Source organism: Streptomyces albus subsp. albus (genome assembly GCF_000725885.1).
Classification (GTDB): domain Bacteria; phylum Actinomycetota; class Actinomycetes; order Streptomycetales; family Streptomycetaceae; genus Streptomyces; species Streptomyces albus.
On record NZ_JODR01000008.1, the window covers coordinates 170,979 to 395,560 of the forward strand.

The following is a 224,582-nucleotide window of genomic DNA, read 5'->3' on the forward strand; positions in this document are numbered from 1 at the left end:
GCGTGGAGCGGGCGGCCCGGTTCGAGATCCAGCGGCACGCCGCGGTGCTCTCGTCGGGCGGCACGATCATCCAGGAGACGCGCCACTTCCACGAGGACACCGGCTCGACCACCTCCGGCCGCGTCAAGGAGGAGGCCGAGGACTACCGCTACTTCCCGGAGCCCGACCTGGTGCCGGTCGCCCCCTCCCGGGAGTGGGTGGAGGAGCTGCGGGCCACCCTGCCGGAGCTGCCCCGGGTACGCCGGATGCGGCTGCGCGAGGAGTGGGGCATCTCCGCGCACGAGATGCAGTCCGTGCTCAACGCCGGCGCCGTCGACCCGATCGTGGCCACCGTGGAGGCCGGCGCCCCCGCCGACCAGGCCCGCAAGTGGTGGATGGGTGAGCTGGCCCGCCGTGCCAACGAGGACGGCGTGGAGCTGACCGCGCTGGCCATCACCCCCGAGCAGGTCGCCCGGATCTGCGCGCTGGTCGCCGAGGGCTCCCTCAACGACAAGCTGGCCCGGCAGACCATCGAGGGCGTACTGGCCGGGGAGGGCACCCCGGACGAGGTCGTCGAGAAGCGCGGCCTCAAGATCGTCTCCGACGAGGGTGCGCTGGGCAAGGCCGTGGACGAGGCCATCGCCGGCAACCCGGACGTCGCGGAGAAGATCCGCGGCGGCAAGGTGCAGGCTGCCGGCGCCCTGGTCGGCGCCGTCATGAAGGCCACCCGTGGTCAGGCGGACGCCGCCCGCGCCCGCCAGATGATCCTGGAGCGGCTGGGCGTCGAGGGCTGACGCCGCACGACCCATGACGAACGCCCCCGGTGGAGGTCCCCACCGGGGGCGTTCGCCGTCGCACCGGCCGGCCCGTCAGCCTGCGGAGAACTCCTCGGCGAAGGCCGCCATGTCGGGGATGACATGGGCTATCGGCTGCGGCTCGGTACCGTCCAGGTGCCGGTACTCGGTGCCGACGGTCACCACCAGCCGCTCCACCAGGCCAAGTTCCGGCCACTCGTTCTCCCGCGCCAGGGTGCGGGCCGCCTCCAGCGCGGGCAGCCCCTGGGCATGCAGGGCGTGCGTCCGCTCGCGTACGCGGCTGAGGTAGCCGATGTGGGCGCGCAGCCCGTCCTGGCCGAGCACCGGCCCGTGACCGGGCACGATGGTGCGCGCACCCGTGGCCAGCACCTGCTCGCAGGCCGCGATGACGTTCTCCAGCGGCCCCGCCCAGTGCACCGCGTGGTCGCCCGGGCTCTCCGGCGTCGAGGCGAAGACGATGTCACCCGTGAAGACGACACCGTGCTGGGGGAGATGCACGGTCAGATCGCCCGTCGTGTGGGCCGGCGGCAGACTGGTCAGCAGCACCGGCCGCCCCCCGACCGTCAGCTCCAGGGTGCCCTCGAAAACGGTCGAGGGGTTCCGCACGGTGGTGCGGGACCAGTCGAAGTGGCCGAAGTGCTCGCCCAGGTACCGGCCCACCTGGGAGCCCGACCCCGCCGTCCCGATCAGCCCCGCCAACTGCTGCGGCGTCGGCTCCAGCTCGATGTGGTGCCGCGCCTCACGGGTGGCGATCACCTCCGCGTCCGGCACCACGTCGGCGCCCCACAGATGGTCGCCATTGGCGTGCGTGACGACGACGCGGGAGATGTCCGCGCCGTCGCCGAGCACCTCGCGTGACGCGGCGAGGAACGTCTCGGCCAGCGGCCGGTCGTACGGGGTGTCGATCCACAGCCCGCCGTCCGCACCGGCGAGCAGCCCGCAGTTGGCCAGACCCCACCCGCGCCGCGGGGGATTCCACAGGTAGAGGCCGTCGCCGAGATCACGGAGGGAGGAGGGGGAGAGCGTTTCCATGCGGGCGATTATCCAGTGGCCCCTTCCCGGGGCTTGACGTGGGTGACGAACCGCGCCCACACCTCGCGGGGGAAGACGAGAGTGGGCTGGTGCGCGTCCCCGCGCTGCTTGGTGTCCCGCACCGGGACGGTGGCGTCGAGGTTGGTGGCGACTTCGACGCACGCCTCCCGGTCGTCGCTGTAGCTGCTGGTGCGCCAGGCGGGTGCGGGGGTGCGCTGGATCATGAGCGGTACTCCTGGGCTACTCGGTGGGTGAGGGCGAGAGTCGGTCGGTGACAGGGCGTCCGCGAACACTCTTCGAAGTCCGAGACGTCCTCCGGCTTGCGGGGGAAGTGCCTCCGACCCGGCATGGCCAGCACTATGCCGCGTCTCCGGCGTTTGGTCAGGATGGGGAATGCGCCGAACTGACGAACTCGCGGCTCGCCGCACGAACAGACGTGGAATGTCTCGCCGACCGCAGCACGGCCCGTCTGCGGCGACCAGCCGCTCAGGGGGCTGTTTACGCGGCCTGTTCCCCCTTGCAGTGGGCAAGGAACTGGACCCACGCCTCGCGGGGGAAGACGAGAGTGAGCCGGCTGGCGTCCCCGCGCTGTTTGGTGTCCCGCACCGGGACCGTGGCGTCGAGGTTGGTGGCGACTTCGACGCAGTCGCCATGGGCTCCGCTGTAGCTGCTGGTACGCCAGGCCGGTCTCTGCGCCTGATTCTGGCTGGGGCAACGACTTCTCATTGTTTGGCCTTCGCTGCTATGCGCTTGATCATCGCCACCGAATCCGCTGGAGGGAGGGCATTGGTGCGAGCATCGTCGAAGAGCGCTCGGTAGCTCACCACTTCCGCCTCCCGTTCGACCCATGTGTTGCGGGTCGCTGTCTCCGACAGCACCAGGTCGAGTGCCGTCGGCTGCGGGAAGCCGAGCAGCACGTAAGGACCGAGCATACTCGCGTGCGCACCGCGGGAGAACGGGAGCACTTGGAGGGTGATGTTCGGCCGGTCGGCGAGGTCGACGAGGGCCGCGAGCTGCTCGGCCATCACGGCGGGGCCGCCGACCTGCTGGTGCAGAACGCCTTCGGCCAGGACTGCCCAGAAATGCATGGGGTCCTCGCCCGTGAGCCGGCGCTGCCGGGCCATGCGGACCTGCACGACCTGATCGATCTCCTCGGGCGTCTTCCAGCTTCGTGACGTGACGGCGATGGCACGCGCGTATTCGGCGGTCTGCAGCAGACCCGGAACGACCTGCACCTGGAAGGTGCGGATCTGGGAACAGATGGCTTCCATCTCGATCTGGTCCCGGTAGGCGTCGCTCAGCACGGAGCTGTACTCGTGCCACCAGCCATCACGGCGTCGGCGGTTGGCGCGGCGCGCCAGCGCCGTGAGCCGTTCCCGGGTCCGGGTGTCCGAGATGCCGTAGGCGGTGACGAGGGCGTTCAGGTCCGGCAGCCGGACCGGCACGTGCCCGTTCTCCATGCGGCTGATCTTGCCCTTGGTGCAGTCGAGCACTGCGGCGGCATCAGCTGTGGAGAGACCGGCGGCTTCGCGGAACCGCCGCAGTTCGTCCCCGAGTTGGCGGCCGAGCACGGTGGATGGCTTCACAGGTGGCATGTCCCAGTGGGTATCAGAGCGTGGACCAGGGGCTCCAGCGGTTCCCTGAAAGAGTGAATCGTGCGGCCGATTCGGCATTCAACGTTGCACCATTCATCGCGCGCCCTCCAGGCTGCTGCGCAGCAGCCGAACTCCGGCCGCGCAGCGGGGATTCAGTTGAAGCCGACCTCTTGAACCGGAGCCGCAATGGCCGACAAGCACGACGACGAGACGTATGACGTGAGCTTCCACATCCCCCGCACGCGGCGGAGCGTGCCCCGCGCGCGGGGGATGGTCCGCGCCGTGCTCACGGCCTGGGGCGTGAGCACCGGCACGGCGGCCGACACCGAACTGATCCTGTCGGAGCTGGTCACCAACGCCCTGAAGGCCCGCGCGCCGCGCGACCGCCGGATCGCCGTTCGTATCGCGCGGCAGGACGACGGCGGCGTACGCGTCGAGGTGAGCGACACCAACGCTGCCGAGCCGCAGCGGCGGCACCCCGCTCCGGGGGAGGACGAGGGCGGCTACGGCCTGCTCCTCGTCGACGCGCTGGCGCACCGGTGGGGTACGGAGCGCCGCGCGTGCGGCATCAGCAAGACGGTGTGGGCCCAGGTGCGGGGCGGTACCCCGGCCGAGCCGGCGGAGGTGAGCGCCGCCGCGCTGACCGTACGGCCAGGTCAGCGCGTCCACGCGCACGGCGCGTGGCGCACCGTACGGGCGGTCCGCAGCGAACCGTTCCTGACCGGGGGCCTCGCCCTGGTGCTCTCCCTGGACGAGGGCCCCGCCCTCCGCGTCTCGGCGGCGGAGACCCTCCAGGTACGGAGCGGCCCTGGGACGTGGGCGCCGTGAACGCCCGACAGGGTGGCCGGGTCGGCCACCGTCGCAGGCCGGAAGGTCGAATGCACATCCAGATTCTTGCCGGGCGGCTGCAAGTCCCCTTGCCGGCACGACGGGGAGGTCTTTGCGACGCCTTGCAACCGGGCGTTCGCTCACTGTTAGGCTTGAGGGTGGACTTGATGTTGGGGGCTGGATGTCGTTCGAAGAAGAGTGGGCGCAGCTTCGCGCTGAGGCAGACCGCCGCCGACGTGACTCACTCCAATTGGCCAGTTCCGACACCCCCGGGCCGGGACCTACGGGCGCACCAAATCTGTACCTGGATGACGACCCGGTGCGGACCAAGGCGAAGCGCGTCCACGACAACAAGGGCGAGAACAAAGCCAAGCTCGATGACGCTGAGACACCTGGTCGTACACATAAGGGGTGGGATGCTGGGGCGGCCAGTAATGAATGTGTTGCGGCGTGGCAGAAGCGTCTCAGGGAATTCAGTGATGTCATCGACGACGCGGCCGACGCTCTGACCAAAGCAATGGACAAGCAAATCAGTGAGGACTATTCAGTGTACTCGCGGATGAGAAAGGCCGCCGACTGGATGGAGCACAGCTGATGCCGGTGTCTGTGTCCGACCTGAGGGAGGCGAAACCGCAGCAGTGGCGGGATGCGGCGGATGATATTGCCAGGGCTGCCAAAAAATGCGGACAGATGGCCAGTTTCGCAGGCGACGAAGTCGCAAAAACATTGGGGCAGTGCTGGAAGGGGGACACCGGGGAGTCCGCCCGTAGAAGATTCGTGAAGCATGCTGAGGATTTTTCAGCGGCGAAGGAAGTACTGCAATCCCTGGTGAAAGTGTACGATACTCTGGCCGACGAGATAGAAGGGGCGCAGTCATCGCTCGAAAGTGTTCTTGACTATGCCCGTAAACATGATCTGAAGATACAAGAGAGCGGCCGGGTGCAGCTCGATCACCCGGTTGCGTCGAAGCCGGGCAGCGATTCCCACATGGAACCGGTAGATCACGCCCAGATGCTTGTCGACGAGGCGCTGAACAGAGCCAACAAGGCCGACGTCGAGGCAGCGCGTGACTTGCGGACCATAGCGGGGCTGACGAACGTATCGGATGTCGCACTGATTCGCCAAGCGTTGGAGGATGATTCTCCGCTTGCTCTTGCGCTCAGGCTCAATCAGGGGCGAGGGGACATTCACCCGATCAATGTGTCGCAGTCGCAATTGCGTGCCGTTGAAAATGCTGCTCGCGAGACAGGGATCAGTAAGAAATTGCTTCTTTCCATCCTGTGGCAGGAGCAGCAATGGTACCAGAATATTGACCCGGGATTGAATGGGCCGGCTTCCTGGGTGGGGAGATTCACCAATCAGATTTTCCAGGAAACCATAAAGCCGGACAAATCGCTGGGGATCACCCACATTAAGCCAGACACTGCCCGGCAGGTCCTCCGAGCCCATCCGGAACAGTTTACGCATAATGGGGCCCCGTTGAGCAGGATGGATGACAGCCAGCTCAGCAAGTACATCGAGGAGCATCCCAACGACGCCATCAGAATGAGCGCCTATCACCTTCGTGATCTACGTGCCAACGGTTACGGAGGAGGTACGGACAAAGCACTCTTCACTCTCTATGCAGCGGATACTCCTGATGTACGGGAGAAGAACGAGGCATACGGTGATGAATCCGATATGAGAGGTGGAGACATCAAGGCTCGGGGGCGGAACTGGGATAGGATCTCGCCGTACATTGATGATGCCATGGCCTGGGAGCGGTTGACCGAAAAGGAAAGAGCTGCCGCCGTCAGGCAACTGGAAGCCCAGACGCCGGCCGGGCACCACATCTCTTTGGACCCGATCTACGCTGCGGGAGGGCCGACCACCGGCACGGGCACGGGCGCGCCGAAACCCGGTACTCCGGCACCGAGCCCCGGCCCCTCTCCTACACCTCCGGCCCACTGACACGGAGACGCATGCATACGAGGACGTCGAGGCCGTACTCAAGGCTGACTGTCACGCTGGCTGCGGTTTCACTACTGATGACAAGTGCTTGCGGACTGGGCGGGGATGACTCCCCGCCGCCGTTGAAGCGGATGCCTCGGTCCGTCCCGGAGAAGCCGCTCTATCGCGACGCTTCTGCGGTCGTCGACAAACTGACCGATGCGGGGCTGCCTTGCAAAGTGGTCCGCAAGGCCCCTGAGGTCGAGGGCCGGCTGCCTGCTCTCACCTGCCGCGCCACTGTCGACGGGGAGACGTTCGAGAGCGAGATCGCGGTGTCACCTCCGCGCGACTTCAATCGGGACGAGATCGGCGACACGATTGCCGCACGTCGTGAGTCGACACCGCACCGGGCGGTCGTGGCGGCCGGTAACTGGTTCGTCGACGTGGCCGACCCCCAGTTCGCTCCTCGCTTCGCCCAGGCACTGGGAGGAGTGGTGCTGAAACCGGCTGCGAGTACCGAAGTCCCGGAGTACCGGCTTCCTCGCATTCCTCACAAGCCTCGCTACGCCAGTCCGCAGGACGTGGCTGACCGTTTGGGCCGGATCGCGGGTTGCCGCGACCGGGAAACGACTCCGACCGGCGGTATCGCCTGCAACACGGGCAATCCCCGGGACTCCAACTGCGCCGTTGTGTCGGTGTATTCCTCAGAGGCCAAGCGCGACGAAGAGTTGCGTAGAACGATTCGGTACAAGAATGTGCCTGTACGGATCGTGACGGCCGGGAACTGGTCGGTGAATCTTTGCGACTTCGGGCTTGCCGACGAGGTGGCGAAGTCGATGGGCGGCGTCGTGGTCTCGTACGGCGGATGATGCGGCGACGGCGGCTGTCCACGCGGGACTCGCGAGGACAGCCGCCACCTGGTCGGCTACCGGTTGGTGAAGATGTTGCCCTGGTTCTGGCCGCGGGCCCCCTGCGCGCCCATGCCGTACTGGGCGAGCAGCCCGTTCGCGCCCTCCGCGCCCTGCGGCGGCAGCAGTTCGCTGGGCTGGACGAGGGCGTAGCCCTGGCCCAGGAAGGACAGCTCCCAGCCCTCGCCGGTGGTGCCGCGGCGGCGCCAGACGCCCTGGGAGGAGGTCTGGGCCTGCATCTGGACGCGCAGCCCGCTGGACCAGGCGACGACGGCGTCCGCGTCGGCGTTGACGTAGGTGTCCGGGGTGACGTTCAGCAGCAGGGGCTCGCCCGAGGTCATCAGGGCGACCTTGCCCTGCCCGGTGATGTTGAGGTTGTACGCACCGGTGCCCGAGATGCCGAACTGGCTGTCCACGGAGATGATCTCGTGGTGCAGGGTCGAGTCCATGGCCAGGACGTACGCGGCGTCCACGGTCAGCCCGTCCCGGTCGACGTCCACCACGTGGACGTACTGCGCCACGTTGGCGAGGAAGACCGTGCCCTGGCCGGAGCAGCGCATCAGCGGGAGGTGTTCCTGGGCGGGGCCGCGGCGCTGGCCCTGTGACTGGTACTCGGCGTCGAACTCGATCAGCCCCTGGTAGGCGACCATGGAGCCCTGCCGGGCCAGTACGTCGTCGTGGCCGGTCAGCTGGACCCGCAGGAGCTGCGGGTTCTGCACGGCGTAGCGGTCCTGGGTCTGGACCTCGGCGTATCCGAAGAGTGAACTCTGCACGGCTGTTCTCCTTCCCCCGTCAGCCCCGGATCCGGATGCGGTCCGTGCTGTCCTCGCTCGGCTGGACGACCACGAAGCCCTGGCCGGAGAAGGCGATCTGGTACGCCTCGCCGCTGCCCCGGCCGATCAGTGCGCCCGCCTTCATGCTGCGCTTGCCCTTCATCTTCAGGCCGCTGGACCAGGCCACGAGCGCGTCGGGGTCCACGTAGGTTTCGTCCTCGCCGCGTCCGCAGTCCACCACGACGGGGGTGCCGCGCGTGGTGAGGGCGACCCATCCGGTGCCGCGTACGCCGACGTTGAACAGCCCCTGCCCGGCGAACTTGGCGAGGCCCTTGACGCGCTCGACGCCCCACTGGAGGTGCGCGTCGAAGGCGAGGAGATTGGTGCCGTTGACCGACAGCGACTCCTCGTTGAGGTTGACGCACACCACGTCGGCGCCGTAGTCGGCGAGGTAGAGGAGTCCGTCGCCGCGGCAGAGCATCAGCGGGTTCTGCTCGCCGGTCAGCCACTGGGAGGCCATCTGGCGGACGGCGGGCGGGTTGGCCTCGTACTGGACGAAGCCCTCGTAGGCCACCATCGAGCCCGGGCGGGCGAACAGGTCGTGGCCGGACTGCATGGCGACCTTCACCATATGGGCGCCGTGGTTCTGCATCCTTGCGGTGACGGGCGCTGACGCGAAACCCGCGAGTGCTGCTGGCTGGTTCATGACGGGCTCCCCCTCAGACCTCGTACGGCTGGACGACGATGAAGTTGCCGGGCGCGCCCCGGAACTGGAGGTTCACGCTCTCCCCGCTGTGCCCCGGGTAGGCGTTGCGGCGCAGCCGCACCTGGCTGGAGATGATGACCTGGGCCGCTGCCGACCAGGCGACGACGGCCTGTGCGTCGGCGAACGTCGTGGGCGTGACGGGCAGGACGACGGGCGCGCCCTGCGTCTTGACCACGACCGTGCCGGTGCCGCTGAACTGCATGGTGAACAGCGCGCCGCCGGGAATGCCGTGGCCCTCGATCCGCCGTACCTCGTGCTGCAGCGACTCGTCGAAGGCGAGCACGTTGTCGGCCGAGACGCACAGCGCGTCGCCCTGGAGCTCGACGGGGTGCACATGGGCCGCGTTCTCGGCGAAGAAGACCTGCCCGCGGCCGGTGCAGCGCATCAGTTGCATCTCCTGGCCGGTGGCGTTGCCGACCACGCGGCCGGTGAACCCGGCGCCCTTGTAGGAGAAGTCGACCTTGCCCTGGTAGAGCACCATGCTGCCCTGTTTGGCGAGCACGGGCTGTCCGTCGACGCCGATGTCGGCGCGGATCAGCGAGGGGTTCTGGAGCGTCCAGCGCTGCCCGGTGGGCACCTCGTGGAACTTCTGGAGGACCGCCCCGACGCCGGCGGCCGGGCCCTGCGGGATCTGTGGTGCCTGCGGGGCCTGTCCGGCGCCGAACCCGCCGGGCTGCGGTGCGAACGGGTTGCCCAGCTGCTGGCCCCCGGGCGGGGTGGGCGGGCCGGGCTGCTGGGGCGGCTGGGGTGCCTGCGGTGCCTGGGGGTGTTGGGGAGCTGGGGGCGCCTGCGGGGCCTGGTGCTGCTGCGGGGGCTGAGGCATGCCCGGAGCCCCGAACTGCTGTCCGGGCGGCGGGCCCGGCTGGTGCGGCGGGCCCGGCTGGTGCGGCGGCTGGACGGTTGCGGGGCCCGCCATCGTGGGCGCCCCGTGCATGTCCGGGGCGGGCGGCTGGGGGGCGTACGGTGCCTGCGGTTGCTGTGGCGCGTGCGGTTGCTGTGGCGCCTGCGCCTGGTGCGGCGCCTGCTGGTGCAGTGGAGGCTGCTGGTGTTCCGGGGGCTGGTGAGCCGCTGGTGCCTGCTGGTCGTAGTGGGGCGCCTGCGGCTGCGGTGCCTGCCCGTACTGCGGCGGGACCTGATGCGCCGGCGGCTCCTGCCCGTACGGCTGCGCCTGCGCCGGCTGCGGCGCCGGAGAGGGCTGGGGCGCCGGAGAGGGCTGCGCCTGCTGGGGTGCCTGCGGCTGCTGCGGCGTGGGGCCGGGGCCGGCCGGCGGTGCGAACCCGGGCGCCGGCTGCGGCGCCGCCGGAGCGCCACCGGGCGGGGCGAACCCGGGTGCCGTCGCGGCGGCACCCTCCTGTTCCTCGGCGATCTCACCGCCGAAGTTCTTCAGCAGCGCGTCCAGTCCGCCGTCGAAGCCCTGCCCGATCGCGGCGAACCGCCACACGTCGTCCTTGCGGTAGATGTCGCCCAGCATCACGGCGCGCTCGGTGCTGAACTCCGAGCCGTCGAAGGCGTAGCGGGCGACCTCCTCGCCGCCGGCCACGAGCCGGATCCAGCCGGGGCCGATCTGCGACATCTGCCCCGCGCCGTCCACCGTCGCCGTGAAGGAGAGCCGCTGCACGTGCTGCGGGATGCGCTCCAGCGTCACCCGGAACGACTCGGTGTCCCCGGCCTGCGGGCCCAGGAGCTGGAGGGACTCCTCGGGGGACTTGGGCTGGTTGAAGAAGATGAAGTAGCGGTCGTCGGAGAGCCGCTCCTGTGCGTCCAGCCCGAAACAGCTGATGTCGAAGGAGAGTCCGGCTCCGGCGATCTGCACTCCGACGTACAGATCCGTGCCCGCTGTCAGATCACTGATCCTGGCCTTGTGGCCGCGCTGGAATTCCCTGGGCATACGTAACGACCGTCCCCCATCCCGTGTGGTACGTGCGGTGGGGCCACGCGGAATCGGTCCGGCCCGCCCGCCTGGCCCGGCTGCCCGCCTGGCCCGTCCGGGGCCTGGCCCGGGTCCGGGCGCCGGACAGTTCCCACAGGCTAGCGGGTGCGTCCGGCCCGGGTGGCAGGGCGTACGGTCACGTGACCGTCCCACGACAGCACCGGTACCGTCCCCGCCCCGGTGCGGGTTCGGCGGGGCGGGAGCGCGCAGGCGGGGCGGCGGGTAAGGAAATGTCCATCCCGCGACCTTTCGCGCGTCACTTCGGTTGGCTACGGTCCCAGTCGCGTTCGGCAATGGCATGTACACGAACCATTGGAGGCGGCAGGGATGACCGAAGGAACCACGGGCCGGGGGATATCGCGCAGGCGGGCACTGGGCATGACGGCGGCGGCAGCCGGCCTGGGGGTGACCGGCTCGCTGCTGCCGCCCTCGCTGCGGCAGGCCATCGCCGCCGACGCCGCCGGGGCCGGACGCGGCAAGGGGCGCGGCGGACTCGACGACATCCGGCACGTGGTGATCCTCATGCAGGAGAACCGTTCGTTCGACCACTACTTCGGCACGCTGCGCGGCGTGCGGGGCTACGGCGACCGCAACGCGATCACCCTGCCCGGCGGCAAGAGCGTCTTCGAACAGCCGGGCCTCCTCGGTGCCGGTACCGTCCTGCCGTTCTCCGTCCGGGAGGCGGCCGAGGCGCAGCAGCAGGAGGCGCAGTACATCGGCGACCTCGACCACGGCTGGGCCGGCGGCGCCAAGGCGTGGCACGGCGGCTGGATGGACAACTGGGTCACCGCGAAGACCGCCGCCACCATGGCGCACTACGACCGCGCCGACATCCCCCTCCAGTTCGAACTGGCCGAGACGTTCACGATCTGCGACGCCTACCACTCGTCCATCCACTCCTCCACCAGCCCCAACCGCAACCACCTGGTCAGCGGCTGGACCGGCTACGAGCCCGGCAGCGGCAGACGCGCGGTGGGCAACGACGCGTACGCGGAGGACACCCACCGCGGCTACGCCTGGACGACGTACCCCGAACGGCTGCAGAAGGCGGGCCACTCCTGGCAGGTCTACCAGGAGTGGGACAACTTCACCGACAACAACCTGGAGTTCTACGCCTCCTTCAAGGCGGTGGCCCGCAAGGCGCTGGCCGAGGTGGCGGGCGTCACGAACATGACCGCCTTCTACGGCAGGATGGCCGAGGCCGACGCGGCGGGCCGCGAGCGGCTGCTGGCCGCCCTGGACAAGGGGCTGGCCGCACTCGGCGAGAACGAGCGCAGCCTCTTCGACCGTGCCCTCTTCCGCGGGGAACCCGGCAGCACCGCCGAGGCGTTCGCCGCCGACGTGGACGCCGGACGGCTGCCCGAGGTCAGCTATCTGGTGCCGTCCGCCGCCGACTCCGAGCACCCGGGCAGCTCGTCCCCGATCCAGTCGGCGACCTTCGTCTACAAGGTGCTCGACGCGCTGGGCCGCAACCCCGAGGTGTGGCGGCACACCGTGCTGCTGCTGATGTTCGACGAGAACGACGGCTACTTCGACCACGTGCCGCCGCCGGTGCCGCCCGCCGACGTGACGGACGAGTACTGGCAGGGCAACCCGACGGGGCTGGGCATGCGGGTGCCGATGACGGTCATCTCGCCGTGGACCGTGGGCGGTTACGTCTGCTCCCAGGTCTTCGACCACACCTCGGTCATCCGTTTCCTGGAGCGCTGGACCGGGGTGCGCGAGCCGAACATCTCCGCCTGGCGGCGCACCGTCGCCGGCGACCTGACCAGCGCGTTCGACTTCTCCCGGCACCGCCGTCAGCCGCGTACCGACAAGCCCGGGGCCATCCCGCCCTTCACCGCGCGCTGGCGGCCCCGTCCGCCGGCCGAGCAGGAGCAGCCCCGCCAGGAGCCCGGCCGGCGCAGGGCCCGCCCCCTGCCGTACCAGCCGGACGCCGACGCGGTGTACGACAGCGGAGCCGCGCGGGTCACGCTCCGGATGCGCAACAGTGGCCGGGCCAGTGCGCACCTGGCGCTCTACCCGTACGCGGGGGAGTACGCCACGCCCCGCCACCACGACGTACAGGGGGAGCGGGAGGAGCGGGTGCCGGTCAAGGACGGCGCCTACCGGTTCACGGTGACCGGACCGAACGGTTTCCGCCGCGAGTTCGCCGGCAGCGCCGAGGGGGCGGCGGCCCGCGCCGAGGTCACCAGCCGGATCGAGGGGCACTCCCGTCAGCTGCGGCTGCGGCTGGCCAACCAGGGCGACAGCACCCTCACCTTCCGTCTGGAGCCGCTCGCCTACAGCGACGCCGAACCGCGCACCGTACGGCTGGCGCCGGGCACCCGGCGGACGGTCGTCCACCGCACCGGCGCGGCGCACGGCTGGCACGACCTGGCCGTGCGGGTCGCCGAGGACGAGACCTTCCAGCGGCGCCTGATGGGGCACATCGAGAACGGTGAGGAGTCGGTGACCGGCTGAGACGCTCCGCGAAAGTTCCCCAGCGGCCCGGTATGTGGGTATCACCACAAAGGCCGCAAAGGATCTTTTCGGGGTGGCACTCTGCTGGAAACGGAACCCGCCGTACCGGCCGGGTGTCTTTCCCGGCCGCCGGGACCCCGCCCGCGCGCCGTGCCCGCAGCCCGGGCCGGCGCCATCGCGCACACCCGCGGCGGTCCGGCCGCGGGCGCGGCCGGCTTGTTCCGTCCCTGCCCGTGCGACCCGATAGCAGGCGACGCCCGTGACCGCTCTTGCCCGCTGGTGCCTGAGGCGCCGCCTCCTCGTCCTGCTGCTGTGGCTGGCCACGCTCGCCGGGGCGGTCACCGCCTCGGCGCTGGCCGGCAGCGTCTACTCGGACGACTACGGCGCCCCCGGCACCGAATCGGGCAGGGCCGCCCAACTCCTCACCAAGGCCTTCCCCGACCGCGGCGGCGACAGCGACACCCTCGTATGGCACACCGACGAGGGCGACGTACGCGCCGCCCCCGTCCGGGACCGGATGACCGACACCCTGCGCGAGGTTGCCCGGCAGCCCGCCGTCGCCTCCGTCGCGTCCCCCTACGACACGGGCGGCGACGGGCAGATCAGCAAGGACGGCACCACCGCCTACGCCCGCATCACCTTCCACGAGACCGCCGACGACGCCGACGACGACGCCGCCGAGCAGCCCCGTCAGGTGATGGAGACCGCCAGGAAGGCCGCCGGCGACGGACTCCAGGTCGAGGCGGGTGGGGACAGCGCCGGCACCACCGAACCGCCCAAGGGGAAGACCGCCGAAGCCATCGGACTGGCCGCCGCGGCCGTCGTGCTCTTCCTCGCCTTCGGCTCCCTGGCCGCCACCGCCCTGCCCCTGATCACCGCCGTCGTCGCGGTCGGCACCGCGGCGGCCGGGATCGGACTGCTCAGCCATGTGATGACGGTCGCCGGCTTCGCCCCCATGCTGGGCATGCTCGTCGGCCTGGGCGTCGGCATCGACTACGCCCTGTTCATCGTCACCCGGCACCGCAGAGGACTGCGCGCCGGACTGCCCGTGCGGGAGGCCGCCACGCGCGCCGTGACCGTCTCCGGGCGCGCCGTCGTCTTCGCCGGGGCCACCGTCTGCATCGCCCTGCTGGGCATGTTCGTGCTGCGGCTGAGCTTCCTCAACGGCGTCGCGCTCGCCGCCGGGCTCACCGTCGTGCTGAGCGTGGCCGCCTCCGTCACCCTCCTGCCCGCCCTGCTCGGCATGATCGGCATGCGGGCCCTCTCCCGCCGCGAGCGGCGCCGGCTGACCGAGCACGGGCCCCGCCCCGACCGGCCCACCGGCTGGGCCATGCGCTGGTCCGCGCTGGTCGAACGCCACCCCAAGGCGCTCGGCCTGTGCGCCGCGCTGCTGATGGCCGTCCTCGCCCTGCCCACCCTCAGCCTCCACCTGGGCACCTCCGACCAGGGCAACGACCCGGCCACCAGCACCAGCCGCAAGGCCTACGACCTGCTCGCCGACGGTTTCGGGCCCGGCACCAACGGCCCGCTCACGCTGGTCGGCGAACTCGGCGGCACCGGTGACCGGCTCGCCTTCGACCACCTGCCCGACGCGCTCCGCGCCACCCCGGGCGTCGCCCAGGTCAGCGGCCCCGAGTTCGACGGCAGCGGCGACACCGGTGTCATCACCGTGGTGCCCGACACCTCACCCCAGTCCAAGGCCACCTCCGACCTGGTCGACCGGCTGCGCGGCGAGGTGCTGCCCGAGGCCGAGGACGGCTCCACCATGCGGGTCCTGGTCGGCGGCCCCACCGCCGGCTACGACGACTTCGCCGACATCATCGTCGGCAAGCTGCCGCTGTTCGGCGGCGTGGTGACCGGACTGGGCTGTCTGCTGCTGCTCCTCGCCTTCCGCAGCATCGGCATCCCCCTCAAGGCCGCAGCCATGAACCTCGCGGCGGTCGCCGCCTCCTTCGGCGTCGTCGTCGCCGTCTTCCAATGGGGCTGGGGCAGCGAACTGCTCGGCCTGGGCAGCGCCGGCCCGATCGAACCCTTCCTGCCCGTCATCATGATCTCGGTGCTGTTCGGGCTCTCCATGGACTACCAGGTCTTCCTCATCAGCCGCATGTACGAGGAATGGCGACTGACCGGGGACAACCGGCGCGCGGTGCGGGTCGGCCTCTCGGAGACCAGCCGGGTGATCAACTCGGCGGCCGTCATCATGATCTCCGTCTTCGGCGCCTTCGTCCTCAGCGGGGACCGCATCATCGCCATGTTCGGCATCGCACTGTCCGCCGCCGTCGCCCTGGACGCCTTCGTCCTGCGCACCCTGCTGGTCCCCGCCCTGATGCATCTGCTCGGCGGCGCCAACTGGTGGCTGCCCCGATGGCTGGACCGCCGGCTGCCGCGCATCAGCATCGAACCGGCCGACTGCGCACCCGGCGGCGCCTCCCTCCCCGGTCCGTCCGCCCCGCGCGAAGCGCGGGACCTCGCCCGCCCCCGCACCTAGCACCGCCCCGCCTAGGGCACCCCCTTACGTACGGCCCCGGCACGCCTAGGGCGGCCGGGCCGGTGCGCTAAGTCGGCCGTGCCGGCAGGACACGGCAGTTGCCCGATGTGCCGGCCCGGCGCCCGGCGCCAGTGTGGAGACACATCGTCCGCACGACATCGAGGGGGACACCACCGTGTTCTACGACGCCGACATCCACTACCGGCTCCGCATGGCCGACCTGCGGCGCGAGGCCGACCACGAGCGGCTGGTGCGCCAGGCACGGGCCGCACACGAGGGGAAGGAGAAGAACGGCGCCGCGGCGCGCTCCCGCCCCGCCCGCCGGTCCGGCCGCCGCGACGACGGCCGGGGAGGGACGGAGTGGGTCGAGGCGGCCTGAGCACGGGCCCGCGCGCGGAAGACGGATGCCCCGTGACGGTGCCGGATGCCATGCTGAGCACCGTGCCCCTTCACACCAGCGTCAGCCCCGTCTTCGTCGGCCGGGCAGCGGAACTGGCCGCGCTCACCGACGCCCTCACCCGTGCCGCCGAGGGCGCCCCGCAGGCCCTGCTGCTCGGCGGCGAGGCAGGCGTGGGCAAGACCCGGCTGCTGGAGGAGTTCCTGGAACGGGCCCGCGCGGCCGGCAGCGTGACCACCGTGGGTGGCTGCCTCGAACTGGGCGCCGACGGCCTCCCCTTCGCACCCTTCACCACGGCGCTGCGCGGCCTGCGCAGCGCCGTGGACCCGGCCGTGCTGGCCGCCGCGGCCGAAGGCCGCGAGAGCGAACTCGCCCGGCTCCTCCCGGACCTGGCGGCACCCGCCACAGCCGCCGCACCCGCCGACCGGCGCGACGAGTACGCCGACGCGGACGCCGACGGCGGACGGGCCCGGCTGTTCGAGGCCACCGCCCAGCTGCTGGAGCGGCTCGCCGCCCGCCGCACCCTCGTCGTCGCCCTCGAAGACCTCCAGTGGGCCGACCGCTCCACCCGCGAACTGCTCGGCTACCTCATCCGCTCCCTGCGCGCCTGCCGTCTCGTACTGCTGGCCACCTACCGCAGCGACGACATCCACCGCCGCCACCCGCTGCGCCCCTTCCTCGCCGAACAGGACCGGCTGCGCACCGTCCTCCACCTCCAGGTGCCGCGCCTCACCCGCGCCGAGGTCCACGCCCAGATGACCGGCATCAACGGCGCCGAACCCGACAGCGCACTGGCCGACGAGGTCCACCGCCGCTCCGAGGGCATCCCCTTCTTCGTCGAGGAACTCACCGCCACCTGCGCCTCCTGCTCCATCAGCGACTCGCTGCGGGACCTGCTGCTCGTCCGCCTCGAAGCCCTGCCCGAGCCGGCCCAGCGCATCGTGCGGCTCGCCGCGGGCGGTGGCTCCGCCGTCGAACACGCCCTGCTGGCCGCCGTCGCCCGGCTCGGCGAGGACGCACTGCTCGAAGCACTCCGCGCCGCCGTCGGCGCCAACGTGCTGCGGCCCACCGACGACGGCAGCGGCTACCACTTCCGGCACGCGCTGCTGAGCGAAGCGGTCCGCGAGGACCTCCTCCCCGGCGAACTCGCCCGCATCAGCCGCCGCTACGCCGAAGCCCTGGAAGCCGACCCCGGCCTGGTACGGGACGAGGAGCGGCTGGCCCGCCTCGCGCACTACTGGTACCGCGGCCGGGACGCCGCCAAGGCCCTGCCCGCCGCACTGGCCGCCTCCGTCGAGGCCCGCCGCCGGCACGCCTACGCCGAGGAACACCAACTGCTGGAACGCGTCATCGAACTGTGGGACGAGGTGGCCGAGGACACCAGGGAAGCACTCCCCGCCCTGATCGTCCCCCGCACCTTCCCCCGCACCGACGCGTGCGGGCGGGCCGCGGACACCGGCCGCCGGGCGAGGCCGCCCCGTTTCACGGACGTCCTGGCCGAAGCCGTCGTCGCCGCCCGCACCAGCGGTGATGTGGCCCGCGCCAAAGTGCTCACCCGCCGCGCCCTGGCCCGGCTCGACGAGCACAAGGACCCGCTCACCGCCGCCTGGTTTCAGCTGCGGATGGCCATGCTCACCGAGGACGTCGGAGGCGGCGACGGCTGGGCGCACATCGCCAGGGCCCAGGAACTGGTCCGCGGCCTGCCCCCTTCGCCCGTGCACGCCGAGATCCTCACCAGCGCCGCCGGCTGGGGCATGGTGCACCGCCCCGGACGCGAGGCACTGGCCACCGCCGTACGCGCCGTCGAACTGGCCCGGATCGTCGGCGCCACCGCCATCGAACTCCAGGCCCGCGTCACCCTCGGCTCGCTGCTCGCCGAGTCCGGCGCCCTCGAGGAGGGCCTCACCGAGATGGCCCGCGCCCGCGACGAGGCCGACGAGGCAGGACTCACCGGCGTCATGACGTCGGCCGCCACCACCATCGCCGTCGAACTGGAGGCCGCCGGCCGCTCGGCGCAGGCCGCGGAGGAAGCCGCCCGCGCCGCACACGTCGCCCAGCAGCGCGGCCGTCCCAACTCCTACGCCGGCGCACTCGCCGGGCAGGCCGAGGCACTGCTGTCCACCGGCGCGTGGGAGCGGGCCGCACAACTGCTGGACGAGGCCCGGAGCGCAGCCCGCGCCGCCGACGTCCGCGCCTGGGTCGCACTGCTGCGCGCCCGCCTCGCCCACGGCAGGGGCGATCCGTCCGCCCTGCGCGCCGCCGTCGAGGAGGCCGTGGCCGCCCTCGGTCCCTCCCGCACGCTCGACCCCCAGAAAGCCGTCGAGCTGCGGCACCACACCATGACCCTCGCCGCCGAACGCGGCGACCTCGCCGAGGCCCGCGCCGAGCTGGCCCGCGCCCTGGACGAGGGCTTCCGGCCCGGCAGCCACCCGCAGGCCTGGGCCCTGCTGACCGGCGCCGCCTGCCACGAAGCCGCCACATGGGGCCTGCCCGGCGCCTGTTACGGACGCGCCACCGTACTGGGCCGGCTGCGCCGCGCCGCCCGGCAACTGCCGCGGCCCGCAGCGGTGTGGGAGGGGTACGCGCTGCTGCTGGAGGCCGAACTCGCGCGGGCCGAGGGGCGGTACGAGCCGGCCCTGTGGGAGGCCGCCGTCCGCGCCCTGGAACCCGTCGGCCGCCCCCACCCCCTGGCCCACGCCCGGCTGCACTGGGCGGAGGCGCTGCTGGAAGCGGGCACGCTCCCGGCGCCGGGTGCGCCCGCGCCGGCCCGGCTGCTGCGGGAGGCGCACAGCACGGCCGAACTGCTGGGGGCCGTCCCGCTGCGGACCGAGGCCGAACAGCTCGCCGCCCGCACCCGCACCGATCTGACCGCCGCCGCGGAGGAGCACCCGGCGCGGCAGGTGCCGAGGGCCCCCAGCGACCCGGCCGCGTCCTTCGGCCTCACCCGCCGGGAGCGGGACGTCCTGGAACTGGTCGCGGAAGGGCTGAGCAACCGGCAGATAGCCGAACGTCTGCACATCGCGCCGAAGACGGCCAGCGTGCACGTCTCCAACATCCTGGCGAAGCTGGAGGTCGCCACCCGGGGCGAGGCGGCGGCACTGGCCTACCGCCTCCGGCTGGTGCGGCCCGGCAGTCTGCCGGCACCCACGGCCGGCACACCCCGGCGCACGGCCCCCGCCCCGGCCGGGAGCCCCGCCCCCGGGCCCGGCCGCCGTTAGGACGCGCCGGCGGTGGCGGCACCCCGGCGCCGGGAGGAAGGTCCCGGCGCCGGCTGCGGTACTCCGCGCCTACCGCTCCGGCGGCCCCGCGGGATCCGGGGGTCCCACCCGGTCCGCAGGTTCCACCCGGTCCGCAGGCCCCTCCCGGTCCGCAGGCCCCTCCCGGTCCGCAGGTTCCACCCGGTCCGTGGGTCCCACCGGTTCCGTCGGCTCCGCCAAGTCCGTGGACTCACCCGGGTCCGCCGGGTCCGCCGGCTCCGGGACCTCCGCCGGGTCCACCAGCTCCTTCCCGCTCCACCGGCTGCGCCGGTTCGGCCGCGGGGCGGGGGCGGATCACGACGTGGCCGGAGGCCAGGTCGATCGGGCCCTTGCCCGGGTCCGTGCTGCCGGTCTCCACCCGGGTGTGCTCCAGCCGCTGCCGCTCGTCGTCGGTGTGCTTGCGGTTCGGGGAGAACAGCTCCTCGATCAGGTTGAACACATGACCACCCTCAGCGCACCTGGAGCCTGAGGATACGGTCGTCCCCCTTCTCCGGTGAGCCACGTCCGTCCGTCTCGCTCGTGACCAGCCAGAGACCGCCGCCACCACCGGTGCCGTGGTCGGCGACGACCGTGCGGAGCCGTCCGTACTTTCCCTTCAGGAACGCCTGCGGGGCGGCTGAGGGTTCCGCGCCCCGCAGAGGGATACGCCACAGCCGTTCGCCGCGCAGCCCGGCCATCCACACGGAACCCTTGGCGATCGCGATGCCGCTGGGCGAGGCATCGGCGGTGCGCCACTGCTCGACGGGGTCCCGGAACCGGCCCTTGCCGCTCCTGCCCTCCGCGTCCGGCCAGCCGTAGTTCTTGCCGGGTTCGATCAGGTTGAGCTCGTCCCAGGTGTCCTGCCCGAACTCGGAGGCCCACAGCCGCTTGTCGCGGTCCCAGGCGAGGCCCTGCACATTGCGGTGGCCCCAGCTGTAGACGACGGAGTCGGAGGCGGGGTTGCCGTGGCCGGGCGGTTCGCCGTCCGGGGTCATCCGCAGGATCTTCCCGCCGAGCGATTTCCTGTCCTGGGAGAGCCGCCCGTCGCCGGACTCGCCGGTACCGGCGTAGAGCATGCCGTCGGGGCCGAACGCGATCCGGCCCCCGTTGTGCAGCTGTCCCTTGGGGATGCCCTTGAGGACAGTGTCGGGCGCGCCCAGCTGTTCGCCGGGTTCCTTCTTGTCGTCGTAGACCATCCGCACGATGCGGTTGTCGGAGGCGGAGGTGAAGTAGGCGTACACCCACTTGCCGGCCTGTTCGCCCTCCGTGGGAACGGCCAGCCCCAGCAGACCGCCCTCGCCGCCGGGGGAGACCCCGGGCACGGTGCCGGCCTCGGTCTTCTTGCCGCTGTCCTTGTCGATGCGGAGGATCTTCCCGGTGTCCCGCGAGGAGACCAGCAGATCTCCGCCGGGCAGCGGGGCCAGCCCCCACGGCGATTTCAGCCTGGTCGTCAGCGTCTTGACGACCTTCACGGAACCCTTGGCGGGCGGTGCCGCCCCCGAGGGCGCCCGCTCGCTCGGCCGGCTGTCCCGCGAGGGGCCGGCGTCCGCGTCGCCGCCCCCGCCGGAACATCCGGCGGCGAGCACCGCCGTACAGACCACCCCGACAACCACACCCGTCGCACGTCGCACGTTCCGGCTCCTCGCCCTCGGCCAGCGGACCTCTCCCCAGGGGATCACATCCTCCCCGGGCGCGGGCTCTCCCACGCGAACCGGGACGGCCGCCACGCGGCGGGTCCTGCCGGCGTTCCCCTCCCGGTGCCGGCCCGGCGGTGCGGCGGCTTCAGTCCCAGGAACCCTGCGCCGGGGGCAGCCGGGCGATCTCCGCCAGGTCGCCCTCCCGCAGCACGAGTCTGCTCGCGGCGGCGTTCTCCGTGACCCAGTGGGGTTTCTTCGTGCCGGGGACGGGGATGACGTGGCGGCCCTGGGCGAGGACCCAGGCGAGCGCGACCTGGCCCGGGGTGGCGTTGCCGTGGCGGCGGGCGACCCGGCGCAGCCCGGCGACGATGGGCTGGTTGGCGGCCATCATCTCCGCGGTGAAACGGGGGTGCCGGGCGCGCAGGTCGTCGGGTTCGAAACCGCCGCCGGTGGTGAGGGCGCCGGTCAGATAGCCGTTGCCCAGCGGCATGGCGGCGAGGAAGCCGACGCCGCGGACCTCGCACCAGGGCAGCAGCCGCTCCAGCGCCTCCCTGGACCACACGGACAGTTCGGCCTGGACGGCGCTGACGGGGAAGACCTGCTGGACGCGTTCGAGCGCTCGTATCGTCCCGTCGTGGATGTCGGCACCGGCCCGCCGGTCCGCCCGGGCGCCGACGGCGCAGAAGCCCAGCGCGCGCACCTTGCCGGCCGTCACCAGTTCCGCCATCGCGCCCCAGGTCTCCTCGATCGGTACCTCGGGGTCGGCGCGGTGCAGCTGGTAGAGGTCGATGACGTCGGTCTGGAGCCGGCGCAGTGAGGCGTCGCAGGCACGGCGCACATAGCTGGGGCGGCCGTTGGCGACGATGTGCTGTTCGCCGACCAGCAGCCCGCACTTGGTGGAGACGAACGCGTCGCGGCGGCGTTCCCTGAGCACCCGCCCCAGCAGCAGTTCGTTGGTGAAGGGCCCGTACATGTCGGCGGTGTCCAGCAGGGACATTCCCGCGTCCAGGGCGGTGTGCACGGCGCGCATGGAGGTCTCGCCGTGCTGCTGCGAGGAGGAGTAGGCCCAGCTCATCGGCATACAGCCCAGTCCCACGGCGCCCACGCCGAGGGCTGCCGCACCGATCGTCCTGCGCTCCACCTGGCTCTCCTGCTTCCTCCGGACGGCCCCCCAAACTAGCGGCTGCCTCCGGTGTCACTCACGTTCACCCCGGTCACAGCATCCCCGGGGCGTCCGGAGCCTCGTCCGGGAGGCACCCCGGCACCCCGGTACGGCGTGCCATTAGTCTCTCCCCATGGCTGCTGCGACGGAGGTCTGGCTCTCGCTCCCGCCGGAGAGCGTCGAGGGCCTGCCCGACTCCCTGACGTACCGGTACTGGAACGGAGAGGAGGAGTTCCCGGCGGACCCCGCGGACTGCGCCTTCTACGTCGTTCCCTATTACCAGGGTGCAGAGGTCGCCGTACGGCCCCTCCCGCTGATGACGGGCGTCCGTGTCGTCCAGACCCTCACAGCGGGCATCGACCACATCGCGTCCGCCATCCCGCGCCTCCCCACCGGTACGAGGGTGTGCAACGCGCGCGGCGTGCACGACGCGAGCACCGCCGAGCTCGCCGTGGCACTCACCCTCGCCGCCCTCCGTGACCTGCCCGGATCGGTGCGCGCCCAGGACCGCGGCGCGTGGCTGCCCGGTTTCCGGCCGGCGCTCGCCGACCGCACGGTGCTGATCGTCGGCTACGGCGCGGTGGGGGAGGCCGTCGAGCGGCGGCTGCTGCCGTTCGAGGTCGCCGCCGTCCACCGGGTGGCCCGCTCGGCACGGCAGGCCCCGCTGGGCGAGGTCCGGCCACTGAGCGAGATCGGCGAACTGCTGCCGCTCGCCGACGTGGTGATCCTGGCGACGCCGCTCACGGACGAGACCCGCGGTCTGGTGGACGCCGCGTTCCTCGCCCGGATGAAGGACGGGGCGCTGCTGGTCAACGTGGCGCGCGGCGGGGTGGTCGACACCGGCGCGCTGATCGCCGAGACCGGCACCCCCGCATCGGCGCCGGGCGCGGAGGACGGCGTTCCGGGGCGGCTGCGGGCGGCACTCGATGTGACCGACCCCGAACCCCTGCCCGAAGATCACCCGTTGTGGCGGATACCCGGAGTGCTGATCACTCCGCACCTCGGAGGGATCACTTCCGCGTTCCATCCGCGTGCCGCCAGACTCCTCGCGGAGCAGCTGAGGCGCTGGGCGGCCGGTGAGGAACTGGTGAACACGATGGCCGTGGCGTAGATCCCGTAAACCCTCCCGGGCCGTCAGGGGCCACGCTACGGGTCCGTACGACTGCGCCCTGTACCGATCCTCCCTCTTGTGGTTACGGTCTGTATTGGGACTATGTCCCAGAGTGACGAACCTGGTGTATCGTCCCGAGCGGGGGGCGAAACCCGGACACGAGGGGGGCGACGGGCGAATGCACGATCAACGGACGAACTGCCGCACGGGGCGCGAGGACCGCGCCGGCGAATCTCCCAACCGCCAGACACGGCGCCCGCGTTGCGCCGGCCGGGCACCCGCGGCACTCGCCGCACAGGCGGCCCGCCTCACGCGCACGACGCGGAACGCATCCGACCGCCGGGCCCGCTTCGCCAAGTGGCCCCCGTCCGGACGGATGGCGCGATGACCACCCACGAAGCGGCCCCGAGGCGGGGCACGTACTGGACGGACGCACCTGGAAAACAGCACACCGGCACGGCCCGCAGCGAGCCGGTGCCGCCCCAGCCGCGCGGAGGAGGCTCGGGCGGGACCAGGCGAGCGGGACTGGTCACGCAGGTGGTTCTGGCGGCGGTCTGCGCCTGCTACGCCGTCGGGGCGGCGCTCGGCTGGGGCTCGCAGACCCTCGCCCTGATCATGGGCGACTTCGGACTCAGCGCGGCGGCGCTGCTGGCCGCGGGCTCCTGCCTGTGGTATGCGCACACCCAGCGGCGGAACACCGAGGGTGCCGGAGCGGCCCATCTGCCCCCGGCCGAACGGGCCCGCCTGCGGGCGAGCCGCCCCGCCTGGGTGCTCTTCAGCGTCTCCTCGCTGATGGCCGGCCTGGGCAACGGCGTATGGGGCTGGTACGAGCTGGTGCTCGACCAGCCGGTGCCCCGGCCGTCGCTGGCGGACTTCTGCTTCCTGCTGTTCGCGCCGCCGGCCATCGTCGGCCTGCTGGTGCTCGCCAAGCGCCCCGTCACCCGCGCCGGCTGGATCTGCCTCAGCCTCGACGCCTGGCTGATCGGCGGCTCACTGCTGACCCTCTCCTGGTCGCTGGCGCTCGCCCACACCGCCTACTGGCAGGGCGACTCGGTGGCCAGGGCCGCGCTCAACCTGGCCTACCCGCTGCTGGACATCGTGCTCGTCAGCATGGTCCTGGCGCTGCACTTCAGGCGGTCGGCCGCACACCGCAGCGCACTGAACACCGCGGTCGGCGCCCTCGCGCTCACCGTGCTGTGCGACGCGCTGTTCACCTCGCCGCTGCTGCGCCAGCACTACTCCTCCGGTCAGCTGCTGGACGCCGGCTGGTTCGCCGGGTCGCTGCTGCTCGCCTACGCGCCCTGGGTCGGCAGGCGCACCAGGACGGCCGGCAGCGTGCCGCCGCAGCCCCTGGCCACGGCACGCGAGGCCGAGGCCCGCGCCACCCACCCCAGCCGGCCGATCACCGGTTCGCTCAGCGCCCTGACGCCCTACCTGGCGGCGGCCGTGTGCACGCTGGGCATCCTCTACAACTCCGTGGACGGCCGGGAGCTGGACCGCGTCGTCCTCTACACGGGGTGCACGGTGGTGCTCGCCCTCGTGCTGCGGCAGGGCATCATGCTGCTGGACAACATCACGCTCACCCAGGAGCTGGCCCAGAAGGAGAACCACTTCCGCTCCCTGGTCCAGGGGTCCAGCGACGTCATCATGATCACCGCGGCCACCGGGAAGCTCCGCTACGTCTCACCGGCGGCGGCCGGGGTATACGGACGCGACGCCGAGGACCTGGTGGGCGCCGAGCTGTCCTCCCTGGTGCACCCCGAGGACCTCGGCCAGGTGCTGCACGAGCTGCGCCGCTTCCTGGCCACCTCCTCCGAGAAGGAGTCGTGCACCAGAATCGAATGCCGCTTCCGGCACGGCGACGGCCACTGGCTCAACGTCGAGTCCACGGTCAACCGCTACCAGGGCGGGCTCATCTTCAACAGCCGGGACGTGACCGAACGCGTGCGGCTCCAGGCACAGTTGCAGCACAACGCCTCGCACGACGCGCTCACCGACCTGCCCAACCGCGCCCTGTTCACCGAACGGGTCCGTCAGGCCATCGGCGGACGCCGCGGCGGTGACTGCGGCACGGCCGTGCTCTTCATCGACCTGGACGGCTTCAAGGCGGTCAACGACACCATCGGCCACCAGGCGGGCGACGAACTGCTGGTGCAGGCCGCGCGCCGGCTGCACGACTCGGTGCGCTCCGGCGACACCGCGGCCCGGCTCGGCGGCGACGAGTTCGCCGTGCTCATCCGGGGCGACGGCGAGCCGGGACGCAAGCCCGACGCCGAGCGCGAACTGCGTATCCGCGACATCGCCGACCGGCTGCGGATCACCCTCTCCGACCCGTACCGCGTCGAGGGCACCGAGGTGCGGGTGGCCGCCTCCATCGGCATCGCCTTCGCCGAGCCGGGCATCACCCCCGGCGCCCTGATGCGCAACGCCGACCTGGCGATGTACCGCGCCAAGCAGGCCGGGAAGGCGCGGGTGGAGCTGTACGCGCCGCAGATGCAGGCCGAGGTCGTCAAGCGGGCCGAACTGGCCGCGCGGCTGCGCAGCGCCCTGCACGACGGCGAGTTCGCACTGCTGCACCAGCCGATCGTCGAGCTGTCCAGCGGCAAGATCACCGCCATCGCCGCCGAGGCACGCTGGCGCTCCGCCCAGGGCATCCTCTTCACCCCGGCCGAGTTCCTGCGCACCGAGGGTGCCTCGGCGCGCGAGGCGCGGGGTGTGGGCGGCGAGCGGGCCGCCGAGGTCAGCCGCTGGCTGCTGGAGGAGGCGGTGCAGCAGGCAGCCGCCCGTCAGCGGGCCGGCTACGGCGCCCCGGTCACCGTCAGGCTGCCCGCGCGGCGGCTGACCGAGCCGGGGATGGAACCGCACAGCATCGGCGCACTGCTGGCGCGGCACGGGCTGGCCGCGGCGCCGGGGCCCACCGGGGGCACGGCGCTGGGTGCGCCCGCCGCCAACGCGGGGGTGCCGGGGGCGCCGGGCGCGCTGATCCTGGAGCTGTCGGACAGCGACCCGCGCATCCCGCTGGACGAGCTGGAGCGGCGGCTGACGGCGCTGCGCCGGCTGGGGGTGCTCATCTCGCTGGACGGCTTCGGCAGCGGTGCCTCCGGGGGCGCCTCCATCGCCGCGCTGCGCCGGCTGCCGGTGGACATCCTGCGGCTGGACAGGGGGCTGACGGACGGCATCGTGGAGTCCTCCCGGCAGCGCAAGATCACCGCCGGGCTGCTGCGGATCGCCGGTGACCTGGGGCTGACCACCGTCGCGGAGGGCGTGGACGCTCCCGAGCAGGCCACGCTGCTGCGCGAGATGGGCTGCACGCACGGCCAGGGCGCCGTCTTCTCGGGGCCGCTGGACGAGCACCGGCTGCGTACGGCGCTGGCCCGCGGGGTGTACGCGGTGCCCGAGTCGAGCCGCAGCGGGGGTGCCTCGGGCTACGGTGAGGAGCACCCGGAGGGCCGGGACGCCGTCGCGGTGGCGGGCGTGCTGCCGGTGCGGCCGGGGCCGGCCACCCGTCCGGGCGGGCCGCTGGGGTCGGCAGCCGGAACGCTGACCGTACGGCAGCAGGGCACGCCGGGGGCGCTGACGCACCCCACGGTGCGCTCAAATGCTGAGACGCCCGTCCCACCCACTTGACACTCGGGGCTTGACGGGGAGAGGGTCGTCATCATGCGCACCCGACTTCTCGTAATTGGACAGCGCGTCTGCTGAACCGGGTTCCCCCGAACCCGCGTATCAGCGGCGCGCTCCCCTCGCTTGCCTTTGGGCACGAGGGGTTTTTTGTTGCACCAGCACCTGAGCCCTCCCCCAGCGGTAGCCCGACATCTCCGGCACATCCGTCACAGCCCACGCCGAGCGACCGCCCCACACCGAGCGTCAACCCTCACTCGCCGAGAAGAGACAAGCGATGACCGAACAGGCCACCGGGGCCCCGAAGCCGCAGCCGCGGGCCCGCAGCGGCGGGCAGCAGCCCACTCCCGTTCCGTCCCAGGCCGCCCAGCGCATCACGGGCGCCCAGTCCCTCGTCCGTGCTCTTGAGGAAGTCGGCGCCGACACCGTGTTCGGCATCCCCGGCGGCGCCATCCTGCCCGCGTACGACCCGATGATGGACTCCTCCCGGGTCCGGCACGTCCTCGTCCGCCACGAGCAGGGCGCCGGCCACGCGGCCACCGGCTACGCGCAGGCCACCGGCAAGGTCGGCGTCTGCATGGCCACCTCGGGCCCCGGCGCCACCAACCTGGTCACCCCGCTCGCCGACGCGCACATGGACTCCGTGCCGCTGGTCGCCATCACCGGCCAGGTCGCCACCTCGCTGATCGGCACGGACGGCTTCCAGGAGGCCGACATCTGCGGCATCTCGATGCCGGTCACCAAACACAACTTCCTGGTCAAGGACCCGGACGAGATCCCCCGCACCATCGCCGAGGCCTTCCACATCGCCTCCACCGGCCGGCCGGGCCCGGTGCTGGTCGACATCGCCAAGGACGCCCTGGAGGGCAAGACCACCTTCCAGTGGCCGCCCACCACCGAGCTGCCCGGCTACCGTCCGGTGACCAAGCCGCACGGCAAGCAGATCCGCGAGGCCGCCAAGCTGATCACCGAGGCCCGCCGGCCCGTCCTCTACGTCGGCGGCGGCGTCCTGAAGGCCGGGGCCACGGCCGAGCTGAAGGTGCTGGCCGAGCTGACCGGCGCCCCGGTGACCACCACCCTGATGGGTCTCGGCGCCTTCCCCGACAGCCATCCGCAGCACCTGGGCATGCCCGGGATGCACGGCACCGTCGCCGCGGTCACCGCGCTCCAGAAGGCCGACCTGATCGTCGCCCTGGGCGCCCGTTTCGACGACCGTGTCACCGGCAAGCTGGACTCCTTCGCGCCGTACGCCAAGGTGGTGCACGCCGACATCGACCCCGCCGAGATCGGCAAGAACCGTGCCGCCGACGTGCCGATCGTCGGTGACGCCCGCGAGGTGCTGGCCGATCTGGTCGTCGCTCTCCAGAACGAGCAGGCGGAGCGCCCCGGCGAGCCCGGCGACCGGTACGCCGACTGGTGGGCCACGATCAACCGCTGGCGCGAGACCTACCCGCTCGGCTACGAGCAGCCCAAGGACGGCTCCCTGGCGCCGCAGCAGGTCATCAAGCGGATCGGCGAGCTGGCCCCGGAGGGCACGATCTTCGCCGCGGGCGTCGGCCAGCACCAGATGTGGGCGGCCCACTTCATCGACTACGAGCAGCCGGCCACCTGGCTCAACTCCGGCGGCCTGGGCACCATGGGCTACGCCGTCCCGGCCGCGCTGGGCGCCAAGGTGGGCATGCCGGACCGCACGGTGTGGGCCATCGACGGCGACGGCTGCTTCCAGATGACCAACCAGGAGCTGGTCACCGCCGCCCTCAACGGGGCGCCGATCAAGGTCGCCGTCATCAACAACGGCGCGCTGGGCATGGTCCGCCAGTGGCAGACCCTCTTCTACAACCAGCGCTACTCCAACACCGTGCTGCACGACGGCGAGGAGGGGGAGCCGAACCGCGGCACCCGCATCCCGGACTTCGTGAAGCTGGCGGAGGCCATGGGCTGTGTCGGCATCCGCTGCGAGGACCCCGCGCAGCTCGACGCGGTCATCGAGAAGGCGAACGCCATCAACGACCGGCCGGTCGTCGTCGACTTCATCGTCCACGAGGACGCCATGGTGTGGCCGATGGTGGCGGCCGGCACCTCCAACGACGAGGTGATGGCGGCGCGCGGCGTCCGCCCCGACTTCGGCGACAACGACGACTGACGGCCCCACCGGTACGAGAAAGGCATTTCACCGATGTCCAAGCACACGCTCTCCGTGCTGGTGGAGAACACCCCCGGCATCCTGGCCAGGATCGCCTCGCTCTTCTCCCGCCGCGGCTTCAACATCGACTCGCTCGCCGTCGGCGTCACCGAGCACCCCGACATCTCGCGTATCACCATCGTGGTGAACGTTGAGGACCTGCCGCTGGAGCAGGTCACCAAGCAGCTCAACAAGCTGGTCAACGTCCTCAAGATCGTCGAGCTGGAGCCCTCGTCCGCCGTCCAGCGCGAACTCGTCCTCGTGAAGGTCCGCGCCGACAACGACACCCGCTCCCAGATCGTGGAGATCGTCCAGCTCTTCCGCGCCAAGACCGTCGACGTCTCCCCGGAGGCCGTCACGATCGAGGCCACCGGCAGCGCCGACAAGCTGGAGGCGATGCTGAAGATGCTGGAGCCGTACGGCATCAAGGAACTGGTGCAGTCCGGCACCATCGCCATAGGACGCGGCGCCCGCTCCATCACCGACCGGAGCCTGCGCGCGCTCGAACGTACCGCGTGACCGTCCGCCCCTGATCACACCCCGGCTGCCCGGCCGTCGTAGGTTGGGCGCCACCACTCATCTGCACAAGGAGAAACACCCAGTGGCCGAGCTGTTCTACGACGACGACGCCGATCTGTCCATCATCCAGGGCCGCAAGGTCGCGGTGCTCGGGTACGGCAGCCAGGGCCACGCCCACGCGCTGTCCCTGCGCGACTCGGGCGTCGACGTCCGCGTCGGTCTGCACGAGGGATCGAAGTCCCGGGCGAAGGCCGAGGAGCAGGGTCTGCGCGTGACGACGCCCGCCGAGGCGGTCCAGGAAGCGGACGTGATCATGGTCCTGGTCCCGGACCCGATCCAGGCCAAGGTCTACGAGGAGTCCATCGCCCCCCACCTCAAGGACGGCGACGCCCTCTTCTTCGGCCACGGCCTGAACATCCGCTACGACTTCATCAAGCCCCCGGCCTCGGTCGACGTGTGCATGGTCGCCCCCAAGGGCCCGGGTCACCTGGTGCGCCGCCAGTACGAGGAGGGCCGCGGCGTGCCGTGCATCGCGGCCGTCGAGCAGGACGCCAGCGGCAACGCCTTCGCGCTGGCCCTCTCCTACGCCAAGGCCATCGGCGGCACCCGCGCCGGTGTCATCAAGACCACCTTCACCGAGGAGACCGAGACCGACCTGTTCGGTGAGCAGGCCGTGCTCTGCGGTGGCACCGCCGCCCTGGTCAAGGCGGGCTTCGACACCCTGGTCGAGGCCGGCTACCAGCCGGAGATCGCCTACTTCGAGTGCCTCCACGAGCTGAAGCTGATCGTGGACCTGATGTACGAGGGCGGTCTGGAGAAGATGCGCTGGTCCGTCTCCGAGACGGCCGAGTGGGGCGACTACACCTCCGGCCCGCGCGTCATCAACGACCAGACGCGTGCGGAGATGAAGAAGATCCTGGGCGAGATCCAGGACGGCACCTTCGCCAACAACTGGATGGCCGAGTACAACGCGGGCCTGCCCAAGTACAACGAGTACAAGAAGGCCGACGAGGACCACCTGCTGGAGACCACGGGCAAGAAGCTCCGCTCCCTGATGAGCTGGGTCGACGAGGACAAGTAGGAGTCCGGCCCTTTCCCTCGTGCGGGCCGCGGGCAGCCGGGCCGCACGCCGGGCGTGGGGGAGACCTCACGTCCGGCGGACGGCCGCTGCCCGCGGCCCCGGGCGCACCCGGCAACGGCAAGGCACCGTCCCGGCAGGGACGGCGCCGCCGTCGCCGGGTGCGCCGGTGGTGCGGGTGTGAGCCCTGCGTGCGCACCCGTGCCGCCGCCCGGCGGTCCGAGTGCTCACACAGGCAGCGGAACCGCCCCCACCGAGGGCGGAGCCCTCGATAAACTGCGGGCACAGGCTCACAGCGTCGTGCGTCTGCCCTCCCGCCCCGCAGGGACCCGCGCTGTCCAGGACTTGGAGACCACGTGAGCAAGCCCGTAGTACTCATCGCCGAAGAGCTGTCGCCCGCGACCGTCGACGCGCTGGGTCCGGATTTCGAGATCCGGAACTGCGACGGTGCGAACCGGGACGAACTCCTTCCGGCTCTCGCCGATGTGGACGCCGTTCTCGTCCGTTCCGCCACCAAGATCGACGCGGAGGCCATCGCCGCGGCGAACAAGCTCAAGGTGGTCGCCCGCGCAGGCGTCGGGCTCGACAACGTGGACGTGCCCGCCGCGACCAAGGCGGGTGTCATGGTCGTCAACGCGCCGACCTCCAACATCGTCACCGCCGCGGAACTGGCCTGCGGTCTGATCGTCGCGACGGCGCGCAACATCCCGCAGGCCAACGCCGCCCTCAAGGGCGGTGAGTGGAAGCGCAGCAAGTACACGGGCGTGGAGCTGAGCGAGAAGACGCTCGGCGTGGTCGGCCTGGGCCGGATCGGTGTCCTGGTGGCGCAGCGCATGTCCGCGTTCGGGATGAAGATCGTCGCCTACGACCCGTACGTGCAGCCGGCGCGGGCCGCCCAGATGGGCGTCAAGCTGCTGTCCCTGGACGAGCTGCTGGAGGTCTCCGACTTCATCACCGTCCACCTGCCCAAGACGCCCGAGACGCTCGGCCTGATCGGCGACGAGGCGCTCCACAAGGTCAAACCGAACGTGCGCATCGTCAACGCGGCGCGTGGCGGCATCGTCGACGAGGAGGCGCTGGCCGCCGCCCTCAAGGAGGGCCGGGTCGCCGGCGCGGGCCTGGACGTCTACACCTCGGAGCCGTGCACGGACTCGCCCCTGTTCGCCTTCGACCAGGTGGTGTGCACCCCGCACCTGGGCGCCTCCACCGGTGAGGCGCAGGAGAAGGCCGGCATCGCCGTGGCCAAGTCGGTGCGGCTGGCGCTGGCGGGCGAGCTGGTCCCGGACGCGGTCAACGTGCAGGGCGGTGTCATCGCCGAGGACGTCCGCCCGGCGCTGCCGCTGGCCGAGAAGCTGGGCCGGATCTTCACCGCGCTGGCCGGTGAGGTCGCCGTGCGGCTGGACGTCGAGGTGTACGGCGAGATCACCCAGCACGATGTGAAGGTGCTGGAACTCTCCGCGCTCAAGGGTGTGTTCGAGGACGTGGTGGACGAGACGGTCTCCTACGTCAACGCGCCGCTGTTCGCCCAGGAGCGCGGCGTCGAGGTGCGGCTGACCACCTCCAGCGAGTCCGCCGAGCACCGCAACGTGGTGACCGTGCGGGGCACCCTCGCAGGCGGCGAGGAGGTCTCCGTGTCCGGCACCCTCTCGGGCCCCAAGCACCTCCAGAAGATCGTCGCCATCAACGAGCACGGCGTGGACCTGGCGGTCGCCGACCACATGGGCTTCTTCCGCTACAGCGACCGCCCCGGCGTCGTCGGCACCGTCGGCCGCATCCTGGGCGAGGCCGGCATCAACATCGCCGGTATGCAGGTCTCCCGCGCGGAGGAGGGCGGCGAGGCGCTCGTGGCCCTCACCGTGGACGACACGATCGGCGCCCCGCTGCTGGGCGAGATCGCGGCCGAGATCGGCGCCACCCACGCCAGGGCCGTCAACCTGGCGGAGTGAGGTTCCCTCTCCGTACGACCGAAGCGGGCCGGTGCACCACCGGCCCGCTCGCACAGCCGCCGCCCGCCGATGAGGTGGGCGGCGCGCTTTCCGTGCTCACCTTGGCCGTCACCGCGGCGTCGCCCGCGCCCGGCTTTCCGTCCCGTCGGACGGGACAGGGCCGCCGGCGCCGGGACCCTCACCCGGTGCCGCGTGCCGTCCGCCTCGTCACAGCCGGGCCGCCTTCAACGCCATGTGCAGCAGCAGACGGTCCTCGCCCTCGTCCAGGTCGAGGCCGGTGAGGCGTTCGACGCGGGAGAGCCGGTAGTAGAGCGTCTGGCGGTGGATGCCGAGGGCGGCGGCGGTACGCCCGGCCTGGCCCGCACAGTCGAGGAACACCTCGGCGGTGCGGGCCAGTTCGCTGTTGGCGGGCCGCAGCAGCTGCCGCACCGCGGGGTCCGGCACGGGCCCGGTGTGCGGGATACGGGTGAGGAGACGGTAGGGGCCCAGGGTGTCCCACTCGGCGATGGCGCTGGGCAGGGACTCCGCGGCGGCGGCGCGGGCTGCCGCGCGGGCCTCCTGCCAGGCGGCGGGCAGGTCGGCCAGACCGGTACGGGGCGCGCTCAGCCCGGCGGTCGCGGCGGCGCCCGCGCGCAAGGTGTGCCCGGCGGCCGAGCGCAGCAGCCGGTCGGCGGTGCTGCGGGCCGCGTCCAGACCGTGCGGGGCGCGCAGCCGTACCAGCGCGGCCAGCGCGCCGTCCCGCAGGCACTGCGCGGCCAGCCGGGGGAGGGCCGCGGGTGCGGGGCCGCGCTGGGTCCCGTCGCCGGCCTCCTGGCGTGGCCACGGCAGGACGGCCACCAGCGCGAGCGGCCCGGTGGCGGCGTCGCCGAGTGCGCCGCGCAGCCCGGACAGGGCCTCGTCCCGGGCGGCGCCGCCGCGCTCGGCGAGGGCGGCGTGCAGCAGCTCCCCGGTGTGCTCCTCGGCGCGCGCGTGCGCCGCGAGCTGGGCACCGGTGCGGTCGGCGACCGTCATGGCGGCGGCCAGCCGGGGATCGGTCAGCTGCAGTGCGCCGTCGTCCAGCAGCCAGATGTAGCCGTGCACGACGCCGCGGTCCCGCACCGGGAGGCAGATCCGGCCGTGCACCACCCCTGCGGCCGGGTCCGGTGGGATGCGCACGGGGCCGGTGGCGCGGGCGATGCCCCAGCTCTCGAAGAAGGCGCGGACGGCGGGGGTGGAGCGGCGCTGGAGGATGGTGCGGGTGCGAACGGCGTCCAGCGCGGGGGCGTCCTGGCCGTCGTCGTCGCCGCTGTCGTGCGCCCCGAAGGCGATGAGGGAGAAGTCGCGGCCCTCCAGCGTGGCCGGGGTGCCCAGCAGCTGGGAGACCTCGTCGATCAGCGCCTGGTAGTCCTCGCGCATGCCGTTGGGCCTCCGGTTCTCGTGCTGTGCGCCGGGCCGGGACGGCCGGCCCGTGCCGGGTGCGCCCGCCGGGTGGAGGCGGGGTGCCGGCCCCGCCATTCTCATACATCTGTCTGAGATCCGGTCCACGGACGCGTGACAGCTGTCGATGGTTTGCCGGTGGCGCGATCCTTACCTTCTGAGTGGCTCCGCGCATATGCCGCCGGGTCGCTCACAAGAACAATCCGTGGAGGTGCCCCGTGCTGGGTCCCGTGCTCCTCGCCGCCGCGCGCAGCGACAGCATCCGCCGCCTCGTCTCGGCCGCTCCCATCACCCGCCCGGTGGTGGACCGCTTCGTGGCCGGCGAGCAGCTCGATCAGTGTCTGACCGCCGTCACGTCGCTCGCCGGCCGCGGTATGGAGGTCACCATCGACCACCTGGGCGAGGACATCACGGACCGGTCGGAGGCCCTCCGCAACCGGGACGCCTACCTCGCACTGACCGACGCGCTGTCCGCCGCCGGTCTCGCGGAGCACGCCGAGATGTCGGTGAAGCTCTCCGCCTTCGGCCAGGCCCTGCCGGGCGGGCACGAATCGGCCTACGAGAACGTGCTGCCCGTGGTGGAGGCCGCCACGGCGGCCGGGACGACGGTCACCCTCGACATGGAGGACCACACCACCGTCGACTCCACCCTGGCGATACTCGGACAGCTCCGGGAGCGCTTCCCCCGCACCGGCGCCGTCGTCCAGTCGTACCTCTTCCGCACCGAGGACGACTGCCACGCGCTGGCAGGGGAGGGCTCCCGCGTCCGTCTGGTCAAGGGCGCCTACAAGGAGCCGGCCGAGGTCGCCTTCCAGGACAAGCGCGAGGTGGACAAGGCGTACGTGCGCTGCCTGAAGGTCCTCATGGCGGGCAAGGGATACCCGATGGTGGGCTCCCACGATCCGCGCATGGTGGCCATCGCCCAGAACCTCGCCGAGCGTTACGGTCGGAAGAAGGACGAGTACGAGTTCCAGATGCTGTACGGCATCCGCGAAGCCGAGCAGGAGCGCCTGGTCACGCAGGGGCACCGGATGCGGGTCTACGTCCCCTACGGCACGGACTGGTACGGCTACTTCATGCGACGGCTCGCGGAGCGCCCCGCGAACATGGCCTTCTTCCTGCGCTCTCTCGTCTCGCGCGGCTGACCCCCGCACACTCGACGCCCCGAACCACACGATCACAAGGAGCAACCGTGGACGCTGTGACCCAGGTCCCCGCCCCGTACAACGAGCCGGTGCACACGTACGCGCCCGGCAGCCCCGAGCGTGCGCGCCTGGAGGCCAAGCTCAAGGAGCTGGCCGACAACCCCCGCGAGCTGCCGATGACGATCAACGGCGTCAAGCGGATGGGCGGCGGCGAGCGTGTCGACGTCGTACAGCCGCACAACCACAAGAAGGTGCTCGGCACCTTCGCCACCGCCACCCGGCAGGACGCGCAGGACGCCATCGACGCGGCCCTGGCCGCAGCCCCGGCGTGGCGCGCGATGTCCTTCGACGACCGCGCCGCGATCATCCTCAAGGCCGCCGAGCTGCTGTCCGGCCCCTGGCGCGAGACGATCGCCGCCTCCACCATGCTGGGCCAGTCCAAGACCGCCCAGCAGGCCGAGATCGACGCGCCCTGCGAGCTGGTCGACTTCTGGCGCTTCAACGTGCACTTCGCGCGTGAGCTGCTCAACGAGCAGCCGCTGATCCAGCCGAACGGCATCTGGAACCGCATGGACCACCGCCCGCTGGAGGGCTTCGTCTACGCGATCACGCCGTTCAACTTCACCGCCATCGCCGGCAACCTGCCCACCGCTCCGGCACTGATGGGCAACGTGGTGGTCTGGAAGCCGTCGCCGACGCAGACCCACTCCGCCGTGCTGCTGATGGAGCTGCTGGAGGAGGCCGGGCTGCCCAAGGGCGTCATCAACCTGGTGACCGGTGACGGCAAGGAGGTCTCCGAGGTCGCCATCCCGCACCCGGACCTGGCCGGCATCCACTTCACCGGCTCCACCGCCACCTTCCAGCACCTGTGGCGGAGCGTCGGCGAGAACATCGCGAACTACAAGTCCTACCCGCGCATCGTCGGCGAGACCGGCGGCAAGGACTTCATCGTCGCCCACTCCTCCGCCGACCAGGCCGTGCTCAAGACCGCCATCACCCGCGGCGCCTTCGAGTACCAGGGCCAGAAGTGCTCGGCCGCCTCCCGTGCCTACCTGCCCCGCTCCATCTGGGAGGGCGGCTTCAAGGAGGCGCTGGCCGCCGAGGTCGAGGGCCTGACGATGGGCGACGTGACGGACCTGTCGAACTTCATCGGCGCCGTCATCGACGACCGTGCCTTCGCCAAGAACAAGGCCGCCATCGACCGCGCCAAGGCCGACCCGTCCTGCGAGATCCTGGTCGGCGGCACCTGTGACGACAGCGTCGGCTACTTCGTGTCCCCGACCGTCATCGTCTGCTCCGACCCGGAGAACGAGGTCTTCAAGACCGAGTACTTCGGCCCGATCATCGCGATCCACGTCTACGAGGACGAGAGCTGGGAGGCGATGCTCGACCAGATGGAGTCGGCCTCCGCCTACGCCCTGACCGGCGCCGTCATCGCCCAGGACCGCCAGGTGCTGGCCGCCGCCAGCGAGAAGCTGCGGTTCGCCGCCGGCAACTTCTACCTGAACGACCGGCCCACCGGCTCGATCGTCGGCCAGCAGCCGTTCGGCGGCGGGCGTGCCTCGGGCACCAACGACAAGGCGGGCTCGAAGTTCAACCTCATCCGCTGGTCCTCGCCGCGCGCCATCAAGGAGACCCAGGTCGCGCCGACGGACTACCGGTACCCGCACATGGGCTGACGCCCCTGCGTGCAGCGTGACGCGGCCCGGCTCCCGTGAGGGGGCCGGGCCGCCGTCGTTGTGGTTCTCGTCTCAGATAGTAGGAAGGCCAACTAATTGGCGAGACATCACGGCTTCCGGCTCCTATCTTTGTAGGAAGCCGATCGTCTCGCTCGACCGAGCGCTTCGCGGTGGTGACGCCCGTGCTCCCGGCAGGCGACCCCTGTCGCACCCGCAGTCCCCGCGCCTTTGGCTGTCCGGCACTTCTCTCCCTGTCTCTCCTCGCGTCATGCGTCGTGCAGAAGGAGTTGCGTTCCCATGGCCACGCCCACAGCCGTCCACGTCGTCCCCGCCTCCCGTATCCGCCGCTCCCGTGCGGCGGCCCGGCTCCGCGAGCAGGACCGCCGCAACGCCGCCGAAGCCCTCCAGCGCGCCTTCGACCGCCGCTGACCCGTCCGGCTCCCCGGCAGGACGCCCGCCCCGCGGGCCCCGCCGGGGAGCCGGCGCGTCCGCCCCCTCTGCCCCGTCCGCCCCGTCAGGCATCGGCCGGGCCCGCTTCCGCCGCGCCCGTCGTGCCCGTGCCGCTGGGCCCGTGCCACCGCGCGCGTCCGTCATGCGGACAGGCTTGTGTCAGGGCATGGGACGCGGAGTAGGGTCGGCCCATGTCTTCTGGAACGGCCTCCCGCACGGACCGCACCATCGACCTCGCTGTGATTCCCGGTGACGGAATCGGCCCGGAGGTCGTCGCCCAGGGCCTCAAGGTCCTCACCGCCGTCCTCCCGCAGGACGTCAAGCTGGAGACGCGGGAGTACGACCTCGGCGCCAAACGCTGGCACGCCACGGGGGAGACCCTCCCCGACGCCGAGCTGGAGGACCTCAAGGGGCACGACGCGATCCTGCTCGGCGCCATCGGCGACCCGGGCGTCCCCTCCGGGGTGCTGGAGCGCGGACTGCTGCTGAAGCTCCGCTTCGCCTTCGACCACTTCGTCAACCTGCGCCCCTCCAAGCTCTACCCGAACACCGCCTCCCCGCTGGCGGGCCGGCCGGACATCGACTTCGTCGTGGTCCGCGAGGGCACCGAGGGGCCGTACGTCGGCAACGGCGGCACCATCCGCAAGGGCACCCCGCAGGAGGTCGCCAACGAGGTCAGCGTCAACACCGCGTTCGGTGTCGAGCGGGTGGTGCGTGACGCTTATGCGCGGGCCCAGGCGCGTCCCCGCAAGAAGCTGACCCTCGTGCACAAGAACAACGTGCTGGTGCACGCCGGCCACCTGTGGAAGGACACCTTCGACCGGGTGGGCCGCGAGTACCCCGACGTCACCACCGACTACCTGCACGTGGACGCCGCCACCATCTTCCTGGTGACCGACCCGGCCCGGTTCGACGTGATCGTCACCGACAACCTGTTCGGCGACATCATCACCGACCTCGCCGCGGCCGTGAGCGGCGGTATCGGCCTGGCCGCCTCCGGGAACATCAACCCGACCCGCGCCTTCCCCTCCATGTTCGAGCCGGTGCACGGCTCGGCCCCCGACATCGCCGGCACCGGCAAGGCCGACCCGACCGCCACCGTGCTGTCGGTCGCCCTGCTGCTGCGGCACCTGGGCTACGAGGCGGAGGCCGCCCGTATCGACGAGGCGGTCACCGCGGACCTCGCCGAGCGCGAGGGCACCACCCGTACCACGGACGAGATCGGCGACGCGCTCGCCGCCCGCGTGGCCGGCTGACGCCCCCTTTCTCCCGCCGCCCGCCGGCCGGCAGGTGGCGGGAGACACTCGCACCCCTGTCCGGGAAAGGTTGACTCCCGCGCGATAATCGGGAGGTGGGACCGCCCCTTTGAGGGAGCACTCGGACGGGTCGGCGCCGGGTCGGCCGGCGCCCGGACGCCGGGGCAGGTCCGCACGACGCACGAACGAAGGACGCGGACATGACGACGCCCCGAATCGCATTCGACCTCAAGCCCTCCACCCGGCCGCTGCCGGACGCCGAGCGGGAGGCGGTGCTCGCCGCCCCGGGCTTCGGGCGGTACTTCACCGACCACATGGTCACCATCCAGTGGACCGAGGGCAGGGGCTGGCACGACGCCCGGCTGGAGCCGTACGCGCCGCTCCAGCTCGACCCGGCCAACATGACGCTGCACTACGCGCAGTCGATCTTCGAGGGTCTCAAGGCGTACCGGCAGCCCGACGGCTCGGTGAAGGTCTTCCGTCCCGAGGCCAACGCGCGCCGCTTCCAGCGCAGCGCCCGGCGGCTGGCCATGCCCGAGCTGCCGGTCGAGACCTTCGTCGAGGCCTGCGACCTGCTGGTGGGCCAGGACAAGGCGTGGGTCCCGGGCGGGGGAGAGGCGTCGCTGTACCTGCGGCCCTTCATGTTCGCCAGCGAGGTGGGGCTGGGCGTCAAGCCGGCGAGCCAGTACACGTTCATGGTGATCGCCTCCCCGGCCGGCTCGTACTTCCCCGGCGGTGTCGAGCCGGTGTCGGTGTGGCTGTCCGAGGAGTACGTGCGCGCGGCCCCCGGCGGTACGGGCGAGGCGAAGTGCGCGGGCAACTACGCCGCCTCTCTGGTCGCCCAGGCCGAGGCCGCCGAGCACGGCTGCGACCAGGTCGTCTGGCTGGACGCCGTCGAGCGCCGCTACATCGAGGAGATGGGCGGCATGAACCTCTACTTCGTCTACGGCTCGGGTGCCGACGCGAGGATCGTCACCCCGGAGCTGACGGGCACGCTGCTGCCCGGCATCACCCGCGACTCGCTGCTGCGGATAGCCGCCGACATGGGTTACGAGACCGGTGAGGCACGGATCACCACGGAGGAGTGGCGCCAGGGCAATGCCGACGGCTCCCTCACCGAGGTGTTCGCGTGCGGCACCGCTGCCGTGATCACCCCGGTCGGTGAGGTGAAGTCCGCGCGCGGCCAGTGGACGGTCGGCGACGGCACCGCCGGTGAGATCACGATGAAGCTCCGCGAGGCGCTGCTGGCGATCCAGACCGGCCAGGCCGAGGACCCGCACGGCTGGATGCACCCGCTCGGTTCCTGAGCGGCGGGCCCCGCCCGCCCGTGCGGCGGGGCAGCCGGCGGGACATCCTGCTCATTTCACGCTAAGCCCGGAACCGCATCGGTGTACATGTACCTGACATGCGACGGTCGGGCTTCCGTGGTCGGACGGCCTTCCGGCGGCGCTGTGCTGGCGCTGTCATCGACCGCCCCACCGGAAGGCCGACATCCACGATGCCGCATCTCCAGGTGTCCCAGCCCGAGCAGGAGAGCCAGCGACAACTGAGAGCAGCGGCGGCGGCCCTGGGCCGCCGCCGCTTTCTGAGCATCACCTCCACCGCCGCGGCGCTCGCCTTCACCACCAACCTGCCCGGCAGTGCCCACGCCGCCGAGGCCGACGCCCGCACCGCGGTCCGCGCCGACCCCTTCACCCTGGGCATCGCCTCCGGCGACCCGCTCCCCGGCTCCGTCGTCCTGTGGACCCGCCTGGCCCCCGAACCGTTCGAGACGGGCGGCGGCCTGCCGAAGGCCCGCATCCCCGTGCGGTGGGAGATCGCCCACGACAGCCGCTTCCGCCGCGTGGTGCGCCGCGGCACCGCCATCGCCCACCCGGAGCTGAACCACGCCGTCCACGTGGAGGCCGGCGGGCTGGCCCCCGACCGCGTCTACCACTACCGTTTTCGCGCCGGCGCCTGGACGAGCCCCACCGGACGCACCCGTACGGCACCCGCCCCCGGCGCCGACCTGGCCGAACTGCGCCTCGCCGCCGTCTCCTGCCAGGCGTACCACGACGGCTACTACACGGCGCACCGCCACCTCGCCGAGGAGGACGTGGACCTCGTCTTCCACCTCGGCGACTACCTGTACGAGTACGCCGTCGACGCGAGCGGCGGCGCCCGCAAGTACACCGACCGCCGGCTCCCCGACATCTTCAACAAGGAGACCGTCACCCTGGAGGACTACCGGCTGCGGTACGCCCTCTACAAGAGCGACCCCGACCTGCGGGCCGCGCACGCCGCCCACCCCTTCCTGATGACGTGGGACGACCACGAGACGGAGAACAACTACGCGGGCGACGTCCCCGAGGACGGCGGCTCCTCCCAGGACTTCCTCGTCCGCCGGGCCGCCGCCTACCGCGCCTACTGGGAGAACCAGCCGCTGCGCCGCCCCCAGCGGCCCGACGGCCCCGACATGCGGCTCCACCGCAGGCTCCGGTTCGGCAGGCTCGCCCAGTTCGACATCCTCGACACCCGCCAGTACCGCTCCGACCAGGCGTACGGCGACGGCGCCCACCACCCCGGCCCCGAGTCGGAGGACCCCCGCCGCACCATGACCGGCGCCGCACAGGAACGGTGGCTGATCGACGGCTGGCACGCCTCGGACGCCCTGTGGAACGTCGTGCCGCAGCAGGTCACCTTCTCCGAGCGCCGCACCGACTCCACCCCGCAGTACAAGGTCAGCATGGACGCCTGGGACGGCTACCCCGCCTCCCGGGAGCGGATCCTCGCCGGTGCCGAGGCGGCCGGCGTCGAGAACCTGATGGTCCTCACCGGCGACGTCCACAAGGGGTACGCGTACGACATCAAACGCGACTTCCGTGACCAGAAGTCGCGCACCATGGGCACCGAGATCGTGGCCACCTCCATCACCAGCGGCAAGGACGGTGAGGACAAGCCCGCCAACTGGGACGCCTACACGGGCGCCAATCCGCACATGAAGTTCTACAACGGCCGCCGCGGCTATGTGACCGTCCGGCTCGGCAGGCAGCAGGCCCGCGCCGACTTCCGTACGGTCTCGGCCGTCACGAAGCCCGGCGCCCCCGTCACCACCGCCGCCTCCTTCGTCACCGAGGTCGGCAGGCAGGGGCTGCACCAGGTCTGACCGCCCGGTCACGGCCCGCTCCCTCCCGGGGGCGGGCCGTGCGCCGACGCGCTGTGTGACGGGCGGGGCCCCAGGTGCCAGAGTTTCCGCATCGTGAGACGTGAGGCCGTCGGCGTGGCACCGTGTGGGAGAATGCCGACGTGCCCTCGTTCGTCATGATTATTGGCAACAGGCGCGCCGGTCCGCAGTGACCGACTGCCGTGGACGGAACCGCACGGCAGCGGCCACCGTGCCCCAGACCCGCGCGCAGACCTCTCGCACCCGCGAGGGGTCTTTTCGTTTTCTGGCACACCCGCAGCCGGAGGCGGAAGGCGCGAGGGACCATGGGGGCAAGTGGAGCGCTTCCTTTGCAACCACTGAACCCAGCAGGAGCCACCAGCCATGACCGTCGATGCGACAGACGCCGTTCCTGGTCCCGCCCAGGGGCCGGACGGCCCGGACGACAGCTTTCACGTCTTCGACACCACGCTGCGTGACGGCGCGCAGCGTGAGGGCATCCATCTCACCGTCGCCGACAAGCTGACGATCGCCCGGTACCTGGACGAGTACGGTGTCGGCTTCATCGAGGGGGGCTGGCCGGGCGCCAATCCGCGGGACACCGAGTTCTTCGCGCGCGCCCCCAAGGAGATCGACTTCAAGAACGCGCAGCTCGTCGCGTTCGGCTCGACGCGCAGGGCGGGTGTCCCGGCGCAGATCGACCCGCAGGTCAAGGCGCTGCTCGACTCGGAAGCGCCGGTGGTCACGCTGGTGGCCAAGGCGCACGACCGGCACGTGGAACTGGCGCTGCGCACCACGCTGGACGAGAACCTGGCGATGATCGCGGACACGGTCGGCCACCTGCGGGAGCGGGGCCGGCGGGTGTTCGTCGACTGCGAGCACTTCTTCGACGGCTACCAGGACAACCCGGCGTATGCGACGCGGGTGGTGCGCACCGCCCAAGAGGCCGGTGCCGACGTGGTGGTGCTGTGCGACACCAACGGGGGCATGATCCCGGCCCGTATCCAGGCCGTGGTGCGGACGGTGGCGGCCGACACCGGTGCCCGGCTGGGCATCCACGCCCAGGACGACACGGGCTGTGCGGTCGCCAACACGCTGGCCGCGGTGGACGGCGGCGCCACACACGTGCAGTGCACCGCCAACGGTTACGGGGAGCGGGTGGGCAACGCCAATCTGTTCCCCGTCGTGGCGGCGCTGGAGCTCAAGTACGGCAGGCGGGTCCTGCCCGAGGGGGCGCTGGCGGAGACGACGCGGATCTCGCACGCCATCGCCGAGGTCGTCAATCTGACGCCGGCCACGCACCAGCCGTACGTGGGGACATCGGCGTTCGCGCACAAGGGCGGGCTGCACGCCTCGGCGATCAAGGTCGATCCGGACCTGTACCAGCACATCGACCCGGAGCTGGTCGGCAACACCATGCGGATGCTGGTCTCGGACATGGCGGGCCGGGCCTCGGTGGAGCTGAAGGGCAAGGAACTGGGCTACGACCTGGGCGGCGACCGGGAGCTGGTCGGCCGGGTGGTCGAGCGGGTCAAGGAGCAGGAGCTCAAGGGCTACACGTACGAGGCGGCCGACGCCTCCTTCGAGCTGCTGCTGCGGGACGAGGTGCACGGTGGTGCGGCCGGTGCGCCGCGGTTCTTCCGTGCCGAGTCGTGGCGCACGATCGTGGAGCAGCGGCCGGACGGCGAGCAGGTCAACGAGGCGACGGTGAAGCTGTGGGCGAAGGGCGAGCGCATCGTCGTCACCGGTGAGGGCAACGGCCCGGTGGACGCGCTGGACCGGGCGCTGCGCGCGGGGCTGGAGCGCATCCATCCCGAGCTGGCGCGGCTGAACCTGGTGGACTACAAGGTCCGCATCCTCGAAGGGACCCAGGGCACGTCGTCCACCACGCGGGTGCTGCTGTCGATGAGCGACGGCGGCGGGGAGTGGACCACGGTGGGGGTCGGCGACAACGTGATCGCCGCGTCGTGGCAGGCGCTGGACGACGGCTACACCTACGGGCTGCTGCGCGCCGGGGTGCCCGCGCACGACTGAGCCGTCCGCGGTGGGGCTGCCGGGTCAGGTGCGCGGCGGGGTGAGGGCGTGGTCGAAGTGGTCACGGACGTGGCCGAGCACCGTCTCCCGGTCCACGCCCGGCAGCCCCACCACCAGATGGGTGCCGAACCCGTCGAGGAGGGCACGGGTGCGGGTGGCGAACCGGTCGGCGTCGACGGGGCCGAACTCACCGGCGGCCATGCCCTCCACCAGCAGCGCCACCAGATCCCGGTGCCAGCTCAGCTCCAGCTCCAGCTGGCGGGCGCGTACCGCGTCGTCCGCCGCCTGCGAGCGGTTCCACACCTCCAGCCACAGCGCCCAGTGCGGGTCGCGGTGTCCGTGCGGGAGGTAGAGCTCGACCAGTTCGTCCAGCCGTTCACGGGCCGGGGTGCGGCGGGCCAGTGCGGTGCGCCGCCGGGCGCCGAGCTGTTCCTCGCTCCACTGGAGGGTCTGGAGAAGCAGTTCGTCCTTCGTCTTGAAGTAGTAGACGAGGTGGCCGCTGCTCATGCCGACCTCGCGGCCGAGCGCGGCCATCGTGAGCCGGTCGAGTCCGCGCTCGGCGATCATCTCCATGGCGGTGGCCAGCAGTTGCTCGCGGGGCTGTGCCGTGCGGCGGCTGCCCTTGGCACGCCCCCGTCTGCTTCCCGCGTTCGTGGCCACCGCTGCGTCCTTCCGTCACACGGGCCCGCCCGCCTGGGAAGGGGAGCCCCGCCATCTGGTTGCCGCCGCCCACAGGGGCGGACCGGCCGCCGGTGCGGGGCGCACCCGCTCACCGTGGCCGGCCGGTCAGCCTAGCGGGAGCCGGGTCACACCCGCGGCTGCTGCTGGGTGATGCAGTGGATGCCGCCCCCTGCGGCGAACACGGTCCGCGCGTCCACCAGGGTGACGGTCCGGCGGGGGAAGAGGCGGCGGAAGATCCCCGCGGCGTGCTCGTCGCGCGGGTCGGCGAAGCCGCACAGGACGACACCGCCGTTGCACAGGTAGTGGTTGACGTAGGAGTAGTCGACCGGCTCGCCGTCCTCGGTGTGGGTGACGGTGGGCGCGGGCAGTTCGACGACCTCCAGTTTCCGCCCCCGCGCGTCGGTGGCCGACCGCAGCAGCCCGACCGTCTCCTTGCACACCTCGTGGTCGGGGTGCGCCGGGTCGGGCTGGGTGTGCGCGACGACGACGCCGGGCGCGGCGAACGCGGCGACCAGATCGACGTGGCCGCGGGTGCCGAAGGGCCCGTAGTCGGCGGTCAGGCCGCGCGGCAGCCAGATGGCCTTGCGGGTGCCCAGCTGGGCGTGGATCTCGGCCTCGACCTGTTCGCGGGTCCAGCCGGGGTTGCGTTCGGGGCCCAGTTGCACCGTCTCGGTCAGCAGTACCGTGCCCTGTCCGTCCACATGGATGCCGCCGCCCTCGTTGACCAGCCGCGAGGAGCGCACGGGCACGCCGGCCTGCTCCGCGACGTACGCGCCGATCAGCCGGTCCCGCTCCCAGCGGGCCCACTCCTGGGCGCCCCAGCCGTTGAACGTCCAGTCGACGGCGGCACTCCGGCCGTTCTCGACGACGAAGGTGGGGCCGATGTCCCGCATCCACGCGTCGTCCAGCGGCCGGCCCACGACCTCGATGCCGGTGCCGAGCTGTTCGCGGGCCTCGGCCGCGTCCTCGGGGTTGGCCACCATGGTGACCGGTTCGAACCGGCGCACGGCGCGGGCCACCGCCGCCCAGGCGGTGCGGGCCTCGGCGAGGGCCTCGGTGCTGTCGAAGGTCGGGTTGTGGCCGGGCCAGGCCATCCAGGTGCGTTCGTGCGGTGCCCACTCGGGCGGCATGTGGGGACCGGTGGGCGTGGTGGTGCTCATGGGGTGACGGTTCCTCGTGGCTGTGGCTGTGGCTGTGGCTGTTGACGTGGACGTATGTTGACGTGGACGTGGATGCGGGTCCGGGGGACGGGGCGGGGACGCTCCCCGGGGCCGCACCGTCCCCCCGGGCCGGGGTCGCTCGGAGTCAGAGGAAGTAGAGGCGGTTGAGCGGGACGCTCTCGGCCGCCTCGGAGCGCAGCGGTTCCCCGTCCAGCGTCACCAGCCCGGTGCGCTGGTCGACGTTGACCTCGCCGAGCCGCTGGTTGTGCACCAGATCGGCGGGGCCGATGCCGCGGGTTCCGCGTACGGCGACCCGGCGGCGGCGCGTGGGCAGCCGGTCGCCGCCCAGTTCGGCGGCGGCACGGGAGACGAACGCGACGGACAGCTCGGCCGGCGCGGCGCCGTGCCCGCCGAACAGCGGGCCGAGCACCAGGGGTTCGCTGGTGTCGGTGGCCGCGTTGGGGTCGCCGGTGACCCCCCAGGCCGGGAACCCGGACTTGAGCACCATCTGCGGCTTGGCACCGAAGTAGGCCGGATGCCACAGCACGATGTCGGCCATCTTCCCCACTTCGAGGGAGCCGATCTCGTGCGCCAGACCGTGCGCCAGCGCCGGGTTGAGGGTGAGTTTGGCGATGTAGCGCAGCACCCGAGCGTTGTCGTCCGCGGCCCTCCCGGCGCCGGTGACGGCCTCGGCGTCCTCCATCGGGCCGCGCTCGGCCTTGAGTTTGGCGGCCATCTGGAAGGTACGGCGCACCGTCTCCCCGGCGCGGCCCATGCCCTGCGCGTCGGAGGAGGTGATGCCGATGGCGCCCAGGTCGTGCAGGACGTCCTCGGCGCCCATGGTGCCGGCGCGGATGCGGTCGCGGGCCATGGCGGCGTCGCCCGGCAGGTCCGGTTTGAGGTCGTGGACCGAGACGATCATCCCGTAGTGCTCGGCGACCGCGTCACGGCCGAAGGGCAGGGTGGGGTTGGTGGAGGAGCCGATGACGTTGGGAACCCCCGCCATCCGCAGCACGTTGGGGACGTGACCGCCGCCGCAGCCTTCGATGTGGAAGGCATGCACGGTGCGGCCGTCCAGTACGGCGAGGGTGTCCTCGACGGCCAGTGCCTCGTTCAGTCCGTCGCTGTGCAGGGCGACCTGGACGTCGTGCTCCTCGGCCACGCGCAGCGCGGTGTCCAGCGCCCGGTGGTGGGCTCCCATGTCCTCGTGCACCTTGAAGCCGCAGGCACCGCCCTCGGCCAGCGCCTCGACGAGGGGCGCGGTGTCGGAGGAGGAGCCGCGGCCCAGGAAACCGATGTTGACGGGCCAGGAGTCGAACGCGGAGAACGCGTGCCCCAGGGCCCAGGGCGAGTTGACGCCCACACCCCACACGGGACCGAACTCCTGACCGATGATGGTGGTGACGCCGGAGGACAGCGACGCCTCCATGATGCGGGGCGAGAGCAGATGGACGTGCGTGTCCACGGCGCCCGCGGTGGCGATGAGGCCCTCACCGGAGACGATCGAGGTGCCGGTGCCCACGACGACGTCCACACCGTCGACCGTGTCGGGGTTGCCGGCCCGGCCGATGGCGTGGATGCGGCCTTCGCGGATGCCGATGGACGCCTTGCGGATGCCCTGGACCGCGTCGATCAGCACGACGTTGCTGATGACCACGTCGCAGGTCTCGCGCACGGCGGTGGCCTTCAGATGCAGTCCGTCGCGGGCGGTCTTGCCGAATCCGGCCAGGAACTCGTCGCCGGGCCGCTGCGAGTCGGACTCGACGCGGACGACCAGACCGGTGTCGCCCAGCCGCACCCGGTCGCCGGCGCGCGGGCCGTGCACCGCCGCGTACTCCTGTGGGTCCACGCTCATTCCTCGTCCTCCCGCCGCTCGTCCGCCGGTTCGGTGTGCGCCTTCGCCGGGCCGGGTCCGGCGCCCAGGTATCCGCAGGCCGCCGCGCGGCGCAGGGCCTCCTCGCGGGCCCCGGGCGCGTCCAGCGGACCGTCCACCAGCCCGGCGAAGCCGATGGCCAGCCGGTCGCCGCCCAGCGGGAGCAGCCCGACTTCGCGGCTGCCGCCCGCATCGAAGCGCACCGACGAACCGGCGGGCACCGCCAGCCGCATGCCGAAGGCGGCGGCACGGTCGAAGTGCAGCCGGGGGTTGGCCTCGAAGAAGTGGAAGTGCGAGGTGACGCTGACGGGAACGTCCGCGGTGTTGCGCACGGTCAGCGTCACCACGGGCGGAGCGGCGGCGTAGGCGGCGTCGGTGTCCTCCTCCGGTCCGGCGGGCAGCACCTGGCCGGGGGCCTCGGCGGTGGTGGGGCCGCCGATGGGGGAGGGGACGACCGCGAGCCGGGAGCCGTCGTCGAAGACGGCCTCGACCTGGATCTCGGTGAGCACCTCGGCGACGCCGGGCAGCACGTCGTCCGGGCCGAGCACGGCCTGACCGGCCGCGATGGCGTCGGCGAGGCGCAGTCCGTCGCGGGCGGCCTCGCAGACGGTGTCGGCGATCAGCGCCGTGGCCTCCGGCACGTTCAGCCGCAGTCCTCTGGCCCGTCTCGCCCGCGCCAGCTCGGCCGTGCCGAAGATCAGCAGGCGGTCCCGTTCGGTGGGTCCCAGCCGCACGTTCGTCACCCTCCGGTCGTTCCGGTCGTTCCGTGCCCCCGTGATGCAGGCCCAGCATTTAGAGCGGCACTCGAATAGTCAAGTCTCTTGCTTGCCTATTGACCGGGCCGCTCCGCATGCATCAGATTGAGCGCTGCTCAAAAGTGCCGCAGCCCAGGGAGCACCATGCAGATCGAGCAGCACGGCGTCGACGTCATCCCCGAAACCGAGCGGACGGGCCGCCCCCGCGACATCGTCAGCTTCCTGATCGGGTCCAACCTGGCGCTCGGCGTCGTCATCTTCGGCTGGCTGCCCGTCTCCTTCGGACTCGGCTTCTGGGCCGCCGCCTCCTCCCTCGTGGCCGGCACCCTGCTGGGCACGCTGCTCGTCGCCCCGCTCGCCCTCGTCTCCCTGCGGACCGCCACCAACCTGTCCACCAGCAGCGGCGCCCAGTTCGGCGTCCGCGGACGGCTGCTGGGCTCCGCCCTCGGCCTGCTGCTCTCCCTCGGCTACACCGCACTGACCCTCTGGGTGGGCGGGGACGCGGTGGTCGGCACCCTGGCCCGGCTGTTCGGACTCCCCGACGCACCCGCCGTCTACGCGCTCGTCTACGCCGTACTCGCCGTGTGCACCGCCGTCTGCGCCGTCTACGGCTACCGGCTGCTGCTGCGGCTCAGCCGGACCCTCGCGGTGGGCATGACCGTGCTGCTCGTCGTCGGACTGCTCGCCTACGCACCCCGGTTCACGACCCACGCCCCCGCGGGCACCGGCTATCTGCTGGGCGACTTCTGGGCCACCTGGCTGCTGTCCGTGGTCGCGGCCGGCCTCAGCGGACCGATGGCCTTCATCACCCTGCTGGGCGACTACACCCGCTACATGTCCCCGGCCCGCCACTCCGCCCGCCGCGTCTACCTGACCACCTGCGGCGGACTGGTGGCCGGACTGCTGATCCCCCAGCTCTTCGGCACCTTCACCGCCGTCGCCGTACGGGCCGCCGGCGACTACGCGGGCCCGCTCGTGGCGCAGGCGCCGTACTGGTTCCTGGTGCCGCTGCTGCTGGCCGCCTCGCTGGGCTCGGTCGGCAACGCCGGGCTGATGCTCTACTCGATGGGCCTCGACCTGGACGCGATCATGCCCCGGGCGACCCGCACCCGCTGCACCTGCACCGTGGCGGCCCTGGCCACCGTGCTGGTCTACCTCGGCCACTTCGTGTGGGACGCACAGGACGCGATGACCTCCTTCGTCCTGCTGCTGACCGCCGTCGGCACCCCCTGGGCGGTCATCGTGCTGATCGGGCACCTGCGCTGCCGGGGCGGCTACGACGCCGACGCGCTCCAGGTCCTCAACCGGCGTTCGGCCGGCGGACGCTACTGGTTCACCCACGGGTGGAACATCCGTGCCACCGTGGCCTGGGCCGTCGGTTCCGGGGTGGGTCTGCTCGCCGTGGACACCCCCGTCTGCACCGGCCCCCTGGTCTCACACCTGGGCGGCTTCGACCTCAGCTTCCTGCTGTCGGCGGCCGTCACCGCCGTGGTCCACCCGCTGCTGACGCCGGGCACGCCCGCGCCGGCCCCGGAGCCCGCGGACGGTACCGCCGCGGACGGCGGGAGAGGCCACGCCGCGGCCTGAGCCCCGGTGCCCGCCGGCGACACCTTCACACCTCGGTCCCGGTGGCTGTGGGAACCCCACAGCCACCGGGATCACTCATGGGAGATTCCGCTGCTTGGACCCCCGCCGGCTTGCAGGTTCTGTCCAGCGCTGCCATGAATCGGCCGCGGAGACTGTACGAATCCGACGACGGTGAACAGGCCCGCGGTTTCGTAGGGTCTATACATGACCGATCTGTCCCAGCCGTCGCCCCAGGCCGACGAGGCCGAGTCCGGACCCGTCCCGGCGCAGGACACCCGCGGGCGCGTCGCCGAACTGCACGCGATCCGTGCCCAGGCGTACCAGGGCCCCAGCGAGAAGGCGACCGAGGCCCAGCACGCGAAGGGCAAGCTGACGGCGCGCGAGCGCATCGACCTGCTGCTGGACGAGGGCAGCTTCCACGAGATGGAGACGCTGCGGCGGCACCGGGCCACGGGATTCGGGCTGGAGGCGAAGAAGCCCTACACCGACGGTGTGATCACCGGGTGGGGGACGGTGCACGGGCGGACGGTGTTCGTCTACGCGCACGACTTCAGGATCTTCGGCGGTGCGCTGGGCGAGGCCCACGCCGCCAAGATCCACAAGCTGATGGACAAGGCGATCGCGGCGGGAGCGCCGCTGGTGTCGCTGAACGACGGCGCGGGCGCCCGCATCCAGGAGGGCGTGGCGGCGCTGGCCGGCTACGGCGGCATCTTCCAGCGCAACACCAAGGCGTCGGGCGTCATCCCGCAGATCAGCGTGATGCTGGGGCCGTGCGCGGGTGGTGCGGCCTACAGCCCGGCGCTGACGGACTTCGTGTTCATGGTGCGGGACACCTCGCAGATGTTCATCACGGGCCCGGACGTGGTGCAGGCGGTGACCGGGGCGCAGGTGACCCAGAACGGTCTGGGCGGCGCGGACGTGCACGCCGCGACCTCGGGCGTGGCGCACTTCGCGTACGACGACGAGGAGACCTGCCTGGAGGAGGTCCGCTACCTGCTGTCGCTGCTGCCGCAGAACAACAGGGAGAACCCGCCGTCCGAGCCCACCGCCGATCCGGCCGACCGGCGCGGTGACGCCCTGCTGGACCTGGTCCCGGCGGACGGGAACCGGCCGTACGACATGCGCAAGGTCATCGAGGAGATCGTCGACGACGGCGACTTCCTGGAGGTGCACGAGCGCTGGGCGACCAACATCATCTGTGCGCTGGCGCGGATGGACGGCGAGGTCGTCGGCATCGTGGCCAACCAGCCGCAGTCCCTCGCCGGGGTGCTGGACATCGAGGCCAGCGAGAAGGCCGCCCGCTTCGTCCAGATGTGCGACGCCTTCAACATCCCCATCCTCACGCTGCTGGACGTCCCGGGCTTCCTCCCCGGTGTCGACCAGGAGCACGGCGGGATCATCCGGCACGGCGCCAAGCTGCTGTACGCGTACTGCAACGCCACGGTGCCGCGGATCTCGGTGGTGCTGCGCAAGGCGTACGGCGGCGCGTACATCGTGATGGACAGCCAGTCCATCGGCGCCGACCTGACCTTCGCCTGGCCGACGAACGAGATCGCGGTGATGGGCGCGGAGGGCGCCGCCAACGTGATCTTCCGTAAGCAGATCGCGGCGGCCGACGACCCCGAGGCCATGCGGGCCCGGATGGTCAAGGAGTACAAGGCCGAGCTGATGCACCCCTACTACGCGGCCGAACGCGGCCTGGTCGACGACGTGATCGACCCCGCCGAGACCCGCCAGGTCCTCATCTCCTCCCTGGCGATGCTGCGTACCAAGCACGCGGATCTGCCCTCGCGCAAGCACGGCAACCCGCCTCAGTGACAGGAACACGGGAGCACTCATGAACCAGACCGCCAAGGAGTCCGCCGGTACGGCCGCGCAGGCCGCCACCGCCGCCGAGATCGTGCGGGTGGAGAAGGGCCGGGCCAACGCCGAGGAACTGGCCGCGGTCACCGCGCTGCTGCTGGCCCGCGCCGCCGCGACCTCCCGGGCCGCGCACGCGCAGGCACCCGGCCGGCACGGCCGCGCCACCAAGGCCGGCTGGCGCAGGCTGGAGCGCCAGCACGGCTTCCGCGCCCCCCACAGCTGGCAGGGCTGAACGGGCGCCGGAGGGCGAAGCGCCGCGGGGCAGGACCCGGCGGCACGAAAACGCAGAGGCGCGTGCGGGAACCCCGGGGACAGGGTTCCGGCACGCGCCTCTGTGCGTACGCCCGGCGTACGGCAGCGAACCGCGGGCGCCGGCGCCGTGGGATGCGCCGGCCGGCCGCCGCTCAGTTCGCCGGTGCGTCCACCAGCACGGTGCGCCGCGGGTTGGCGGTCGTGGCGGGGAGCGTGACGCCGGAGGCCTGACGCTCTTCCTGGGCGGCGATCGTCCGGGTCGTCAGCTCGTCGGCGTCCTTGAGGTGCGCCAGCGTGGTGCGCCGGGGGTTCGCTATGTTCCGCATGGTCAGCGTGGACTTCACTGGTTGCCCTTACCTCGCTCGGCTTGTCATTCAGCAGTGAGATGTAAACGCCGAGAGTAGGCCCGCTATTCCCCGCGGATACGTGACATAGGCAACCCTGAGTATGTGATTTTGCTCACGAAGTGAGTGCCAAAACAGACATAAGTAATCGTTGAATCCGTCAGTTTAATCGGGCACAGCGGGCCAACCGGGCATTGGGGGCGCGTTGTTGGGTGCACGGCCGCTGCGCGGGCTCGACGTCCCGCGCGTTTGTGAATGGTGGAAAACCGACATTTCCCTGTACCGGTTCGACGTACCGTGAGACCGTGTGCGCAAATCGTGACTGATCTTCAACGGTTATCCACAGCCCTTGTTGGAGATCCGGCACTGTGCTGGAATTCCACGGACCGCCGCAGGACGACACACGACCGGCGCGCGTCGGACGCAGCCCAGCGGCGCCGCGCGACGGTGATGAGGGGACGCGCCGGTCATCACGACCGCCATGGGGCCCTGGGAGCCCCACGACTCGATACCGTCCCGCCGCCGCTACGGGGGGACGCCTGGTCCAGAGGTTGCGACGCTAGTGCAGGGACGTTTCAAGAGGGATGGCAGCGCTGAGGGGGCCCCGGAGGCGCGCGGCTCGGCCGACCGCCCCCAGCCCCAGCGTGCCCAGGACGGCGGGCCCGTGGGTGGTGACCAGGGCACACCGCCCGGTCGCCCGGTGAGCGCCGAACAGAACGCCGCGGCAGGCACCCCGGAAAGGACCGGCAAACCGGGGAAGGCGGGGAAGAACGACAAGGCAGGCAAGGACACCAAGGCCGGCAAGGACGCGACACCGCCCGGCACCGGCGACGCACCGGACGTCCCCGACCCCGGCTCCCGCATGGCCCTGCGCAACTGGCGCATCAGCACCCGGCTCGTCTCCCTCCTCGCCCTCCCGGTCATCGCCGCCACCACGCTCGGCGGCATGCGCATCTCCGACTCGCTCCAGAACGTCGACCAGCTCGACAAGATGAAGCTGCTGACGAAGATGACGGAGCAGGCCACCGAACTCGCGGCGGCCCTCCAGGAGGAGCGCGACCGCTCGGCGGGCCCCCTGGTCAGCACGGGCAACGACAAGGACGACACCGTCGTCGCCTCCCGGGAGAAGACCGACAAGGCCTTTCGGTCCTTCAAGAAGGCCACCGGGGACGTCGACGGCAGCGACAAGGCGATGGCGGGCGTCCAGTCCACCGTCCTGGACATCACCCGCCAGCTCACCGCGATCAACACGATCCGCGAGCGCGCCTACGAGAACCCCGAGTACGTCTCCCAGACGGTCAACTCCTACAACCAGCTGATCGAGTCCCTGCTCTCCCTGTCCCAGGACATGGCCCAGGCCACGAGCAACTCGGAGATGATCCGCAGCACCCGCGCACTGGCGGCGTTCTCCAGCGCGAAGGAGTACGCCTCCATCCAGCGCGCCATCATCTCCGCCGGCCTGGCCCACCAGCCCACCCCCAAGCTCTCCGAGAGCGACCGGCTCTACGCGCGCACCGCCACCGACAGCGAGGGCGCCGAGCTCGACAGCTTCGGCCAGATCTACGGCGACAAGGCCACCGCCGACCTGCTCAAGCCGATCAGCGGCGGCGACGTCAACGTCGTCATGGCGGACAAGTACCGCGACCGGATGCTGCACAGCCCGGACGCCATCAAGAAGCAGCGCCGTACGTACGTCGACTGGATGGACCAGGACACCTCCAAGCTCGGCGCCATGGACAAGATCGAGCGCACGCTGCTGGAGAAGATGGAGCAGCAGGCGCGCGAGCTGCGCTCCGAGGCCCAGCGCGAGGCGTTCATCAGCGGTGCGCTCATCCTGCTCGTCCTGGGCATCTCGCTGGTCGGCGCGTTCGTCGTCGCCCGCTCCATGGTCCGCTCGCTGCGCCGCCTCCAGGACACCGCGCAGGACGTCGCCCGCCGGCGCCTGCCCGAGCTGGTCAAGCAGATGTCCGAGGCCGAGCCGCAGGACGTGGACACCTCCGTGGAGTCCGTCGGCGTGCACAGCCGGGACGAGATCGGCAAGGTGGCCGCGGCGTTCGACGACGTCCACCGCGAAGCGGTCCGGCTGGCCGGCGAACAGGCACTGCTGCGAGGGAACGTCAACGCGATGTTCACCAACCTCTCGCGGCGCAGCCAGGGCCTGATCCAGCGCCAGCTCTCGCTCATCTCCGAACTGGAGTCCCGCGAGGCCGACCCGGACCAGCTCTCCTCGCTCTTCAAGCTCGACCACCTCGCCACCCGTATGCGCCGCAACGGTGAGAACCTGCTGGTTCTCGCGGGTGAGGAACCGGGCCGCCGCTGGACGCGCCCCGTCCCGCTGGTCGACGTGCTGCGCGCCGCCGCCTCCGAGGTGGAGCAGTACGAGCGCATCGAGCTCAACTCCGTGCCGGCCACCGAGGTCGCGGGCCGCGTCGTCAACGACCTCGTGCACCTGCTGGCCGAGCTGCTGGAGAACGCCACCTCGTTCTCCTCGCCCCAGACCAAGGTCAAGGTCACCGGCCACGCACTGCCCGACGGCCGGGTGCTCATCGAGATCCACGACACCGGCATCGGCCTCTCGCCCGAGGACCTGTCGGCGATCAACGAGCGGCTGGCCAACCCGCCGACGGTGGACGTGTCCGTCTCCCGCCGCATGGGCCTCTTCGTGGTCGGCCGCCTCTCCCTGCGGCACGGCATCCGCATCCAGCTGCGCCCGTCCGACTCCGGAGGCACGACCGCGCTGGTCATGCTGCCCGTCGACATCGCCCAGGGCGGCGGCCAGGGCCCCAAGGGCCGCCCCGGCGCCGCGGGTGCTCCGGGCGCCTCCGGCCCCCAGGGCGGCCCGTCGCCGGCGCAGGCGCGCGGCGGCAGCAAGGGCGGCAACCTCGCCACGGCTCTCCAGCGCGGCCCGCAGAGCGGCGGCCCCGGCACACCCGGCTTCGGTGCGGGTGCGGGCGCGGGGACCGGTGCCGGCGCGGGTGCGTCCGGTGGTCCGGGCACGTCCCGGCTGGGCGCTCTGCCCACGCGCCAGAGCGGCGCCGGATCGCGTGCCGCGCTGTCCGGCGGCGGCCCGCAGGGCGGCGGTTCCGGCGGCAGCTCCGTCAACTTCTTCGGCGCCCCGCCGAACCCCGGCCGCCCCGGCCAGGCTCCCGCCGGCCCCGGCGGCGCGGGCAAGGGCACCAACCCGCCGCTGCCCACCCGCGGGCGCGGTCCCGCCGCGCAGCTGCCCGGCGGCTCCGGGGCTCCCGCGGACACCGGCCGGTCCCCGCAGGCGGGCTCGCCCTCGGACGGTCCGGGCAGCACCACGGAGATACCCCGCATCACCCCGGACGGCCCCGCGGACACCGGTCAGTACGACCGGCCGGCCGCCACCGGCCAGTTCGCGCTGCCGCAGTCGGGCAGCCCGGCGGACACGGGCCAGTACCCGCAGCCGGGCCCGGTCTCGGAGGGCCCGGGGAGCACGAGTGAGATACCCCGGATCTCCCCGGACGGTCCCGGCGGTACGGGCCGGTTCGACCGCCCGTCGGACACCGGCCAGTACCCGCGCCCGTCGGACACGGGTGAGTACGCGCAGCCGTCGGAGACGGGCGAGTTCCGGCAGCCGTCGGAGACGGGTCAGTTCGCTCAGCCGGGTGGGGCGGGTCAGTTCGCCCTTCCGCAGGCCGGCGGTCCCTCGGACACGGGTCAGTACCCGCAGCTGTCCGACACCGGGGAATACGGGCAGCCGTCGGACACCGGCGAGTACGCGCAGCCCTCCGACACGGGTGAGTACCAGCGGCCCTCGGACACCGGCCAGTTCGCGCAGCCGGGCGGGACGGGCCAGTTCGCCCTCCCGCAGGCCGCCGGTCCGGCCGACACCGGGGAGTACGCCCAGCCGGGCGGCCCGGACGGCCCCGGACACACTGGGCAGTTCCCGCAGGCGGACGGCGTGCAGAGCCGGCCGAGCTGGGCCCGCCCGGAGCGCGGCCCCGGCGACGAGGACGGCCCGCGCGGCCACGACGAGCCCGAGGGCACCGGCGAGTACGCGCAGCCGGGGATACCCGGCGCGGCTCAGGCCGACGGCATACCCTCGGGGCCTCCGGCTCCGGCGGATGCCCCGACCCCGATCTTCGCGTCGATGGAATCGAACTGGTTCCGTGGCGCGCAGCAGCCCGCCCAGCAGGCACAGCCGCAGGCTGGTTCGCCCCACCAGGCGGACGGCACCGGTACGGACGGCGGCGGCAACCGGCTGTCCCCGGCGTCGGTCGCCCGTCCGGGGCAGCCCGCCTCGGCGGTGCCCCCGCTGCCCCAGCGCCGCACCGGCCAGGACGCCGCCGAGATCAGCGGCGGAACGGCCCAGGACGGCGCCGCACCAGGTGCCGTCGGAGGCGGCAACTGGGGGGCCTCGCCCAACGACGAGCGTTGGCGGCGTGCCGAACAGATCCGTCAGCCCGCGGCCGGCGGAGTCACCACTTCGGGTCTGCCGCGTCGCGTGCCCCGTGCCAATCTGGTGGCGGGTACCGCACAGCAGCAGTCCCCCGCACAGTCCGGTCCACAGGTCTCCCGCGCGCCCGACGACGTGCGTGGCCGGCTGACCAATCTCCGCCGCGGTGTCCAGCAAGGCCGGCAGGCCGGTACGGACAACCGCGGTGCAGGCCCCACCTATCAGCAGGAGCGTTAGTTGAGTCCGATGAGCCAGGCTGCGCAGAATCTGAACTGGTTGATCACCAACTTCGTGGAGAACACCCCCGGGGTGTCGCACACGGTGGTGGTCTCCGCCGATGGCCTGCTTCTGGCCATGTCGGAGGGCTTTCCGCGGGATCGCGCCGATCAGCTGGCGGCGGTCGCCTCGGGGCTCACCTCGTTGACGTCGGGTGCGTCCCGGATCTTCGAGGGCGGTGTGGTCAACCAGACCGTGGTGGAGATGGAGCGGGGTTTCCTCTTCATCATGGCGATCTCCGACGGCTCCTCGCTGGCCGTCCTGGCCCACCCCGAAGCGGACATCGGCCTGATCGGCTACGAGATGGCGCTGTTGGTGGACCGTGCCGGAAGTGTACTCACTCCGGACGTACGTGCGGAACTCCAGGGAAGCATTCTCAACTGATCATCACGCTCCCCCCACCTGAGCACCACAGTCCGTTCGCCGACCCCATGCCTCGCTCGGAGGAGCCATGACCCCGCCGCCCGCCCCGCACGATCCGTACGGCGCGTACAACTCCCATACGCCGTACGGGGGTGAGGGCGACCAGCCGCTGGTGCGTCCGTACGCCATGACGGGCGGTCGCACCCGGCCGCGCTACCAGCTCGCCATCGAGGCGCTGGTCAGCAGCAACGCGGACCCGATGCAGCTGCAGGGCCTGCTCCCCGAGCACCAGCGGATCTGCCACCTGTGCCAGGAGGTCAAATCCGTGGCGGAGGTCTCCGCGTTGCTCGCCATCCCGCTGGGGGTGGCCCGCATTCTCGTCGCCGACCTCGCCGAGGCCGGGATGGTGGCGATCCACCAGCCGGGCAGTGCCTCGGACCCCGGCGGTGCCCCCGACGTGACGTTGCTGGAAAGGGTGCTCAGTGGACTTCGCAAGCTTTAGCCCGCACATGGACCCGGTCGGTCAGCCGACCGCGCCGATGGGTCCGACGGGTTCTGTGGGGCAGGAGAGCCGGCAGGACTTCGGTACGCCGGCGGGCGGGCGTTCGACGACCTCCGCGAAGATCGTGGTGGCCGGCGGTTTCGGCGTGGGCAAGACGACCTTCGTCGGTGCGGTCTCGGAGATCAATCCGCTGCGCACCGAGGCCGTGATGACGGCGGCGTCCGCGGGTATCGACGATCTGACCCACACCGGTGGCAAGACCACCACCACGGTGGCGATGGATTTCGGCCGTATCACGCTCGACGACGACCTGATCCTGTATCTGTTCGGTACGCCGGGTCAGGACCGTTTCTGGTTCATGTGGGACGACCTGGTGCGGGGTGCGATCGGTGCGGTCGTGCTGGTGTCGCACGAGTCTCCGCGCGCCAAGCTGTGTTTTTCGCCATGTGCGGGAAGCATGACGGCTTCACGTTCATAACGTTTCGACAGAGAATCGCGCCCGCCTGAACACGCCGGGCGCGCGGAACGTCTCGCTCTGCGCACGGAACCCGGTCCATTTGGCGCCGCACGGCCCCAATGCCCGTTTTTCCGCGGGACGCTTTTCTCGGTGATCCTCGCCCTCCGTAATGCGCCAACTGTTTGGAGGGAGCGGCCCTGACGTGCTGCAATTCCCTGAACTCAGCAGTAGTGCAGGCGCAGGTGTCGTGAGGGCGCCGCACGCCGAGAGGTGAGAAGTCGAGTGAGGCGAACGACCAGGGGTACGTCGGGCCCCGCTCCGGAGGGCTCGAAACGGGGCGGGGGCGCGCAGGCGCGGGGCAACTTCACCCCGCCGCCGCGTCCCGCCGCGCCGCGGGGACCGGGGGCCGCGACGGCCCGGCCGGTCCCGGCGACGGGCGGCGGCAGCCGGTGGTCGGCACGCAACTGGCGGGTTCCCACCCGGCTCAACGCGATCCTGCTCATACCCGTCCTGGTGGCCCTCGTCTTCGGCGGCTTCAAGGTCGAGTCCGACGTCTCCGCCTGGCAGGACGCCAAGGAGGCCCAGCGTACGGCCGAACTGGTCGAGGCGGCAGCCAATTACGGCAACGCCCTCATCGACGAGCGGGACCGGAGCGCCGAACCGCTGCTCAAGGGGAAGCGGAACGACCCGGAGGTCAAGAAGGCCCGCGACGCCACCGACGCCGCGGCCCGCCAGTTCAAGTCCGCCGCCTCCCATCTGCCCGACAATCCGGGGCTCAAGCGCCGGCTCGCCGCGTTCGAGAAGGTCGAACCGAAGCTGCCGGCCCTGCGCACGGGCGCGTACTCCAAGGACATGACGGGCGTGCGGACCGAGGAGGGGTACGTCACCGTCCAGCACCCGCTGATGGAGTTCGCCAACGAGCTGGGGCTGGGCACCGGGAACGTCACCTCCTACGGCCGTACGGTCTACGCCATCTCGCTGGCCAAGGCCGCCGAGTCCCTCCAGCGGTCGCTGGGCACCCATCTGCTGGTCGAGCCCGGCCCCTCCGCCAAGGACAAGGAGGCCCAGCTCACCGCGCTGGCCTCGTACCACTACCTGGAGCGCATCGCGCTGGGCGAGTACACCTCCGGCGGGCGGCCCGAGGACGTGCGGCTCCTGAAGGAGAAGACGGCCGAGGCCCGGCAGGCCGGCCGCAAGCGCCTCGACGCGGCACGTGAGCGGGCCGAGGCCCGTGGGGAGAAGTTCGCCGCCCCGCCCTCCATGGACGCGATGGTCAAGGCCATCGGTTCCGGCGCCGACGCCCGTGAACTGCGGGCCAAGGGCATCACTCCGGAGAGTTGGTTCGCCACCTCCACGGCGACGTTCGACGCCTACCGCGGCGTGGAGGCCCAGCTGGCCTCCGACGCGGTGCACGAGACGGAGCAGATCGCCTCCGACGCCCGCCGGGACACCATCGTCAACGCGGTGATCGTGGTGGTGGCCCTGCTGCTGGCCTTCGTCGTCGCCGGGCGGATGGCCCGCTCGATGAGCCTCACCATGCGCTCCTTGCGGACGGCCGCCTTCGATGTGGCCCAGCAGCGGCTGCCGATGCTGGTCGACCAGCTCTCCCGCACCGATCCGGGCCGGGTGGACACCCGGGTCCAGCCCATCCCCATCACAACCCGCGACGAGATCGGCGAGGTCGCCCGCGCCTTCGACCAGGTGCACCGCGAGGCCGTACGGCTCGCGGCCGAGCAGGCCATGCTGCGCGGCAACGTCAACGCGATCTTCACCAACCTCTCCCGCCGCAACCAGGGCCTCATCGAGCGCCAGCTGGAGCTGGTGACGGAGATGGAGCACAGCGAGGCCGACCCGGACCAGCTGGAGAAGCTGTTCCGGATGGACCACCTGGCCACCCGCATGCGCCGCAACGGCGAGAACCTGCTGGTCCTCGCGGGAGAGGAGCCGGGCCGCCGCTGGACGGAACCGGTCCCGCTGGTGGACATCCTGCGGGCCGCCTCCTCCGAGGTGGAGCACTACGAGCGCATCGAGATCAGCGGCGTCCCCGAGACGGAGATCCACGGCCAGGTCGTCAACGACCTCGTGCACCTGCTGGCCGAGCTGCTGGAGAACGCGGCCACCTTCTCCTCACCGCAGTCCAAGGTGCGGGTGACGGCCACCCGGCTGCCGGACGGCCGGATGATGATCGAGATCCACGACAAGGGGATCGGGCTGACCGCGGAGGACTTCGCGGACATCAACCACAAGCTGGCCAACCCGCCGACCGTGGACGCCGCGGTCTCGCAGCGCATGGGCCTGTTCGTGGTCGGCAGGCTGGCCGACCGGCACGGCATCCGGGTCCAGCTGAGGCCCTCCGGTGAGCAGGCGGGCACCACCTCGCTGGTGATGCTGCCCGACGCGATCACGCACGGCGGGGGAGGGGAGGAGTCCTCCGAGGAGGACTTCACCGTCTCCCGGATCGTGCCCGAGCACTCCGCGCATCCCACCCCCTCGGGTGACTCCCCGGCGGCGGAGCCGGGCTTCGACGACGCACGCCTCGGCGCCGGACAGGTACCGCCGCCCGGCTCGGCCGGCCGCCACCGGCTGCGTCCCGACCAGCCCGCGGACCTGCCGGGGCAGTCCGCACCGGGCCGCCACCGGCAGCCGGAGCAGCCGGAGCCGCAGCAGGCCGCGCCGCAGCAGGACGGCGGCCCCGCACAGCCGTACGAGCCGGGCGGCGAGATCGCCGCGCAGCAGTACACCTCCGGCACCCAGGACGACGCCGCGTACTCCCCCTACGGGCGGTACGGGCAGCCCTACGGGAGCGCCCAGGACGGCTGGGCCCAGCAGGACCTCCAGCCCCAACAGCCCCCGTACGCAAGCCAGTACAACCTGCCCCACCAGCAACCGGAATCCTCTTCCGGCGTTCCCGAGGGCGCGGGCGAGCGCGTAGGCTTCGACCGTCCGGGTTCCCTTCCCAGCAGCCGGCGCTCCACGACCGACGCGGGCCTCCCGCGCCGTGAGCCGGGGCGACAGCAGCCGGACGGGGGACAGGGAGCGCAGCCGACGGGCTTCGGCCAGGGCGGGCAGGTTCCGTCCCAGGAGCCCGGGTGGCCGTCGTCGCCGGAGGAAACCGGAACCCACCGGCGGAGCGAGAACGACGAACGCTGGGACCGCGCGGGCCAGTTGCGGGACCCGCAGGCGGGCGGCGTCACCTCCTCGGGCCTGCCGCGGCGGGTGCCCAGGGCCAACCTGGTCGCCGGGGCCGCGGAGGAGAGCCGGCAGGGCGGACCCTCGGTCTCGCGCGCACCCGAGGACGTACGGGGACGGTTGAGCAACCTGCACCGCGGTGTCCGTCAGGGACGCACGGTGGGCGACGCCGACCAGAATGACCAACAGGGCTTCGGCCCCGGCAGCACCTACGATCAGGAGCGTTAGTGTGAGCCCGATGAGCCAGGCGGCGCAGAACCTGAACTGGTTGATCACCAGTTTCGTGGAGAACACCCCAGGGGTCTCCCACACGGTGGTGGTCTCCGCCGACGGACTTCTGCTCGCGATGTCCGAGGGCTTCCCGCGGGACCGTGCCGACCAGCTGGCGGCGGTCGCCTCGGGGCTCACCTCGCTGACGTCGGGTGCGTCCCGGATCTTCGAGGGCGGGGTCGTCAACCAGACCGTGGTCGAGATGGAGCGGGGTTTCCTGTTCATCATGGCCATCTCCGACGGCTCCTCGCTGGCCGTCCTGGCCCACCCCGAGGCCGACATCGGCCTCGTCGGTTACGAGATGGCGTTGCTGGTGGACCGGGCGGGAGGTGTCCTCACCCCCGATCTGCGGGCGGAGTTGCAGGGCAGTCTTCTCAACTAGGGCACAACTGCCCCGCGGCCGTGCGAGATCGCGCCCGTGCGCCATAAGGTGCCGTGAACGCAACGGCCGTCTGTCCGTGAGTCGGAGGAGGAAACGTGGCAACGCCCCCAGGAGGTCCGTCGTCGTACGGCAGTGGCCATTCCGGCCAGCCGCAGGACGCGCAGCCGGCCGCGGCCCCGGGCGGGGACGCGCCGTTCCTGAACCGTTTCAACTTCCCCTCGGCGCCCAGCGAGCACGTCCAGCGGTCGGCGGGCATGCCGCCGCAGCAGCCGGACGGGCCGTACCCGCCGCAGCACGGACCCCACCGGCCGCAGCCCCCGCACCACCCCCAACACCAGCCGCCGCACCAGCGGCAGCCGCAGCACAACCGCATCCAGCCGGTGCAGCCCACGCACGGTGAGATGCCGGCCGCCGAAGAGCGCGACGCCGAGCACTCCCTGCCGCCGCAGCAGCCGCTGGTGCGTCCGTACGCCATGACGGGTGGCCGGACCCGTCCCCGCTACCAGCTCGCCATCGAGGCGCTGGTGCACACCACGGCAGAGTCCGCGCAGCTCCAGGGCCAGCTCCCGGAGCACCAGCGGATCTGCCGCCTGTGCTACGAGATCAAATCGGTCGCCGAGATCTCAGCACTTCTGACCATCCCGCTCGGCGTCGCCCGGATTCTCGTCGCCGACCTGGCCGAAGCCGGGCTGGTCGCCATCCACCAGCCCGGTGGCGACGAGACGACCGCCGACGGTCAGCCAGACGTGACACTGCTCGAAAGGGTGCTCAGTGGACTTCGGAAGCTCTAGCGCCGGGCCCGTCGGGGGTACGACAGCCCGTTCGACGACCTCCGCGAAGATCGTGGTGGCCGGCGGTTTCGGCGTGGGCAAGACGACCTTCGTCGGTGCGGTCTCGGAGATCAACCCGCTGCGCACCGAGGCTGTGATGACCTCAGCCTCGGCCGGTATCGACGACCTCACGCACACCGCCGACAAGACCACCACCACGGTGGCCATGGACTTCGGCCGCATCACCCTCGACCAGGACCTGATCCTGTATCTGTTCGGTACGCCGGGTCAGGACCGTTTCTGGTTCATGTGGGACGACCTGGTGCGGGGTGCGATCGGTGCGGTCGTGCTGGTGGGCGCGGCTGCGCTGACGCCGGGGCGGACGTCCCCACAGGCTGCGGAGGAACCAGGGGGGCGGGGCAGGGGCCGGACGGCCCGGCCCCGCCCCCCTCGGTGCGTGGCATACGCTGGGCGAAGCCCAGACAAGCAAGCCTGCCCGAAGGACCCCCGTGCGCATCGCGAGATTCTCCCTGGACGGAACCGTAGGTTTCGGTGTGGTGGAGGACGACCCCTCGTCCCCGGAGGGCCACGTCCTCGACATCATCAAAGGCCATCCCTTCGCGGAGTTCGAGCGTACGGGCCGGAAACTGCCCCTGGACAAGGTCCGCCTGCTGCCGCCCACGCTGCCCAACAAGGTCGTGGCGGTCGGCCGGAACTACGCCGAACACGCCAGGGAACTCGGCAACGAGGTGCCCGAGACGCCGGTCACCTTCTTCAAGCCGTCCACCTCGGTCATCGGCCCCGGCGACCCGATCGTGTACCCGTCCTTCTCCGGTGAGGTGCACCACGAGGCGGAGCTCGCCGTGGTGATCGGCCGGCTGTGCAAGGACGTGCCCCGTGAACGGGCGAAGGACGTCATCCTCGGGTACACCTGCGCCAACGACGTCACGGCGCGTGACGTCCAGCGCACCGAGAAGCAGTGGGCCCGCGCCAAGGGCTTCGACAGTTCCTGCCCGCTCGGCCCGTGGACCGAGACCGAGCTGGACGCCGCCGACCTCGCCCTCATGTGCACCGTCAACGGCGAGCAGCGGCAGCTCGGCCGCACCAGCGAGATGGTCCGGTCCGTCGAGGACCTGATCGTCCACATCACGGAGGCGATGACCCTCCTGCCGGGCGATGTCATCCTCACCGGCACCCCCGCGGGTGTCGGCCCCCTCAACGTCGGCGACGAGGTCGCCGTCACCATCGAAGGAATCGGCACTCTCACCAACAAGGTGATCAAGCGTGACTAACGCGACCGCGGACCCGGACGTCCGCGTACGTTTCTGTCCCTCCCCGACCGGCAACCCCCACGTGGGCCTGGTCCGCACCGCTCTGTTCAACTGGGCCTACGCCCGGCACACCGGCGGCACCCTGGTCTTCCGCATCGAGGACACCGACGCGGCCCGCGACTCGGAGGAGTCCTACCAGCAGCTCCTGGACGCGATGCGCTGGCTGGGTCTCGACTGGGACGAGGGACCCGAGGTGGGCGGCCCGCACGCCCCCTACCGCCAGTCCCAGCGGTCGGACATCTACGCGGACGTCGCGCGCAAGCTGCTGGACGGCGGCTACGCCTACCCCTGCTACTGCACCGCCGAGGAGCTGGAGCAGCGCCGTGAGCAGGCCCGCAAGGAGGGCCGCCCCTCCGGGTACGACGGGAAGTGCCGCACCCTGACCGGCGAGCAGATCGCCGCCTACGAGGCCGAGGGCCGCAGCCACGTCGTCCGCTTCCGGATGCCGGACGAGCCGGTCACCTTCACCGACCTGGTGCGCGGCGAGATCACCTTCCAGCCGGAGAACGTCACCGACTACGGCATCCTGCGCGCGAACGGTGCCCCGCTCTACACGCTGGTCAACCCGGTCGACGACGCGCTGATGGACATCACGCACGTGCTGCGCGGCGAGGACCTGCTCTCCTCCACCCCGCGGCAGATCGCCCTGTACAAGGCGCTCATCGAACTGGGCATCGCCAAGCGCGTGCCGGAGTTCGGCCACCTGCCGTACGTGATGGGCGAGGGCAACAAGAAGCTCTCCAAGCGCGACCCGCAGTCCTCCCTCAACCTCTACCGGGAGCGCGGCTTCCTCCCCGAGGGCCTGCTCAACTACCTCTCGCTGCTCGGCTGGTCGATCGCCGAGGACCGGGACATCTTCTCGCTGGACGAGATGGTCGCGGCCTTCGACATCCACGAGGTCAACGGCAACCCGGCGCGCTTCGACCTCAAGAAGTGCGAGGCGATCAACGCCACGCATCTGCGCGAGATGCCGCTGAAGGACTTCATCGACGCCTGCGCCCCCTGGCTCAAGGCGCCGTACGCGCCCTGGCCCGAGGAGAACTTCTCCCAGGCGGCGTTCGAGGAGCTGGCCCCGCTGGCGCAGACCCGGCTGACGGTCCTGTCCGACATCACGCCGAACGTGGACTTCCTCTTCCTGGACGAGCCGGTGGAGGACGAGAAGTCCTGGCAGAAGGCGATGAAGGAGGGCTCCGACGCCCTGCTGCGCACCGCCCGCGCCAAGCTGGAGGCCGCCGACTGGTCGTCGCCGGACGCGCTCAAGGAGGCGGTCCTGGCGGCGGGTGAGGAGCACGGCCTCAAGCTGGGCAAGGCCCAGGCACCGGTCCGGGTGGCCGTCACCGGCCGCACCGTCGGTCTGCCGCTGTTCGAGTCCCTCCAGGTCCTGGGCAAGGACCGCACTCTGGAGCGCATCGATGCGGCCCTGGCCAAGCTGGCGGGCCGGGCCGGCTGAGCCTCCCACGTGCGAAGAAGGGCCCCGGGGTTCCCCTGGGGCCCTTCGCTTCCGGTGCGGACGCCAGGCGGCGGGAACCCGTTTTGGAGCACGGTCTTCGATCAGGTAATGTTCTTCCTGTCGCCGAACGGGGCAGGCCGAAAGGGCCGAAACCGAGAGGCGGCCACCCAAACAAAATCCCCGCAGGGGGTTGAGTTTCGGTGGGGTATGGTGTAATTGGCAGCACGACTGATTCTGGTTCAGTTAGTCTAGGTTCGAGTCCTGGTACCCCAGCAAGATCCGCGTGATGGTTCACGTTCCGCGAGATCGAGGCCCCCGTTGTGTAGCGGCCTAGCACGCCGCCCTCTCAAGGCGGTAGCGCCGGTTCGAATCCGGTCGGGGGTACGGATTCCGTCCAGCAGGGCGGGATCATCGAAGGGCCCCCGTTGTGTAGCGGCCTAGCACGCCGCCCTCTCAAGGCGGTAGCGCCGGTTCGAATCCGGTCGGGGGTACTCGATCACGAAGGCCCCGCACCGACAGGTGCGGGGCCTTCGGCGTTCTCACCGGTCTTCCGGCCGCCCGGTGCGCCGGGCCGACTCCTCGGCCTGCGCCAGCCGCCGCAGGGCCAGCAGTACGGGCTCGTGCAGCACCGTCAGCGCCACACTCGCCTCCACCTGCTCCTCCTCGCTCGTGAAGTGCTCCAGCAGGTCCAGATCCGCCTCGGCGGCGCGCTCCGCGACCCGGGCGTAGGGCAGCAGCCGTTCCGCGTCGTGCGGGTAGCCGAGGCCGGCCAGCGCGGCGACGGTGCGCACCAGGGCCTGCCCGGGCGGGGAGTCGAGGTGCGCCATGGGCCAGCCGAGCCGTTGGAGCAGCGCTGCGACCTGCGTACGGGCGGCTGCCGTCTCCTCGGCCGTCGCCTCGCGGGTGCGCGCGGGTGCGGGCTGCGGGATGGCCCATACGGCGACGCCCAGTCTGTCGTGCCGGGTGAGGTGCTCGTCGTCCACGGCGGCGAGCACCTCGCGGGCCGTGGCCACCGGGATGCCGCCCACCTGGATGAGCGCGCGCACCAGCCGCAGCCGGCGCAGATGGGTCTCGTCGTACTCGGCCTGGGTGGCGCTGAGCCGTCGGCCCGGCGGGAGGAGCCCCTCACGCAGATAGAACTTGATCGTCGCGGTGGACACACCGCTGCGGGCGCTGAGTTCGGCCAGCCGCATCGTTTCTCATTTCCCCTGGCGCTCACGTCTGGATAGTGGCACTATCCAAGCATGGGTAGTGCCACTATCCAAAGCGTCGACCCAGGGAGGGGTCTCATGAGTGATGCCGTGCTGCGGGGGCGGATGACGGCCGAGGCGGACGGGGACGTGGTGGTCTTCCTCATCGGCATGCGGATCAACCGCTTCCGGGCGGTCCGCGCGTGGCTGCCGGTGTTCCGGGCCATGCCGCGCATGCTGCGGGAACTGGCGGCCGAACCGGCCCACGGGCTGCTCGCCCACCGGCTCCTGCTCAGCGGGCCGCGCGAGTTCGCCGTGCTCCAGTACTGGGAGTCCGCCGACAAACTGCTGTCCTACGCGTCGGCCGGGGACGCGGAACACCGGCCGGCGTGGGCCGCCTTCAACCGCCGGGCCCGGGCGGCCGACGGCGCGGTCGGCGTCTGGCACGAGACGTACGTGGTGCCCGCTGGCTCCCGCGAAGCCATCTACATCGACATGCCGCGCTACGGGCTGGCCGCGGCGTACCCGGCGGTGCCCGTCAGGAGCGGGCGCGACCGGGCCGCCCAGCGGCTGGGGGCCGGAGCGGAAGCCTGATGCATGACGTCACCGGGCGGTCCCGCGGGGTGATGACGCGGGACCGCCCGGTGGCGTCGGTGCGGTGTGCGGTGTCCTACACGCACCGGACCGCATCCGCCGTTCCCGGGAGTCGGCGGATGCGGTCCGGTGGGTAAGGGGGTGGCCCGCAGTGCGGCCGGCTTGTCGGTGGCGTCAGTTGGGGCGGCGCAGCGCCTCGCTGAGCCTGGCCGCCGCGTCCACGATGGCCTGGGCGTGCATCCGGCCCGGGTGGCGGGTCAGCCGCTCGATGGGGCCGGAGACGGAGACGGCCGCCACCACGCGGTTGGAGGGGCCGCGCACGGGCGCCGAGACGGAGGCGACGCCGGGCTCGCGCTCGCCGATCGACTGGGCCCAGCCCCTCCGCCGTACGCCGGAGAGCGCCGTGGCGGTGAACCGGGCGCCCTGGAGGCCCCGGTGCAGCCGCTCGGGCTCCTCCCAGGCCATCAGGATCTGGGCGGCCGAACCGGCCTTCATCGGCAGTGTGGAGCCGACCGGCACGGTGTCCCGCAGGCCGGAGAGGCGCTCGGCGGCGGCGACGCAGATGCGCATGTCGCCCTGGCGCCGGTAGAGCTGGGCGCTCTCGCCGGTCACGTCCCGTAGGTGGGTGAGCACGGGGCCCGCCGAGGCGAGCAGCCGGTCCTCGCCGGCCGCTGCGGCCAGCTCGCCCAGCCGCGGTCCGAGTATGAAGCGGCCCTGCATGTCACGGGCCACCATGCGGTGGTGTTCCAGGGCCACCGCCAGCCGGTGCGCCGTGGGGCGCGCGAGACCGGTCGCGGAGACCAGCCCTGCGAGGGTGGCCGGACCGGACTCCAGAGCGCTCAGTACCAGAGCAGCCTTGTCGAGAACGCCGACGCCACTAGAGTTGTCCATGCAACGATACTCGCGTCTCAGAGTATGAAACGCAAGTTCAATTTTCCCGGCCAACCGCCAACCTTGAGGGACGGCCACCGCGGACAGGCGGTGGAACTGGTCTCGACATGTGGTCGGCGACGCTGCCGGCCGGAGGGAAAGCGATGGGACGCACACTCGCGGAGAAAGTCTGGGACGACCACGTCGTCAGGCGCGCGGACGGTGAGCCGGATCTGCTCTACATCGATCTCCACCTGCTCCACGAGGTGACCAGCCCGCAGGCGTTCGACGGCCTCCGCAAGGCGGGCCGCGCGGTGCGGCGCACCGATCTGACCATCGCGACCGAGGACCACAACACCCCCACCCTCGACATCGACAAGCCGATCGCCGACCCGGTCTCGCGCGCCCAGCTGGAGACGCTGCGCAAGAACTGCGCCGACTTCGGGGTACGCCTGCACCCGCTGGGCGACGTCGAGCAGGGCGTGGTCCACGTGGTGGGACCCCAGCTGGGACTGACCCAGCCGGGCATGACGGTGGTCTGCGGCGACAGCCACACCTCCACCCACGGGGCGTTCGGCGCCCTCGCCTTCGGGATCGGCACCTCGCAGGTCGAGCACGTGCTGGCCACCCAGACGCTGCCGATGGCGCCGTTCAGGACGATGGCCGTCACCGTCAACGGGGAACTGCCCGAGGACGTCACCGCCAAGGACCTGATCCTGGCGATCATCGCCAGGATCGGCACCGGCGGCGGCCAGGGCTATGTGATCGAGTACCGGGGCGAGGCCATCGAGAAGCTCTCGATGGAGGCCCGGATGACGATCTGCAACATGTCCATCGAGGCGGGTGCCCGCGCCGGGATGATCGCCCCGGACGAGACCACCTTCGCCTACGTCCAGGGCCGTGAGCACGCCCCCAAGGGCGAGGACTGGGACGCGGCGGTGGCCTACTGGAAGACGCTGCGCACCGACGAGGACGCCGTCTTCGACCACGAGGTCGTCATCGAGGCGTCCGAGCTGGCGCCCTTCGTGACCTGGGGCACCAACCCCGGACAGGGCGCCCCGCTGTCCGCTTCGGTGCCCGACCCGGCCTCCTTCGCCGACCCCAGCGCCAAGCTGGCCGCCGAGAAGGCCCTGGAGTACATGGGCCTGAGCGCGGGTCAGCCGCTGCGCGAGGTCGCCGTCGACACCGTGTTCGTCGGCTCCTGCACCAACGGCCGCATCGAAGACCTGCGTTCGGCGGCTGCCGTCCTCAAGGGCCGCTCGGTGGCCGACGGGGTGCGGATGCTGGTCGTCCCCGGCTCCGTACGGGTCGCGCTGCAGGCCGTCGAGGAGGGGCTGGACAAGGTCTTCACCGAGGCGGGCGCCGAGTGGCGGCACGCCGGCTGCTCGATGTGCCTGGGCATGAACCCCGACCAGCTCCAGCCGGGTGAGCGCGCCGCCTCCACCTCGAACCGCAACTTCGAGGGCCGGCAGGGCAAGGGCGGGCGCACCCATCTGGTCTCGCCGCAGGTGGCGGCGGCCACGGCGGTCCTGGGCCGGCTGGCCTCACCCGCCGACCTGGCCGACGTACGCGAACCGGCCGCCGTCTGACGCGCCGACGGGCCGAGGAAGCAAGGAGACACGAGATGGAAGCCTTCACCACCCACACCGGCCGGGCCGTCCCGCTGCGCCGCAGCAATGTGGACACCGACCAGATCATCCCCGCGCACTGGCTGAAGAAGGTCACCCGCGACGGTTTCGAGGACGGGCTCTTCGAGGCCTGGCGCAAGGACCCCGAGTTCGTGCTGAACCAGCCGGCCCATCAGGGCGCCACGGTCCTGGTCGCGGGCCCCGACTTCGGCACCGGCTCCTCCCGCGAGCACGCCGTCTGGGCGCTCCAGAACTACGGCTTCAAGGCCGTCATCTCGGCGCGCTTCGCGGACATCTTCCGGGGCAACTCGCTCAAGAACGGGCTGCTCACGGTGGTGCTGCCGCAGGAGACCGTGGACGCGCTGTGGGAGCTGACCGAGGCCGACCCGGCCACCGAGGTGACCGTGGACCTGGTCGCCCGCAAGGTTCTCGCACCCGGCATCGAGGCGGACTTCGAGCTGGACGAGAACGCCCGTTGGCGGCTCCTGGAGGGGCTGGACGACATCAGCCTCACCCTGAAGAACGAGGACGCCATCGCCGAGTTCGAGAGCTCCAGGGCCTCTTTCAAGCCGCGCACACTGGCGGCCTGACCTCGCACAGACCCCCGCCGGCCCCCGGAACCACTGCGTTCCGGCCCTGGCCAAGGGCCCCGCAGGGCCCGACAAGAGACCCCGTCAGGGGTCCGGAACAGTGACACCGCGCCCCCGCCGCACCCGGCGGGGGCGCGGTGCTGTGCGGGACCCGCGGGCCGGAGCGCGCGTGCGTGGACGATTGACGTGAATTAGTCTTGACGTCGGCTCCTGTCGCATGAAGGAACAGTGCCGTTCGCGACGCGCCAGTACGACTCGCCGCGAGGTGACAACACAGCCTCTTCCCAGCGGAGTTGGGGCCCACACCTCGTCCGTGTCCGCCCTACGCAGCCCCCGCTGGAAGCGACAACTCACCCCAGATGGCACAATCACCGCATGGAACGCGACGGTCAACTGGAGCTCTACGACCGACTCGCCGCCCGACTCAAGGAAGCGCACTCCCGGGTGCGCTCCCCGCAAATCCCGCAGAGCGCACGGGTCGCGCTGACCCGGAAGCTGCTCGTCATCACCGCGGCTTTCAAGCACGATCTCGCCGATGCCGAACGGCGTCTGGGGCGCCTGATGGCTCACATCGACGAGGGGCGATTCGCCGCAGAGCAGGGGGACGTGTGCGCGGACGGCACTCCGTGACGGGCGAGTTCGTTGCGACACAAGGGTGATTCGCCCGTTTCGTGTTTGATTTGCGGTATATATCTGCCTAACGTGCGAAAAAGCTGAACACATTCGTTCCGGCAATGTCTCCGAAGGGGAAGACGTGAACAAGGCGCAGCTCGTTGAAGCTATCCAAGACGACCTGGGAGGACGCCAGGACGCCGCGAAAGCGGTGGATGTCGTGCTGGACGCGATCGTCCGTGCGGTCGTCGCCGGTGAGCGGGTTTCGGTCACCGGCTTCGGCTCTTTTGAGAAGGTCGAGCGTCCGGCCCGTTACGCCCGCAACCCGCAGACCGGTGAGCGGGTCAGGGTGAAGAAGACCTCGGTGCCCCGGTTCCGGGCCGGCGCGGGCTTCAAGGACCTGGTGAGCGGGGCCAAGAAGCTCCCGAAGAACGATGTAGCGGTCAAGAAGGCCCCCAAGGGCAGCCTCTCCGGCGGTACGGCCACCAAGAAGGCCACGGCCAAGAAGGCCGGTGCCAAGAAGACGGCCGCTGCCAAGAAGACCACTGCGAAGAAGGCTCCGGCGGCGAAGAAGACCACCGCCAAGAAGACCACCACCGCGAAGAAGGCCCCGGCCAAGACCTCGGCGGCGAAGAAGACCACCGCCAAGAAGGCCCCGGCCAAGACGACGGCCAAGAAGGCCCCGGCCAAGAAGAGCACCGCCAAGAAGGCTCCGGCCCGCAAGACGGCCGCTCGCAAGACCACCGCGAAGAAGACCACGTCCCGCAGGCGGTAAGCCGCGCGGACGGCTGGACGCGGAGGCGGTCACCGCACTCCGCAGCCCGCTCGCCAGCGGGCGAAACGATCCGTCTCCCGGACCAGGGCCCCGGGAACGGATCCGGGCGGCATTCGCCGCGTCGGCAGCGCCGGGCCGGGCTCCCTCGGGGGAGCCCGGCCCGCGGCGTGTGCAAGCGCCCCACTCCGCCCGTGCCGGGCGGCCGGTGAGCCGGGGGAGCGGGTCCTCGGTGCGTCGGGGGAGCCATGCCGCGTCCCCGCGAGGCTCGAGTGCTGCCGTACGGCCTGCGGAAGGGCGCGGCATGGCCTGTCAGCGCGGCGCGCGGCAGGCGCTGTGCTCCCGGCCGCGTGTGCCTTTGCGGACCGTGGCAGGCGGGGGAGACGAGGGAGACGGGGGAGGAGTCAGAGGGTCTGGAGCGTGATCAGGGTGATCCGGCGGTCCTCCGCCTCGCCCTCGGTCTCGATGCGGACTCGCTGGCCGGCACGGAGCAGCAGCAGGCCGCCCGCGTCGAACGCCGCGGCGTCGAAGGGGAGCGGGGTGCCGTCGTCGAGCAGGACGCTGCCGGAACGCGACTTCGGGTCGTAGGTGTATGCCGTGGCCTGCATACCCGCAGCCTAGCCGGAGAGCCCGGGCACGGGGTCGCCCAGCAGCCGGGCGGTGAAACCACCGACGCCCAGTTCGCGCGCGGCCCGCAGATCGGCGGGAGTGTCCACGTCCTGGCGCACGCTCGTCACCCCGGAAAGCGAGAGTTCCACTGCGCCGGAAGCCCGGTGCCGGGCCCGGGAGGGGCCGCCGAAAGCGGGGGAAAGGGCGGCTGGGGGGAGCGCTGTCAGCACCGTTGTTCCCCTTTCCGCGGCGTCCGGCAGAAATGCCCGGGGGAATTCCGCCGCCGCATTCAGTACCCGCGTCAATTCGGCGGGGCGGAGTGCGGGCAGGTCGGCGTTCATCGCGGCGAGGGCCGTGCGGGGGCGCAGCGCGCGCGCCGTCGCCGCCCCGTGTGCGAGCGCGGCGTTGAGCCCGGCGGCCGGTGTGTCCGGCACGGTGCGGGCGCCGAGCGCCCTCAGTTCGGTTCCGGCCAGCGGATCGTCCGTGACAACCACCACATCGCGCACCGCCGGGCAGGCCAGGGCCGCACTGACCGTGTCCTGCGCGAACGCCAGCGCGAGCCGGGCGCGCGGAGTGCCGGGGGCGGCGCCCGCGAGCCTGCTCTTGGCCCGTTCCAAAGGCTTCAACGGCACCACGAGGGTCCATGCCACGGGCGTCACATGGGGCTGCATCGGTCCCATTCTCGCCTGCTTCCGGACGGTGTGCCGGGGCCGGGGTCACAGTCCGCTCCGTACCCGGCCACTCTCGGTGTGCTCGACAGCGGGGCGCTTCGTGGCGACACTTGTGCGGTTGTCGAATGGCCCCCAGCGGATGGGCCCCACAAGGAGCCCCCTAAGGAGATGGTGTCCGGGTGTCCCGCCAAACCGTGCCCGCCCAGGGAGCAACCCCGCGACCACCGGCCGGAAAAACCCGCAGTGCCGGGGCAGCGGGCCTCGCCTGGATCAGTCAGAAAGCCGGGAAGGCCGGGGAGCGCGGGAAGTCGGGGAAAAGGTGGGCGTGCGATGCCGGGGAGTGACGGTAAACGCAGGAAGATCGGGTTCTGGTACCGCCTTGCCGCGTTCCTGGCGAAACCCCCGCTGATCCTCCTGTTCAAGCGGGACTGGCGTGGAATGGAACACATGCCACGCGAGGGCGGTTTCCTCACCGTCGTCAACCACAACTCGTACCTCGACCCGCTCTCGTACGCGCACTACCAGTACAACACCGGCCGCGTCCCGCGGTTCCTGGCCAAGGTCGGCCTGTTCAAGGGCGGCTTCGTCGGCGCGGTGATGCGCGGCACCGGGCAGATTCCCGTCTACCGCGAGTCCACCGACGCGATCGGGGCTTTCCGGGCCGCCGTGGAGGCCATCGAGAAGGGCGAATGCGTCGCCTTCTACCCGGAGGGCACCCTCACCCGTGACCCGCAGATGTGGCCGATGACCGGCAAAACCGGTGCCGCCCGGGTCGCGCTGCTGACGAAGGCCCCGGTCATCCCCGTCGCCCAGTGGGGCGCCAACCTGGCGATGCCGCCCTACGCCAAGGAGAAGAAGCTGCGGCTCTTCCCCCGCAAAACCCTCACCGTGCAGGCGGGGCCGCCGCTGGACCTGTCCGCCTACTACGACAAGGAACCCACCGCGGAGCTGCTGCGCGAGGTCACGGACGTCATGATGGACGCGGTGACCGAGCAGCTGGCCGCCATCCGTGGTGAGCCCGCGCCCGCCGAGCGCTTCGACATGCGCAAGGCAGCCGCCAAGAGGCGGCGGGAGCGGGCCCCGCGGGAGCGCACCGGGCCGGCCGGCGAGGAACAGCAGCACCAGCGCGGCGAGCCGGAAGCGGCTCCGGCCGCGGCCGAGGCGGCAGAGGGAGAGAAGAACGCGTGAGGGCGAGCGAGGAGCGGCAGCCGGCCGGACGGGAGCAGGAACGCCCGAGGAAGGCCGCCGTCTTCGGCACCGGCTCCTGGGGCACCGCGTTCGCCATGGTGCTCGCGGACGCCGGGTGCCGGGTGACCCTGTGGGGGCGGCGGGCGGAGGTCGTCGAGGCGATCAACACCACGCGCCGTAATCCCGGGTACCACCCGGATGTCGAACTCCCCGCGGGGGTCCGGGCCACCACGGACGCGGCCGAGGCCGCGCGGGACGCGGAGTTCACGGTGCTCTCCGTCCCCTCGCAGACCCTCCGCGCCAACCTCGACGGCTGGCGGGACCTGCTCGACCCCGCGACGGTGCTCGTGTCCCTCATGAAGGGCGTCGAGCTGGGCACGGCGATGCGGATGAGCGAGGTGATCCAGGAGGCCGCGCACGTCCCCGCGGAGCGGGTCGCCGTGCTGACGGGCCCGAACCTGGCCCGGGAGATCGCCGCCCGGCAGCCGGCCGCCGCCGTGGCCGCCTGCGCCGACGAGGAGGCGGCCCGCGCCCTGCAGAGCGCGTGCCACACCCCTTACTTCCGGCCGTACACCAGCACCGACGTGGTCGGCTGCGAGCTGGGCGGGGCCGTCAAGAACGTGATCGCGCTGGCGGTCGGCATCGCCGACGGGATGGGACTGGGCGACAACTCCAAGGCGTCGCTGATCACCCGCGGTCTGGCCGAGACGACGCGGCTGGGCCTGGCCATGGGCGCCGAGGCGCACACCTTCGCGGGCCTGGCCGGCATGGGCGACCTGGTGGCGACCTGCTCCTCGCCGCTGTCGCGCAACCACACCTTCGGCACCAACCTCGGCCGGGGGATGACCCTCCAGGAGACGATCGCGGTGACGAAACAGACCGCGGAGGGCGTCAAGTCGTGCCAGTCCGTGCTGGACCTGGCGCGGCGGCACGGGGTGGAGATGCCGATCACCCGGACCGTCGTGGGGATCGTCCACGAGGGCAAGTCGCCGCATGTGGCGCTCAAGGAACTGATGTCGCGCAGCGCGAAGCCCGAGCGGGCCTGACCCCCGCCGGACCTGGGCTTAGCCATGAGCGGGACCGGGCCCGGCGGGGCGCTGCCCGCCGCCGGGGCGGTGGCCGTGCGCCACGGGGGCGTCCGCATCGGTGGCGGGGCCGTGGCACGGTAAAGTCCCAGCGTTATGAGCAGCCAGAGCCCCGCCCCCAAGCCCCGAGTCGCCGTCGTCTTCGGCGGACGCAACTCAGAGCACCAGATCTCCGTCCTGACGGCCGGCGCGGTGCTCAGTGCCATCGACCGTGACAAGTACGAGGTGCTGCCCATCGGCATCACCGCCGACGGCCGCTGGGCGCTGGCCGCCGACGACCCGGCCCGCATGGCGATCGAGGACCGGAAGCTGCCCAGCGTCGAGGAGCTGTCCGAATCGGACACCGGCGGGGTGCTGCTGCCCGTCTCGCCCGGCAGCCGTGAAGTGGTGCACACCGAGCCGGGCCAGGTGCCCAAGGCGCTGGGGGAGATCGACGTCGTCTTCCCCGTCCTGCACGGCCCCTACGGTGAGGACGGCACGCTCCAGGGCATGCTCGACCTGGCGGAGGTGCCGTATGTGGGCTCGGGCGTGCTGGCCTCGGCCGTCGGCATGGACAAGGAGTACATGAAGCGGATCCTCGCCTCCTTCGGGCTGCCGGTCGGCCCCTACGTCACCGTCCGGCCGCGCGAGTGGGAGCAGGACCCGGCCGCGGCCCGCAAGAAGATCGTCGACTTCGCCGGTAACCACGGCTGGCCGGTGTTCGTCAAGCCGGCCCGCGCCGGCTCGTCCATGGGCATCAGCAAGGTGGACGGCCTGGCCGGGCTGGACGAGGCCGTGGAGAACGCCCGGCGCCACGACCCGAAGATCATCGTCGAGTCGCTGCTGCGCGGCCGGGAGATCGAGTGCGGCGTCCTGGAGTTCGAGGACGGTCCGCGCGCCAGCGTGCCGGCCGAGATCCCGCCGGTCAGCGACCACGACTTCTACGACTTCGAGGCCAAGTACATCGACTCGGCCTCCGGCATCGTCCCGGCGCCGCTGACCGAGGAGCAGACCGCGCGGGTGCAGGAGCTGGCGGTGCGGGCCTTCGAGGCAGCCTCCTGCGAGGGGCTGGTGCGGGCTGACTTCTTCCTGGGCGAGGACGGCGAGTTCGTCATCAACGAGATCAACACGATGCCGGGCTTCACACCCATCTCCATGTACCCGCGCATGTGGCAGGAGAGCGGCGTGAGCTACCCCGAACTGGTCGACCGGCTCATCCAGGCCGCCCTCGACCGCCCCACGGGCCTGCGCTGAGCCCACCCGGCCGGACACCGTCCGGCCGCGCTCAGTCCTTCTTCTCCGGCACCGCGCGCTTGACCGCGCCGGCCAGATCGGCCAGCGGGTTGATCTGCGGCTCGTAGTGGTCGGGCACGGTCACCTCCACGTTGGCGACCCGGCCCGTGGTCGTGAAGCGGTACTCGCCGTCCCGCTGCTCGATCAGCCAGGAGACCCCGTTGACCTCCGCCGCCTCGGAGGTCGGGTCGTAGTGGTCGTCGCCGGGGGTGAGCCGTGCGGGGCGCGGGACGCCGCAGCGCAACCGGATGGCGGGGTCGCCCCAGACAGCCGTGTAGTCCGAGACGGGGTCGGCCGTGCCGCGCTGCTGCCCCTCCACCTTCCCGGGGAGGGCGTCGTGCAGCGCCCGGCACGCCCGTGCGGCCTCGCCGGACGGGCTGGGGGCCGCCACTTCCGGGTCGCCGGAGCCCGAGCACGCGGTCGCGGCCAGCGCGAGCAGACCGCACACGGCGGCGCGGGCGGTGAGGTGGGAACGAGTCAGGGCCCGGGGTCGAGTGCTCACCGGGCGAGCATACGGGGGCTCAGAGGTGGACGATGGGGCAGGTCAGCGTGCGGGTGATGCCCTCGGCCTGCTGCACTTTGGCGACCACCATGCGGCCGAGGTCGTCCATCGTGTCGGCCTGGGCCCTCAGGATGACGTCGTACGGACCCGTTACATCCTCGGCCTGGATCACGCCGGGGATCTTGGAGACGATCTCCGCGACGGTCGAAGCCTTGCCAACTTCGGTCTGAATCAAGACGTACGCCTGTACCACGGAACCTCCCGGGGGGTTACGAGGATCATGCGGGGCGGAAGAGGGACGCCACCGTACCGCGTCCCCGTGGCCACCGGGAGGCCGCCGGGCCGTGCTCGTCGCAGCCGGGTGACGCGAGGCGCGGCCACCCGCGTGAAACGGTGTGGCACGGCGCACGGCGGCTGGAACGGCGGACGCACGACGGGCGCGGCCGGCGCACGCGCGTGAGGGACGATGCAAGGGAAAAAGGGAAAAGGGGCAACAGCAATGCGTGATCTGAACGGCGGCACCGCGCCCGGGCCTTCGCCCTCCGGCGCCGAGGCCCCGCACGACGCGGCACGCGGACGGGCCAAGGGCACCGTGGGGGAGCTGGGCGAGTTCGGGCTGATCCGGGAGCTGACCTCCCGGCTCACCTCCTCCACCGCCGTGCGGATCGGCCCCGGCGACGACGCGGCCGTCGTGACGGCCCCCGACCGGCGGGTCGTGGCCAGCACGGACATCCTGCTGGAGGGACGGCACTTCCGCCGCGACTGGTCCACCGCCTACGACGTGGGACGCAAGGCCGCTGCGCAGAACATGGCCGACATCGCCGCCATGGGCGCCTACCCCACCGCCCTGCTGCTCGGTCTGATCGTCCCCGTCGACCTGCCCGCCACCTGGCCCACCGAACTGATGGACGGCATCCGTGACGAGGCACAGGTGGCCTCCGCGGCGGTCGTCGGCGGCGACGTGGTGCGCGGCGACAGCGTCGCCGTCTCCATCACCGCCCTCGGCGACCTGCGCAACAACGAGCCCGTCACCCGCTGTGGAGCCGGCGCCGGCGATGTCGTGGCCGTCACCGGCTGGCTGGGCTGGTCCGCCGCCGGGCACGCGGTGCTCACCCGCGGCTTCCGCTCGCCCCGCGCCTTCGTCGAGGCCCACCGCCGCCCCGAACCCCCCTACCACGCGGGCCCCGCCGCCGCCGGGCTCGGCGCCACCGCCATGATCGACGTCAGCGACGGTCTCATCGCCGACCTCGGGCACATCGCGGAGGCCAGCAAGGTACGCATCGACATCCGCTCCGCCGACCTCGACGTCCCCGCCCAGATGTCCGACATCGGCCAGGCCGTCGGCATCGACCCGCTCCAGTGGGTCCTGACCGGCGGCGAGGACCACGCCATCGTCGCCACCTTCCCCCGCGACCAGAAACTCCCCGCGCGCTGGCGGGTCATCGGCGAAGTCCTCGCCCCCTCCGCGCTGCCGCACGTGACCGTGGACGGCGCGCCCTGGACCAAGGCGGGAGGCTGGGACCACTTCTCCACCGAGCCGGAGCACTGAGTACCGTCGTCGCCATGGACGATGTGAACCTCCCGGCCGGCAGACCGCCGCTCGTGCTGACCGTCGCCGGCTCCGACTCCGGCGGCGGCGCCGGCATCCAGGCCGACCTGAAGACCATGCTCGCCCTGGGCACCCACGGCATGAGCGTCATCGCCGCCGTCACCGCGCAGAACTCCCTGGGCGTGCAGGGCTATTGGGAGCTGCCCGAGGAGGCCGTGCGGGCGCAGTACCGCAGCGTCGTGGACGACATCGGGGTACAGGCCGTCAAGACGGGGATGCTGGCCTCCACCGCCCTGGTGGAGACCGTCGCGGAACTGCTGGCCGCCACCCCCGCGCCGGTCGTCGTCGACCCCGTGGGGGTCTCCAAGCACGGGGACGCGCTGCTGGCCTCGGACGCCGTGGCGGCGGTGCGCACCAAGCTGCTGCCCACCGCCACCGTCGTCACCCCCAACCTGGACGAGGTCGCCCAGCTCACCGGGGTGCGGGTGACCGAGGAGGACGGGCTGCGCGAGGCCGCCGCCGCCGTACTGGCCCACGGCCCCCGCTGGGTGCTGATCAAGGGCGGCCACCTGCCCGGCGAGGCGGTCGACCTGCTCACCGACGGCACCGAGGACCACTGGCTGCGGGCCCCGCGCCACGACAACCGCCACACCCACGGCACCGGCTGCACCCTGGCCAGCGCCCTGGCCGCCTCCCTCGCCAAGGGGCTGGACGTCCCCGCTGCGGCACGCGCCGCCAAGGAGTACGTGACCGGTGCCATAGCCGCCGGTTTCCCGCTCGGCGCCGGGCTCGGCCCCGTGGACCACGGCTGGCGGCTCGGCATCCGCTGAGGGCCCGCAGCCGAGGGGGAGCGGACCGGTCACGTACGGCTAGGGCGCACGCGCCCGCGACGGGACGGGCCGGCCTGGTGGCGGGCACGCGAAAGAACCGGCCCGCCACAAGGGCGGGCCGGTTCTTCGTCCGGCTCTCGGCGTGAGGCCGCGCTGCGGTTACGTCAGTGACGTCAGCGCGAGACCTTGCCGGCCTTGATGCACGAGGTGCAGGCGTTGAGGCGCTTCGGCGTCCCGCCGACCACGGCACGCACGCGCTGGATGTTCGGGTTCCAGCGACGGCGGGTGCGGCGGTGCGAGTGGGAGATGTTGTTGCCGAACTCCGGCCCCTTGCCGCAGACGTCGCAGTTCGCAGCCACGGGTCACTCCAAAGACTTCAGATGCACGTACGGTGAATCCCGGCGACCCGGGACCAACTCGGGACCGGCCGCGCCAGGGAGAACGTCGCCGACCGGAGCAAACCGTCCGGATCAGGCAACCGGGGAAGCATACAACGACCGGCATCGAACAGGGAAACCAGGGCGGCCCTCCCCGCCCCCGACCTGGGATCTTCGCGCGGGCCGCACTAGCCTTCCCGCAACGCCGCCGCCCGGTCCCGCCCACCGCGGACCGGTACGCCGCTCCCCGAGGAGGTCCATCCCGTGCCGCACCCGCTCGACGCCGCCGCGGTACGCCGGTGGTGCACCCTGGGCAGCCGGTCACTGCGCGCCCACTGTGCGCGCATGGATGCCATCAACGTCTTCCCCGTCCCGGACGGCGACACCGGCACCAATCTGTGCCTGACCTTCGAGGCGGCGGCCGAGGCCGTGCCCGGCCCGGTGAGCGGCCCCGGCGCGGCCGACGTCACGGCGGGCGCGGCCCTGCGGACCATGGCACGCGCCGCACTGCTGGAAGCCCGCGGCAACTCCGGCACCATCCTCGCCGAGTACCTGCGCGGCATGGCCCACGGTCTGAGCACCCCCGCGCCCGGCCACACGCCCGGAACGGCTCCCGGCTCCGGATCGGCTCCCGGCTCCGCCGCCGCGCTGGCCGCGGCGCTGCGGGGCGGAGCCCGTGCCGCGTACGACGCTGTCGCGCACCCCGTCGAGGGCACCATGCTGACGGTCGCCGCCGCGGCGGCCGACGCCGCCGGGCGCGGTGACGACCCGGCCGCCGCCGCGCGCCGCGCCCTGGCCGCCACCCCCGGGCAACTCGGGGCGCTGGCCCGCGCCGAAGTGGTGGACGCGGGAGCCCTCGGCCTCACCGTGCTGCTGGGCGCGCTGTGGACGGCGCTGGGGGAGGACGCACCGCAGGAGCCGGTGCCCTCCGACGCGACGGAACCCGGGCGGGAACAGGAACCGGGGGCCCGGACACCGGCGGCCCCGGAACCGGTCCTCCCCGGTCCTGGCGCCGGAGCAGGGGAGGACGTTCCCGGCTCCGGCCACGCAGGCGGGTCCGCATCCGGCTCCGGTCCCGAGTTCGAGGTGATGTACCTCCTCGAAGCCGAAGGGGCCGACGCCACAGACGGGGCCGGCGGTGCCGAGGGCCCCGGCGCCGCCGACCGGATCGCCGCACTGCGCGCACGGCTCGACCCGCTCGGTGACTCCCTCGTCATCGGCGGCGGCGACGGCCTGTGGAGCGTCCACGTCCACGTCCACGACGCCGGTGCCGCCGTGGAGGCGGGCCTCGCGGCAGGGCGCCCGCACCGCATCCGCATCGCCCACCTGCCCTCGGCACAGGAGGGCCCGGCCGCGTGCGGGGCCGCGCCGCCGCCCGCTCCGGGGCGTGCCGTGGTCGCCGTCGTACCCGGCGCGGGCCTCGCGGGGCTGTGCCGGGAAGCCGGCGCGGCCACCCTGTCCGCCGACGCCGCGGCCGACAGGGACGCGCTGCTCGCCGCGGTGCGCGCCACCGGGGCGAGCGAAGTGGCGCTGCTGCCCAACGCGACGGAACTGCACCCGGTGGCGGCCCGGGCGGCCGACGCGGCCCGCACGGAGGGCATCCGGTGCGCCGTCATCCCCACCCGGGCGGCCGTTCAAGGGCTGGCCGCGCTCGCCGTGCACCAGCCGGACCGCCGTTTCGACGAGGACGTGGTGACCATGACGTCCGCGGCCGGGGCCACCCGCTACGGCGAGGTCACCCTCGCCGCCCGGCAGGCGTGGACGAGCGCGGGGGTCTGCCAGGCCGGGGACGTGCTCGGCCTCGTCGAGGGCGACGTCGCGCTGATCGGCGACGACATCCTCCAGGCCGCCAAGGACGTGCTGGGCCGCATGCTGGCACCCGGGGGAGAACTGGTCACTCTCGTCCTCGGCGAGGAGGCACCCGACGGGCTCGCCGCGGAGCTGGAGAAGCACGTGAAAGCCGCGCACCTGGCGGTGGACACCCTCGTCTACACGGGCCGGCAGCACGACGCGCCGCTGCTGATCGGCGTCGAGTAGCCGGCCGCCGTCCACGCGGGGCCAGGAGCGGCCGGCGGCCGTCGCGGCGCGCCGCCGTTCCCGCGAGTGACAACGGCGCTGTCACACCCGTCCGGCAGGATGGGACCGTGCCCTCGACAGACTCGACAGCATCGACGCGTAGCGAACCCCTCCAGGAGCCGCTGAAGGCGCTGCTCGGCGGCAACACCGCCAAGGCCATGGCCGAACACCTCGGCCTGCACACGGTCGGCGACCTGCTGCACCACTACCCGCGCCGGTACGCGGAGCGCGGCGAGCTGACCAGGCTGGCCGAACTGCCGCTGGACGAGCACGTCACCGTCGTCGCCCGCGTCCACGACGCCCGCGTGCACAAGTTCAACCACGGCAGGGGCCAGCGCCTGGAGGTGACGCTCACCGACGGCAGCGGACGCCTCCAGCTCGTCTTCTTCGGCCGCTCCGTCCACTACCACCAGCGGCAGCTGCTGCCCGGCAAACGCGGCATGTTCGCGGGCAAGGTCGGCGTCTTCAACCGGAAACTCCAGCTGTCCCACCCGGACTACAAACTCCTGGACGAGGACAGCGACGCGGAGACGGTCGAGCGGTTCGCGGGCGCGCTGCTCCCGCTCTACCCGGCGTGCAAACAGCTCTCCTCGTGGAACATCGAGCAGTCCGTCGCCACCCTGCTCGGCGCCCTGGAGGCCACCGGCTGGCGCGGACTGGCCGACCCGCTGCCCGAGCGGCTGCGCGAGCAGCGCGGACTCATCGCCCTGCCCGAGGCGTTCGAGAAGATCCACCGCCCCCGCAGCAAGGCGGACATCGCCGAGGCCCGCGCACGGCTCAAGTGGGACGAGGCTTTCGTCCTGCAGACCGCCCTCGCCCGGCGCCGCGCCAAGGAGACGGAACTGCCCGCCGTGCCGCGCCGACCCCGTCCCGGCGGGCTGCTGGAAGCGTTCGACGAGCGGCTGCCGTTCACCCTCACCGAAGGCCAGCGCCAGGTCAGCGGCGAGATCTTCGCCGATCTGGCCACCGAACACCCCATGCACCGGCTGCTCCAGGGCGAGGTCGGCTCCGGCAAGACGATGGTGGCGCTGCGCGCCATGCTCGCCACCGTCGACGCGGGCGGCCAGGCCGCCATGCTCGCCCCCACGGAGGTGCTCGCCCAGCAGCACCACCGTTCCATCACGGAGATGATGGGCGAACTGGCCGAGGGCGGCATGCTCGGCGGTGCCGAACAGGGCACCAAAGTGGTGCTGCTCACCGGCTCCATGGGGGCCGCCGCCCGCCGCCGGGCCCTGCTGGACCTGGCCACCGGTGAGGCGGGCATCGTGGTGGGCACCCACGCGCTGATCGAGGACAAGGTGACCTTCCACGACCTGGGCCTGGTCGTGGTGGACGAGCAGCACCGCTTCGGCGTCGAACAGCGCGACGCCCTCCGCTCCAAGGGCAAGCAGCCGCCGCATCTGCTGGTGATGACGGCCACCCCCATCCCGCGGACCGTCGCCATGACCGTCTTCGGCGATCTGGAGACCTCCGTCCTCGACCAGCTCCCGGCCGGCCGCTCGCCCATCGCCACCCACGTCGTGCCCGCCAAGGACAAGCCGCACTTCCTGGCCCGGGCCTGGGAGCGGGTGCGGGAGGAGGCCGAGGCCGGGCACCAGGCGTACGTCGTCTGCCCCCGCATCGGCGACGAGGAGGAGGGGCAGCAGCCGGCGAAGAGGAGCCGGGCTGCCGAGGAGCCCCTGCCCCAGGGCGGCGAGGACGGCGGCGCCGACGCGGAGGAGAAGCGTCCGCCGCTGGCCGTGCTCGACGTGGCCGCGCAGCTCGCCGCCGGTCCGCTGGCCGGTCTGCGGGTGGAGCCGCTGCACGGGCGGATGGCGCCCGAGGCCAAGGACGAGGTGATGCGGCGGTTCGCCGCGGGCGAGGTGGACGTGCTGGTGGCCACCACCGTCATCGAGGTCGGCGTCAACGTGCCCAACGCCACCGGCATGGTCATCATGGACGCCGACCGTTTCGGCGTCTCCCAGCTCCACCAGCTGCGCGGGCGCGTCGGCCGCGGTTCGGCGCCGGGGCTGTGCCTGCTGGTGACGGACATGCCGCCGCAGAGCCCCGCCCGGGGCCGGCTGGAGGCCGTCGCCGCCACCCTCGACGGCTTCGAGCTGTCCCGGATCGACCTCGAACAGCGCCGTGAGGGCGATGTGCTGGGCCAGGCCCAGTCGGGGGTCCGCTCCTCGCTGCGGATGCTCGCCGTCATCGAGGACGAGGAGATCATCGCCGAGGCCCGGGACGAGGCCACCGCCCTGGTCGCCGCCGACCCGGAGCTGACCGGCCATCCGGAACTGCGCACCGCACTGGACGCCCTGCTGGACGCGGGGCGCGAGGAGTACCTGGACAAGGGCTGAGCGGCCGGCCCCGGGCGGCTGGCCGTGCCGTCCGGGGCACTGGCCGCGCCCTGCGAGCCCGCCCGGTTGCGCCGCTCCCACGCGCCTTGCGAGCCCGCCGATTGGCCCCGCTCCCGCCGGCGCGGCGCCGGTGCCCGCGGGTTCCGCCCTCCCGCCGGCCGCGGCCCCCGTGGGATCCTGGGGCCAGCACCCTCCACCCCGCAAAGGACCCAGAATGACCCGCGTCATCGCCGGAGCGGCCGGCGGCCGGCGGCTGGCCGTGCCGCCCGGCACCGGTACCCGCCCCACTTCGGACCGGGCCCGCGAGGGCCTCTTCTCCAGCTGGGAGGCCCAGCTCGGCGGGGCCGCCGCCTGGCGGGGGCTGCGGGTGCTGGACCTGTACGCGGGCTCCGGCGCGGTCGGCCTGGAGGCGCTGTCGCGGGGCGCCGCGCACGTCCTGCTGGTGGAGACGGACGCCCGTGCCCTGCGCACGATCCGGGAGAACGTCCGCGCCGTCGGCCTGCCGGGTGCGCAGGTGCGTCCCGGCAAGGCGGCCCAGACCGTCGCGGGGGAGCCGCCGGAGCACCCCTACGACGTGGTGTTCCTCGATCCGCCGTACGCGGTCCCCGACGAGGAACTCGGGGAGATACTGCTCACACTCCGTGCCGGGCACTGGCTGGCGCAGGACGCGCTGGTCACCGTGGAGCGCAGCACCAGGGGCGGTGATTTCCGCTGGCCGGAGGGTTTCGAGGGGCTGCGGTCCCGTCGTTACGGCGAGGGAACGCTTTGGTACGGTCGCGCCGCCGCGCGGGAAGTTACCCCCGCGTCATGACGTCACCCGAGGCGGAGCCTGGACCCCGCCGTGAGGAGAGCGAGGAAGTGCCCGTGCGCCGCGCCGTCTGTCCGGGGTCCTTCGACCCGATCACCAATGGCCACCTCGACATCATCGACCGCGCCTCCCGCCTGTACGACACCGTCTATGTCGCCGTCATGATCAACAAGTCGAAGAAAGGACTCTTCACGGTCGACGAGCGCATCGACCTGATCCGCCAGGTCACCGAGGATCTCGGCAACGTCCGGGTGGAGGCGTTCCACGGGCTGCTGGTGGACTTCTGCAAGGACCGCGAGATCCCCGCCATCGTCAAGGGGCTGCGCGCCGTCAGCGACTTCGACTACGAGCTCCAGATGGCCCAGATGAACAACGGCCTCTCCGGCGTCGAGACCCTCTTCGTGCCCACCAACCCCACCTACAGCTTCCTGTCCTCCAGCCTCGTCAAGGAGGTCGCCGCCTGGGGCGGCGACGTCTCCCACCTGGTGCCCGAGACGGTCAACCGGGCGCTGGCCGAACGGCTGAGCAAGCCGTGACCTGCTCCGTCGGGCGGGGTTGCGGGAAGGGCTGACCAGTCCGCGTCCACGGGCCGTACAGTCACCCTCGTGGACGTACAGCAGAAACTCGACGAGATCGTGGCGACCGTCGGCGGCGCGCGCTCGATGCCCATGTCCGCCTCCTGCGTGGTCAACCGCGCCGAACTCCTCGCCATGCTCGACGAAGTGCGCCAGGCGCTGCCCGGCTCGCTCGCCGAGGCCCGCGAGGTCCTGGGAGGCCGCGAGCAGGTGGTGGCCGAGGCCCACCAGGAGGCGCAGCGCATCATCGAGGCGGCGCAGGCCGAGCGGGCCTCACTCGTGTCGGGCACCGAAGTGGCCCGCCACGCCCAGCAGGAGGCCGACCGGATCCTCGCCGAGGCACGCGCGGAGGCCGAGTCGATCCGTGCCGAGGCCGACGACTACGTCGACAGCAAGCTGGCCAACTTCGAAGTGGTGCTCTCCAAGACCATCGGATCGGTCGAGCGGGGCCGCGAGAAGCTGCTGGGCAGCGGGCCCGGCGCCGAGGAGTGGAGCGAGGAGTACGCGGCCGACGCCCCCGAGCGCACCTCCGACCCGGGGGAGCTCCAGCGCCGCGCCGACAGCTATGTGGAGGCCCGGCTGGGCTCGGTCTCCGCGGTGCTGGCCAAGACGCTGGAGGCCGTCGGCCGGGGCCGCCTCAAGCTGCGCGGACACCAGCCCATCGACGAGCTGGCGGCCCACCTCGCGGCGCAGGACGGGGCCGGGAGTGCCGGGCAGTTCGCGGTCCACACCAGTGACGCCGACTATCTCGCGGGTCTCGCCCAGTCCGATGAGCAGGCCGCGCCGTCCGGGCACGACGGCACGACGCCGCAGATCCCTTCCCAGCCGCCGTCCCAGCCGCCCCACCCGCCTGCCCAGCCCCCGCACGTCCCGCCGCAGCCGCAGGCCGTGCCGGGCGCCGCGGACCCGTACTACGGCGGGCAGCAGCCCCAGCCGGTCTACGAGGGCGGCCCGCAGACCGACCCGTACGGCGGCTACGCCCAGCAGGAGGCGTACTACCCGCAGCAGCACGACCCCTACGGCTACGGTCAGCAGCCAGACCCGTACGCGGGGTACGGCGCCCCGCAGCAGCCCGCCTACCAGCAGCAGGGGCAGCTGGAGGAGACCAGCCTGTTCGACACGAGCATGATCGACATCGAGCAGGTCAGGGCGTACGAGCAGCGGCACGGCCAGGGCGGCTGACCAGGCGCCGGGTACGCCGGGCCGCCGGGTGCGCACCCGGCGGCCTCGGATTGGGTCCTGGGGGAGCGGTCAAGTATTCTGTCTCTTCGGTCGCGAGTACCGTGCGGCCCGACCCCCACCCGTAGAAAGCAGGAAGCCCTGAACGCCCCCCTCGACCCCCGCTCCCCCCTCGTGTTCGACACACGCGAGCTGGGGCGGCGTCCCGGTGCGATGAAGCGGCTTACCCGCGAGGTGGCGTCCCCCGGTGACCTGGGTATCGAGTTCATCAAGGTCCCCGACGGGGCGACGATCGAGCTCGATCTCCGTCTCGAATCGGTGATGGAGGGGGTGCTCGTGACGGGCACCGCCCGTGCGCCGCTGACGGGGGAGTGCGTAAGGTGTCTGGAGCCGCTCGACCAGCGAGTCGAGACGGACTTCCAGGAAATGTTCTCCTACCCCGAAGCCGACGACCGGGGCCGCCCCGTGGCGGAACCCGGCGAGGACGAGGACGACGAGGAGACGCTCTTCCTCGAGGGCGACCTGTTCGACCTCGAACCCGTGCTGCGGGACGCGGTGGTGCTCGCACTGCCGCTGCAGCCGGTGTGCCGTGCGGACTGCCCCGGCCTGTGCCCCGACTGCGGGGCCAAGCTGGCGGACGAGCCCGACCACGCGCACGAAGACGCCGTCGACATCCGGTGGGCGGCACTGCAGGGACTCGCCGAGACCATCAAGGACGGCGAGCAGGAAAACGAGCCCCGCACCGACGGGGATGACCCACAGGAGAAGTAGCCGTGGCTGTTCCGAAGCGGAAGATGTCGCGCAGCAACACGCGCCACCGCCGGTCGCAGTGGAAGGCTGCGGTCCCGACCCTGGTGAAGTGCGAACGCTGCCGTGAGCCCAAGCAGCAGCACATCGCGTGCCCCAGCTGTGGCACCTACAACAAGCGTCAGGTCCTCGAGGTCTGATCGGCGGGTGACAGGCTTCATGTCCAACGCCGGCACACCTCAGGAACCCACTCCCGGGAAGGGAGGGGAATCCGCGGAGCTGGTGGACGCGGCCTCGTCCCACGCGATTCTGGAAGGGCGGCTCGGTTACCAACTGGAGTCCGCCCTTCTGGTGCGTGCGCTGACGCACCGCTCCTACGCGTACGAGAACGGCGGCCTGCCCACGAACGAGCGCCTGGAGTTCCTCGGCGACTCGGTCCTGGGGCTCGTGGTCACCGACACCCTCTACCGCGTGCACCCGGACCTCCCTGAGGGACAGCTGGCCAAACTGCGGGCGGCCGTCGTCAACTCGCGGGCCCTGGCAGGGGTCGCCCGCGGCCTCGACCTGGGCGCCTTCATCCGGCTGGGCCGGGGCGAGGAGGGCACCGGCGGGCGCGACAAGGCCTCGATCCTCGCCGACACCCTGGAAGCCGTCATCGGCGCCGTCTACCTCGACCAGGGGCTGGACGCCGCCTCCGAGCTCGTGCACCGTCTGTTCGACCCGCTCATCGAGCGGTCCTCCAGCCTGGGCGCCGGCCTGGACTGGAAGACGAGCCTCCAGGAGCTGACCGCGGCCGAGGGCCTCGGCGTCCCGGAGTACCTGGTCTCCGAGACCGGCCCGGACCACGAGAAGACCTTCACCGCTGCTGCCCGCGTCGGTGGTGTCGCGTACGGCACCGGCACAGGACGCAGCAAGAAGGAGGCCGAGCAGCAGGCGGCCGAGGCCGCCTGGCGCGCCATCTCGGCGCGCAGCGAGGCCGCCGCCGAGCAGGGCGGCAAGACGGCCGACGGCACGGCGGCCCGGCCGTCCGTGCCCGAGGGCCAGCGCGGCGAGCCCAGCGAAGGCACCGCCGCCTCCCGCTGACCCCGCCACGACCCGTACGACGGCCGCCCCCGCCGGGGGCGGCCGTCGCCGTCATCACCGCCCCGCCACGGGGCTCTACCGCCTGGAGGAGGCCCGTGCCCGAGCTGCCGGAAGTCGAGGTCGTCCGCCGCGGTCTGGAGCGCTGGGCCAGTGGCCGCACGGTCAGCGGCGCCCAGGTGCTCCACCCGCGCGCCGTCCGGCGGCACACCGCCGGCCCGCCGGACTTCACCGCACGGCTCGCGGGCCGCCGCCTCGGCCCCGCCCGGCGGCGCGGCAAGTATCTGTGGCTGCCCGTGGACGACGGCAGCCACGCTGTCCTCGCCCACCTCGGGATGAGCGGCCAGCTGCTGATCCAGCCCACCGGGGCACCCGACGAGCGGCACCTGCGGGTGCGGTTCACCTTCGAGGACGCCGACGGCGGCGAGCTGCGCTTCGTCGACCAGCGCACCTTCGGCGGGCTCTCGCTCCACCCGGCGGCCGAGGACGGGCTGCCCGACGTCATCGCGCACATCGCCCGCGACCCGCTGGACCCCGCCTTCGACCTCGACGCCTTCCACGCCGCGCTGCGCCGCCGCCGCACCACCGTCAAGCGCGCCCTGCTCGACCAGTCGCTCATCAGCGGGGTCGGCAACATCTACGCCGACGAGGCGCTGTGGCGCTCCCGGCTCCACTACGACCGCCCCACCGCCACCCTGACCCGGCGGCAGACCACCGAACTGATCGGCCACGTGCGGGACGTGATGACCGCGGCCCTCGCCGCGGGCGGCACCAGCTTCGACAGCCTCTATGTGAACGTCAACGGCGAGTCCGGCTACTTCGACCGCTCCCTGGACGCCTACGGCCGCGAGGACGAGCCCTGCCGCCGCTGCGGCACCCCCATGCGCCGCAGCGCTTGGATGAACCGCTCCAGCTACTTCTGCCCCCGCTGCCAGCGCGTCCCCCGCGTCAGGGCCTCAGCCGCCGGCTGAGCAGGCCTGCGCCGAGCGGCCGGGCACGCGGGCCCGGCGCCCGGCGGAAGAGGCCGTACGGCCTCACCGCGGGTGGTTTCAGAAGCCGAAGTCCTGCGTCCACCACGGCCCGCCCTCGGCGAAGTGCGCGCCGACGCCCAGCGTGCGGTAGTCGCAGTTGAGGATGTTGGCACGGTGGCCCGGGCTCTTCATCCAGGCGTCCATGACGGACCGTGCGTTGGCCTGGCCGCGGGCGATGTTCTCGCCGCCCAGATCCTCTATCCCCGCCGCCTCGGCACGGTCCCAGGGGCTCTTGCCGTCGGGTGTGGTGTGGGAGAAGAAGCCGCGCTCGGCCATGTCCACGCTGAACCGCCCGGCCAGCGCCGCCAGCTCGGGATCGGCCTTCACCGGCCGGCAGCCCGCCTGCGCCCTCTCCTGGTTGACGAGGGCGAGGACTTCGCCTTCGGCGGCCGTCTCCTGGCCGTTCGTCGCCGCCCCGTCGCCGTCGCCCCGGCCGGCACCGCCCCGGGGGGTGTCGTCGCGCGCACCGTCGCCCTGGGTCGCCGGGGTGCTGCTCGCCGGGCGGCTGGGAGTGGGCGTGGCCGACGGGGTGCGCGACGGCTTGTCGATCCCGGGGCCGGACTCCTCGGGTTTCCCGGCCCGCCGTGACGCGTCGTCGGCGGGGGCGGAGGACCGCTCGGCGGGTGTGACGGATGTCTCGGTGGGCGCCGGCGCCGCACCGTCCTGGGCCCGGACCCGGTCGTCGCCCGCGCCGTCCGGACCGCCCGCCCGGTCCGTCAGGTGCCCGTTGACGGCGACGACACCGAGCGAGAGCGCCGCGCAGGCCCCCAGCAGACCCATGGTGACGGGTGCCGCGGTCCGGCGCCGGCGGCGCGCTGCGGACCGGCGGCCGGGGTCCGGTTCCGTCCCGGACGCGGAGGGGGTGTCGGCGCGGCTGTGGCGGCCCATCTGTGCAGTCCTCCCGTGGTGGGGGTCACGGCGGTCTCCGGTCTGTCCTCATCACCCCTGAGTGTGCGGGGGGTGTGAAGAGAGTTGACGGGCAATGTACGGCATCCGCACGGGGGCGGGCGTACCCGTCGGGGAATTGTCCGGATAGCGTGCACCCCATGGTTGCCATCCACCCGACCGACGACAGCACGTACGACAGCGCGCGCGAAGAGCTCCGCGCACAGGGGGACGAACAGCCCGCAGGCCCGCGTTCCGAGGAGCCGGCCCGGATGACCGCGTGGGTGCGCGGCGAGGTGCAGGGAGTGGGGTTCCGCTGGTTCACCCGTGCGGCGGCGCTGCGTATCGGCCGGCTCGTCGGCTTCGCCCTCAACCTGGGCGACGGGCGGGTGCAGATCGTCGCGGAGGGCAGCCGCGCCGACTGCGAGCAGCTGCTGGGGTGGCTGAGGAGCGGGGACACGCCCGGACGCGTGGACGGTGTCACCGAGATCTGGGACACACCCCGCGGGGGATACCAGGGCTTCGCGATCCGTTGATCCAAAACGGTTGCCATCTGCGCCGTGGCGTGCAAAGCTGCGGCAACGAGTGAGCGCAGTGGATCTTCGACACAGCCCCTGGGGAGTTGCCCGCTCCGGCGCCGGAAGCCGTCGAGCCGGGGCACGCCCGGGGGTCCCGCGCGTGATCGTGTTGACCGTCAAACCTTTTGGTGCGATCCTGGAATCCCCGCGCACCTGAGCTGTTTGACCCAGAGATTCCTCAGCAAAAGTCCAGAACAGACCATCGAAGGTGCGAATCCCTCACGACCCACCAGACCCACGGTCGGTCACTCAGTGTGGAGGACCATCCATTATGGCAAAGGCGCTTCTCGGTTACGTCGGCGGCTCCGACCCCCGAGTGCTCGCCGAGATGCGACGGCTTCAGCAGCGTGTCCAGGACCTCGAATCCGAACTCGTACGGATGCAGGCCGAGAACGACGCTCTGTCCGCCGCCGCTCGGCGTGACTCGGTGTTCGAGGACATCGATGTGACTCCGGCCGAGCCTGCGCTGACCTGACCCGCCCGCCGGGCGGGACGGGCTGAGCAGGACAGCCGTACTCGGAAATCTGTAAGGGACGCTTCGGCGTCCCTTTGTTCTTTGCGATGGGGGCTGGTGACGACGTGACGAACGCGGTGCGCTTCGTTACGTCTGATGTGCCCTGGCGCCGTCCCGGTGAAACGTCGGGCGGAAACCCGCCGCGCGGCTACGGAGCCGTCGGCGCGACATCGGCGGGCCGCTCTCGGTAGGGTCCGGACGCGTGCACCTCAAGAGCCTGACACTGCGGGGATTCAAGTCCTTCGCCTCCGCCACGACGCTGCGCTTCGAGCCCGGCATCACCTGCGTCGTCGGCCCCAACGGCTCCGGCAAGTCGAACGTCGTGGACGCCCTCTCCTGGGTGATGGGGGAGCAGGGCGCCAAATCGCTGCGCGGCGGCAAGATGGAGGACGTCATCTTCGCCGGCACCACCGGCCGTCCGCCGCTGGGCCGCGCCGAGGTCTCGCTGACCATCGACAACTCCGACGGTGCGCTGCCCATCGAGTACGCCGAAGTCACCCTGACGCGGATCATGTTCCGCAACGGCGGCAGCGAGTACCAGATCAACGGTGACACCTGCCGGCTGCTCGACATCCAGGAACTCCTCTCCGACTCCGGTATCGGCCGCGAGATGCACGTCATCGTCGGCCAGGGCCAGCTCGACGGGGTGCTGCACGCCGACCCTACGGGCCGCCGCGCCTTCATCGAGGAGGCGGCCGGGGTCCTCAAGCACCGCAAGCGCAAGGAGAAGGCGCTGCGGAAACTCGACGCGATGCAGGCCAACCTGGCCCGCGTCCAGGACCTCACCGACGAGCTGCGCCGCCAGCTCAAGCCACTGGGCCGGCAGGCGGCGGTCGCCCGCAAGGCTCAGGTCATCCAGGCGGATCTGCGCGACGCGCGGCTGCGGCTGCTCGCCGACGACCTGGTGGGCCTGCGCGAGGCGCTGCGCGCGGAGGTCGCGGACGAGGCCGAGCTGAAGCGGCGCAAGCAGGAGACCGAGGAGAAGCTGAAGGAGGCGCTGCGCCGCGAGGCGGACCTGGAGCAGCAGGTGCGCACCCTGGCCCCGCGGCTGGAGCGGGCCCAGCAGACCTGGTACGAGCTCTCACAGCTGGCCGAGCGGGTGCGCGGCACCATCGGCCTGGCGGACCAGCGGGTCCAGCACGCCGCGGCGCCCCAGGCCGAGGAGCGGCGGGGCCGTGACCCGGAGGACATGGAGCGCGAGGCCGCCCGCATCCGGGAGCAGGAGGCCGAACTGGAGGCGGCGTTGGAGGCCGCCACCACGGCGCTGGACGAGACCGTCGCCCACCGGGCCGAGCTGGAGCGCCGGCTGGAGCAGGAGGAGCGCCGGCTCCGGGACGAGGCGCGGGCCCTCGCCGACCGCCGCGAAGGTCTCGAACGGCTGCGCGGCAAGACGGGGGCGGCCCGCAGCCGTGTCGCCTCCGCCCAGGCCGAGATCGACCGTCTCGTCACAGCCCGCGACGAAGCGCTCCAGCGTGCCGCGCAGGCCCAGGAGGAGTACGAGGCGCTGCGCGGTGAGGCCGACGGCCTGGACGCGGGCGACGAGGAACTGGCCGGCCGCCATGAGGAGGCCAAGCGTGCCCTGTCCGAGGCGGAGTCCGCGTTCGGCGCCGCCCGCGACGCCCTCACCGAGGCGGAACGCGAGCGGGCCGCCACGGTCGCCCGCCGTGACGCGCTGGCCCTCAACCTGCGCCGCAAGGACGGTACGGCGGCTCTCCTGGCGGCCAAGGACCGGCTGACGGGCCTGCTGGGTCCGGCGGCCGGTCTGCTGAGCGTCACTCCCGGCTACGAACTGCCCATAGCGGCTGCTCTCGGCTCGGCCGCCGACGCGCTCGCGGTGACGGACCTGGCCACGGCCACGGAGGCCCTGCGCCTGCTGCGCAAGGAGGACGGCGGCCGGGCGACCCTGCTCGTACAGAGCGACGAGCCCGCCTCCGGTCCGGCCGTACCGCGGGACGGCCGGGCGGCGGAGACCGCCGGCGCCCCGTCCGCGACGGGCGCCGCCGAGCCGCCGGGCACGCCGGCGACCTCCCTGGTCACCGCACCGCCCGAACTCCGCGCCACCCTCGCTCACCTGCTCGCCGGCACGGTCGTGGTCGACACGCTGGAGGCGGCCGAAAGCCTGGTGCGGGCGTACCCCGGTCATACGGCGGTGACGGCCGAGGGGGACATCCTCTCCGCGTACCGGGCCGCCGGCGGCTCCGAGGGCGCCCCCTCCCTCCTGGAGGCGCAGGCGGCGGTGGACGAGGCGGAGGCGGCCCTCACCGACTTGGAGACGCGCTGCGAAGACCTGCGCCAGGCCCAGGCCGAGGCGAAGGAGCGGCGCCGGCAGGCGGCGGCCACCGAGGAGGACCTGGCCCGCAGGCGCAGCCTCGCGGAGCGGGAGAAGTCCCGTATCGCCGGCCGGGTGGGCACCCTCGCCGGGCAGGCGCGGGCCGCCCGGGGTGAGGCGGAACGCGCGGCGGCGGCCGTGGCCAAGGCGGAGGAGGCCCTGGCGAAGGCGAGGCAGGAGGCCGAGGAACTGGCCGAACGCCTCACGGTGGCGGAGGAGGCCCACGAGGCGGACGCCTCGCACGACCCGGACACCTCCGTCCGCGACCGGCTCGCCGCCGACGGTGCCAACGCGCGGCAGACCGAGATGGAGGCCCGCCTCCAGGTGCGTACCCACGAGGAGCGGGTCAAGGCGCTCGCCGGCCGCGCGGACGCACTGGACCGGGGGGCCAGGGCCGAGCGCGAGGCCAGGGCGCGCGCGGAGGAGCGCCGGGCGCGGCTGCGTCACGAGGCGGAGGTCGCCCAGGCCGTCTCCGACGGGGCCCGCCAGCTGCTGGCCCACATCGAGGCGTCGCTGGAGCGGGCCCGCGAGGAACGCGAGGGCATCGAGCGGACCAAGGCGGAGCGGGAAGGGACACTGGCCGAGGAACGTGCCCAGGGCCGGGCCCTCAAGGATGAACTGGACAAGCTGACCGACTCGGTGCACAAGGGCGAGGTGCTCGGCGCGGAGAAGCGGATGCGCATCGAGCAGCTGGAGGCCAAGGCACTGGAGGAGCTGGGCGTCGAACCGGAGGGACTGGTACGCGACTACGGGCCCGACCAGCTCGTGCCGCCCTCGCCGCCCGCCGAGGGCGAGGAACTGCCCGAGGACCCCGAGCACCCGCGCAACAAGCCGGTGCCGTTCGTGCGGGCGGAGCAGGAGAAGCGGCTCAAGGCGGCCGAGCGTGCCTACCAGAAGCTGGGCAAGATCAACCCGCTGGCGCTGGAGGAGTTCGCGGCCCTGGAGGAGCGCCACCAGTTCCTCAGCGAGCAGCTGGAGGACCTCAAGAAGACGCGGGCGGACCTGCTCCAGGTCGTCAAGGAGGTGGACGAGCGGGTCGAGCGGGTCTTCACGGAGGCGTTCCACGACACGGCCCGCGAGTTCGAGGGCGTCTTCTCCCGGCTGTTCCCGGGCGGGGAGGGCCGGCTGGTGCTCACCGACCCCGACGACATGCTGACCACGGGGGTGGACGTGGAGGCCCGGCCGCCCGGCAAGAAGGTCAAGCGGCTCTCGCTGCTCTCGGGCGGTGAGCGTTCGCTGACGGCGGTCGCCCTGCTGGTGTCCATCTTCAAGGCGCGGCCGAGCCCGTTCTACGTGATGGACGAGGTGGAGGCGGCGCTGGACGACACCAACCTCCAGCGGCTCATCCGCATCATGGAGGAGCTGAAGGACAGCTCCCAGCTCATCGTGATCACGCACCAGAAGCGCACGATGGAGGTCGCCGACGCGCTCTACGGCGTCTCGATGCAGGGCGACGGCGTCTCGAAGGTCATCAGCCAGCGCCTCAGCTGAGGCGCTCCCGGCCCTCCGGCCGGTTTCCCCGGCCACCCGGCCTTTCCGCGGGTTTTCCCGGGCGTCCTCCGCCGCCGTGCGGTCAGCGGCGCACGCGGTCCCCATCCCCAGGAGCTGAACAGCTCAGCTCTCTTCAAGAGTCGAATGTTTCCCCTCCTCGCTGTGCTCTTCGTCGCAGGAGGGGACCTATTGACTTCATGAATTGAAGATTTACAGTCTGAGGTGCTGCCGTCGAGCCGGAGGCCAGGGCCGTCTCCGACCCCTTCGCCTCTTCGACTCTTTGACGGTGGTGTCCCCGCCCGGCACCGTCGCCGGGGTACCTCAGGAGAAGAACGTGACCAGCACAGCCCAGCCGGCGACGCCCACGCGGCCCGGCCCCGGAGCGCACACGGCACCCCTGGGCCGTGTCGTCTTCATCACCGCGGCAGCCGCCATGGGCGGCTTCCTCTTCGGCTACGACAGCTCAGTGATCAACGGAGCGGTGGAGGCGGTCCGGGGCCGCTTCGACGTCGGTTCGGCGGTGCTCGCGCAGGTCATCGCCGCCGCACTCATCGGCAGTGCCATCGGCGCCGCGATCGCCGGCCGGATAGCCGACCGCATCGGCCGCATACCCGTCATGCGGCTCGCCGCCGTGCTGTTCACCATCAGCGCCATCGGCTCGGCGCTTCCCTTCGCCCTGTGGGACCTGGCCCTCTGGCGCGTCCTGGGCGGCATCGCCATCGGTATGGCGTCGGTGATCGGCCCGGCCTACATCGCCGAGGTGTCCCCGCCCGCCTACCGCGGCCGGCTCGCCTCGTTCCAGCAGGGCGCCATCGTGCTGGGCATCGCCGTCTCGCAGCTGGTCAACTGGGGCATCCTCAACCTGGCCGACGGCGAGCAGCGCGGCACCCTCGCCGGGCTGGAGGCCTGGCAGTGGATGCTCGGCATCATGGTGGTCCCCGCGATCGTCTACTTCCTGCTCTCCTTCACCATCCCCGAGTCGCCGCGCTTCTTGATCTCCGCGGGCCGCAAGAGCGAGGCCCGCCGGGTGCTGGCCGGGGTCGAGGGCGAGCACGCCGGCCTCGACCAGCGGATCGGCGAGATCGAGACGGCGATGCGCAGCGAGCACAAGTCCACCTTCAAGGACCTGCTCGGCGGCCGGCTCGGACTGCTGCCCATCGTGTGGATCGGCATCGGGCTGTCGGTCTTCCAGCAGCTCGTCGGCATCAACGTCGTCTTCTACTACTCCTCGACGCTGTGGCAGTCGGTCGGCATCAACCCGGAGAGCTCGTTCTTCTACTCCTTCACGACCTCGATCGTGAACATCGTCGGCACGGTCATCGCGATGATCTTCGTCGACCGGATCGGCCGCAAGCCGCTCGCGCTGATCGGCTCGGTGGGCATGACGCTCTCGCTGGCCCTGGTCGCCTGGGCGTTCTCCTACAAGACCGGCTCCGGCGACAACGTCTCGCTGCCCGACACCCAGGGCGTGATCGCCCTGGTCGGCGCCCACACCTTCACCCTCTTCTTCGCCCTCTCCTGGGGCGTGGTCGTCTGGGTGCTGCTCGGTGAGATCTTCCCCAACAAGATCCGAGCCGCCGCCCTCGGTGTCGCCGCCAGTGCGCAGTGGATCGCCAACTGGGCCATCACGGCCAGTTTCCCGAGCCTGTCGGAGTGGAACCTGTCGACGACGTACATCGTGTACACGGTCTTCGCCCTGCTCTCGATCCCGTTCATCCTCAAGTGGGTGCCGGAGACGAAGGGCAAGGCGTTGGAGGAGATGGGCTAAGCCCCCGCCGCCCACTCCTCGCACGGCGCTGCCCCGGCCCCCTCGCCAGGAGCCGGGGCAGCGGACTGTCCGGCGCCCTCAGCCGTCCTCCCCGGCCAGCCGGGGCAGCACCTCCTCGCCCAGCAGCCGCAGCGAACGCCACCCCTCGTCGACGGGCAGCCCGCCGCACAGCGGGTGCAGCAGCAGTTGCCGGTCGTCAGCCGGCTGCCGCTCCACCATCGCCACGCACTCCTCGGGCGTCATACAGCGGTAGACCCCCTGGGCGCGCAGCTCCTCCACCGTCCCCGCCCCGGTCGACATCAGCGAGTGCGCACCCGGCGGCTGCCAGGAGGCGTACCGGCGGGCCTCGTACAGGAAGTACTCGCCCAGCTCCGCCCAGGCCCGGTCCACGTCATGCGTCAGATGGACGGTGGGCAGCTCGGGCGGGGGCATCAGACACAGCGGGTCGCGGCCCGCCTCGGCGCAGCGCTCCTCGTAGTAGCGCGCCAGCTCGGGCAGGTGCGCCGGCAGGAACAGCGGCAGCCCCAGACGCGCCGCACGCCGGGCCGTCGGCCGGGCCGCGCCGCCGACGAACAGCGGCGGATGGGGGCGGGTGTGCGGGCGCGGCGTCACCCGCACCGTCCGCCCGCGGTAGGTGAACGGCTCGCCCGTCCAGGCCGCCAGCAGCGTTTCGAGCGTCTCGTCCTGGAGCCGGCCGCGGGATGCGAAGTCCGCTCCGAAAGCCGCGTACTCCTCCGGCCGGTAGCCGAGGCCCGCCACCGTCACCAGCCGGCCGCCGCTGACCAGGTCGAGCACCGCGATCTCCTCCGCCAGCCGCAGCGGGTCGTACAGCGGCGCCAGGACCGCGCAGGCCGTCACCAGGGCCGTCCGCGTACGGCCGAGGAAGGCACCCGCGAGGGCCAGCGGGGCGGGCAGCCAGCCGTCCGGCGAGCCGTGGTGCTCCTCCACGATGAGAGAGGTCACACCCTTCTCGTCGGCGTAGGCCGCCATCTCCAGCGCGGCCCGGTACCGGTCACCCGGCTGTTCCGGGACCGGCGGCGGTCCCGAACCCGGCTGTGGGTGCACAAGGTTGAAGCGGACGGACGTCGTCACTCTCACGCGGTGACCCCTTCCCCACGGCACGGCGGGGGTGGACCGTAGCCCAGCGCGCGCGAAGAGGGAATGGCCGGGAAGCGTTGACGGTGGCGGATACTGGACCCGCTATGGAAATCGTCATCCTTGTCGTAGTCATCGCTGTGATCGCGCTCGCCGCGATCAGCGGGCTCGTGGTCACGGGACGCCGCAAGAAGACGGCACCGCCACAGGAGCCCCGCACCCCCGAGAGCACCACCGAGGCACCCGCCCGCACGGCCGAACCGAAGGTCGGGGAGGAGACCGAGGCCCCGCCGGAGGGCGGGCGCCGCACCATCGAGGAGGTCGGCCTCCCCGAGGCCGAGAAGACCGAGGCCGAGGCGGAGGCCCCGGCCACCCCCGAGGCGGCCGAAGCGCCGCCCGAGGTGGAGACCCCCGCACCGGCGGCCGGCCGCCTCGTGCGGCTGCGCGCACGTCTGTCCCGCTCCCAGAACTCCCTCGGCAAGGGCCTGCTGACCCTGCTGTCCCGGGAACACCTGGACGAGGACACCTGGGAAGAGGTCGAGGACACCCTGCTGACCGCCGATGTCGGCGTCGGCCCCACCCAGGAACTGGTCGAGCGCCTCCGGGAGCGCGTCCGGGTGCTGGGCACCCGCACCCCCGAGGAGCTGCGCACGCTGCTGCGCGAGGAGCTGCTCCAGCTCGTCGGCCCGGACATGGACCGCACCGTGCACACCGAGACGCAGGGCGCCGAGGACCGTCCCGGTGTCGTCCTGGTCGTCGGCGTCAACGGCACCGGCAAGACCACCACCACCGGAAAGCTCGCCCGTGTCCTGGTGGCCGACGGCAAGTCGGTGGTGCTGGGCGCCGCCGACACCTTCCGCGCCGCCGCCGCGGACCAGCTGGAGACCTGGGGCACGCGTGTGGGTGCCCGTACCGTGCGCGGCCCCGAGGGCGGCGACCCGGCCTCCGTCGCGTTCGACGCCGTCAAGCAGGGCACCGAGGCCGGTGCCGACGTGGTGCTCGTCGACACCGCCGGACGTCTGCACACCAAGACCGGGCTCATGGACGAGCTGGGCAAGGTCAAGCGTGTGGTGGAGAAGCAGGGCCCGGTCGACGAGGTGCTGCTGGTGCTGGACGCCACCACCGGGCAGAACGGTCTGGTCCAGGCCCGGGTCTTCGCCGAGGTCGTGGACATCACCGGCATCGTGCTGACCAAGCTGGACGGCACCGCCAAGGGCGGCATCGTCGTCGCGGTCCAGCGCGAGCTGGGCGTCCCCGTCAAGCTGGTCGGCCTGGGCGAGGGCGCCGACGACCTGGCACCCTTCGAGCCCGAGGCGTTCGTGGACGCGCTGGTGGAGCCCGGCGCGGAATGACCCGGACCCGACGGTCGCCCCGAACGGCGTCAGGGGGTGCGAGGCTGGGCCTCGCACCCCCTGACCCGTTGTGGGGCTAGGAGTTGTCTTCCGCATCCTTCGCCACCGCGTCGTCGCCCGCGGCGCGGGGCCGCGCGAGAGCCGACCGGTGACAGACATAGGCGAGGGTGCCCAGCAGCAGCCGGGCCTGCGGCGGGCGGCCCGCCGTCTCCAGCGTGGGCGGGCGCAGCCAGTGCACCGCGCCCAGTCCGGCCAGGTCCGAGGGGGGCGCGGTGATGTGCTCGCCCTCGCCCCGGCCGCGCAGATCGAGGTCGGCGTCGTCCCAGCCCATGCGGTACAGCAGCTCGGGCAGCTCGGCGGCGGCACCCGGCGCGACCAGGAACCAGGCCCGTCCGTGCGGGGTCTCCGCGACCGGGCCCAGCGGCACCCCCATGCGCTCCAGCCGCACCAGCGCGCAGCGGCCGGCGCACCCGGCGACCTCCAGCACGTCGAAGGCGCGGCCGGTGGGCAGCAGCATCGCGGCCCCCGGCACCTGCGCCCAGGCGCGGGTGGCCTCGTCCAGCGTCGCGCCGGCCGACACCTCCAGCGTGGCGTCGAGGGGGTGGTCACCGGGGGCGGGGCAGGCACCGGCACCGCAGGAGCAGGTGACGCGTGTGCCGGAGCGGACCGCGCGGGCGCCGGGCACGACGTCCCAGCCCCACAGGCTCGTGTACTCCGCGACGGTGGTGCACACCTGGGCGTGTTCGCGTCTGCGCGCCCCGGGCCGCAGGTCCCGGATCTCGCGGATGCCGCTGAGACCGCTGATGGCGCCGATCGTGAAGCCCATGCTCCCTCCAACGGGTCCCGAAAGCTGATGGTTACGCGGATGTTGCGGACAGTGACGGCCGGAGGGCTGAGGAAGGCGGGATCGGGGTCGTTCGTCTCCGGGGTGGATGCCCACTGTCAAGTCAAGCGCCTGTGAGCGCTCCGATGTTCATTCGAAGGGGTGGCGAATGGTGGCGATTCTGCAATTACACTCGTCTCGCTCGTGATCGTAGGATTACTGTCGGTGCACGCAGGGAGAGAGTGCGGCAGCGGACTATGCCTCAGGCATGGCGGGGTCGTGGACGCCGGCGGGGCGCGCGGGGGAGCGCGGACCGGCACCGGCCCGGCGCGGGTCGCCGAGGCGGGATGGGGGCGTTACCAGTGACTGAGCGAGGCCGGACGGGCAAGAGCCCGAACGAGCGGCTGGGCTCGTGGTTCGTGCGCAGTGGCTGGTCCAAGGGAGAACTGGCACGCCAGGTCAACCGGCGGGCACGCCAACTGGGCGCACACCACATCAGCACGGACACCTCCCGGGTGCGCCGCTGGCTCGACGGAGAACAGCCTCGCGAACCGATCCCCCGCATCCTCTCCGATCTGTTCTCCGAACGCTTCGGCTGCGTCGTGGCCGTCGAGGACCTGGGCCTGCGGCCCGCACGGCGGTCCCCCGCCTCCTCCGGCGTCGACCTGCCCTGGGCCGGCCCCCAGACCGTCGCCCTGATCAGCGACTTCACCCGCAGCGACCTGATGCTGGCCCGCCGCGGCTTCCTCGGCAACTCGCTGGCCATGTCCGCCGGGCCCGCACTGATCGAACCCATGCAGCGCTGGCTGGTCCCCGGCACCCCGCAGGAGGCGGCCCTCCCCGCCGCCCGCGCCCACCGCCCCAGGACCGGCCCCGGACCCTCCCAGCCGGCCGAGCCCACCCGCACGGGCGCGGGCACGGCGGTCACCGTGGCCGCGACCGGCACCCGGCGCGGGGCGCCGCTGTCCCCGCCCGAACTCGAACTGCTGGAACAGACCACCCAGATGTTCCGCGTCTGGGACGCCCAGTGCGGGGGAGGACTGCGCCGCAAAGCCGTCGTCGGACAGCTCCACGAGGTCACCGACCTGCTCCAGGAATCCCACGCCGAACCGGTCCGGCGCCGCCTCTTCCGCGTCACCGCCGAACTGTGCGAACTGGCCGGCTGGATGAGCTACGACATCGGCCTCCAGCCCACCGCCCAGAAGTACTTCGTGCTCGCCCTCCACGCCGCCAAGGAAGCCGGCGACCGGCCCCTGGGCTCCTACGTCCTGAGCAAGATGGCCCGCCAGATGATCCACCTGGGCCGCCCCGAGGACGCCCTGGAGCTCATCCACCTCGCCCAGTACGGCAGCCGCGAGGGCTCCACCCCCCGCACCCAGGCCATGCTCCACGCCGTGGAGGCCCGCGCCTACGCCAACATGGGGCATCCCGGCAAGTGCAAGCGCGCCGTGCGGATGGCCGAGGAGACCTTCTCCGACATCGGCCGCGCCGACCCCGACCCCGACTGGATCCGCTTCTTCTCCGAGGCCGAACTGTGCGCGGAGAACGCCCACTCCTACCGGGACCTCGCCTACTCCTCCGGCCGCAGCCCGACCTACGCCTCCCTGGCCCGGCCGCCGATGGAACGCGCCGTGGACCTCTTCGGCCGCGAGGCCGAGGAGAACGAGGGCGGCGGCCACCGCCGCAGCTACGCGCTCAACCTGATCGGCATGGCCAGCGTGCACCTGCTCCAGAAGGAGCCCGAGGGCTGCGTGGCGCGCGTCAGCGAAGCCCTCGGCCTGGCCAAGCGGCTGCGCTCCGAGCGGGTCAACAACCGGCTGCGCCGCACCGCGGCCGGAGCGGTCAGCGAATTCGGCGGGGTCGCCGACGTCGTGGACCTGAGCGAACGGCTCCGCGCCGAACTCCCGGCAAGCGAGGCGGCGGCCGGGTGACGCCCCGCTGAAGGCGTCGCCCGGGCGTTTCCGGGCGTCGCCCGGGGCGTGGCGGGCGAACGGTGCTCCCCGTCCGGGCAACCGGTCGTCGCCCACGGCGCCCGCGCCGGCAGCCGCGATCCCGCCCCGACCCGCGTACGGGGCGGATCGTGGTGCCGCCGGGATGGGGCGGGGACGGCGCTTCATCTCCTCGTAACACCGGGCGGCGGGTTTTCACGGTCGTGAAACATCGGGCGGCGGCGGTCGAAACCGGGCGCGGGGACAGTGGCGGACAAGCCATCCCCGCCGCTCCGGCCCGCGCGGGCCGCCAACCGAGGAGACGCCCACAGTGAACGGTGCGGATACCGCGTTCGTCCTCGTCAGCGCATTTCTCGTGATGCTGATGACACCCGGCCTCGCCTTCTTCTACGGCGGCATGGTCCGGGTCAAGAGCGTCCTGAACATGCTGATGATGTCCTTCGTCTCGCTCGCGGTCGTCAGCGTGCTGTGGGTGCTCATCGGCTACTCGCTGACCTTCGGCCCCGACACCGCGGGACTGATCGGCAACCTCGACCTCGCCGCGCTCAAGGGCCTCTCGCCCGCCTCCCTGACCGCCAAGGACGGTATCCCGGTCTTCGCCTTCGTCCTGTTCCAGATGATGTTCGCCGTCCTCACCCCGGCGCTGATGAGCGGAGCCCTCGCCGACCGTGTGAAGTTCGGCGCCTGGACGCTCTTCATGACCCTGTGGGTCACTCTCGTCTACTTCCCGGTGGCCCACTGGGTGTGGGCCGAGGGGGGCTGGCTGCACGACCTGGAGGTCATCGATTTCGCGGGCGGCACCGCCGTCCACATCAACGCCGGGATCGGTGCGCTGGCCGCCGTGCTGGTGGTCGGCAAGCGCATCGGCTTCGGCAGGGAACCGATGCGCCCGCACAATCTGCCGCTGGTCGTTCTGGGCGCCGCCCTGCTGTGGTTCGGCTGGTTCGGCTTCAACGCCGGGTCCGCGCTCGCCGCCGACGGCAGCGCCGCCACCATGGCGCTCAACACCCAGGTCGCCACCGGTGCCGCCGTCGCCGGCTGGCTCGTCCACGAACGGATCCGGCACGGGGCCTGCACCACACTGGGTGCCGCCTCCGGCGCCGTCGCCGGGCTGGTGGCCATCACCCCCGCCGGAGCCTCGGTCGACGCCCTGGGCGCGCTGCTCATCGGTGTGGTGGCGGGCGCCGTCTGCTGCTGGGCGGTCGCGCTCAAGCACAAGCTGGGCTTCGACGACTCGCTCGACGTGGTCGGCGTGCACCTGGTCGGCGGTCTGATCGGCACGCTGCTGGTCGGCTTCCTGGCGGTCGACGGGGTCAGCGGCCCGGCCCAGTTCGGCAAGCAGGCCCTCGGGGCGTTCTCCGTGCTGGCGTTCTCCTTCACCGTCTCCTGGCTGCTGGCCAAGCTGGTGCAGGTGACCGTCGGCTTCCGCGCCGACGCCGACGACGAGACCGCCGGCGTGGACCAGGTGTTCCACGCGGAGACCGCCTACGACTTCGGTGCCGTCGGCGGCTCCGCCGCCCGGCGGCGCGGCGCCCCGGTGGCTCCCTCCGGCGGCCCCGCGTCCGCCACCGGCGCGGCCGGCACCGCCCGCGACGACAAGCCCGGCAGCCTCGACCACAAGGTGGACGCATGAAGCTCCTCACCGCCGTCATCAAGCCGCACCAGCTCGACGAGGTGAAGGAGGCGCTGCGGGCGTTCGGCGTCCAGGGCCTCACCGTCACCGAGGCCAGCGGCTACGGACGCCAGCGCGGCCACACCGAGATCTACCGGGGCGCCGAGTACACCGTGGACCTCGTCCCCAAGGCCCGTATCGAGGTGCTGGTGGAGGACCAGGACGCCGAACAGCTCACCGAGATCGTCGTCAAGGCCGCCCGCACCGGCAAGATCGGCGACGGCAAGGTGTGGGTCGTCCCCGTCGAGACCGCCGTCCGTGTCCGCACGGGCGAGCGGGGACCGGACGCGCTGTGAAGAAGCCGGCCCGCACCGCCCCCCGACGGCCGCCGGCGGCCCTTCGCCCCGCGCGTACGGCACAGCCGCGGATCCCGGCGCATGACGGCGACGGCCACGGCGAGGAGTACGCCGCCGCCCGGGTGCGGCTCCTGCGGAACCCCGGTCTGCCCGGCCCCGAACGGCGCCGCGCCCTCGCCGCCCTCACCGACCGCTGGCTGGCCGGACTCTTCGCGACGGCCGCACCCCCGGCGGGCACGGCCCTGGTGGCCGTCGGCGGCTACGGACACGGCACGCTCTGTCCGCGCAGCGACCTCGACCTGCTCCTGCTGCACGACGAGGGCGTTCCCGCCGGTGAGGTGGCGGCGCTCGCCGACCGCCTCTGGTACCCCGTCTGGGACCTCGGCCTCGCCCTCGACCACTCCGTACGCACCCCCGCCCAGTCGCGCCGGGCCGCAGCCCACGATCTGAAGGTCCAACTCGGCCTGCTGGACGCCCGCCACGTGGCCGGCGAGAAGGAACTGACCACCGCACTGCGCGCCGCGGCCCTCACCCAGTGGCGCAGCGACGCCGCAACCCGGCTGCCCGGACTGCGGGAACTGGCCGCCGCACGCGCCCGCCGCCACGGCGACCTGCGGTACCTGGTCGAACCCGACCTGAAGGAGGCCCGCGGCGGACTGCGCGACCTGACCGCGCTGCGGGCCGTGGCCGCCTCCTGGCTCGCCGACGCACCCCGCGACGGACTCCGCGAGGCACAGGACGCCCTGCTCGACATCCGCGACGCCCTCCACCTGACCACCGGACGCGCCACCGACCGCCTCTGCCTCCAGGACCAGCACCAGGTCGCGGAGGCGCTCGGCCTCCCGGACGCCGACGCCCTGCTGCGCCACGCCTGCCGGTCCGCCGCCGTCGTCACCCACGCCGCCGACGTGACCTGGCGAGAGGTCGAACGCGTCCTGCGGCCCCGCGCCGTGGCCCGGCGTGCCGTGCGGCTGCACGGCCTGCTGCACGCAGGGCGCCCGGCGGCAGGCGCCGCACCAGAACGCACGCCCCTGGCCGACGGAGTCGTCGCCCACGACGGCGAAGCGGCCCTCGCGGAGGGCGCCCGCCCCGACCGCGACCCCGTACTGCCCCTGCGGGCCGCCGCCGCAGCCGCCCGGGCAGCCCTCCCGCTCGCCCCGGCCGCCGTACGGAGACTCGCGCGCACGGCACCCGACCTGCCCACACCCTGGCCCGCGCAGGCACGCGAACACTTCGTCGCCCTGCTCGGCGCGGGAGCGGCGGCGGTACCCGTCTGGGAAGCCCTGGACGCGGCCGGCCTGATCACCCGGCTGCTCCCCGAATGGGACCACGTCCGCTGCCGCCCCCAGCGCGACCCCGTCCACCGCTGGACCGTCGACCGCCACCTGCTGGAATGCGCCGTCCGGGCCGCCGCCCTCACCCGCCGCGTCCACCGCCCCGACCTGCTGCTGACGGCCGCACTCCTGCACGACATCGGCAAGGGGCGGCCCGGCGACCACGCCGACGCCGGCGCCGCACTCGTCCGCGGCCTCGCACCGCGTCTCGGGTTCGACGACGCCGACACCCGCACCCTCGCCCTCCTCGTCCGCCACCACCTGCTGCTCGTCCGGACCGCGACCCGTCGCGACATCACCGACCCGGCCACCCTGCACACCGTTGCCGAGGCCGTCCGCAGCCGCGGCACCCTCGCCCTCCTCCACGCCCTCACGGAAGCCGACGCCCTCGCCACCGGCCCCGCCGCCTGGAGCCCGTGGCGCGCCTCGCTGGTGGCCACACTGGTGGCCCGCGTGGACGCCGTCCTGGCGGGCGAGGCCGTCACCGCCGACCCGCATGAGGGGGTGCTCGGCGCCGAGGACGAGCAACTGGTCGGCGAGGTGCGGCGCACGGGCTGCCCGGTGCTGAGAACCGCCGACGCACCCGGCAGTCGGGGCCTCGCCACCTGGGGGGACGCCGATTCCTCCGGCACTGTCGGCGGGGGTGGAGCCCTTGGCTCTCCCGATTCGTGTGATTTGTCTGGTGCTGATTGTTCTTCCGGTGTCGAGTTGCGCATCGCACTGCCCGACCGGCCCGGGGCGCTGTCCGCCGTCGCGGGGCTGCTGGCCCTGCACCGCCTCACCGTTCACGCGGCCCGGCTCCGGCAGGTGCCGGCCCCGCCCGTCACGGCAGACGGCAGGGCCGGCCCGGCAACCGGTGTCCTGCTCCTCACCTGGCAGGTCGCCGCCCACTTCGGGACCGTCCCGGGAACGGAACGGCTCCGCGCCGACCTCGTACGGGTACTCGGCGGCTCCCTCGACCTCGCCGCCCGCCTCGGAGCCGGGCAGGAGACCCACCGCGGGGCCGCTTTCTCCCCGCCGCCCCGCGTGAGCGTCGTACCCACGGCCTCCCGCACCGCGACGGTCGTCGAGGTGCGGGCCCAGGACGCGCGTGGCCTGCTGTACCGCGTCAGCCGCGTCCTCGACGAGGCGGGCGTCCGCGTCCGCAGCGCCCACATCGGCACCCTCGGCGGCAACGCGGTGGACGCCTTCTATCTGACCGACCCGCACGGTGCACCCCTGCCGGAGGCGACCGCCGCCCGTCTCGTCCGGCGGCTGGAGGCCGCACTGTGCTGACCCGGCCCAGCCGGTGGCCGGGGCGCGGGGCGCAGCACGTCGGCGTGGGCCGCAACCGGGACAGGCGGGGTGGCCCCGCCGGCAGGGCGGCTACCCTTGGCAGGGATTGACTCCGCCAACCGACCCGAGGACCGACGAGCGCTGTGTTCGACACCCTTTCCGACCGCCTGAGTGCGACGTTCAAGAACCTCCGGGGCAAAGGGCGCCTCAGTGAGGCGGACATCGACGCCACCGCGCGCGAGATCCGCATCGCCCTGCTCGAGGCGGACGTCGCCCTGCCCGTGGTCCGCGCCTTCATCAAGCAGGTCAAGGAGCGCGCCCTGGGGGCCGAGGTCTCCCAGGCGCTGAACCCGGCCCAGCAGGTCATCAAGATCGTCAACGAGGAACTGATCAGCATCCTCGGCGGCGAGACCCGGCGCCTGCGGTTCGCCAAGAACCCGCCCACCGTCATCATGCTGGCCGGCCTCCAGGGCGCCGGTAAGACGACGCTGGCCGGAAAGCTGGGCCGCTGGCTCAAGCAGCAGGGGCACGCCCCCATGCTGGTCGCCGCGGACCTCCAGCGTCCCAACGCGGTCAACCAGCTCTCGGTCGTCGCGGAGCGGGCCGGTGTGGCGGTCTACGCCCCCGAGCCCGGCAACGGCGTCGGCGATCCGGTGAAGGTCGCCGAGGACTCGATCGTCTACGCGCGCGACAAGCAGCACGACGTGGTGATCGTCGACACCGCCGGCCGGCTGGGCATCGACCAGGAACTGATGCAGCAGGCCGCCGACATCCGGGACGCGGTCAGCCCCGACGAGGTCCTCTTCGTCGTGGACGCCATGATCGGTCAGGACGCGGTCACCACGGCGGAGGCCTTCCAGGAGGGCGTCGGCTTCGACGGCGTGGTGCTCTCCAAGCTCGACGGTGACGCGCGCGGTGGTGCGGCCCTCTCGGTCGCGCAGGTCACCGGCAAGCAGATCATGTTCGCCTCCAACGGCGAGAAGCTGGACGACTTCGACGCGTTCCACCCGGACCGCATGGCGTCCCGCATCCTCGGCATGGGCGACGTGCTCACGCTGATCGAGAAGGCGGAGCAGACCTTCAGCCGGCAAGAGGCCGAGAAGATGGCCGCCAAGCTGGCGAAGGGCCCCAAGGAGTTCACGCTCGACGACTTCCTGGCCCAGATGGAGCAGGTCCGCAAGATGGGCTCGCTCTCCAAGCTGCTCGGCATGATGCCGGGCATGGGCCAGATGAAGGAGCAGATCAACAACCTGGACGAGCGCGAGGTCGACCGTACCGCGGCGATCATCAAGTCGATGACGCCGCAGGAGCGCGCCGAGCCGACCATCATCAACGGCTCGCGCCGGGCCCGGATCGCGCGAGGCTCCGGTGTGGACGTCAGCGCCGTCAAGAACCTGGTGGAGCGCTTCTTCGAGGCCCGCAAGATGATGTCCCGCATGGCCCAGGGCGGCGGTATGCCCGGCATGCCGGGGATGCCCGGGATGCCGGGGCTCCCCGGCGGCGGGGGCGGCAAGAAGAAGGGCAAGCAGAAGAAGGCCAAGGGCAAGCGCCAGTCGGGCAACCCGATGAAGCGCAAGCAGGAGGAGCAGGCCGCCGCCGAACGCCGGGCGCAGGCCGGCCAGGGCGGCGCGTTCGGCCTGCCGGGCGCGGGCCAGGACCCCGGGGACTTCGAACTCCCGCAGGAGTTCAAGGACATGCTGCCCCCGAAGTGACGGCACCGGCGGCGGGCGCCGCCGGCCGGTGATGGCAGGGGCTTTTTTCCGCTGGTCACGGTCCGTGCCTCCCGCGGCTTCCGGACCCTGCCGGCCCGGTGGGCTCGGCCTGTGGGTCTGTCGGCCTGTCGGCCCGCAGGGCTCGGGTCCGTCGGTCTGCCGGACCGCGGGGCTGGGGCCTGTCGGCCTGGCAGTCTGCCGGTGCCTGGCCTTGGCGGTCCGGTGCGTTCGGGCCTTGGGGGTCCGGTGGGTTCGGGACCTGCCGTGCTGCTCGTTGTGGCCTTCTGCATTGCTGTGGGGCTGGGCTCCGGGGTGTCCGGGCACGCCTGGGCTCGGTGACCGCCGGGCCGGGTCGTCCACGCCGACGGGCGGGGGCGCCCGCCGGGTGTCCTCGTACGGGTGACGGCTTCGTCGGCGCTGCTCGTCTTCAGGCCTCCGGGGCGGCGGGTCTCCTCTCCCCGGGCTCTTTCGGCTTCCTGACTCCTGGCCCTCCGGCCTTCTCGGCCCTCCGGCCTTCTCGGCCCTCCGGCCTTCTCGGCCCTCCGGGCCTTGCCCGGCCTCGGGGCACCCCCGCCCTCGCGAGGGCGGGGGTGCCCCGCGTGAGCCTGCGGCCCCGGGGGGCGCCCCCGGCCCTCACGCGGGGCCAGCCCCCGCGTGAGCCTGCCGCGGGGAAGGCGGATGATGGCGACCATGCGCGTATACATCCGCCCGCCGCGGTCCTCCGACGAGCAGCTCTACCGTGAGGCCGTCACCAGGTCGGCAGACCACCTCCGTCCGTGGAACCCCGTCGAGCCCGACGGCTTCCCCGACCTGCTCCGCCGCCAAGGGCCCGCGCTGCGGACGTTCCTGATCCTCGACCGTGAGGACGACGGGCTCGTCGGCCGCGTCAACGTGGCCAACATCGTCCGCGCCCGCTTCCGCAACGGTGCCCTCGGGTACGACAGTTACCTCCCCTACGCGGGTACGGGGCGGATGACCGAGGGGCTGCGGCTGGTGGTGGACCGCTGTTTCCAGCCGGGGCCCGACGGTCTGGCGCTGCACCGGCTGGAGATCAACGTCCAGCCGGAGAACGAGCGCTCGCTGGCCATGGCCAAGCGCCTCGGCTTCCGGCACGAGGGCTTCTCGCCCCGGATGCTCTACATCAACGGTGACTGGCGCGACCACGAGCGCTTCGCGCTGACCGCCGAGGAGTGGCCGGGCGTGGACTGACCCCCTTGCGCGCCGCGCGCATGGCCGGCCGCGGGGCGCGCTCCCTGCGGAGGGCGCCGCCCACAGTGTGTGTGCCCTCCGTGCGGGGCGCGGTGCGCCGGTCCGTACCATGCCCCGCGTGGGTCACCTCGCCGGGCCGCGGTCCGTGCGGAGGGGTGCTCTCGGCGTGCGTGGCACAGGGCAACCGCGCCCCAGGCCCGGGCCGCTGTTGCGGGGGAGTCCTTGCGGGGCGCGCGGGCCTGCCGGGGCGGCGATACGTCCCGGGATGCGGCGGGTGCCGAGCTTGGCCGCAGTTCGGGGCTCCCGCCCATCTCCCCCGCAACCGTGCTGACTGACTGGTACGTGCAAAATATTTGCGATGCCCCGGAATCGGAACACCGAGGCACTCCCGCTCGTTGGGAACGACGTGAGCACGACACCACCTGTACTCGCCGCCGAGCTGGCAGCCGCCTGGGCCGACATTCAACGGCACCACTCCGAGCTGCCGGACCTGGCCGCGCCCGAATCCCTCATCGGAGAGTCCTCGTCCGCATGCGGCACCGGTCTCTCCTTCGAACGGCTGCTGCACGAGGCAGTCCACGGCATCGCCGCCGCCCGCGGCGTCCGGGACACCTCGCGGGCGGGCCGCTACCACAACCGCCGCTTCCTGGCGATCGCCGAGGAGCTGGGGCTCGACCACCCCGAGGAACCGCACCCCAGCAGCGGCTTCTCCCTCGTGGTCCTCACCCCGGAGACGCGGCGGCGCTACCGCCCCACCATCGAACGCCTCCAGCGCGCCCTGAAGGCGTACAGCGCGGCGACCGAGACCGACAGCGGACGCAGTTTCCGCGGCCCCGCCGCCCGGCACGGCTCCTCCGGCGGCGGCGTCCGCGTCAAGGCCGTCTGCGACTGCGGGCGCAACGTCCGCGTGGTCCCCTCGGTGCTGGCCCAGGCGCCCATCATGTGCGGGGCCTGCGGCAAGCAGTTCCGCATCCCCGCGGAGCCGGCCGCCAAGGGCGAACCGGTCCCCGTGGGCTGAGACGGCGCAGGCCGCCACCCCGCCGTCCGTCCTGTCGGTCCTCCGTCAGTCTTCCGTCTTTCCCGGTCCCCGTCCCGCCCCGGTGGCACCGCATGCCAGGTGCCGCGGGGGCGGGACGGGGCGGTTTCGGGCGGGGGCCTGAGGTGTGGCATCATGGTCGGCTGAACTCGGCAGCCGCACAGGATCCCTCTCTCCTCCGGCTGACGCGTCCATCGGACACCCCGGCGCCTCAACCCCACGTGGCAGTCCGATGTGTCCACCCACGTCAAGACCAGGAGACACCACACCCGTGGCAGTCAAGATCAAGCTGAAGCGTCTGGGCAAGATCCGTTCGCCTCACTACCGCATCATCGTGGCCGACTCCCGCACCCGCCGTGACGGCCGGGCCATCGAGGAGATCGGTCTGTACCACCCGGTGCAGAACCCGTCGCGTATCGAGGTCGACTCGGAGCGCGTCCAGTACTGGCTCAGCGTCGGCGCCCAGCCGACCGAGCCGGTGGAGGCGATCCTCAAGGTCACCGGCGACTGGCAGAAGTTCAAGGGTCTGCCCGCCCCGGAGCCGATGAAGGTTCCCGAGCCGAAGGCCGACAAGCGCGCCCTCTTCGAGGCCGTGGCCAAGGAGTCCGCCGACGAGCCGCAGGGTGAGGCCATCACCCCCAAGGCCAAGAAGGCCGACAAGGCCGACAAGAAGGCGGAAGAGTCGGCCGACGCGTCGGCCGCCGCTGAGTCGACCGAGGACTGAGGATGCTCGAGGAGGCCCTCGAGCACCTCGTGAAGGGCATCGTCGACTACCCCGACGAGGTGCGGATCGCTGCCCGCAACCTGCGTCGCGGGCGTGTGCTGGAGGTCCGGGTGCACCCCGACGACCTCGGCAAGGTGATCGGCCGCAGTGGCCGCACCGCGCGCGCTCTGCGCACCGTCGTGGGAGCTCTCGGTGGCCGCGGCGTCCGTGTCGACCTCGTCGACGTGGACCAGGTCCGCTGAGAGCGGTATGCAGCACCGGCACGGGCCGGGGACGGCAGCCATGCCGTCCCCGGCCCGTTGTCGCGCTCGCCCGCCCCGCCTCCGCCCCGCGGCGGCGGACGGCGCGGTCGCGCACGGGCGGAGCGGTTACGTACGGATGAGTACCGAGCACGGAGAAGCACAGTGCAGCTAGTCGTCGCGCGGATCGGCCGCGCCCACGGCATCAAGGGCGAGGTCACCGTCGAGGTCAGGACCGACGAGCCGGAGCTGCGGCTCGCGCCCGGCGCCGTGCTGGCCACGGACCCGCCCTCGGCCGGGCCGCTGACCATCGCCTCCGGGCGGGTGCACAGCGGCCGGCTGCTGCTGCGTTTCGAGGGGGTCGGCGACCGCACGGCTGCCGAGGCACTGCGCAACACCCTGCTCGTCGCCGAGATCGACCCCGAGGAGCGGCCCGAGGACCCGGAGGAGTTCTACGACCACCAGCTGGAGGACCTGGAGGTCGTCACCCGGGACGGGACCGTCGTCGGGCGCATCGAGAGCATCGCCCACCTGCCCGCACAGGACCTGCTGGTCGTCCGGCGCGAGGACGGCGGCGAGCTGCTGATCCCCTTCGTCGGCGAGATCGTCCCCGAGGTCGATCTGGAGGCCCAGCGTGCCGTCGTCGACCCGCCGCCCGGTCTGCTCGACGAGGCGGGCGCGGAAGAGGCCCGGCCGGGCGGGGAGAGCCAGGCGTGAGACTCGACATCGTCACAATCTTCCCCGAGTACCTGGAGCCGCTGAACGTCTCGCTGGTCGGCAAGGCCCGGGCCCGCGGCGTGCTGGACGTCCGCGTCCACGACCTGCGCGCCTGGACGCATGACAAGCACCACACCGTGGACGACACCCCTTACGGCGGCGGTCCCGGCATGGTCATGAAGCCCGAGCCGTGGGGCGAGGCCCTCGACGAGATCCTCGCCGGGGGAGAGCCCGGCCTGGGCGCACCGGTTCTCGTCGTCCCCACCCCCAGTGGCCGGCCCTTCACCCAGGAGCTGGCCGTCGAGCTGGCGGACAAGCCGTGGCTGGTCTTCACCCCTGCCCGCTACGAGGGCATCGACCGCCGGGTCATCGACGAGTACGCGGCCCGCCTCGACGTACGCGAGGTCTCCATCGGCGACTACGTGCTCGCGGGAGGGGAGGCGCCGGTGCTCGTCATGGTCGAGGCCGTCGCCCGGCTGCTGCCCGGCGTCCTGGGCAACGCCGCCTCGCACCAGGACGACTCCTTCGCGCCCGGCGCCATGGCCGATCTGCTGGAGGGGCCCGTCTACACCAAGCCGCCGGAGTGGCGCGGCCACGGCATCCCCGAGGTGCTGCTGAGCGGCCACCACGGCAGGATCGCCCGCTGGCGCCGTGACCAGGCGTTCGCCCGTACGGCTGCCAACCGGCCGGATCTGATCGAACGCTGCGACCCGGAAGCCCTGGACAAGCACGACCGGGCGACCCTGGAGGCTCTGGGCTGGCGCCAGGGCACCGACGGGCACTGGCGGCGGGCCGACGAGGACGAGCGGGCCGGCGAGAAGGAGCGGGGCGGAGAGGACGAGCGAGCCGACGAGAACGAGAAGGCCGGCGAGGGCGAGCGGGCCGGCGAGGAGCGCTGAGCTGTCCGTCCGCCGGCGGGGAACGGGCGGCCGATTTGGGTGGAAGGGCCGGGCCGTGGAAGAATGGACCGCTGCCTCACATGCGGCGCGCGACCCTGCCACAGGGGGACCGACGCCCGCCGCGAGTGACGGCTCCCCGACCGGAATCACGATATGCCGCTGATGACCTGTGGCATCAGCGAGGAAAGCAGACGGACATGTCTCACCTTCTCGACAGCGTCGACGCCGCCTCCCTGCGCGACGACGTACCGGCCTTCCGCCCGGGCGACACGGTCAACGTGCACGTCCGCGTCATCGAGGGCAACCGCTCCCGTGTCCAGCAGTTCAAGGGCGTCTGCATCCGCCGCCAGGGCTCGGGCGTGCGCGAGACCTTCACCGTCCGCAAGGTCAGCTTCAGCGTCGGCGTCGAGCGCACCTTCCCGGTGCACACCCCGATCGTCGAGAAGATCGAGGTCGTGACCCGCGGTGACGTCCGCCGCGCCAAGCTGTACTACCTGCGTGACCTGCGCGGCAAGGCCGCCAAGATCAAGGAGAAGCGCGAGAGCTGATCTCCCGTCCTGGGTGCGCGCGGCGCCGGTTAGGCTTCCGCCCGATGGACACCCAGGCAGAGCAGGACGAACCGGAGCGCGACCGCTCCTCCGGTCCCGACGAGGGAACGGGGGGCAGGTCGCGCTTCGTGCGTGCGGCCCTCTACGCGGGGGCCGTGCTGGCGGCGCTCTTGCTGAGCAATGCGTTCATCGTGCAGCCTTTCGGCATCCCGAGCGCCTCGATGGATCCGACCCTCCGGGTGGGGGACCGGGTGCTCGTGAACAAGCTGGCCTACCGTTTCGGCGGCGGACCGCAGCGCGGTGATGTCGTCGTCTTCGACGGCACGGACTCGTTCTCCGGGGAGGCCGATCCGGACGCGAACCCTGTGACGACCGCGCTGCGCAAGGCCGGGGCCGCGACCGGACTGGTGCCGCCCGCCGAGACCGACTACGTCAAGCGCGTCATCGGGGTCGGCGGCGACCTTGTGCGCTGCTGCGACAGGCGGGGGAGGATCGAGGTGAACGGGCGGCCCGTGAACGAGGACTATCTGTACCCCGGCGACGCCCCCTCCGACGTGCCCTTCGAGACCCGCGTCCCCGCCGGGCGGCTGTGGGTGATGGGCGACCACCGTGCCTCCTCCAGCGATTCCCGCGACCACCTCGGCGACCCCGGAGGCGGCACCGTTCCCGTGGACCGTGTGATCGGACGGGCCGACTGGATCGGGTGGCCCCTGGGGCGTATCGGCTCGGTTCCCGCGGGCGCGGGCGGCGCCGATGAGTGACCCGGCGGGCGGATACGGAACCGGCGGCCCCACGGACCCGTACGGCGATGCGGGGCCCTATGGCAGTGCGGGCTCCCACGGCGACGCGGGGTCCCATGGCGAAGGGGAGCCGCGCCAAAATCATGCGCAGCCCTACGACGCGGAGACGTACGGCCACCAGGGGCCGTACGGGTACGCGACGCCCGCCACGTCCCCTCCATGGCAGGCGCCCTCCGCGTACCCGGACGCCCCTGCCGCCCACCCCGCCGAACCCCCCGCGCCGTACCAGGACGTACCCCCGTGGCAGCACCAGGGAGTGCCCTTTTCCGGACAGGACTCTCCCGGCGCCGTACCGCCGGGCCAGGGCGCGCACGGCGAGCCTCTCGAGCCCCCTCCCGCAGTGGGAGCGGGCCCCGGGGAAGAGCTGGCACCGCTGCGCCGGCCGGGCCAGGGGCGGGCCGAACGGAGGCGGGCCGCCAAGCGGATCAAGCGCCGCCGTCGGCTGTCCGCCACCAAGGAGATCCCCGTCCTCATAGGCACCGCCCTGCTGATGGCGCTGGTGCTCAAGACGTTCCTGGTGCAGGCGTTCGTGATCCCCTCCGGATCCATGGAGCAGACCATCCGGGTCGGAGACCGGGTACTGGTCGACAAACTCACCCCATGGTTCGGCGCCAAGCCGGACCGCGGTGACGTGGTCGTCTTCGAGGACCCCGGTGGCTGGCTGGACAACGACACCACGGGCGAGAAGGAGAAGAAGGACCCTCCGCCCGGCATCAAGCAGGGCAAGGAGTTCCTGACGTTCATCGGACTGCTGCCCTCCGACGACGAGCAGGACCTCATCAAGCGCGTCGTCGCGGTCGGCGGCGATACCGTACGCTGCTGCGACCGGCAGGGACGGGTGACCGTCAACGGCACCCCGCTGAACGAGCCGTACATCCATCCGGGCAATGAACCCTCGCGGACGAAGTTCAAGGTGACCGTTCCCCAGGGGCGCGTTTTCGTCATGGGGGACCACCGGGCCGACTCGGCCGACTCGCGCTACCACTTGCGGGACGCGGAACATGGAACGATCGGGGAGGACCGGATCGTTGGAAGAGCGGTCGTCATCGCGTGGCCGATCGACCACTGGCGACGGCTGGAGGAACCCGCGACCTACGCTTCGGTGCCGGACGCCCCTGGCGCCGCGGCACCGCCGCCCGAGGGCCGTGACAATCGAGTGGCGCAACTCCCGTTGTCTGCGGAACTTCCGCTCGTTATGGGAGTGGTGGGCCTGTACCGACTGCGGGGCAGGCGAATGCGCAGTGTGAGGAGTGGATGTGGGGGACTTGGCGGTCGGCGCACGGTCCGGTTCCGGGTACCCGGAGAACGAACGTCCTGGTGCGGACGGCAGGGCGGACGACGCAGGACCACCGGCCGTGGAAAGAGAGAGTGACGGCGTGACCGCCGATACCGACGGGACGGCAGCGGCCTCCGGAGCGGCTGGGGACGAGCCACGTGGCTTCCACCACCCCGGGGACGACCCGCCGCGGGACGACTCCGGGACGGAGCAGTCCGGAAAGGCCGGGAAGGACGTGAAGAAACAGCGCCCCTTCTGGAAGGAACTGCCGATGCTCATCGGCATCGCGCTGGTTCTTGCGCTGATCATCAAGACCTTCCTGGTGCAGGCGTTCTCGATCCCCTCCGACTCGATGCAGGACACCCTCCAGCGCGGTGACCGGGTACTGGTGGACAAGCTGACCCCGTGGTTCGGGTCCACCCCGGAGCGCGGCGAGGTCGTCGTCTTCCACGATCCGGGCGGCTGGCTGCCCGAGGCCCAGGTGGAGGAGAACTTCTTCCAGACCGCGCTCAGCTTCATCGGTCTGATGCCCTCCGCCAACGAGAAGGACCTCATCAAGCGGGTCATCGCGGTCGGCGGGGACACGGTGGAGTGCAAGAAGGGCGGCAAGGTCCGCGTCAACGGCACCCCGCTGGAAGAGAGCTCGTACATCTACCCGGGCAACACCCCGTGCGACGACAAGCCGTTCGGGCCGGTCAAGGTGCCCGAGGGCAAGCTGTGGGTGATGGGTGACCACCGCCAGGACTCCCTCGACTCCCGCTACCACATGAACCAGCCCGGAAGCGGTTTCGTCCCGGAGAAGGAGGTCGTGGGCCGGGCCATCGTCCGCGCCTGGCCGATCAGCCGCTGGGGCACCCTGCCGGTGCCCGACACGTTCGACCAGCAGGGCATCCAGGCACGTGCTCTCGACGCCGCACCCGGCGCGGCCGGCCTCGCCGGCGCCGTTCCGCTGGTGCTGTGGCGGCGCCGGCGGCAGCGGACCGCAGTCCGTAAGAGCACCCTCGTGGTGCCGACGGGCAACAAGGGCTGACTGTTCCCCGTACTCCTGGATAGGGTGCCGCGCAGATCTGCGAGGGCGCGGACCCGGCCGCAACGCCGTCGGGGGCCGCGCGCCCCGCGAGGCCGCGGCGGAGGACCGGGAGTGCCGAAGAAGTGAGCAGCAACGCCGAACGCACAGCAGAGGGCCGCGGCCGTCTGGGCAATCGACTGTCCGGAGTGGCCGTGGCCCTCGGCCTTGTGCTCTTCCTCGGCGGTTTCGTATGGGGAGCCGTCCTCTACCAGCCGTACACGGTGCCGACCGACTCCATGGACCCCACCGTCAAGGCCGGCTCGCGCGTACTGGCCGAACGGGTGGACGGCGCCCGAATACGCCGTGGCGACGTCGTCGTCTTCCAGGACGGGGTGTGGGGCTCGGTCCCCATGGTCAAACGAGTCGTGGGCGTCGGCGGCGACAAGGTGGCCTGCTGCGACGCGCGGGGCCGCCTCACGGTCAACGGAAAGAGCGTCGAGGAACCGTATCTGCGCGACGGGGCCCAGGACTCGGAGCGCGCCTTCGAGACGACGACGGTGCCCGAGGGCAAGCTGTTCCTGCTGGGGGACAACCGGCAGGACTCGCTCGACTCCCGCACGCACCTGGAGGACCGCGACCACGGCGCGGTCCCGCGTTCGGCTGTCAAAGGCAGAGTGGATGCGGTGGCCTGGCCCGTCGACGGTCTCGGCATGCTGCCCGAGGCCCCCGGCTTCGCCGCCATGCCGGGCGGCACCTCGGAGCACGGCCCCCTGCCCCTCGCACTGGGCGCCGTCGTCGTGGGAGCCGCGCTGGTGCTGGGCGGCGCGGCATACGGACCGCTCGCGCGGCGCCGCGCCATGTCGGCCCGTCGTAGCGCCGGGTGACGCACAATGGGGGGACGCACGGCTGAAGGGGAACATGCCATGAGCGCCGAGGACCTCGAAAAGTACGAGACCGAGATGGAGCTGAAGCTCTACAGGGAGTACAGAGACGTCGTCGGGCTGTTCAAATACGTGATCGAGACAGACCGGCGTTTCTATCTCACCAACGACTACGAGATGCAGGTCCACTCGGTCCAGGGAGAGGTGTTCTTCGAGGTCTCGATGGCGGACGCCTGGGTGTGGGACATGTACAGGCCGGCCCGGTTCGTCAAACAGGTGCGGGTGCTCACCTTCAAAGACGTGAACATCGAGGAACTGAACAAGAGCGAACTGGATCTGCCCGAGGACACGGGCTTCAAGGGCTGAGACAGCCTGCCCGCGGGGCCGGGGCCGGGGCCGGGGGCGCGGGGCCGGTGCTGCGGGGGCGTCACTCGTGTGAGTGACCGAGTTGTCCACAACCGGCGGGTTCTCCACAGAAAAAGAGCAAGATCCCACAACCACCTCCGGGGCCGTCAGAGTCGGTTCCGGAGGTGGTGTGCATGAATACCAGCGCAGCGCGAGGCGCCGCACGCACACACGCAGGGCCGGGCACCGGAGCGAGGCCCGGCCCCGGGGGAGTCCCGGACAGGGCTGCCGGTTCGCCCCCGGCCGTGGAGCGGCGTGGTGGCCGGACCCGGGGGACGGGGCCCGGAGCCCGCCTGTCCGAATCCGGTCCGGGGGACCGTCTGCCCGCCGCTACGCCGCGGGGCGGAAGTGCCGATCCGCCCGGTGCGGAGGGTGCGGGTGAGAGGACACGTCGGATCGGCGGTACACGTCAGATCGGGGGTACGGGGCGGGCGGCGCCCCCGGCCGACGCACCCACTGCGGTCGGCGGCATGCGTCCGGCGGGAGGAACGGGTGCGCTGGGCGCCTCCCTGCGGGGCGGTGATCCGGGGTCTGCCGCAGCGGCGCGAACCGCCCCGGCGGGAGGCGGCCAGGTACGACCCGTCCCGTCACGATCCGGCCAGGCGCGGACCCGCCCTGCGCAATCCGGGCGTGAGCGGTCCGTGCCTGCGCGGTCCGGTCTCGCGCCGTCCGGCCCCGCGCGGTCGGGGGCTGCGCGGTCCGGGGCCGCGAGGCGTGGCGCTGCGCGGGGAGCGGCCGGTCCTGCCCGGGCCAGGGAAGCACTCGGCCGGTACGGCGAGGACCTGGCGGCCCGGCGGCTGCGCGAGATGGGCATGGCCGTACTCGAACGCAACTGGCGCTGCGCCGAAGGGGAGATCGACCTCATCGCCCGTGACGGCGACGCGATCGTGATCTGCGAGGTCAAGACCCGCAGGGCGGGCCCTTTCCAGCACCCCATGGAGAGCCTGCCGCCCGCCAAGACGGCGCGGCTGCGCCGCCTCGCCGCCCGCTGGCTGAGCGAGAGCTGGCTGGCCCGGTACGGCCGGCCGCCGGTGGGAGGGGTCCGTCTCGACCTCGTCGGCATCGTTCTCCCGCACCGGGGTGCGCCCGTCGTCCAGCATGTGCGGGGGGTGGGTTGATGGGTTTCGCACGGACCTGCGCGGTGGCGCTCGTCGGCGTGGAGGGCGTCCCCGTCGAGGTACAGGCCGATCTGGAACCGGGTGTCGCGGCCTTCACCCTCGTCGGTCTGCCCGACAAGAGCCTGACCGAGAGCCGCGACCGGGTGCGGGCCGCAGTGGTCAACTCCGGAGTGCCCTGGCCGCAGAAGAAACTGACCGTGGGCCTCAGCCCGGCCTCGGTGCCCAAGGGCGGCAGCGGCTTCGACATCGCGGTGGCCTGCGCCGTCCTGGCCGCCGCCGAGTGCATCGACCCGCGCCAGATCGCCTCCGTGGTGATGATCGGCGAACTGGGCCTGGACGGCCGGGTGCTGCCGGTGCGGGGTGTCCTGCCCGCCGTACTGGCCGCCGCGGACGCGGGATACCGGCAGGTGGTGGTCCCCGAGCAGGCGGCGGCCGAGGCGTCGCTGGTCCCGGACGTCTCTGTGATCGGGATCCGCAGCCTGCGCCAACTGCTCGCCGTGCTCAACGACGAGCCCGTACCGGACGAGCCGGAAGAGCCCGGTGACGGCGGTCTGCCCGAGGCGGCCCGCACCCACCTCGCGGGACTCGGCGCGCTCTCACCCGGACTGACCGGCCTGCGGGCAGAAGAGCGCCCCGTGGACCTCGCGGACGTGGCCGGACAGGGCCACGCCCGGTACGCCTTGGAGATCGCCGCCGCGGGCCGTCACCACCTGCTGCTCAAGGGCCCGCCGGGTGCGGGCAAGACGATGCTCGCCGAGCGGCTGCCGGGGCTGCTGCCCCCGCTCAGCCGCAAGGAAGCGCTGGAGGTCACGGCCGTCCACTCGGTGGCCGGGGCGCTGCCGCCGGGTCAGCCGCTCGTCGCCCGGCCGCCCTACTGCGCCCCGCATCACTCGGCGACGATGGCGGCGCTCGTCGGCGGCGGCTCCGGGCTGCCCCGCCCCGGAGCGGTCTCCCTCGCCCACAATGGCGTCCTCTTTCTGGACGAGGCCGCTGAATGCAGTGCCCGGGTACTGGATGCCATGCGGCAGCCGCTGGAGTCCGGCTGTGTGGTCGTCGCGCGGGCCGCCGGGATGATGCGCATGCCGGCCCGTTTCCTGCTCGTCCTGGCCGTCAACCCCTGCCCCTGCGGCCGGCACGGCAGCCCGGGCGGTACGTGCGAGTGCCAGCCCTCGACGGTACGCCGCTACCGTGCCCGGCTCTCGGGACCGCTCATGGACCGGGTGGACCTGCGCGTGCGGGTGGAGCCGCTCGCCCGCTCGGAACTGGCCACGGTGGGTGGCCGGGCGGAGTCCACCGCCGAGGTGGCCGCCCGGGTGCTGGAGGCCAGGGAACGCGCCGCGGCACGCTATGCGGGTACTCCGTGGAAGACCAACAGCGAAGTGCCGGGCCACGAACTGCGCACCCGTCACCCCGCGGTGTCCGGGGCGCTCGTGGAGGCCGAGGACGACCTTGAACGCGGCCTCCTCACCGCGCGCGGCCTCGACCGGGTGCTGCGGGTCGCCTGGACGGTCGCGGATCTGGCAGGGCACCCACGGCCCACCCGGGACGACGTCAACCTCGCACTGCTGTTGCGCAGCGGCATCCGCCGGGGCGCTCTGCTGCCGGGGGTGTCCGCATGACGGCCGAACAGCTGCCCGAGGTGTCCGGCGCGGACGACAGCCGACGTGCTGCCGCACCACCCGGGACCGGTCCGACAGCCCGGACAGGTCCCCAGGAAGCGGCGGAGGAAGCCCAGGCGAGTCCGTCCCCGCCGGGCGGCAGCTCCGCCTGGCCGGAAAAGGTCGCCAGAGCAGCGCTCACCCGGATCACGGAACCGGGTGACGAACTGGTGGGCCAATGGGTCGCCACCTACGGTGCGGGCGCCGTCGTGCGGGCCGTACGCGGCTGCGGGGTGCCGTTGCCCGGGGCCGGCGAACAGCGCTGGGCGGGGCTGCGGCTGCGCGCCGCCGCCGTCAGCCCGCACACCGACCTCGCCGCGATCGAACGGTGCGGCGGCCGGTTCGTCTGCCCCGGCGACGCGGAATGGCCCAGCCAGCTCGACGACCTGGGCAATGCTGCACCGATCGGGCTGTGGGTGTGCGGCGCTCCCTCACTGCGCGTGTGGGCTCTGCGCTCGGTCGCCGTGGTCGGCGCCCGTGCCTGCACGGAGTACGGCGCACACTGCGCCGCGGTCCTGGGGGCCGGGCTCGCCGAACGGGGCTGGACGGTCGTCTCGGGGGCGGCCTACGGCATCGACGCCGCCGCGCACCGGGGTGCCCTCGCCGTACGGGGCCCGACCGTCGGCGTTCTGGCGTGCGGGGCCGATGTCGCCTATCCGCCCGGCAACCAGGAGCTGATCCGCACCCTGCGGGAGCGCGGACTGCTGATCGCCGAACTGGCGCCCGGCAGCCACCCGACCCGCAGCCGGTTCGTGCTCCGTAACCGGGTGATCGCCGCGCTCACGCGGGGCACGGTCGTGGTGGAGGCCGCGTTGCGCAGCGGGGCGCTGGTCACCGCGCGGCGTGCGCTCGCCCTTCGACGGCACGTCATGGGGATGCCGGGCCCGGTCACCTCGGGCCTGTCCCAGGGGGTGCACGAATTGCTGCGAGGGGAGGCCACGGTGGTCACCGATGCCGACGAAGTGATCGAACTGGTGGGGCACATGGGGGAGCTGGCGCCTGCCCGACGCGGCCCCGCCGTGCCGCGCGACGCCCTGAGTCCCGCACTCACACGAGTGCTCGAAGCCGTGCCCGGTCGCGGGACGGCGGACGCGGCTCGCATCGGATGCGCGGCCGGTGTGCCGCCGGACCTCACCCTCAGCCGGCTCCATGAGCTACGGGCTCTCGGGTACGTCGAACGGGACGGCGGGCAATGGCAGTTGACCCGGTACGGCAAGCGAAACCCCATCGAGTGATGAGGCGGTCCTTGACCTGGGGCTATCGGGTGAAAAGCTGAACCGTGCGCGCCCGCTGGGACGCTGCGGCCCCCAGAGCCCCGCGCTCCGGCCCCGTGCCCGGTCACCGGCGCCGCACCCGCCCCACGGACCCGCCCCGTCACCGTGGAGGGAAGAACGTCGGCGCGAAGGAGGAAGAACAATACGTCGCTCACCGCGACGCCACGGTCACGCTACGCTCACCGCGTCTCTTTCGCGAGAGCACGTTTCCGTACCAGAACCGACCACCACTACCCAGCAGAACGGCTCAAGGCGACGCATGCCTCAGCACATCTCCGGGCCCGACCGTACCTCCCCAGCGGCCTCCGCAGCCGCGCGGACCGCGGTCGACGAGGACGAGCCCAGGACTGCGCCCAGCTCGCTGGATGAACTCTGGCGGTCCTACAAGGCCACCGCGGACAGCAGGCTGCGCGAGCAGCTCATCCTGCACTACTCCCCGCTGGTCAAGTACGTGGCGGGCAGGGTCAGCGTCGGCCTGCCCGCCAACGTCGAGCAGGCCGACTTCGTCTCCTCCGGAGTCTTCGGACTCATCGACGCCATCGAGAAGTTCGACCCCTCGCGCTCCATCAAGTTCGAGACGTACGCCATCACCCGGATCCGCGGCGCGATGATCGACGAGCTGCGAGCGCTGGACTGGATCCCCCGCTCGGTACGGCAGAAGGCCCGCGCCGTCGAACGCGCCTACGCGACCCTCGAAGCCCGCCTGCGGCGCAGCCCCACCGAAGCCGAGGTCGCCGACGAGATGGGCATCGAGATGGAGGAACTGCACGGGGTCTTCAGCCAGTTGTCGCTGGCCAACGTCGTCGCCCTGGAAGAGCTGCTGCACGTCGGCGGGGAGGGTGGCGACCGGCTCAGCCTGGTGGACACGCTGGAGGACACCGCCGCCGACAACCCGGTGGAGGTCGCCGAGGACCGGGAGCTGCGGCGTCTGCTGGCCCGGGCCATCAACACCCTGCCCGAGCGGGAGAAGACCGTGGTCACCCTCTACTACTACGAGGGGCTCACCCTGGCCGAGATCGGGCAAGTGCTCGGGGTCACCGAGAGCAGGGTCAGCCAGATCCACACCAAATCGGTTCTGCAACTTCGAGCCAAACTGGCCGACGCCGGCCGCTGAGCGGTCGGCCGCTTCCCCGCGCTGATCAGTCGGCGCCGCCGCGCTGCTCGGTCGGCCCCCTTCGTGCGAGTGCCTGGCTGCGCACCGGCTGCCCGGGGCCTGGCCCCTACTGTTCGGGCGGTCCCCGTCGTTCGGGCCGTCCTTCCTGGCCCGGCTGCCCGGGCTGCGCGCCGGGCCGTCTTCCCCGTTTCGGCCACCTCGGCCACCCCGGCCACCTCGCCCCCCGGCCACTGGGGCCAGCCACCCCGGCCACCCCGGCCGTTCGCGCTGCCTTGGCCCTCTGCGCCGTCCCGGAGTCCCGCCCCTTCCCGGCCGCTCGCACTGTCCGGGCCGGCGGCAGTGGCCCGGCAACCCGGCAACCGCCGGCTGTTCGCTCCTTTTCCGCGTTCACGCGGACGCCGTGGCGTGGACGTCCGGCCGGGGCGGGCGTCCACGCCGGCCGCTCGCGCACAGGGCCGCCGCCGACGGCCGGAACCCGCCCCGCACCCGGCCGGACCAGGAGAATCGTCCCGGACCCGTGCCGGTCTCGACGGGAGATCCGTAAGCTAGGGACGTGCCCAGGATTCGAGCGGCCTCCGTGGCCGAGCACCGGACCATGCAGCGCGCGGCCTTGCTGGATGCCGCACGGTCGCTGCTGTCCGAGGGCGGAACGGAAGCACTGACCTTCCCCGCACTCGCTCAGCGCACCGGCCTCGCGCGCTCCTCCGTGTACGAGTACTTCCGCTCCCGCGCCGCCGTCGTGGAAGAGCTGTGCGCCGTCGACTTCCCGGTATGGGCCGCGGAAGTCGAATCGGCGATGCGGCAGGCGCAGACGCCCGCGGGAAAGGTCGAGGCGTACGTCCGCCAACAGCTCACCCTCGTCGGCGACCGACGGCACCGCGCGGTTGTCGCGATCTCCGCCGGTGAGCTGGACGCCGGGGCCCGTGAGCGAATCCGGGCCGCCCACGGCGGGCTGATCTCCATGGTCGTCGAAGCCCTCGGCGATCTCGGCCACGAGCAGCCGCGGCTGGCCGCCATGCTGCTCCAGGGTGTGGTGGATGCGGGGGTGCGGCGTATCGAGCTGGGCGCTGCGGAAGACCCCGAGCAGATCGCCGCCGCCGCGGTCTCCATGGCGCTCCACGGCGTCTGCGGCCGGGCCTCCTGATCCCTGCCACCCGCAGGCGGGGTGCCGTCGCGGGGAGTCCGCCGCCCAGGCGCCACCGTGACCAGAGCGCTGCCGCCGTAAGAACGCAGGCGGCGGTCCAGTCCGCCGGGCCGCCCGCGGTCCGGGGCCGGCCCACTTCACGCTCTCTTCCGGCCGCGGGCTCCGTCGTGGCCGGCAGCGGTACGCCGAAGACCGGGAGCAGTCTGGAGCGCCCGCCCAGCAGCCACGCCGGCAGGAGAGACAGCGGGTTCAGATAGCGGCGTCCGCGCAGCAGACCCCAGTGGAGGCAGCTGCGGGGGCAGTGCGTCCCCAGGGTGACGGTACCCACCCGGTCGCCGGCCCGCACCCGGTCGCCCTTGCGTACAGAGGGCCGCAGTGGCTGGTACGTCGTGCGCAGGGGCGGCTCCCCTGTGCCCGTCAGCTCGATCGAGACGACGCCGCGGCCCGCGACCTTCCCCGCGAAGGACACCTTGCCGTCGGCCACGGCCAGCACCGGCTGGCCCGGACGGGCGGCCAGATCCACACCTCGGTGCCCCGGCGCCCAGGGCTGGGGAGGCGGATCCCAGCCGCGGGGCACCCGTGGCCGGCGTGCGCCCTCGGCCCCCTCGACCGGCCAGAACCGTCCGGGCCGGGCCTTACCGCCGGCCCCCTCGCGGGCGCCGCCCCATGCGGTGGAAGCGATCTTGGCGCTGTCCTTCTCCTCCGCAGCGGCGGGAGTCGGTGTCCCGGCAACGCGTGAGGGGTGGGTCCCGGCCGGGAGCCTGGCCATGGGCCCCGCTTCACCGGAGGGAACGGGTCCGGACACCGCCGGCCGAGCGCCCGGCCATGACGCCACCGGTTGTGCGCTCGCCCACGATGCCGGCGGCACGGTGGCGGCCCCCGTCACCGCCAGGGCCCCCGGCCCCGCCACCGACAGGGCGACCAGCACCGTCGCCAGGAGGGCGACGAGTGCTCCGCACCGCCCCGGCGCTCTGGTGCCCGGTGCCGGACCGGACCGTCCGCTGTCGTCCGCCCCCTTCGCCGGGGGCCCGTGCCATGTCATGCGACCACCGTGGAGCGGATCGGCGGGTGGCGGGGATCATGGACGAGATCTGTGGGTAACTGCAGAGTTGTGGACAAGTCGGCCACCCGTACGAGTGACGGGGAGACGCACCGCGAGGCTCTGGCCCCCCACACGCACCGCTCCCCGGGAACGGTGCCCGTATCCGTCGTGCGGCGCCGTCTCCAGGCCGTTCCGCCCCCGCCCGGCGCGGGCGCCCCCTGCGGTCCCGTACACTGCTGGTGCGGCCCGGGCGACCGGGCTGACTTCGCACGCCCCGCCACCCTCACCCGGTGGCCCGCGCATCTCGGTCCCAGGAACCGTCGCAGGACGGCCCTCCAGGGCGGCGCGCAGGGGCGTCAGGCAAGTGGGGGCGTCCGCCCTCGCTGACGGAACCGAACAACTCAAGGAGAACGGCCATGGCCGTCGTCACGATGCGGGAGCTGCTGGAGAGCGGCGTCCACTTCGGGCACCAGACCCGCCGCTGGAACCCGAAGATGAAGCGCTTCATCTTCACCGAGCGCAACGGCATCTACATCATCGACCTGCTCCAGTCGCTGTCGTACATCGACCGCGCCTACGAGTTCGTCAAGGAGACCGTCGCGCACGGCGGCTCCATCATGTTCGTCGGCACCAAGAAGCAGGCCCAGGAGGCCATCGCCGAGCAGGCCACCCGCGTGGGCATGCCCTACGTGAACCAGCGCTGGCTCGGCGGCATGCTGACCAACTTCTCGACCGTCTACAAGCGGCTCCAGCGCCTCAAGGAGCTGGAGCAGATCGACTTCGAGGACGTGGCCGCCTCCGGTCTGACCAAGAAGGAGCTGCTGGTCCTCTCCCGCGAGAAGGCCAAGCTGGAGAAGACCCTCGGCGGTATCCGCGAGATGCAGAAGGTGCCGAGCGCCGTCTGGATCGTGGACACCAAGAAGGAGCACATCGCCGTCGGTGAGGCGCGCAAGCTCAACATCCCGGTGGTCGCGATCCTCGACACCAACTGCGACCCGGACGAGGTCGACTACAAGATCCCGGGCAACGACGACGCGATCCGCTCCGTCACCCTGCTGACCCGCGTGATCGCCGACGCGGTCGCCGAGGGCCTCATCGCCCGTTCGTCCGGTGGTTCCGGCGAGGGCAAGGGCGACAAGGCCGCCGGTGAGCCGCTGGCCGAGTGGGAGCGTGACCTGCTGGAGGGCGAGAAGGCCGCCGAGAAGCCGGCCGCCGAGGGCGAGCAGGCTGCCGCCGAGGCCCAGCCGCAGGCTGCCGAGGGCGAGCAGGCTGCCGCTCCGGCCGAGCAGTCCGCCGCTCCGGCCGAGCAGCAGGGCTGACCCTCGGTCCACGTGGATCACGTGGGCCCCAGCGGCGCACAGTGAGACGGCGGGGGCCGAGTGCCCCCGCCGTACAGCCGTGACCTGGGCCGTTGCCGCGTGACTCCGAACCATCCCACTGACTTTTCGACTTTCCGGGAAGAGATTCACAGACCATGGCGAACTACACCGCCGCCGACGTCAAGAAGCTCCGGGAGCTGACCGGCGCCGGCATGATGGACTGCAAGAAGGCGCTGGACGAGGCCGAGGGCAACGTCGACAAGGCCGTCGAGGTCCTGCGCGTCAAGGGCCAGAAGGGCGTCGCCAAGCGCGAGAGCCGTACCGCCGAGAACGGTGCGATCATCGCCCGTATCGCCGACGACAGCACCGCCGGTGTGCTGGTCGAGCTGAAGTGCGAGACGGACTTCGTAGCCAAGGGTGAGAAGTTCATCGCCGTCGCCGAGGCCATCGCCGCGCACGTCGAGGCCACCTCCCCGGCCGACATCGAGGCGCTGCTCGCCTCCGAGATCGAGTCCGGCAAGACCGTCCAGGCGTACGTCGACGAGGCCAACGCCACCCTCGGCGAGAAGATCGTGCTGGACCGCTTCGCGCAGTTCTCCGGCGCCTACGTGGGCTCCTACCTGCACCGCACCAGCCCGGACCTGCCGCCGCAGGTCGGCGTGCTCGTCGAGCTGGACTCGGCCAACGCGGACATCGCCAAGGACGTCGCGCAGCACATCGCCGCCTTCTCGCCGGCCTACCTGAGCCGCGAGGACGTCCCGGCCGAGACCGTCGCCAACGAGCGCCGCATCGCCGAGGAGACCGCGCGCGAGGAGGGCAAGCCGGAGCAGGCCCTCCCGAAGATCATCGAGGGTCGCGTCAACGGCTTCTTCAAGGAGAACACCCTCCTCGACCAGCCGTTCGCCAAGGACAACAAGAAGTCCGTCCAGAAGGTGCTGGAGGAGGCCGGCGTTTCGCTGAAGCGCTTCGCCCGCTTCCGCGTCGGCGCCTGAGGGCCCCGGTCCTGACGTATCCCGCAGGCCGGTTCCGTCGCGCGTGCGTTCCGGGCACACCGGGCACACGCACGGAACCGGCACGGGCCCGATAAGGTCGGGCACAGGGCAGTTGTGACGAGGAGGCCATTGCCGCAGAGGGAACCGCGAGGGTCCGACGGCAGTGGCCTCTTTCGTATGTGCACGAGGAGATCTCCATGACCAGCAATGACACCGGCAAAGACAGGCACGGCCGTCGGCGCTTCCTGCTCAAGCTCTCCGGGGAGGCGTTCGCCGGCGGCGGCGGACTCGGTGTCGACCCCGACGTCGTGCACAAGGTGGCACGGGAGATCGCCTCGGTCGTCCGCGACGGCGCCGAGATCGCCGTCGTCATCGGCGGCGGCAACTTCTTCCGCGGTGCCGAACTCCAGCAGCGCGGCATGGACCGGGCCCGCTCCGACTACATGGGCATGCTCGGTACGGTCATGAACTGCCTCGCCCTCCAGGACTTCCTGGAGAAGGAGGGCATCGAGACGCGCGTGCAGACCGCCATCACCATGGGGCAGGTCGCCGAGCCCTACATCCCGCTGCGCGCCGTGCGGCACCTGGAGAAGGGCCGCGTCGTGATCTTCGGCGCCGGTATGGGCATGCCGTACTTCTCCACCGACACCACCGCGGCCCAGCGTGCGCTGGAGATCAACGCCGAGGTGATGCTGATGGGGAAGAACGGCGTGGACGGCGTCTACGACTCCGACCCCCGGACCAACCCGGCCGCGGTGAAGTTCGACGCGCTGGAGTACGGCGAGGTCATCACCCGCGACCTGAAGGTCGCCGACATGACCGCGATCACCCTCTGCCGTGACAACAAGCTGCCGATCCTCGTCTTCGAGCTGCTTGCCGAAGGCAATATCGCCCGCGCGGTCAAGGGTGAGAAGATCGGCACTCTGGTGAGCAACCAGGGCACCAGGGTCTGACCGGCCGCGCCGGCGTCCCCCACCGGTCCGGCGGCCCGTGCACCGGACCCGCGGGGCCGGAGCACCCGGGGCGCCGCCGGCAACACCGGGGCGCCGGAACGGCCCGGTACGGGGATGGACAACGGCCTGCCGGTCGTACACCGTGCAGGCATCAGGGCACTGCGGGGGCCGGGGCGGCCCGCGGGGCGGCCGTCACCTCACAGCCCCGGACGAAGCAGTCAGGCTCATTCACCGAACCAGGAGCACGTGGTGATCGAAGAGACCCTCCTCGAAGCCGAGGAAAAGATGGAGAAGGCGGTCGTCGTCGCCAAGGAGGACTTCGCCGCGATCCGCACCGGCCGTGCGCACCCGGCGATGTTCAACAAGATCTTGGCGGAGTACTACGGCACGATGACGCCGATCAACCAGCTGGCGTCCTTCTCCGTACCGGAGCCCCGAATGGCCGTGGTGACTCCGTTCGACAAGAGCTCGCTGCGCAACATCGAGCAGGCCATCCGCGACTCGGATCTGGGCGTCAACCCCTCGAACGACGGCAATATCATCCGGGTGACGTTCCCCGAGCTGACGGAGGAGCGCCGCCGCGAGTACATCAAGGTCGCCAAGAACAAGGGCGAGGACGCCAAGATCTCGATCCGCAGCGTCCGCCGCAAGGCCAAGGAGGCCATCGACAAGGCCGTCAAGGACGGCGAGGTCGGTGAGGACGAGGGCCGCAGGGGCGAGAAGGAGCTCGACGACACCACCGCCAAGTACGTGGCGCAGGTGGACGAGCTGCTCAAGCACAAGGAGGCCGAGCTGCTCGAAGTCTGAGGTCACCGTCTCAAGGTCCGAGGTCGAAGGCTGCTATCTGTGAACGACTCATCCTGGGGAGCGCCGCAACCGCACACCGGGTACCGGGGCACCGGCGATCAGGTGCCCTCCGCCCCCACGGCGATGCCCCGCCCGGGCGATGGTCACCTCCCCGCCCACGACGTGAGCGCCCCTGTGCACGACGTGGGCGGTGATGCGGCGCAGACTCGGCGTATGCCCACCGTGTCCGACCCCCAGGGCTCCGGGGACCAGAACGGCCGCTCCGGCCCTTCCGACGGTCCCGGCGACCCTGCCCGCCCCGGCCGTCCGGGCCTGCACGGCTCCGCGTACGGTGCCGCCGGCGGTCCCGCGCCGCACGGCAGGCAGGAGCCGCCCCAGGGACCGCAGCAGCAGTCGCAGGATGCCTCAGCACCCGCCCCCGCGCCCGCCGCGGGGGAGGGCAAAAAGCGCGCGGGGCGGGATCTGCGCGCCGCCATAGGGGTCGGCCTCGTCCTCGGCGTGGTCGTCCTGGCCTCGCTCTTCCTGTACAAGCCCGTCTTCCTCGGCGTCATCGTGGTGGCGGTCGCCGTCGGCCTGTGGGAGCTGACCAGCCGGCTGAAGGAGCGCAAGGGCATCCGCGCCCCTCTGGTGCCGCTCGCGCTCGGTGGCGCCGCCATGACGATCGCCGGGTATCTGCGGGGGGCCGAGGGGGCCTGGATCGCCATGGCCCTCACCGCGCTCGCGGTCCTGGTGTGGCGTATGGCGCAGCCACCCTCGGACTATCTGCGCGATGTGACAGCCGGCCTGTTCGCCGCTTTCTACGTGCCGTTCCTCGCCACTTTCGTTGCGCTCATGCTCGCCGCCGACGACGGGCCCAGGCGGGTGCTGACCTTCCTCATCCTCACCGTCGTGAGCGATACCGGCGCCTACGCGGTGGGCTGGCGCTTCGGCAAGCGGAAGCTGGCGCCCCGGATCAGCCCCGGCAAGACCCGGGAGGGGCTGATCGGCGCGGTGGCGTTCGCCATGGCGGCGGGCGCGCTGTGCACCCAGTTCCTCATCGACGGCGGCAGCTGGTGGCAGGGCCTGCTGCTGGGCCTGGCCGTCGCCCTCAGTGCCACGCTGGGCGACCTGGGCGAGTCCATGATCAAACGCGATCTGGGCATCAAGGACATGGGCACCATGCTGCCCGGCCACGGCGGCATCATGGACCGCCTCGACTCCCTGCTGCCGACCGCACCTGTCGTCTGGCTGCTCCTGGTGGTCTTCGTCGGGGCGGGCTGACCCCGGTCCGCCTGGCCGGGCCGTACCGGACCGGGCTCCCTCGCGCGTCTGCGACACTGGGAGGGTTATGCCTGCACCCGGAGAACTCACGTTCGTCGCACCGCGCGGAGCCAAGAAGCCGCCGCGGCATCTTGCCGACCTCACTCCCGAGCAGCGGCGGGAGGCCGTCGCTGCCGCCGGGGAGAAGCCGTTCCGCGCCAAGCAGCTCTCGCAGCACTACTTCGCGCGGCTGGAGCACCGTCCCGAGCAGTGGACGGACATCCCCGCCGCGTCCCGCGAGAAGCTGGCCGCCGAGCTGCTGCCCGACCTGATGAGCGTGGTGCGGCACATCAGCTGTGACGACGACGCCACCCGCAAGACCCTGTGGCGGCTGCACGACGGGACGCTGGTGGAGTCCGTGCTGATGCGCTACCCGGACCGGGTGACCATGTGCATCAGCTCCCAGGCGGGCTGCGGCATGAACTGCCCGTTCTGCGCCACCGGGCAGGCGGGGCTCGACCGGAACCTGTCCACCGCCGAGATCGTGCACCAGATCGTCGACGGTATGCGCGCGCTGCGTGACGGCGAGGTTCCCGGGGGTCCGGCCCGGCTGTCCAACATCGTCTTCATGGGCATGGGCGAGCCGCTGGCCAACTACAACCGCGTCGTCGGAGCGATCCGCCGGCTGACCGATCCGGAGCCGGACGGACTGGGGCTTTCCCAGCGCGGGATCACCGTCTCCACCGTCGGTCTGGTGCCGGCCATGCTGCGCTTCGCCGACGAGGGCTTCAAGTGCCGGCTGGCCGTCTCGCTGCACGCTCCGGACGACGAGCTGCGCGACACCCTGGTGCCGGTCAACACCCGCTGGAAGGTGCGGGAGGTGCTGGACGCGGCCTGGGAGTACGCGGCCAAGTCCGGGCGCCGCGTCTCCATCGAGTACGCGCTGATCAAGGACATCAACGATCAGGCGTGGCGGGCCGACCTGCTGGGCCGGCTGCTGAAGGGCAAGCGGGTGCACGTCAACCTCATCCCGCTGAATCCGACTCCCGGCTCCAAGTGGACCGCGTCCCGTCCGGAGGACGAGGCGGAGTTCGTCAGGACGCTGGAACTGCACGGTGTACCGGTGACCGTACGGGACACCCGGGGCCAGGAGATCGACGGAGCGTGCGGGCAGCTCGCGGCCACCGAACGCTGATGCCTGACTGATAGTGTTCGAACGGGCCGTGTCCGCACGGCCCCCACAACCGAACAGCCGACAGGGGAGCGCCCACAGCGCTGAGAGTGCGGCCGTACGTCCGTGCGCGCCGCAGACCCTCGAACCTCGCCCGGGTCATGCCGGGTAGGAAGTCGATGCACTGATGAACACGAATGTGCGGCGCGCTGCTGCCGCCACCACCGCCGTCCTCGCCCTCGCCGTTCTCGCCACCGCCTGCGGCGGACCGGGCGGGGACGACGACGCCAAGACCGTCACCCTCGTCACCCACGACTCCTTCGCCGCGTCGAAGTCGGTCCTCGCGGACTTCACCGAGAAGACCGGCTACAAGGTCAAGGTGCTGCGCGGCGGTGACGCGGGTGCCGCCGTCAACCAGGCGGTGCTCAACAAGGACAACCCGCAGGGCGATGTCTTCTTCGGGGTGGACAACACCCTCCTCTCCCGCCCTCTCGGCAAGGGCGTCTTCGCGCCCTACCGGGCCAAGGGGCTGGACAAGGTGCCCGCCGGGCTCCAGCCCGATTCCGGCAAGCACCGCGTCACCCCCGTCGACACGGGCAGTGTGTGTGTCAACTACGACCGCAAGTGGTTCGCCGACAAGAAGCTGGACCCGCCCCGCACCCTGGCGGATCTGACCAAGCCCCGCTACAAGAACTTGCTCGTGACCGAGGACGCGGCCAACTCCTCGCCGGGGCTGGCGTTCGTCCTGGCCACCGTCGCCGAGTACGGCGAGGCGGGCTGGCAGGGCTACTGGAAGAAGCTGCGCGCCAACGGTGTCGAGGTTGTCGACAGCTGGGAGCAGGCCTACCAGGACCGCTTCACCGGCTCCCGCGCGGGCAAGGGCCAGGGCGACAAGCCACTCGTGGTCTCCTACGCCTCCAGCCCGCCCGTGGAGGTACTGGGCGACAAGCACCCCCCGAAGCAGGCACCGACCGGCGTCGCCAAGGGCACATGCTTCCAGCAGACCGAGTACGCCGGACTGCTCAGCGGCGCCCGGAACACCAAGGGCGGCAAGGCCCTGCTGGACTTCCTGCTCAGCAAGCGGTTCCAGGAGGACCTGCCGCTCCAGATGTTCGTCGACCCGGTCCGCGAGGACGCGAAGCTGCCGCGGCTGTTCACCGAGTATGGCGAGACCGTCGACAACCCCCGCACGCTGGCGCCGAAGAAGATCGCCGACAACCGTGAGCGCTGGATCAAGACGTGGACCTCGCTCGCCGTGAAGTGACCGCCTCACCGGCCGCGCCCCCGGTCGGCACCCGGGCCCGTGCGGGGACGCGCGGGCCCTGGGTGCGGCTGGCGCTGATGGGCGTACCGATGGCGTTCTTCGCCGTCTTCTTCGGTTACCCCGTGCTCGCCATCGTGAGCCGGGGGCTGCGCGCCGGCGGGCACTGGCACCTCGACCGCATCGGGCAGGTGGCCGGCGACCCGGACATCCTCCAGGTGCTGTGGTTCACCGTCTGGCAGGCCGCCGCCTCCACGGCCCTCACCCTCGCGCTGGCACTGCCCGGCGCATGGGTGTTCGCCCGGCTCGACTTCCCCGGCAAGCGTCTGCTGCGCGCCCTGGTGACGGTTCCGTTCGTGCTGCCGACGGTCGTCGTCGGCTCGGCGTTCCTCGCACTGGCCGGACGCGGAGGGGTGCTGGACGAGTGGTTCGGGGTGCGGCTGGACACCAGCGTGTGGGCCATCCTGCTGGCGCACGTCCTGCTCAACTACTCCGTCGTCATCCGCACAGTGGGCGGTTTCTGGTCCCAGCTGGACCCCCGCCAGGAGGAGGCCGCCAGGATGCTGGGGGCCGGGCGCCTCACGGCGTGGCGGCGCGTCACCCTGCCCGCGCTGGCCCCGTCCGTGGGAGCTGCGGCGCTGATCGTCTTCCTGTTCACCTTCACCAGCTTCGGTGTCATCCAGGTGCTCGGCCGGCCCCGCTTCGCCACGCTGGAGGTGGAGATCTACCGCCAGACCGCCACCTTGCTGGACCTGCCGACAGCCGCCGTGCTGACGCTCATCCAGTTCGCCGCCGTCGCCGCGCTGTTGTCGGTGCACGCCTGGTCGTTGCGGAAACGGGAGACGGCACTGCGGCTGGTCCCCGCCGAGCAGACCGCGCACCGTCCTGCGGGGGCGGGCCAGTGGGCGGTTCTGTCCGCCGTTCTGGTGACAATCTGCGTACTGACCGTTCTGCCGCTCGCGGTCCTGGTGCTGCGCGCTTTCGACGGACCGGACGGATTCGGGCTCGCCCATTTCCGCGCACTGTCGGGACAGTCCGACAGTGCCACGTTCACCGTCGCCCCGGTGGAGGCCGTCGGCAACTCCCTGGCGTACGCGTCCGTGGCGACGGGCATCGCCCTGCTGGTGGGCGGCCTGGCCGCAGCGGCGCTGACGGTACGGTCCCGTCCGCGGCCCGGCGCCGGACGGGGCCCACGGGCCGCCGACCGGCTGGTGCGGGGTTTCGACGCGCTGCTGATGCTGCCGCTGGGCACCTCCGCCGTCACCGTCGGGTTCGGCTTCCTGATCGCCCTGGACGAGCCCCCGCTGGATCTGCGGTCGAGCTGGATCCTGGTGCCGCTCGCCCAGGCGCTGGTGGGTGTGCCGTTCGTCATCCGCACCATGCTGCCGGTGCTCCGGGCCGTGGACACCCGGCTGCGGGAGGCCGCCGCCGTACTGGGAGCCTCGCCGCTGCGCGCCTGGCGGGAGGTGGACTTCCCGCTGGTGCGGCGGGCGCTGCTGGTGGCCGCCGGGTTCGCGTTCGCCGTCTCGCTGGGTGAGTTCGGGGCCACCGTGTTCATCGCCCGCCCCGACAGTCCGACCCTGCCGGTGGCCGTCGCCCGCATGCTGGGCCGCGCCGGGGAGTCCAACTACGGCCAGGCGATGGCGCTCAGCACACTGCTGATGCTCGTGTGCGCGGGAGTCCTCTTCGCACTCGAACGTGTGAGAACCGACAGCCAGGGGGAGTTCTGATGCTGCGGCTGGACGGCGTGACTGTGCGGTTCGGCGAGCGGGCCGCACTGGACTCGGTCGACCTGGAGGTCGCCGAGCACGAGACGGTCTGCGTCCTGGGCCCCAGCGGCAGCGGCAAGTCCACCCTGCTGCGCGTGGTGGCCGGACTCCAGCAGCCCGACGCGGGCCGGGTCCTGCTGTCGGGGCGCGACCAGCGCGACGTACCGCCGCACAAGCGGGGCGTCGGCCTGATGTTCCAGGACCACCAGCTCTTCCCCCAGCGCGACGTGGCCGGGAACGTCTCCTTCGGGCCGCGCATGCACCGCATGGGCCGGGCCGAGACCGACCGGCGGGTCGGTGAACTGCTCGACCTGGTGGGCCTGCCCCAGGCGGGGCGGCGCGCCGTCACCGCACTGTCCGGCGGCGAACAGCAGCGGGTGGCCCTGGCCCGTGCCCTGGCGCCCGAGCCCCGGCTGCTGATGCTGGACGAGCCGCTGGGGCAGCTCGACCGCGGGCTGCGTGAACGGCTCGTCGTCGAACTGCGCGGCCTCTTCCGGCGGCTCGGTACGACAGTGCTCGCCGTCACGCACGACCACGGTGAGGCGTTCGCCCTCGCCGACCGGGTGGTCGTCATGCGGGACGGCCGAATAGCGCAGACGGGGACACCGCTGGAGGTCTGGCAGCGGCCTGCGTCCGCGTTCGTGGCCCGTTTCCTCGGCTTCGACAACATCGTCGCCGCCACCGTGCACGGCGAGGCGGCCGACACCGTGTGGGGGAAACTGCCCGTCCCCGCCGGCACACCACAGGGACGCACACTGCTGCTGGTCCGCCCGGGCGGGGTACTGCTGCGCGCCCCGGAAGAGGGGCTGCCCTGCACCGTGGAGGCCCGCACCTTCCGTGGCGGGGACGCCTCCACGGTGACCGTGCTGCTGCGTCCGGCTGAAGGGCCCCCGCTGGAGGCCGCCTGCACACTGCGGGACGCGCCCGAGGAGGGCGCCCGGGTGGGTGCCGTTTTCGACCCCCGCGAGGTGGTGCCTCTCGACGGCGCGGACGACCAGCGGGAGGAGTCGGAGGCCGCCTCCGCCGCTGGCTGACTTTCTGGGCGGGGCTGTGTCTGTCAGTGCGGCGGCAGCGCCGCGAGCGCGCCGGCGGGGGCCGCGAGGAGAACGAACACCGTCGTGAGGACGGCGGCCCGCAGCAACGTCACCGACCGGCGCACTCGTCGGGGCGCCCCGAGCCGGTCCAGCAGCTCGCCGAGCGGTACGTGGCTGTCCCGTACCCGGGAGCGCACCGCCAGCCACGTCCCCACCACACAGCAGGCGACCGAGAGCGCGGCCAGAGCGGCCAGTGGCCCGGGCAGAGCGGCCTGCGCGCCGGCGAGCAGGGTCAGGGCCAGCGCTGTCGTGGCAGCCGCCACCGCGCTCAGCGCCCCCAGCGGCCGGCCGCTCCAGGAGGCTTCCCCGGCGAGGGAGCGTCCCGCCAGCAGGCGTGCGGGGCCGGGTTGCCCGTTGGTCAGCAGTCGGCCGCCCAGGGCGAGGAGGCCCGGTCCGGCCAGTACCAGTCCGCAGGCGGCCAGCAGCCAGCCCGCGGGCAGCAGGGAGGCCGCCAGCGCGTCGGCCGGGGTGTGTCCGGCTGTCATCACCGAGCCCGCGTGCGCGGCGGGGCCGGTGCCGGTCAGGGCGCGCTGGGCGGCGAGACGGGCCAGCAGCAGCCCGCAGGCGGCCAGCAGGAGCCCGGTGGCCAGTCCGGTCCGGAAGGCGGCGGAGCGGTCTTCCTGCCCCTGCGGGGCCGCGTGGGCGTCCTCGGTGGCGGCCGGCGTGGAACCGAGGACTGCGACGGGTTTCCGGAAGGGGACGGCGGGTTGCGGGACGGCGGTCGAGGCTTCCCGGGAAGCGGTGGCGCTCTCGTGGCCAGTGGCGCCGGTTTTCCGGGAGGCGGGGGCGGGCGGACGCGCCGGGGGACGGCCCTCCCTCGCACCCCAGGCGGCGGCGGTGGCGGCCAGCACCGGGGCGGCGCTCAGCAGGGTCAGTGCCGCGGGCAGGGGCAGCGACGGGCCGGGCAGCGGCAGCCCGAGAACGGCACCGGACGGCGGCACCGCGTGTGTGCCGGCCCGTACGCACACCAACAGCGTCAGAGCGCTGCCCAGCATGCACGGTGCCGCGGCGGTCCGTGCGGCCAGCAGGGCGATCCGCAGCGGGCCCAGCCCCGCTGCGGTCAGTCCGCCTCGGGCCTCGGGGGCGGGCGCCGTATCCCCGAGGGCGGCGGAGAGCCGGGCGGTGACGGCCAGCGGAACGAGGCACCAGGCCAGCCCGGAGAGGGCCCCGCCGGGATGGCCAGGGTGTTCCAGCGCGTGGGAAAGGGTGCTCAGCAGCAGCAGTCCGACGGCGGCGGAGGAGCACAGGAGCAGCAGCCGCAGCAGCAGGGCCAGCGGCGGGGCGGAGAGGGTCAGACGGAGAGTGAGCACGCTGCCGAGTCCTCGGGACCGGTCCGCACGGGTGTGTTCCCGGGGGCGGTGTCGAACGGGGTGTCGTGCGCCGGGGCTTCGCGGACCGGGGTGCGGCCCCGGCGCCCGTCGGCGAGGGTGACGATCCGGTCGGCGAGTGCCGCGCCTGTCGCGTCCGCGGTACGGGCGGCCGGGGTGAGGGTCAGGTCGTGGGTGGCCAGGACGACGGTGATGCCGTGCGAGCGGGCGGCGGCGCTGAGGGCCCGCAGCACCTGGGCGCGGTCGGTGCGGTGCAGGGGCGCGGTGGGCTCGTCGGCGAACAGGACGGCGGGGGAGTGGACCAGTGCGCGGGCCACGGCGACGCGTTGCCGTTCTGCCTGCCGGAGTGCGGCGGGCCGTTTGCCCGCGCAGTCGCCCACGTCCAGCCGTTCCAGCCAGGCGCGGGCCGCGGTGCGGGCGGCGCGGTAGCCGGTGCCGTGCAGCAGCAGCGGCAGTGCGGCGTTCTCCCAGGCGGTCAGTTCCGGGACGAGGCGGGGGGTGCTGTCGATCCAGCCGAACCGGTGCAGCCGCAGCCGTTCGCGTGCGGCACGGCTGAGGGTGTGCACGGGGCGGCTGTTGAACCAGACTTCGCCTTCGGAGGGCAGGGTCTGCCCGGACAGACAGCGCAGCAGTGTGCTCTTTCCGCTGCCCCGCGGCCCGGCGACGGCGACGATCTCCCCCTCCCGGACGCCGAAGGAGACCCCGCGCAGCGCGGGCGAGCCGTCGTAGGTGTAATGCAGTCCGCGCGCCCAGAGCACGTCGTCCGGCGGGGCGGTCATATGAGCACCTCACTCAACATCGCGAGCCGTCGCTCCCTCTGAAGGGTGAAACGAGAGGCGGGGGCATCGGTCACTGGACCGATGCCCCCGCCTCCGGGGGAACGTGCACCGCGGTCACCCGCCCGTCAGCACCCTTCCGCTGTGATGGGCGGGCCGCCGTTCAGCGGGGCGCCGGGCTGCTCGGGGCCGCGTCGCTCAGAGCTTCGTCCACGCCTCGGTGAGGACCGCGCGGAGGATCTGCTCGGCCTCGTCGAAGACCTTCTGGTCGGAGATCAGCGGCGGGGCCAGCTGGACGACCGGGTCGCCGCGGTCGTCGGCACGGCAGTAGAGACCGTTGTCGAACAGTGCCTTGGACAGGAAGCCGTACAGGACGCGCTCGGACTCCTCCTCCGTGAACGTCTCCTTGGTGGCCTTGTCCTTGACCAGCTCGATGCCGTAGAAGAAGCCGTTTCCGCGGACGTCGCCGACGATCGGCAGGTCGTGCAGCTTCTTCAGCGTGTTGAAGAAGTTCGCCTCGTTGTCGAGCACGTGCTGGTTGAGGCCTTCGCGCTCGAAGATGTCGAGGTTGGCGAGGGCGACCGCCGAGGAGACCGGGTGGCCGCCGAAGGTGTAGCCGTGCAGGAAGGTGTTGTCGCCCTCGTAGAAGGGCTCGGCGATGCGGTCGGAGACGATCGCGGCGCCTATCGGGGAGTACCCGGAGGTCATGCCCTTGGCGCAGGTGATGATGTCCGGCACGTAGCCGAACTTGTCACAGGCGAAGAAGGTGCCCAGCCGGCCGAAGGCGCAGATGACCTCGTCGGAGACGAGCAGCACGTCGTACTGGTCGCAGATCTCGCGGACCCGCTGGAAGTAGCCGGGCGGCGGCGGGAAGCAGCCGCCGGCGTTCTGCACGGGCTCCAGGAAGACCGCGGCGACGGTCTCCGGGCCCTCGAAGAGGATCTGCTGCTCGATCTGGTCGGCGGCCCAGCGGCCGAAGGCCTCCGGGTCGTCGCCGTGGATCGGGGCGCGGTAGATATTGGTGTTCGGCACCTTGTGGGCGCCGGGGACCAGCGGCTCGAACGGCGCCTTGAGGGCGGGCAGACCGGTGATGGACAGGGCGCCCTGCGGGGTGCCGTGGTAGGCGACCGCGCGGGAGATGACCTTGTGCTTCATCGGGTTGCCGGTCAGCTTGTGGTACTGCTTGGCCAGTTTCCAGGCCGTCTCGACGGCCTCGCCGCCGCCCGTGGTGAAGAACACCTTGTTCAGGTCACCGGGGGCGTAGTGGGCGAGCCGCTCGGCCAGCTCGACGGCCTTGGGGTGCGCGTAGGACCAGATGGGGAAGAACGCGAGGTCCTGGGCCTGCTTGTTGGCCGCCTCGGCCAGTTCGGCGCGGCCGTGCCCCGCCTGGACGACGAACAGTCCGGCCAGGCCGTCGAGGTAGCGCTTGCCGTCGGTGTCGTAGATGTAGACGCCCTCACCGCGGGCGATGGTCGGCACCGGTGCGTCCCGGTACGACGACATGCGGGTGAAGTGCATCCACAGGTGGTCGTTCGCGGTGCGGGAGAGGTCCTTGCTCCCCTGGGTGGCGTGACTGTCCTTGCTCACTGTTATCGCGTTCCCCATGTGTAGGTCTGCTTGCGCAGCTTGAGGTAGACGAAGCTCTCGGTCGAGCGCACGCCCGGCAGCGCCCGGATGCGTTTGTTGATCAGCTCGAGCAGATGGGCGTCGTCGTGGCACACGATCTCGACCAGCAGATCGAACGAGCCCGCCGCGATCACCACGTAGTCGACCTCGTCGATCTCCGCGAGTGCGTCGGCGACCGGTTCGACGTCGCCGTCCACCGTGACGCCGAGCATCGCCTGCCGCATGAAGCCGACGGTGAGCGGATCGGTCACGGCGACGATCTGCATGACGCCCTGTTCCTGGAGTTTCTGGACGCGTTGCCGCACGGCCGCCTCCGACAGGCCCACGGCCTTGCCGATGGCGGCGTACGGACGCCGTCCGTCCTCCTGGAGCTGTTCGATGATCGCCAGGGACACGGCATCCAGGGAGGAGCCGCCTGTCTTCTTCGAGTCGCGAGCCACAGAGGCCACTGTGCATGAGACCTCCGCTGTCCCGCAACCCGTAGGCGATGTAATCCGCAGCGTTGAGGCCACAGATAAACTGATTCCGTTGTTCGATGGGGCTGGCTATATCGAAAACGTGGCTCCGCCGGTTAGGCTGGCGGTCTCACCCATTGGACAACGGAGCAGGAGGGGTGCGAAGTGACCACCGAGCTGCGTCGGCTGCGCAACTACATCGACGGGGAGTTCAGGGACGCCGCTGACGGCCGGACCACCGAGGTGGTCAACCCGGCGACGGGTGAGGCGTACGCGACGGCGCCGCTGTCCGGTGCCGCCGACGTCGACGCCGCGATGGCCGCCGCCGAGGCCGCCTTCCCGGCCTGGCGCGACGCGACGCCCAGTACCCGCCAGCAGGCCCTTCTCAAGATCGCGGACGCGCTGGAGGCACGCGCCGACGAACTGCTCGCCATCGAGTGCGAGAACTGCGGCAAGCCGCTGGAGGTGACCCGGCAGGAAGAGCTGCCGATGATGCTCGACCAGATCCGCTTCTTCGCCGGCGCCGCCCGCATGCTGGACGGCAAGTCGGCCGGTGAGTACATGGAGGGCCTCACCTCCTTCGTACGCCGGGAGCCGATCGGGGTGTGCGCCCAGGTCGCGCCGTGGAACTACCCGGCGATGATGGCCGTCTGGAAGTTCGCCCCGGCGCTCGCGGCCGGCAACACCGTCGTCCTCAAGCCCTCCGACACCACCCCGGCCTCCACCGTGTTCATGGCCGAGCTCATGGGCGAGATCCTGCCCAAGGGTGTCTTCAACGTGGTGTGCGGCGACCGCGACACCGGCCGTCTGCTGGTCGAGCACAAGATCCCCGCGATGGCCTCGATCACCGGGTCCGTACGAGCCGGCATGGAGGTGGCCGCCAGCGGCGCCAAGGACCTCAAGCGCGTCCACCTGGAGCTGGGCGGCAAGGCACCCTGTGTGGTCTTCGACGACGCCGACATCGCGGCAGCCGTCGAGGGCATCCGGGACGGCGGTTTCTTCAACGCCGGCCAGGACTGCACGGCCGCCACCCGGGTGCTCGTCCAGGAGGGCGTCCACGACGAGTTCGTCCAGGCGCTGGCCAAGGCCGCCGCCGAGGTCAAGACCGGCGACCTGAGCGACGAGGACTGCTTCTACGGCGCGCTGAACAACCCCACGCACCTGGAGAAGGTCGAGGGCTTCATCGACCGACTGCCCGCGCACGCCAAGGTCGAGGCGGGCGGCGAGCGCGTCGGCGACAAGGGCTACTTCTACGCGCCCACCGTCGTCTCCGGCCTCAAGCAGGACGACGAGATCATCCAGAACGAGGTCTTCGGACCGGTCATCACCGTCCAGAAGTTCACGGACGAGGCGCAGGCCGTCGAGTGGGCCAACGACGTCGAGTACGCGCTGGCGTCGTCCGTGTGGACGACCGACCACGGCACCGCCATGCGGATGTCCAAGGCGCTCGACTTCGGCTGTGTGTGGATCAACACGCACATCCCGCTCGTCGCCGAGATGCCGCACGGCGGCTTCAAGAAGTCCGGATACGGCAAGGACCTGTCGATGTACGGGCTGGAGGACTACACGCGGGTCAAGCACGTGATGACCGCGCTGTGAGTCCCTGCCGTGCAGTGAGACGGACCGTCCGGTGAGCCCCGCCTCGCTGTGAGACCCGCCGTGCTGTTCGTCCTTTCGGGCCTCGCTCACGGCCGACGGGCCCGCGCCCTTTCCGGGTGCGGGCCCGTCGTTCTGTCCGGGTGCGGCGAGAGCCGCCGCACGGGTGCGGCCTTCAGGAGCTGTAGGGGTTGCCGTGCTGCTGCGGGGGCCGGGCCGCGTAGGGGTTGCCGGGCTGGGGGCCCGGCTGCTGCGGGGCGCCGTTCGTGCCCGGCCCGGGAACGGGGTGCCCGGAGGGAGCGCCGTTCTGGGCCAGCATCTGCTCCGCCGCCTCCTTGGGGACCTCGGTGTGCGCGCCGCAGAACGTGCACTGGATCGAGTGCCTGGCCGGTGCGATCGGGAACAGCGGAATGAAGAACAGGGAGAACTTCGTGACCCGCTTGCGCAGCGCGTGGGCGGCCGGATTGCCGCAGAAACCGCAGAGCAGGTTCAGTATGGCCAGCTGCACCAGCTTGCTGGAGGTGCCGAAGATGATCACCGGAGGGCTCCGTTCACACGTGCGGGGATCTCCCGTGCAGCCAACCACCGGGGGCGCTTCCGCCGTAAGCCGCCGCGTGTAACAGGGCTGCTGCAACCCTGTCGGCAACGCCGTCCCAGCTCTGCTGCGCCCCTGTCAGCCCTCTCGGCCGTCCGCGGGAGGGCCGCCCGCGGGACCGGGTCCCAGGGCCTGTACCAGCCTGGTGATGTGGTTGGTGGTGATCGAGTCCACGCCCATGGCCGCCAGCCTGTGCATGGTGCGTACGCGGTCGACCGTCCACGCCGAGACCAGGCGGCCGTCCGCGTGGACGCGGGTCACCAGCTCGGGGGTGAGCAGCCCGAAGCCGTAGTTGAGCCAGCGCGGCTTCACCTCGGACAGCAGCGTCGGCCGCACCGGGGCCGCACGGTCCCAGGTGAGCGCCAGCTCGGCCGACGGGTCCGCCGCCCTCAGACGGCGCATCGCCAGCGGGCCGCCGCAGTAGTAGACGCGGTCGGCCGCGTCCGCCTCGCGCACGGCGGCGACGGTCGCGGTCACGGCGGCCGGATCGGGAAGGTCGATCAGGGTGCGCACGGCACGGGTGGCGGCCAGCGCCTCCGCCAGAGCCGGGACGTCGGGGGCGAGCCGGGCCAGACGTGCCCGCGACAGTGCGGGGACGGCCACCCGGTGACCCCACAGCCGCTCCAGCGTGCGGTCGTGCAGCACGACGGGCACACCGTCCCGAGTGAGCCGCACGTCCAGTTCCACGGCGTCGGCGCCCGCCAGGACGGCGGCGCGGAAGGAGGGCAGGGTGTTCTCCCGCGCGGTCACGGGTGCGCCCCGGTGCGCGACACGGACCACCGGGCCCCGCCGCCGGGCCGGCCCGTCCGGCGGCGACGCCGCTGTGCGGTCCCCGCCCGGCTCCCGCCCCGCCCGCCGGGTCACGCGGGACGCTGCCAGGACGCCAGATAGGTGTCGATCTCCTCGCACAGCCGGACCTTCCCCGCCTCGTCCAGGAAGGACGCCCGCACGGCGTTGCGGGCCAGGTCGGCGACCCCGGCCGCGTCCAGGCCCAGCAGCCGGGCGGCGATGGCGTACTCGTTGTTGAGGTCGGTGCCGAACATGGGTGGGTCGTCGCTGTTGACGGTGACCAGGACGCCCGCCTTGACCATCTCCGTGATCGGGTGGCTCTCCAGGTTCTCCACGGCCCGGGTCGCGACGTTCGAGGTGGGGCACACCTCCAGCGGAATCCTGTTCTCCGCCAGGTGCTCCAGCAGCCGCGGGTCCCGCACGGCGCTGGTGCCGTGTCCGATGCGCTCGGCCCGCAGCGAGGTGAGGGCGTCCCAGACCGTCTCCGGGCCCGTCGTCTCGCCCGCGTGCGGGACGCTGTGCAGCCCGATGGCCAGCGCGCGGTCGAAGTACGGCTTGAACTGCGGCCTGGGGACGCCGATCTCCGGGCCGCCGAGACCGAAGGAGATCAGGCCATCGGGAGTCATCTCGGTGGCGATCCGGGTGGTCTCCTCCGCCGACTCCAGCCCCGCCTCGCCCGGGATGTCGAACACCCAGCGCAGCACCACGCCCAGTTCCCGCTCGGCGGCGTGCCGGGCGTCCTCGATCGCCTCCAGGAACGCGCCGTCGGGAATGCCCCGGCGCACCGAGCTGTAGGGGGTGACGGTCAGCTCCGCGTAGCGGATCGACTGCCGCGCCATGTCGCGGGCGATCTCGTAGGTGAGCAGCCGCACGTCCTCCGCGTCCCGGATGAGGCCCACCACGGAGAGGTAGACCTTGATGAAGTGCGCGAAGTCCGTGAACGTGAAGTAGGCCGCGAGCTCCTCGGGGTCGGCCGGCACGCCCGCCTCGGGGTGCCGGGCCGCCAGCTCCGCGACGATCCGGGGCGACGCCGAGCCGACATGGTGGACGTGCAGCTCGGCCTTGGGCAGCCCGGCGATGAAGGCGGTCAGGTCGGAAGAATCGGACAAGGGGTGCCTCCGGCTCCGTTGAGGGACCGGTTCATCGTAGGACCGTCGCCCGCCGCGGGGGAGCGGGCCGGGTTCGCAGGGCGCCCCTGGCGGCCCCCGGCGGTGTCGGGGGCGGCGCATAGCATGGGGCAACAGCGAACGGGTGGGGACGAGAGGGGGCACGATGGGCAACGGTGCAGGACAGCCGCCACCTTTCGGCGCGCCGGGCCAGGGGGCGGGCGAGGGTGCGGAGGAGCAGCCGCCGCCGATCCCGATCGCCCCGGACGGACCGAACCGCTCCTACGGTGTCCAGCCGGGCTCCGGCCACGCGGGACCGGGCGCCGCCGGGAGTGGTCACGCCGGCGCGCCCCCTGCCGCCGGGGGGCCGGGTGCTCCAGGGGCCCCGGGAGGCTGGGCCGGTGCCGGGTACGCGCCGTACGGGTACGGCTGGCAGGGGCCGCCGCTGTCGGCGGGCAAGTCCATCGCGGCCATGGTGCTCGGAATCGTCAGCATCGTGCTGATCATCACCTGCTGGGGGAGTTTCCTCAGCGTCATCTCCTCCACCGTCGCCCTCTGCCTGGGGGTGAGCGCCCGCCGCGGGGTGGCCCGGGGCGAGCTGGGCGGGCAGGGGCAGGCGACGGCCGGGTTCGTGATGGGCATCGTCGGGCTGGTGCTGTCGGTGATCGTCAGTGTGCTGCTGGTACTCGTCCTGACGATGGACGTCGACGAGACGGACGGCGGCACCGGTGGCGGCGGGAGCGGCGGCAGCTCCTACGACGCGAGAGGCGTCAGCCTCCTGGTGCGATGACGGACCGGCGACAGCGCCCGGGCCGAACCAAGGGACAAGCGGCGGACGGGGTATAGATTCCGTGGCGTAATCAAAAGATGCCTACGGAATCCCTTGTTGGATGGTCGAACCCCTGTCAGGATCGGCTGTCATCAGCGGCCCGGACCGCGGTCGCCGCCTCGCGCACCGCGTGCCTTGGTGCGGCCTCGCACGGCCACGTACGGCTTCCGTGGGCCCCGCGCGTGCGGACCGCCGAACGCGTCCGCCCCCGGGCCGCCGCAGTCCGCCGCACGCCGTAGTGGTCAGGAGTCCTCGATGGTTCAGCGCTTCGATGTGTCCGAACGGTTCGCCGCGGGCGCCCAGTACGTCGCCGGGCGGCTGACTCCCGGTACCTCGGGCCGCTCGCACACGGTCGTGGACCCCGCCACCGGCGAGGACGTCCTCACCTATGGACTGGCCGGAGCCGCCGACGTCGACGCCGCCGTCCGCGCCGCCCGCGAGGCGTTCCCCGGCTGGGCGGGGGCCACCCCGGCCGAACGCTCGGACGCGATGCACCGCTGGGCCACCAGGCTGGCGGAGCTGACCGACGAGTTCGTGTACGCCGAGTCGCTCCAGTGCGGCAAGCCGCTGAAGCTGTCCGCCGAGTTCGACGTGCCCGGCTCGTTCGACAACGTCGCCTTCTTCGCCGGTGCGGCCCGCCACCTGACCGGCGCCGCGGCGGCCGAGTACAGCGCAGAGCACACCTCCAGCATCCGCCGTGAACCGCTGGGCGTCATCGGTTCCATCGCTCCGTGGAACTACCCGCTCCAGATGGCGGCCTGGAAGATCCTCCCGGCCGTCGCCGCCGGCAACACGATCGTCCTGAAACCCTCGGAACTGACCCCGCTCACCTCGCTGATGTTCGCCCGGGCCGCGCGGGACGCCGGCATCCCCGACGGCGTCATCAACATCGTCACGGGGGCGGGCCGGGACGCGGGCGAAGCACTGGTCGCCCACCCCGACGTCGCCATGACCTCCTTCACCGGCTCCACCGCCGTCGGCCGGCGCGTCGCCGAGCTGGCGACCACTGCCTCACGGCCCGCGAAACGCCTCCACCTCGAACTCGGCGGCAAAGCGCCGTTCGTCGTCTTCGACGACGCGGACCTGGCAGCCGCCGCGCACGGCGCCGTCGCGGGCGCACTGATCAACACCGGGCAGGACTGCACCGCGGCCACCCGCGCCTATGTGCAGCGTCCGCTCTTCGACGCGTTCGTCGGCGCGGTGGCCGACCTGATGAACGACGTCCGCGTCGGCGACCCGTTCGCCGAGGGCACCGACCTGGGGCCGCTCATCTCCCACGCGCAGCGCGACCGGGTGGCCGGGTTCGTCGACCGGGCTCGCGCCTACGCGACCGTCGTCACCGGCGGCGAGGCACCCGGGGGCGAACTGGCCAAGGGCGCCTACTACCGCCCCACGCTGATCACCGGCGCCCCGCAGGACAGCGAGGTCGTCCAGCAGGAGATCTTCGGCCCCGTCCTCGTCGTCCTCCCCTTCGACACCGACGACGAGGCCATCGCCCTGGCCAACGACACCCCCTACGGGCTGGCGGCCTCCGCCTGGAGCCGGTCGGTCTTCCGCACGGGGCGGGCCGCCCGCGAGATCCAGGCCGGCTGCGTCTGGCTCAACGACCACATCCCGATCATCAGCGAGATGCCGCACGGGGGCTACAAGGCCTCCGGATACGGCAAGGACATGTCGGCCTACTCCTTCGAGGAGTACACACAGATCAAGCACGTCATGTCGGAGACGACCGGTGTCGTGCGCAAGGACTGGCACCGAACGGTCTTCGGCGACCGCTGAGCCGCCGGGGCTCCCGGGGCGCGCGGCCCCCCGATCCGGTGCTTGAGCCGTCCGCGCCTTCTGGCCGCGACCGCGCACAGCGGGCGCCGGGGCCGTCGGCCCGGAGATCCGTCGGGCCGGAACCGTCGGAACGGACCTGCCGGACCCGACCGGTCGGACCGGACCCGCCGGGCCCGCCGGGCCCGACAACCCGTCGGCCGCGCCGTTCCGTCCCGCCCCCGTCCCCAGCCCCTTCTCGTCCCTTCCCAGGAAGGCGGTCCCGCCATGGACCTGTACGAAGGACTGCCGGAACCCGTCGCCAAAGCGTGGGAACGCGGCCTGACCAGCGGTCGCGCCGCGATGACCCGGCGCCGGCTGCTGCGTGGGGCCTCCCTCGCCGCGGCCGGCGCCGCCCTCGCAGCCTGCGGCATCCCCCCGGCCGCCGGCAGCAAGAGCGGCGACGCCCCGGAGGACACCCCCGACCACTCCAAGAAGGAGCGGGTCCTCAACTTCGCCAACTGGCCGCTCTACATCGATGTCGGCAAGAAGAACAAGAAGCGGCACCCCACCCTCGACCGCTTCGAGCGCCGGTCCGGCATCGAGGTCGAATACGTCGAGGACATCAACGACAACAACGAGTTCTACGGCAAGATCAAGCCGCAGCTCGCGGCCGGCCAGGACACCGGACGCGATCTGGTGTGCCTCTCCGACTGGATGGCGGGCCGCGTCATCCGGCAGGGCTGGGCCCAGCGCCTCGATCCGGCCAACCTCACCCACGCCGTCACCAATCTGGAGGACCGCTTCCGGGCCGCGGCGCATGATCCGGGGCGGCAGTACAGCTACCCTTGGGCGGGCACCGCCTGCATCGTCGCGTACAACAAGAAGGCCACCAAGGGGAAGAAGGTCACCAGCGTCACCCAGCTGCTGGAGGACGAGTCGCTCAAGGGCCGGATCTCCATGCTGACCGAGATGACCGACACCATCGGTCTGACGATGCTCGACATGGGCGCCGACTCCGAGCACTTCACGGACGACGAGTTCGACGCGGCCATTGCCCGCATCCAGAAGGCGGTGGACCGCAAACAGCTGCGGCGGTTCAGCGGCAACGACTACCTGGACGAGCTGAACTCCGGCGACATCGCCGCATGCCTGGCCTGGGCCGGTGACATCGTGCAGCTCAGGCTCGACAACGAGGACATCGAGTTCGCCGTACCGGACCGCGGATACCTGTTCGGCACCGACGATCTGCTGGTGCCCGCCAAGGCCCGCCACCGCGCCAACGCCGAGGCGCTGATCGACTACTACTACCGGCCCGAGGTCGCCGCGGAACTGGCCGCGTACGTCAATTACATCTGTCCGGTCACCGGGGCCAAGGCCGAGATGGAGAAGATCGACAAGGATCTGGCGGCGGACCTGCTGGTCTTCCCCGACGCCGACATGATCGCCAAGGGCAAGAACTTCCGGCCCATGAGCGCTGCGGAAGAGGCCCGCTACCAGGAGAAGTTCTCCGCCCTGATCGGGGCGTGACCGCCCCTCCTCCCGTCCCAGCCCCCGCCCGCCGGGCGCGCTCCAGGGCGCCCGGGCCGCCCCCGGTGGCCGCCCGTCCGGCCGCCGGGCCCGTCCCCCTCACCCCGAGGACCGGTCATGACCCTCACTCTTTCCGGTATCAGCAAGAGCTTCGACGACTTCACCGCCGTCCACCCGCTCGACCTCACCATCCCCGAGGGCTCCTTCTTCGCCCTGCTGGGTGCCTCCGGCTGCGGCAAGACGACGACCCTGCGCATGATCGCCGGCCTGGAGGAGCCGTCCGCCGGCCGCATCCTGCTCGGCGACGACGACATCACCCGGCTGCCGCCGCACAAGCGGCCCGTCAACACCGTCTTCCAGAACTACGCGCTCTTCCCGCACCTGGACATCGCCGAGAACGTCGCCTTCGGACTGCGGCGGCGCGGCATCAAGAACGTCCGGGCACAGGTCGCCGAGATGCTGGACCTCGTCCAGCTCGGGGACCTGGCCCGCCGCAGACCGCGCCAGCTCTCCGGCGGCCAGCAGCAGCGCGTCGCCCTCGCCCGCGCACTGATCAACCGGCCCCGCGTCCTGCTGCTCGACGAACCGCTGGGCGCCCTCGACCTCAAACTGCGCCGCCAGATGCAACTGGAACTCAAACGCATCCAGACGGAGGTCGGCATCACCTTCGTCCACGTCACACACGACCAGGAGGAGGCCATGACCATGGCCGACAGCGTCGCGGTGATGTACCAGGGGCGGGTCGAACAGCTCGGACCGCCCGCCGATTTGTACGAGAACCCGCGCTCCACCTTTGTCGCCAACTTCCTCGGTACCTCCAACCTCGTCGAGGCCAAGGTCCTCGCCGGCCAGGACACTGCCGGCACGGCATCCGCCGGACTGCGGGTCGAGGTACCCGGCGCCGACGGCGCGCTGCGGGTGCCCCCGGACCGCTGCTCCGCCGGCGACACGGAGCCGGGCGCGATGGTGCTGGTGGGGATACGCCCCGAGAAGATCGCCCTGGTCAGCGCGGAGGAAGCGGCCACGGTGCCGGATGGGCACAACCGCCTCACCGGCCGCATCAAGGACGCCGGCTACCTGGGCGTCTCCTGGCAGTACCAGGTGGAGACACCCGCGGGTGCCGAACTGACCGTCTACGCGCAGAACCTGGAACGCGACAGCCGGCTGACCGCCGGAGCCCCTGTCGTCCTGCACTGGCGCCCCGCCCACACCTTCGCGCTGGACGCCGCCCAGGACGCCGCGGCCGGCGAGGAGACCCTGTGACGGCCGCCGCGCCCCCCTCGGGGCTCTCCGGCCCGGCCGGCGCCGGCCGGCAACCCGGCAGCACGGACGGCGGGGCGCCTGACGGAGCCGAGGGCGCACCGCGCCGACGCGGACTGACGCCCTACTGGCTGCTGGCGCCGGCCGGGCTGTGGCTCGCCGTCTTCTTCGTCGCGCCGCTCTTCTACCAGGCGTCCACCTCCGTGCAGAGCGGCTCCCTCGAAGAGGGCTTCCGCGTCACCTGGCAGTTCTCCCACTACACCGACGCGCTGGCGACCTACGGCGAGCACTTCCTGCGCTCCTTCGGCTACGCGGCCACCGCCACCGTGCTGTGTCTGCTGATCGGCTACCCGCTCGCCTACATGATCGCCTTCCGCGCGGGCCGGTGGCGCAACGTCGTACTGGTCATGGTGATCGCGCCGTTCTTCACCAGCTTCCTCATCCGCACCCTGGCCTGGAAGACGATCCTGTCCGACGGCGGCCCCGTCGTCCGTGCCCTCCACTCCCTGCACGTCCTGGACGTCACCAGCGCGCTCGGACTGACCGGTGACGACCGGCTCCTGGCCACCCCGCTCGCCGTCGTCTGCGGCCTCACCTACAACTTCCTGCCGTTCATGGTGCTGCCCCTCTACAGCTCCCTGGAGCGTATCGACACCTCGCTCCAGGAGGCCGCCCGCGACCTGTACGCCACCCCGGCCACCGCCTTCCGGAAGGTGACCTTCCCCCTCTCCCTGCCCGGAGTGGTGGCCGGCACCCTGCTCACCTTCATCCCGGCCTCCGGCGACTACATCAACGCCCAGCTGCTCGGCTCCCCGAACGAACAGATGGTCGGCAACGCCATCCAGAAACAGTTCCTGAACGTCCTCGACTACCCGACGGCGGCGGCGATGTCCTTCCTGCTGATGGCCCTCATCCTGATCATCGTCAGCGTCTACATGCGCAAGGCCGGAACGGAGGAACTGGTCTGATGCCCGCAGCCGACCACCCCGCCGGCCCGCCCCCGTCCCGGCACCCCGGATCGCCGCCGGCGGCTTCCGCCGGCCCGCCGGAGAAACCGGCCACCGGTTCGCCGAAGAAGCCGAAGGAGCCGCAGAAGCCGGAGAAACCGCCCGCCGCCCGGTCCCGGCGCTCGCCGCTGCGCTGGGTCCGGGAGAACGCTGTCGTCCTGGCGGGCTGTGCGGCGCTCGTCTACCTGCTGCTGCCCAACCTGGTCATCCTGCTGTTCTCCTTCAACAAGCCGGCCGGCCGCTTCAACTACTCCTGGCAGGCCTTCTCCGCCGACGCCTGGACCGACCCCTGCGGCGTCGCCGACATGTGCGGCTCCCTGCGCCGCAGCCTCCGGATCGCGATACTGGCCACCCTCCTGACCACCGTCTTCGGCACCCTCGCCGCGTTCGCCCTCGCCCGGTACCGCTTCCGCGGCAGGAGCACGGCCAACGCGCTGATCTTCCTCCCCATGGCCATGCCCGAGGTCGTGATGGCCGCCTCACTCGGCACGCTCTTCCTCAACATGCGCGTCCAGTTCGGCTTCGTCACCATACTGATCGCCCATGTGATGTTCTGTCTGAGTTTCGTCGTCGTCGCGGTCAAGGCGCGGGTGATGAGCATGGACCCCCGCCTCGAAGAGGCCGCCCGCGATCTGTACGCCGGGCCCTTCCAGACCTTCTTGCGGGTCACCCTGCCGCTGGCCGCGCCGGGTATCGCCGCGGGCGCGCTGCTCAGCTTCGCGCTCTCGTTCGACGACTTCATCATCACCCAGTTCAACGCGGGCCCCTCCACCGTCACCTTCCCGATGTTCGTCTGGGGAGCGGCGCAGCGCGGGGTCCCCGTGCAGGTCAACGTCATCGGATCGGCGATGTTCGTGCTCGCCGTCGCTCTCGTGGTGTGCGGGCAGTTCGTGACGAACCGCCGCAGGAAGTCCTGAACCCGCGGTGCCCGTCCGTCTCCGGCGCACAGCGTCCTTTGGTATGTCCTTCGGTATGCGAACAAGGAGCCGATAACCGTGAGCGATGCCGTGGCCTCCCGAGCTGCCCTCCGCTCCCTGGCCGACGCCCGGCCCACCCCCTTCTGGCTTGACGACCCCGACCACCGTCCCGCACCCCGGCCCGCCCTCGTCGGGCACGAGAGCTGCGACCTGCTCGTCGTCGGAGGCGGCTACAGCGGCCTGTGGACGGCGCTGCTCGCCAAGGAACGCGACCCGGCACGCGACGTGGTGCTCCTGGAGGGCGAGGAAGTCGGCTGGGCCGCTTCCGGGCGCAACGGTGGCTTCTGCGCCGCCTCCCTCACCCACGGATTCGGCAACGGCCTGGCCCGGTGGCCCCAGGAGCTCACCACCCTGGAACGGCTCGGGCAGGCCAACCTCGACGCCATCGAGGAAGCCGTCACCCGCTACGGCATCGACTGCGACTTCGAACGCACCGGCGAGATCAACGTCGCCACAGCACCCCACCAGGTGGCCGAACTGGAGGAATGGGCCGCACAGGCCCGCGCCCTCGGCCTGGGGGACCAGCTGACCCTCCTGGACCGCGACGCCGTACGTGCCGAGGCCGACTCCCCCACCTTCCTCGCCGGACTGTGGGACCGCACTGGCGTCGCCATGCTCAACCCCGCCCGCCTCGCCTGGGGCCTCAAACGCGCCTGCGAACAGGCCGGTGTCCGCATCTACGAACACACCCCCGCCACCCGGCTGGGCGCGCGCGGCGCACAGGCCGCCGTCGCCACCCCCTACGGCCGGGTACGCGCCCGCCGCGTCGCCCTGGCCACCAACGCCTTCCCCTCACTGCTGCGCCGCGTCCGGACCTACATCGTCCCCGTCTACGACTACGCGCTGATGACCGAGCCCCTCACCGAAGAACAGCGGGCCGCCGTCGGCTGGCGCAACCGGCAGGGCATCAGCGACAGCGCCAACCACTTCCACTACTTCCGCATCACGGCCGACAACCGCATCCTGTGGGGCGGCTACGACGTGCTCTACCACTACGGCAGCCGCGTCTCCCGCGACTACCACCAGCGGCCCGAGACGTTCGCCAGACTGGCCCGCCACTTCTTCCGCTGCTTCCCACAGCTGGAAGGCATCCGGTTCAGCCACCGGTGGGGCGGCGCCATCGACACCTGCTCCCGCTTCTCGCCGTTCTTCGGCACCGCCCTGGACGGACGCGTCGGCTACGCCGCCGGCTTCACCGGACTCGGCGTCGGCGCCACCCGCTTCGGCGCCGAGGTGGTGCTCGACCTGCTCGCGGGCGAACGCACCGAGCGCACCGTACTGGAGATGGTGCGCAAGAAGCCGCTGCCCTTCCCGCCCGAACCGGTGCGCTGGGCCGGTATCGGCATCACCCAGTGGTCGCTGGCCCGCTCCGACGCCAGGGCCGGGAAGCGCAACCTGTGGCTGCGGGCGATGGACAAGGTCGGCATGGGCTTCGACAGCTGACGCCCTCACCCGGGTGACGGCCTCGCCGGACGACGGTCTCACGTCTGGCGAGGGCCGTCCTGCGGTTCGGTGTCCGGTCCGTCGGCGCCGGGCGGGTCGGTGTCCGCTCGGCCGGCGCCCTCCGGTTCGGGGTCCGTCCGGTCGTCTCCGGCGGCCGGTGTGCCGTACGGCAGGTGCCCGGGCCGGGCCGCGACGGCGACCGCGCCGAGCAGCAGCGCCCCGAGACACCAACTGGCGGCCACGTCCAGCGGCCAGTGGTAGCCCCGCCACACCAGGCCGAGCCCGTTCCCCGCCGTCAGCAGGGCCGCAGCCACCCACGCCAGGATGCGCCCCGGCCGGGACAGCAGGCCGGACAGCAGCAGCACGGCACCGCCGAGAGCCACCGTCGTGGTGGCCGCGTGCCCGGAAGGGAAGTAGCCGCTCCCGCCCAGCGGACCCGCACGGTCCGTCCACACCTTGACCAGCGAGACGACGACGGCCATCGCCCCCATGGCCAGGGCACAGCACAGCACCGGCCACCAGCCGCGTCCCCGCCCGGCCAGGAGGCGCAGTGCCATCGCGGCGGCGAGCAGCGGCAGCGCCACCGCCATGTTGCCGATGTCCGACAGCGCTTCGGCCGGCACGGTGGAAGGCGAAGCGTGCCGCAGCGCGACGCCCAGGTCCTCGTCCCAGCGCACCAGCGGTCCGGAGCCGAGCACCTGCCAGGTGCTCAGCGCGAAGGCCACCGAACACAGCAGGCAGCTCAGCAGCAGCCGCATGGGCGAGAGTGACGAAGGAGGGGAACCGGTCAGAGACGTGGCGGGCCGCCCGGGAACCGGGAGGAGCGAAGTTCCGGGGCGGCCGGCGCGACCGGGTTTCCGTGGGTCCCGGGGGGTGTGGGACACACGGTCATCCGATCCCTGAGCAGTGTGCGCGAGAGCACGACCGGGCCTGTCCTGGGGAAAGACGGGCTCGGGCCGGGACGCTGGAGGTGGCCCTTCCCGCCTCCCGGCAACTGCGGAAACCGTACGGCAGCGAAGCGCGGCCGGACAGCCGGATCACGCACCGGACATCGGCCTCGCACACATTCTTCACCGGTACCGCTCCCCGCGCCCTTCGCCGTCCGGGCGGATCGCCCACGCGACGGGACGGACCACCCGCCGTCCCGGACGCACCACGTTACCGGCCCCCGGAACGGGTCAGGGGGCGCACATGCCGCTGTGCGCCCCCTGACAGGAAGACAGTGCTTCGGCTCTCACAGCTGGGAGAGCGCGTCCTCCAGCACGTCCAGGGCCTCGTTGAGCAGGTCCTCGCCGATCACCAGGGGCGGCAGGAACCGCACCACGTTGCCGTAGGTGCCGGTCGTCAGGATGAGCACACCCTGCTGGTGGCATGCCTTGGCCAACGCGGCGGTGGCCTCCGGGTTCGGCTCCTTGCCGCCCGGCTGCACCAGCTCGATCGCCAGCATGGCGCCGCGTCCGCGGACCTCGCCGATGACCCCGAACCGCTCCGCCATCTTCTCCAGACGCGGCTTCATGATCTCCTCGATCCGCCGGGCCTTGGCCGGCAGATCCAGTTCCCGCATCGTCTCGATGGAGCCCAGCGCGGCGGCGCAGGCCACCGGGTTGCCGCCGTAGGTGCCGCCGAGCCCGCCGCTGTGCGCGGCGTCCATGATCTCCGCACGGCCCGTGACGGCCGCCAGCGGCAGACCGCCCGCGATGCCCTTCGCGGTCGTGATGAGATCCGGCACCAGGCCCTCGTCCTCACAGGCGAACCATTGGCCCGTACGGCAGAAGCCGGACTGGATCTCGTCCGCGACGAACACGATGCCGTTGTCCCGCGCGAACTGCTGCATCTTCGGCAGGAAGCCCTTGGCCGGAACGATGAAACCGCCCTCGCCCAGCACCGGCTCGATGATGATCGCCGCGACGTTGTCGGCGCCGATCTGCTTGGTGATCTGCTCGATCGCCTGCGCCGCCGCCTCCTCGGCGCAGTTCTCCGGGCCGGTCAGCCAGCGGAAGGGGTAGGCGACCGGCACGCGGTACACCTCGGGGGCGAACGGGCCGAAGCTGTGCTTGTACGGCATGTTCTTGGCGGTCAGCGCCATCGTCAGGTTGGTGCGGCCGTGGTAGCCGTGGTCGAAGACCACGACGGCCTGCCGGCCCGTGTACGCGCGTGCGACCTTGACGGCGTTCTCCACCGCCTCCGCACCCGAGTTGAACAGTGCGCTCTTCTTGGCGTGGTCACCGGGCGTGAGCTTCGCCAGCTCCTCGCAGACCTGCACGTACGGCTCGTACGGCGTCACCATCGCACAGGTGTGCGTGAAGGCGTTGAGCTGTTCCGTCGCCCGGCGGACCACGGCCTCCGCGCTGTTGCCCACGGACGTCACCGCGATACCGGAGCCGAGGTCGATGAACGAGTTGCCGTCCACGTCCTCCAGGACACCGCCGCCGGCCCGGCGCGCGAAGACCGGCAGCACCGTCCCGATACCGCCGGCGACCGCGGCCTGCTTGCGGGCCATCAGCTCCTGCGACTTCGGCCCGGGGACAGCGGTGACGACACGCCGCTCCTGGGGGAGGGACGGCCCTCCGGACAGTTCAGTCATTGCGGTCATAGCGCACTCCTCGGGAGGAACGGGGGTCTGGTACTCGCAGGCTAGGGGCACGCGCAGAGCCGACACATGCTCCGCTCCGGAGAAGTGCGAACCCGGGGTTGGCCGCAGCGGACATAGGGGGTGTGGGGTGCGCTGGGCTGTCCGCCCGGTCCGCCGGTCTGCCGGTCCCTCGGTCCGCCGGTCCGCCGGGCGAGCCGTACTGGCGGGTGGGCGGGCCGGCGGGGCCGGTGCCTCGTCCGCCGGTGGGGCGGGCGCCTCGTCCGTCGCCGCTTCCGGGTCGGCTGTCCTCCGGCTTCCCGACCGGCTGCCGTCCTGTTCCGGAGCGGCTGTCCTCCCGCGGGGGGGGCACTGCCGTCCTGTTCCGGGACCGGCTGTCCCGACGCCCGGTTTCTGGTGGTTCAACTGACGTGGTCAGCCGCTAGATTGGGGGCAGGAGGGCGCCGGGCACGGCACCGGCGCGTCGGGGCACCGAGGAACTGAGGCAGCACATGGACATGGGGCTTCCCCACCGGAAGCAGGGCACGGACACCCCGGACGGCGCAGCCCGGCCGTGGGCGGACGTACCGCACTCCCGCCCCCCGGTGCCTCCCGTCCCGCCGCCCCCGGCTTCGCCGCCGGGCGGGGCCGAGAACACGACGGGGCTCGGCGTCGAGGCCGTACCCCCGCCCATGCCCGCCGCCGCGCCCCGGTCGGCGCCCCCGCTCGCCGACTGGCTCCGGCTGCCCCGCCCCGAGGCCCAGCCGGGCGTCTGGCGCTGCGGCTACCAGCCCCGCCCCCCGGAAGACCCCGAACGCACCCCGGCCCGCCAATTGGTGAGCGGTGCGATCGTCTCCTTCCTGATGGGGTGGCTGTTGTGGTCGTTGTTGTGGAACGGGTACTTGGGGAGCTACTGGAAATGGCCCCTCCTCGCTCTCACTCCTGATTCGTGGCGGAAGGAAGGCGGCAACCACGGCCTGTTCCTCTTTGCCTCCTGGCTCTACACCGCGGTCCTGTTCCTCGGCCTCGCCGTCTTCTTCGGCCGGATCGGGCGGTGGGACGAGCTGGTGCGCCGGATCATGGCGCGGCTGCGGGGGGATGCGAACCGCCGGACGGGAGGGATCGTGCCCGACGGTGCGGTCCCCCAGGAGACGGCGCCCGCCGCGATGCTTCCGCCCCACAAGGACCCCGTCGAGTGGCCCGAGTTGCGGACCGGTGGGGCCGGGGAGGCGGCGGACCGGCTGGCGGCGGAGCTGCGGGCGGGGCGGATGACCGACGTCGATCACGCCCGCATCGAGCGGGCGTGGCAGGCGGTGCGGGCGCGTCCGCAGCGACTGGCGGCGTTCGTGGAGAACGTGCGCGCGCAGGGCGCGGGCGCGTGCGGGCATCCGTCCGGGGCCCGGGACCTGCCGGTGCGGGCGGCCCGGCACGATCTCTCGCTGCGCCAGGTCCGGATCGGCCGGGCGGTCGACTCAGAGCGCAATCCGCACGAGTACCGGGGTGCGGGCATCGCGCTGGAGCCGTCGTTGCTGGGCACTTCGGCGCTGGCGGTGGGGCCGCCGGGTACGGGCAAGACGACGAAGCTGGCGCGGCCGGTGGTGGAGTCGCTCTGTCTCCAGGCGCTGGCCGGCCAGGCGGCGGTGATCGCGGTGAGCCCGGCGGGCGGGCACTTCGTCCAGGACGCGTCGTTCGACCTGGTGATCCGGCTGGGGCACCCCGACTCCACCCACGATCTCGACCTCTACGGCGGGACGACGGATCCGGACGAGGCGGCCGGGATGCTGGCGGAGGCCCTGGTCGGGGACCTGGTCACGGCGTTGCCCGGCGGGGACAGCCGGCGGGCGGCCACGGCGCTGGCCCAGCTGATCGGCCCGTTCGCGGCGGTGCACGGGCGCTTTCCCGCGGTGCCGGAGCTGCGTGAGCTGCTGGACGGCGCTCCGGGTGCGCTGGACGCCCTGCGCAAGGCGCTGAGCGATACGGGGCAGGGCGCGCAACTGCGTGAGCTGGACGCGTTCGAGCGGCAGTCGGGCCGGGCGGGGGACACGGCAGCGCTGCTGGCGGACCGTATCGCGTTGCTGGACCGGCCGGCGTTCGCGGACTTCTTCCTTCCGGAGGGCAGCCCGCGGGCGCGGGGGCGGCGCCCGTTCTCGCTGCGCGCGCTGGAACATCCGCTGCGGGTCCGTATCGATCTGCCGGAGCGCGGGCACGCGGAGGCGTCCCGGATCCTGGCGAGGCTGGTGCTGGCGCAGTTCACCGAGTGCGCGGTCGCACGGGGCGACCAGTCGCTGTTCGCCTGTCTGGTGCTGGACGACGCGGCGCAGACGGTCACCCCGCAGGCGCTGCGCGGGTTGCAGCGGCTGCGGTCGGCGCACGCGGGGGTGCTGTTGACGTTGCGCGCGCTGGACGACGTGCCCGAGCCGCTGCGGGGCCCCCTGCTGGGTGCGGTCGGCTGCCGCATGGTGTGTGCGGGGGTGACGCCGTGGGACGCGGAGCGGTTCGCCGAGGTGTGGGGCACCGAGTGGGTGCAGACACGGACGGTCACCAACCGTCAGCTCGTGTCGGACGAGCCGGTCACGCGGATGCTGCACGCCGTCCGCCGGTTGGCGACGGGAAAGCATGTGACGGCCGAGTCCGTCACGGTGCGCAGCGAGCAGCGTGAGCGCTGGTCGGCGTCGGACCTGGCCAACGAGCTGCAGCCCGAGCACGCCGTGTTGTCGTTCACCACGGTGCGTGGCGAGCGCACCCCGCCGATCCTCACGAAACTGGGGGAGTGAGGCGGAGCACGCCCGAACGGGTGAATGACCGGACGACGTCCGACGCCTGTACCGTGAAATGCGTTATGCCACCCACTCTTGCCACGCTCGTCCAGAACTCCGCGCTGCGTCTGTCCGTGCTCGCGGGGCATGACCGGCTGGACGCTTCCGTGCGGTGGGCGCACGCCAGTGAGCTGGCCGATCCGACGCCGTACATGGACGGCGGGGAACTCATACTGTTCACAGGGCTGAAGCTGGACGCGGCCGACCCCGAGGTGATGCGCGCCTACGTGGGCAAGCTCGTCGGCAAGGGCGTGGTGGGACTCGGTTTCGCGGCGGGGGTCAACTACGAGGGCGTGCCGCAGGCGCTGATCGACGCCTGCGCCGCCGCGGATCTGCCGCTGCTGGAGGTGCCGAGGCGCACTCCGTTCATCGCGATCAGCAAGGCGGTCTCGGCGGACATCGCGGCGGAGCAGTACCGGGCGGTCACCGCGGGGTTCGACGCGCAGCGGGAGATGACGCGCGCGGCGCTCTCCCGGGAGGGGCCCTCCGCGCTGCTGGCGCGGCTGGCGTCGCAGGTGGACGGCTGGGCGGCGCTGTACGACGCCTCCGGCACCGTCGTGGCGACGGCTCCGGCGTGGGCGGTCCGCCGTGCGGCGCGGTTCGTGGGCGACGCGGAGCGGCTGCGGGACCGGCCGGCGCCGGCCAGTGCGGTGGTCAGCGAGGCGGACAGCGGCGACGACCGGGTGGAGTTGCAGTCGATCGGGACGGGCCGGCGCGCCAAGGCGGTGCTGGCCGTGGGAACGGCGGCGCCGCTGGGCACGGCCGAGCGGTACGCGGTGAACTCGGCGATCGCCCTGCTGACCCTGACGACCGAGCGTTCGCGGGCCCTGCAGGAGGCCGAGCAGCGGCTGGGCGCGGCCGTCATGAAGATGCTGCTGGTCGGTGAGGGCGACCATGCGCGGGCGGTGGCGGGGCAGCTGTACGGCGGGCTGCTGGACGCCCCGATGCGGGTGATCGTCGCCGAGCCGGCTTCCGCCGCTGCCGCGCGGTACGCGCACGAGAGCATCACGGCACAGTCGGGGGCGGCGCGTGCGGGCTTCCCGGCGCAGCCCGGCACTCCCGCGGTGCCGGCGCGTTTCGCGTCGTCCGGCCCGACCGGCTATCTGGCCAGGGCGGGGGAGCCGTGCGGGCTGACCGATCTGGCCGTCTCCCCGGGCGGCCGGTCCGCCACGGCGGCCACGTCCGCTTCAGGAAGGGCCCAGGCGGGGAAGGCGCAGGGCGGCAAATCGCAGAGCGGCAAGGCGTCGGCGGGGAAGCCTGTGGCCGGCAGGCCGTCCGGGGCGAAACCGGCTGCGGGCAAGGCATCGGCGGCGCGGCTGTCCGCGACGGCGCACGTCTCCTCCACCACCGGATCCACCACCGGGTCCGCCGCCGGTCCGCGTCCCACCACCGGACCCGCCACCGGACAGGGCCCCGCCACCGGCCACGGGCTGACCACCGGTCACGGCTCCGCAACGGGCCAGGAACCCGCCACCGGTCACGGGCTGCCCGCCGGCCCCGGTCCCACCACCGGACCCGCCACCGGTCCGCGTCCCACCACCGGCCAGGGCCCGGTGCCGGGCTCTTCCACGTCGTCCGGTGCCGTGGCCGAGGGGCCGCGGCCGGCCGTGCCGAAGCCCTCCACGGCCGTCTCCCTCCCTGCCCCCGCTCCGGCTTCGGCCGCGTCCGGCGTGGTGGTCGGCCCGCAGCAGGACGCGGGGGACGGCGGGCGGCTGGACCGGATCGTGTGGCCGCTGGAGGAGCTGGCGGACGCGGTGGAGACGGCGGCGGCCCGCAGTGGTGAGGCGGTGCTGGTGGTGCCCGACGGGGCGCGGCTCGTGGTGCTGGCCTCGGACGGCGGTGCGGCGGTCGCGGCGTGCGCGGAGTTCGCGGCGACGGCGCCGGCCGCGCAGCCGGGGCGGCGCCCGGAGGGCGGTGCCGAGGAGGGGCTGGCCATCGGTGTGTCCGCGCCGGCCGGGCTCCCGGCGGCTGCGGTCGCCTTCAAGCAGGCCGATCAGGCGTTGTCCGTCGCCCGGCGGCGCGGGGTGCCGCTGGTGGAGCACGAGGACGTCGCCGCCGGTTCGGTGCTGCCCCTGCTGGCCGACGACGCGGTGCGCGCCTTCGCGGACGGTCTGCTGCGCTCGCTGCGCGAGCACGACGCCAACGGGCGGGGTGATCTGGTGGCCTCGCTGCGGGCCTGGCTCTCGCGGCACGGCCAGTGGGACGCGGCAGCCGCCGAACTCGGTGTGCACCGGCACACGTTGCGTTACCGGATGCGCCGGGTGGAGGAGATCCTCGGCCGGTCCCTGGACGACCCGGACGTCCGGATGGAGCTGTGGCTGGCCTTGAAGGCCACCAGCTGACGGCGTCCGCGGGAGGCGCGCCCGGGCACGCGGGACCGTGCCCGGACATCACGGGGCCGCGGTACAGGGGCACCACGGCCCCGCGAGCGGGCAGGTCGCGCTCTGCCGTACAGGGGCGCCACGGCCCGGCAAGCAAGCAGACTCTGGCCCTGCCGTAACAGCCGCACCACTGTGCCCGGTGCGGACACAACGCTGTCCGCCGCGCAGGCGTGTCGCGGTCCGCCGTACAGGGACATTCCGTAGCACGCCGGTCGGGGAGTGCTCCGTACCGCACAAGAAGCGGGCGGGGTGGCAGGCCCTACGGTGGAGGCGGAAACCGAGTCATTCTCCCCGCATCCGGAAGGCGATCCGCAGTGACGACAGCGACTTCCCCTCACGGCTTCTGGCTCGCCGGCCGCAAGGTCACCGGCGACGGCACGCTCGATGTCACCTCGCCCTGGGACGGCAGGCACGTCGGGAGCGTCAGCATTCCCACCGCCGCGCAGGTGGAGGAGGCCGTGGCCGCTGCCGCCGCGGTCGCCGACGAGTTCTCCGCCACCCCGGCCCACGTGCGGGCCGCCGCTCTCGATCACGTGACCCGGCGGCTGGAGGAGCGGGCCGACGAGATCGCCCGGCTGATCTCCGCGGAGAACGGCAAGCCGATGAAGTGGGCGCGCGGCGAGGTGGGCCGCTGCATCTCGGTGTTCCGCTGGGCGGCGGAAGAGGCCCGCCGGTTCAACGGGGGCGAGGCCCAGCGGCTCGACTCGGACGCGGGCGGCACGGGCCGGCTGGCGCTCACCCGCCGCTTCCCCTACGGCCCGGTGCTGGGCATCGCGCCGTTCAACTTCCCGCTCAACCTGTGTGCCCACAAGGTCGCCCCGGCCATCGCCGTCGGTACGCCGATCATCCTCAAGCCGGCGCCGGCCACGCCGCTGTCGGGGCTGCTGCTGGGCGAGCTGCTGGCGGAGACGGAGCTGCCCGCCGGCTCCTGGTCGGTGCTGCCGGTGCCGAACGACCAGATGCCGGGGCTGGTGCAGGACGAGCGCCTGCCGATCATCTCCTTCACCGGGTCGGCGCCGGTGGGCTTCTCGATCCTCGACTCCGCCCCGCGCAAGCGGGTCACGCTGGAGCTGGGCGGCAACGGCGCGGCTGTCGTGCTGGCCGACTACTCCTCGGACGAGGACCTGGAGTGGGCCGCGCAGCGTATCGCGACGTTCTCCAACTACCAGGCGGGTCAGTCCTGCATCTCGGTGCAGCGTGTCATCGCGGACGCCGCCGTCTACGACCGGCTGGTGCCCAAGGTGGTGGCGGCCGTGGAGGCGCTCAAGACGGGTGACCCGTCCGACGAGGCCACGGATGTCGGCCCGCTGGTGAGCGAGGACGCGGCCCGCCGGGTCGAGTCGTGGGTGGAGGAGGCCGTCTCCCGCGGGGCGAAGGTCCTCACCGGCGGTACGCGGGAGGGCGCCAGCGTGGCGCCGACGGTGCTGGAGAACGTCCCGGCCGACACCCAGCTGGGCTGCGAGGAGGTGTTCGGCCCCGTCATGTCGTTCGTGAAGGTGAACGGCGAGAAGGAGGCGTTCGCCGCCGTCAACGACTCCAAGTACGGCCTCCAGGCGGGCGTGTTCACGCACGACGTGCAGGCGGCCTTCCGGGCGCACCGGGCGCTGGAGGTCGGCGGTGTCGTCGTCGGTGACGTGCCGTCCTACCGTGCCGACCAGATGCCGTACGGCGGTGTCAAGCAGTCGGGTGTGGGCCGCGAGGGCGTGCGGTTCGCCATGGAGGACTACACCTACGAGCGGGTCATGGTCCTCACGGGCCTCGACCTGTGATCCCTCACTGAGCCCTCGGCCGTCGCACCGGGGACCGCCTCTCCCGCTGCCGGGCACCTTCCGGGGTGCCCGGCAGCGGCGTCCCCGGCGGTCGCCCACCGGCTGTACCTATGAGTATGTACAGTACGTGCATGAGCGGTACGGACACGGCCCGGCGGCTGGTCGAGGCCACACAGGAACTGCTGTGGGAACGCGGCTACGTGGGCACGAGCCCCCGCGCCATCCAGCAGCGGGCAGGCGCCGGCCAGGGCAGCATGTACCACCACTTCGGGGGCAAACCCGATCTGGCGCGGGCGGCGGTGCGCCGGAGCGCGGCCCAGGTACGGGAGGCCGCTGATGCGGTTCTGGCCCGGGAGGGCAGCGCACGCGAGCGCGTACGCGCCTATCTGGAGCGGGAACGGGAGGTACTGCGCGGCTGCCGCGTCGGCGGGCTCGCCCAGGACCCCGACGTGGTCGCCGACCCGGAACTGCGCGCCCCCCTGGCCGAGACGTTCACCTGGCTGCGCGGCCGGCTGGCCGACGTGCTCGAAGAGGGCCGCGCCGGCGGGGAGTTCGGCCCCGGACTCGACACGGCCGGGACGGCCGCGGCGATCGTCGCCGTGGTCCAGGGCGGCTACGTGCTCGCCCGGTCCGCCGGTGAGCCCGGGCCCTTCCACGAGGCCGCGGACGGCCTGCTCGCCCTGCTGGACGCCCACGCGGCGCGCACCACCCCTGCGTCATGACGCGCGCCCCCGCACCGCGCGGCCGTCCCGCGACGGAGGCGCCCACCGTCCGCACCGTCCTGGGCGACATACCCGGTGACCGGCTGGGCGTCTGCGACAGCCACGATCATCTCTTCCTGCGTACTCCCCGGCTGCCCGGCGAGGAACTGGCGGACAGCGCGGCGGCCGAACGGCAGCTGCGGGAGTTCGCCGCGCACGGCGGTGGCGGCCTCGTGCAGTGGACGCCCTACGGGATGGGCCGCCACATGGGCGCCCTGGCGGAGCTCTCCCGGCGCACCGGCGTCCATGTCGTCGCCGCGACCGGACTGCACCAGGCGGTGCACTACGACCGGCAGCCGCCCGCCGATCTCGCGGAGCTCTTCGTGGAGGAGGTGAGCCACGGGGTGCGCGGCGCCGTCTGCGGCCAGGGGCCCCGCGCGGGGCTGATCAAGGTCGCGGGGGACTTCCACGGGATCGGCCCCCATGCGCGGCGGACCATGACGGCGGCGGCTGAGGCGCACCACGCGACGGGGGCGCCGGTCGCCGTCCATCTGGAGCTGGGGACGGGTGCCGTCGAGGTGCTCGACCTGTTGTGCGACCGGCTGGAGGTGCCGCCGTCCAGTGTGCTCCTCGGGCACCTGGGGCGCTGCCCGGATGTGCGGATGCAACGGGAGGCGGCGCGGTCGGGTGCCTGGCTGGTCTTCGACGGCCCCTCGCGCGCCCATCATGCGACGGACTGGCGACTGCTGGACAGCCTCGCGGAACTGGCGGAGCACGGGTACGCCGACCGGCTGCTGCTGGGCGGGGACACCGTCACGGCAACGGCACGGGACGAGACGGGGGTTCCCCATGTGACACGGGCGCTCCGCCCGCGGATCGTCCGTGAACTGGGTGCCGAGCCGGCGCGGCGGATCTTCGTGGACAACCCCGCACGGGCGTTCGCCGCCCACTGGAAGCACTGACCACGGCAGCGTGCACCCGACACCCGTGCACCCGACACCCGTGCACCCGACACCCGTGCACCCGACACCCGTGCACCCAGCACCCGTGCGCCCCAGCCCCGTATGTCCCCGCAACAGAACTCCCAACACCCATAGCGCCCCAGTGCTCCCGGCACCCATAGCGCCCCAGCGCTCACCCGCCGATCACCATGCGCCCGAGCGCCCACGACGCCACAGCGGCCGACCCGACAGGAGGAACACCACCGAATGTTCGCCTTCGCACAGATCAGCGACATACATCTGGGCCAGGACCGCGGTGACGGCGGTGCCCGCGCCCGTGAACGCACCGAGCGTGTGCTGGCCCGGCTGGCCGGGCTCCCCGGCGCCCTCGATGCCGTGCTGCTCACCGGAGACGTCGCCGACCACGGGACGGAGGCCGAATACCGGCTGGCCGCCGAGCTGTTCGACACGTACGGCATCCGCCCGCTGCTGTGCCCGGGCAACCACGATGTGCGCGGCCCCTACCGGCAGGTGCTGCTGGGCGGCGACCCGGCCGATCCCGCACCGGTCAACCAGGTGCACCGGCTGCCGGGGGCGACTTTCCTGATGTGCGACTCCAGCGTGCCCGGCAAGGGGCACGGTCGTCTCGACGACGGGACGCTGGCCTGGCTCGACGAGACGCTGGCACGGACGCCGGACGACGAGCCCGCCTTCGTCTGCTTCCACCATCCGCCCGTTCCGCTGCACGTCCAGTACGTGGACGAGATCCGGCAGTTCGGCGAGGACCGTCTGGCCGAGGTCGTGGGCCGGCACCGCCAGGTCGCGGGGCTGCTGTGCGGCCACAGCCACACTCCCGCGGTCACCACCTTCGCCGGGGTTCCGCTGGTGGCGGCGCCCGGAGTGGTCTCGACGCTCCGGATGCCCTGGGAGGAGCAGGAGGCGGGGCCGATGGACTACGAACTGCCTCCCATGCTCGCCTACCACGTCCACGAGAACGGCCGGCTGACGACTCATTTCCGCGTCGTTCCGTGAGGCAGGGTCTTCCACCCAACCTGCATGGGAACGCTCTTACGGGGCACTCGCGTGCGACGGCGCCGGCGTCCTGGCTGCCGGGAAGACCGTGGACGGGCTCGGAGCGCGGCACGGCGGGTCGCCCGGCAGGGAGGTGGGTGACCGATGTCCTTGCGCGACCAGTGGGAGCGTCGTCGCATCGGCAGCACGCTCGTCGTCGTGGTGGCGGCCACGGCCTTGCTGCTGATGATCCTCTTCGTAGTGCTGATGCCGGCCGGGTACGGCGCACCCCCGCGGGAGGGCGCGCCGTGACGGCTCGGACCGGCTGCAAGGGCGGTGGGCGGAACCGGCTGTGAGGCCGTACGGGCGCGAACAGTGCCACGCTCCCGGGCTGTTCCGGGCCACGGTCTCCCCCTGGCCGTGACCCGGCCCCCGTCCCCGGGAACGTGGCGCTCTCCTGGCAAGAGAAGGTACGCGGGCGCGGGCTGCCGGTCGTCACCGCAGAGCAGTAAGTGGAACCTGTCCTTCTGCGGTAGCCGGCCCGGAATCTCGTACCAGCGCGGTAGACGGAGCCCCGCGCGCACAGCGCGCCCGGTGGATGCCGGGCGCCTGCGGCCCTGGCTACGCTGCCACGATGCGGAGCACGACGGCCCGGACCCAGCTGCGGCGCGCGGCGGAACGCGTACCGGCGTGGGCGTACGACAGCGCCATCGCGCTCGCCATAACGGCCGTCAGCCTGCTCCTCGGTCACGACCGCACCCCGCAGGGCTGGTCGGGCCTGGACGGTCCGGGTGTGCTGCTGACCTGTGCGGTGAATCTGCCGCTGGTCGTGCGCCGCCGCAACCCGGTCGTCCTGTGCGTCGCCGTGCTCACCGTGTGGACGGTTTACGTCGCTCTCGACTACTGGCCGGTCGTCAACACTCTCGGGCCGCTGCTGGCCCTCTACACGGTTGCCGCGCAACGGCCCCTGCGCCAGGCAGTGCTGTGCGCGCTGCTGCTCGCCGGGGTGTGGAACTTCGCGGGGATGACGGGGCAGGAGAGCTCCTGGGCCACCGTGCTCGGCCAGAGCCTGCTGTACACCTCGGTCATCTGCGGTTTCGGGCACCTCGCCCGCAAGTCGGCGCAGCGCAACGTGGAGCTGGCCGACCTCACCCGGCAGCTGCGCCGGGAGAGGGCCGGGGCCGAGCGGCGCGCCGTCGCCGAGGAGCGGGTCCGCATCGCCCGCGAGCTGCACGACGTGGTGGCGCACCACATGTCCGTCATCTCCGTGCAGGCGGGGCTGGCCGGTTACGTCTTCGACTCGGACCCGCAGACCGCCCGCGGCGCGCTGGGCACCATATCCGACACCTCGACCGAGGCGCTGGCCGAACTGCGGCGGCTGCTGGCCGTGTTGCGCGTGGAGGGCGGCGACCGCCCGGGCGACGAGGAGGCCCGGCTGGTCCACCGTTCGGAGGACGAGGAGGAGTTCGGGCCCGCCCCCGGCCTGGACGAGCTGCCCGCGCTGGCCGAGCGGGTCCGCGGCGCGGGCGTGCCCGTCACGTGCACGGTGACCGGCGAGCCCCGCGACCTGCCGCCCGGCGCCGGACAGTGCGCCTACCGCGTCGTCCAGGAAGCGCTCACCAACGTGCTCAAGCACGCCTACCCGGCCCGGGCGGCGGTCACCGTCGCCTACGAACCCCGCAGGCTGACCGTGACGGTCAGCGACGACGGCGGCCGGGCCGGAACCCGGGCGGGCGGCAGGGGCGGCACGGAGGGCTCCGCCGCCGCTCGTCGCCACGTGCCCGCCCCGCCGCCCGAGGGCGGGCACGGCTTGATTGGGATGCGGGAGCGCGCCAGGATCTACGGTGGCCGGCTGGAGGCCGGCCCACGGGCGAGCGGCGGATTCGAGGTGCGGCTGATCCTCCCCGCCTGACAGCGGCACGAGGGGGACACGGTGACGACCAGGGTGCTCGTCGTCGACGACCAGGTACTCATCCGGGCGGGGGTGGCCGCGCTGCTGCGCGCGGCACCGGGCATGGAGGTCGTCGGGGAGGCGTCCGACGGTGACGAGGCCGTGCGGCTGGCCGCCGAACAGCGGCCCGACGTCATCCTCATGGACATCCGGATGCCCGGCACGAGCGGTATCACCGCCACCGAGCGCATCCTGGAGCAGAGCGCTGAGCCGCGCCCCAGGATCCTGGTGCTGACCACGTTCGACCTGGACGAGTACGTCTATGCCGCGCTGCGCGCCGGGGCGTGCGGTTTCCTCCTCAAGGACACCGGGCCGCAGCGGCTGCTGGCCGCCATCGCGGCGGTCGCCCAGGGCGACACGCTCTTCTCGCCGAGCGTCACCCGCCGGCTGATCGAGGCGTACGCGCCCCGGGCCGACGCCGGCAAGCCGCGACCGGAGACGCTGGACGTGCTCACCAGCCGCGAACTGGACGTGCTGCGGCTGGTCGCGGGCGGTCTGTCCAATCCGGAGATCGCCGAGACGCTGGTCATCAGCGAATCGACCGTCAAGACGCACCTCAACCGGACCATGGCCAAGCTCGACCTGGGCAGCCGCGCCCAGGCGGTCGTCCTGGCCTACGAGACGGGCCTGGTGACCCCGGGAAACGGCACACCGGGCGGCGTCCGGACGTGAGCCCTCCCGGTCGGCCGGGTACGGGCCCGGAGCCGCCGTATGCGCGCTCGTCGCGAGCGGTCTGATACGCCCCCGGGGGAAACGGGTACATACGTCCGAGTAGCACCGGCCGGTACGGATCCGCGTGGTACCGGCCGGCCGGACACCGTACGCCGGAACGTACGCCGATGGCGCGCACGGCCACCGGCGACGCCCTCCGCGCACCGCCTCCACACCGTTCCGAGGTGAGCGAGATGACCGTCTCCGAGCGTGAAGCCCGCGAAGTCGCCGAGGAAGCCCGGGAGAAGGACTGGCGCAAGCCGAGCTTCGCCAAAGAGCTGTTCCTGGGCCGCTTCCGCCTCGATCTGCTGCACCCCCACCCCGAACCCGCGCCGGAGGACGCCGCGCGGGGGGAGGAGTTCCTCGCCGCGCTCCGCCGCTTCGTGGAGACCCGCATCGACGGGCAGCGCATCGAGCGGGAGGCCCGCATCCCCGACGAGGTGATCACCGGGCTGAAGGAACTCGGGGCGCTCGGCATGAAGGTCGGCACCGAGTACGGCGGTCTGGGACTGACCCAGTTGTACTACAACAAGGCGCTCGCCCTGGTCAGCTCGGCCAGTCCGGCAGTGGGCGCGCTGCTGTCCGCGCACCAGTCGATCGGCGTGCCGCAGCCGGTGAAACTGTTCGGCACCCGGGAGCAGAAGGACGCCTTCCTGCCCCGCTGTGCCCGCAGTGACATCTCCGCGTTCCTGCTGACGGAACCCGACGTGGGCTCCGACCCGGCACGGCTGGCCACCACGGCCGTGCCCGACGGGGACACATATGTGCTGGACGGGGTCAAACTGTGGACGACCAACGGGGTGGTGGCCGATCTGCTCGTGGTCATGGCGCGGGTCCCCGAACCGGAGCCCGGCGATCCGCGGGCGGCCCAGGGGCACAAGGGCGGCATCACGGCGTTCGTCGTGGAGGGCGACTCCGAGGGCATCACCGTGGAGAACCGCAACGCCTTCATGGGGCTGCGCGGCATCGAGAACGGCGTCACCCGCCTCCACCGGGTCCGGGTACCGGCCGCCAACCGTATCGGCCCGGAGGGCGCGGGGCTCAGGATCGCGCTGACGACCCTCAACACCGGCCGGCTCTCCCTGCCCGCCACCTGCGCGGGCGCGGGCAAATGGTGTCTGAAGGTCGCCCGCGAGTGGTCGCGGGAGCGGGTCCAGTGGGGCAGGCCCGTCGCGGAGCACGAGGCGGTCGGCAGCAAGATCGCCTTCATCGCCGCGACGACGTTCGCGCTGGAGGCGGTGCTTGACTTGTCCTCCCAGATGGCCGACGAGGAGCGCAACGACATCCGCATCGAGGCGGCGCTGGCCAAGCTGTACGGCAGCGAGATGGCCTGGCGGATGGCCGACGAACTGGTGCAGATCCGCGGCGGCCGGGGCTTCGAGACGGCCGCGTCCCTGGCGGCCAGGGGCGAGCGCGGAGTCCCCGCCGAACAGCTGCTGCGCGACCTGCGGATCAACCGCATCTTCGAGGGCTCGACGGAGATCATGCACCTGCTGATCGCACGGGAGGCCGTGGACGCCCACCTGTCCGTCGCCGGCGACCTCATCGCCCCGGACACGTCACTCGCCGACAAGCGCAGGGCCGCGCTCGCCGCGGGCGGCTTCTACGCCACCTGGCTGCCCAAGCTGGTCGTCGGCCCCGGCCGGCTGCCGGGGGCCTTCGCCGAGTTCGGTGCCCTCGCCCCGCACCTGCGCTACGTCGAGCGGACGGCCCGCAAACTGGCCCGCTCCACCTTCTACGCCATGTCGCGCTGGCAGGGCCGCATGGAGACCAAACAGGGCTTCCTCGGCCGGATCGTGGACATCGGCGCCGAACTGTTCGCGATGAGTGCCGCCTGCGTGCGCGCCGAGAAGCTGCGCCGTGACGGCGGCGACGGGCAGGCCGCCCACCAGCTGGCGGACGCGTTCTGCCGCCAGTCGCGCATCCGCGTCGAGGAACTCTTCGGCCGTCTGTGGAGCAACACCGACGACCTCGACCGCAAGGTCGTCCGCGGCGTCCTGGACGGTGCCTACACCTGGCTGGAGGAAGGCGTCGTCGACCCCTCCACGGAAGGGCCCTGGATCGCGGAGGCCGCCCCCGGCCCCACGGCCCGCCGCAACGTCCACCGGCGCATCCCCTGAAGACCCGCCTGCCGGCGGGCCGCCGGCACCGCCGGAGCGGCGCCCCGGCCGCCGGCCGCCCCCTTCCCGCCCCCCTCGCGCGCCCCCGTGCACCCTCGCGGTGCGCCCCCTCGGCCGGTGCGCACCGGGCCCCGCAACCGGTGCGCTGTCCGGGCGCGTCCACGGAGCGGACACAATGGGGGCATGACCGACTCCCTCGCTGATCCGCATCTGCGCTATTCCGGCACCGTCACCCCCGGCAACGGCAGCGGAGCCGGCGCCGCGTCGGAAGCGGGAGCCCCGCGCGACATCGTGATCCTCGGCTCGACGGGTTCGATCGGCACCCAGGCCGTCGACGTGGTGCTCAAGAACCCCGACCGGTTCCGGGTCACCGCGCTGGCCGCCTCCGGCAGCCGGATCGGACTGCTGGCCGAGCAGGCGCACCGGCTCCGTGTCCGTACGGTGGCCGTGGCCCGCGAGGAGGCGGTGCCCGCACTGCGTGAGGCACTGCGCGGGGCCTACGGAGCGGGGGAGCCGCTGCCCGAGGTCCTGGCGGGCCCCGACGCCGCCACCGAGCTGGCCGCCTCCCCCTGCCACACCGTGCTCAACGGCATCACCGGCTCCATCGGCCTGGCCCCCACCCTGGCGGCGCTCAAGGCCGGCCGGGTGCTGGCGCTCGCCAACAAGGAGTCGCTCATCGTGGGCGGTCCGCTGGTGCGTGCCGTGGCCGAGCCGGGCCAGATCGTGCCGGTCGACTCCGAGCACTCGGCGCTCTTCCAGGCGCTGATGGGCGGCACCCGCGCCGAGGTGCGCAAGCTGCTGGTCACCGCCTCCGGCGGGCCGTTCCGGGGGCGGAGCAGGGCCGAGCTGGCCGGGGTCACCCCCGAGCAGGCGATGGCGCACCCCACCTGGGACATGGGCCCGGTCATCACGATCAACTCGGCCACCCTGGTGAACAAGGGCCTCGAAGTGATCGAGGCGCACCTGCTGTACGACATCCCCTTCGACCGCATCCAGGTCGTGGTGCACCCGCAGTCGGCCGTTCACTCGATGGTGGAGTTCACCGACGGTTCCACCCTCGCCCAGTGCGGCCCGCCGGACATGCGGCTGCCGATCGCGCTGGGCCTCGGCTGGCCCGAACGGGTGCCCGACTCCGGTCCCGTCTTCTCGTGGACCGAGGCCATGTCCTGGGACTTCTACCCGCTGGACGAGGAGGCGTTCCCCTCCGTGCCGCTGGCCTGCCATGTGGGTGCGCTGGGCGGTACGGCGCCGGCCGTCTTCAACGCGGCGAACGAGGAGTGCGTCGAGGCGTTTCTGGCCGGGAGGCTGCCGTTCACAGGCATCGTGGATACGGTTGCGGCTGTGGTCGAGGAGCACGGCAGCCCGGACGGAACCGGGCTGACCCTCTCCGATGTCCTCGCCGCAGAGACCTGGGCGCGCGCCCGCGCCCGTGAACTGGCGGCAGCACGATCCGCCACAGCACCAGCGGAGGCCCGCGCATGACGACGCTCATGACCATCCTCGGCATAGTCGTCTTCGTCGTCGGCCTGCTCTTCTCCATCGCCTGGCACGAGCTGGGGCACTTCACCACGGCGAAGATGTTCGGCGTCCGTGTGCCGCAGTTCATGGTGGGTTTCGGACCCACCATCTGGTCGAGGCGCAAGGGCGAGACCGAGTACGGCATCAAGGCGGTACCGCTCGGCGGCTACATCCGGATGATCGGCATGTTCCCGCCCGGCGACGACGGCGCCGTGCGCAAGCGTTCCACCTCGCCGTTCCGCGGCATGATCGAGGACGCGCGCGCCGCGGCGTACGAGGAGCTCCAGCGCGGCGACGAGCACCGGATGCTGTACACGCGCAAACCGTGGAAGCGCGTCATCGTGATGTTCGCCGGGCCGTTCCAGAACCTGATCCTGGCCGTGGTGATCTTCCTTACGGTGCTGATGACCTTCGGCATCAACACCCAGACCACGACCGTCTCCACCGTCTCCGAGTGTGTGATCCCGGCCTCGGCGCAGACCGACAAGTGCCCCAAGGGCGCCAAGGACTCCCCGGCCGAGGCGGCCGGCCTGCGGCCGGGCGACAAGATCGTCTCCTTCGACGGGAAGGCCGTCGAGGACTGGGACACCCTCCAGCAGCACATCCGGGACACCACCGGGCCCGCCACCCTCACCGTGGAGCGCGACGGCACCCGCCGCACGCTGCACGCCGACCTGATCGAGAACAAGGTCGCCAAGACCGACGGGCACGGCGGCTACGTGCCGGACGAGTACGTGACCGCCGGTTTCCTGGGCTTCACCCCGGCCAGCGGCGTCGTGCAGCAGTCGTTTCCGCAGGCCGTCGACCGCATGGGCGACATGATGCGCAACGGCGTCCAGGCCCTCGTCGACCTGCCGGGCAAGATCCCCGACCTGTGGAACGCGGCCTTCGACGGCGCCGAGCGCAAGCAGGACTCGCCCATGGGGGTGGTCGGTGCGGCCCGGGTGGGCGGCGAGGTCTTCTCCCTCGACATCCCGCCGAGCCAGCGGGTGGCCACCATGCTCTTCCTGGTCGCCGGCTTCAACCTGAGCCTGTTCCTGTTCAACATGCTGCCGCTGCTGCCGCTGGACGGCGGGCACATCGCCGGGGCGCTGTGGGAGTCGCTGCGCAGGAATCTGGCCAAGGTCTTCCGGCGCCCCGACCCCGGCCCCTTCGACGTGGCGAAGCTCATGCCGGTCGCCTACGTGGTCGCCGGTGTGTTCCTCTGCTTCACCCTGCTGGTGCTGGTCGCGGACGTGGTCAACCCGGTCAGACTCACCGGTTAGCCGCCCCGCGCCCCGGACGGCACGCACCGACGCCCGCGCGTACTCCGCGCGGGCGTCGCCCCTCGTGGCGTTTTCCGGGCATCGATGTGCTGGGCGCGAGGCCGGTGCCGTAATCTCGAAGCTCTGGAGCCCGCGAACCCGGGACTTGAACGACACCGTTGGGGTTGCACGCTGATGACAGCGATTTCGCTCGGAATGCCGGAGGTTCCGGCCAAGCTCGCCGACCGGAGGGTCAGCCGGAAGATCCAGGTAGGCACGGTCGCGGTGGGCGGGGACGCGCCCGTCTCCGTCCAGTCCATGACCACGACCCGCACCTCGGACATCGGTGCGACGCTTCAGCAGATCGCCGAGCTGACGGCCTCCGGGTGCCAGATCGTCCGGGTGGCGTGCCCGACCCAGGACGACGCCGACGCGCTGGCCACGATCGCCCGCAAGTCGCAGATCCCCGTGATCGCCGACATCCACTTCCAGCCGAAGTACGTCTTCCAGGCGATCGACGCCGGGTGCGCGGCGGTCCGCGTCAACCCGGGCAACATCAAGCAGTTCGACGACAAGGTCAAGGAGATCGCCAACGCGGCCTCCGCGGCCGGGACCCCCATCCGCATCGGTGTCAACGCGGGCTCCCTCGACAAGCGGCTGCTGGCCAAGTACGGCAAGGCCACCCCCGAGGCGCTGGTCGAGTCAGCGCTGTGGGAGTGCTCCCTGTTCGAGGAGCACGGCTTCCAGGACATCAAGATCTCGGTCAAGCACAACGACCCGGTCGTCATGGTCAACGCCTACCGGCTGCTGGCCCAGCGCTGCGACTACCCGCTCCACCTGGGCGTCACCGAGGCCGGCCCCGCCTTCCAGGGCACCATCAAGTCGGCCGTCGCCTTCGGTGCCCTGCTCAGCGAGGGCATCGGCGACACGATCCGCGTCTCCCTCTCGGCGCCGCCTGCCGAGGAGGTCAAGGTCGGCATCCAGATCCTGGAGTCCCTGGGCCTGCGCCAGCGCGGTCTGGAGATCGTCTCCTGCCCCTCCTGCGGCCGGGCGCAGGTGGACGTCTACAAGCTGGCCGACGAGGTCACCGCCGGTCTGGAGGGCATGGAGGTGCCGCTGCGCGTGGCCGTCATGGGCTGCGTCGTCAACGGGCCCGGCGAGGCCCGCGAGGCCGACCTGGGTGTCGCCTCCGGCAACGGCAAGGGCCAGATCTTCGTCAAGGGCGAGGTCATCAAGACCGTCCCCGAGTCCAAGATCGTCGAGACCCTCATCGAAGAGGCCATGAAGATCGCCGAGCAGATGGAGAAGGACGGCGTCCCCTCGGGCGAGCCCGTGGTGACGACGGCCGGCTGAGCCCGTCTCCTCGTGGGGACGGTCCGCTGCGACGGCGGGTCTCTCGTGGGGGCCCTCTCCGTGTGGGGGCCGTCCGCCGCGACGGCGCGCCCGTCTCTCCCGGTGGGGCCGTCCGCCCCGGCGACGGCCCCGCGACGCCTCTGCCGGGCTCTTCCGTCCACCGCGCGGACCGCTCCGCGCGGTGGACTCCGCACGGACGACGGCCTCCCCGCCCGGAGCCCCGGCGCCAGGAGGCCGGGGGAGAGCGCCGGGAGGGCACGCCCTGCCGCCCCTTGAGCCGTGCGGGGCGCGTTATGTTCTGGCCCCAGGTACAGTGCCAACAGATCGTTCTGTACGCCTGCGGGCCGCACGGTGAGGCGCCGAGACTGTTGTTGAGCACCACCTCCACGAAGGTCGTCGAACCGGCCGAGCTGCCGGAAGCGCTCGCCCTTCTGCGCCGGGAACCGGTGAACAACGCCTTCGTCACGGCGCGGGTGCGCAGCGCGGGCCTCGACCCCTGGCGGCTCGGCGGCGAGATGTGGGGCTGGTACCGGGACGGTCGGCTGGAGTCGCTGTGCTACAGCGGCGCCAACCTCGTCCCGCTGTGCGCCGGCCCGGAGGCCGTCCGCGCGTTCGCGGACCGGGCCCGCCGCCAGGGCCGCCGCTGTTCGTCCGTCGTCGGCCCCGCCGGCCCCACCATGGCCCTGTGGGAGCTGCTGGAGCCGTACTGGGGCCCCGCCCGCGACGTGCGGGCCCACCAGCCGCTGATGGTCGCCGACCGGATGCCCGCCGATGTGACCCCCGACCCGCTGGTGCGCAGGGTTGCCAAGAGCGAGATGGAAGTGGTGCTGCCCGCCTGCGTGGCGATGTTCACCGAGGAGGTCGGCGTCTCCCCGCTGGCCGGTGACGGAGGGCTCATCTACCAGGCACGGGTCGCCGAACTCGTCGGCACCGGGCGCTCGTTCGCCCGTATCGAGGACGGCCGGGTGGTCTTCAAGGCGGAGATCGGCGCCGTCACCCCCGAGGCCTGCCAGATCCAGGGCGTCTGGGTCGCCCCCGACCGGCGGGGCGAGGGCCTCTCCGAGACGGGCATGGCCGCCGTCCTGGAGTACGCGCTGCGGGATTTCTCCCCGCTGGTGAGCCTGTACGTCAACGACTACAACGCCCCGGCGCGGGCGGCCTACCGCCGTGTCGGCTTCCGCGAGGTCGGCGCCTTCGCCAGCATCCTGTTCTGAGCGCGCTCCCCGGTGCCCGCCGTCCCCGTGCGGCACCGGGCGGGCACCCTGCGTCGCGGGGCCTCTTCGCGCGGGCACGGTCGAGCAAGTAGCCTCCCGGCCATGCCGCACACAGCCGGGGGACAGCTCCCGGATCCCCGGGAAGTGGTCACCGGGCCGCTCGACCTGTCGGCCCGCGTCGACGAAGCCCTCGCCGTCCAGGCCGTCGCCTTCGGCCTCACCGACGAGGAGATCGGCGTTCGCCGGCACATCGTGCTGCGCCACATGTCGACGCCCGGCGCCAGAGCGCTGGGCGCCACCACGGAGGGGGACCGGCTCGTCGGCTTCGTCTACGGCATGCCCAACGACCGCTCCCAGTGGTGGTCCACCGTGGTCGAGCCGTATCTGCGGCAGGAGGGCACCGAGGGCTGGCTGGACGACTCGTTCGTGATCACGGAACTCCACGTCCACCCCGCCTTCCAGCACCGGGGCATCGGCCGCGGCCTGATCACCCGCCTCACGGACGCCGCCGCCGAGCCCCGCTCCCTGCTGTCCGCGCTGGACACCGACAGCCCGGCCCGCGCCCTCTACCGCTCACTCGGCTACCGCGACCTGGCCCGTCGCGTGCAGTTCCCCTCGGCGCCGCAGCCCTACGCGGTGATGGGCGCGTGGCTGCCGCTGCGGCGATGACGGGCTCGCGTTTCCGTGCTGTCGGTCGGGGCGGATAGGCTCCGAGGCGACGGAGTTCCGTCGAATGTCGCGAGTACAGCCCCGAGCAGGAGTCCCCATGGCAGCCCGTGTCCAGCGTTTGTCCCGGTCGATGCTGAAGACGCTGCGTGACGACCCGGCCGACGCCGAGACGCTGAGCCACAAGCTGCTGGTGCGCGCCGGGTACGTCCGCCGTGCCGCAGCCGGTATCTGGACGTGGCTCCCGCTCGGCAAGCAGGTGCTGGAGAACGTCACCCGCGTCGTCCGCGAGGAGATGGACGCCATCGGCGCCCAGGAGGTGCTGCTCCCCGCCCTGCTGCCGAAGGAGCCCTACGAGGTCACCGGCCGGTACGAGGAGTACGGCGACCTGCTGTTCCGCCTCAAGGACCGCAAGGGCGGCGACTACGTGCTCGGCCCCACGCACGAGGAGATCTTCACCCAGGTCGTCAAGGACCAGTGCAGCTCCTACAAGGACCTGCCGGTCATCCTCTACCAGATCCAGACCAAGTACCGGGACGAGGCCCGTCCGCGCTCCGGCATCCTGCGCGGCCGTGAGTTCACCATGAAGGACTCCTACTCCTTCGACGTGTCCGACGAGAGCCTGGCCGCCTCCTACGCCGCACACCGGGCCGCCTACCAGCGCATCTTCGAGCGCCTCGGGCTGGACTACCGGATCGTGTCGGCCATCTCGGGCGCCATGGGCGGATCCGCGTCGGAGGAGTTCCTGGCCCCGGCGGCGGCCGGCGAGGACACCTACGTGCAGTGCCCCGAGTGCGGGTACGCGGCCAACACGGAGGCCGTCTCCGTCACCGTCGCGCCCTCGTCCGTGGAGGGGCACGACCCGGTCGAGGAGCTGGACACCCCCGACACCCCGACCATCGAGACGCTCGCCGAGCACCTGGGCGTCCCCGCCTCGGCCACCCTGAAGAACCTCCTGGTGAAGGTCGACGGCGAGATCACCGCCGTCGGCGTCCCCGGGGACCGCGAGGTGGACCTGGGCAAGCTCGCCGAGCACCTGGCGCCGGCCACGGTCGAGGTGGTCACCGCCGAGGACTTCACCGGCCGCGAGGACCTGGTGCGCGGCTACATCGGCCCGCAGGACGGCATGGCGGGCAAGGCCTTCCGCTACCTGGCCGACCCGCGGGTGGCCCCCGGCACCTCCTGGATCACCGGCGCCAACAAGGAGGGCAAGCACGCCCGCAACGTGGTGTGCGGCCGTGACTTCGAGGTGGACCAGTACCTGGACGTCGTCGTGGTCGAGCCCGGCGACCCCTGCCCGAACTGCGGCGCCGGCATCGAGCTGGACCGCGCCATCGAGATCGGCCACATCTTCCAGCTGGGCCGCAAGTACGCCGACGCCTTCGAGCTGGACGTGCTCGGCCAGGACGGCAAGCCGGCCCGCGTCACCATGGGCTCCTACGGCATCGGCGTCTCGCGCGCGGTGGCGGCCCTTGCCGAGCAGACCGCCGACGAGCACGGTCTGTGCTGGCCCCGGGAGATCGCCCCGGCCGACGTCCACGTGGTCGCCGCCGGCAAGGCCCAGCAGACGGAGGCGGCGCTCGAGATCGCGGAGCAGCTCGGCGAGGCGGGCGTCCGGGTCCTGGTCGACGACCGTGCCGGCGTCTCCCCGGGTGTGAAGTTCACCGACGCCGAGCTGATCGGCGTGCCGACCATCCTGATCGCCGGGCGCGGCATCAAGGACGGCCGTGTGGAGCTGAAGGACCGCCGCAGCGGCGAGCGGGAGGAGCTGCCGATCGAGGAGGCCGTCGCCCGCCTCACCCAGGCCTGAGGTCCGGACCGCCCGGGGCCGGCGCACGCCCCCGGGATGGTCCGGCCCGCCCGTCGCCCGTCCGCCGTCCGGTCCCCGGTACGGCGGGCGGGCGCTGCTGTCGCGGCCACCGGACGGGTGCCGTCACAGCCAGGCGGCGAACTCCAGCAGCATCTCCGCGTCCGGGCGGTTCCCCGTGGCGTGCTGGCGGCAGGCGGACTCCACCGCGCGGTAGAGCGCCCACTGGCGTACCCGCTCGCCGGGCACGTCCAGGGAGTCGGCGAGTTTGTTGACGCGGCGGCGGGTGGCGGCAGCGGCGCCGGTGGAGGCCATCAGATCGTGCAGCCGGTCCCGCACCAGCCGCGCCAGGTCGTAGGCGGGCTCGCCCACCAGCGGATCGGGCCCGACGGTCAGCCAGCGGGCGCGCCCCTCCGGCGCGGCGGCGGCCAGCACGGCGCCCTGTCTGAAGTCACCGTGCAGCAGCACCGGGCCCGCCTCCGGTGCGGACGCCAGCATCTCCTCACGCGCTGCGAGAGCGGCTGCCACCAGGGGTTCGGCGTCCGGCGGCACCGTCGTGCGCATCAGTGCGGCCTCGGACGCGGTGTGCTCGGCGACGGTCTCCAGCGTGTGCTGGGCGGGCGGCGGCACCCACAGGCGGCGGACGACGGAGACGGCCTCCAGCGTCGCCTTCGCCTCCGGCAGCGACCGCAGCGACACCTCGCTGCGCAGCCTCTCCAGCAGCAGTACGCCCTCCTCCGGCGCGGCCCGCAGGACGCGCACCGCGCCCAGCCCGTGCCAGGCGGTCAGCGTCTCGTGCTCGCGGCGGGCCCGCACCGGCGCGGGCCCGCCGTCGGGCGCCAGGAGCTTCAAGGCGGCGGGCGTCCCGTCCGCCTGCCGGACGAGCACCACCAGGCTGCCGCGTCCGCCGGGTGTCACGAGACGCTCCGCCGTCAGCTCCCAGCGCTCCAGCCACCGCTCCAGGAGGGCGGGCAGCCCCTCCAGCCACGTGCGCGCGGCGTCGGCGCTTGCGGCGCCCTGCTGCGCCGTCACGGCACGCACCAGCCGTTGTGGGGGGTCGAGGGGCAGCACGGAAGCCATCCGGGGCGGGCCTTTCTTCAGCTCTGCGCGTCAGCTCGGCCGGGCCCGGTGGCCCGGCGAGTCTCTGTCAGCGGCTCGTCAGCAGCTCTTTCCGCACGCGGCGGGCGTGCGTACGGCGGCGAGGGGTCACAGCGCGTCGGGGGCGTTCGAGCCGCCGGGTGCTCCGGAGGGCGCGGCCGGTGCTTCGCCGGCTCCCAGTTCGGTGAGACCGGGGAAGGCCACGCCGCTGCCCTTCCAGCGCACGGAGCGGACCGCGGCCTCGCGCAGCGCGCCGGCGGCCTCGCGCCGCCGCGTTCCCTCACTTGCCCGCACCAGGTCGGCGTACACCCCGGCGATGCGGTCCTCCAACTGGGCCGCGAGCCGTACGGCCGCGTCACTGTCGGGCACGGCGAACGGCAGTGCGTACGCCGGGGCGGCCGGCTCCGGCTCGCCGCCCAGGGCGCGGACGGTGCGGCGCAGCGCGTCGCGGCGGGCGCGGTGCGCGTCGTAGCACTCGCGGACCTCTTTCCTGCGGCTCTCCTCGATCCGTCCGCCGACGACTCCGTAGCCGTAGACGGCGGCGTGCTCGGCCCGCAAGGCGGCCTGTACGGCGGCCAGTTCGCTCATCGTCCTCCCGCCTCCTCGCCACGCTCGCCCCTGCTCTGCCCACCGTCGGGGTCCTTGCCCAGTTCGTCCAGCAGATAGCCGTGTGCGGCTCCGCTGGCGGCTATGGAGGCCAGCAGCCGGGCGAGGGCGGGCGGGGCGTCGCCCAGCGCCTTGTTCCGGTCGCCGGCCAGCCGCCGCTCGGCCCGGGCCAGTGCGCTCAGCGCCTCCTTCGCGTCCCGGGGCACCGACGCCGTGTCGGGGCGCGGCGGCTTCCCGGCGGGCGTGGAAGCCGCCGGCCCCGGCTGCCGGGAGCGAGGGCCGCCGGGAGCGGGGGAGGGCGACCGGCCGCCCGGCGTGCCGGAGGCCGAGGGGGAGGGTGAGCCGGTGCCGGTCTCGGCGCCGCGCAGCACCCGCGCATGGCGGGTGACCTCCTCGCGCAGCGGACGCAGCCGCGCAGCGAGCGAGGGGTGCACCTGGGCTGTCCCGTCGTAGCGGGCCAGCAGCTTCTCGCTGTCGCGCGCGGTGCGCCCGCGCAGCCGCCGGGCCGCGTCCGAGCGTTCCGCGTCGGCGGTGCCGCCGCTCTCCCCGCCGGAGCAGCCGGCGGCCAGTGGCAGCCCGAGGGCCGCTCCGGTGGCGCCGAGCGCGCCGGTCAGCAGTGACCTGCGGCGTGGCCGTACCGCCGCCGGTGACGGCGTGAGCGACATGTGCACTCCCTGGACATGGATGGAGGGGGCGGCGCCGGACGGGCGGATCCGCGTCGGTTCCGCCCCATCCTGTGAGCGCCGCGCAGCGCCGGTCACCGCCACGCGAGGGTACCCGGACCGCCGTGCCACGCCGCCGCGGCACCCCTGCCCCGCCCCGGCCGTACACCCAACGCCGCACAGCCGGACGGGCACGGCGCCACCGCGGGGCCGCCCCTCGGTGCCCGACGGTCGTGCGTTCGGCGACCGGGTCGGCGCAGTCCGCCACAGGCGATAGGCTTGGGCGGCGACACGCCCCTGTCACGAGGCCCCCCAACAACTGCACACGCGGCCGAGGAGTCACCCGGATGAGCACCACCCAGAGCGAGAGGCTGCGCGGACTGCTGGAACCGCTCGTCAGCAAGAGGGGGTTGGATCTCGAAGAGATCGCAGTGACCCCGGCAGGCAAGCGGCGCGTGCTGCGCGTCGTCGTGGACGCCGACGACGGGGTCCAGCTGGACACCTGCGCGGAACTGAGCCGTGCCTTCTCCGAAGTGCTCGACGAGACCGACGCGATGGGCGGCGCCCCCTATGTGCTCGAGGTCACCTCGCCGGGGGCCGACCGTCCGCTGACCGAGCAGCGGCACTACCGCAGGGCCACCGGCCGGCTCATCAAGGCGCAGCTGACGCCTGAGGCCGGCGGGGGCGAGCTGACGGCCAGGATCACCGGTGTCGACGACGAGGGCGTCGACCTGGAGGTGCCCGGCGTCAAGGGGCGCAAGCCCACCACCCGCAGGCTGGCGTTCGACGAGATCGCCAAGGCGCGGGTCGAGATCGAGTTCAACCGCAAGGCCGCGCAGCAGCCGCGGCCCGCGTCCGCGGCGAAGGACGCCGCATCCGCCGAATCCGCAGCAGCGGCCGAGGCCGACCCGACCGCAGACGACGACGAGAACGAGGAGGAGGCGTAGCCGTGGACATCGACATGAGTGCCCTGCGCGGGCTGGTCAGGGAGAAGGAGATCTCCCTCGACCTGCTGGTGGAGGCGATCGAGTCGGCCCTCCTCATCGCGTACCACCGCACCGAGGGCAGCCGGCGGGACGCCCGTGTGGAACTGAACCGCAAGAGCGGCCACGTGACGGTGTGGGCGAAGGAAAGCCCCGACGAGATCGAAGAGGGCGCCGAACCCCGGGAGTTCGACGACACGCCCTCCGGATTCGGCCGCATCGCGGCGACGACCGCCAAGCAGGTCATCCTCCAGCGGCTGCGGGACGCCGAGGAGGAGGTCACCTTCGGCGAGTACGCGGGCCGGGAGGGTGATGTCGTCGCGGGTGTCGTCCAGCAGGGCAAGGACCCCAAGAGCGTGCTGGTCGACATCGGCAAGCTGGAGGCCATCCTGCCGCCGCAGGAGCAGGTGCCCGGTGAGGACTACGCGCACGGCACCCGGCTGCGCACCTACGTGGTGCGGGTCGCCAAGGGTGTGCGCGGCCCGTCCGTGACGCTCTCGCGCACCCACCCCAACCTGGTCAAGAAGCTCTTCGAGCTGGAGGTGCCGGAGATCGCGGACGGCTCGGTCGAGATCGCGGCCATCGCCCGCGAGGCCGGTCACCGTACGAAGATCGCGGTGCGGTCCACCCGCTCGGGGCTGAACGCCAAGGGCGCCTGCATCGGCCCGATGGGCGGCCGGGTGCGCAACGTCATGGCGGAGCTGCACGGCGAGAAGATCGACATCGTGGACTGGTCGGAGGACCCGGCCGAACTGGTCGCGAACGCGCTGTCCCCGGCGCGGGTGAGCAAGGTCGAGATCATCGACCTGGCGTCCCGGTCCGCCCGGGTGACGGTGCCCGACTACCAGCTGTCACTGGCGATCGGCAAAGAGGGACAGAACGCCCGGCTCGCGGCCCGTCTCACCGGCTGGCGCATCGACATCCGCCCGGACACGGCCGAGCAGGCCGAGGCCGGGAGCGCCGCTTCCGGCGAGGGCGGTGGCCGGTCCGGGGGCAGGACGTCCCGCGAGGGGTGAATCCGGCCACGCCGGGAAGGGATCACGGCGTGCGGCCGGTCGCTCACGGTCCGGCTGCGAATGAGTAACGGCGCCCTTACCCCCCACGGGGTCCTGGGGCTTCGGGGAGGTAGACTTAATCAGTGTCTGGCCGGACGCACGGTCGGTCGTGCCCTCAGCGGACCTGCGTGGGCTGCCGGGAGTGCACCGACAAGGGCGCACTGCTGCGAATGGTGCTGATCGGGGGCAGCCTGATCCCCGATCTTCGCGGTAGGCTGCCCGGTCGGGGTGCGTATCTGCACCCTGTTCCCTCCTGCCTCGAGCAGGCCGTCCGGCGCCGGGCGTTCAACCGGGCCTTCCGGGGTCCGGGACCGTTCGACCTCGCACACCTGCGCGAGCACGTGGAGCGGATCGCACAGCAAGGACAGCAAGCACCGTAAGAGAAAGAGCCCGCACGGACCTGCCGTGCGGGGAGAGGTACCTCGCGAGTGGGAAGTAGGTCGAGATTGCGATGAGCACTCGATGAGTACGCGATGAGTACGCCCATGCATCAGTAGCGAAGGTCCGGCGGACGATCTCCCCCGGGCCGTAAGGAGCGAAGTGGCTAAGGTCCGGGTATACGAACTCGCCAAGGAACTTGGAGTGGAGAGCAAGGTCGTCATGGCCAAGCTCCAGGAACTCGGCGAATTCGTCCGTTCGGCGTCCTCGACGATCGAGGCGCCGGTTGTCCGCAAACTGACAGACGCGTTCGACGCGAGCGGTGGCGCTGCCAAGAAGTCCGCCGCGAAGCCCGCGGCGCCCAAGAAGGCCGCCGCCAGGCCCGCCGCGTCCAAGCCGGGCGCGAGCGCACCGAAGCCGGGTGCTCCCAAGCCCGGCCCCAAGCCGGGTCCCGAAGGCGGCCCGGTGACACCTGCGCCGAGCCCCGCACAGGGTGAGACCGGCGCTGCCGAGGCCCCGCGCCCCGGCGCCCCCAAGCCCGGCCCGAAGCCGGGCCCGCAGGCCCCCGCGCCGGCGAAGCCGGACTTCCAGGCGCCCACCACGGGCGCCCCGAAGCCGGGCGGTCAGCGCCCCGGCGGCCCGGCCCCGAAGCCGGGTCAGGCTCCGCGGCCCGGCGGCCAGTCGCGTCCGCAGGGCGGCCAGGGTCCGAAGCCGGGCCAGGCCCCGAAGCCGGGCGGGCGTCCGGCCGGCCCGCGTCCGGGCAACAACCCCTTCACCTCCGGTGGCTCCACCGGGATGGCGCGCCCGCAGGCGCCCCGTCCGGGCGGTGCCCCCAAGCCGGGTCAGCCGCCGAAGCCGGGTGCCCCCAAGCCGGGCCCGAGCGGCCAGGGCGGTCCCCGTCCGCAGGCTCCGGGCGGTCAGCGCCCCACGCCGGGCAACATGCCGCGTCCGCAGGCCCCGCAGGGCGGCGGTCCCCGTCCGGGCGGCAACCGTCCGAACCCGGGCATGATGCCGCAGCGTCCGGCCGCGGGTCCGCGTCCGGGCCCGGGCCGCGGTGGTCCTGGCGGTGGCGGTGGCCGTCCCGGTGGCGGCGGTGGCCGTCCCGGGTTCGCCGGCCGTCCCGGTGGCGGCGGTGGCGGCGGTGGCCGTCCCGGCGGTTTCGCCGGTCGTCCTGGTGGCGGCGGTGGCCGTCCCGGGTTCGGCGGTCGTCCCGGCGGTCCCGGTGGGCGCGGCGGCACCCAGGGTGCCTTCGGCCGTCCCGGCGGTCCGGCGCGTCGTGGCCGCAAGTCGAAGCGGCAGCGGCGCCAGGAGTACGAGCAGATGCAGGCGCCGTCCGTCGGCGGTGTGATGCTGCCGCGCGGCAAGGGCGAGACCGTCCGGCTGTCGCGTGGTGCCTCGCTCACGGACTTCGCGGAGAAGATCAACGCCAACCCGGCGTCGCTCGTGCAGGTGATGTTCAACCTGGGCGAGATGGTCACCGCGACCCAGTCCGTCTCCGACGAGACGCTCCAGCTCCTCGGCGACGAGATGAACTACGTCGTTCAGATCGTCAGCCCGGAGGAGGAGGACCGCGAGCTGCTGGAGTCCTTCGACATCGAGTTCGGTGAGGACGAGGGCGGCGAGACGGCGCTGATGCCGCGTCCGCCGGTGGTGACCGTCATGGGTCACGTCGACCACGGTAAGACGCGGCTGCTGGACGCGATCCGCAAGACCAACGTCATCGAGGGCGAGGCCGGCGGTATCACCCAGCACATCGGCGCCTACCAGGCGTCGACGGAGGTGAACGGCGAAGAGCGCAAGATCACCTTCATCGACACCCCCGGACACGAGGCGTTCACCGCCATGCGTGCCCGCGGTGCCAAGTCGACCGACATCGCGATCCTCGTGGTCGCGGCCAACGACGGCGTGATGCCGCAGACCGTCGAGGCGCTCAACCACGCCAAGGCGGCCGACGTGCCGATCGTCGTCGCGGTCAACAAGATCGACGTCGAGGGCGCCGACCCGACCAAGGTCCGCGGCCAGCTGACCGAGTACGGGCTGGTGGCCGAGGAGTACGGCGGCGACACGATGTTCGTCGACATCTCCGCCCGCCAGGGCACCAACATCGACGAGCTGCTCGAAGCCGTGGTCCTCACCGCCGACGCGGCGCTCGACCTGCGGGCCAACCCCGACCAGGACGCCCAGGGCATCGCGATCGAGGCCCACCTCGACCGCGGCCGTGGCGCCGTGGCCACCGTGCTGGTCCAGCGCGGCACCCTGCGGGTCGGCGAGACCATGGTCGTCGGCGACGCCTACGGCCGGGTCCGCGCGATGCTGGACGACAAGGGCGAGAACATCAAGGAAGCGGGTCCCTCGACTCCCGTCCTGGTGCTCGGCCTCACCAACGTCCCGGGTGCCGGCGACAACTTCCTGGTCGTCGACGAGGACCGCACGGCACGGCAGATCGCCGAGAAGCGCGCGGCGCGCGAGCGCAACGCGGCCTTCGCCAAGCGGACCCGCCGGGTCTCCCTGGAGGACCTGGACAAGGTGCTCAAGGCCGGCGAGGTGCAGCAGCTCAACCTCATCATCAAGGGCGACGCGTCCGGTTCGGTCGAGGCCCTGGAGTCCTCGCTGCTCCAGCTCGACGTCGGCGAAGAGGTCGACCTGCGCATCCTGCACCGCGGGGTGGGTGCGGTCACCGAGACCGACATCGACCTGGCGACCGGTTCCGACGCCATCGTCATCGGCTTCAACGTCCGCGCCGAGGGGCGCGCGACCCAGATGGCCGAGCGCGAAGGCGTGGACGTGCGGTACTACTCGGTCATCTACCAGGTGATCGAGGAGATCGAGGCGGCCCTCAAGGGCATGCTCAAGCCGGAGTACGAAGAGGTCGAGCTGGGCACGGCGGAGATCCGCGAGATCTTCCGCTCGTCCAAGCTGGGCAACATCGCCGGTGTCCTCATCCGCTCCGGCGAGGTGCGCAGGAACTCCAAGGCCCGCGTCATCCGCGACGGCAAGGTCGTGGCGGAGAACCTCACCATCGAGGGTCTGCGCCGCTTCAAGGACGACGTCACCGAGATCCGCGAAGGCTTCGAGGGCGGTATCAACCTCGGGAACTTCAACGACATCAAGGTGGACGACGTCATCGCGACGTACGAGATGCGGGAGAAGCCGCGAGGCTGACCCACTCCCTTGTGCCGGGGCCGACCGGCGGAAGTATTTCCGTCGATCGGCCCCGGCCGTTGCGTGTACGGTGCCGTTAGCGCGGCCGTCCAGTTTCCGCTGGGCGGCGACCCCAAGGCCCCACGGGTGGCATGACCCGGACTGTATGTACGTAGGGACGCTGTCCTTCGATCTGCTCCTGGGCGACGTGCGGTCGCTCAAGGAGAAGCGCTCCGTCGTCCGGCCGATCATCGCCGAGCTGCACCGCAGATACGCGGTCAGCGTGGCCGAGACGGGGGAGCAGAACCTCTACCGCAGGGCACACATCGGACTGGCGGCGGTCTCCGGTGACGCCGGGCACCTGACCGATGTGCTGGACAGCTGCGAACGGCTGGTGGCGGCCCGCCCCGAGGTGGAACTGCTCTCCGTCCGGCGGCGGTTCCACGGCGCCGACGACGAATAGACCGACTGCTTGCGCCCGAGCGGCGCAGCGAACACAGGCAGGAAGAGCCGCGGCGCGTGCGAACGTGCCGCGCAGAGCAAGGAGACGGACCAGTGGCCGACAACGCACGGGCCAAGAGGCTGGCCGACCTCATCCGTGAGGTGGTCGCGGAGAAGCTGCACCGGGGGATCAAGGACCCGCGGCTCGGCACACACGTGACCGTCACGGACACCCGGGTCACCGGCGATCTGCGGGAAGCGACGGTCTTCTACACCGTCTTCGGCGACGACGAGGACCGCAAGGCGGCAGCGGCCGGCCTGGAGAGCGCCAAGGGCGTGCTGCGCTCGGCGGTCGGCAAGGCCGCGGGCATCAAGCACACGCCGAGCCTGACGTTCGTGGCGGACGCGCTGCCGGAGAACGCCCGGACGCTCGACGACGCGCTCGCCCGGGCGCGGGCCGCCGACGAGGAAGTCCGCAAGGCCTCGTCCGGCGCCACCTACGCCGGGGACGCCGACCCGTACCGCAAGCCGGGCGAGGCGGAGCTGGACGAGGACGGTGGCGAGGCCGACGACGCGGCCGGCGGCAAGGACGAGAGCGCCTGATCCGTGGCACGCAAGAGAGACAACGGGCCCGGCGGGCTGATCGTCGTCGACAAGCCCGCCGGGTTCACCTCGCACGACGTCGTGGCCAAGCTGCGGGGGATGGCCCGCACCCGGCGCGTCGGACACGCCGGGACGCTCGACCCCATGGCCACCGGCGTGCTGGTGGTCGGCACCGAACGGTCCACCCGGCTGCTCGGCCACCTCGCCCTGACGGAGAAGGAGTACGTCGCCACCGTCCGGCTCGGCCAGGAGACCGTCACCGAGGACGCCGAGGGCGAGATCACCGCGGCGAAGGGCGCCAAGGACCTCGACCGGGCGCGGGTGGAGGCCGCCGTGGCCGGGCTGACCGGCGAGATCGAGCAGGTGCCCTCCTCGGTCAGCGCCGTCAAGGTGGACGGCAAGCGTGCCTACGCCCGGATACGGGATGGCGAGCAGGTCGAACTGGCGGCCCGCCCGGTGACCGTCTCGTCGTTCGTGGTGCACGACATTCGCGAGGAGACGGCCGAGGACGGTACACCGGTCACCGATCTGCTGGTCTCGGTGGTCTGCTCCTCCGGCACCTACGTGCGGGCTCTTGCCCGTGATCTGGGCGCGGCGCTGGACACCGGGGGCCATCTGACCGCCCTGCGGCGCACCCGAGTCGGCCCGTACCGGCTCGAGGGCGCGCACACCCTGGAGCAGCTCCAGGGACGGGTGGACGCGGGCGAACCGCTGCCCGTGCTGCCGCTGGGCGAGGCGGCAGCCGCCGCGTTCGAGCGGTGGGACGTGGACGAGGAGGACGCCCGGCGTATCGGCAACGGCGTCCAGCTGCGGATGCCGGCCGGCCGGAAGGGCGACGGGCCCGTGGCCGTGTTCGGGCCCGGTGACCGCTTCGTGGCGCTGGTCGCGGAGAGCGGGGGCAGGGCGAAGAGCCTGGCCGTCTTCGTGTGAGTGACGGTGCCGTCTTCGTGTGGGGGACCCGGGTTCCCTCACGGTGGCGGCGTCGTCTTCGTGTGGGGGAACCGCTGTCTTCGTGTGGGGGACCCGGCCGTCCCCCGGTGAGTGAAAGAGCCGCGTTATCCCCGTCCAGTCCGGCGTTCACCCGGGTGGACAGGCGCTCGGTGCGAAGTGCGGGCGCGGGCGGGGGCGCGTTCCCGCGCGGACCTGTCGCCGCTGATCAACCCCGTCCTACGGTCGACGCGACGGTGCTCACCAGCGGGGAGGTACGGGCGATGACGGTGGTGTGTGTGAGACCCCCACTGGTACGCATCTGCGACCTCGCGGGACGACGGCGCGGCATCGGCTTCCTCGCCGACGACCTCGGCACCGTGGTCACCAGCCACGAGGCGGTGGACGGCCTCGGCAGAGCCGTACTGCACGCGGGCCGGGCCGCCACCCTGGTGGCCGCCTGCGACATCACCCCCGTACCCGAATGGGACCTGGCCCTCGTCCGCACCACGGGGCTCGACACGGTGGTGGCCCCGCAGGTCATCGCGACCGGGCGGGCGCACCCGACGGAAGAGGCGTGGCTCCTCACCGAGGACGGGCCGCTGGCCGCCACCCTGGAGACACCCACCACCGCGACCTACACCTCCACCGCCCGCTACCACGCGCTCGGCCATGTGCTGCGGCTGCGCGTCCCCGCATCCGTCGGCGCCCGCCTGCGGCTGTCCGCCGACGCCTCCGGCGCCCCCGTCGTGAACGCGGCCACCGGAGCCGTCCTCGGCGTCCTGGGCACCGCCCTCCAGTCTCCCGACGGAGCCGGCGCGCTGGCCGTGCCGCTGCACCCGGCGGGGGCCCGCACCCCCGGCGGCCCCCTCGGCACGCTGCTGCGCCGCAACGGCGCCTGCGCCCCCGGCTTCGGCCCCGACCTCAATCTCGCCGGGGTGCTGCGGCTGGCCCGGGCATCGGTGGGGCCCGCCGTCGAGCGGAGCGCCCACGCCGTGCCCCGGCCGCCCGTCGCCGACACACTCGACCGCTTCCTCCGGGGCGCGGCCGGCGTCGTCGCCGTCACCGGTGACCCGGGCAGTGGCCGGACCACCGAACTGGCCGCCCTCGCCGCCCGCTGCACCCGCGGCCCGGCACCGACACCGGCTGTCTGGCTGCGCGGAGCCGACCTGCGGGCCGGCGACACGGGGCTGCGCGACGCGGTCGCGCGTGCGCTGACGGCAGTCGGGCGGACCGTCGCGGCCCCCGCCCGCACCGGCGGAGAACGGCCCACAGGCGCGGCCGAAGAGGACAGTGCCGACGGAGGCCCGCCGCACCGTACGGTTGGCGGCGCCGAGGCGCCGGACGCGGCAGGCCACCCGCGCGACCGGGACCCCGACACCGTCGCCCACATCGCGCGGGCCGCGGGCCGTCCCCTCCTCGTCCTGCTGGACGCGCCCGAGGAGATGCCGCCCCACCTCGCCCACCGGCTGCGGTCCTGGACGCTGCGCACCGCCGGCTGGCTGCGGGCCTCCGGGGCACGGCTGGTGCTCGCCTGCCGGCCCGAGTTCTGGGAACAGACAGCCGGACTGTTCCCCGTGGACATGCTGCACCCGACGGGCGACGCCGCCGGGTGCCTGTCGCTGGGCGCGCTGCCGCCGCCCCAGGCCGCGCGGGCCCGCGCGGCGTACGGCCTGCCGGACGGTGCCCTGCGCCCGGCCGATGAAGGGCATCCCCTCGCGATGCGGATGCTCGCCCGCATCCGCGCGGCACAGGATGCCGGCGCCCCCGTGGGGGAGAGGCCGCCGCCCCGGCACGAGATCTTCTCCGGGTTCCTCGATCTGCTCAGCCTGTGCGTCGCCCAGCGCCTCGCCGCCCGGCAGGGGGCGGGCGGCGGCGCTGTCACCCACACGGAGACGAACGCACCGGCGCGGACGGACATCCCCGCGGGTGCGGGCCCGGACGGCATGCCGGGTGAGCACCGGGACGCCACCGCCGGCCCGGACCCGCACGGCGCGGCCGGCACGGAGTCGGCGCGGGCCGGGGACGGGGTACAGGCCGGGGACGAGGCGCGGGCCGCGGGCGAGACGCACGCCGTGGGCGCCGCACGCGGGGCGGAGCAGGGTCCCCGGCCGCCGCACCCGGCGGCGGTGCGCCGGCTCGCCGCCCGCGTGTCCGGACAGCTGCACGAGGCGGCGCGGCGCTGTCTGGGCTCCGGGCAGGGCGAGTTGAGCCGCGCGGACTTCGAGGAACTCTTCCCCTGGCACGGCGGCTGGGCCTCCGCCGTGCTCGCCGAAGGCGCGCTCACCCCGGCCGGAGAGGGCTATCGCTTCGTCGACGAGGAGTTCGCCGACTGGCTCCAGGGCAGCCACCTGGAACTCGACGCCGCACTGGACGCCCTGGTCCACCGGCGCACCCGCGACGGCACCGTGCCGGTGCCCCGGCACCGCATCGGCCCCGTCGTCCAGGCGCTGCTGCTGTGCGACCGCAGGGACGGTGCCGGCGCGCTCACTCCACGGCTGCTCCGCCTGGTGGACGCACTGGACAGTGACGGGGCGGCCGAACAGGACGACGACGAGGCCGAGGCGGCGTGGTGGGCCGCACACCTGCTGCACGAGACCCTGCTGCGCATGCCGGACGCGCGGCCCTACGTGCCTGTCCTCCGCGCCCTCGCCGCGCACGTCACCCGCAGGCCCCGGGGCGACAATCACGGAGCGGACGGTTTCGGGCCCGGGTTCTGGCGCCGGGTGCCGCTCGGGGCAGCCGACAAGGCGGAACTGCTGCGCCTCCTGCTGCCCGCCGACCCGCCGGCGGACACCGCAGGCGGCCGGCGGCGCTTCCTGGACGTCCTCGCCGAACTGCTGCCCGCCGAACCGGGCACGCTCCAGCCGCTGTTGTGCCGGTGGTTCGACGACCGGCGACCGCTGCGCCCCCGCCGGGACACCCCCGGCGGAAGCGTCCCCACGGTGGCCACCGCCGCGCAGGCCCTGCTGTACGTCCACCGCAAGCGGGCCGTGGACGCGCTGTGCGAGGCGCTGGTGTCGGCCGCGCACCCGTACGCGGACGAACTGCTGGCCGAGCTCGTCCACGCGGAACCCTCCGCACTGTGCCGGGCCGTCCACCGCTGGGCGCACGACGCGCGGGACGCACGAGCGGCGGCAGCCGCCCACCACGGAGTGCGGGCGGCCCGCCGGGCCACCTCCGCCGGCGATCGGGAACTGCTCCGGCACGCCGCCTTCGCACTGCTGCGCCGCCCCGCCCGCCCCGCACTGCACGACGCCGCGCTCGCCGTTCTCGTCCGCGACCCGGCAGAACGCTCCCGGCACCTGGAAGCGGCGCTGCGGCGTTTCACGGCCACCGGGGACGCCGAGCTGGCCGCCGCCCTGGGGACGGCGCTGCCCACCCACCCCGAGCCGGTCCTGGCGGCCTTCCGGGACCTGCTGACCCAGCCCGCCTTTCCCGAGGCCCAGGCACAGGCCGTACACGCTCTCGCCCGGCTGCGCACGCCCGCACTGGCCCGCCGCGCGGCCGAGCTGGTACGGCAGCACGCCACCCTGCGCCCCTGGCGGGCAGGCGACGACGTGGCCGCCTACCTCGCGATCAGGCTGCGGCACGGCAACGCCGCCCGCGCCGTGCTGCGCCCCCTGGTGGCGGACCTGCTGCGCGACCAGCCGCCCGCCGTCCGTGAGCGGCTCGCCCGGGTGCTGGCCGCCGGCCACGGGCCGCTGCGCGACGAACTGCTGGAACTGCTGCTCGCCGACGAGACCGAGCCGTCCGTCCTGGAGGCCGCGCGGCGTGAGTGCCGTGCGCCGCACGCCGTTCCGGGCCCCCGCCATGAGCCCGGCCGCCGGCAGCCTCCGTACCCCGCGCGGAGTACGTGGCGGGAAACCGTACGCCGTCCGGGACAGCGGGCGTCCGCCAATGCGCCGGGTGCCGCGCCGCGCGGCCGGGTGCTCGCCGCCGTCCCGTCCCAGCGGCGGCAGGTGCCGGGAGAGGCCCCGCCCCGCGACCGGCCCGCGACCGGCCCATGACCTGGGCCGCCGAGGCCGAGCGCCGACGGCTGCCCCAGCTGAGCCGGGACATCTGCCGCAGCTGAGCCGCGGGAGCCGTCGGGGCTGAGCCGGGAGAGCTGCCGGGGCTCAGCCGCGGCAGCCGTCGAGCGTCGGGATACAACCGCGGGGAGCTGGCGGAGCCGAGGTGCCGCGGCCCTCGCGGGGCGGTGCTCCGCACCCGGGGCCCTTCGCCGGACACGGGCGCGGACAGCCAGGCGCCCGGTGTCCGGGCCGCTGGAGGTGGGTCCGTGCGGGCCGCGAGGGCGCGGCATGGCACCCTTGGACCGGCGAGACCCATCGTCATCGCCATCGGCTCAGGCACTGGCGAACTAGGTAGCGACGAGGAGCAGACGTGCAGCGCTGGCGTGGCTTGGAGGACATCCCCGAGGGCTGGGGGCGCAGCGTCGTCACCATCGGCTCGTACGACGGGGTGCACCGGGGACACCAGCTCATCATCGGCAAGGCGGTCGAGCGCGCCCGGGAACTGGGTGTGCCCGCCGTCGTCGTCACCTTCGACCCGCACCCGAGCGAGGTCGTCCGCCCCGGCAGCCACCCGCCGCTGCTGGCACCGCACCACCGGCGTGCCGAACTCATGGGCGAGCTGGGTGTGGACGCCGTGCTCGTCCTCCCGTTCACCACCGAGTTCTCCAAGCTGTCGCCCGCCGACTTCGTGGTGAAGGTCCTGGTGGACAAGCTCCACGCGCGCACGGTCGTGGAGGGCCCCAACTTCCGCTTCGGCCACAAGGCGGCCGGCACCGTCGAGTCGCTCGCCGAACTGGGTGGCACCTACGACTACGACGTCGTCGTCGTGGACCTCTTCGAGCGGGCCGAGAGCGGCGAGGCATTCTCCTCCACGATGGCGCGCAGGCTGGTCGCCGCGGGCGACGTGCGCGGCGCGGCGGAGGTACTGGGCCGCCCCCACCGGGTCGAGGGCATCGTGGTGCGCGGGGCGCAGCGCGGGAGGGAGCTCGGCTACCCGACGGCCAACGTCGAAACGCTCCCGCACACGGCCGTCCCGGCCGACGGGGTGTACGCGGGCTGGCTGACTGTCGAAGGCGAGGCCATGCCCGCCGCGATCTCCGTCGGCACCAACCCCCAGTTCGACGGCACCGAGCGCACGGTCGAGGCGTACGCCATCGACCGGGTGGGCCTCGAACTGTACGGACTGCACGTCGGCGTCGACTTCCTGGACTACATCCGCGGCCAGGAGACGTTCGAGACCCTGGAGGCGCTCAAGGCCCGGATGGCGCAGGACGTGGACGAGGCAAGGGCCCTGGTCGCCGCCGCACAGGGCTGACGGGGCACACGGGCGGCGTGACGCCCACCGAGGCCCGCCGCGCACAGAACTGACGGCCTCAGTACGGGCGGCGCGGGGGCTGCGGTCACAGGCGGCGCCGTGCCGCGTGCGCGGTCACCGCTGACGGGGCCGCGCACAGACGCGGCACGTGTACGGCACACGGGAAGGCGGAAGGCCACCGGAATCGCCGCCCCGGACGTGGGCACCCGACGGCAGACGCCGCACACGGCGCACCGCACGCATGGCGGAGGGGCCGGGGAGAATCCCCGGCCCCTCCGCCATGTCCGGCCGACTACGACGTACGCCGGCTACTGCTGCCAGCCGCTGCCCGGCTGGGGCTGTCCCGGATGGCCCGGGTACTGCCCCGGCCCCGGGTACCCATAGCCGGGCTGACCGGGTTGTCCGGGCTGACCGGGTCCCGGGTACCCGTAGCCGCCGCCCGGCCCGTACGGCGGCTGGGGCTGCGGCTGCCCGCCCGGCTGTGCCTGTCCGGGTACGGGCTGTCCCGGGGCGCCGCCCTGGCCCGGCATCGGCGGGGCGAGCTGTGGCGGGGGATTGCCGCCCTCGGCCGTCCACAGCCCCTGCTCGCGCTGGGCCCGGACGAAGTCCTCGGCGACCATCGCCGACAGGTTGAAGTATGCCTCCCGTGTGCGGGGCCGCATCATCGTGAGGTCCAGTTCGGCACCGGCGGCCAGATGCTCGTCGAAGGGGACGGTCACCACGCCCCGGCAGCGCGTCTGGAAGTGCGCCACGATGTCCTCGACACGGATCATCTTCCCGACCTCGCGGACACCGGAGATCACGGTGATGCTCCGCTGCACCAGCTCCGAGTAACCGTGCGCCGCCAGCCAGTCCAGTGTGGTGCTCGCGCTGCTGGCACCGTCCACGGACGGGGTCGAAATGATGATCAACTGGTCGGCCAGATCGAGCACTCCGCGCATCGCCGAGTAGAGCAGGCCCGTGCCCGAGTCGGTCAGGATGATCGGGTACTGCTTGCCCAGGACGTCGATGACACGGCGGTAGTCGTCGTCGTTGAACGTCGTGGAGATCGCCGGGTCCACGTCGTTGGCCAGGATCTCCAGCCCGGACGGCGCCTGGGAGGTGAACCGGCGGATGTCCATGTAGCTGTTGATGTACGGGATGGCCGTCACCAGGTCGCGGATCGTCGCCCCCGTCTCGCGGCGGACCCGGCGGCCCAGCGTGCCCGCGTCCGGGTTCGCGTCGATCGCGATCACCTTGTCCTGCCGCTCGGTCGCCAGTGTGGCACCCAGGGCCGTGGTGGTCGTCGTCTTGCCGACGCCCCCCTTGAGGCTGATGACGGCGATCCGGTAGCACGACAGCACCGGTGTGCGGATCACGTCGAGCTTCCGCTGCCGTTCGGCCTCCTCCTTCTTGGCGCCGAACCGGAAGCGCGACTTGTTGCCCGACTGCGGACGCGGCTTCTTCTTGCTGTTGATCAGCCGGTCCGAGGACAGCTCGACAGCCGCCGTGTAGCCCAGCGGCGAACCCGACTGGTCCACCCGGCGCGGATCGACGGCACCCGGGTGCGGCTGCAGCGGCCCGCGCACCTCCGGCTGCGCCTGCGCCGCCTGCTGCGCCGGGGGCTGCCCCTGCGCGTACGGGCCTTGCGGAGCAGGGGCCTGCTGTGCGGCCCCTGGGCCCTGTGGGTGCTGACCCTGACCCTGCGGAGCCTGCGGGTGCTGCCCCTGCGGCGGCTGCTGGTACGGGCCCTGGGCCGCACCGAACTGCGGCTGCTGGTAGGGCGAGGGAGCGCCCGGGACCTGGCCTGGGGGCTCCTGCTGCCCGCCGTGGGGCTCCTGCTGCTTGCCGTGGGGCGGCAACGGCTGCTGCGCCGCCGGGCGGGCCGCCTGCGCAGGGTCGGCCTGCCCCTGGCCCTGCCCGGGGAACGGCTGCTCCTGCTGCGGCAGTTGCGGGGCCTGCGACGGTGACGGGCCGTCACCAGCGGCCTGCTGCTGCGGCATCTGCGGGTAGCCGTAGCGGCTCGGGTCCGCCTGCTGCTGCCCCGCGGCCTGTTGCCCCGCTGTCGGCTGTGCCTGGCCGTGCTGCTGCGGCGCCTGCTGCTCGGGCGTCTGCTGCTGTGGCGTCTGCTGAGCCTGGCGGGGCAGCTGCGGGGGCCGCGCCGGGTAGGGCTCGTGCGGGGCTTGCTGCGGCTGCTCCGGCAGCTCCGGCCGCTGCGGCGAGTACGGTGCGCCCGACAGCGCCTCGGCGACCTCCTGCGCACCGGGACGGTCAGCGTCCTGCCGGGGCTCCTGGAACGGTACGGCACCTGGGCCGTCGCCGTCGCGGTCCGGACCGTCCGCCCGTGGCGGCTCCGCACCGGGCCACGGTGCACCCGGGGGCGGCGTCGCCGCAGGCTGGAAGTCCGGCGGCAGCGGAGGAAGTCCCTGCGCGGCGCCGCCACTTCCGTCGGCGGAACCTTCGGCGGGGGAGTGCGGACGGGGAGGCATCGGGGCGCGCGGCTCGGCGTCCTGCGCGTCGGCGGGAGAGAACGGTGAGGGCGCAGCCTCGTACCGGCGTGCTTCGGACGGCGCCGCCAGATCGAAGTCGGACGGGCCGGACGCATCCTCCCGCGGAGCGGTCCGCGGTGTGCCACCTTCCGCCGGGCCGGTGGTGTCCTGGTGGTCCTGCCGGGCCGGGCGGGTGTCCAGGAAGCGGGTCGCGGTGTCGGCGGGCCGGGCACTTTCCGGGACGCCGGTCTCCGGCGTGTCCCGCGTGTCCGCGGCGCCGGTGCCGCCCTGTGCCGCGGCCGGTTCCTCGTCCTCGTCCTCCTGCCGGGCACGTTCCGCCGCGTCGTGCGCGCGTTCCTCCTGCGCGGCGTACGCGGCGATCTCCTGGCGCAGCGCGGCTGCGGAGAACCGCATCGTGGCGCTGTCCCGTGCGGGAGTCCCGGCCGGTTCCTCCGCACGGTCCTCGGAGACGGTGGAGGAGGAGGCGGAGCCCGTGGAGGCGCGCCAGCTCGGTGACGGCTCCGCCTCGCCGTCCCGGCTGTCGCCGTCCGCTTCACCGCCGTCGTGCGCCGAGTCGTCACCGGCTGCCCGGCCGGTGTCCTTCGTGCTCCATGAGCCGGACGTCCCCGCGGCGGAAGCCTGCGCGAAACGCTCGTCCGCGCGGTCGTCGTCCATGGCGTCGCGCCGCGCCGTAGGCGCAGCGGCCGGCGGCGCGTGCGAGTCGGCGCCGGAGGAGCCGGGACCCGGCCCGGTGGCGTCCGTCCCCGGCTCGTCCGGCGTACGCGCACCGGTGACCGGTTCGCGGTACGAGGCACTGTCGCTCTCCGCGGCGGCTGCACCCTCCGATTCCGCGAACTCGTCGGCGCGCTGGTCGCTGAGCGGCGCCAGGGAGGGGAATGCGGGCAGCGCGGAACCGGAACCGTCGTCCCCGGCGGCCTCCTCGGCACCGGCGGCGGTCACCTCGGCGGACCCCGAAGGCTCCGCGGAACGGTAGGGAACGTCAGGACCGTGGTCCGGCATCGGGGGAACAGCGGGTGCGGGCGGAGGCGGCGTCGGAGCAGCCGACGCCCCCGGATTCGCCCACCAGTCACCTTCGCCGGCACGCGGCGCGGCCTGTGGCGCGCCCGACGCCGGGGCCGCGTGCTGCTCCTCGTCGTCGCCCGCGGACGGCTCCTGCTGCTCCAGTCGGCCGGCCGCGTTCTGCGTGTACCAGGCGGGCGGTGTGTAGTCGATGGTGAACTGGCCCGTCGACTCCATTTCGCTCTCGGCATCCGCTTCCGCGTCGAGCTGGTCGGAACCGGGCATGGTCCCGCGGACGCGGATCTCGTCCCGGTCGCTGCTCACACTGCCTCCTGCTGTGGTCATTCACCCCGGTTTTGTCGCGCGCCCGCCACACGCGCGTCCATCTCAGCCTAATCATCACAAGCACCGCTGGGGCAGTGCGGTCCGGCGCGGGCTTCAGTCGAGACGCCGCGGCGTACCCAGCAGACCTGACTCGGCGTCGGTGGGCTGGGTGACCGCGTAGTGGCGCTCGCGCCGAGTGCACCACAGGGTGACCCCGTCGCCCAGGGTGGACAGCGCCTCGACCTCCTGGCGCGGCAGTTGCATGATGCGCCCGATCTGCTGGGCCTCGTCCGGAGAGACCCGTTGGACGCCCACCAGTGCGGCACCGCGCAGCAGCCGGGGCGCCACCGGGCTCAGATAGGGCAACAGGGTAAGCACCGACTGCCACGGCATGGCGGCGACACGACCGCGCGGCGGGCGCATCCCGCAGTCCCGGACGACCAGCACCGGGCTGCTCACCGTCGGCCCCAACGGAGGAACGCGCCCCACGTCGTAGAGCGAGATGCACTCCTGGCCGGCGCCCGCCGCCTGCACCAGATGCGTCCATGCCTGCGCGCGGCCGGTCTCCACGGCGACCCGAGCCCCCGTGCCGGCCAGCCGCAGCGCCAGCACCTGCGCCGTCCACAGACCGCCGATCAGCACCACGTCGTAGGCGGTGGGGTGGTGGAAGCCGACCACCTGCGGGCGGCCCTCAGCGTCGTTCCCGACGACCACGCCGTCGTCGCCGATCGGCAGGGACAGCGCGGGCAGATGGTCTGCCGGGAGAGCGTGTCCGGTGCGGCGCGGACCCAGCAGGCCCTGTCCGAAACGGCCGGCCATCAGCGCACCCCTCCCAGCGGCAGCGTCGCGAGCGCGCCCGGCAGCTGTTCACGGTCGAGCCGCACCAGCCCCAGCCGGGCCGAGCGGGCCGCGTGCTCCAGATGGCGGCGGGCTGCCACCAGTTCGGTGTCCGAACGCCCCGTCAGCCGCACATGCCCGCTGAGGGTGACGGCCTGGCGGCGGGCCGAACGGCCCAGCGTCAGACTGAACGTCGTCGTCAGGGTCGGCGTGGCCGTCAGCAGCGCCACCAGCCGGGGCAGCGGAGTGGCGGCTCGCCCCAGCTCGGGCCAGCGGCCCACCGCGTAGGTGGTGTGCCAGCGGTCGTCGCACCGCCACACGCGGGTGGACTCGGCGGTGCGCCGGGTGGGTGCGGCGTCCGGACGGCTGGCCCGGGCCGTGGCCACCGGGCTCACACAGGCGGACGTCGAGACCGCCGATATCAGCTCCTGCTCGTTCAGCACCGTCGCCACGAAGCCGGCGCCCGTCACCCGGCTGGCCAGATGGTCGGCTGCGCGCACCAGACAGCGCTGGGCGCCCTCCAGACCGCCGCCGCGCGCCTTGACCGCCTCCGGGCTCAGCTCCGGATCGAATTTCAGCGCCACCCACGTCAGCCGCAGCGCCGGCGATCCGGTCTGCTCCTGCAGCGGGCCGTAGCTGCGGCGGGCCACCGACTGCTCGGGCAGATGGGGTGCCGGCGCGGGCTGTACGTGCTGCACCACCTGGACCGACTCCAGGGCGATGCCGTCCACGTCGAGCGCGTCCTGCATCAGGGTCAGCGGCAGGGCGCGGGCTCCGAACGCGGGGCGCAGCGCGCTGGGCGCGGCCTCGATCCGCACGAGAGCCGTCAGGAACGTGCCGTCCCCCAGCATCCCGATCGTGCGGCGCTTCTTGTCCACGTAGGCGTACGTGCGCAGCCCGGGGGCGCACTCGACCAGCGGGAGGAAGCCCGCGTCGATGCGCTCGCCGTTCTCGTCGAGCACCATGGCGGGTGTCAGCGGCTGGGCCGCCGCGCGCTTGCGGGCGCGCAGCGCCAGCACCATCTGGGCCCAGTCGTGCACGGAGCGGTGGTGGCGCCGGATGACGGCCAGGGCCACCAGCACGGCGGCCACCACGGCGGCGGGCACCAGCAGCAGCCGGTCGACGGCGGCGGCCACCAGCAGCACGGCGGCTGCCAGCTCCAGCAGCACCAGTTGCTGCACCTGGAACGGCCCCACGCGGCTGGTCCGCGACTCGGTGCGCAGCGATGTGGAGACGGGGACCGGCGGTGCGGTCCGGGCGGCGCGGTTCCTGGACGCGTCCGCCCCCGGGTTCCGGGTCCGACCCGGCCCAGGGCGGCCCGCGGTGCCCGTCGCACCCGGCGCCCGCGTCGCAGATCCCATCCCGGAAGGCCCCCTCATGTCCGAATTCGCCCTACTTGTCAAGGGTGTTGGGCGGGCGATCACGATACCGGAGCGGCGCAAGGCGATCCCCAACCGGCATAGTAGGGGCCCGGTCCGACAATCAGTGGCGTCCGCGGGCGTCCGCGGACCGGCCGGCGGGACCGTTCCGGCCTCGGCCCGGGCCCTCGGGGCCCGGCGCGGACGGGGGACAGCAGGACTTCCAGGGAGCGTCTTTCACTCATGGCATCGCGGCGCGACGAGCTCAACGCCTACACATACGCGAAGAAGCGGCTGGTGGCGGCGTTCCTCCAGCCGTCACCGACAGGCACCGAGGAGGGCGCTCCCCGCCCCCTGCGCGGCATTCTTCCGGGCATCGTCGTCGGCGCCCTGATCCTCGCGGGCTTCGGCGCCTGGGGCATGTTCAAGCCGAAAGCGCCCGAGGGCTGGGACAAGCCCAAGGAGAAGGTGATCATCGGCTCCGAGTCGACGACCCGCTACGTCGTCCTGGAGACCGACGGCAAGGCGCAGCTCCACCCGGTCCTCAACCTCGCCTCCGCCAAGCTGCTGCTCGACCCGGGCAAGGGCGAGGTGGTCAAAGTGGACGAGAAGATCCTCGACAACGGCGACATCCCGCACGGCGCCACCCTCGGCATCCCGTACGCACCCGACCGGCTGCCCAAGCCGGACGAGGCGGGCAAGAAGAAACGCTGGGCTGTCTGCGAGCGCCCGGGCCAGGGCGGCCGTGCCGTCCAGAAGGCCGCTTTCGTACTGGCCGACCGCGACAAAGGCAAGGTCGAGGGCGAAGGGCGGCTGCGCGGCGGCGAGCTGCTCTACGTCCAGGGCCCCGACGACCGGCTCTACGTCGTCGACAAATCAGGCACCAAATACCGCATCCCGCACGACGACACCCTGCTGCGCATCCTGACGGACAACCGGGAGCCCCAGCGCGTCTCCCGCCAGTGGCTCGCCACCCTGCACACCGGGCACAACATCTCCTTCCCGCAGGTGCCGGGCACCATCGGTGCGGACGCCGGTGTCTCCGGCCTCGACATGAACGCCAACCAGGTCGGCGCCGTCCTCCTCGCCCCCTCCGGCAACCACTGGCAGCACTACGTGGTGCTCCAGGGCAGGGTCATGCCGATCACCGACTTCATGGCGCAGCTCCTGCTGGCCTCCAAGCAACTGCTGCCCCTCAAACAGAACAGCGAGGCCATCAAGGTCAACGCGAGCGCCATCTCCCCGACGCAGGAAGAGTTCGGCGGCGGCCTGACGTGGCCGCGCGAGAAGAGCCACGCCGTCAACTCCGCCGATCCTCACTCGGGGAGCCGCAACGTCGCCTGCAACGTGCTGCGGAAGGTGAACGGCAAGAGCGGCGACACCACCCTCAGCACCTGGTCGGGCAAGGAGTTCCCCGCACAGCTCCCCGCAGGCACCTCCAGTGCCTACGTCACCCCCGGAACCGGCCAGCTCTTCCGCCAGTTCAAGGGGAGCAGCACCGGCTCCGGCGGCGTCTTCCTGGTCACCGACACCGGCCTGCGGTACGCGATGCAGTCCAACACGGACAGCGAACACGACGACTCGGGGATCGGCGAGAGCGGCAAAAAGAACTCCCAGCAGGAACAGCAGCTTCAGCAGGAGGGGCAGAACGCACAACGCCGGCTCGGCTACGAGAGGGTGAAACCCGCGCCCGTTCCCGCGGAGTGGGCCGCCTTCCTGCCCACCGGGCCCCGCCTGTCGACCGGTGACGCGCTCCAGCCGCAGGGTTCGTAAGGGGGACACGGATGCGCACCATCAGCCGCACCGCCACCGGCGTGCGGCGGCTGGCCGCGATGGCCGCGGCCACCGCCGTCACCGCCTCCGCCCTCACCGTCACCGCGGCGCCGCCCGCGGTGGCCGACACCAGCACCCAGTGCAGCTTCCCCGCGAAGCCGTACAAGGGCCGCCCCTGGGCGCTGCAACGCGTCCTGCTCAACGAACTGTGGCAGGACACCGACCAGGGAGCCGGGGTCCGCGTCGCCGTCATCGACACCGGCGTGGACGTCGGCAACCCGCAGCTCGCCGACGCGGTCGACGCCCGGGCGGGCAAGAACTTCCTGCCGAAGAAGCCGAAAAAGCCGAAGAACGACGAGGCGGGACGCGCAACTCCGCGCGGCAAACCCACCACGGACGAGGTCGGGCACGGCACCAAGGTCGCCGGCATCATCGCCGCCCGCCCCGCCGACGACACCGGGTTCGTCGGACTGGCCCCCAAGGCGACGATCATCCCGATCAAGCAGAACGACGCCAACGGCAGCGGCACCGCCGAGACACTCGCCGCTTCCATCGACTATGCCGTCGAGGCCAGGGCGGACGTCATCAACATCTCCCAGGACACGGCGGAAGCACTGCGCCCCGACTCCGTGCTCGAACAAGCCGTGAACCGCGCCCTCAGCCAGGACGTGGTCGTCGTCGCGTCGGCGGGCAACGACGGACTGGGCGGCAACGTCAAGAAGACCTACCCCGCGTCGTACCCGGGCGTCCTGGCCGTCGCCTCCTCCGACCGCAACAACGAACGCGCCCCCTTCTCCCAGTCGGGCGACTTCGTGGACGTGGCCGCACCCGGTGTCGACATCATCTCCACCGTCCCCCAGGGCGGCCACTGCGCGGACAACGGCACCAGCTTCTCCGCGCCTTACGTGGCCGGCGTCGCGGCTCTGCTGCGCGCCAAGCACAACAGCGGCCCCGACCGGTGGACCCAGCAGAACATCGTCGCCCAGATCGAGCAGACCGCCGAGCGCTCCGTCCCCGGCCACGACCGCCTCGTCGGCTGGGGCGTGGTCGACCCGGTGGCCGCCCTCACCGAGGACGACAAACGCATCGATCATCCGGTCGCCAAAGAAGGCGTCAGAACCGGCAAGAAACCGACCCCCGCGAAACTCCAACTCGGGGAGACCGAACAGGAACGGAACGAGAGACTGGGAACCTACGTCCTTCTCGGCGGAGGCATCCTCGTCGCGGTCGTCGCAGGCACGTCCCTCATCCACCGGGACTGGCGCCGACGGAGGCGGACCGGTGTCAGCGGCAACTGATAGAACGGGAGGGCGTGTCACACCTGTGCAACAGGCGTGCGGCGACTGACTGACAACGCTGGATTTGCAGTTGGAACAGCCTTCACCCGCCTACTAGGGTGAAGCGAGTGCCGTCAACGGGGGCGTCGAGCGGCCCCGGGGGCGGTGGGGGGAATCACGGGTGGAAGGGGGACCATGGGGCTGTTGGGGCCGGACGGCAAAGAGATCCCGCCGCACAAACTGCCCGGCGGCGCACCGACGCCGTCCAAGGCAGATCTCAAGCGCGGCGCGGAAGCACTGAAGATCCTCAAGAAGCGCATCGACGGCGCCATCACGAAGCTGGACAACTCGGCTGCGGCCAAGCACGCGATCTCCGCCCGGCGCGTGACCCGGAAATCGTTCAGCGGCGAGAACACCCTCTTCTTCGAGGCCGACGACCTGTACGCCAAGTTCACCGAGGTGCACGACACCCTCACCCAGCTGTCCCAGACCCTCCGCGACCAGATCGACGCCATCGGCATCGCGGTCAAGGGCGCAGACGGCAACTTCGACGCGGTGGACGCGGCGGAACGCCGCCGCTTCTGGCAGATCCAGGCGCGGACGGAGGCGTTGACGAAGAAGACGAAGCACGCCGACGCGCCGCATCACGGCGACCATCCGATGGGTGACGACAAGCACGGCAAGGGCACGTCCGATGGCCTTCCGGAAGGCCAGTCGGGTTACTGATGCAGAGGCTCACTTCGGGGAACAGGAGGACGCATGGGTGAGAAAGAGGAGCCGGACCCGTTCAGCGGGGCGGGCTACTCGGCCGACCACATGCCGAAGGACCCCACCCTTCCGCAGGAGTTCAGCCCCTTCCTGAAGGACTCGCCGCCCGAGCTGTTCCGCAAGCCGGGTGAGGGACGTCTCGCGCCCCTGGCACCCCCCGGAAGCGCGCCCGGCACCACTGCCACGCCCTTCGACACCTACGGCCTCAACCAGATGGTCGATCTTGTGGAGGATGCCTCCCAAGGTGACCTGGAAGACGTCGGGGACGCCCTGTGGGACGCCGCCCGGGACCTGCGGAAGGCAGCGGCCGAGCTGAAGACCTACTTCGCCGGGGTCGAGGACGAGTGGGACGGCGAGGCGAAGAAGGCGTTCACCAAATGGGGTGACGATCTCCACAAGAACACCCTCAAGCTCAGTGAATACGCGGGCACCGTCGGCACGTACATCAATGCCGCCGGGTACGGACTCGCCATGGTCCGCAGCAGCACGATCCCGCTGCGCAGCTCAGTGAGCGACGAGGAGGCGAGCGGCAGCAGCGAGGGGCTCCCGGCCCACATCGCGCCGAAGCCGGACACCTCCACGGAGAAGCTCAAGAAGCGGGAGAAGGACCGCAAGGAGGCCGTCCAGCAGCTGGAGAAGCTCGGCTCCTACTACCGGGTGGCGCTCCAGCACATCACTGCTGCCGAGAAGAACAAGCCTGTGTTCGGCGCCATGCCGGATGTGGGGGTGCCGCCGGCCCCGCCCGACCGCTGGAAGCCGGAAAACGGAGGGCCGGGTGGAGCAGCCGGGCCGGGAGTGGTGCCGCCCGGCGTTGCGGGTGGGAGCTACGCGGACGCGGGCAGGACCGTCACCCCTCCTGTACTGCCGCACGACGAGGGTGGAGTCAACCGGATCGACCCCGGATACGCGCACCACGCTCCCACTGATCCCGTGGAGCCGATCCGGCCGGATCATTCCGTGGCCACGGGCATCGACAGCGTCGCTCCGCCGCGGACGCCTACTATGCCGCCGCCGGACGTGGGTCCGCACACGCCCCCGACACCGAATCCGACCGGTCCCCCTGGTCCCAATCCCATCGGTCCGGGTCCGGTCTCCATGCCGCCTAGTGCTCCCCCCGGACGAGTGGGACCGGGAGGCCCGCGCTCGCCGCGGCCGTTCGTACCGCCCACCAGCCAGCCGGGACGGCCGGGGGCACAGGGGCCGGTGCGACCGGGTATGCCTGGACAGGTCGCTCCGATGCGCCCGCAGACGCCGGGACAGACAGGGCCGATGGGAAGGCCGGGGCCTGCTGTGCCGTCGGCAGGGCGTTCGACCGGTCCCAATGGTGGCCAGAACGGGCTCCGCCGTCCGGGAATGCTTCCGCCGACCGCTCCGGGAGGCACTTCCGCCGTCGGCGGACGGGACACCGGCCGCAGTTCCGGTCGGGCCTCGCAACCCGGTGGTGTCGTCGGTGGCAGGCCCAACCAGCCGATCGCCAGTGGAAAGACTCCCAGCGCGAAGCTGCCGCGCGGAACCGTCATCGGTGGGCAGAACGCGACGGCGGCCCGTCGCACGACGGGCATGGTCCCGCCCGTGAGTGGGACCGGCACCGGGGGAGCAGGAGCGGGCGGCAGTCGTCGTGACGCGAAGCGGAGGCCAACCCCCAGTCCTGGTGGCATCGTCGGCAAGCCTCGTGAGGACAAGTCGAAGGACAAGCGTTCGCGAAAATCCACCCCTGGCGGTTCGGGCCTGGTGATCGGCGGGGAGAACCCGTCTTCCGCCGAAGCGCAGGACGGAGAGAAGCGGTCGACCGGGCGGCGGGGTACCTTCCCGCCAGTGAGCGAATAAGCCAGTGAGAGCAGTGATGACGGCGAAGCCACCACGACGACGGATCCGACGGCGTTTCCTGGCTGGGGCCGCAGCTGTCGGTGCCTGGACGGTCTGCATGACAGGGCTGGCTCCCGTGGCGAGCGCTCATGATGCGCAGTCCGGGCAGTGGTACCTGGAAGCCATGAAGGCTGAGGAAATGTGGGAGGTGAGCACGGGGGAGGGCATCAAGGTGGCAGTTATCGACAGCGGTGTCGACCCCTCCAGCCCGTCGCTCAGCGACCGGGTGCTTCCAGGGAAGGACTTTTCCCGGGCGCCGGGAGACGAGAACGACGACGACGACGGCCACGGAACGACGATGGCCGAACTTATCGCGGGCTCGGGCAAGGACGGAACCTTGAAAGGGCTGGCGCCCGACGCCAAGATCATTCCTTATCGCACCACCTTGGTGGGGATGAAGGGGGCGGATACGGAGAAGGACCACCTTGGGGAAGCCATCAGGGCAGCCGCTGACAGCGATGCCCAGATCATCAGCATGTCCCTCGGCGGAGCCCCGTATCCCAAGATCAAGACGGCGGTGGAGTATGCCGCGAAGAAGGGAAAACTGCTCTTCGCGGCTATGGGCAATGAGGGGGATGGAAAGAACGAGCTCAACTATCCCGCCGCCTACCCAGACGTAGCAGGGGTTGCCGCTCTGGACAGAAACGGCAAGGTGGCCAAGTACTCCACGCACGGCGAGGAGACGACGCTTTCAGGGCCCGGCGTCGACATTCCCGGTTGGTGCGACGCAAAACTGGAACGCTACTGCTCCCAGGGCGGTACCAGCGCTGCCACTGCCATTGCTTCAGCATCGGCTGCCCTCATCTGGTCCAAGCATCCGAAGTGGACGTCGAATCAGGTGCTCCGGGTCCTGATGCAACTCGGCGACCATCACAACGACCCGAGCAAATACGTCGGATACGGCGCGGTCCGTCCGCGCCTCAACCTGCTGGAGAACAAGGGTGACCCGGGCGATCCGGACATCAGTCCGCTCACCGGTGAGCGCACCCTTCACACCAAACCCGACAAGCCGAAGTCGCAGAGCAAGGATTCAGCGAAAGGTGATGCCCCTGACAAGGTGAAGGTGGCAGACTCGCAGTCCGGCGACGGCAACGGTTGGGTTCTTCCCGCGGTCGGGATCGCTGCGGGAATCGTCATCCTCGCGGGGTGCGGCTTCGCCGTCGTACGCCTGAGGCGGAACTAGTGCGACAGCACGAAGCGTCGTAGTCGTCACATGATGCGACGTATTCCACGATCAACGGAGGGGAACGGAAGGCATGGCGGACCAGAAACTCGATGATGCGTCACTCCGGAAGAAGGAGGAGTGGCTCGTCAGCAAGATCGACAACATCAACGGTCAGGTCAAGGGCCTCCAGGGTGTCATCGACTCGATCGAGGGGCACTGGAAGGGCATCGGTGCCGGTGCCTTCGACACGAAGCAGACGGAAATCAACAACCGGATGCAGAAGCTGAACCGGTTGCTGGCCTATTTCCTCGAGGGCATCGAGGCGGCCCGGAAGGCGTCCGGTCTCAATGAGGACGACATCGCCCAGGCTCTCCGTGGCATCGACGTGGTCGACAGCGGTTACGGCGTGACGCCGGGAGGCCAGCCCGCCTCCAAGCTCGACATGTACTCGCCTCCGCCGATGAACGGCTGAGCAGGCACCTGAACTGTTTCGCAGTCGCCGGTGAGTCGAGGTCTTGAGCGAGACCCCTCACGCGGACGGCACCACAACGTCATTGCAACGGAGGAAGAGCGATGCCGAGTTCGTACGAGGAAGGGCTGAAGGTAACCTACGCCAGCCTGGACAACGCGGCTGACGCGATCGACAAGCAGGCGAAGAACCTGAAGGCGGATCTCGACGAGATCGAGCGCGAGGTCAGGGCGATCTCCGCGATCTGGGAGGGCGAGGCGAAGACCGCCTACCAGGCGACGATGAAGAAGTGGGAGACCGAGGTCAACGGTGTCCACCTCAACCTGATGCAGATCGCGCAGGCCGTCCGTCTGAGCAAGGACGGGTACCAGTCCACGGACATGAAGTCCGCGCGGTGGTTCCAGGAGCACGGCATGCTGTGACGGCGCACACCGCACGGACGCGCAGACGCACGATGCACACAGGGAGGGTGGGTGCCCGGGGGGCACCCACCCTCCCTGTGTCGTGCAATGAGTCCGCGCGGAGAGGCGTCTCTCCCGCGGAAGGCGTTCACCCCTGTTGAGCGCCGCCAGTCTGCGGTGCCGGCTCCAGGTCGAACTCCCCGTCACGGGCGCCGAGGACGAAGGCCCGCCATTCGGCGGCGGTGTAGCGCAGTACCACGTCCGGTTCCTTCGAATTGCGCATGGCGACGGCACCGCCGGGCAGCTGGGCGATCTCGACGCGTTCGTCGTCCGGGCCGCCCGGGGCGCTTTCCCAGACGGCGTCGGAGATGTCCATCGCGTAGAGCTCTTCCTTCTCCTGCTGAGTACCCACCTGCGGTTCTCCCTTCGCGCCCTGTGTGCGAGAGCCAGACTACGCAAAGTCGCAATGCGGTGACGGCCGTTCGGTCACTCCTCGCCCGGCAGCCAGCCGAGCTGCACCAGCGGTGTGCCACGCTTGCGGGAGACGAAGAAACCGCGGCCGGGCGGCATGTAGTGGGGGCGGACGTTGCCGAGGAGATCGCCCTCAGTGGGGTCGCCCGAGAGGACGACGCCCTGGGCGCCCAGTTCCTTGATCCGGGTCATGAACGACTCGAACATCGATCGCGAGGCGCCGGCCGAGCTGCGGGCGATGAGGAACCGCACCCCGACGTCCCGTGCGAAGGGCAGCCGTTCGGTGAGGACGTCGAGGGGGTTGCCGCTGGAGGTGGCGACCAGTTCGTAGTCGTCGATGACGATGAAGATCTGCGGCCCGGTCCACCAGCTCCGGTCGCGGAGCTGCTGCGGGGTGACGTCGGCCGAGGGCGCCCGCCGGTCCATCAGGTCGCGGAGCGCGTTCATGTGCGTCTCCATGGCGTTGGACATGGGCGCGTACTCCAGCAGATGGCTGTCCGGAATGGCGCCGAGCAGCGAGCGGCGGTAGTCGCCGACGACGATTTTCGCCTCGTCTCCCGAGTACCGCTCGGTGATCTGTTTGACGAGGAGGCGCAGCAGGGCCGTCTTGCCGGATTCGCTCTCGCCGAAGACGAGGAAGAACGGGTCGGTCTCGAAGTCGACGAAGACGGGTTCGAGGTTGTTCTCGTCGATGGCGAAGGCGACGCCGCGTTCGGGGTGCGCGCCGCCGCCGGGGAGGCGGGCGGCCGGCAGCTCGCGCGGCAGCAGCCGCACCTGGGGCGCGGAGCTGCCCTGCCAGTGCGCGGCGAGGGTGCGGCACATCTCGGCGCTGGCGTCGGCGAGTTCGTGGTCGGACTCCACACCGTCGATGCGCGGCACGGCCGCCATGAAGTGGAGTCCTTCCATGGTCTGGCCGCGACCGGGTACGCCCGCCGGCACGTTGGCGGCGGTCTTGCGGTTGAGCTCGGAGTCCATGGTGTCGCCCAGCCGCAGCTCCAGCCTGTTGCCCAGCAGGTCCTTGAGGGCGGCCCGCACCTCCATGTTGCGGGAGGCCGTCACCACCAGGTGGACGCCGTAGCCCAGGCCCCGGCCCGCGATGTCGTTGACGATGTCGGTGAGGCCCTCGTAGTCGTTGCGGAAGTTGCCCCACCCGTCGACGACGAGGAACACATCGCCCCAGGGCTGGTCGGTGATCTCGCCGCGGGCGCGGCGGCGCCGGTAGGTGGCGATGGAGTCGATGTTGTGGGTGCGGAAGTACTCCTCGCGGCGGTTGAGGATGCCGTAGACCTCGGCGACGGTGCGGCGGACGCGTTCGGGGTCGAGGCGGGAGGCGACGCCGCCGACGTGCGGCAGACCGGCGATGGCGGACATGCCGCCGCCACCGAAGTCGAGCCCGTAGAACTGCACCTCGGCGGGGGTGTGGGTGAGGGCGAACGCGGAGATGAGCGTCCGCATCAGGGTGGACTTGCCGGACTGGGGGCCGCCGACGACGAGCATGTGGCCGGCGGCGCCGGAGAAGTCGAGGTACAGCGGGTCGCGACGCTGTTCGAAGGGCTTGTCGACGAGGCCGACGGGCACCACGAGCTGCCCCAGCCGCGGATAGTCGGGGACGGTCAGACCGCGGCCCTCGACGGGGGCGAGGCCGGGCAGGAGCTCGTCCAGCGGGGAGGCGTTGTCCAGCGGCGGCAGCCACACCTGGTGGGCTGGGGTGCCCTGGCCCTCCAGGCGGCGGACGACGACGTCGAGGACGGTGTCGGCCAGCGCGTCGTCGTCGGCGCCGCCGACGGGCTGCGCGGGCACGGGGGCCGCCGCCTCCGGGTCGGGCCGTTGCACGGGGACCTCGGCGGCGGTGAACAGCACGGGGCGGCGGCTGGCCGCGGCGGGTCCTGCGGCGGCCGGCTCGGCGTCACTGCCGGCGCGGTAGACGCCGGAGACGTAGGCGGCCTTGAAACGCGTCATCTCGTCGGTGCCGAACTTGAGGTAGCCGGAACCGGGGACCGACGGCAGGTGGTAGGCGTCGGGGACGCCGAGGGCGGCCCGGGACTCGGCGGCGGAGAAGGTGCGCAGACCGACCCGGTAGGACAGATAGGTCTCCAGGCCGCGCAGCCGGCCCTCCTCCAGCCGCTGCGAGGCGAGCAGCAGGTGGACACCCAGGGACCGGCCGATGCGGCCGATCTGGATGAACATGTCGATGAAGTCGGGCTTCGCCGTCAGCAGCTCGCTGAACTCGTCGATGACCAGGACGAGGGAGGGGATGGGGGAGAGGGGCGCGCCGGCGGCGCGGGCCTTCTCGTAGTCGTGGATGTTGGCGTAGTTGCCGGCGTCGCGCAGGAGCTCCTGGCGGCGGTTGAGCTCGCCGCGGATCGAGTCGCCCATGCGGTCGACGAGGGTGAGGTCGTCGGCCAGGTTGGTGATGACGGCGGCGACGTGCGGCATCTGGGCCATGCCCGCGAAGGTGGCACCGCCCTTGAAGTCGGCGAGGACGAAGTTCAGGGTCTCCGAGGAGTGCGTGACGGCCAGGCCGAGCACGAGGGTGCGCAGCAGCTCCGACTTGCCGGAGCCGGTGGCGCCCACGCACAGCCCGTGCGGACCCATACCGTCCTGTGCGGCTTCCTTCAGGTCGAGCATGACGGGCTGGCCGTCCTCGCCGACACCGATGGGGACGCGCAGCCGTTCCGCCTGCGAGCGGGGGCGCCAGGTGCGGGTGACGTCGACGGAGGCGGCGTCGCCCAGGTTGAGCAGGTCGGTGAAGTCGAGTTTGGCCAGCAGCGGTTCGTCGCCGTCATCGCCGGAGCCGACCCGCAGGGGGGCGAGCTGCCGGGCCACGGCTTCGGCGGCTTCGTAGGAGAGGGCGTCGGGGGTGCCGTCGTAGACGAGGCCCTGGCCCGACTCCAGGCGCAGCGTGCGGGGCTGGACGAGAACGGACAGTCCGCCGCGCGCGGTGTCGGTGTCGCCGGGGACGATCTCGATGATGCTGACGCCGTGGAGGCCCTCGGGGGCGGCCAGCATCGAGTTGGGCAGCACGGCGGTGCCGTCGAGGACGACGACGATGTGCGGCTGTTCCAGCAGGGGCTCGGCGCCGGGGTTGAACCGGGGCCGGCCCTCCAGCCGGGCGAGCAGCAGCTCCTCCAGTTCGAGGGTGTCGGTCACGATGAGGCGCCGGGTGCCGGCCCCGTCGGTGAGGTCGCCGGCCTGGGCGTGCGGCAGCCACTTGGCCCAGTCCCACAGCTGGTAGGTCTCACGGCCGGCCGCGACGGCGATGACGAGGTCCTCGGGGGAGTGCAGGGCGGCCAGGGAGCAGAGCATGGCGCGGGCGGAGCCGTACACGGCGTCGGCGTCACCGCTGAGGGTCACGTGGTAGAAGGCCCGCAGGGAGACGGCCATGGGCAGGCCGTCGAGCGTGGCGTGGGTGTTGAGGAACTGGTGCATGGCGCCGACGGTGAGCGGTTCCAGCTCGTCGACCGGCGCCGTGTCGGGTGCGACCAGGGGGGTGGCCAGCTGCTGGGCGCCGAGGCCGACGCGCACCTGGCCGAAGTCCGGGTCGGTGGCGCGGCGTTCCCACACCCTGCTGCCCTCGGCGACGAGCGACCAGAGCTGGTCGGGGGCGGGGTGGAGGTAGAACTGCGCGTCGCGCTGCTTGAGCGCGGTCTTGCGGACGGTACGCCGGGTCTGTGCCAGATATTTGAGGTAGTCGCGGCGTGACTGCGCCATCTCGCCCTGGGAGCCGCGGCGCATCCGCACTGCCATGGCGACGACCATGGTGACCGTGGAGACCAGCATCAGCGCGCCCATCACCCGCATCATGGGGTGCGAGTTGTAGCCGGGCATGAGGAAGAACATGCTGGACCCGCCCATGCCGAGCATCGGCAGGATCTGCATCCACATGCCTTCTTGCTGTCCCCGCGGCAGTTCCGGAGGCGGCTGCAACTGCAGCTCTTCGCCGGGCACTTCGGGAGGCAACGCCCGAGGCGGACGCTTGACGACGATCTGGGTCACTCGCGCACCAATTCCCTTGCGTTCCCTGGAGTTCCCTGTGGGCTGCCTGTGCGTTCCGGGGCCCTCGTACCGGAATCCCCGTCCGCGGGAAGGGACGTGCGGTGCCGGCCGCACCCGGTGTCGGTGACCGGCGTCGCGCGGTGACGCGTCCCCCTCCGCGCCTGGCGATCCTAGTGGCACAGTGAGTTGACCGGGACCGGTAGGGTGGCGCGCGCTGTCTGCCGCGCGGCGGCAGGCACCCGGCGGCTGGTGCGCCGGTGCCCGCCACCCGTCTCACCGGCGCGCGGCGGAAACCGCGCCGGGGCACGCCGGACCGGGGCACCGCACCGGTACGCGGCCCGGCGTGCTGGGCGCCGCTCGGGCCGCCCGTACGGCGTCGCCACGCAGGCGAGGCGGTGCCGTGCCGCGGTGCCGCACCGGCACGCCCGACGGGCCCACCAGCGGGCTTCCGACATCCAGCAGGCTTTCGAGGGGGACGCACAGGTGAGTACGACGGCTTCCGCCGCCACCGGACCCGGTGGGCAGCCGGGCGCCGGGGGCGCCCGAGGAGCGGCCGGCACGCCCGGCAGGACGGGTGGCGCGGCCCTGGACACCGGCTTCTGCCGGGTGACCATCGTGGCTCCCGACAGCCGCATCGACGTCGCGCTCCCGGAGGACATCGCGGTCGCCGACCTCTACCCGGAGATCCTGCGGCTGTCCGGACAGAGCCCGGCCCCGGGCGCGCCCGTGGGCTACCACCTGGTGCGCCGGGACGGCACTGTGCTGGACAGCGCGCGGTCGTTCGCGGCGCAGCGCATTCTCGACGGCGAGGTGCTCAGCCTCCGGCCGTTCGCCGAGTCGCTGCCGCCCGCCGTCTTCGACGACGTGTCCGACGCGGTCGCCTCCGCCGTCACCCGCGACCGCAAGCTGTGGGGCGACGAGATGATGCGGGCCGCCGGGCTGGTGGGCGGTGGGGTCCTGCTGGCCCTCATGGCGGTCGTGCTGTGGTTCTCCGATCCGTCCGGCCACGACATGCACGGGCTGGCCGGTGTGCTGGCGGCGGTCACGGGCGTTCTGCTGCTGGCCCTGTCGGCGGTGCGGGCCCGCGTCTACGACGACCGGCCCACCGCGGTCACCCTGGGGCTGGCCTCGCTGCCGCACGTGATGGTGGCGGGCAGCGGTCTGCTGCCGCTGGACGCGGGGCAGGGCGTCGGCAGGCTCCAGTTCCTGCTGGGCAGCGTCAGCGTCCTGCTGGCGGCTGCCGTCCTCATCGCGCTGACCCCCAACGGGGACGGGCCGTTCGTGGCGGCGGCCTTCACCGCGACGGTGGGCACGGTGATCACCTTCATCGCGATCGTCACCGACATCCGCCCCGTGGAGACGGCCGCCGTGTGCGCGCCTGTGGCCGTGGGCGTCCTGGCGTTCCTGCCCGGTCTGTCGACCCGCTTCGCCCGGCTGCCCATCGGGTTCGAGGCGACCCGCACCCGAATGAGTGACTACGACGCCGACCCGGACGCGGCCCCCCGCACCCAGGGCCCCGTCGACGCGGAGCGCATCGCGGCGCAGGCCCGGCGCGGGCACGAGCTGCTGGTCGGGCTGGTCGGCGGCTGCGCGGCCGTCGTGATCGTCTCCAGCGCGGTGCTGAGCTTCTCCGACTCCGGATGGGGGCAGCTGCTCGCCCTGGCGACCGGGATCGCGATGCTGCTGCGGGCCCGCCTCTTCCGCTACACCTCGCAGGTCACCAGCTCGCTGGTGGCGGGCCTGGTGGCGCTGGTGCTGCTGGGCGCCGGCCTGGCCGGGGACTTCCCGGTGGACGGGGACGCGCTGCGCACGGTGTGGCTGAGCGCGGGGCTGGCCCTGGGGGCGGTGCTGGTCATCGCCATCGGTCTGGCCGTGCCCCGCAAGGGCGTGACCCCGTTCTGGGGGCGTTTCGTGGAGATACTGGAGACATTCGTCCTGCTCACGCTGGTGCCGCTGTGCCTCGCGGTGATGAACGTCTACTCGGCGGCCCGCAGTCTCACCAGTTAGCCACTGGTACCCTGTACCGGCCGGTCGAGTATCGAAGGATCCCCTGTGACGAAGACCAGGGGCGCTCGGCGGCACGAACCCAAGGAGTACGAGTGTCGTCTCTTGACGCCGCGACGAAGAAGCAGATCATCTCGGAGTTCGCCACCAAGGAGGGTGACACCGGCTCCCCCGAGGTCCAGGTGGCGCTGCTCTCCCGTCGCATCAGCGACCTGACCGAGCACCTGAAGACCCACAAGCACGACCACCACTCGCGCCGTGGTCTGCTGCTGCTGGTCGGCCAGCGCCGCCGCCTGCTGCAGTACCTGGCCAAGAAGGACATCCAGCGCTTCCGTGCGCTGGTCGAGCGCCTCGGCATCCGCCGCGGCGCGGCGGGCGCCCGCTAGCAGTCGACGAAGGGAGCGGTTCCCCGATCCGGGGGCCGCTCCCTTCGACGTATCGGAGCACAGCCGTATCTCGCGCGACGGCGAACCTTTGTAGTCTTGTCACGCGAGACCCACAACGACAAAAGAGGCAGGAGCGCCCCCCGACGCCGGTCCTCGGTAGTGGCCCCCGGACCCGCGGATATCCGCGGCGGCTCCGGGAGCTTCGATCGAAGACCGGCCCGCACCGGGAGCGCTCCGCAGTACACAGTCCGCCGCGCGACGTGCAGCGGACGCAGACGAGGAGATATTCCTGGTGGAGAACGAGACCCACTACGCCGAGGCCGTCATCGACAACGGCGCCTTCGGCACCCGCACCATCCGCTTCGAGACGGGCCGTCTGGCCAAGCAGGCCGCGGGTTCCGCCGTCGCCTACCTGGACGACGACACGATGGTGCTGTCGGCGACGACGGCCTCGAAGCAGCCGAAGGACCAGCTCGACTTCTTCCCGCTGACGGTGGACGTCGAGGAGCGGATGTACGCCGCCGGCAAGATCCCCGGCTCCTTCTTCCGGCGTGAGGGCCGCCCGTCCGAGGACGCGATCCTCACCTGCCGCCTGATCGACCGTCCGCTGCGCCCCTCCTTCAAGAAGGGCCTGCGCAACGAGATCCAGATCGTCGAGACGGTCATGGCGCTCAACCCCGACCACCTCTACGACGTGGTCGCCATCAACGCCGCCTCCTGCTCCACGCAGCTGGCCGGCCTGCCCTTCTCCGGCCCGATCGGCGGCACCCGCGTGGCCCTGATCCGCGGCCAGTGGGTGGCCTTCCCGACCCACTCCGAGCTGGAGGAGGCCGTCTTCGACATGGTCATCGCCGGCCGGGTGCTGCCCGACGGCGACGTGGCCGTGATGATGGTCGAGGCCGAGGCGACCGAGAAGACGATCGAGCTGGTCAAGGGCGGCGCCGAGGCCCCGACCGAGGAGGTCGTGGCCGCCGGTATGGAGGCCGCGAAGCCGTTCATCAAGGTGCTGTGCAAGGCGCAGGCCGACCTGGCCGCGAAGGCCGCCAAGCCCACCGGCGAGTTCCCGATCTTCCTGGACTACCAGGACGACGTGCTGGAGGCGCTGACCGAGGCCGTCCGTGACGAGCTGGCCCAGGCGCTGACGATCGCCGGCAAGCAGGAGCGCGAGACGGAGCTGGACCGCGTCAAGGCGCTGGCGGCCGAGAAGCTGCTGCCGCAGTTCGAGGGGCGCGAGAAGGAGATCTCCGCCGCCTACCGGGCACTGACCAAGACCCTGGTGCGCGAGCGCGTCATCAAGGAGAAGAAGCGCATCGACGGCCGCGGTGTCACCGACATCCGCACGCTGGCCGCCGAGGTCGAGGCCATTCCGCGGGTGCACGGCTCGGCCCTGTTCGAGCGCGGCGAGACGCAGATCCTCGGCGTCACCACGCTGAACATGCTGCGCATGGAGCAGCAGCTGGACACCCTCTCGCCGGTGACCCGCAAGCGCTACATGCACAACTACAACTTCCCGCCCTACTCCACCGGTGAGACGGGCCGTGTCGGTTCCCCGAAGCGCCGCGAGATCGGCCACGGCGCGCTGGCCGAGCGCGCCCTGGTGCCGGTGCTGCCGACCCGCGAGGAGTTCCCGTACGCCATCCGGCAGGTCTCCGAGGCGCTGGGCTCCAACGGCTCGACGTCGATGGGCTCGGTCTGCGCCTCCACCATGTCGCTGCTGAACGCCGGTGTGCCGCTCAAGGCGCCGGTGGCCGGTATCGCCATGGGCCTGATCTCCGAGGAGGTCGAGGGCGAGACCCACTACGTGACGCTGACCGACATCCTCGGTGCCGAGGACGCGTTCGGCGACATGGACTTCAAGGTCGCCGGCACCAAGCAGTTCGTCACCGCCCTCCAGCTCGACACCAAGCTGGACGGCATCCCGGCGTCCGTGCTGGCCGCGGCCCTCAAGCAGGCCCGTGACGCGCGGCTGCACATCCTCGACGTGATGAACGAGGCCATCGACGTCCCGGACGAGATGTCCCCGAACGCGCCGCGGATCATCACCGTGAAGATCCCGGTGGACAAGATCGGCGAGGTCATCGGCCCGAAGGGCAAGATGATCAACCAGATCCAGGAGGACACCGGCGCCGACATCACCATCGAGGACGACGGCACCATCTACATCGGTGCCGCCGACGGTCCGGCCGCCGAGGCCGCCCGCGCCACCATCAACGGCATCGCCAACCCGACGATGCCCGAGGTCGGCGAGCGCTACCTGGGCACGGTCGTCAAGACCACCACCTTCGGCGCCTTCGTCTCGTTGCTGCCCGGCAAGGACGGCCTGCTGCACATCTCGCAGATCCGCAAGCTGGCTGGCGGCAAGCGGGTGGAGAACGTGGAGGACGTGCTCGGCGTGGGCCAGAAGGTCCAGGTCGAGATCGCCGAGATCGACCAGCGCGGCAAGCTCTCCCTGATCCCCGTCCTGGACGAGGAAGAGGGCGCCGACAAGTCCGGCGAAGCCGCTGACACCGAGGACGAGACCGCGAAGTGACCTCGCAGTTCCGTACGACGGCCCGCTCCGCCTCCCCGGCAGGGCGGGCCGTCGCCCGTACCAAGACCCTGATCGAGGGGGAGAACGGCGCGGGCACGGTCCGCAAGACCGTGCTCCCCGGCGGCCTGCGGGTCATCACCGAGACGGTGCCGACCGTCCGCTCGGCGACGTTCGGCATCTGGGCGCACGTGGGCTCCCGGGACGAGACGCCCGCCCTGGGCGGCGCCACCCACTACCTGGAGCACCTCCTCTTCAAGGGCACCGAGCGGCGCAGCGCGCTGGAGATCTCGGCGGCCCTGGACGAGGTGGGCGGTGAGATGAACGCTTTCACCACGAAGGAGTTCACCTGCTACTACGCCCGGGTGCTGGACGCCGATCTGCCGCTGGCGATCGACGTGGTCTCCGACATGCTCACCTCCTCGGTGATCGACGCCGCCGAGGTGGAGGCCGAACGGGGCGTCATCCTCGAAGAGATCGCCATGACGGAGGACGACGCCGGCGACTGCGTCCACGACCTGTTCGCCCGGACGATGTTCGGCGACACCCCGCTGGGCCGCCCGGTGCTGGGCACCGTGGACACCGTCAACGCCCTCACTCGCGACCAGGTCGCCCGCTTCTACAAGAAGCACTACGACCCCACCCGCCTGGTGGTGGCCGCCGCGGGGAACCTCTCCCACACCAAGGTGGTCCGGCAGGTGCGGGCGGCGTTCGAGCGGGCCGGTGCGCTGGCCCGCACGGCGGGTGCCGAGCCCGTGGGGCCGCGCGGCGGCAGCCGTACGCTGCGCACCGCGGGCCGCGTGGACTACCAGGAGCGGCCGACCGAGCAGGCCCATCTGGTGCTCGGCATGCCCGGCGTCTCCCGCCACGACGAGCGCCGCTGGCCGCTGGCCGTCCTCAGCACGGCGCTGGGCGGCGGCATGAGCTCCCGCCTCTTCCAGGAGATCCGCGAGAAGCGGGGGCTGGCCTACAGCACGTACGCCTACACCTCCGGGTACGCCGACTGCGGACTGTTCGGCGTCTACGTCGGCTGCCGCCCCAGCCAGGTGCCGGAGGTGCTCTCCCTCTGCCGCGACGAACTCGACAAGGTCGCCCGCCAGGGACTGTCCGACGACGAGGTGCGGCGCGCGGTGGGGCAGCTGTCCGGCTCGACGGTGCTGGGCCTGGAGGACACCGGCGCGCTGATGCACCGGCTCGGCAAGAGCGAGCTGTGCTGGGGCGAGCAGATGTCGGTGGACGGCATGCTCGCCAAGATCTCCGCCGTCACCCCGGACGACATCCGCGAGGTCGCCCGCGACGTGCTGGCACGGCGCCCCTCCCTGTCGGTCATCGGCCGGCTCGGTGACCGTCAGGCCGGCCGTCTGGAAGAGGCCGTCGCCTGACCGCACCGGAGGCCCGCGGGCCCTCCGTCCGTCCGGAAAACCACTCACCACGCAAAGGAACGAGCACGATGAGCAAGCTGCGCGTAGCGGTCCTCGGCGCCAAGGGCCGCATGGGCTCCGAAGCCGTACGAGCGGTCGAGGCGGCCGACGACATGGAGCTGGTGGCTGCCCTCGGCAGCGGTGACCCGCGCAGCGCGCTCACCGACGCCGGCACCCAGGTCGCCGTGGACCTCACCCGTCCGGACGTGGTCATGGACAACCTGGAGTACTGCGTCGCGAACGGGATCCACGCGGTCGTCGGCACCACGGGCTGGACCGACGAGCGGCTGACCGCACTCCGCGCCCAGCTGGCCGACTCGCCGGGGACCGGCGTGCTCATCGCCCCGAACTTCGGCATCGGCGCCGTCCTGACGATGCGCTTCGCGCAGCAGGCGGCCCGGTTCTTCGAGTCGGTGGAGGTCGTCGAACTGCACCACCCCGGCAAGGCCGACGCGCCCAGCGGCACCGCGGTGCGCACCGCCCAGCTGATCGCCGGGGCCCGCCGGGACGCCCAGCTGCCCGCGCAGCCCGACGCCACCACCCAGTCGCTGGAGGGGGCGCGCGGTGCCGACGTGGACGGCGTCCCGGTGCACGCCGTACGGCTGCGGGGGCTGGTGGCCCACCAGGAGGTGCTGTTCGGCGACGAGGCGGAGACGCTCACCATCCGCCACGACTCCCTGCACCGCAGCTCGTTCATGCCGGGGGTGCTGCTGGGCATCCGCAAGGTCCCGGCCACCCCCGGCCTCACCTTCGGGCTCGAACACTTCCTCGACCTGGACTGAACCGACCGGCAGGATTCACGGAGCACAGCAGCATGCGCGCGAAGATCACTTACTTTGTCCTGGCCGCCGTCCTGGTCGTCTACTTCGTCCTGGTCGGCAGCCGGGGCGTGCTGCTGATCCAGCAGGGCACCGCGGTGACCGTACCCTTCGGCATCGCGGTGCTCGTGCTGCCGTTCATCGGGGCCTGGTTCCTGTGGCACACCACCCGCTTCGCCCGGCGCGCCTCGCAGCTCGCCCGGGAACTGGAGGCCGAGGGCGGCCTCCCGGTGGACGAGCTGGAGCGCACTCCCTCGGGCCGTATCGACCGGGCGTCCGCCGACGTGGTCTTTGCGAAGCGACGGGCCGAGACGGAGGCGAACCCGGAGGACTGGCGGTCCTGGTTCCGGCTGGCCGTGGCCTACCACGACGCACGGGACACCCCGCGCGCCCGCAAGGCCATGCAGCACGCCATAGCCCTCCACGACGCCGCCGGCCGCGGCTGACGGGCTTCCGGGCACGCACCGTCTCACGGGTCGGCGCCACGACGGCTCAGCCGCGCGACTCGGCCGCCCAGCCCTCTATGACGTCAGCGGCCCGCACGAAGGCGCGGCGACGGTTGAGGAAGTCCGCGTTGTGATCGGTCAGCAGCACCCGCGGCTCCCCCGAGGACCCCAGCACCAGCGCCTCGCCCTGCACGGTACGGGGCAGCCCCAGCCACCGCACCGGCTGCTGCACCGTGCGTACCGTCTCCGCCTGCGTCCACCGCAGCGTCGTCGTACGGAACAGCCCGGCGTGCCGCAGCCCGTACGAGCTGACCCACACTCCCGAGCGCAGCAGCCGCACCGCCGCGGTCACCACCAGCACGCCGCAGACCGCACACACGGCGGCGCTCGGCAGCGCACCGGCCAGGGCGATGATCAGGGCCGAGAAGAAGATGTACGAGGCGAGCAGGAGGAGCAGCGCGCCTCCTGCCACCCGCCAGGGGCCGGGCCGGTAGGGGCGCCGCCACACGTCGCGGTCGGCCTGGGCGAGCGTCACCGACTGCGCCGCGTGCACGCGGTCCTCACGGTCGGCCGTCACAAAGGGCAGGGGCACGGCTGGGTCCTCGCTCGTGTCGAAGGCTGCACAGGGCCGGCCCGGCAGGGGGCGCCACCACGGGACACCCCGGGGGCGCACTGCCGCGGCGCTGTGAGCGGGACCTTAGCGAGGGAGAAGCGAAGCGGCCACCCCCGGGTGGTGATCCCGGGGGTGGCCGGTGGTGCGGGTCAGCGGCTCTCGGCCGCTGCCGGGTGCTCGCGTGCCGGTAGCTGGTTGTCGGTCAGTGCCGGTCCGCCGAGCACGACGGCCCCCACGAGCCCCGCGACGATCGTCAGCCCCACCAGGGCGCTGCCTGCGACCTGGCGGAAGCTGCGGCGGGCACGGGGCGGCGGGGTGACATTGCTGCGGAACCGGTCGGCCTCGGCTATGAAGGCGAACGGGACTGCCTCTCCGCGGCGGGACATGACGGGGCGCTCCTGCGTGATCGTTTTGAGTGGTTGGTTCGTGTTACTTCTGCAACGTCCGGACCGGCTTCCGAGTGCCCGCTTGCCGGTGGACGCATGTGAAAAATATCAAGCGCGGCCACGACGTATGTCACCGGGGGTGCCGTTTCTTGGCCCCGAGTCGTGTTTGTCCGCATTAGAGGCGGCAAAGCGGACTATCCACCCCACCGGAATGGGTCCGTCCGCTCCGGCGCTTAGGCTTGCCCCGCCTGGCAGAACGCACCTGGAAGGACCCGCCGGTGACCGACACCCCCGCCCCGCCCAGCCCGGGATTCCGCAGCGACATGACCGTCGAGCTGGTCAAACACAGCGCCGCCGACACCGATGTGCTGTGGGCCGCCCGGGTCTCCACCGCGGGCGAGCAGTCCCTCGAGGAGTTGAAGAAGGACCCCGAGCGCTCCAAGGGGCTGATCAACTTCCTGATGCGGGACCGGCACGGCAGCCCCTTCGAGCACAACTCGATGACCTTCTTCATCAGCGCCCCGCTCTTCGTCTTCCGCGAGTTCCACCGCCACCGGGTCGGCTGGTCCTACAACGAGGAGTCGGGCCGCTACCGGCAGCTCCAGCCCGTCTTCTACGTCCCCGACACCTCCCGCAAGCTCGTCCAGCAGGGCCGGCCCGGCAAGTACGAGTTCGTCGAGGGCACCCCCGAGCAGCACAAGCTGACCAGCGGTGCGATGGAGGACGCCTACCGGAAGGCGTACGCGACCTACCTGGAGATGCTGGAGGCCGGCGTCGCCCGCGAGGTCGCCCGCGCGGTCCTGCCCGTCGGGCTGTACTCCTCGATGTACGCCACCTGCAACGCCCGCTCACTGATGCACTTCCTCGGCCTGCGCACCCGCCACGAACAGGCCAAGGTGCCCAGCTTCCCGCAGCGCGAGATCGAAATGGTCGGCGAACTGATGGAGGAGCGATGGGCCGAGCTCATGCCGCTCACCCACGCCGCGTTCAACGCCAACGGCCGCATCGCGCCCTGACCGCCGCCCCCGGCCCGCCCGTCCGCCGGTCGGAGGGGACGACAGGTGTCCGTATTGCGACGTTTGAAGAACTTCATCTAGGGTGATTGTGCGGTCTCGGCACTGCCTGAACCCCCGAGCAGGCAGTGCCGGGGCCCCCTTTCCCGCTCCTTCCCGGCACGTTCCTGCCTTGCTCCCCGCCTCTTTCCCGCCCCGCCCGCCGCGCGGAGCCGGCCGGGGCGACGGCTCGGAAGCCCGTCCACGGGCCCCGAGCGAGCATCACGGGGTGCGCTGCGAGTAGCGTGGAGCCTATGGCTCCGACCTCCACACCGCAGACGCCCTTCGGGCGGGTCCTGACCGCGATGGTCACGCCGTTCACCGCGGACGGCGCGCTCGACCTCGACGGCGCGCAGCAGCTCGCTGCCCATCTGGTGGACGCCGGCAACGACGGCCTCGTCGTCAACGGCACCACCGGCGAGTCCCCGACCACCACCGATGCGGAGAAAGCCCAGCTCGTCAAGGCCGTCGTGGAGGCTGTGGGCGACCGCGCCCACGTGGTCGCCGGAGCCAGCACCAACAACACGGCCCACAGCATCGAACTGGCCCGCGCCGCCGAGCAGGCCGGCGCCCACGGCCTGCTGGCCGTGACCCCCTACTACAGCAAGCCCCCGCAAGAGGGCCTCTACCGGCACTTCACCGCCATCGCGGACGCCACCGGCCTGCCGGTGATGCTCTACGACATCCCCGGCCGCAGCGGTGTGCCGATCAACACCGAGACCATCGTCCGGCTCGCCGAGCACCCCCGCATCGTCGCCAACAAGGACGCCAAGGGCGACCTCGGCCGCGCCAGCTGGGCCATCGCCACGAGCGGACTGGCCTGGTACAGCGGCGACGACATGCTCAACCTGCCGCTGCTGTCCGTCGGCGCCGTCGGCTTCGTCTCCGTCGTCGGCCACGTCGTCGCCCCCGAACTGCGCGCCCTGCTCGAAGCGCACAGCAACGGCGACGTCGCCAAGGCCACCGAGATCCACCAGAAGCTGCTCCCGGTCTTCACCGGGATGTTCCGCACCCAGGGCGTCATCACCACCAAGGCCGCGCTCGCCCGTCTGGGCCTGCCCGCCGGGCCGCTGCGCCTGCCGCTGGTGGAACTGTCCTCCGAGGAGCTGGACCAGCTCACGCACGATCTCGCCCACGGCGGGGTACACCTGTAGGTCCCAGACTTCTCACAACTGCATACCGCCGGACCACGGCAGTGCACGACCAAGAAAACACGCACGACACGTACGCAGGACCGTCACGTCCGCGTGCGCATCATGAATACCGCGCGCCACGTACCCAGGCGGGTGCGTGGCGCGCGTGGTAAGGAGAGTCTTTTGAGTCATCCGCACCCCGAGCTCGGTCCGCCTCCAGAGCTCCCCGAGGGTGGCCTGCGCGTCACCCCGCTGGGCGGGCTCGGCGAGATCGGCCGCAACATGACCGTCTTCGAGTACGGCGGCAGGCTCCTGATCGTCGACTGCGGTGTCCTCTTCCCCGAGGAGGAGCAGCCCGGCGTCGATCTGATCCTCCCCGACTTCACCACCATCAGAGACCGCCTCGACGACGTGGACGGCATCGTGCTCACGCACGGCCACGAGGACCACATCGGAGGCGTCCCCTACCTGCTGCGGGAGAAGCCGGACATCCCGCTGATCGGCTCCAAGCTCACCCTCGCCCTGATCGAGGCGAAGCTCCAGGAGCACCGCATCCGGCCCTACACCCTTGAGGTGGAGGAGGGCCACCGCGAGCGCATCGGCCCCTTCGACTGCGAGTTCCTCGCCGTCAACCACTCCATCCCCGACGCCCTGGCCGTCGCCGTGCGCACCCCCGCGGGCATGGTCGTCCACACCGGCGACTTCAAGATGGACCAGCTCCCGCTCGACGGCCGCCTCACCGACCTGCGGGCCTTCTCCCGCCTCGGCGAGGAGGGCATCGACCTGCTGCTCAGCGACTCCACCAACGCCGAGGTCCCCGGCTTCGTCCCGCCCGAGCGGGAGATCTCCTCGGTGCTGCGCCAGGTCTTCTCGACCGCGCAGAAGCGGATCATCGTGGCCAGCTTCGCCAGCCACGTCCACCGCATCCAGCAGATCCTGGACGCCGCCTACGAGCACGGCCGCCGCGTCGCCTTCATCGGCCGCTCGATGGTCCGGAACATGGGCATCGCCCGCGACCTCGGCTACCTCAACGTCCCCGCCGGCCTCGTCGTGGACGTCAAGACCCTGGACGACCTGCCGGACAACGAGATCGTGCTGGTCTGTACGGGCTCGCAGGGCGAGCCCATGGCCGCCCTCTCCCGGATGGCCAACCGGGACCACCAGATCCGCATCGTCCAGGGCGACACGGTGATCCTGGCCTCGTCGCTCATCCCGGGCAACGAGAACGCCGTCTACCGCGTCATCAACGGACTCACCCGCTGGGGCGCCAACGTCGTGCACAAGGGCAACGCCAAGGTGCACGTCTCCGGCCACGCCTCCGCGGGAGAGCTGCTCTACTTCTTCAACATCTGCCGGCCGAGGAACCTCATGCCCGTCCACGGCGAGTGGCGCCATCTTCGCGCCAGCGCGGAACTGGGCGCGGCCACCGGCATCCCCCACGACCGCATCGTGATCGCCGAGGACGGCGTCGTGGTGGACCTGGTCGACGGCAAGGCCAAGATCACCGGGAAGGTCCAGGCCGGATACGTCTACGTCGACGGCCTGTCGGTCGGTGACGTGACCGAGTCCTCCCTCAAGGACCGCCGCATCCTCGGGGACGAAGGCATCATCTCGATCTTCGTCGTGGTGGACAGCACCACCGGCAAGATCGTCGGCGGCCCCCATATCCAGTCCCGCGGCTCCGGCATCGACGACGCCGACTTCGGCGCGGTCATGCCGAAGATTGACGAGGCCCTGGCCAAGTCGGCACAGGACGGCATCGCGGAGACTCATCAGCTCCAGCAGCTGGTGCGCCGGACCGTCGGCAAGTGGGTGTCGGACACCTACCGCCGGCGCCCGATGATCCTGCCCGTCGTCGTCGAGGTCTGACCCCTCGACGGCCCGCCGGGCGAGCGGGGCGCCCCTCGATTTGCCTCCAGGCGCCCCGCTCCAGTACGTTTACATCTCCACCGCATCGGGAACCCGGGTCGGCCACGGCCTGCGGAGCCCCGATATCCAGGAATCCGAAAAGGGCCGGGAAACGGACCGAAAAGATTCTGGTAAGGTGGAGAACACCGAAAGGGCAAACGTCCGGAGAGACCGGTGAAACGGTTTCGAAGGAAGCGTCCGTTCCTTGAGAACTCAACAGCGTGCCAAAAGTCAACGCCAGA

181 protein-coding genes, 3 tRNA genes and 4 pseudogenes (1 of these 188 only partly in view) are annotated in these 224,582 nt (G+C 72.1%); 142 read left to right on the forward strand and 46 right to left on the reverse strand.

Features of this window, described 5'->3' with window-relative positions; translation table 11 throughout:
* Positions 1–773: the 3' portion of an Asp-tRNA(Asn)/Glu-tRNA(Gln) amidotransferase subunit GatB gene (gatB, locus tag IO40_RS0110195; RefSeq protein WP_016469920.1), read on the forward strand. It extends 736 nt beyond the left edge of the window; 773 of the gene's 1,509 nt are visible here — the last part of the coding sequence; its start codon lies off the left edge, out of view; it ends in the stop codon at positions 771–773.
* Positions 774–848: 75 nt separating this feature from the next.
* Here the strand turns inward: gatB and IO40_RS0110200 are convergent, their stop codons facing one another.
* The 4 genes from IO40_RS0110200 to IO40_RS0110215 form a co-directional block, all read right to left on the reverse strand.
* On the reverse strand, positions 849–1,826 hold the full coding sequence (locus IO40_RS0110200) for an MBL fold metallo-hydrolase (protein ID WP_030408237.1): 978 nt from the start codon (positions 1,824–1,826) through the stop codon (positions 849–851).
* Between the two features lie 8 nt (positions 1,827–1,834).
* On the reverse strand, positions 1,835–2,050 hold the full coding sequence (locus tag IO40_RS0110205; protein ID WP_016469922.1) for a DUF397 domain-containing protein: 216 nt from the start codon (positions 2,048–2,050) through the stop codon (positions 1,835–1,837).
* A gap of 274 nt (positions 2,051–2,324) precedes the next feature.
* Positions 2,325–2,552: a DUF397 domain-containing protein gene (locus IO40_RS0110210; protein ID WP_016469923.1), complete on the reverse strand. Its 228-nt coding sequence runs from the start codon at positions 2,550–2,552 to the stop codon at positions 2,325–2,327.
* The gene (locus IO40_RS0110215) at positions 2,549–3,421 is read right to left on the reverse strand and encodes a helix-turn-helix domain-containing protein (protein ID WP_031175292.1); all 873 of its coding nucleotides are present in this window, start codon (positions 3,419–3,421) and stop codon (positions 2,549–2,551) included. The genes IO40_RS0110210 and IO40_RS0110215 overlap by 4 nt, the downstream gene beginning before the upstream one ends.
* 186 nt (positions 3,422–3,607) lie before the next feature.
* On the opposite strand from IO40_RS0110215, the gene IO40_RS33400 reads away from it, so the two are divergent.
* The 4 genes from IO40_RS33400 to IO40_RS0110230 all read left to right on the forward strand — a co-directional run bounded on the left by IO40_RS33400 (position 3,608) and on the right by IO40_RS0110230 (position 7,047).
* Positions 3,608–4,249, forward strand: coding sequence for an ATP-binding protein (locus IO40_RS33400; RefSeq protein WP_031175293.1), 642 nt, complete (start codon positions 3,608–3,610; stop codon positions 4,247–4,249).
* A gap of 181 nt (positions 4,250–4,430) precedes the next feature.
* Positions 4,431–4,844 (forward strand): hypothetical protein, encoded by a 414-nt coding sequence (locus tag IO40_RS37565; protein ID WP_135567544.1) that lies wholly within the window; start codon positions 4,431–4,433, stop codon positions 4,842–4,844.
* Positions 4,844–6,199: a hypothetical protein gene (locus IO40_RS35700; protein ID WP_078659703.1), complete on the forward strand. Its 1,356-nt coding sequence runs from the start codon at positions 4,844–4,846 to the stop codon at positions 6,197–6,199. The genes IO40_RS37565 and IO40_RS35700 overlap by 1 nt, the downstream gene beginning before the upstream one ends.
* Before the next feature lie 131 nt (positions 6,200–6,330).
* Positions 6,331–7,047 (forward strand): hypothetical protein, encoded by a 717-nt coding sequence (locus IO40_RS0110230; protein WP_031175294.1) that lies wholly within the window; start codon positions 6,331–6,333, stop codon positions 7,045–7,047.
* A 56-nt stretch (positions 7,048–7,103) separates the two neighbouring features.
* Here the strand turns inward: IO40_RS0110230 and IO40_RS0110235 are convergent, their stop codons facing one another.
* The 3 genes from IO40_RS0110235 to IO40_RS0110245 are packed head-to-tail and all read right to left on the reverse strand — an operon-like array spanning position 7,104 to position 10,513.
* Entirely contained in the window at positions 7,104–7,859 is a 756-nt protein-coding gene (locus IO40_RS0110235; RefSeq protein ID WP_016469929.1) for an AIM24 family protein, read from the reverse strand.
* 19 nt (positions 7,860–7,878) lie between these two features.
* Entirely contained in the window at positions 7,879–8,565 is a 687-nt protein-coding gene (locus IO40_RS0110240) for an AIM24 family protein (RefSeq protein WP_016469930.1), read from the reverse strand.
* 13 nt (positions 8,566–8,578) lie between these two features.
* Positions 8,579–10,513, reverse strand: a complete 1,935-nt coding sequence (locus tag IO40_RS0110245; protein WP_031175295.1) for a TerD family protein — start codon at positions 10,511–10,513, stop codon at positions 8,579–8,581.
* Positions 10,514–10,882: 369 nt separating this feature from the next.
* Between IO40_RS0110245 and IO40_RS0110250 the strand changes: the two genes are divergently transcribed.
* From IO40_RS0110250 to IO40_RS0110265, 4 genes are all read left to right on the forward strand, one after another.
* Positions 10,883–13,018, forward strand: coding sequence for a phosphocholine-specific phospholipase C (locus tag IO40_RS0110250; RefSeq protein WP_031175296.1), 2,136 nt, complete (start codon positions 10,883–10,885; stop codon positions 13,016–13,018).
* A 259-nt stretch (positions 13,019–13,277) separates the two neighbouring features.
* A complete protein-coding gene (locus tag IO40_RS0110255; protein ID WP_031175297.1) occupies positions 13,278–15,506 on the forward strand; it encodes an MMPL family transporter in 2,229 nt (742 codons plus the stop codon).
* Positions 15,507–15,639: 133 nt separating this feature from the next.
* Positions 15,640–15,885, forward strand: a complete 246-nt coding sequence (locus IO40_RS33405) for a hypothetical protein (RefSeq protein WP_033228687.1) — start codon at positions 15,640–15,642, stop codon at positions 15,883–15,885.
* Positions 15,886–15,935: 50 nt separating this feature from the next.
* Positions 15,936–19,121 (forward strand): helix-turn-helix transcriptional regulator, encoded by a 3,186-nt coding sequence (locus IO40_RS0110265; protein ID WP_078659710.1) that lies wholly within the window; start codon positions 15,936–15,938, stop codon positions 19,119–19,121.
* Between the two features lie 229 nt (positions 19,122–19,350).
* Here IO40_RS0110265 and IO40_RS0110270 read toward each other — a convergent pair whose 3' ends face one another.
* From IO40_RS0110270 to IO40_RS0110280, 3 genes are all read right to left on the reverse strand, one after another.
* Positions 19,351–19,599 carry a DUF6191 domain-containing protein gene (locus IO40_RS0110270; protein ID WP_033228689.1) on the reverse strand — a complete coding sequence of 83 codons (249 nt, stop codon included), beginning with the start codon at positions 19,597–19,599 and terminating at the stop codon, positions 19,351–19,353.
* 10 nt (positions 19,600–19,609) lie between these two features.
* On the reverse strand, positions 19,610–20,770 hold the full coding sequence (locus tag IO40_RS0110275) for a PQQ-dependent sugar dehydrogenase (protein WP_016469937.1): 1,161 nt from the start codon (positions 20,768–20,770) through the stop codon (positions 19,610–19,612).
* Positions 20,771–20,921: 151 nt separating this feature from the next.
* Positions 20,922–21,917, reverse strand: coding sequence for an aldo/keto reductase (locus tag IO40_RS0110280; RefSeq protein WP_016469938.1), 996 nt, complete (start codon positions 21,915–21,917; stop codon positions 20,922–20,924).
* Between the two features lie 154 nt (positions 21,918–22,071).
* On the opposite strand from IO40_RS0110280, the gene IO40_RS0110285 reads away from it, so the two are divergent.
* From IO40_RS0110285 to serA, 6 genes are all read left to right on the forward strand, one after another.
* Entirely contained in the window at positions 22,072–23,049 is a 978-nt protein-coding gene (locus IO40_RS0110285; protein WP_016469939.1) for a 2-hydroxyacid dehydrogenase, read from the forward strand.
* A gap of 384 nt (positions 23,050–23,433) precedes the next feature.
* The gene (locus IO40_RS0110290; protein WP_016469940.1) at positions 23,434–26,676 is read left to right on the forward strand and encodes a putative bifunctional diguanylate cyclase/phosphodiesterase; all 3,243 of its coding nucleotides are present in this window, start codon (positions 23,434–23,436) and stop codon (positions 26,674–26,676) included.
* A gap of 271 nt (positions 26,677–26,947) precedes the next feature.
* Positions 26,948–28,813: an acetolactate synthase large subunit gene (locus tag IO40_RS0110295; protein WP_031026015.1), complete on the forward strand. Its 1,866-nt coding sequence runs from the start codon at positions 26,948–26,950 to the stop codon at positions 28,811–28,813.
* Positions 28,814–28,846: 33 nt separating this feature from the next.
* Complete coding sequence (gene ilvN / locus IO40_RS0110300; RefSeq protein ID WP_016469942.1) at positions 28,847–29,371, forward strand: acetolactate synthase small subunit; 525 nt, start codon at positions 28,847–28,849, stop codon at positions 29,369–29,371.
* Between the two features lie 82 nt (positions 29,372–29,453).
* Positions 29,454–30,452: a ketol-acid reductoisomerase gene (gene ilvC, locus IO40_RS0110305; RefSeq protein WP_016469943.1), complete on the forward strand. Its 999-nt coding sequence runs from the start codon at positions 29,454–29,456 to the stop codon at positions 30,450–30,452.
* Positions 30,453–30,805: 353 nt separating this feature from the next.
* Complete coding sequence (gene serA, locus IO40_RS0110310; RefSeq protein ID WP_016469944.1) at positions 30,806–32,395, forward strand: phosphoglycerate dehydrogenase; 1,590 nt, start codon at positions 30,806–30,808, stop codon at positions 32,393–32,395.
* Positions 32,396–32,602: 207 nt separating this feature from the next.
* On the opposite strand, the gene IO40_RS0110320 is transcribed toward serA, so the two are convergent.
* Complete coding sequence (locus IO40_RS0110320; RefSeq protein WP_016469945.1) at positions 32,603–33,790, reverse strand: PucR family transcriptional regulator; 1,188 nt, start codon at positions 33,788–33,790, stop codon at positions 32,603–32,605.
* A 239-nt stretch (positions 33,791–34,029) separates the two neighbouring features.
* On the opposite strand from IO40_RS0110320, the gene IO40_RS0110325 reads away from it, so the two are divergent.
* The 7 genes from IO40_RS0110325 (at position 34,030) to cimA (ending at position 43,517) form a co-directional block, all read left to right on the forward strand.
* On the forward strand, positions 34,030–34,956 hold the full coding sequence (locus tag IO40_RS0110325; RefSeq protein WP_016469946.1) for a proline dehydrogenase family protein: 927 nt from the start codon (positions 34,030–34,032) through the stop codon (positions 34,954–34,956).
* Between the two features lie 47 nt (positions 34,957–35,003).
* Positions 35,004–36,635, forward strand: a complete 1,632-nt coding sequence (pruA, locus tag IO40_RS0110330) for an L-glutamate gamma-semialdehyde dehydrogenase (RefSeq protein WP_031175301.1) — start codon at positions 35,004–35,006, stop codon at positions 36,633–36,635.
* 297 nt (positions 36,636–36,932) lie between these two features.
* On the forward strand, positions 36,933–37,064 hold the full coding sequence (locus IO40_RS39395) for a hypothetical protein (RefSeq protein ID WP_016469948.1): 132 nt from the start codon (positions 36,933–36,935) through the stop codon (positions 37,062–37,064).
* A gap of 212 nt (positions 37,065–37,276) precedes the next feature.
* Positions 37,277–38,341 (forward strand): 3-isopropylmalate dehydrogenase, encoded by a 1,065-nt coding sequence (locus tag IO40_RS0110340; RefSeq protein ID WP_016469949.1) that lies wholly within the window; start codon positions 37,277–37,279, stop codon positions 38,339–38,341.
* A gap of 200 nt (positions 38,342–38,541) precedes the next feature.
* Complete coding sequence (locus tag IO40_RS0110345) at positions 38,542–39,648, forward strand: branched-chain amino acid aminotransferase (RefSeq protein ID WP_016469950.1); 1,107 nt, start codon at positions 38,542–38,544, stop codon at positions 39,646–39,648.
* A 191-nt stretch (positions 39,649–39,839) separates the two neighbouring features.
* Positions 39,840–41,486 carry an alkaline phosphatase D family protein gene (locus IO40_RS0110350; protein WP_016469951.1) on the forward strand — a complete coding sequence of 549 codons (1,647 nt, stop codon included), beginning with the start codon at positions 39,840–39,842 and terminating at the stop codon, positions 41,484–41,486.
* Positions 41,487–41,867: 381 nt separating this feature from the next.
* Positions 41,868–43,517 carry a citramalate synthase gene (cimA, locus tag IO40_RS0110355; protein WP_031175302.1) on the forward strand — a complete coding sequence of 550 codons (1,650 nt, stop codon included), beginning with the start codon at positions 41,868–41,870 and terminating at the stop codon, positions 43,515–43,517.
* Positions 43,518–43,541: 24 nt separating this feature from the next.
* On the opposite strand, the gene IO40_RS0110360 is transcribed toward cimA, so the two are convergent.
* The 4 genes from IO40_RS0110360 to ureA all read right to left on the reverse strand — a co-directional run bounded on the left by IO40_RS0110360 (position 43,542) and on the right by ureA (position 47,965).
* A complete protein-coding gene (locus IO40_RS0110360; protein ID WP_016469953.1) occupies positions 43,542–44,177 on the reverse strand; it encodes a TetR/AcrR family transcriptional regulator in 636 nt (211 codons plus the stop codon).
* A gap of 146 nt (positions 44,178–44,323) precedes the next feature.
* Positions 44,324–45,358, reverse strand: coding sequence for an agmatine deiminase family protein (locus IO40_RS0110365; protein WP_016470049.1), 1,035 nt, complete (start codon positions 45,356–45,358; stop codon positions 44,324–44,326).
* A gap of 145 nt (positions 45,359–45,503) precedes the next feature.
* Positions 45,504–47,213, reverse strand: coding sequence for an urease subunit alpha (locus tag IO40_RS0110370; RefSeq protein ID WP_016470050.1), 1,710 nt, complete (start codon positions 47,211–47,213; stop codon positions 45,504–45,506).
* Entirely contained in the window at positions 47,210–47,965 is a 756-nt protein-coding gene (ureA, locus tag IO40_RS0110375; protein WP_016470051.1) for an urease subunit gamma, read from the reverse strand. Before ureA ends, IO40_RS0110370 begins: the two co-directional genes overlap by 4 nt.
* Positions 47,966–48,130: 165 nt before the next feature.
* Here ureA and IO40_RS0110380 point away from each other — a divergent pair, with 165 nt between their 5' ends.
* The 3 genes from IO40_RS0110380 (at position 48,131) to IO40_RS33410 (ending at position 51,668) form a co-directional block, all read left to right on the forward strand.
* Positions 48,131–49,573: a cytosine permease gene (locus IO40_RS0110380; RefSeq protein ID WP_016470052.1), complete on the forward strand. Its 1,443-nt coding sequence runs from the start codon at positions 48,131–48,133 to the stop codon at positions 49,571–49,573.
* 204 nt (positions 49,574–49,777) lie between these two features.
* A complete protein-coding gene (locus IO40_RS0110385; protein WP_016470053.1) occupies positions 49,778–51,391 on the forward strand; it encodes an acyl-CoA carboxylase subunit beta in 1,614 nt (537 codons plus the stop codon).
* A 19-nt stretch (positions 51,392–51,410) separates the two neighbouring features.
* The gene (locus IO40_RS33410; RefSeq protein WP_016470054.1) at positions 51,411–51,668 is read left to right on the forward strand and encodes an acyl-CoA carboxylase epsilon subunit; all 258 of its coding nucleotides are present in this window, start codon (positions 51,411–51,413) and stop codon (positions 51,666–51,668) included.
* Between the two features lie 172 nt (positions 51,669–51,840).
* On the opposite strand, the gene IO40_RS0110395 is transcribed toward IO40_RS33410, so the two are convergent.
* Positions 51,841–52,032: a hypothetical protein gene (locus IO40_RS0110395; RefSeq protein ID WP_016470055.1), complete on the reverse strand. Its 192-nt coding sequence runs from the start codon at positions 52,030–52,032 to the stop codon at positions 51,841–51,843.
* A gap of 562 nt (positions 52,033–52,594) precedes the next feature.
* Here IO40_RS0110395 and IO40_RS0110400 point away from each other — a divergent pair.
* The 13 genes and pseudogenes from IO40_RS0110400 (at position 52,595) to IO40_RS0110460 (ending at position 65,933) form a co-directional block, all read left to right on the forward strand.
* Complete coding sequence (locus IO40_RS0110400; protein ID WP_031175303.1) at positions 52,595–56,689, forward strand: sensor histidine kinase; 4,095 nt, start codon at positions 52,595–52,597, stop codon at positions 56,687–56,689.
* Positions 56,690–56,698: 9 nt separating this feature from the next.
* Positions 56,699–57,112, forward strand: a complete 414-nt coding sequence (locus IO40_RS0110405) for a roadblock/LC7 domain-containing protein (RefSeq protein WP_031026030.1) — start codon at positions 56,699–56,701, stop codon at positions 57,110–57,112.
* Positions 57,113–57,179: 67 nt separating this feature from the next.
* On the forward strand, positions 57,180–57,593 hold the full coding sequence (locus IO40_RS0110410; protein WP_016470058.1) for a DUF742 domain-containing protein: 414 nt from the start codon (positions 57,180–57,182) through the stop codon (positions 57,591–57,593).
* Between the two features lie 37 nt (positions 57,594–57,630).
* Positions 57,631–58,032, forward strand: a pseudogene (locus IO40_RS0110415) (GTP-binding protein); the annotation flags it as partial.
* Between the two features lie 300 nt (positions 58,033–58,332).
* Positions 58,333–61,467 carry a sensor histidine kinase gene (locus tag IO40_RS0110420; RefSeq protein WP_078659704.1) on the forward strand — a complete coding sequence of 1,045 codons (3,135 nt, stop codon included), beginning with the start codon at positions 58,333–58,335 and terminating at the stop codon, positions 61,465–61,467.
* A 10-nt stretch (positions 61,468–61,477) separates the two neighbouring features.
* Positions 61,478–61,891 carry a roadblock/LC7 domain-containing protein gene (locus IO40_RS0110425; RefSeq protein ID WP_031026037.1) on the forward strand — a complete coding sequence of 138 codons (414 nt, stop codon included), beginning with the start codon at positions 61,478–61,480 and terminating at the stop codon, positions 61,889–61,891.
* A 95-nt stretch (positions 61,892–61,986) separates the two neighbouring features.
* Positions 61,987–62,682 carry a DUF742 domain-containing protein gene (locus tag IO40_RS0110430; protein WP_016470062.1) on the forward strand — a complete coding sequence of 232 codons (696 nt, stop codon included), beginning with the start codon at positions 61,987–61,989 and terminating at the stop codon, positions 62,680–62,682.
* Positions 62,663–63,031, forward strand: a pseudogene (locus IO40_RS35710) (GTP-binding protein); the annotation flags it as partial. The gene IO40_RS0110430 and the pseudogene IO40_RS35710, both read left to right, overlap by 20 nt.
* Before the next feature lie 139 nt (positions 63,032–63,170).
* Positions 63,171–63,953: a fumarylacetoacetate hydrolase family protein gene (locus tag IO40_RS0110440; protein WP_016470064.1), complete on the forward strand. Its 783-nt coding sequence runs from the start codon at positions 63,171–63,173 to the stop codon at positions 63,951–63,953.
* Positions 63,946–65,442 (forward strand): glutamate--tRNA ligase, encoded by a 1,497-nt coding sequence (gene gltX / locus IO40_RS0110445; protein WP_016470065.1) that lies wholly within the window; start codon positions 63,946–63,948, stop codon positions 65,440–65,442. The genes IO40_RS0110440 and gltX overlap by 8 nt, the downstream gene beginning before the upstream one ends.
* A 201-nt stretch (positions 65,443–65,643) precedes the next feature.
* Positions 65,644–65,715: transfer RNA gene (locus tag IO40_RS0110450), tRNA-Gln, on the forward strand.
* A gap of 38 nt (positions 65,716–65,753) precedes the next feature.
* Positions 65,754–65,826: transfer RNA gene (locus tag IO40_RS0110455), tRNA-Glu, on the forward strand.
* A 34-nt stretch (positions 65,827–65,860) separates the two neighbouring features.
* Positions 65,861–65,933 (forward strand) — tRNA-Glu (locus tag IO40_RS0110460).
* Between the two features lie 48 nt (positions 65,934–65,981).
* Here IO40_RS0110460 and IO40_RS0110465 read toward each other — a convergent pair.
* Complete coding sequence (locus IO40_RS0110465; RefSeq protein ID WP_031026043.1) at positions 65,982–66,635, reverse strand: MerR family transcriptional regulator; 654 nt, start codon at positions 66,633–66,635, stop codon at positions 65,982–65,984.
* 96 nt (positions 66,636–66,731) lie between these two features.
* On the opposite strand from IO40_RS0110465, the gene IO40_RS0110470 reads away from it, so the two are divergent.
* Positions 66,732–67,226, forward strand: a complete 495-nt coding sequence (locus IO40_RS0110470) for a DUF4188 domain-containing protein (protein ID WP_031026044.1) — start codon at positions 66,732–66,734, stop codon at positions 67,224–67,226.
* A gap of 174 nt (positions 67,227–67,400) precedes the next feature.
* Here the strand turns inward: IO40_RS0110470 and ndgR are convergent, their stop codons facing one another.
* Complete coding sequence (gene ndgR / locus IO40_RS0110475; protein WP_016470068.1) at positions 67,401–68,117, reverse strand: IclR family transcriptional regulator NdgR; 717 nt, start codon at positions 68,115–68,117, stop codon at positions 67,401–67,403.
* 143 nt (positions 68,118–68,260) lie between these two features.
* Between ndgR and leuC the strand changes: the two genes are divergently transcribed.
* From leuC to IO40_RS0110495, 4 genes are all read left to right on the forward strand, one after another.
* Complete coding sequence (gene leuC, locus IO40_RS0110480) at positions 68,261–69,685, forward strand: 3-isopropylmalate dehydratase large subunit (RefSeq protein WP_016470069.1); 1,425 nt, start codon at positions 68,261–68,263, stop codon at positions 69,683–69,685.
* Between the two features lie 35 nt (positions 69,686–69,720).
* Entirely contained in the window at positions 69,721–70,314 is a 594-nt protein-coding gene (leuD, locus tag IO40_RS0110485; RefSeq protein WP_016470070.1) for a 3-isopropylmalate dehydratase small subunit, read from the forward strand.
* A gap of 375 nt (positions 70,315–70,689) precedes the next feature.
* On the forward strand, positions 70,690–70,944 hold the full coding sequence (locus IO40_RS0110490) for an SCO5555 family protein (RefSeq protein ID WP_031026046.1): 255 nt from the start codon (positions 70,690–70,692) through the stop codon (positions 70,942–70,944).
* A gap of 124 nt (positions 70,945–71,068) precedes the next feature.
* Positions 71,069–71,701 carry an HU family DNA-binding protein gene (locus tag IO40_RS0110495; RefSeq protein ID WP_016470072.1) on the forward strand — a complete coding sequence of 211 codons (633 nt, stop codon included), beginning with the start codon at positions 71,069–71,071 and terminating at the stop codon, positions 71,699–71,701.
* Positions 71,702–72,102: 401 nt separating this feature from the next.
* On the opposite strand, the gene IO40_RS0110500 is transcribed toward IO40_RS0110495, so the two are convergent.
* Together IO40_RS0110500 and cofC are read right to left on the reverse strand one after the other, a co-directional pair.
* Positions 72,103–72,306 (reverse strand): hypothetical protein, encoded by a 204-nt coding sequence (locus IO40_RS0110500; RefSeq protein ID WP_016470073.1) that lies wholly within the window; start codon positions 72,304–72,306, stop codon positions 72,103–72,105.
* Between the two features lie 9 nt (positions 72,307–72,315).
* The gene (gene cofC / locus IO40_RS0110505) at positions 72,316–72,987 is read right to left on the reverse strand and encodes a 2-phospho-L-lactate guanylyltransferase (RefSeq protein ID WP_016470074.1); all 672 of its coding nucleotides are present in this window, start codon (positions 72,985–72,987) and stop codon (positions 72,316–72,318) included.
* Positions 72,988–73,308: 321 nt separating this feature from the next.
* Between cofC and IO40_RS0110510 the strand changes: the two genes are divergently transcribed.
* From IO40_RS0110510 to IO40_RS0110525, 3 genes are all read left to right on the forward strand, one after another.
* Positions 73,309–74,166 carry a lysophospholipid acyltransferase family protein gene (locus IO40_RS0110510; RefSeq protein ID WP_016470075.1) on the forward strand — a complete coding sequence of 286 codons (858 nt, stop codon included), beginning with the start codon at positions 73,309–73,311 and terminating at the stop codon, positions 74,164–74,166.
* Positions 74,163–75,212, forward strand: a complete 1,050-nt coding sequence (locus tag IO40_RS0110515; protein WP_016470076.1) for an NAD(P)H-dependent glycerol-3-phosphate dehydrogenase — start codon at positions 74,163–74,165, stop codon at positions 75,210–75,212. The genes IO40_RS0110510 and IO40_RS0110515 overlap by 4 nt, the downstream gene beginning before the upstream one ends.
* Positions 75,213–75,347: 135 nt before the next feature.
* A complete protein-coding gene (locus IO40_RS0110525; RefSeq protein WP_016470077.1) occupies positions 75,348–76,484 on the forward strand; it encodes a D-alanine--D-alanine ligase family protein in 1,137 nt (378 codons plus the stop codon).
* 31 nt (positions 76,485–76,515) lie between these two features.
* Here the strand turns inward: IO40_RS0110525 and IO40_RS0110530 are convergent, their stop codons facing one another.
* On the reverse strand, positions 76,516–76,971 hold the full coding sequence (locus IO40_RS0110530; RefSeq protein ID WP_016470078.1) for a DUF3515 domain-containing protein: 456 nt from the start codon (positions 76,969–76,971) through the stop codon (positions 76,516–76,518).
* A 73-nt stretch (positions 76,972–77,044) separates the two neighbouring features.
* Positions 77,045–77,278 (reverse strand): Lrp/AsnC family transcriptional regulator, encoded by a 234-nt coding sequence (locus IO40_RS0110535; RefSeq protein WP_016470079.1) that lies wholly within the window; start codon positions 77,276–77,278, stop codon positions 77,045–77,047.
* Between the two features lie 246 nt (positions 77,279–77,524).
* Between IO40_RS0110535 and IO40_RS0110540 the strand changes: the two genes are divergently transcribed.
* Complete coding sequence (locus tag IO40_RS0110540; protein ID WP_016470080.1) at positions 77,525–78,574, forward strand: thiamine-phosphate kinase; 1,050 nt, start codon at positions 77,525–77,527, stop codon at positions 78,572–78,574.
* A 14-nt stretch (positions 78,575–78,588) separates the two neighbouring features.
* A complete protein-coding gene (gene thiD / locus IO40_RS0110545) occupies positions 78,589–79,404 on the forward strand; it encodes a bifunctional hydroxymethylpyrimidine kinase/phosphomethylpyrimidine kinase (RefSeq protein ID WP_016470081.1) in 816 nt (271 codons plus the stop codon).
* A 173-nt stretch (positions 79,405–79,577) separates the two neighbouring features.
* On the opposite strand, the gene rpmB is transcribed toward thiD, so the two are convergent.
* Entirely contained in the window at positions 79,578–79,763 is a 186-nt protein-coding gene (gene rpmB, locus IO40_RS0110550; protein ID WP_016470082.1) for a 50S ribosomal protein L28, read from the reverse strand.
* Between the two features lie 282 nt (positions 79,764–80,045).
* Between rpmB and IO40_RS0110555 the strand changes: the two genes are divergently transcribed.
* From IO40_RS0110555 to mutM, 9 genes are all read left to right on the forward strand, one after another.
* The gene (locus IO40_RS0110555) at positions 80,046–81,818 is read left to right on the forward strand and encodes a DAK2 domain-containing protein (protein ID WP_016470083.1); all 1,773 of its coding nucleotides are present in this window, start codon (positions 80,046–80,048) and stop codon (positions 81,816–81,818) included.
* 197 nt (positions 81,819–82,015) lie between these two features.
* Positions 82,016–84,196, forward strand: coding sequence for an ATP-dependent DNA helicase RecG (gene recG / locus IO40_RS0110560; RefSeq protein WP_234336540.1), 2,181 nt, complete (start codon positions 82,016–82,018; stop codon positions 84,194–84,196).
* A gap of 214 nt (positions 84,197–84,410) precedes the next feature.
* On the forward strand, positions 84,411–85,007 hold the full coding sequence (rsmD, locus tag IO40_RS0110565; protein ID WP_016470085.1) for a 16S rRNA (guanine(966)-N(2))-methyltransferase RsmD: 597 nt from the start codon (positions 84,411–84,413) through the stop codon (positions 85,005–85,007).
* Positions 85,008–85,060: 53 nt separating this feature from the next.
* Complete coding sequence (coaD, locus tag IO40_RS0110570; RefSeq protein WP_030406921.1) at positions 85,061–85,540, forward strand: pantetheine-phosphate adenylyltransferase; 480 nt, start codon at positions 85,061–85,063, stop codon at positions 85,538–85,540.
* 69 nt (positions 85,541–85,609) lie between these two features.
* Entirely contained in the window at positions 85,610–86,761 is a 1,152-nt protein-coding gene (locus tag IO40_RS0110575; protein ID WP_031175308.1) for a hypothetical protein, read from the forward strand.
* A 210-nt stretch (positions 86,762–86,971) separates the two neighbouring features.
* Positions 86,972–87,529: a YceD family protein gene (locus tag IO40_RS0110580; RefSeq protein WP_016470088.1), complete on the forward strand. Its 558-nt coding sequence runs from the start codon at positions 86,972–86,974 to the stop codon at positions 87,527–87,529.
* 2 nt (positions 87,530–87,531) lie between these two features.
* Positions 87,532–87,705, forward strand: coding sequence for a 50S ribosomal protein L32 (gene rpmF / locus IO40_RS0110585; protein ID WP_016470089.1), 174 nt, complete (start codon positions 87,532–87,534; stop codon positions 87,703–87,705).
* 19 nt (positions 87,706–87,724) lie between these two features.
* Positions 87,725–88,588, forward strand: coding sequence for a ribonuclease III (rnc, locus tag IO40_RS0110590; RefSeq protein WP_016470090.1), 864 nt, complete (start codon positions 87,725–87,727; stop codon positions 88,586–88,588).
* Positions 88,589–88,683: 95 nt separating this feature from the next.
* Entirely contained in the window at positions 88,684–89,556 is an 873-nt protein-coding gene (mutM, locus tag IO40_RS0110595) for a bifunctional DNA-formamidopyrimidine glycosylase/DNA-(apurinic or apyrimidinic site) lyase (RefSeq protein ID WP_016470091.1), read from the forward strand.
* A 78-nt stretch (positions 89,557–89,634) separates the two neighbouring features.
* Here the strand turns inward: mutM and IO40_RS0110600 are convergent, their stop codons facing one another.
* Positions 89,635–90,504, reverse strand: coding sequence for a CAP domain-containing protein (locus IO40_RS0110600; protein WP_031026069.1), 870 nt, complete (start codon positions 90,502–90,504; stop codon positions 89,635–89,637).
* A 257-nt stretch (positions 90,505–90,761) separates the two neighbouring features.
* On the opposite strand from IO40_RS0110600, the pseudogene IO40_RS0110605 reads away from it, so the two are divergent.
* From IO40_RS0110605 to IO40_RS0110620, 4 genes and pseudogenes are all read left to right on the forward strand, one after another.
* Positions 90,762–91,037, forward strand: a pseudogene (locus IO40_RS0110605) (acylphosphatase); the annotation flags it as partial.
* A gap of 313 nt (positions 91,038–91,350) precedes the next feature.
* Complete coding sequence (locus IO40_RS0110610; protein ID WP_016470094.1) at positions 91,351–91,554, forward strand: hypothetical protein; 204 nt, start codon at positions 91,351–91,353, stop codon at positions 91,552–91,554.
* Between the two features lie 241 nt (positions 91,555–91,795).
* On the forward strand, positions 91,796–95,413 hold the full coding sequence (smc, locus tag IO40_RS0110615; protein WP_016470095.1) for a chromosome segregation protein SMC: 3,618 nt from the start codon (positions 91,796–91,798) through the stop codon (positions 95,411–95,413).
* 334 nt (positions 95,414–95,747) lie between these two features.
* On the forward strand, positions 95,748–97,181 hold the full coding sequence (locus IO40_RS0110620) for a sugar porter family MFS transporter (protein WP_016470096.1): 1,434 nt from the start codon (positions 95,748–95,750) through the stop codon (positions 97,179–97,181).
* Between the two features lie 78 nt (positions 97,182–97,259).
* On the opposite strand, the gene IO40_RS0110625 is transcribed toward IO40_RS0110620, so the two are convergent.
* Positions 97,260–98,279 (reverse strand): LLM class flavin-dependent oxidoreductase, encoded by a 1,020-nt coding sequence (locus IO40_RS0110625; RefSeq protein WP_016470097.1) that lies wholly within the window; start codon positions 98,277–98,279, stop codon positions 97,260–97,262.
* Positions 98,280–98,383: 104 nt separating this feature from the next.
* On the opposite strand from IO40_RS0110625, the gene ftsY reads away from it, so the two are divergent.
* The gene (ftsY, locus tag IO40_RS0110630) at positions 98,384–99,628 is read left to right on the forward strand and encodes a signal recognition particle-docking protein FtsY (RefSeq protein WP_016470098.1); all 1,245 of its coding nucleotides are present in this window, start codon (positions 98,384–98,386) and stop codon (positions 99,626–99,628) included.
* 76 nt (positions 99,629–99,704) lie between these two features.
* Here the strand turns inward: ftsY and IO40_RS0110635 are convergent, their stop codons facing one another.
* Positions 99,705–100,454: a bifunctional DNA primase/polymerase gene (locus IO40_RS0110635; protein ID WP_031175310.1), complete on the reverse strand. Its 750-nt coding sequence runs from the start codon at positions 100,452–100,454 to the stop codon at positions 99,705–99,707.
* 344 nt (positions 100,455–100,798) lie between these two features.
* Here IO40_RS0110635 and IO40_RS0110640 point away from each other — a divergent pair, with 344 nt between their 5' ends.
* From IO40_RS0110640 to IO40_RS0110745, 22 genes are all read left to right on the forward strand, one after another.
* On the forward strand, positions 100,799–102,382 hold the full coding sequence (locus tag IO40_RS0110640; protein ID WP_033228706.1) for an NsdA family TPR-like regulatory protein: 1,584 nt from the start codon (positions 100,799–100,801) through the stop codon (positions 102,380–102,382).
* 328 nt (positions 102,383–102,710) lie between these two features.
* The gene (locus tag IO40_RS0110645) at positions 102,711–104,033 is read left to right on the forward strand and encodes an ammonium transporter (protein WP_030406927.1); all 1,323 of its coding nucleotides are present in this window, start codon (positions 102,711–102,713) and stop codon (positions 104,031–104,033) included.
* Positions 104,030–104,368 (forward strand): P-II family nitrogen regulator, encoded by a 339-nt coding sequence (locus IO40_RS0110650; RefSeq protein WP_016470102.1) that lies wholly within the window; start codon positions 104,030–104,032, stop codon positions 104,366–104,368. Before IO40_RS0110645 ends, IO40_RS0110650 begins: the two co-directional genes overlap by 4 nt.
* Positions 104,365–106,977 (forward strand): [protein-PII] uridylyltransferase, encoded by a 2,613-nt coding sequence (locus tag IO40_RS0110655; RefSeq protein ID WP_016470103.1) that lies wholly within the window; start codon positions 104,365–104,367, stop codon positions 106,975–106,977. The genes IO40_RS0110650 and IO40_RS0110655 overlap by 4 nt, the downstream gene beginning before the upstream one ends.
* Positions 106,978–107,120: 143 nt before the next feature.
* Positions 107,121–108,689, forward strand: coding sequence for a signal recognition particle protein (gene ffh, locus IO40_RS0110660; protein WP_016470104.1), 1,569 nt, complete (start codon positions 107,121–107,123; stop codon positions 108,687–108,689).
* Positions 108,690–109,379: 690 nt separating this feature from the next.
* Complete coding sequence (locus IO40_RS0110665) at positions 109,380–109,898, forward strand: GNAT family N-acetyltransferase (protein WP_225843421.1); 519 nt, start codon at positions 109,380–109,382, stop codon at positions 109,896–109,898.
* 358 nt (positions 109,899–110,256) lie between these two features.
* Complete coding sequence (locus tag IO40_RS0110670) at positions 110,257–110,916, forward strand: hypothetical protein (protein WP_016470106.1); 660 nt, start codon at positions 110,257–110,259, stop codon at positions 110,914–110,916.
* 289 nt (positions 110,917–111,205) lie between these two features.
* Positions 111,206–111,658: a 30S ribosomal protein S16 gene (gene rpsP / locus IO40_RS0110675; protein ID WP_016470107.1), complete on the forward strand. Its 453-nt coding sequence runs from the start codon at positions 111,206–111,208 to the stop codon at positions 111,656–111,658.
* A gap of 2 nt (positions 111,659–111,660) precedes the next feature.
* Complete coding sequence (locus IO40_RS0110680; protein ID WP_016470108.1) at positions 111,661–111,900, forward strand: RNA-binding protein; 240 nt, start codon at positions 111,661–111,663, stop codon at positions 111,898–111,900.
* A 162-nt stretch (positions 111,901–112,062) separates the two neighbouring features.
* Positions 112,063–112,614: a ribosome maturation factor RimM gene (rimM, locus tag IO40_RS0110685; protein ID WP_030406931.1), complete on the forward strand. Its 552-nt coding sequence runs from the start codon at positions 112,063–112,065 to the stop codon at positions 112,612–112,614.
* Positions 112,611–113,513: a tRNA (guanosine(37)-N1)-methyltransferase TrmD gene (trmD, locus tag IO40_RS0110690; protein ID WP_016470110.1), complete on the forward strand. Its 903-nt coding sequence runs from the start codon at positions 112,611–112,613 to the stop codon at positions 113,511–113,513. Before rimM ends, trmD begins: the two co-directional genes overlap by 4 nt.
* A 197-nt stretch (positions 113,514–113,710) precedes the next feature.
* Positions 113,711–114,061 (forward strand): 50S ribosomal protein L19, encoded by a 351-nt coding sequence (gene rplS, locus IO40_RS0110695; RefSeq protein ID WP_016470111.1) that lies wholly within the window; start codon positions 113,711–113,713, stop codon positions 114,059–114,061.
* A gap of 44 nt (positions 114,062–114,105) precedes the next feature.
* Positions 114,106–114,822, forward strand: coding sequence for a signal peptidase I (gene lepB / locus IO40_RS0110700; protein ID WP_016470112.1), 717 nt, complete (start codon positions 114,106–114,108; stop codon positions 114,820–114,822).
* 379 nt (positions 114,823–115,201) lie between these two features.
* A complete protein-coding gene (gene lepB / locus IO40_RS33415; RefSeq protein WP_079042493.1) occupies positions 115,202–116,233 on the forward strand; it encodes a signal peptidase I in 1,032 nt (343 codons plus the stop codon).
* Positions 116,127–117,167, forward strand: a complete 1,041-nt coding sequence (gene lepB, locus IO40_RS0110710; protein WP_033228771.1) for a signal peptidase I — start codon at positions 116,127–116,129, stop codon at positions 117,165–117,167. The genes lepB (IO40_RS33415) and lepB (IO40_RS0110710) overlap by 107 nt, the downstream gene beginning before the upstream one ends.
* Positions 117,168–117,289: 122 nt before the next feature.
* A complete protein-coding gene (lepB, locus tag IO40_RS0110715; protein WP_031175316.1) occupies positions 117,290–118,030 on the forward strand; it encodes a signal peptidase I in 741 nt (246 codons plus the stop codon).
* Positions 118,031–118,069: 39 nt separating this feature from the next.
* Positions 118,070–118,393, forward strand: coding sequence for a DUF2469 domain-containing protein (locus IO40_RS0110720; RefSeq protein ID WP_016470116.1), 324 nt, complete (start codon positions 118,070–118,072; stop codon positions 118,391–118,393).
* Between the two features lie 680 nt (positions 118,394–119,073).
* Entirely contained in the window at positions 119,074–119,550 is a 477-nt protein-coding gene (locus tag IO40_RS38710; protein WP_079042458.1) for a YraN family protein, read from the forward strand.
* The gene (locus IO40_RS0110730; protein WP_016470118.1) at positions 119,550–121,169 is read left to right on the forward strand and encodes a YifB family Mg chelatase-like AAA ATPase; all 1,620 of its coding nucleotides are present in this window, start codon (positions 119,550–119,552) and stop codon (positions 121,167–121,169) included. The genes IO40_RS38710 and IO40_RS0110730 overlap by 1 nt, the downstream gene beginning before the upstream one ends.
* Positions 121,166–122,443: a DNA-processing protein DprA gene (gene dprA / locus IO40_RS0110735; RefSeq protein ID WP_031175317.1), complete on the forward strand. Its 1,278-nt coding sequence runs from the start codon at positions 121,166–121,168 to the stop codon at positions 122,441–122,443. The genes IO40_RS0110730 and dprA overlap by 4 nt, the downstream gene beginning before the upstream one ends.
* A gap of 298 nt (positions 122,444–122,741) precedes the next feature.
* Positions 122,742–123,596: an RNA polymerase sigma factor WhiG gene (whiG, locus tag IO40_RS0110740; RefSeq protein WP_016470120.1), complete on the forward strand. Its 855-nt coding sequence runs from the start codon at positions 122,742–122,744 to the stop codon at positions 123,594–123,596.
* 577 nt (positions 123,597–124,173) lie between these two features.
* Entirely contained in the window at positions 124,174–124,740 is a 567-nt protein-coding gene (locus IO40_RS0110745) for a TetR/AcrR family transcriptional regulator (protein ID WP_016470121.1), read from the forward strand.
* 304 nt (positions 124,741–125,044) lie between these two features.
* Here IO40_RS0110745 and IO40_RS39790 read toward each other — a convergent pair.
* Positions 125,045–125,782: pseudogene (locus IO40_RS39790) on the reverse strand (murein hydrolase activator EnvC family protein); the annotation flags it as partial.
* A 416-nt stretch (positions 125,783–126,198) separates the two neighbouring features.
* On the opposite strand from IO40_RS39790, the gene rpsB reads away from it, so the two are divergent.
* From rpsB to IO40_RS0110790, 9 genes are all read left to right on the forward strand, one after another.
* The gene (gene rpsB / locus IO40_RS0110750; RefSeq protein WP_016470122.1) at positions 126,199–127,101 is read left to right on the forward strand and encodes a 30S ribosomal protein S2; all 903 of its coding nucleotides are present in this window, start codon (positions 126,199–126,201) and stop codon (positions 127,099–127,101) included.
* 155 nt (positions 127,102–127,256) lie between these two features.
* Complete coding sequence (tsf, locus tag IO40_RS0110755; protein ID WP_016470123.1) at positions 127,257–128,093, forward strand: translation elongation factor Ts; 837 nt, start codon at positions 127,257–127,259, stop codon at positions 128,091–128,093.
* A gap of 197 nt (positions 128,094–128,290) precedes the next feature.
* Positions 128,291–129,046 (forward strand): UMP kinase, encoded by a 756-nt coding sequence (gene pyrH / locus IO40_RS0110760; RefSeq protein ID WP_016470124.1) that lies wholly within the window; start codon positions 128,291–128,293, stop codon positions 129,044–129,046.
* A 249-nt stretch (positions 129,047–129,295) separates the two neighbouring features.
* Entirely contained in the window at positions 129,296–129,853 is a 558-nt protein-coding gene (gene frr, locus IO40_RS0110765) for a ribosome recycling factor (RefSeq protein WP_016470125.1), read from the forward strand.
* A gap of 39 nt (positions 129,854–129,892) precedes the next feature.
* On the forward strand, positions 129,893–131,113 hold the full coding sequence (locus IO40_RS0110770; RefSeq protein WP_016470126.1) for a phosphatidate cytidylyltransferase: 1,221 nt from the start codon (positions 129,893–129,895) through the stop codon (positions 131,111–131,113).
* 67 nt (positions 131,114–131,180) lie between these two features.
* Positions 131,181–132,287 (forward strand): dual-specificity RNA methyltransferase RlmN, encoded by a 1,107-nt coding sequence (gene rlmN, locus IO40_RS0110775; RefSeq protein WP_016470127.1) that lies wholly within the window; start codon positions 131,181–131,183, stop codon positions 132,285–132,287.
* Positions 132,288–132,450: 163 nt separating this feature from the next.
* Positions 132,451–133,527 carry a thiamine ABC transporter substrate-binding protein gene (locus tag IO40_RS0110780; RefSeq protein ID WP_016470128.1) on the forward strand — a complete coding sequence of 359 codons (1,077 nt, stop codon included), beginning with the start codon at positions 132,451–132,453 and terminating at the stop codon, positions 133,525–133,527.
* Positions 133,503–135,254 carry an ABC transporter permease gene (locus IO40_RS0110785; protein ID WP_051719249.1) on the forward strand — a complete coding sequence of 584 codons (1,752 nt, stop codon included), beginning with the start codon at positions 133,503–133,505 and terminating at the stop codon, positions 135,252–135,254. The genes IO40_RS0110780 and IO40_RS0110785 overlap by 25 nt, the downstream gene beginning before the upstream one ends.
* Positions 135,254–136,327 (forward strand): ABC transporter ATP-binding protein, encoded by a 1,074-nt coding sequence (locus IO40_RS0110790; RefSeq protein ID WP_016470130.1) that lies wholly within the window; start codon positions 135,254–135,256, stop codon positions 136,325–136,327. The genes IO40_RS0110785 and IO40_RS0110790 overlap by 1 nt, the downstream gene beginning before the upstream one ends.
* A gap of 23 nt (positions 136,328–136,350) precedes the next feature.
* Here IO40_RS0110790 and IO40_RS0110795 read toward each other — a convergent pair whose 3' ends face one another.
* The 4 genes from IO40_RS0110795 to IO40_RS0110810 form a co-directional block, all read right to left on the reverse strand.
* Entirely contained in the window at positions 136,351–137,697 is a 1,347-nt protein-coding gene (locus IO40_RS0110795; RefSeq protein WP_041968439.1) for a hypothetical protein, read from the reverse strand.
* Positions 137,679–138,494, reverse strand: a complete 816-nt coding sequence (locus IO40_RS0110800; protein ID WP_016470132.1) for an ABC transporter ATP-binding protein — start codon at positions 138,492–138,494, stop codon at positions 137,679–137,681. Before IO40_RS0110800 ends, IO40_RS0110795 begins: the two co-directional genes overlap by 19 nt.
* A gap of 195 nt (positions 138,495–138,689) precedes the next feature.
* Positions 138,690–140,096, reverse strand: coding sequence for an aspartate aminotransferase family protein (locus IO40_RS0110805; RefSeq protein WP_016470133.1), 1,407 nt, complete (start codon positions 140,094–140,096; stop codon positions 138,690–138,692).
* Positions 140,081–140,566 (reverse strand): Lrp/AsnC family transcriptional regulator, encoded by a 486-nt coding sequence (locus IO40_RS0110810; protein WP_016470134.1) that lies wholly within the window; start codon positions 140,564–140,566, stop codon positions 140,081–140,083. Before IO40_RS0110810 ends, IO40_RS0110805 begins: the two co-directional genes overlap by 16 nt.
* Before the next feature lie 171 nt (positions 140,567–140,737).
* On the opposite strand from IO40_RS0110810, the gene IO40_RS0110815 reads away from it, so the two are divergent.
* Positions 140,738–142,171: a gamma-aminobutyraldehyde dehydrogenase gene (locus tag IO40_RS0110815; RefSeq protein WP_031175320.1), complete on the forward strand. Its 1,434-nt coding sequence runs from the start codon at positions 140,738–140,740 to the stop codon at positions 142,169–142,171.
* A gap of 172 nt (positions 142,172–142,343) precedes the next feature.
* On the opposite strand, the gene IO40_RS0110820 is transcribed toward IO40_RS0110815, so the two are convergent.
* The 3 genes from IO40_RS0110820 to IO40_RS0110830 all read right to left on the reverse strand — a co-directional run bounded on the left by IO40_RS0110820 (position 142,344) and on the right by IO40_RS0110830 (position 144,781).
* Complete coding sequence (locus tag IO40_RS0110820) at positions 142,344–142,706, reverse strand: zinc ribbon domain-containing protein (protein ID WP_016470136.1); 363 nt, start codon at positions 142,704–142,706, stop codon at positions 142,344–142,346.
* Between the two features lie 135 nt (positions 142,707–142,841).
* Entirely contained in the window at positions 142,842–143,513 is a 672-nt protein-coding gene (locus IO40_RS33420; protein ID WP_406926715.1) for a glycerophosphodiester phosphodiesterase, read from the reverse strand.
* A gap of 110 nt (positions 143,514–143,623) precedes the next feature.
* The gene (locus IO40_RS0110830; protein WP_418952570.1) at positions 143,624–144,781 is read right to left on the reverse strand and encodes an adenosine deaminase; all 1,158 of its coding nucleotides are present in this window, start codon (positions 144,779–144,781) and stop codon (positions 143,624–143,626) included.
* Between the two features lie 43 nt (positions 144,782–144,824).
* Between IO40_RS0110830 and IO40_RS0110835 the strand changes: the two genes are divergently transcribed.
* The 7 genes from IO40_RS0110835 to IO40_RS0110865 all read left to right on the forward strand — a co-directional run bounded on the left by IO40_RS0110835 (position 144,825) and on the right by IO40_RS0110865 (position 153,459).
* A complete protein-coding gene (locus IO40_RS0110835; protein WP_031175323.1) occupies positions 144,825–145,448 on the forward strand; it encodes a DUF4190 domain-containing protein in 624 nt (207 codons plus the stop codon).
* A 294-nt stretch (positions 145,449–145,742) separates the two neighbouring features.
* Positions 145,743–147,266, forward strand: a complete 1,524-nt coding sequence (locus IO40_RS0110840) for a gamma-aminobutyraldehyde dehydrogenase (RefSeq protein ID WP_031175324.1) — start codon at positions 145,743–145,745, stop codon at positions 147,264–147,266.
* A gap of 264 nt (positions 147,267–147,530) precedes the next feature.
* On the forward strand, positions 147,531–148,772 hold the full coding sequence (locus IO40_RS0110845) for a polyamine ABC transporter substrate-binding protein (RefSeq protein WP_030406951.1): 1,242 nt from the start codon (positions 147,531–147,533) through the stop codon (positions 148,770–148,772).
* 117 nt (positions 148,773–148,889) lie between these two features.
* The gene (locus tag IO40_RS0110850) at positions 148,890–150,035 is read left to right on the forward strand and encodes an ABC transporter ATP-binding protein (RefSeq protein ID WP_031175325.1); all 1,146 of its coding nucleotides are present in this window, start codon (positions 148,890–148,892) and stop codon (positions 150,033–150,035) included.
* Positions 150,032–151,000: an ABC transporter permease gene (locus tag IO40_RS0110855; protein WP_016470143.1), complete on the forward strand. Its 969-nt coding sequence runs from the start codon at positions 150,032–150,034 to the stop codon at positions 150,998–151,000. The genes IO40_RS0110850 and IO40_RS0110855 overlap by 4 nt, the downstream gene beginning before the upstream one ends.
* Before the next feature lie 167 nt (positions 151,001–151,167).
* Entirely contained in the window at positions 151,168–151,956 is a 789-nt protein-coding gene (locus tag IO40_RS0110860) for an ABC transporter permease (RefSeq protein ID WP_031175326.1), read from the forward strand.
* A 78-nt stretch (positions 151,957–152,034) separates the two neighbouring features.
* A complete protein-coding gene (locus IO40_RS0110865) occupies positions 152,035–153,459 on the forward strand; it encodes an NAD(P)/FAD-dependent oxidoreductase (protein WP_033228714.1) in 1,425 nt (474 codons plus the stop codon).
* A 38-nt stretch (positions 153,460–153,497) separates the two neighbouring features.
* Here IO40_RS0110865 and IO40_RS33425 read toward each other — a convergent pair whose 3' ends face one another.
* Together IO40_RS33425 and gabT are read right to left on the reverse strand one after the other, a co-directional pair.
* On the reverse strand, positions 153,498–154,217 hold the full coding sequence (locus IO40_RS33425) for a phosphatase PAP2 family protein (RefSeq protein ID WP_031175328.1): 720 nt from the start codon (positions 154,215–154,217) through the stop codon (positions 153,498–153,500).
* 476 nt (positions 154,218–154,693) lie between these two features.
* Entirely contained in the window at positions 154,694–156,052 is a 1,359-nt protein-coding gene (gene gabT, locus IO40_RS0110875) for a 4-aminobutyrate--2-oxoglutarate transaminase (RefSeq protein WP_016470147.1), read from the reverse strand.
* A 488-nt stretch (positions 156,053–156,540) separates the two neighbouring features.
* Here gabT and IO40_RS0110880 point away from each other — a divergent pair, with 488 nt between their 5' ends.
* The 16 genes from IO40_RS0110880 (at position 156,541) to IO40_RS0110955 (ending at position 178,234) form a co-directional block, all read left to right on the forward strand.
* Positions 156,541–158,802: a type IV secretory system conjugative DNA transfer family protein gene (locus IO40_RS0110880; protein WP_033228718.1), complete on the forward strand. Its 2,262-nt coding sequence runs from the start codon at positions 156,541–156,543 to the stop codon at positions 158,800–158,802.
* Between the two features lie 65 nt (positions 158,803–158,867).
* Positions 158,868–161,186 carry a PucR family transcriptional regulator ligand-binding domain-containing protein gene (locus IO40_RS36865; RefSeq protein WP_037653584.1) on the forward strand — a complete coding sequence of 773 codons (2,319 nt, stop codon included), beginning with the start codon at positions 158,868–158,870 and terminating at the stop codon, positions 161,184–161,186.
* A 353-nt stretch (positions 161,187–161,539) separates the two neighbouring features.
* Positions 161,540–162,994 (forward strand): aldehyde dehydrogenase family protein, encoded by a 1,455-nt coding sequence (locus IO40_RS0110890; RefSeq protein WP_016470150.1) that lies wholly within the window; start codon positions 161,540–161,542, stop codon positions 162,992–162,994.
* Positions 162,995–163,125: 131 nt separating this feature from the next.
* Positions 163,126–163,716 carry a TetR/AcrR family transcriptional regulator gene (locus IO40_RS0110895; protein WP_033228722.1) on the forward strand — a complete coding sequence of 197 codons (591 nt, stop codon included), beginning with the start codon at positions 163,126–163,128 and terminating at the stop codon, positions 163,714–163,716.
* The gene (locus tag IO40_RS0110900) at positions 163,713–164,657 is read left to right on the forward strand and encodes a phosphotriesterase family protein (RefSeq protein WP_016470152.1); all 945 of its coding nucleotides are present in this window, start codon (positions 163,713–163,715) and stop codon (positions 164,655–164,657) included. Before IO40_RS0110895 ends, IO40_RS0110900 begins: the two co-directional genes overlap by 4 nt.
* 246 nt (positions 164,658–164,903) lie before the next feature.
* Positions 164,904–165,668, forward strand: coding sequence for a phosphodiesterase (locus IO40_RS0110905; protein WP_031175331.1), 765 nt, complete (start codon positions 164,904–164,906; stop codon positions 165,666–165,668).
* A gap of 144 nt (positions 165,669–165,812) precedes the next feature.
* A complete protein-coding gene (locus IO40_RS37570; protein ID WP_016470154.1) occupies positions 165,813–165,959 on the forward strand; it encodes a hypothetical protein in 147 nt (48 codons plus the stop codon).
* A gap of 322 nt (positions 165,960–166,281) precedes the next feature.
* The gene (locus IO40_RS0110915) at positions 166,282–167,559 is read left to right on the forward strand and encodes a sensor histidine kinase (protein WP_041968445.1); all 1,278 of its coding nucleotides are present in this window, start codon (positions 166,282–166,284) and stop codon (positions 167,557–167,559) included.
* A 21-nt stretch (positions 167,560–167,580) separates the two neighbouring features.
* Positions 167,581–168,270 (forward strand): response regulator, encoded by a 690-nt coding sequence (locus IO40_RS0110920; RefSeq protein WP_016470156.1) that lies wholly within the window; start codon positions 167,581–167,583, stop codon positions 168,268–168,270.
* A gap of 233 nt (positions 168,271–168,503) precedes the next feature.
* Positions 168,504–170,429 (forward strand): acyl-CoA dehydrogenase family protein, encoded by a 1,926-nt coding sequence (locus tag IO40_RS0110925; RefSeq protein ID WP_031175332.1) that lies wholly within the window; start codon positions 168,504–168,506, stop codon positions 170,427–170,429.
* A 183-nt stretch (positions 170,430–170,612) separates the two neighbouring features.
* A complete protein-coding gene (gene dxr, locus IO40_RS0110930; RefSeq protein WP_031175333.1) occupies positions 170,613–171,911 on the forward strand; it encodes a 1-deoxy-D-xylulose-5-phosphate reductoisomerase in 1,299 nt (432 codons plus the stop codon).
* Positions 171,908–173,212, forward strand: coding sequence for a M50 family metallopeptidase (locus IO40_RS0110935; protein WP_016470159.1), 1,305 nt, complete (start codon positions 171,908–171,910; stop codon positions 173,210–173,212). Before dxr ends, IO40_RS0110935 begins: the two co-directional genes overlap by 4 nt.
* A gap of 174 nt (positions 173,213–173,386) precedes the next feature.
* On the forward strand, positions 173,387–174,544 hold the full coding sequence (gene ispG / locus IO40_RS0110940; protein ID WP_016470160.1) for a flavodoxin-dependent (E)-4-hydroxy-3-methylbut-2-enyl-diphosphate synthase: 1,158 nt from the start codon (positions 173,387–173,389) through the stop codon (positions 174,542–174,544).
* 368 nt (positions 174,545–174,912) lie between these two features.
* Positions 174,913–175,758: a GNAT family N-acetyltransferase gene (locus tag IO40_RS0110945; RefSeq protein ID WP_031175334.1), complete on the forward strand. Its 846-nt coding sequence runs from the start codon at positions 174,913–174,915 to the stop codon at positions 175,756–175,758.
* 102 nt (positions 175,759–175,860) lie between these two features.
* Positions 175,861–176,427: a GNAT family N-acetyltransferase gene (locus IO40_RS0110950; protein WP_016470162.1), complete on the forward strand. Its 567-nt coding sequence runs from the start codon at positions 175,861–175,863 to the stop codon at positions 176,425–176,427.
* A gap of 97 nt (positions 176,428–176,524) precedes the next feature.
* Positions 176,525–178,234, forward strand: a complete 1,710-nt coding sequence (locus IO40_RS0110955; RefSeq protein ID WP_016470163.1) for a proline--tRNA ligase — start codon at positions 176,525–176,527, stop codon at positions 178,232–178,234.
* Between the two features lie 123 nt (positions 178,235–178,357).
* Here IO40_RS0110955 and IO40_RS0110960 read toward each other — a convergent pair whose 3' ends face one another.
* The 3 genes from IO40_RS0110960 to IO40_RS0110970 all read right to left on the reverse strand — a co-directional run bounded on the left by IO40_RS0110960 (position 178,358) and on the right by IO40_RS0110970 (position 180,600).
* Positions 178,358–179,311, reverse strand: coding sequence for an aminoglycoside phosphotransferase family protein (locus tag IO40_RS0110960; RefSeq protein ID WP_016470164.1), 954 nt, complete (start codon positions 179,309–179,311; stop codon positions 178,358–178,360).
* A gap of 126 nt (positions 179,312–179,437) precedes the next feature.
* Positions 179,438–179,917, reverse strand: a complete 480-nt coding sequence (locus tag IO40_RS0110965) for a ferritin-like domain-containing protein (RefSeq protein ID WP_016470165.1) — start codon at positions 179,915–179,917, stop codon at positions 179,438–179,440.
* The gene (locus IO40_RS0110970; RefSeq protein WP_031175335.1) at positions 179,914–180,600 is read right to left on the reverse strand and encodes a hypothetical protein; all 687 of its coding nucleotides are present in this window, start codon (positions 180,598–180,600) and stop codon (positions 179,914–179,916) included. The genes IO40_RS0110965 and IO40_RS0110970 overlap by 4 nt, the downstream gene beginning before the upstream one ends.
* A 344-nt stretch (positions 180,601–180,944) precedes the next feature.
* Here IO40_RS0110970 and rimP point away from each other — a divergent pair, with 344 nt between their 5' ends.
* The 9 genes from rimP to IO40_RS0111015 all read left to right on the forward strand — a co-directional run bounded on the left by rimP (position 180,945) and on the right by IO40_RS0111015 (position 193,453).
* Positions 180,945–181,544: a ribosome maturation factor RimP gene (gene rimP / locus IO40_RS0110975; RefSeq protein ID WP_016470167.1), complete on the forward strand. Its 600-nt coding sequence runs from the start codon at positions 180,945–180,947 to the stop codon at positions 181,542–181,544.
* Between the two features lie 2 nt (positions 181,545–181,546).
* A complete protein-coding gene (nusA, locus tag IO40_RS0110980; RefSeq protein ID WP_016470168.1) occupies positions 181,547–182,596 on the forward strand; it encodes a transcription termination factor NusA in 1,050 nt (349 codons plus the stop codon).
* A gap of 122 nt (positions 182,597–182,718) precedes the next feature.
* Positions 182,719–183,015 (forward strand): YlxR family protein, encoded by a 297-nt coding sequence (locus IO40_RS0110985; RefSeq protein WP_030406971.1) that lies wholly within the window; start codon positions 182,719–182,721, stop codon positions 183,013–183,015.
* 160 nt (positions 183,016–183,175) lie between these two features.
* The gene (gene infB / locus IO40_RS0110990; RefSeq protein ID WP_030406972.1) at positions 183,176–186,175 is read left to right on the forward strand and encodes a translation initiation factor IF-2; all 3,000 of its coding nucleotides are present in this window, start codon (positions 183,176–183,178) and stop codon (positions 186,173–186,175) included.
* 145 nt (positions 186,176–186,320) lie between these two features.
* Complete coding sequence (locus IO40_RS0110995; RefSeq protein WP_016470171.1) at positions 186,321–186,617, forward strand: DUF503 domain-containing protein; 297 nt, start codon at positions 186,321–186,323, stop codon at positions 186,615–186,617.
* A 92-nt stretch (positions 186,618–186,709) separates the two neighbouring features.
* Positions 186,710–187,198 (forward strand): 30S ribosome-binding factor RbfA, encoded by a 489-nt coding sequence (rbfA, locus tag IO40_RS0111000; protein ID WP_016470172.1) that lies wholly within the window; start codon positions 186,710–186,712, stop codon positions 187,196–187,198.
* A gap of 3 nt (positions 187,199–187,201) precedes the next feature.
* Positions 187,202–188,128: a tRNA pseudouridine(55) synthase TruB gene (gene truB, locus IO40_RS0111005; protein WP_031175336.1), complete on the forward strand. Its 927-nt coding sequence runs from the start codon at positions 187,202–187,204 to the stop codon at positions 188,126–188,128.
* Positions 188,129–188,424: 296 nt separating this feature from the next.
* Positions 188,425–192,135 carry a serine protease gene (locus tag IO40_RS0111010; protein ID WP_137016860.1) on the forward strand — a complete coding sequence of 1,237 codons (3,711 nt, stop codon included), beginning with the start codon at positions 188,425–188,427 and terminating at the stop codon, positions 192,133–192,135.
* Positions 192,136–192,508: 373 nt separating this feature from the next.
* A complete protein-coding gene (locus IO40_RS0111015; protein ID WP_016470175.1) occupies positions 192,509–193,453 on the forward strand; it encodes a bifunctional riboflavin kinase/FAD synthetase in 945 nt (314 codons plus the stop codon).
* A 308-nt stretch (positions 193,454–193,761) separates the two neighbouring features.
* Here IO40_RS0111015 and IO40_RS0111020 read toward each other — a convergent pair whose 3' ends face one another.
* The 3 genes from IO40_RS0111020 to eccE form a co-directional block, all read right to left on the reverse strand.
* Positions 193,762–197,265: an SCO5717 family growth-regulating ATPase gene (locus IO40_RS0111020; protein ID WP_051719251.1), complete on the reverse strand. Its 3,504-nt coding sequence runs from the start codon at positions 197,263–197,265 to the stop codon at positions 193,762–193,764.
* A 114-nt stretch (positions 197,266–197,379) separates the two neighbouring features.
* Positions 197,380–198,084 (reverse strand): hypothetical protein, encoded by a 705-nt coding sequence (locus IO40_RS0111025; RefSeq protein ID WP_016470177.1) that lies wholly within the window; start codon positions 198,082–198,084, stop codon positions 197,380–197,382.
* Positions 198,084–199,463 carry a type VII secretion protein EccE gene (gene eccE / locus IO40_RS0111030; protein WP_078659705.1) on the reverse strand — a complete coding sequence of 460 codons (1,380 nt, stop codon included), beginning with the start codon at positions 199,461–199,463 and terminating at the stop codon, positions 198,084–198,086. Before eccE ends, IO40_RS0111025 begins: the two co-directional genes overlap by 1 nt.
* A 240-nt stretch (positions 199,464–199,703) precedes the next feature.
* Here eccE and eccB point away from each other — a divergent pair, with 240 nt between their 5' ends.
* From eccB to IO40_RS0111065, 7 genes are all read left to right on the forward strand, one after another.
* Positions 199,704–201,233, forward strand: a complete 1,530-nt coding sequence (gene eccB, locus IO40_RS0111035; protein WP_016470179.1) for a type VII secretion protein EccB — start codon at positions 199,704–199,706, stop codon at positions 201,231–201,233.
* An 11-nt stretch (positions 201,234–201,244) separates the two neighbouring features.
* Positions 201,245–202,531, forward strand: coding sequence for a type VII secretion-associated serine protease mycosin (mycP, locus tag IO40_RS0111040; RefSeq protein WP_030406979.1), 1,287 nt, complete (start codon positions 201,245–201,247; stop codon positions 202,529–202,531).
* Positions 202,532–202,705: 174 nt separating this feature from the next.
* A complete protein-coding gene (locus tag IO40_RS0111045) occupies positions 202,706–203,236 on the forward strand; it encodes a hypothetical protein (protein WP_051698343.1) in 531 nt (176 codons plus the stop codon).
* A gap of 33 nt (positions 203,237–203,269) precedes the next feature.
* On the forward strand, positions 203,270–205,105 hold the full coding sequence (locus IO40_RS37575) for a WXG100 family type VII secretion target (protein ID WP_137016979.1): 1,836 nt from the start codon (positions 203,270–203,272) through the stop codon (positions 205,103–205,105).
* A 97-nt stretch (positions 205,106–205,202) separates the two neighbouring features.
* Positions 205,203–206,327, forward strand: coding sequence for a S8 family serine peptidase (locus IO40_RS0111055; protein WP_234315538.1), 1,125 nt, complete (start codon positions 205,203–205,205; stop codon positions 206,325–206,327).
* A 73-nt stretch (positions 206,328–206,400) separates the two neighbouring features.
* On the forward strand, positions 206,401–206,781 hold the full coding sequence (locus IO40_RS0111060) for a WXG100 family type VII secretion target (RefSeq protein ID WP_016470184.1): 381 nt from the start codon (positions 206,401–206,403) through the stop codon (positions 206,779–206,781).
* Between the two features lie 101 nt (positions 206,782–206,882).
* Positions 206,883–207,200, forward strand: a complete 318-nt coding sequence (locus tag IO40_RS0111065) for a WXG100 family type VII secretion target (protein ID WP_016470185.1) — start codon at positions 206,883–206,885, stop codon at positions 207,198–207,200.
* A gap of 127 nt (positions 207,201–207,327) precedes the next feature.
* Here IO40_RS0111065 and IO40_RS0111070 read toward each other — a convergent pair whose 3' ends face one another.
* Both IO40_RS0111070 and IO40_RS0111075 read right to left on the reverse strand, forming a co-directional pair.
* Positions 207,328–207,591 (reverse strand): DUF397 domain-containing protein, encoded by a 264-nt coding sequence (locus tag IO40_RS0111070; RefSeq protein ID WP_016470186.1) that lies wholly within the window; start codon positions 207,589–207,591, stop codon positions 207,328–207,330.
* 74 nt (positions 207,592–207,665) lie between these two features.
* Positions 207,666–211,646, reverse strand: a complete 3,981-nt coding sequence (locus tag IO40_RS0111075; protein WP_031175339.1) for a type VII secretion protein EccC — start codon at positions 211,644–211,646, stop codon at positions 207,666–207,668.
* Positions 211,647–212,129: 483 nt separating this feature from the next.
* On the opposite strand from IO40_RS0111075, the gene eccD reads away from it, so the two are divergent.
* The 6 genes from eccD (at position 212,130) to IO40_RS0111105 (ending at position 219,248) form a co-directional block, all read left to right on the forward strand.
* Positions 212,130–213,653, forward strand: a complete 1,524-nt coding sequence (eccD, locus tag IO40_RS0111080) for a type VII secretion integral membrane protein EccD (RefSeq protein ID WP_031175340.1) — start codon at positions 212,130–212,132, stop codon at positions 213,651–213,653.
* 92 nt (positions 213,654–213,745) lie between these two features.
* Positions 213,746–214,036: a 30S ribosomal protein S15 gene (rpsO, locus tag IO40_RS0111085; protein ID WP_016470189.1), complete on the forward strand. Its 291-nt coding sequence runs from the start codon at positions 213,746–213,748 to the stop codon at positions 214,034–214,036.
* A 292-nt stretch (positions 214,037–214,328) separates the two neighbouring features.
* Positions 214,329–216,566, forward strand: a complete 2,238-nt coding sequence (locus tag IO40_RS0111090; protein WP_016470190.1) for a polyribonucleotide nucleotidyltransferase — start codon at positions 214,329–214,331, stop codon at positions 216,564–216,566.
* Positions 216,563–217,945: a M16 family metallopeptidase gene (locus IO40_RS0111095; protein WP_031175341.1), complete on the forward strand. Its 1,383-nt coding sequence runs from the start codon at positions 216,563–216,565 to the stop codon at positions 217,943–217,945. The genes IO40_RS0111090 and IO40_RS0111095 overlap by 4 nt, the downstream gene beginning before the upstream one ends.
* 68 nt (positions 217,946–218,013) lie before the next feature.
* Positions 218,014–218,766 carry a 4-hydroxy-tetrahydrodipicolinate reductase gene (gene dapB, locus IO40_RS0111100; RefSeq protein ID WP_016470192.1) on the forward strand — a complete coding sequence of 251 codons (753 nt, stop codon included), beginning with the start codon at positions 218,014–218,016 and terminating at the stop codon, positions 218,764–218,766.
* A 32-nt stretch (positions 218,767–218,798) separates the two neighbouring features.
* Entirely contained in the window at positions 218,799–219,248 is a 450-nt protein-coding gene (locus IO40_RS0111105; RefSeq protein WP_016470193.1) for a tetratricopeptide repeat protein, read from the forward strand.
* A gap of 46 nt (positions 219,249–219,294) precedes the next feature.
* Here the strand turns inward: IO40_RS0111105 and IO40_RS0111110 are convergent, their stop codons facing one another.
* Entirely contained in the window at positions 219,295–219,840 is a 546-nt protein-coding gene (locus IO40_RS0111110) for a hypothetical protein (RefSeq protein WP_016470194.1), read from the reverse strand.
* 170 nt (positions 219,841–220,010) lie between these two features.
* Positions 220,011–220,247 carry a hypothetical protein gene (locus IO40_RS0111115; RefSeq protein ID WP_016470195.1) on the reverse strand — a complete coding sequence of 79 codons (237 nt, stop codon included), beginning with the start codon at positions 220,245–220,247 and terminating at the stop codon, positions 220,011–220,013.
* 278 nt (positions 220,248–220,525) lie between these two features.
* Here IO40_RS0111115 and thyX point away from each other — a divergent pair, with 278 nt between their 5' ends.
* The 3 genes from thyX to IO40_RS0111130 all read left to right on the forward strand — a co-directional run bounded on the left by thyX (position 220,526) and on the right by IO40_RS0111130 (position 224,301).
* Positions 220,526–221,263: an FAD-dependent thymidylate synthase gene (thyX, locus tag IO40_RS0111120; protein ID WP_016470196.1), complete on the forward strand. Its 738-nt coding sequence runs from the start codon at positions 220,526–220,528 to the stop codon at positions 221,261–221,263.
* 290 nt (positions 221,264–221,553) lie between these two features.
* The gene (gene dapA, locus IO40_RS0111125; RefSeq protein ID WP_016470197.1) at positions 221,554–222,453 is read left to right on the forward strand and encodes a 4-hydroxy-tetrahydrodipicolinate synthase; all 900 of its coding nucleotides are present in this window, start codon (positions 221,554–221,556) and stop codon (positions 222,451–222,453) included.
* A gap of 162 nt (positions 222,454–222,615) precedes the next feature.
* Complete coding sequence (locus IO40_RS0111130; protein WP_016470198.1) at positions 222,616–224,301, forward strand: ribonuclease J; 1,686 nt, start codon at positions 222,616–222,618, stop codon at positions 224,299–224,301.
* The last annotated feature ends 281 nt before the right edge of the window (positions 224,302–224,582 follow it).

Bases quoted from the DNA above. Each gene is read 5' to 3' on its own strand.
- IO40_RS0110200 (WP_030408237.1), bottom strand. From the start codon at position 1,826: ATGGAAACGCTCTCCCCCTCCTCCCTCCGTGATCTCGGCGACGGCCTC.
- IO40_RS0110205 (WP_016469922.1), bottom strand. From the start codon at position 2,050: ATGATCCAGCGCACCCCCGCACCCGCCTGGCGCACCAGCAGCTACAGC.
- IO40_RS0110210 (WP_016469923.1), bottom strand. From the start codon at position 2,552: ATGAGAAGTCGTTGCCCCAGCCAGAATCAGGCGCAGAGACCGGCCTGG.
- IO40_RS0110215 (WP_031175292.1), bottom strand. From the start codon at position 3,421: ATGCCACCTGTGAAGCCATCCACCGTGCTCGGCCGCCAACTCGGGGAC.
- IO40_RS33400 (WP_031175293.1), top strand. From the start codon at position 3,608: ATGGCCGACAAGCACGACGACGAGACGTATGACGTGAGCTTCCACATC.
- IO40_RS37565 (WP_135567544.1), top strand. From the start codon at position 4,431: ATGTCGTTCGAAGAAGAGTGGGCGCAGCTTCGCGCTGAGGCAGACCGC.
- IO40_RS35700 (WP_078659703.1), top strand. From the start codon at position 4,844: ATGCCGGTGTCTGTGTCCGACCTGAGGGAGGCGAAACCGCAGCAGTGG.
- IO40_RS0110230 (WP_031175294.1), top strand. From the start codon at position 6,331: ATGCCTCGGTCCGTCCCGGAGAAGCCGCTCTATCGCGACGCTTCTGCG.
- IO40_RS0110240 (WP_016469930.1), bottom strand. From the start codon at position 8,565: ATGAACCAGCCAGCAGCACTCGCGGGTTTCGCGTCAGCGCCCGTCACC.
- IO40_RS0110245 (WP_031175295.1), bottom strand. From the start codon at position 10,513: ATGCCCAGGGAATTCCAGCGCGGCCACAAGGCCAGGATCAGTGATCTG.
- IO40_RS0110250 (WP_031175296.1), top strand. From the start codon at position 10,883: ATGACCGAAGGAACCACGGGCCGGGGGATATCGCGCAGGCGGGCACTG.
- IO40_RS0110265 (WP_078659710.1), top strand. From the start codon at position 15,936: ATGCTGAGCACCGTGCCCCTTCACACCAGCGTCAGCCCCGTCTTCGTC.
- IO40_RS0110285 (WP_016469939.1), top strand. From the start codon at position 22,072: ATGGCTGCTGCGACGGAGGTCTGGCTCTCGCTCCCGCCGGAGAGCGTC.
- IO40_RS0110290 (WP_016469940.1), top strand. From the start codon at position 23,434: ATGACCACCCACGAAGCGGCCCCGAGGCGGGGCACGTACTGGACGGAC.
- IO40_RS0110295 (WP_031026015.1), top strand. From the start codon at position 26,948: ATGACCGAACAGGCCACCGGGGCCCCGAAGCCGCAGCCGCGGGCCCGC.
- ilvN (WP_016469942.1), top strand. From the start codon at position 28,847: ATGTCCAAGCACACGCTCTCCGTGCTGGTGGAGAACACCCCCGGCATC.
- IO40_RS0110320 (WP_016469945.1), bottom strand. From the start codon at position 33,790: ATGCGCGAGGACTACCAGGCGCTGATCGACGAGGTCTCCCAGCTGCTG.
- IO40_RS39395 (WP_016469948.1), top strand. From the start codon at position 36,933: ATGGCCACGCCCACAGCCGTCCACGTCGTCCCCGCCTCCCGTATCCGC.
- IO40_RS0110340 (WP_016469949.1), top strand. From the start codon at position 37,277: ATGTCTTCTGGAACGGCCTCCCGCACGGACCGCACCATCGACCTCGCT.
- IO40_RS0110345 (WP_016469950.1), top strand. From the start codon at position 38,542: ATGACGACGCCCCGAATCGCATTCGACCTCAAGCCCTCCACCCGGCCG.
- IO40_RS0110350 (WP_016469951.1), top strand. From the start codon at position 39,840: ATGCCGCATCTCCAGGTGTCCCAGCCCGAGCAGGAGAGCCAGCGACAA.
- cimA (WP_031175302.1), top strand. From the start codon at position 41,868: ATGACCGTCGATGCGACAGACGCCGTTCCTGGTCCCGCCCAGGGGCCG.
- IO40_RS0110365 (WP_016470049.1), bottom strand. From the start codon at position 45,358: ATGAGCACCACCACGCCCACCGGTCCCCACATGCCGCCCGAGTGGGCA.
- IO40_RS0110370 (WP_016470050.1), bottom strand. From the start codon at position 47,213: ATGAGCGTGGACCCACAGGAGTACGCGGCGGTGCACGGCCCGCGCGCC.
- IO40_RS0110380 (WP_016470052.1), top strand. From the start codon at position 48,131: ATGCAGATCGAGCAGCACGGCGTCGACGTCATCCCCGAAACCGAGCGG.
- IO40_RS0110385 (WP_016470053.1), top strand. From the start codon at position 49,778: ATGACCGATCTGTCCCAGCCGTCGCCCCAGGCCGACGAGGCCGAGTCC.
- IO40_RS33410 (WP_016470054.1), top strand. From the start codon at position 51,411: ATGAACCAGACCGCCAAGGAGTCCGCCGGTACGGCCGCGCAGGCCGCC.
- IO40_RS0110405 (WP_031026030.1), top strand. From the start codon at position 56,699: ATGAGCCAGGCTGCGCAGAATCTGAACTGGTTGATCACCAACTTCGTG.
- IO40_RS0110410 (WP_016470058.1), top strand. From the start codon at position 57,180: ATGACCCCGCCGCCCGCCCCGCACGATCCGTACGGCGCGTACAACTCC.
- IO40_RS0110425 (WP_031026037.1), top strand. From the start codon at position 61,478: ATGAGCCAGGCGGCGCAGAACCTGAACTGGTTGATCACCAGTTTCGTG.
- IO40_RS0110465 (WP_031026043.1), bottom strand. From the start codon at position 66,635: ATGCGGCTGGCCGAACTCAGCGCCCGCAGCGGTGTGTCCACCGCGACG.
- IO40_RS0110470 (WP_031026044.1), top strand. From the start codon at position 66,732: ATGAGTGATGCCGTGCTGCGGGGGCGGATGACGGCCGAGGCGGACGGG.
- ndgR (WP_016470068.1), bottom strand. From the start codon at position 68,117: ATGGACAACTCTAGTGGCGTCGGCGTTCTCGACAAGGCTGCTCTGGTA.
- leuC (WP_016470069.1), top strand. From the start codon at position 68,261: ATGGGACGCACACTCGCGGAGAAAGTCTGGGACGACCACGTCGTCAGG.
- leuD (WP_016470070.1), top strand. From the start codon at position 69,721: ATGGAAGCCTTCACCACCCACACCGGCCGGGCCGTCCCGCTGCGCCGC.
- IO40_RS0110490 (WP_031026046.1), top strand. From the start codon at position 70,690: ATGGAACGCGACGGTCAACTGGAGCTCTACGACCGACTCGCCGCCCGA.
- IO40_RS0110500 (WP_016470073.1), bottom strand. From the start codon at position 72,306: ATGCAGGCCACGGCATACACCTACGACCCGAAGTCGCGTTCCGGCAGC.
- cofC (WP_016470074.1), bottom strand. From the start codon at position 72,987: ATGGGACCGATGCAGCCCCATGTGACGCCCGTGGCATGGACCCTCGTG.
- IO40_RS0110510 (WP_016470075.1), top strand. From the start codon at position 73,309: ATGCCGGGGAGTGACGGTAAACGCAGGAAGATCGGGTTCTGGTACCGC.
- IO40_RS0110525 (WP_016470077.1), top strand. From the start codon at position 75,348: ATGAGCAGCCAGAGCCCCGCCCCCAAGCCCCGAGTCGCCGTCGTCTTC.
- IO40_RS0110540 (WP_016470080.1), top strand. From the start codon at position 77,525: ATGCGTGATCTGAACGGCGGCACCGCGCCCGGGCCTTCGCCCTCCGGC.
- thiD (WP_016470081.1), top strand. From the start codon at position 78,589: ATGGACGATGTGAACCTCCCGGCCGGCAGACCGCCGCTCGTGCTGACC.
- recG (WP_234336540.1), top strand. From the start codon at position 82,016: ATGGCCGAACACCTCGGCCTGCACACGGTCGGCGACCTGCTGCACCAC.
- rsmD (WP_016470085.1), top strand. From the start codon at position 84,411: ATGACCCGCGTCATCGCCGGAGCGGCCGGCGGCCGGCGGCTGGCCGTG.
- IO40_RS0110580 (WP_016470088.1), top strand. From the start codon at position 86,972: ATGAAGCGGCTTACCCGCGAGGTGGCGTCCCCCGGTGACCTGGGTATC.
- rnc (WP_016470090.1), top strand. From the start codon at position 87,725: ATGTCCAACGCCGGCACACCTCAGGAACCCACTCCCGGGAAGGGAGGG.
- IO40_RS0110600 (WP_031026069.1), bottom strand. From the start codon at position 90,504: ATGGGCCGCCACAGCCGCGCCGACACCCCCTCCGCGTCCGGGACGGAA.
- IO40_RS0110610 (WP_016470094.1), top strand. From the start codon at position 91,351: ATGGCAAAGGCGCTTCTCGGTTACGTCGGCGGCTCCGACCCCCGAGTG.
- ftsY (WP_016470098.1), top strand. From the start codon at position 98,384: ATGGAAATCGTCATCCTTGTCGTAGTCATCGCTGTGATCGCGCTCGCC.
- IO40_RS0110635 (WP_031175310.1), bottom strand. From the start codon at position 100,454: ATGGGCTTCACGATCGGCGCCATCAGCGGTCTCAGCGGCATCCGCGAG.
- IO40_RS0110640 (WP_033228706.1), top strand. From the start codon at position 100,799: ATGGGGGCGTTACCAGTGACTGAGCGAGGCCGGACGGGCAAGAGCCCG.
- IO40_RS0110650 (WP_016470102.1), top strand. From the start codon at position 104,030: ATGAAGCTCCTCACCGCCGTCATCAAGCCGCACCAGCTCGACGAGGTG.
- IO40_RS0110665 (WP_225843421.1), top strand. From the start codon at position 109,380: ATGCGCGTATACATCCGCCCGCCGCGGTCCTCCGACGAGCAGCTCTAC.
- IO40_RS0110670 (WP_016470106.1), top strand. From the start codon at position 110,257: ATGCCCCGGAATCGGAACACCGAGGCACTCCCGCTCGTTGGGAACGAC.
- IO40_RS0110680 (WP_016470108.1), top strand. From the start codon at position 111,661: ATGCTCGAGGAGGCCCTCGAGCACCTCGTGAAGGGCATCGTCGACTAC.
- rplS (WP_016470111.1), top strand. From the start codon at position 113,711: ATGTCTCACCTTCTCGACAGCGTCGACGCCGCCTCCCTGCGCGACGAC.
- lepB (WP_016470112.1), top strand. From the start codon at position 114,106: ATGGACACCCAGGCAGAGCAGGACGAACCGGAGCGCGACCGCTCCTCC.
- IO40_RS0110720 (WP_016470116.1), top strand. From the start codon at position 118,070: ATGAGCGCCGAGGACCTCGAAAAGTACGAGACCGAGATGGAGCTGAAG.
- IO40_RS0110730 (WP_016470118.1), top strand. From the start codon at position 119,550: ATGGGTTTCGCACGGACCTGCGCGGTGGCGCTCGTCGGCGTGGAGGGC.
- dprA (WP_031175317.1), top strand. From the start codon at position 121,166: ATGACGGCCGAACAGCTGCCCGAGGTGTCCGGCGCGGACGACAGCCGA.
- whiG (WP_016470120.1), top strand. From the start codon at position 122,742: ATGCCTCAGCACATCTCCGGGCCCGACCGTACCTCCCCAGCGGCCTCC.
- rpsB (WP_016470122.1), top strand. From the start codon at position 126,199: ATGGCCGTCGTCACGATGCGGGAGCTGCTGGAGAGCGGCGTCCACTTC.
- tsf (WP_016470123.1), top strand. From the start codon at position 127,257: ATGGCGAACTACACCGCCGCCGACGTCAAGAAGCTCCGGGAGCTGACC.
- pyrH (WP_016470124.1), top strand. From the start codon at position 128,291: ATGACCAGCAATGACACCGGCAAAGACAGGCACGGCCGTCGGCGCTTC.
- rlmN (WP_016470127.1), top strand. From the start codon at position 131,181: ATGCCTGCACCCGGAGAACTCACGTTCGTCGCACCGCGCGGAGCCAAG.
- IO40_RS0110780 (WP_016470128.1), top strand. From the start codon at position 132,451: ATGAACACGAATGTGCGGCGCGCTGCTGCCGCCACCACCGCCGTCCTC.
- IO40_RS0110790 (WP_016470130.1), top strand. From the start codon at position 135,254: ATGCTGCGGCTGGACGGCGTGACTGTGCGGTTCGGCGAGCGGGCCGCA.
- IO40_RS0110800 (WP_016470132.1), bottom strand. From the start codon at position 138,494: ATGACCGCCCCGCCGGACGACGTGCTCTGGGCGCGCGGACTGCATTAC.
- IO40_RS0110805 (WP_016470133.1), bottom strand. From the start codon at position 140,096: ATGGGGAACGCGATAACAGTGAGCAAGGACAGTCACGCCACCCAGGGG.
- IO40_RS0110830 (WP_418952570.1), bottom strand. From the start codon at position 144,781: ATGCGCCGCCCCCGACACCGCCGGGGGCCGCCAGGGGCGCCCTGCGAA.
- IO40_RS0110835 (WP_031175323.1), top strand. From the start codon at position 144,825: ATGGGCAACGGTGCAGGACAGCCGCCACCTTTCGGCGCGCCGGGCCAG.
- IO40_RS0110840 (WP_031175324.1), top strand. From the start codon at position 145,743: ATGGTTCAGCGCTTCGATGTGTCCGAACGGTTCGCCGCGGGCGCCCAG.
- IO40_RS0110845 (WP_030406951.1), top strand. From the start codon at position 147,531: ATGGACCTGTACGAAGGACTGCCGGAACCCGTCGCCAAAGCGTGGGAA.
- IO40_RS0110850 (WP_031175325.1), top strand. From the start codon at position 148,890: ATGACCCTCACTCTTTCCGGTATCAGCAAGAGCTTCGACGACTTCACC.
- IO40_RS33425 (WP_031175328.1), bottom strand. From the start codon at position 154,217: ATGCGGCTGCTGCTGAGCTGCCTGCTGTGTTCGGTGGCCTTCGCGCTG.
- gabT (WP_016470147.1), bottom strand. From the start codon at position 156,052: ATGACCGCAATGACTGAACTGTCCGGAGGGCCGTCCCTCCCCCAGGAG.
- IO40_RS0110880 (WP_033228718.1), top strand. From the start codon at position 156,541: ATGGACATGGGGCTTCCCCACCGGAAGCAGGGCACGGACACCCCGGAC.
- IO40_RS36865 (WP_037653584.1), top strand. From the start codon at position 158,868: ATGCCACCCACTCTTGCCACGCTCGTCCAGAACTCCGCGCTGCGTCTG.
- IO40_RS0110895 (WP_033228722.1), top strand. From the start codon at position 163,126: ATGAGCGGTACGGACACGGCCCGGCGGCTGGTCGAGGCCACACAGGAA.
- IO40_RS0110900 (WP_016470152.1), top strand. From the start codon at position 163,713: ATGACGCGCGCCCCCGCACCGCGCGGCCGTCCCGCGACGGAGGCGCCC.
- IO40_RS0110905 (WP_031175331.1), top strand. From the start codon at position 164,904: ATGTTCGCCTTCGCACAGATCAGCGACATACATCTGGGCCAGGACCGC.
- IO40_RS37570 (WP_016470154.1), top strand. From the start codon at position 165,813: ATGTCCTTGCGCGACCAGTGGGAGCGTCGTCGCATCGGCAGCACGCTC.
- IO40_RS0110915 (WP_041968445.1), top strand. From the start codon at position 166,282: ATGCGGAGCACGACGGCCCGGACCCAGCTGCGGCGCGCGGCGGAACGC.
- IO40_RS0110925 (WP_031175332.1), top strand. From the start codon at position 168,504: ATGACCGTCTCCGAGCGTGAAGCCCGCGAAGTCGCCGAGGAAGCCCGG.
- dxr (WP_031175333.1), top strand. From the start codon at position 170,613: ATGACCGACTCCCTCGCTGATCCGCATCTGCGCTATTCCGGCACCGTC.
- IO40_RS0110935 (WP_016470159.1), top strand. From the start codon at position 171,908: ATGACGACGCTCATGACCATCCTCGGCATAGTCGTCTTCGTCGTCGGC.
- ispG (WP_016470160.1), top strand. From the start codon at position 173,387: ATGACAGCGATTTCGCTCGGAATGCCGGAGGTTCCGGCCAAGCTCGCC.
- IO40_RS0110950 (WP_016470162.1), top strand. From the start codon at position 175,861: ATGCCGCACACAGCCGGGGGACAGCTCCCGGATCCCCGGGAAGTGGTC.
- IO40_RS0110955 (WP_016470163.1), top strand. From the start codon at position 176,525: ATGGCAGCCCGTGTCCAGCGTTTGTCCCGGTCGATGCTGAAGACGCTG.
- IO40_RS0110960 (WP_016470164.1), bottom strand. From the start codon at position 179,311: ATGGCTTCCGTGCTGCCCCTCGACCCCCCACAACGGCTGGTGCGTGCC.
- IO40_RS0110965 (WP_016470165.1), bottom strand. From the start codon at position 179,917: ATGAGCGAACTGGCCGCCGTACAGGCCGCCTTGCGGGCCGAGCACGCC.
- IO40_RS0110970 (WP_031175335.1), bottom strand. From the start codon at position 180,600: ATGTCGCTCACGCCGTCACCGGCGGCGGTACGGCCACGCCGCAGGTCA.
- rimP (WP_016470167.1), top strand. From the start codon at position 180,945: ATGAGCACCACCCAGAGCGAGAGGCTGCGCGGACTGCTGGAACCGCTC.
- IO40_RS0110995 (WP_016470171.1), top strand. From the start codon at position 186,321: ATGTACGTAGGGACGCTGTCCTTCGATCTGCTCCTGGGCGACGTGCGG.
- IO40_RS0111025 (WP_016470177.1), bottom strand. From the start codon at position 198,084: ATGGCCGGCCGTTTCGGACAGGGCCTGCTGGGTCCGCGCCGCACCGGA.
- eccE (WP_078659705.1), bottom strand. From the start codon at position 199,463: ATGGGATCTGCGACGCGGGCGCCGGGTGCGACGGGCACCGCGGGCCGC.
- eccB (WP_016470179.1), top strand. From the start codon at position 199,704: ATGGCATCGCGGCGCGACGAGCTCAACGCCTACACATACGCGAAGAAG.
- mycP (WP_030406979.1), top strand. From the start codon at position 201,245: ATGCGCACCATCAGCCGCACCGCCACCGGCGTGCGGCGGCTGGCCGCG.
- IO40_RS0111045 (WP_051698343.1), top strand. From the start codon at position 202,706: ATGGGGCTGTTGGGGCCGGACGGCAAAGAGATCCCGCCGCACAAACTG.
- IO40_RS37575 (WP_137016979.1), top strand. From the start codon at position 203,270: ATGGGTGAGAAAGAGGAGCCGGACCCGTTCAGCGGGGCGGGCTACTCG.
- IO40_RS0111055 (WP_234315538.1), top strand. From the start codon at position 205,203: ATGACAGGGCTGGCTCCCGTGGCGAGCGCTCATGATGCGCAGTCCGGG.
- IO40_RS0111060 (WP_016470184.1), top strand. From the start codon at position 206,401: ATGGCGGACCAGAAACTCGATGATGCGTCACTCCGGAAGAAGGAGGAG.
- IO40_RS0111065 (WP_016470185.1), top strand. From the start codon at position 206,883: ATGCCGAGTTCGTACGAGGAAGGGCTGAAGGTAACCTACGCCAGCCTG.
- dapB (WP_016470192.1), top strand. From the start codon at position 218,014: ATGAGCAAGCTGCGCGTAGCGGTCCTCGGCGCCAAGGGCCGCATGGGC.
- IO40_RS0111105 (WP_016470193.1), top strand. From the start codon at position 218,799: ATGCGCGCGAAGATCACTTACTTTGTCCTGGCCGCCGTCCTGGTCGTC.
- IO40_RS0111115 (WP_016470195.1), bottom strand. From the start codon at position 220,247: ATGTCCCGCCGCGGAGAGGCAGTCCCGTTCGCCTTCATAGCCGAGGCC.
- dapA (WP_016470197.1), top strand. From the start codon at position 221,554: ATGGCTCCGACCTCCACACCGCAGACGCCCTTCGGGCGGGTCCTGACC.